At 38.3% G+C, this 230,686-nt stretch carries 209 protein-coding genes and 4 tRNA genes (1 of these 213 cut by a window edge); 94 read left to right on the forward strand and 119 right to left on the reverse strand.

Features of this window, described 5'->3' with window-relative positions; translation table 11 throughout:
* Positions 1-331: 331 nt before the first annotated feature.
* The 12 genes from EHQ16_RS09525 to EHQ16_RS09580 all read left to right on the forward strand — a co-directional run bounded on the left by EHQ16_RS09525 (position 332) and on the right by EHQ16_RS09580 (position 8,704).
* On the forward strand, positions 332-652 hold the full coding sequence (locus EHQ16_RS09525) for a hypothetical protein (protein ID WP_135636114.1): 321 nt from the start codon (positions 332-334) through the stop codon (positions 650-652).
* Positions 622-1,020 carry a hypothetical protein gene (locus EHQ16_RS09530; protein WP_135636111.1) on the forward strand — a complete coding sequence of 133 codons (399 nt, stop codon included), beginning with the start codon at positions 622-624 and terminating at the stop codon, positions 1,018-1,020. The genes EHQ16_RS09525 and EHQ16_RS09530 overlap by 31 nt, the downstream gene beginning before the upstream one ends.
* Positions 1,021-1,768: 748 nt before the next feature.
* On the forward strand, positions 1,769-2,107 hold the full coding sequence (locus EHQ16_RS09535; protein WP_015677956.1) for a type II toxin-antitoxin system RelE/ParE family toxin: 339 nt from the start codon (positions 1,769-1,771) through the stop codon (positions 2,105-2,107).
* Between the two features lies 1 nt (position 2,108).
* Positions 2,109-2,432, forward strand: a complete 324-nt coding sequence (locus EHQ16_RS09540; RefSeq protein ID WP_135636109.1) for a helix-turn-helix domain-containing protein — start codon at positions 2,109-2,111, stop codon at positions 2,430-2,432.
* A 240-nt stretch (positions 2,433-2,672) separates the two neighbouring features.
* A complete protein-coding gene (locus tag EHQ16_RS09545) occupies positions 2,673-3,590 on the forward strand; it encodes an LA_2444/LA_4059 family outer membrane protein (protein ID WP_135636107.1) in 918 nt (305 codons plus the stop codon).
* Between the two features lie 220 nt (positions 3,591-3,810).
* Positions 3,811-4,674: a DUF4037 domain-containing protein gene (locus EHQ16_RS09550; RefSeq protein WP_135636105.1), complete on the forward strand. Its 864-nt coding sequence runs from the start codon at positions 3,811-3,813 to the stop codon at positions 4,672-4,674.
* Positions 4,675-4,967: 293 nt separating this feature from the next.
* Positions 4,968-5,198, forward strand: coding sequence for a type II toxin-antitoxin system antitoxin VapB (vapB, locus tag EHQ16_RS09555; RefSeq protein ID WP_100729144.1), 231 nt, complete (start codon positions 4,968-4,970; stop codon positions 5,196-5,198).
* Positions 5,195-5,599, forward strand: coding sequence for a type II toxin-antitoxin system tRNA(fMet)-specific endonuclease VapC (gene vapC / locus EHQ16_RS09560; protein WP_135636103.1), 405 nt, complete (start codon positions 5,195-5,197; stop codon positions 5,597-5,599). Before vapB ends, vapC begins: the two co-directional genes overlap by 4 nt.
* 256 nt (positions 5,600-5,855) lie before the next feature.
* Positions 5,856-6,137, forward strand: coding sequence for a type II toxin-antitoxin system RelE/ParE family toxin (locus tag EHQ16_RS09565; RefSeq protein ID WP_135636101.1), 282 nt, complete (start codon positions 5,856-5,858; stop codon positions 6,135-6,137).
* A 16-nt stretch (positions 6,138-6,153) separates the two neighbouring features.
* Positions 6,154-6,456 carry a HigA family addiction module antitoxin gene (locus EHQ16_RS09570; protein ID WP_135636099.1) on the forward strand — a complete coding sequence of 101 codons (303 nt, stop codon included), beginning with the start codon at positions 6,154-6,156 and terminating at the stop codon, positions 6,454-6,456.
* A gap of 1,017 nt (positions 6,457-7,473) precedes the next feature.
* Entirely contained in the window at positions 7,474-8,037 is a 564-nt protein-coding gene (locus EHQ16_RS09575; RefSeq protein WP_135636097.1) for a DUF4256 domain-containing protein, read from the forward strand.
* Between the two features lie 7 nt (positions 8,038-8,044).
* Positions 8,045-8,704 carry an SOS response-associated peptidase family protein gene (locus tag EHQ16_RS09580; RefSeq protein WP_135636094.1) on the forward strand — a complete coding sequence of 220 codons (660 nt, stop codon included), beginning with the start codon at positions 8,045-8,047 and terminating at the stop codon, positions 8,702-8,704.
* A gap of 15 nt (positions 8,705-8,719) precedes the next feature.
* On the opposite strand, the gene EHQ16_RS09585 is transcribed toward EHQ16_RS09580, so the two are convergent.
* Positions 8,720-9,157 carry a MarR family winged helix-turn-helix transcriptional regulator gene (locus EHQ16_RS09585; RefSeq protein WP_135636092.1) on the reverse strand — a complete coding sequence of 146 codons (438 nt, stop codon included), beginning with the start codon at positions 9,155-9,157 and terminating at the stop codon, positions 8,720-8,722.
* Between the two features lie 106 nt (positions 9,158-9,263).
* Between EHQ16_RS09585 and EHQ16_RS09590 the strand changes: the two genes are divergently transcribed.
* Positions 9,264-9,653, forward strand: coding sequence for a DoxX family membrane protein (locus EHQ16_RS09590; protein WP_135636090.1), 390 nt, complete (start codon positions 9,264-9,266; stop codon positions 9,651-9,653).
* Between the two features lie 109 nt (positions 9,654-9,762).
* Here EHQ16_RS09590 and EHQ16_RS09595 read toward each other — a convergent pair whose 3' ends face one another.
* From EHQ16_RS09595 to EHQ16_RS09605, 3 genes are read right to left on the reverse strand one after another with little or no spacing between them, the layout of a single operon-like run.
* Complete coding sequence (locus EHQ16_RS09595; protein WP_135636088.1) at positions 9,763-10,233, reverse strand: SRPBCC family protein; 471 nt, start codon at positions 10,231-10,233, stop codon at positions 9,763-9,765.
* A 45-nt stretch (positions 10,234-10,278) separates the two neighbouring features.
* Entirely contained in the window at positions 10,279-10,755 is a 477-nt protein-coding gene (locus EHQ16_RS09600; RefSeq protein WP_135636086.1) for an SRPBCC family protein, read from the reverse strand.
* Positions 10,718-11,098 (reverse strand): ArsR/SmtB family transcription factor, encoded by a 381-nt coding sequence (locus tag EHQ16_RS09605; protein ID WP_135636084.1) that lies wholly within the window; start codon positions 11,096-11,098, stop codon positions 10,718-10,720. The genes EHQ16_RS09600 and EHQ16_RS09605 overlap by 38 nt, the downstream gene beginning before the upstream one ends.
* A 222-nt stretch (positions 11,099-11,320) precedes the next feature.
* Here EHQ16_RS09605 and EHQ16_RS09610 point away from each other — a divergent pair, with 222 nt between their 5' ends.
* The 4 genes from EHQ16_RS09610 (at position 11,321) to EHQ16_RS09625 (ending at position 14,404) form a co-directional block, all read left to right on the forward strand.
* The gene (locus EHQ16_RS09610; RefSeq protein ID WP_135636082.1) at positions 11,321-11,647 is read left to right on the forward strand and encodes a DMT family transporter; all 327 of its coding nucleotides are present in this window, start codon (positions 11,321-11,323) and stop codon (positions 11,645-11,647) included.
* Positions 11,648-11,670: 23 nt separating this feature from the next.
* Positions 11,671-12,198 (forward strand): MepB family protein, encoded by a 528-nt coding sequence (locus tag EHQ16_RS09615; protein WP_135636080.1) that lies wholly within the window; start codon positions 11,671-11,673, stop codon positions 12,196-12,198.
* Positions 12,199-12,255: 57 nt separating this feature from the next.
* Entirely contained in the window at positions 12,256-13,488 is a 1,233-nt protein-coding gene (locus tag EHQ16_RS09620) for an adenylate/guanylate cyclase domain-containing protein (RefSeq protein ID WP_135636078.1), read from the forward strand.
* 85 nt (positions 13,489-13,573) lie between these two features.
* A complete protein-coding gene (locus EHQ16_RS09625; RefSeq protein ID WP_135636075.1) occupies positions 13,574-14,404 on the forward strand; it encodes an acyl-[acyl-carrier-protein] thioesterase in 831 nt (276 codons plus the stop codon).
* Here EHQ16_RS09625 and EHQ16_RS09630 read toward each other — a convergent pair.
* Positions 14,394-15,125 (reverse strand): pseudouridine synthase, encoded by a 732-nt coding sequence (locus EHQ16_RS09630; protein ID WP_135636073.1) that lies wholly within the window; start codon positions 15,123-15,125, stop codon positions 14,394-14,396. The two genes, EHQ16_RS09625 and EHQ16_RS09630, sit on opposite strands and share 11 nt — an antisense overlap.
* 118 nt (positions 15,126-15,243) lie before the next feature.
* On the opposite strand from EHQ16_RS09630, the gene EHQ16_RS09635 reads away from it, so the two are divergent.
* The 3 genes from EHQ16_RS09635 (at position 15,244) to EHQ16_RS09645 (ending at position 19,818) form a co-directional block, all read left to right on the forward strand.
* The gene (locus EHQ16_RS09635) at positions 15,244-17,046 is read left to right on the forward strand and encodes an ABC transporter ATP-binding protein (RefSeq protein WP_135636071.1); all 1,803 of its coding nucleotides are present in this window, start codon (positions 15,244-15,246) and stop codon (positions 17,044-17,046) included.
* A gap of 57 nt (positions 17,047-17,103) precedes the next feature.
* Positions 17,104-18,228, forward strand: a complete 1,125-nt coding sequence (locus EHQ16_RS19655; protein ID WP_135636069.1) for a methyl-accepting chemotaxis protein — start codon at positions 17,104-17,106, stop codon at positions 18,226-18,228.
* A 69-nt stretch (positions 18,229-18,297) separates the two neighbouring features.
* Positions 18,298-19,818, forward strand: coding sequence for an SDR family oxidoreductase (locus EHQ16_RS09645; RefSeq protein WP_135636067.1), 1,521 nt, complete (start codon positions 18,298-18,300; stop codon positions 19,816-19,818).
* Here the strand turns inward: EHQ16_RS09645 and EHQ16_RS09650 are convergent.
* Complete coding sequence (locus EHQ16_RS09650; protein WP_135636065.1) at positions 19,805-21,547, reverse strand: alkyl sulfatase dimerization domain-containing protein; 1,743 nt, start codon at positions 21,545-21,547, stop codon at positions 19,805-19,807. The genes EHQ16_RS09645 and EHQ16_RS09650 overlap by 14 nt on opposite strands.
* 349 nt (positions 21,548-21,896) lie before the next feature.
* Here EHQ16_RS09650 and EHQ16_RS09655 point away from each other — a divergent pair, with 349 nt between their 5' ends.
* Positions 21,897-23,006 carry a hypothetical protein gene (locus EHQ16_RS09655; RefSeq protein ID WP_135636063.1) on the forward strand — a complete coding sequence of 370 codons (1,110 nt, stop codon included), beginning with the start codon at positions 21,897-21,899 and terminating at the stop codon, positions 23,004-23,006.
* A 34-nt stretch (positions 23,007-23,040) separates the two neighbouring features.
* On the opposite strand, the gene EHQ16_RS09660 is transcribed toward EHQ16_RS09655, so the two are convergent.
* From EHQ16_RS09660 to EHQ16_RS09670, 3 genes are all read right to left on the reverse strand, one after another.
* Positions 23,041-24,102, reverse strand: coding sequence for an MBL fold metallo-hydrolase (locus EHQ16_RS09660; protein ID WP_244242025.1), 1,062 nt, complete (start codon positions 24,100-24,102; stop codon positions 23,041-23,043).
* A 10-nt stretch (positions 24,103-24,112) separates the two neighbouring features.
* Complete coding sequence (locus EHQ16_RS09665; RefSeq protein ID WP_244242026.1) at positions 24,113-24,916, reverse strand: SUMF1/EgtB/PvdO family nonheme iron enzyme; 804 nt, start codon at positions 24,914-24,916, stop codon at positions 24,113-24,115.
* 139 nt (positions 24,917-25,055) lie between these two features.
* The gene (locus EHQ16_RS09670; RefSeq protein WP_135636059.1) at positions 25,056-26,717 is read right to left on the reverse strand and encodes a sulfatase-like hydrolase/transferase; all 1,662 of its coding nucleotides are present in this window, start codon (positions 26,715-26,717) and stop codon (positions 25,056-25,058) included.
* A gap of 1,168 nt (positions 26,718-27,885) precedes the next feature.
* Here EHQ16_RS09670 and EHQ16_RS09675 point away from each other — a divergent pair.
* The 4 genes from EHQ16_RS09675 (at position 27,886) to EHQ16_RS09690 (ending at position 31,006) form a co-directional block, all read left to right on the forward strand.
* A complete protein-coding gene (locus EHQ16_RS09675) occupies positions 27,886-29,496 on the forward strand; it encodes an ArnT family glycosyltransferase (protein WP_135636057.1) in 1,611 nt (536 codons plus the stop codon).
* Positions 29,493-29,807 carry a hypothetical protein gene (locus EHQ16_RS09680; RefSeq protein WP_135636055.1) on the forward strand — a complete coding sequence of 105 codons (315 nt, stop codon included), beginning with the start codon at positions 29,493-29,495 and terminating at the stop codon, positions 29,805-29,807. Before EHQ16_RS09675 ends, EHQ16_RS09680 begins: the two co-directional genes overlap by 4 nt.
* Positions 29,808-29,833: 26 nt before the next feature.
* Positions 29,834-30,592, forward strand: a complete 759-nt coding sequence (locus tag EHQ16_RS09685) for a polyprenol monophosphomannose synthase (protein WP_135636053.1) — start codon at positions 29,834-29,836, stop codon at positions 30,590-30,592.
* A 120-nt stretch (positions 30,593-30,712) separates the two neighbouring features.
* Entirely contained in the window at positions 30,713-31,006 is a 294-nt protein-coding gene (locus EHQ16_RS09690) for an STAS domain-containing protein (protein ID WP_135636051.1), read from the forward strand.
* On the opposite strand, the gene EHQ16_RS09695 is transcribed toward EHQ16_RS09690, so the two are convergent.
* A complete protein-coding gene (locus EHQ16_RS09695) occupies positions 30,995-32,626 on the reverse strand; it encodes an alpha-amylase family glycosyl hydrolase (RefSeq protein WP_208742278.1) in 1,632 nt (543 codons plus the stop codon). The genes EHQ16_RS09690 and EHQ16_RS09695 overlap by 12 nt on opposite strands.
* A gap of 81 nt (positions 32,627-32,707) precedes the next feature.
* On the opposite strand from EHQ16_RS09695, the gene speD reads away from it, so the two are divergent.
* Complete coding sequence (speD, locus tag EHQ16_RS09700; RefSeq protein WP_135636049.1) at positions 32,708-33,469, forward strand: adenosylmethionine decarboxylase; 762 nt, start codon at positions 32,708-32,710, stop codon at positions 33,467-33,469.
* Here speD and EHQ16_RS09705 read toward each other — a convergent pair.
* On the reverse strand, positions 33,425-34,039 hold the full coding sequence (locus EHQ16_RS09705) for a hypothetical protein (protein ID WP_135636047.1): 615 nt from the start codon (positions 34,037-34,039) through the stop codon (positions 33,425-33,427). The genes speD and EHQ16_RS09705 overlap by 45 nt on opposite strands.
* The gene (locus tag EHQ16_RS09710) at positions 34,026-35,555 is read right to left on the reverse strand and encodes a methyl-accepting chemotaxis protein (RefSeq protein WP_135636046.1); all 1,530 of its coding nucleotides are present in this window, start codon (positions 35,553-35,555) and stop codon (positions 34,026-34,028) included. Before EHQ16_RS09710 ends, EHQ16_RS09705 begins: the two co-directional genes overlap by 14 nt.
* A gap of 203 nt (positions 35,556-35,758) precedes the next feature.
* Between EHQ16_RS09710 and EHQ16_RS09715 the strand changes: the two genes are divergently transcribed.
* From EHQ16_RS09715 to ileS, 3 genes are read left to right on the forward strand one after another with little or no spacing between them, the layout of a single operon-like run.
* Entirely contained in the window at positions 35,759-37,930 is a 2,172-nt protein-coding gene (locus tag EHQ16_RS09715; RefSeq protein WP_135636044.1) for a hypothetical protein, read from the forward strand.
* Positions 37,931-37,943: 13 nt separating this feature from the next.
* Positions 37,944-38,573, forward strand: a complete 630-nt coding sequence (locus tag EHQ16_RS09720) for a leucine-rich repeat domain-containing protein (RefSeq protein ID WP_135636042.1) — start codon at positions 37,944-37,946, stop codon at positions 38,571-38,573.
* A 60-nt stretch (positions 38,574-38,633) separates the two neighbouring features.
* Entirely contained in the window at positions 38,634-41,381 is a 2,748-nt protein-coding gene (gene ileS / locus EHQ16_RS09725; RefSeq protein ID WP_135636040.1) for an isoleucine--tRNA ligase, read from the forward strand.
* Positions 41,382-41,470: 89 nt separating this feature from the next.
* On the opposite strand, the gene murJ is transcribed toward ileS, so the two are convergent.
* The 4 genes from murJ to lipB are packed head-to-tail and all read right to left on the reverse strand — an operon-like array spanning position 41,471 to position 45,696.
* Positions 41,471-43,102 carry a murein biosynthesis integral membrane protein MurJ gene (gene murJ / locus EHQ16_RS09730; RefSeq protein WP_135636038.1) on the reverse strand — a complete coding sequence of 544 codons (1,632 nt, stop codon included), beginning with the start codon at positions 43,100-43,102 and terminating at the stop codon, positions 41,471-41,473.
* An 11-nt stretch (positions 43,103-43,113) separates the two neighbouring features.
* Positions 43,114-43,971 carry an STAS domain-containing protein gene (locus tag EHQ16_RS09735; RefSeq protein ID WP_135636036.1) on the reverse strand — a complete coding sequence of 286 codons (858 nt, stop codon included), beginning with the start codon at positions 43,969-43,971 and terminating at the stop codon, positions 43,114-43,116.
* Positions 43,972-43,974: 3 nt separating this feature from the next.
* The gene (locus EHQ16_RS09740) at positions 43,975-44,976 is read right to left on the reverse strand and encodes an LIC_12071 family protein (protein ID WP_135636034.1); all 1,002 of its coding nucleotides are present in this window, start codon (positions 44,974-44,976) and stop codon (positions 43,975-43,977) included.
* A 60-nt stretch (positions 44,977-45,036) separates the two neighbouring features.
* The gene (lipB, locus tag EHQ16_RS09745; RefSeq protein ID WP_135636032.1) at positions 45,037-45,696 is read right to left on the reverse strand and encodes a lipoyl(octanoyl) transferase LipB; all 660 of its coding nucleotides are present in this window, start codon (positions 45,694-45,696) and stop codon (positions 45,037-45,039) included.
* Here lipB and EHQ16_RS09750 point away from each other — a divergent pair.
* The 10 genes from EHQ16_RS09750 (at position 45,679) to EHQ16_RS09800 (ending at position 54,032) form a co-directional block, all read left to right on the forward strand.
* Complete coding sequence (locus tag EHQ16_RS09750; RefSeq protein ID WP_135636030.1) at positions 45,679-46,212, forward strand: type II toxin-antitoxin system antitoxin SocA domain-containing protein; 534 nt, start codon at positions 45,679-45,681, stop codon at positions 46,210-46,212. The two genes, lipB and EHQ16_RS09750, sit on opposite strands and share 18 nt — an antisense overlap.
* Positions 46,209-46,565 carry an aspartate 1-decarboxylase gene (gene panD, locus EHQ16_RS09755; protein WP_135636028.1) on the forward strand — a complete coding sequence of 119 codons (357 nt, stop codon included), beginning with the start codon at positions 46,209-46,211 and terminating at the stop codon, positions 46,563-46,565. The genes EHQ16_RS09750 and panD overlap by 4 nt, the downstream gene beginning before the upstream one ends.
* Positions 46,566-46,630: 65 nt before the next feature.
* Positions 46,631-47,482: a hypothetical protein gene (locus tag EHQ16_RS09760; protein WP_135636026.1), complete on the forward strand. Its 852-nt coding sequence runs from the start codon at positions 46,631-46,633 to the stop codon at positions 47,480-47,482.
* Between the two features lie 368 nt (positions 47,483-47,850).
* Positions 47,851-48,660, forward strand: a complete 810-nt coding sequence (locus EHQ16_RS09770) for a hypothetical protein (RefSeq protein WP_135636024.1) — start codon at positions 47,851-47,853, stop codon at positions 48,658-48,660.
* A gap of 73 nt (positions 48,661-48,733) precedes the next feature.
* Positions 48,734-49,045, forward strand: a complete 312-nt coding sequence (trxA, locus tag EHQ16_RS09775; RefSeq protein ID WP_004786415.1) for a thioredoxin — start codon at positions 48,734-48,736, stop codon at positions 49,043-49,045.
* Positions 49,046-49,063: 18 nt separating this feature from the next.
* Complete coding sequence (locus EHQ16_RS09780) at positions 49,064-51,217, forward strand: cAMP/cGMP-dependent 3',5'-cyclic-AMP/GMP phosphodiesterase (RefSeq protein WP_135636022.1); 2,154 nt, start codon at positions 49,064-49,066, stop codon at positions 51,215-51,217.
* 51 nt (positions 51,218-51,268) lie between these two features.
* The gene (locus tag EHQ16_RS09785) at positions 51,269-52,399 is read left to right on the forward strand and encodes an acyl-CoA dehydrogenase family protein (protein WP_135636020.1); all 1,131 of its coding nucleotides are present in this window, start codon (positions 51,269-51,271) and stop codon (positions 52,397-52,399) included.
* Between the two features lie 159 nt (positions 52,400-52,558).
* Complete coding sequence (locus EHQ16_RS09790; RefSeq protein ID WP_135636018.1) at positions 52,559-53,368, forward strand: nucleotidyltransferase domain-containing protein; 810 nt, start codon at positions 52,559-52,561, stop codon at positions 53,366-53,368.
* Between the two features lie 33 nt (positions 53,369-53,401).
* Positions 53,402-53,623 (forward strand): antitoxin, encoded by a 222-nt coding sequence (locus EHQ16_RS09795; RefSeq protein ID WP_135636016.1) that lies wholly within the window; start codon positions 53,402-53,404, stop codon positions 53,621-53,623.
* Positions 53,613-54,032, forward strand: a complete 420-nt coding sequence (locus tag EHQ16_RS09800) for a PIN domain-containing protein (protein WP_135636014.1) — start codon at positions 53,613-53,615, stop codon at positions 54,030-54,032. Before EHQ16_RS09795 ends, EHQ16_RS09800 begins: the two co-directional genes overlap by 11 nt.
* 92 nt (positions 54,033-54,124) lie before the next feature.
* On the opposite strand, the gene thiC is transcribed toward EHQ16_RS09800, so the two are convergent.
* Positions 54,125-55,636, reverse strand: a complete 1,512-nt coding sequence (thiC, locus tag EHQ16_RS09805) for a phosphomethylpyrimidine synthase ThiC (RefSeq protein WP_135636012.1) — start codon at positions 55,634-55,636, stop codon at positions 54,125-54,127.
* 297 nt (positions 55,637-55,933) lie between these two features.
* Complete coding sequence (locus EHQ16_RS09810; RefSeq protein ID WP_135636009.1) at positions 55,934-56,305, reverse strand: PilZ domain-containing protein; 372 nt, start codon at positions 56,303-56,305, stop codon at positions 55,934-55,936.
* Between the two features lie 108 nt (positions 56,306-56,413).
* On the opposite strand from EHQ16_RS09810, the gene EHQ16_RS09815 reads away from it, so the two are divergent.
* Together EHQ16_RS09815 and EHQ16_RS09820 are read left to right on the forward strand one after the other, a co-directional pair.
* Positions 56,414-57,571, forward strand: coding sequence for an Lsa36 family surface (lipo)protein (locus tag EHQ16_RS09815; RefSeq protein ID WP_135636007.1), 1,158 nt, complete (start codon positions 56,414-56,416; stop codon positions 57,569-57,571).
* 122 nt (positions 57,572-57,693) lie between these two features.
* Entirely contained in the window at positions 57,694-58,317 is a 624-nt protein-coding gene (locus EHQ16_RS09820; protein ID WP_135636005.1) for a hypothetical protein, read from the forward strand.
* Here the strand turns inward: EHQ16_RS09820 and EHQ16_RS09825 are convergent.
* The 5 genes from EHQ16_RS09825 to EHQ16_RS09845 form a co-directional block, all read right to left on the reverse strand.
* The gene (locus tag EHQ16_RS09825) at positions 58,314-59,594 is read right to left on the reverse strand and encodes an MFS transporter (protein WP_135636004.1); all 1,281 of its coding nucleotides are present in this window, start codon (positions 59,592-59,594) and stop codon (positions 58,314-58,316) included. The two genes, EHQ16_RS09820 and EHQ16_RS09825, sit on opposite strands and share 4 nt — an antisense overlap.
* 84 nt (positions 59,595-59,678) lie before the next feature.
* Positions 59,679-60,044 carry a phasin-related domain-containing protein gene (locus EHQ16_RS09830; RefSeq protein WP_135636002.1) on the reverse strand — a complete coding sequence of 122 codons (366 nt, stop codon included), beginning with the start codon at positions 60,042-60,044 and terminating at the stop codon, positions 59,679-59,681.
* 130 nt (positions 60,045-60,174) lie between these two features.
* Positions 60,175-60,750 (reverse strand): bifunctional nuclease family protein, encoded by a 576-nt coding sequence (locus tag EHQ16_RS09835; RefSeq protein ID WP_135636000.1) that lies wholly within the window; start codon positions 60,748-60,750, stop codon positions 60,175-60,177.
* Positions 60,751-60,776: 26 nt separating this feature from the next.
* Positions 60,777-60,850 (reverse strand) — tRNA-Ile (locus EHQ16_RS09840).
* 61 nt (positions 60,851-60,911) lie between these two features.
* Positions 60,912-61,394: a hypothetical protein gene (locus tag EHQ16_RS09845; protein ID WP_135635998.1), complete on the reverse strand. Its 483-nt coding sequence runs from the start codon at positions 61,392-61,394 to the stop codon at positions 60,912-60,914.
* A gap of 3 nt (positions 61,395-61,397) precedes the next feature.
* Between EHQ16_RS09845 and hemW the strand changes: the two genes are divergently transcribed.
* The 4 genes from hemW to EHQ16_RS09865 all read left to right on the forward strand — a co-directional run bounded on the left by hemW (position 61,398) and on the right by EHQ16_RS09865 (position 63,313).
* Positions 61,398-62,570 (forward strand): radical SAM family heme chaperone HemW, encoded by a 1,173-nt coding sequence (hemW, locus tag EHQ16_RS09850; RefSeq protein WP_135635996.1) that lies wholly within the window; start codon positions 61,398-61,400, stop codon positions 62,568-62,570.
* Positions 62,571-62,651: 81 nt separating this feature from the next.
* Positions 62,652-62,725: transfer RNA gene (locus EHQ16_RS09855), tRNA-Ile, on the forward strand.
* A gap of 9 nt (positions 62,726-62,734) precedes the next feature.
* Positions 62,735-62,807 (forward strand) — tRNA-Ala (locus tag EHQ16_RS09860).
* A gap of 74 nt (positions 62,808-62,881) precedes the next feature.
* A complete protein-coding gene (locus tag EHQ16_RS09865) occupies positions 62,882-63,313 on the forward strand; it encodes a CBS domain-containing protein (RefSeq protein WP_135635994.1) in 432 nt (143 codons plus the stop codon).
* On the opposite strand, the gene EHQ16_RS09870 is transcribed toward EHQ16_RS09865, so the two are convergent.
* Complete coding sequence (locus tag EHQ16_RS09870) at positions 63,310-64,068, reverse strand: ribonuclease H-like domain-containing protein (protein ID WP_135636161.1); 759 nt, start codon at positions 64,066-64,068, stop codon at positions 63,310-63,312. The genes EHQ16_RS09865 and EHQ16_RS09870 overlap by 4 nt on opposite strands.
* Positions 64,050-65,138: a pyridoxal phosphate-dependent aminotransferase gene (locus EHQ16_RS09875; RefSeq protein WP_135635992.1), complete on the reverse strand. Its 1,089-nt coding sequence runs from the start codon at positions 65,136-65,138 to the stop codon at positions 64,050-64,052. Before EHQ16_RS09875 ends, EHQ16_RS09870 begins: the two co-directional genes overlap by 19 nt.
* Positions 65,139-65,184: 46 nt before the next feature.
* On the opposite strand from EHQ16_RS09875, the gene EHQ16_RS09880 reads away from it, so the two are divergent.
* The 4 genes from EHQ16_RS09880 to EHQ16_RS09895 are packed head-to-tail and all read left to right on the forward strand — an operon-like array spanning position 65,185 to position 69,656.
* Positions 65,185-66,939 (forward strand): phospho-sugar mutase, encoded by a 1,755-nt coding sequence (locus tag EHQ16_RS09880; RefSeq protein WP_135635990.1) that lies wholly within the window; start codon positions 65,185-65,187, stop codon positions 66,937-66,939.
* On the forward strand, positions 66,936-68,153 hold the full coding sequence (locus EHQ16_RS09885; RefSeq protein WP_135635988.1) for an aspartate aminotransferase family protein: 1,218 nt from the start codon (positions 66,936-66,938) through the stop codon (positions 68,151-68,153). Before EHQ16_RS09880 ends, EHQ16_RS09885 begins: the two co-directional genes overlap by 4 nt.
* On the forward strand, positions 68,150-69,229 hold the full coding sequence (gene leuB / locus EHQ16_RS09890) for a 3-isopropylmalate dehydrogenase (protein ID WP_135635986.1): 1,080 nt from the start codon (positions 68,150-68,152) through the stop codon (positions 69,227-69,229). The genes EHQ16_RS09885 and leuB overlap by 4 nt, the downstream gene beginning before the upstream one ends.
* A 16-nt stretch (positions 69,230-69,245) precedes the next feature.
* A complete protein-coding gene (locus EHQ16_RS09895; protein ID WP_135599893.1) occupies positions 69,246-69,656 on the forward strand; it encodes a response regulator in 411 nt (136 codons plus the stop codon).
* Here the strand turns inward: EHQ16_RS09895 and EHQ16_RS09900 are convergent.
* From EHQ16_RS09900 to EHQ16_RS09915, 4 genes are read right to left on the reverse strand one after another with little or no spacing between them, the layout of a single operon-like run.
* The gene (locus EHQ16_RS09900) at positions 69,637-70,377 is read right to left on the reverse strand and encodes a purine nucleoside phosphorylase YfiH/LACC1 family protein (protein WP_135635984.1); all 741 of its coding nucleotides are present in this window, start codon (positions 70,375-70,377) and stop codon (positions 69,637-69,639) included. The two genes, EHQ16_RS09895 and EHQ16_RS09900, sit on opposite strands and share 20 nt — an antisense overlap.
* Entirely contained in the window at positions 70,364-71,935 is a 1,572-nt protein-coding gene (locus EHQ16_RS09905; RefSeq protein WP_135635982.1) for a hypothetical protein, read from the reverse strand. The genes EHQ16_RS09900 and EHQ16_RS09905 overlap by 14 nt, the downstream gene beginning before the upstream one ends.
* A 3-nt stretch (positions 71,936-71,938) precedes the next feature.
* Positions 71,939-73,000 carry a hypothetical protein gene (locus EHQ16_RS09910; RefSeq protein WP_244242046.1) on the reverse strand — a complete coding sequence of 354 codons (1,062 nt, stop codon included), beginning with the start codon at positions 72,998-73,000 and terminating at the stop codon, positions 71,939-71,941.
* Between the two features lie 30 nt (positions 73,001-73,030).
* On the reverse strand, positions 73,031-74,878 hold the full coding sequence (locus EHQ16_RS09915; RefSeq protein ID WP_425269954.1) for an extracellular solute-binding protein: 1,848 nt from the start codon (positions 74,876-74,878) through the stop codon (positions 73,031-73,033).
* A 54-nt stretch (positions 74,879-74,932) separates the two neighbouring features.
* Between EHQ16_RS09915 and EHQ16_RS09920 the strand changes: the two genes are divergently transcribed.
* The gene (locus tag EHQ16_RS09920) at positions 74,933-76,261 is read left to right on the forward strand and encodes an alpha-amylase family protein (RefSeq protein WP_135635979.1); all 1,329 of its coding nucleotides are present in this window, start codon (positions 74,933-74,935) and stop codon (positions 76,259-76,261) included.
* Here EHQ16_RS09920 and EHQ16_RS09925 read toward each other — a convergent pair.
* From EHQ16_RS09925 to EHQ16_RS09955, 7 genes are all read right to left on the reverse strand, one after another.
* Positions 76,251-78,305 carry a RelA/SpoT family protein gene (locus EHQ16_RS09925; protein WP_135635977.1) on the reverse strand — a complete coding sequence of 685 codons (2,055 nt, stop codon included), beginning with the start codon at positions 78,303-78,305 and terminating at the stop codon, positions 76,251-76,253. The two genes, EHQ16_RS09920 and EHQ16_RS09925, sit on opposite strands and share 11 nt — an antisense overlap.
* Positions 78,305-79,168 (reverse strand): carboxylating nicotinate-nucleotide diphosphorylase, encoded by an 864-nt coding sequence (gene nadC, locus EHQ16_RS09930; RefSeq protein WP_135635975.1) that lies wholly within the window; start codon positions 79,166-79,168, stop codon positions 78,305-78,307. The genes EHQ16_RS09925 and nadC overlap by 1 nt, the downstream gene beginning before the upstream one ends.
* A 71-nt stretch (positions 79,169-79,239) precedes the next feature.
* Positions 79,240-80,646 carry a lipoprotein LipL71 gene (locus tag EHQ16_RS09935; RefSeq protein ID WP_135635974.1) on the reverse strand — a complete coding sequence of 469 codons (1,407 nt, stop codon included), beginning with the start codon at positions 80,644-80,646 and terminating at the stop codon, positions 79,240-79,242.
* Positions 80,647-80,710: 64 nt separating this feature from the next.
* Positions 80,711-81,046 carry an STAS domain-containing protein gene (locus tag EHQ16_RS09940; RefSeq protein WP_002975418.1) on the reverse strand — a complete coding sequence of 112 codons (336 nt, stop codon included), beginning with the start codon at positions 81,044-81,046 and terminating at the stop codon, positions 80,711-80,713.
* 93 nt (positions 81,047-81,139) lie between these two features.
* Positions 81,140-82,255, reverse strand: coding sequence for a tRNA guanosine(34) transglycosylase Tgt (gene tgt / locus EHQ16_RS09945; protein ID WP_135635972.1), 1,116 nt, complete (start codon positions 82,253-82,255; stop codon positions 81,140-81,142).
* A complete protein-coding gene (locus tag EHQ16_RS09950; protein WP_244242047.1) occupies positions 82,255-82,692 on the reverse strand; it encodes a Fur family transcriptional regulator in 438 nt (145 codons plus the stop codon). Before EHQ16_RS09950 ends, tgt begins: the two co-directional genes overlap by 1 nt.
* A 65-nt stretch (positions 82,693-82,757) precedes the next feature.
* Positions 82,758-83,309 carry an LPS assembly lipoprotein LptE gene (locus tag EHQ16_RS09955; protein WP_135635968.1) on the reverse strand — a complete coding sequence of 184 codons (552 nt, stop codon included), beginning with the start codon at positions 83,307-83,309 and terminating at the stop codon, positions 82,758-82,760.
* Between the two features lie 123 nt (positions 83,310-83,432).
* On the opposite strand from EHQ16_RS09955, the gene EHQ16_RS09960 reads away from it, so the two are divergent.
* Positions 83,433-85,244, forward strand: coding sequence for a M23 family metallopeptidase (locus EHQ16_RS09960; protein WP_135635966.1), 1,812 nt, complete (start codon positions 83,433-83,435; stop codon positions 85,242-85,244).
* On the opposite strand, the gene greA is transcribed toward EHQ16_RS09960, so the two are convergent.
* The 5 genes from greA to EHQ16_RS09985 form a co-directional block, all read right to left on the reverse strand.
* Positions 85,217-87,982 (reverse strand): transcription elongation factor GreA, encoded by a 2,766-nt coding sequence (gene greA / locus EHQ16_RS09965; RefSeq protein ID WP_135635964.1) that lies wholly within the window; start codon positions 87,980-87,982, stop codon positions 85,217-85,219. The two genes, EHQ16_RS09960 and greA, sit on opposite strands and share 28 nt — an antisense overlap.
* 208 nt (positions 87,983-88,190) lie before the next feature.
* Positions 88,191-89,177 (reverse strand): flagellar filament outer layer protein FlaA1, encoded by a 987-nt coding sequence (gene flaA1, locus EHQ16_RS09970; RefSeq protein ID WP_135635962.1) that lies wholly within the window; start codon positions 89,175-89,177, stop codon positions 88,191-88,193.
* 16 nt (positions 89,178-89,193) lie between these two features.
* The gene (flaA2, locus tag EHQ16_RS09975) at positions 89,194-89,910 is read right to left on the reverse strand and encodes a flagellar filament outer layer protein FlaA2 (protein WP_135578610.1); all 717 of its coding nucleotides are present in this window, start codon (positions 89,908-89,910) and stop codon (positions 89,194-89,196) included.
* 11 nt (positions 89,911-89,921) lie between these two features.
* Positions 89,922-90,158 (reverse strand): DNA-binding protein, encoded by a 237-nt coding sequence (locus EHQ16_RS09980; protein WP_002975368.1) that lies wholly within the window; start codon positions 90,156-90,158, stop codon positions 89,922-89,924.
* Positions 90,159-90,311: 153 nt separating this feature from the next.
* On the reverse strand, positions 90,312-90,782 hold the full coding sequence (locus tag EHQ16_RS09985; protein ID WP_135635960.1) for a cyclic nucleotide-binding domain-containing protein: 471 nt from the start codon (positions 90,780-90,782) through the stop codon (positions 90,312-90,314).
* A gap of 188 nt (positions 90,783-90,970) precedes the next feature.
* Here EHQ16_RS09985 and EHQ16_RS09990 point away from each other — a divergent pair, with 188 nt between their 5' ends.
* Positions 90,971-91,591, forward strand: a complete 621-nt coding sequence (locus tag EHQ16_RS09990; protein ID WP_135635958.1) for a response regulator transcription factor — start codon at positions 90,971-90,973, stop codon at positions 91,589-91,591.
* Here the strand turns inward: EHQ16_RS09990 and EHQ16_RS09995 are convergent.
* Entirely contained in the window at positions 91,588-94,005 is a 2,418-nt protein-coding gene (locus EHQ16_RS09995; RefSeq protein WP_135635956.1) for a hybrid sensor histidine kinase/response regulator, read from the reverse strand. The two genes, EHQ16_RS09990 and EHQ16_RS09995, sit on opposite strands and share 4 nt — an antisense overlap.
* Before the next feature lie 162 nt (positions 94,006-94,167).
* Here EHQ16_RS09995 and EHQ16_RS10000 point away from each other — a divergent pair, with 162 nt between their 5' ends.
* The 3 genes from EHQ16_RS10000 (at position 94,168) to groL (ending at position 97,851) form a co-directional block, all read left to right on the forward strand.
* Positions 94,168-95,751: a helicase HerA-like domain-containing protein gene (locus EHQ16_RS10000; protein ID WP_135635954.1), complete on the forward strand. Its 1,584-nt coding sequence runs from the start codon at positions 94,168-94,170 to the stop codon at positions 95,749-95,751.
* A gap of 137 nt (positions 95,752-95,888) precedes the next feature.
* Entirely contained in the window at positions 95,889-96,179 is a 291-nt protein-coding gene (gene groES / locus EHQ16_RS10005) for a co-chaperone GroES (RefSeq protein WP_004784852.1), read from the forward strand.
* 22 nt (positions 96,180-96,201) lie between these two features.
* Complete coding sequence (gene groL, locus EHQ16_RS10010) at positions 96,202-97,851, forward strand: chaperonin GroEL (RefSeq protein WP_135635952.1); 1,650 nt, start codon at positions 96,202-96,204, stop codon at positions 97,849-97,851.
* 89 nt (positions 97,852-97,940) lie between these two features.
* Here the strand turns inward: groL and EHQ16_RS10015 are convergent, their stop codons facing one another.
* Genes EHQ16_RS10015 through EHQ16_RS10040 form a run of 6 tightly spaced genes read right to left on the reverse strand, consistent with a single transcriptional unit; the run spans position 97,941 to position 103,192 of the window.
* The gene (locus EHQ16_RS10015; protein ID WP_135635950.1) at positions 97,941-99,866 is read right to left on the reverse strand and encodes a PP2C family protein-serine/threonine phosphatase; all 1,926 of its coding nucleotides are present in this window, start codon (positions 99,864-99,866) and stop codon (positions 97,941-97,943) included.
* Positions 99,848-100,234 (reverse strand): peptide chain release factor family protein, encoded by a 387-nt coding sequence (locus EHQ16_RS10020; RefSeq protein WP_135635948.1) that lies wholly within the window; start codon positions 100,232-100,234, stop codon positions 99,848-99,850. Before EHQ16_RS10020 ends, EHQ16_RS10015 begins: the two co-directional genes overlap by 19 nt.
* 49 nt (positions 100,235-100,283) lie before the next feature.
* On the reverse strand, positions 100,284-100,979 hold the full coding sequence (locus tag EHQ16_RS10025) for a hypothetical protein (RefSeq protein ID WP_135599871.1): 696 nt from the start codon (positions 100,977-100,979) through the stop codon (positions 100,284-100,286).
* A 47-nt stretch (positions 100,980-101,026) separates the two neighbouring features.
* Positions 101,027-102,079, reverse strand: a complete 1,053-nt coding sequence (locus EHQ16_RS10030) for an Mrp/NBP35 family ATP-binding protein (RefSeq protein WP_135635946.1) — start codon at positions 102,077-102,079, stop codon at positions 101,027-101,029.
* Between the two features lie 10 nt (positions 102,080-102,089).
* On the reverse strand, positions 102,090-102,953 hold the full coding sequence (locus EHQ16_RS10035) for a metallophosphoesterase family protein (protein ID WP_135635944.1): 864 nt from the start codon (positions 102,951-102,953) through the stop codon (positions 102,090-102,092).
* Positions 102,950-103,192, reverse strand: coding sequence for a biotin/lipoyl-containing protein (locus EHQ16_RS10040; RefSeq protein ID WP_135635942.1), 243 nt, complete (start codon positions 103,190-103,192; stop codon positions 102,950-102,952). Before EHQ16_RS10040 ends, EHQ16_RS10035 begins: the two co-directional genes overlap by 4 nt.
* An 87-nt stretch (positions 103,193-103,279) precedes the next feature.
* On the opposite strand from EHQ16_RS10040, the gene EHQ16_RS10045 reads away from it, so the two are divergent.
* Together EHQ16_RS10045 and EHQ16_RS10050 are read left to right on the forward strand one after the other, a co-directional pair.
* Positions 103,280-104,116, forward strand: coding sequence for a hypothetical protein (locus EHQ16_RS10045; RefSeq protein ID WP_135635940.1), 837 nt, complete (start codon positions 103,280-103,282; stop codon positions 104,114-104,116).
* Complete coding sequence (locus tag EHQ16_RS10050) at positions 104,113-105,978, forward strand: chorismate-binding protein (protein WP_135635939.1); 1,866 nt, start codon at positions 104,113-104,115, stop codon at positions 105,976-105,978. The genes EHQ16_RS10045 and EHQ16_RS10050 overlap by 4 nt, the downstream gene beginning before the upstream one ends.
* 44 nt (positions 105,979-106,022) lie before the next feature.
* Here the strand turns inward: EHQ16_RS10050 and hslU are convergent, their stop codons facing one another.
* From hslU to xerD, 4 genes are read right to left on the reverse strand one after another with little or no spacing between them, the layout of a single operon-like run.
* Positions 106,023-107,441: an ATP-dependent protease ATPase subunit HslU gene (gene hslU / locus EHQ16_RS10055; protein ID WP_135635937.1), complete on the reverse strand. Its 1,419-nt coding sequence runs from the start codon at positions 107,439-107,441 to the stop codon at positions 106,023-106,025.
* A gap of 1 nt (position 107,442) precedes the next feature.
* Positions 107,443-107,976 carry an ATP-dependent protease subunit HslV gene (gene hslV, locus EHQ16_RS10060; RefSeq protein ID WP_135635935.1) on the reverse strand — a complete coding sequence of 178 codons (534 nt, stop codon included), beginning with the start codon at positions 107,974-107,976 and terminating at the stop codon, positions 107,443-107,445.
* Between the two features lie 46 nt (positions 107,977-108,022).
* A complete protein-coding gene (locus tag EHQ16_RS10065; RefSeq protein WP_135635933.1) occupies positions 108,023-108,454 on the reverse strand; it encodes an ATP-binding protein in 432 nt (143 codons plus the stop codon).
* Entirely contained in the window at positions 108,454-109,362 is a 909-nt protein-coding gene (gene xerD, locus EHQ16_RS10070) for a site-specific tyrosine recombinase XerD (RefSeq protein ID WP_135599862.1), read from the reverse strand. The genes EHQ16_RS10065 and xerD overlap by 1 nt, the downstream gene beginning before the upstream one ends.
* 97 nt (positions 109,363-109,459) lie before the next feature.
* Here xerD and EHQ16_RS10075 point away from each other — a divergent pair, with 97 nt between their 5' ends.
* Positions 109,460-109,981 carry a tetratricopeptide repeat protein gene (locus EHQ16_RS10075; protein WP_135635931.1) on the forward strand — a complete coding sequence of 174 codons (522 nt, stop codon included), beginning with the start codon at positions 109,460-109,462 and terminating at the stop codon, positions 109,979-109,981.
* 60 nt (positions 109,982-110,041) lie between these two features.
* Positions 110,042-110,983 carry a thioredoxin-disulfide reductase gene (trxB, locus tag EHQ16_RS10080; protein ID WP_135635929.1) on the forward strand — a complete coding sequence of 314 codons (942 nt, stop codon included), beginning with the start codon at positions 110,042-110,044 and terminating at the stop codon, positions 110,981-110,983.
* Here the strand turns inward: trxB and EHQ16_RS10085 are convergent.
* From EHQ16_RS10085 to ilvB, 3 genes are all read right to left on the reverse strand, one after another.
* The gene (locus EHQ16_RS10085) at positions 110,980-112,731 is read right to left on the reverse strand and encodes a peptidase MA family protein (protein ID WP_135635928.1); all 1,752 of its coding nucleotides are present in this window, start codon (positions 112,729-112,731) and stop codon (positions 110,980-110,982) included. The two genes, trxB and EHQ16_RS10085, sit on opposite strands and share 4 nt — an antisense overlap.
* 64 nt (positions 112,732-112,795) lie before the next feature.
* A complete protein-coding gene (ilvN, locus tag EHQ16_RS10090; protein WP_135635926.1) occupies positions 112,796-113,284 on the reverse strand; it encodes an acetolactate synthase small subunit in 489 nt (162 codons plus the stop codon).
* Positions 113,281-114,987, reverse strand: coding sequence for a biosynthetic-type acetolactate synthase large subunit (gene ilvB, locus EHQ16_RS10095; RefSeq protein WP_135635924.1), 1,707 nt, complete (start codon positions 114,985-114,987; stop codon positions 113,281-113,283). Before ilvB ends, ilvN begins: the two co-directional genes overlap by 4 nt.
* Positions 114,988-115,098: 111 nt before the next feature.
* Between ilvB and EHQ16_RS10100 the strand changes: the two genes are divergently transcribed.
* Positions 115,099-116,205: a tetratricopeptide repeat protein gene (locus tag EHQ16_RS10100; protein WP_135636157.1), complete on the forward strand. Its 1,107-nt coding sequence runs from the start codon at positions 115,099-115,101 to the stop codon at positions 116,203-116,205.
* Between the two features lie 106 nt (positions 116,206-116,311).
* Here the strand turns inward: EHQ16_RS10100 and EHQ16_RS10105 are convergent, their stop codons facing one another.
* Positions 116,312-116,899 (reverse strand): hypothetical protein, encoded by a 588-nt coding sequence (locus EHQ16_RS10105; RefSeq protein WP_135635922.1) that lies wholly within the window; start codon positions 116,897-116,899, stop codon positions 116,312-116,314.
* A gap of 200 nt (positions 116,900-117,099) precedes the next feature.
* Positions 117,100-118,779, reverse strand: a complete 1,680-nt coding sequence (locus EHQ16_RS10110; protein ID WP_135635920.1) for a P83/100 family protein — start codon at positions 118,777-118,779, stop codon at positions 117,100-117,102.
* Between the two features lie 124 nt (positions 118,780-118,903).
* On the opposite strand from EHQ16_RS10110, the gene serC reads away from it, so the two are divergent.
* The 4 genes from serC (at position 118,904) to EHQ16_RS19495 (ending at position 122,745) form a co-directional block, all read left to right on the forward strand.
* Complete coding sequence (gene serC, locus EHQ16_RS10115; RefSeq protein ID WP_135635918.1) at positions 118,904-120,001, forward strand: 3-phosphoserine/phosphohydroxythreonine transaminase; 1,098 nt, start codon at positions 118,904-118,906, stop codon at positions 119,999-120,001.
* Positions 119,994-120,650, forward strand: coding sequence for a hypothetical protein (locus EHQ16_RS10120; protein WP_135635916.1), 657 nt, complete (start codon positions 119,994-119,996; stop codon positions 120,648-120,650). The genes serC and EHQ16_RS10120 overlap by 8 nt, the downstream gene beginning before the upstream one ends.
* Positions 120,647-121,084 (forward strand): ribose 5-phosphate isomerase B, encoded by a 438-nt coding sequence (gene rpiB, locus EHQ16_RS10125; protein WP_002975248.1) that lies wholly within the window; start codon positions 120,647-120,649, stop codon positions 121,082-121,084. Before EHQ16_RS10120 ends, rpiB begins: the two co-directional genes overlap by 4 nt.
* A gap of 89 nt (positions 121,085-121,173) precedes the next feature.
* On the forward strand, positions 121,174-122,745 hold the full coding sequence (locus EHQ16_RS19495) for a LamG-like jellyroll fold domain-containing protein (RefSeq protein ID WP_167482657.1): 1,572 nt from the start codon (positions 121,174-121,176) through the stop codon (positions 122,743-122,745).
* Here EHQ16_RS19495 and EHQ16_RS10135 read toward each other — a convergent pair.
* Genes EHQ16_RS10135 through EHQ16_RS10150 form a run of 4 tightly spaced genes read right to left on the reverse strand, consistent with a single transcriptional unit; the run spans position 122,707 to position 126,638 of the window.
* Positions 122,707-123,096, reverse strand: coding sequence for a hypothetical protein (locus EHQ16_RS10135; protein ID WP_135635914.1), 390 nt, complete (start codon positions 123,094-123,096; stop codon positions 122,707-122,709). The two genes, EHQ16_RS19495 and EHQ16_RS10135, sit on opposite strands and share 39 nt — an antisense overlap.
* Positions 123,093-123,284 (reverse strand): CopG family transcriptional regulator, encoded by a 192-nt coding sequence (locus tag EHQ16_RS10140; RefSeq protein WP_135635912.1) that lies wholly within the window; start codon positions 123,282-123,284, stop codon positions 123,093-123,095. The genes EHQ16_RS10135 and EHQ16_RS10140 overlap by 4 nt, the downstream gene beginning before the upstream one ends.
* Positions 123,284-123,892 (reverse strand): hypothetical protein, encoded by a 609-nt coding sequence (locus tag EHQ16_RS10145; protein ID WP_135635910.1) that lies wholly within the window; start codon positions 123,890-123,892, stop codon positions 123,284-123,286. Before EHQ16_RS10145 ends, EHQ16_RS10140 begins: the two co-directional genes overlap by 1 nt.
* Positions 123,864-126,638 (reverse strand): hypothetical protein, encoded by a 2,775-nt coding sequence (locus EHQ16_RS10150; protein ID WP_135635908.1) that lies wholly within the window; start codon positions 126,636-126,638, stop codon positions 123,864-123,866. The genes EHQ16_RS10145 and EHQ16_RS10150 overlap by 29 nt, the downstream gene beginning before the upstream one ends.
* A 50-nt stretch (positions 126,639-126,688) precedes the next feature.
* On the opposite strand from EHQ16_RS10150, the gene EHQ16_RS10155 reads away from it, so the two are divergent.
* Entirely contained in the window at positions 126,689-127,663 is a 975-nt protein-coding gene (locus EHQ16_RS10155; RefSeq protein ID WP_135635906.1) for an alkaline phosphatase family protein, read from the forward strand.
* On the opposite strand, the gene EHQ16_RS10160 is transcribed toward EHQ16_RS10155, so the two are convergent.
* Both EHQ16_RS10160 and EHQ16_RS10165 read right to left on the reverse strand, forming a co-directional pair.
* On the reverse strand, positions 127,660-128,829 hold the full coding sequence (locus tag EHQ16_RS10160; RefSeq protein ID WP_135635904.1) for a tetratricopeptide repeat protein: 1,170 nt from the start codon (positions 128,827-128,829) through the stop codon (positions 127,660-127,662). The two genes, EHQ16_RS10155 and EHQ16_RS10160, sit on opposite strands and share 4 nt — an antisense overlap.
* Entirely contained in the window at positions 128,826-130,511 is a 1,686-nt protein-coding gene (locus EHQ16_RS10165) for a tetratricopeptide repeat protein (protein ID WP_135635902.1), read from the reverse strand. The genes EHQ16_RS10160 and EHQ16_RS10165 overlap by 4 nt, the downstream gene beginning before the upstream one ends.
* 80 nt (positions 130,512-130,591) lie before the next feature.
* Between EHQ16_RS10165 and EHQ16_RS10170 the strand changes: the two genes are divergently transcribed.
* The 7 genes from EHQ16_RS10170 to EHQ16_RS10200 all read left to right on the forward strand — a co-directional run bounded on the left by EHQ16_RS10170 (position 130,592) and on the right by EHQ16_RS10200 (position 137,094).
* Complete coding sequence (locus tag EHQ16_RS10170; RefSeq protein ID WP_135635900.1) at positions 130,592-131,251, forward strand: class I SAM-dependent methyltransferase; 660 nt, start codon at positions 130,592-130,594, stop codon at positions 131,249-131,251.
* 46 nt (positions 131,252-131,297) lie between these two features.
* Positions 131,298-132,581 (forward strand): UvrD-helicase domain-containing protein, encoded by a 1,284-nt coding sequence (locus EHQ16_RS10175; RefSeq protein WP_135636153.1) that lies wholly within the window; start codon positions 131,298-131,300, stop codon positions 132,579-132,581.
* 14 nt (positions 132,582-132,595) lie between these two features.
* Positions 132,596-132,672: transfer RNA gene (locus EHQ16_RS10180), tRNA-Val, on the forward strand.
* A 94-nt stretch (positions 132,673-132,766) separates the two neighbouring features.
* Positions 132,767-133,447 carry a DUF6989 domain-containing protein gene (locus EHQ16_RS10185; protein ID WP_135635897.1) on the forward strand — a complete coding sequence of 227 codons (681 nt, stop codon included), beginning with the start codon at positions 132,767-132,769 and terminating at the stop codon, positions 133,445-133,447.
* Positions 133,431-134,381, forward strand: a complete 951-nt coding sequence (locus EHQ16_RS10190; protein ID WP_208742284.1) for an LA_2486 family SGNH/GDSL-type esterase — start codon at positions 133,431-133,433, stop codon at positions 134,379-134,381. The genes EHQ16_RS10185 and EHQ16_RS10190 overlap by 17 nt, the downstream gene beginning before the upstream one ends.
* Before the next feature lie 42 nt (positions 134,382-134,423).
* Positions 134,424-135,662 carry an LA_2490 family SGNH/GDSL-type esterase gene (locus EHQ16_RS10195; protein WP_135635895.1) on the forward strand — a complete coding sequence of 413 codons (1,239 nt, stop codon included), beginning with the start codon at positions 134,424-134,426 and terminating at the stop codon, positions 135,660-135,662.
* 1 nt (position 135,663) lies between these two features.
* Positions 135,664-137,094 (forward strand): MBOAT family O-acyltransferase, encoded by a 1,431-nt coding sequence (locus EHQ16_RS10200; protein ID WP_135635893.1) that lies wholly within the window; start codon positions 135,664-135,666, stop codon positions 137,092-137,094.
* Positions 137,095-137,151: 57 nt separating this feature from the next.
* Here EHQ16_RS10200 and EHQ16_RS10205 read toward each other — a convergent pair whose 3' ends face one another.
* The 20 genes from EHQ16_RS10205 to EHQ16_RS10300 form a co-directional block, all read right to left on the reverse strand.
* Positions 137,152-137,742, reverse strand: a complete 591-nt coding sequence (locus EHQ16_RS10205; RefSeq protein WP_135636150.1) for a LemA family protein — start codon at positions 137,740-137,742, stop codon at positions 137,152-137,154.
* A gap of 54 nt (positions 137,743-137,796) precedes the next feature.
* Complete coding sequence (locus EHQ16_RS10210) at positions 137,797-138,954, reverse strand: DUF1343 domain-containing protein (RefSeq protein ID WP_135635891.1); 1,158 nt, start codon at positions 138,952-138,954, stop codon at positions 137,797-137,799.
* Positions 138,951-139,844 (reverse strand): prephenate dehydrogenase, encoded by an 894-nt coding sequence (locus tag EHQ16_RS10215; protein WP_135635889.1) that lies wholly within the window; start codon positions 139,842-139,844, stop codon positions 138,951-138,953. The genes EHQ16_RS10210 and EHQ16_RS10215 overlap by 4 nt, the downstream gene beginning before the upstream one ends.
* Positions 139,841-140,932, reverse strand: a complete 1,092-nt coding sequence (gene pheA, locus EHQ16_RS10220) for a prephenate dehydratase (protein ID WP_135635887.1) — start codon at positions 140,930-140,932, stop codon at positions 139,841-139,843. Before pheA ends, EHQ16_RS10215 begins: the two co-directional genes overlap by 4 nt.
* Position 140,933: 1 nt before the next feature.
* The gene (gene scpB, locus EHQ16_RS10225) at positions 140,934-141,563 is read right to left on the reverse strand and encodes an SMC-Scp complex subunit ScpB (RefSeq protein WP_135635885.1); all 630 of its coding nucleotides are present in this window, start codon (positions 141,561-141,563) and stop codon (positions 140,934-140,936) included.
* Between the two features lie 6 nt (positions 141,564-141,569).
* Positions 141,570-142,313: a segregation and condensation protein A gene (locus EHQ16_RS10230; protein ID WP_135635883.1), complete on the reverse strand. Its 744-nt coding sequence runs from the start codon at positions 142,311-142,313 to the stop codon at positions 141,570-141,572.
* Positions 142,314-142,316: 3 nt separating this feature from the next.
* On the reverse strand, positions 142,317-142,679 hold the full coding sequence (locus EHQ16_RS10235; protein WP_002975323.1) for a response regulator: 363 nt from the start codon (positions 142,677-142,679) through the stop codon (positions 142,317-142,319).
* Position 142,680: 1 nt separating this feature from the next.
* Positions 142,681-143,748, reverse strand: coding sequence for a protein-glutamate methylesterase/protein-glutamine glutaminase (locus tag EHQ16_RS10240; RefSeq protein WP_135635881.1), 1,068 nt, complete (start codon positions 143,746-143,748; stop codon positions 142,681-142,683).
* A complete protein-coding gene (locus EHQ16_RS10245; protein ID WP_135635880.1) occupies positions 143,745-146,954 on the reverse strand; it encodes a chemotaxis protein CheW in 3,210 nt (1,069 codons plus the stop codon). Before EHQ16_RS10245 ends, EHQ16_RS10240 begins: the two co-directional genes overlap by 4 nt.
* A gap of 18 nt (positions 146,955-146,972) precedes the next feature.
* Positions 146,973-147,476 (reverse strand): chemotaxis protein CheW, encoded by a 504-nt coding sequence (locus EHQ16_RS10250; protein ID WP_135635878.1) that lies wholly within the window; start codon positions 147,474-147,476, stop codon positions 146,973-146,975.
* 36 nt (positions 147,477-147,512) lie between these two features.
* Positions 147,513-148,097, reverse strand: coding sequence for a 5-formyltetrahydrofolate cyclo-ligase (locus tag EHQ16_RS10255; protein WP_135635875.1), 585 nt, complete (start codon positions 148,095-148,097; stop codon positions 147,513-147,515).
* A complete protein-coding gene (locus tag EHQ16_RS10260; RefSeq protein ID WP_135599830.1) occupies positions 148,094-148,411 on the reverse strand; it encodes a cell division protein ZapA in 318 nt (105 codons plus the stop codon). Before EHQ16_RS10260 ends, EHQ16_RS10255 begins: the two co-directional genes overlap by 4 nt.
* Positions 148,412-148,416: 5 nt before the next feature.
* On the reverse strand, positions 148,417-149,058 hold the full coding sequence (locus tag EHQ16_RS10265; RefSeq protein ID WP_135635873.1) for a hypothetical protein: 642 nt from the start codon (positions 149,056-149,058) through the stop codon (positions 148,417-148,419).
* Positions 149,059-149,115: 57 nt separating this feature from the next.
* Positions 149,116-149,469, reverse strand: a complete 354-nt coding sequence (gene rplT / locus EHQ16_RS10270; protein ID WP_002975326.1) for a 50S ribosomal protein L20 — start codon at positions 149,467-149,469, stop codon at positions 149,116-149,118.
* A 3-nt stretch (positions 149,470-149,472) separates the two neighbouring features.
* A complete protein-coding gene (rpmI, locus tag EHQ16_RS10275) occupies positions 149,473-149,673 on the reverse strand; it encodes a 50S ribosomal protein L35 (RefSeq protein ID WP_002988170.1) in 201 nt (66 codons plus the stop codon).
* 8 nt (positions 149,674-149,681) lie between these two features.
* Entirely contained in the window at positions 149,682-150,245 is a 564-nt protein-coding gene (infC, locus tag EHQ16_RS10280) for a translation initiation factor IF-3 (RefSeq protein ID WP_135619366.1), read from the reverse strand.
* Positions 150,246-150,335: 90 nt separating this feature from the next.
* Complete coding sequence (locus EHQ16_RS10285) at positions 150,336-151,253, reverse strand: hypothetical protein (RefSeq protein ID WP_244242031.1); 918 nt, start codon at positions 151,251-151,253, stop codon at positions 150,336-150,338.
* A gap of 13 nt (positions 151,254-151,266) precedes the next feature.
* Entirely contained in the window at positions 151,267-153,180 is a 1,914-nt protein-coding gene (thrS, locus tag EHQ16_RS10290; protein WP_135635871.1) for a threonine--tRNA ligase, read from the reverse strand.
* 49 nt (positions 153,181-153,229) lie between these two features.
* Positions 153,230-153,823: a TetR/AcrR family transcriptional regulator gene (locus tag EHQ16_RS10295; protein ID WP_135635869.1), complete on the reverse strand. Its 594-nt coding sequence runs from the start codon at positions 153,821-153,823 to the stop codon at positions 153,230-153,232.
* A complete protein-coding gene (locus tag EHQ16_RS10300; RefSeq protein ID WP_135635867.1) occupies positions 153,808-154,698 on the reverse strand; it encodes an alpha/beta fold hydrolase in 891 nt (296 codons plus the stop codon). Before EHQ16_RS10300 ends, EHQ16_RS10295 begins: the two co-directional genes overlap by 16 nt.
* A gap of 155 nt (positions 154,699-154,853) precedes the next feature.
* Here EHQ16_RS10300 and EHQ16_RS10305 point away from each other — a divergent pair, with 155 nt between their 5' ends.
* Genes EHQ16_RS10305 through EHQ16_RS10315 form a run of 3 tightly spaced genes read left to right on the forward strand, consistent with a single transcriptional unit; the run spans position 154,854 to position 161,258 of the window.
* Entirely contained in the window at positions 154,854-156,203 is a 1,350-nt protein-coding gene (locus tag EHQ16_RS10305) for an adenylate/guanylate cyclase domain-containing protein (protein ID WP_135635865.1), read from the forward strand.
* A 49-nt stretch (positions 156,204-156,252) separates the two neighbouring features.
* Positions 156,253-157,956 (forward strand): ABC transporter ATP-binding protein/permease, encoded by a 1,704-nt coding sequence (locus tag EHQ16_RS10310; RefSeq protein WP_135635863.1) that lies wholly within the window; start codon positions 156,253-156,255, stop codon positions 157,954-157,956.
* On the forward strand, positions 157,953-161,258 hold the full coding sequence (locus EHQ16_RS10315) for a GH36-type glycosyl hydrolase domain-containing protein (RefSeq protein WP_208742279.1): 3,306 nt from the start codon (positions 157,953-157,955) through the stop codon (positions 161,256-161,258). Before EHQ16_RS10310 ends, EHQ16_RS10315 begins: the two co-directional genes overlap by 4 nt.
* A gap of 67 nt (positions 161,259-161,325) precedes the next feature.
* Here EHQ16_RS10315 and EHQ16_RS10320 read toward each other — a convergent pair whose 3' ends face one another.
* Together EHQ16_RS10320 and EHQ16_RS10325 are read right to left on the reverse strand one after the other, a co-directional pair.
* Positions 161,326-161,670, reverse strand: coding sequence for a P-II family nitrogen regulator (locus EHQ16_RS10320; RefSeq protein ID WP_015678663.1), 345 nt, complete (start codon positions 161,668-161,670; stop codon positions 161,326-161,328).
* Positions 161,671-161,690: 20 nt separating this feature from the next.
* The gene (locus EHQ16_RS10325; RefSeq protein WP_135635861.1) at positions 161,691-163,079 is read right to left on the reverse strand and encodes an ammonium transporter; all 1,389 of its coding nucleotides are present in this window, start codon (positions 163,077-163,079) and stop codon (positions 161,691-161,693) included.
* 295 nt (positions 163,080-163,374) lie between these two features.
* Between EHQ16_RS10325 and EHQ16_RS10330 the strand changes: the two genes are divergently transcribed.
* Together EHQ16_RS10330 and EHQ16_RS10335 are read left to right on the forward strand one after the other, a co-directional pair.
* Positions 163,375-164,862, forward strand: coding sequence for a deoxyribodipyrimidine photolyase (locus tag EHQ16_RS10330; RefSeq protein ID WP_208742280.1), 1,488 nt, complete (start codon positions 163,375-163,377; stop codon positions 164,860-164,862).
* Positions 164,855-165,139: an ATP-dependent Clp protease adaptor ClpS gene (locus EHQ16_RS10335; protein ID WP_135635859.1), complete on the forward strand. Its 285-nt coding sequence runs from the start codon at positions 164,855-164,857 to the stop codon at positions 165,137-165,139. Before EHQ16_RS10330 ends, EHQ16_RS10335 begins: the two co-directional genes overlap by 8 nt.
* Positions 165,140-165,171: 32 nt before the next feature.
* On the opposite strand, the gene EHQ16_RS10340 is transcribed toward EHQ16_RS10335, so the two are convergent.
* Positions 165,172-167,232 (reverse strand): adenylate/guanylate cyclase domain-containing protein, encoded by a 2,061-nt coding sequence (locus tag EHQ16_RS10340; RefSeq protein WP_135636143.1) that lies wholly within the window; start codon positions 167,230-167,232, stop codon positions 165,172-165,174.
* A gap of 46 nt (positions 167,233-167,278) precedes the next feature.
* Between EHQ16_RS10340 and EHQ16_RS10345 the strand changes: the two genes are divergently transcribed.
* From EHQ16_RS10345 to EHQ16_RS10355, 3 genes are all read left to right on the forward strand, one after another.
* The gene (locus tag EHQ16_RS10345; protein WP_135635857.1) at positions 167,279-168,598 is read left to right on the forward strand and encodes a class I SAM-dependent RNA methyltransferase; all 1,320 of its coding nucleotides are present in this window, start codon (positions 167,279-167,281) and stop codon (positions 168,596-168,598) included.
* Positions 168,599-168,647: 49 nt separating this feature from the next.
* Positions 168,648-169,775: a SpoIID/LytB domain-containing protein gene (locus EHQ16_RS10350; protein ID WP_135635855.1), complete on the forward strand. Its 1,128-nt coding sequence runs from the start codon at positions 168,648-168,650 to the stop codon at positions 169,773-169,775.
* Between the two features lie 65 nt (positions 169,776-169,840).
* Positions 169,841-170,683 carry an HDOD domain-containing protein gene (locus EHQ16_RS10355; RefSeq protein ID WP_135635853.1) on the forward strand — a complete coding sequence of 281 codons (843 nt, stop codon included), beginning with the start codon at positions 169,841-169,843 and terminating at the stop codon, positions 170,681-170,683.
* A 27-nt stretch (positions 170,684-170,710) separates the two neighbouring features.
* Here the strand turns inward: EHQ16_RS10355 and EHQ16_RS10360 are convergent, their stop codons facing one another.
* The 8 genes from EHQ16_RS10360 to EHQ16_RS10395 are packed head-to-tail and all read right to left on the reverse strand — an operon-like array spanning position 170,711 to position 178,967.
* Positions 170,711-171,946, reverse strand: a complete 1,236-nt coding sequence (locus EHQ16_RS10360; protein WP_135635851.1) for an adenylate/guanylate cyclase domain-containing protein — start codon at positions 171,944-171,946, stop codon at positions 170,711-170,713.
* Positions 171,947-171,954: 8 nt separating this feature from the next.
* Entirely contained in the window at positions 171,955-172,770 is an 816-nt protein-coding gene (locus tag EHQ16_RS10365; RefSeq protein ID WP_135635849.1) for an NADH-quinone oxidoreductase subunit B family protein, read from the reverse strand.
* Positions 172,767-174,197, reverse strand: a complete 1,431-nt coding sequence (locus tag EHQ16_RS10370; RefSeq protein WP_135635847.1) for a hydrogenase large subunit — start codon at positions 174,195-174,197, stop codon at positions 172,767-172,769. Before EHQ16_RS10370 ends, EHQ16_RS10365 begins: the two co-directional genes overlap by 4 nt.
* Positions 174,185-175,402, reverse strand: a complete 1,218-nt coding sequence (locus EHQ16_RS10375; RefSeq protein WP_135635845.1) for a proton-conducting transporter transmembrane domain-containing protein — start codon at positions 175,400-175,402, stop codon at positions 174,185-174,187. Before EHQ16_RS10375 ends, EHQ16_RS10370 begins: the two co-directional genes overlap by 13 nt.
* The gene (locus tag EHQ16_RS10380; RefSeq protein WP_135635843.1) at positions 175,399-176,010 is read right to left on the reverse strand and encodes a formate hydrogenase; all 612 of its coding nucleotides are present in this window, start codon (positions 176,008-176,010) and stop codon (positions 175,399-175,401) included. The genes EHQ16_RS10375 and EHQ16_RS10380 overlap by 4 nt, the downstream gene beginning before the upstream one ends.
* Positions 176,011-176,018: 8 nt before the next feature.
* Positions 176,019-176,897, reverse strand: a complete 879-nt coding sequence (locus tag EHQ16_RS10385; RefSeq protein ID WP_135635841.1) for an NADH-quinone oxidoreductase subunit H — start codon at positions 176,895-176,897, stop codon at positions 176,019-176,021.
* Positions 176,898-178,643 (reverse strand): proton-conducting transporter transmembrane domain-containing protein, encoded by a 1,746-nt coding sequence (locus tag EHQ16_RS10390; protein WP_135635839.1) that lies wholly within the window; start codon positions 178,641-178,643, stop codon positions 176,898-176,900.
* A gap of 39 nt (positions 178,644-178,682) precedes the next feature.
* The gene (locus EHQ16_RS10395; RefSeq protein WP_135635837.1) at positions 178,683-178,967 is read right to left on the reverse strand and encodes a hypothetical protein; all 285 of its coding nucleotides are present in this window, start codon (positions 178,965-178,967) and stop codon (positions 178,683-178,685) included.
* A 58-nt stretch (positions 178,968-179,025) separates the two neighbouring features.
* Here EHQ16_RS10395 and EHQ16_RS10400 point away from each other — a divergent pair, with 58 nt between their 5' ends.
* Genes EHQ16_RS10400 through EHQ16_RS10410 form a run of 3 tightly spaced genes read left to right on the forward strand, consistent with a single transcriptional unit; the run spans position 179,026 to position 183,132 of the window.
* On the forward strand, positions 179,026-179,730 hold the full coding sequence (locus EHQ16_RS10400; protein ID WP_244242032.1) for an ABC transporter ATP-binding protein: 705 nt from the start codon (positions 179,026-179,028) through the stop codon (positions 179,728-179,730).
* A complete protein-coding gene (locus tag EHQ16_RS10405) occupies positions 179,727-182,186 on the forward strand; it encodes an ABC transporter permease (protein ID WP_135635835.1) in 2,460 nt (819 codons plus the stop codon). The genes EHQ16_RS10400 and EHQ16_RS10405 overlap by 4 nt, the downstream gene beginning before the upstream one ends.
* A 37-nt stretch (positions 182,187-182,223) precedes the next feature.
* Positions 182,224-183,132: a hypothetical protein gene (locus tag EHQ16_RS10410; protein WP_135635833.1), complete on the forward strand. Its 909-nt coding sequence runs from the start codon at positions 182,224-182,226 to the stop codon at positions 183,130-183,132.
* A 12-nt stretch (positions 183,133-183,144) separates the two neighbouring features.
* Here EHQ16_RS10410 and EHQ16_RS10415 read toward each other — a convergent pair whose 3' ends face one another.
* Complete coding sequence (locus tag EHQ16_RS10415) at positions 183,145-183,897, reverse strand: hypothetical protein (RefSeq protein ID WP_135635831.1); 753 nt, start codon at positions 183,895-183,897, stop codon at positions 183,145-183,147.
* A complete protein-coding gene (gene pyrE, locus EHQ16_RS10420) occupies positions 183,897-184,454 on the reverse strand; it encodes an orotate phosphoribosyltransferase (RefSeq protein ID WP_135635829.1) in 558 nt (185 codons plus the stop codon). The genes EHQ16_RS10415 and pyrE overlap by 1 nt, the downstream gene beginning before the upstream one ends.
* 259 nt (positions 184,455-184,713) lie before the next feature.
* Between pyrE and EHQ16_RS10425 the strand changes: the two genes are divergently transcribed.
* Positions 184,714-185,364 carry a TetR/AcrR family transcriptional regulator gene (locus tag EHQ16_RS10425; protein ID WP_135635827.1) on the forward strand — a complete coding sequence of 217 codons (651 nt, stop codon included), beginning with the start codon at positions 184,714-184,716 and terminating at the stop codon, positions 185,362-185,364.
* 8 nt (positions 185,365-185,372) lie between these two features.
* Here EHQ16_RS10425 and EHQ16_RS10430 read toward each other — a convergent pair whose 3' ends face one another.
* Positions 185,373-186,359, reverse strand: a complete 987-nt coding sequence (locus tag EHQ16_RS10430; RefSeq protein ID WP_135635825.1) for a cytochrome-c peroxidase — start codon at positions 186,357-186,359, stop codon at positions 185,373-185,375.
* Between the two features lie 280 nt (positions 186,360-186,639).
* Here EHQ16_RS10430 and EHQ16_RS10435 point away from each other — a divergent pair, with 280 nt between their 5' ends.
* Together EHQ16_RS10435 and EHQ16_RS10440 are read left to right on the forward strand one after the other, a co-directional pair.
* Positions 186,640-186,987, forward strand: a complete 348-nt coding sequence (locus EHQ16_RS10435; RefSeq protein ID WP_135635823.1) for an LEPBI_I2431 family sigma-54 regulated protein — start codon at positions 186,640-186,642, stop codon at positions 186,985-186,987.
* A gap of 88 nt (positions 186,988-187,075) precedes the next feature.
* Positions 187,076-188,008, forward strand: coding sequence for an ornithine carbamoyltransferase (locus tag EHQ16_RS10440; protein ID WP_135635821.1), 933 nt, complete (start codon positions 187,076-187,078; stop codon positions 188,006-188,008).
* A gap of 55 nt (positions 188,009-188,063) precedes the next feature.
* Here the strand turns inward: EHQ16_RS10440 and EHQ16_RS10445 are convergent, their stop codons facing one another.
* Together EHQ16_RS10445 and EHQ16_RS10450 are read right to left on the reverse strand one after the other, a co-directional pair.
* Entirely contained in the window at positions 188,064-188,786 is a 723-nt protein-coding gene (locus EHQ16_RS10445; RefSeq protein WP_244242034.1) for a hypothetical protein, read from the reverse strand.
* Positions 188,787-188,919: 133 nt separating this feature from the next.
* Entirely contained in the window at positions 188,920-189,354 is a 435-nt protein-coding gene (locus EHQ16_RS10450) for a globin domain-containing protein (RefSeq protein ID WP_135635819.1), read from the reverse strand.
* 281 nt (positions 189,355-189,635) lie between these two features.
* Between EHQ16_RS10450 and EHQ16_RS10455 the strand changes: the two genes are divergently transcribed.
* Both EHQ16_RS10455 and EHQ16_RS10460 read left to right on the forward strand, forming a co-directional pair.
* Positions 189,636-190,628: an HpcH/HpaI aldolase/citrate lyase family protein gene (locus EHQ16_RS10455; protein ID WP_135635817.1), complete on the forward strand. Its 993-nt coding sequence runs from the start codon at positions 189,636-189,638 to the stop codon at positions 190,626-190,628.
* Between the two features lie 525 nt (positions 190,629-191,153).
* On the forward strand, positions 191,154-192,971 hold the full coding sequence (locus tag EHQ16_RS10460) for an alginate export family protein (RefSeq protein WP_135635815.1): 1,818 nt from the start codon (positions 191,154-191,156) through the stop codon (positions 192,969-192,971).
* Positions 192,972-193,045: 74 nt separating this feature from the next.
* Here EHQ16_RS10460 and EHQ16_RS10465 read toward each other — a convergent pair whose 3' ends face one another.
* From EHQ16_RS10465 to EHQ16_RS10480, 4 genes are all read right to left on the reverse strand, one after another.
* Positions 193,046-195,118, reverse strand: a complete 2,073-nt coding sequence (locus EHQ16_RS10465; protein WP_135635813.1) for a methyl-accepting chemotaxis protein — start codon at positions 195,116-195,118, stop codon at positions 193,046-193,048.
* Positions 195,119-195,386: 268 nt separating this feature from the next.
* Complete coding sequence (locus EHQ16_RS10470) at positions 195,387-196,520, reverse strand: FecR family protein (RefSeq protein WP_135635811.1); 1,134 nt, start codon at positions 196,518-196,520, stop codon at positions 195,387-195,389.
* Positions 196,521-196,604: 84 nt separating this feature from the next.
* The gene (locus EHQ16_RS10475) at positions 196,605-197,243 is read right to left on the reverse strand and encodes a hypothetical protein (protein WP_135635809.1); all 639 of its coding nucleotides are present in this window, start codon (positions 197,241-197,243) and stop codon (positions 196,605-196,607) included.
* 59 nt (positions 197,244-197,302) lie between these two features.
* Positions 197,303-198,598 (reverse strand): chloride channel protein, encoded by a 1,296-nt coding sequence (locus EHQ16_RS10480; RefSeq protein WP_135635807.1) that lies wholly within the window; start codon positions 198,596-198,598, stop codon positions 197,303-197,305.
* 109 nt (positions 198,599-198,707) lie between these two features.
* Here EHQ16_RS10480 and EHQ16_RS10485 point away from each other — a divergent pair, with 109 nt between their 5' ends.
* Both EHQ16_RS10485 and EHQ16_RS10490 read left to right on the forward strand, forming a co-directional pair.
* Positions 198,708-199,043, forward strand: a complete 336-nt coding sequence (locus tag EHQ16_RS10485; protein ID WP_167482653.1) for an ArsR/SmtB family transcription factor — start codon at positions 198,708-198,710, stop codon at positions 199,041-199,043.
* Positions 199,040-199,528, forward strand: a complete 489-nt coding sequence (locus EHQ16_RS10490; protein ID WP_135635805.1) for an SRPBCC family protein — start codon at positions 199,040-199,042, stop codon at positions 199,526-199,528. The genes EHQ16_RS10485 and EHQ16_RS10490 overlap by 4 nt, the downstream gene beginning before the upstream one ends.
* A 25-nt stretch (positions 199,529-199,553) precedes the next feature.
* Here EHQ16_RS10490 and EHQ16_RS10495 read toward each other — a convergent pair whose 3' ends face one another.
* The 5 genes from EHQ16_RS10495 to xerA form a co-directional block, all read right to left on the reverse strand.
* Positions 199,554-200,333: a 1-acyl-sn-glycerol-3-phosphate acyltransferase gene (locus EHQ16_RS10495; protein WP_135635803.1), complete on the reverse strand. Its 780-nt coding sequence runs from the start codon at positions 200,331-200,333 to the stop codon at positions 199,554-199,556.
* Positions 200,334-200,425: 92 nt separating this feature from the next.
* Entirely contained in the window at positions 200,426-202,582 is a 2,157-nt protein-coding gene (locus tag EHQ16_RS10500) for a PAS domain S-box protein (protein WP_135635802.1), read from the reverse strand.
* A gap of 151 nt (positions 202,583-202,733) precedes the next feature.
* Entirely contained in the window at positions 202,734-204,176 is a 1,443-nt protein-coding gene (locus EHQ16_RS10505; protein WP_135635800.1) for a nitrilase-related carbon-nitrogen hydrolase, read from the reverse strand.
* Between the two features lie 45 nt (positions 204,177-204,221).
* Positions 204,222-204,917: a TetR/AcrR family transcriptional regulator gene (locus tag EHQ16_RS10510; RefSeq protein WP_135635799.1), complete on the reverse strand. Its 696-nt coding sequence runs from the start codon at positions 204,915-204,917 to the stop codon at positions 204,222-204,224.
* 213 nt (positions 204,918-205,130) lie between these two features.
* Entirely contained in the window at positions 205,131-206,066 is a 936-nt protein-coding gene (gene xerA, locus EHQ16_RS10515; RefSeq protein ID WP_135635797.1) for a site-specific tyrosine recombinase/integron integrase, read from the reverse strand.
* A 302-nt stretch (positions 206,067-206,368) separates the two neighbouring features.
* Here xerA and recA point away from each other — a divergent pair, with 302 nt between their 5' ends.
* Both recA and EHQ16_RS10525 read left to right on the forward strand, forming a co-directional pair.
* Positions 206,369-207,532: a recombinase RecA gene (gene recA, locus EHQ16_RS10520; protein WP_135635795.1), complete on the forward strand. Its 1,164-nt coding sequence runs from the start codon at positions 206,369-206,371 to the stop codon at positions 207,530-207,532.
* Positions 207,533-207,711: 179 nt separating this feature from the next.
* On the forward strand, positions 207,712-208,755 hold the full coding sequence (locus tag EHQ16_RS10525; RefSeq protein WP_135635793.1) for a hypothetical protein: 1,044 nt from the start codon (positions 207,712-207,714) through the stop codon (positions 208,753-208,755).
* 33 nt (positions 208,756-208,788) lie between these two features.
* Here the strand turns inward: EHQ16_RS10525 and EHQ16_RS10530 are convergent, their stop codons facing one another.
* Both EHQ16_RS10530 and EHQ16_RS10535 read right to left on the reverse strand, forming a co-directional pair.
* Complete coding sequence (locus EHQ16_RS10530; protein ID WP_135635791.1) at positions 208,789-209,616, reverse strand: aldo/keto reductase; 828 nt, start codon at positions 209,614-209,616, stop codon at positions 208,789-208,791.
* A 75-nt stretch (positions 209,617-209,691) separates the two neighbouring features.
* A complete protein-coding gene (locus EHQ16_RS10535; RefSeq protein ID WP_135635789.1) occupies positions 209,692-212,079 on the reverse strand; it encodes an ATP-dependent Clp protease ATP-binding subunit in 2,388 nt (795 codons plus the stop codon).
* Positions 212,080-212,194: 115 nt separating this feature from the next.
* Here EHQ16_RS10535 and EHQ16_RS10540 point away from each other — a divergent pair, with 115 nt between their 5' ends.
* Positions 212,195-214,120 (forward strand): SpoIIE family protein phosphatase, encoded by a 1,926-nt coding sequence (locus tag EHQ16_RS10540; RefSeq protein ID WP_135635787.1) that lies wholly within the window; start codon positions 212,195-212,197, stop codon positions 214,118-214,120.
* On the opposite strand, the gene EHQ16_RS10545 is transcribed toward EHQ16_RS10540, so the two are convergent.
* From EHQ16_RS10545 to EHQ16_RS10560, 4 genes are read right to left on the reverse strand one after another with little or no spacing between them, the layout of a single operon-like run.
* Positions 214,117-216,288: a response regulator gene (locus EHQ16_RS10545; RefSeq protein ID WP_135635785.1), complete on the reverse strand. Its 2,172-nt coding sequence runs from the start codon at positions 216,286-216,288 to the stop codon at positions 214,117-214,119. The two genes, EHQ16_RS10540 and EHQ16_RS10545, sit on opposite strands and share 4 nt — an antisense overlap.
* 44 nt (positions 216,289-216,332) lie before the next feature.
* On the reverse strand, positions 216,333-218,258 hold the full coding sequence (locus EHQ16_RS10550) for a hybrid sensor histidine kinase/response regulator (protein WP_135635783.1): 1,926 nt from the start codon (positions 218,256-218,258) through the stop codon (positions 216,333-216,335).
* Positions 218,259-218,266: 8 nt separating this feature from the next.
* Positions 218,267-219,133, reverse strand: coding sequence for a patatin-like phospholipase family protein (locus EHQ16_RS10555; protein WP_135635781.1), 867 nt, complete (start codon positions 219,131-219,133; stop codon positions 218,267-218,269).
* 37 nt (positions 219,134-219,170) lie between these two features.
* Positions 219,171-221,681 carry a cation-translocating P-type ATPase gene (locus EHQ16_RS10560; RefSeq protein WP_135635779.1) on the reverse strand — a complete coding sequence of 837 codons (2,511 nt, stop codon included), beginning with the start codon at positions 221,679-221,681 and terminating at the stop codon, positions 219,171-219,173.
* A 54-nt stretch (positions 221,682-221,735) separates the two neighbouring features.
* Between EHQ16_RS10560 and EHQ16_RS10565 the strand changes: the two genes are divergently transcribed.
* Positions 221,736-223,082, forward strand: coding sequence for a C69 family dipeptidase (locus EHQ16_RS10565; protein WP_135635777.1), 1,347 nt, complete (start codon positions 221,736-221,738; stop codon positions 223,080-223,082).
* Here the strand turns inward: EHQ16_RS10565 and EHQ16_RS10570 are convergent.
* From EHQ16_RS10570 to EHQ16_RS10590, 5 genes are all read right to left on the reverse strand, one after another.
* On the reverse strand, positions 223,062-224,246 hold the full coding sequence (locus tag EHQ16_RS10570; RefSeq protein ID WP_167482654.1) for a glycerate kinase type-2 family protein: 1,185 nt from the start codon (positions 224,244-224,246) through the stop codon (positions 223,062-223,064). The two genes, EHQ16_RS10565 and EHQ16_RS10570, sit on opposite strands and share 21 nt — an antisense overlap.
* A 6-nt stretch (positions 224,247-224,252) precedes the next feature.
* A complete protein-coding gene (locus EHQ16_RS10575; protein WP_135635774.1) occupies positions 224,253-226,514 on the reverse strand; it encodes an NAD(P)-binding domain-containing protein in 2,262 nt (753 codons plus the stop codon).
* 40 nt (positions 226,515-226,554) lie between these two features.
* Positions 226,555-227,859 (reverse strand): sensor histidine kinase, encoded by a 1,305-nt coding sequence (locus EHQ16_RS10580; protein WP_135635771.1) that lies wholly within the window; start codon positions 227,857-227,859, stop codon positions 226,555-226,557.
* A complete protein-coding gene (locus tag EHQ16_RS10585) occupies positions 227,856-229,742 on the reverse strand; it encodes a PP2C family protein-serine/threonine phosphatase (RefSeq protein ID WP_135635768.1) in 1,887 nt (628 codons plus the stop codon). Before EHQ16_RS10585 ends, EHQ16_RS10580 begins: the two co-directional genes overlap by 4 nt.
* A gap of 116 nt (positions 229,743-229,858) precedes the next feature.
* Positions 229,859-230,686 carry the 3' portion of a catalase gene (locus EHQ16_RS10590; protein WP_135635766.1) on the reverse strand. It continues 600 nt past the right edge of the window, so only the last 828 of its 1,428 coding nucleotides appear in the window; its start codon lies beyond the right edge, outside the window — the gene reads right to left on this strand; it ends in the stop codon at positions 229,859-229,861.

Here is a 230,686-nt window from a genome sequence, read left to right on the forward strand (position 1 = left end):
ACGCAAGCTACATGCCAGTCCCTAACGTCCCGTTGGGACTCAGGGTCGGGGAACGTCGTCTCCGCTAATTCGTTATACGCCAGTGGCTAGAATTTTCATCAAAAAAAAATAGATAAAATTCAACGATTTAAGCCGTTAATTTCCTTTCAATCTTTTCGCTTTCAAAAATATAATATTTAGTCTATTAGGTAAATCGTTATGGTTAAATTTGAATAAATGATGATTCAAACAATTTCCTATAATTTATCTGATAATGGCACGATAAAATAAATTTAAGAAATATCGAATAAGAGAGATTTAGAATAATATATTTAGAATGAGGAACCTTGGATTGAAATTTAAACTTAGCATAATTTTATTATTTTTTATACAATTACACTCGTGTATAAGTATCCCGAATATAAAAAATAAAGAAATCAATAACTCTATTGATTGCCATCGAATATATCGTAGCCTAGAAAATGATTTTTTAACCACTCGCGGAGTTCAAATAGCTACATTACAATTTGCTTTCTGGGGAGCTGTCTTTATGGGAACTAATTTCGGATTAATTTTACTTCTACCTATACCAATGTTGGAAATTTTATCTTATAATGATTTATCAGGAAAAAAAGAAGAAGAATGGAAAAAATTAGAATGCTTAAATCAATAATATTCTTTAGTATATTTTTTTCTATCAGCTGCGCAACAGTCCTAACTCCAAAGTATTCAACAATTTATATAAGATCGAATGAACAAAAAAATGGGCATGTTTCTTGTGGAGAAGGAGAGAAAAAGATTTATTTCTCATCTCCAGATATTGTAAAAATTGAATCCAATAAGAAATGTACGATTGTAATTAAAATAGATAATAAAGAACATATCTTGTTGATACCAAAGATGTATAATCCTTCTTTAGTAGGAAATTATGGTAGTCCAGGAATTATATTTTTTCCAATAGATTTTTTGACTGGGTATTATAAGATTCCAAAAGATAGTATAATAGAGTTGGATAATTATAAGAGTTACATAGACGAATAACTAAAGATTCTTAGATTCTCATCTGCGCCCTGTAGTAAAGGAAACGGGTTCGACGCAACCTCCTGTCAACTGCGATGGTTCTCATTGCTATACGCAAGTGGCAGAAATTTTCAAAAAGATGTTAAAATAGAAAATAATTAGATTGAGATTATAAATTTGGAAGTTTCATTTGATTAGGAATGAAGATGATTAAACTTTTCATTCAAAAAAAAATATCCTGATCAAATCGAATTTAAATGTAAAATTAGAGATTTTAAATGATTTATAAACCAGCCGAGTAAAAATCGATAATCTTCCATGTTTGATTATTTTATTCGGAAAAAGAACTAAATAATGCCCTTACTGAGTTAGTAATGGGAAGTTGTGAAATTTTCCCAAAATTTCAATATTCAAATGAAGAATTGGATTCTTTCTTTAGAATTCATTCGAAAATTCAAGATATATATTAGAATAAAAGCCACCAGCGTATAACAGCGACTACTCACTTCGCTTCGGCACTACGGCCTCGCTCGGGCTACGCCACATTTCCCTTCTGGCACTCCCCTTGCCTACGCAAGTGTCGTGGCCAGTCCCTAACGTCCCGTTCGGGACTCAGGGCCAGCCTACGTCGGTTAGTCTAGTTCGTTATACGACATTTCCGAGAAATCTATAAAAGAACGGGCGTCCATGCCCGCAAGAACGAAAAAAAGGTAGAGGAAGAGATTACTTAATTCTTGACAAACATTACCTGCGCGTTATATTACTCTAAGTGTATGAAATAAAAAGAACCGAAGAGATGGTTCTCTGGCTAAAAGATCTAGATAATGATGCAAAAAAGGATATTTTAGTTTCTATCGAAATTCTTAAGGAGTTTGGGCCTAGACTCGGAAGACCACATGTTGATACCATTACCGGTTCTAAAATCAAAAATTTAAAGGAACTTAGGGTTAATAGCAAAAATAGACCCTTTAGGATATTTTTCGTTTTTGATCCTAAGAGAAATGCTATTTTACTCATTGGCGGAAATAAAGCTACTTCTAAGAAATTTTATCCAAACATGATCAAAAAATCTGAAGAATTATACTCTGAATATTTGGGAGATTTGTAATATGATTAAGAAAAAAAAAGAATTAAAAAGTTTTGATACTGATCTTACTAAATTTGTCTCACAAGATATTATTGAACAAGCAAAAGCTGAGGCTCAAAAACAAATTTTCAAATTGAAGCTTGCTGAACTAAGACAAAAACAAGGAATCAAACAAACTGATGTAGATGGTTTTTCTCAAGTTAGTGTTTCTAGAATCGAATCTAGATCTGATATTAAAATCTCTACACTAGTCGATTATGTTCACGCCTGCGGATTTGATGTTGAGATTAAGGCTGTCCCCAAAAAAAAGAAGAGCAAAGAAGAATTTGTTTTATTAAGAGCCTAAGAAAACGCCATCCGTGGCTTAACCAATTCGCTACACTCGAAAACGTCGTATAACAGCGACTAACCGCTTCGCTTCGGGACTTGCGCCCTCGCTCGGTCTCCGACACATAGGCTTCTGGCACTCCCCTTGCCTGCGCAAGTGTCGTGGCCAGTCCCTAACGTCCCGTTAACGGGACTCAGGGTCAGGGAACGTCGTCTCCACTAGTTCGTTATACGACATGACAAAAACTGAATCATTAAAATGAAAAAAATTATAAAAACAACAATCTTAATACTAATTCTTTTAAACTCTGCATTAATTTCGCAGTCGACAAAACCAACTATAGAAACTGGAATCAAGGCACAAAAAGCTGAATTCATTCCTTTTGATTATAGTAGATCAGTTTCTGATGCTATACCAATTTGGCTGGTAAATGTCCATAATTTAAGAAATAATTCGAAAACTATTACACCGTTCTTCTTCATTTATAAAAATTTAGAAAAAGGATTTGCTGTTGAATTCGAATATACAAAAATTCAGCTAGAAAGAGCAAATTTTGATAGCGAGATTTATACTAATCCCCAAATCAGAAGATTTAAAAATTATCTTACAAACAATGAAAGAAGTGATTTTAAATTAAATTTTCTCTTTTTTCCTTCACAACAGCTAAACGAATATTTCTCATTTGGTCTTGGAATACGGAAAATTGACAGATTAAGAAACGCGTCAGTTCAAAATTATTCACTTGAGGAAAAAATAATAGCTCACGGACCACAAATTGTTATGAAATCTAAAATTCCTCTGACTGATCAACTTTCAATCAATTTAGGATTGGACTTGTATCATACTCAAGGTAGAAGAACTTACAATTATTCTGCACAATATTATTATTCTTTCGATAATTTTTCCTATATTGAAACTGTAAAAGACAATGGAAAAACTATTGGGGTATTTCAAGGTTATGAAGCAAATGTTTCTTTAAAATATAATTTCCTCGAAAATTACAATCTTGCATTCGGGTATAACTACAATTATGCATATTTTAAATACGAAAACTTAGGTGATTCAATTTACTATGCCTCTTCGGAGTCCAAAACAATTCAGCAACAAAATACTAAATTCTCAAATGGAAAAGAGATTATCAGAGGATTCTATATCTCTGCTTCTACCGTATTCTAATTGTCACGTCGTATAACATTGTCTACTCACTTCGCTTCGGCACTACGGCCTTGCTCGGGCTACGCCACATTTCCCTTCTGGCATTCGCTCGCATACGCAAGCTACATGCCAGTCCCTAACGTCCCGACGGGACTCAGGGTCGGGAAACGTCGAGTAGACTAATTCGTTATGCGCAATGCCAACTTTGAAACTAACGAAAATCGTTTAGGAACAAAAAAATTTGAATATACCAGAAAATAAACTGAAAATGCTAAATGCTGTAACAAATGACTTAAAGCTCATTAAAAACATAAAAGCAATTGTGCTTGGTGGTTCGTATTGCATCGATATGGCAAATGAAAATTCCGATCTAGACATTGGAATTTATTACAGTGAATCTTCACCCTTCGAAATTGAACAGGTAAAGATTCTTGCAAAAAAATATCAAATTGACGATTCCCTTACCGTTACTGGATTTTATCAATGGGGGAATTGGGTTAATGGAGGCGCTTGGATTAATACAGCTGAAGGTGAATTAGACATTCTATATAAAAATATTCAACAAATAGCCGCAACCATAGAAAAATGCAAGGAAGGAATTATAGAAAATGATTACGAACAACAACCTCCATATGGATTTTCTTCGGTTATTTATTTAGCAGAGACTTTCTATTGTGTTCCATTATACGATCCGGAAAAAATCATTGAAAATTTAAAAAAGGAAGTTAATCAGTATCCTGTAAAACTTAAAGAAGCAATTATTCAAAAATCTTTATGGTCAGCAGAATTTACACTTTGGCAAGCTGAAAAATTTGCAAAAAAAAATGATTACTACAATACCACTGGATGTATTTCTCGAGCTTTGAAAAATATAATAGATTCTCTCTTTGCTATCAACGAGCAATATACAATCGGAGATAAAAACTCAATACGATTGTTGGAATCAGCAAAAAAAAGGCCTGATAATCTAAACGAATTTATAAAACGTATAGTTAGTATAAACGATACTACTAGTTTATCTTTTAATGTAGCTGAACTAAAATCATTATTTGAAGAAACTCTTAAACTAGGAACTGGATATTACCGCCCTTACTTTAAACTATAAAAACATATTATACAAATACAATGGCAAAGCGCATAACAGCGTCTTCCAGCTACGTTTCGGCACAAGGCCTCACTCGGCCTGCGGCAAATTCCCTTCCGTCACGCTTCTCGCTCCGCAAGAAGACGCGCCGACGCTAACGCCTACTCCGTAGGCTCAGCTACGAGGAACGTCGATTAGCCTAGTTCGTTATACGACAGTCAACAAATCTATCCTTCAGAACGTCAGCAAAACTTAAGAAATATCTAAATATTTAAGACTTGACAATCCCAAAATATATATACTAAAATGTATATATGAATCGTGCTAAATTATTTAAAAACGGTGATAGTCAAGCTGTTAGACTTCCAAAAGAATTTCGATTCAAAGGAAAAGAGGTCTACATCAGAAAAGACGGGAATTGTGTCATCATATCTCCGATCGATGATGCTGTTGATAGATTATGGAAATCACTCAACGATTTTTCTGATGATTTTAACATTGAAAGAAATCAACCGAAAACTTTTGATAAGCGAAATTCAATATGAATAAGTATTTGTTAGATACAAATATTTGCATTTATATTATAAATCAAAAACCTGAAGTTGTTTATCAGAAATTTAAAAAGATAAGCCTAGATAATATTTTTATCTCATCAATTTCTGAGTTTGAACTAAAATATGGAGTTGAAAAAAGTCAAAAATCAGAACAAAATCAAAAAACTCTTAATGAATTTCTAGGATATCTAAACATCATTCCTTTCGACTCAGAATCTGCTTCTATAGCTGGATCAATAAGAACAAAACTAGAAAAAAAGGGAGAAATTATCGGCCCTTATGACTTATTCATTGCTGCACAAGCTATCGCAAATGAGATAATACTAGTCACAAACAATGAAAAAGAATTTAAGAGAATCAAAGACCTTAAAATCGAAAACTGGATTAACTAGAACGCTGACCGTCGTATAACAGCATGTAAACGCTGCGCTTCGGGACTTACGCCCTCGCTTGGTCTGCGACACATAGGCTTCTGGCACTCCCCTTGCATCCGCAAGTGTCGTGGCCAGTCCCTAACGTCCCGTTCCGGGACTCAGGGTCAGCCTACGTCGGTTAGTCTAGTTCGTTATCTGCAATTGGGTTAAATCTTTGTGAAAGCTTAAAAATAAAAAGATTGACTACTATATCTGCAGTAGAGATATAGTAGATGTGATTCTTTCTTTCGGAGATAAAGAAACAGAAAAAATATTTAACCAAATCTTTTCAAAAAGGATTCCACCGGAAATTCAAAAGAAAGCTCTTATTAAACTAATTTTACTAGATAACACGGAGAAAGAAGATGACTTGAAATCTCCTCCTTCAAACAGATTGGAAAGCTTAAAAGGCGATTTGAATGGATTCTATTCAATTAGAATCAATGATCAGTGGCGTATCATTTTTAAATTTGAGCAAGGAAACTGTAATCAAGTATCTATTGTTGATTATCATTAAAGGATTTAAATAAACTATGAAAAATAACAGAATCCCGACTCCAACTGTCGCTGAAATTTTAAAAGAAGAATTTCTTGAACCTATGCAAATCACTCCTTATAAATTATCTAAGGAACTCCATGTGTCTACTTCAACTATTTTAGACATATTACATGGGAAGAGAAAAATAACTGTAGATATGTCATTAAGATTATCTAAGTTTTTTGGAATGTCTGAAAAATTTTGGATAAATTTACAAACCGATCTAGAGATTAGAGAGAAAAAAGAAAAATTAAAGAGTAAATTAGACTCCATAAAAACTCTTAAACTATCGGCCTAATTAACTAACCCAACTGCAGATAACAGCGACTAACCGCTTCACTTCGACACTCACTACCTCGCTCTGTCTCCGAAGCATAGGCTTCTCTTACTCCCATTGCCTGCGCACGTCTAGTGACCAATCCATATCGTCAAGCTCGGGCTCATTGATAGTATAATTATAAGTATAGTAAGTTATACGAAATTTAAGCAAATAAGCCAGAAAAGAAAAAGGGTGATTAGGTATATCACTTATTAATTCATCAAACGAAAGACTAAACGCTAAAAATACAAGGATCATCAGAAGTTTAAAAAAATCCAGGAGATGTTTTGAAAAAATCGACGAATAATACAAAAAAGAAGATTTTGATATTACTCATTTCATAGAATAATTAAATCAACTATAGTAAAAAATGAAAATCTATAAATGGGCACTAATCACATCCATCCTTTCATCAGCAAACTTTGAATCCGGAATAACAAATTTTACACGAAAATTTGGCAAGACAAAAGAAAAATCATACAAGTGTCTCCTTACTATGGTTCATCTATGTGATAGAAGTCCTGAGGCAGAAAGATTGAAACTTAGGCGTCAAGATATGTATTGATAGTTATGGTTACTATTTTATGGTCAATGCCCTTTGTCAAATGCCAAAAGAATCTAAATTAAGTCAAAATGTAAAAATACCAAGGCGAAAGCGAAACTGGTGAAATAATATCTTTACTAAAATTTAAAAAGAGAAGATAGGACTGGTATCTCCATAGAAACAATGTTACTTAACTATCATATGACATAGAACATAACTAGACCCTCGGAGAACCAAAGAAAAACATTTACGACCATAAAAACCTCGAGAAACGACTAAAGACAAATTGTCGACAATAAATCCAAGCTAAATGAGTTCAAATTCATTGAAAGCGACCATATTTTTTGCAGAAAGGAAGTGACGGCGATTTAAATTTAACTATAGTTTCCCAAGTGAAATCAATTTCTATTTCTGATTTCACTTTATAGATATCTACGAAGGGATTGAAACCGATGAATAATAAAAGAAAACTATCTCCTAAACAATCTGAAGAAATCTTAGTAGAGTTAAAAATTCGTTTTGATAAAAACAAAAACCGGCATCCCGATATGGAATGGAAAAAAATTCAAAGTAAATTAGAAACCAATCCAGACAAGTTATGGTCTCTCTATGAAATGGAAAAAACAGGAGGGGAACCTGATGTTGTGGGTTATGATAAAAAAAAGGATGAATATATTTTCTTCGATTGTTCTCCTGAAACCCCAAAAGAGAGAAGAAGTATTTGTTATGATCGGAAAGCCTTGGATTCAAGAAAAGAAAATAAACCCAAAAGTAGTGCCTTAGAAATGGCAACTGCAATGGGGATTCAATTATTAACAGAAGCGGAATACAAAGAGTTACAAAAACTAGGAACCTTCGATTCAAAAACATCTAGTTGGATATTAACCCCTTCTAATATTAGGGATCTGGGTGGGGCATTATTTGCTGACTTCCGTTACGGAGCTGTGTTCATATACCACAATGGTGCAGAATCGTATTATGCAGTTAGAGGGTTTCGAGGTTCTCTTCGCGTGTAAAAAAACTATGTCAAATTTATTCATAAATAGGTTGATTGCTATTGAAGAACATCAAAACCGATGGGAAAATTTTTCAGTTACTGATGCTAACTATAAAGAAACATATGATAAATATTCTCAAACTGGGCTCGCGATAAAACCGAATGATACTTTTTGGTTCCTACGACAAATAAACAACAAAACCTCACTTTGTTCTGGAACATGGGGAACAAAACAATCTTTTGCCAAAGATCGCTTAATCACAACCACTCAATCTGAACATATACTTTCCTCATCCTTTTGGAAAAAATATTCAGACAATCGATGTTTAATTCCAGTAACAGCTTATTTTGAATGGCAAATGCAACCAAATGGTAAAAAACATAAATTTAAAATTGAATTTAAAGATAAAAACTCTTACTTTGCTGGAATCTTTGGATCAAAATCAGACGGCATGCAGAATTGGGTTACAATCATCACACAAGTAGCCAATGAAAAAACAGCGGAAATCCATAACTCTGGAGATAACAAACACAGACAACCAGTTGTGATCCAAAGAGAAAATCAAAACCAATGGTTAAATTCTAAAATAACAAATGACTTTGATTTACAGAAACTAATAACGCAGTTTCAGTCAAATGAAATAATCACTGAAGATCTAGATTATGAACAAACGTTATTTGGATGATACTAGGTAAATAGTTTACTTTTTGATATCATCACCAAAAATTCTTCTGAATTGTTTCAATAGAACTAAAAAGCTTTTTCTATTTTTCTCCGACATCGAACTTAATATTGGTTCAAAGTGATTTAGGATTTTTTTTGGCAAAATTTTTTCCAAAGATTTTCCTTTGGCAGAAAGACGAATCAACGTTGACCTTTTATCCAACTTTGAAATCTCAATTTGAATGAGCCCAGTTCCCTCCATACGACTGATCATTTTAGATGCAGATGGTGCATCTTGTAATGTTAATTCAATGATTTGTTTTTGACTAAGCACTTCCTTTTGCCACAACATCGCCAATACCTGCCACTGTTCTGGTGTCAGATAAAACTCCCTAAGACAACGAATCAGTTCTCTTCTAAAAAGAAGTGAAACTCGATTTAAATTAAATCCAATTTGATCATCCAATAAAAACATATCTTTATATTCATTCTAATAAACCAATTTATTTGTCCAGACAAATAAATTTGACAAAACATAGCCCTTCTTTTACTTGTCTAGACAAATAAATAAGGAGAAATCAATGAATCGAATTGATTTTTGTATTAGAATGTTGTTGGGTATTGTTTTTATTCTATTCGGAAGTAGTAAGTTTTACGCCTTTATGCCAACTCCTCCGATGACCCCTGGTGCTGCTAATTTTATCGCTGCACTCATAACGACTGGATACCTATGGAAATTGGTTGGCTTTTTTGAAATCGGTGGAGGCATCCTCATTCTTTTTCCAAAAACAACAATCCTCGGTATATTAATTCTTACACCAATCATAGTTAATATCATTTTCTATTTGGGTTTTTTACAATATCAGATTGGATCAGCACCTTTTATAATGATACTGTTCTTGGTTTTGAGTTCCGGTCTAATTGCATGGCATAGAAAAAATCAGTGGATTAGCTTATTTCGGATTGAATAGAAGACTAGTTTTGCATTGGATTATTTTCTCGTTTCTTTAATAGAAAAGAAATAAAATATATCTTTTCAATAGATACAGAAGAGTTCATAACAACCCTTCTGTAATTGATTCAATTCATATCATCGATCTTAATATCATCTGGTGACGGCCGACCAACACCATGTTCGATAAAGTCACGGAGACTGAGTAGAAAAGTTGCCCATTTCATACTACAATGAGCAGTAAACTCGTTTTCCTCTCTCCAATCCCGGTGACGAAAATACAGAATTGTCATTTTTTCTCCATTTGGAGTTTTACCAGAACTCAATTGAAAATCGATATGAGAACCTATCCAATCCTCAGGTCCAGCATTACATTCCCATAACAATTGTTTTGGCTCCAATTTTTGAACTTTCATTTCAATCTCATTTCCATGTCCAAATCCAAACTGAATCGATTCACCTACAGAAGAAACACCAGTAACAAAACTTCCATTTACTTCCCTAGTCCACCAATTGCTTAGCCCAATTTTTGTGGTAAGTGCATCCATGACATCCTTTTCTCCAGCCCTAATTCCTACTTTATGGTAAATCCCGTTCATACAATTCTCCTTAATTTTCTTTTTTATCTATTATATTTTTAAAAATTACTCTAAAATTGATTCCATCCAATGACTCAAACTATCGAGGATACTTGTCCAACCATGGTTATGCATTTTAATTTGAAGATCACTGCTAAGGTCTTCATGAATCAACGTGACTAAGGTTGTCGTTTTTTGTTTGCTACTTTTTTTTGTTTCATGTTTGGAATCCTTTTCTTCTTCAAAAGTAACTGTAACAAGTGTATCTCGGTTTTCCGTCGCATGAGAGCGCCAAGTAAATACCAACTTATGCGGTTCGTCGATAGTAATGTATTCGCCAGAATGTGGAAGGATTTTGCCATCCAGTTCCATATTGATTAAAAATCTACCACCTGGCCTCGGATCCATTGTGACGGATTCAATGCCAATACCTTCTCCAGACAAAAACCAAAGAGAAAAATCTTTAGCGTTTAGCCAGGCTCTAAAAAGTTTTGTTGGATCTGCACTAATTCTTTTTTCGACTTTTAGAATTTTTCGATCCATTCTCTTTTTCCTCTAAAAATGATTCGAGCCTTGCCAGTTTGTTTGTCCAAAACTCTTGATGATACTTAATCCAATTGGTTGCCTCTAAAAGAGTTTGGTTTTGTAATTCGAGACGAAAACTACGCCCATCCTCGGGAGCACGAATTTTCCTTATAAGTTCCGCGTCAGTGAGCACTTCGATATGTTTCGCAACACCTGCAAAAGACATTGTAAAGGGTTCTGCTAATTCGGTAATACTCAGCGATCCCTTACGAAGGCGAATCAACATTTGCCTTCTCGAATGGTCTGCCAAAGCGGCAAATACCCGATCTAAAACTTGTTCTTTTTTTCTCAATTCAACCATTTGGTTGAGTAAATCAAATTTATTTTTTTAGTCAAATATTAAACCATTTGATTTAATATTTTTTATAGAAATAACTACTGTCCGAAAGTATTTTTTTTGAAATTAAAAGAAGTTTGGTAAAAGAAAGGGGCCGGGTATATAGGTTAGTTTCTTTAAGGATTTGTTTTATATAAGATTTACATTGGAAGATAGAAACGAGAATGTATCCTTTAGGAAGCGGGTATGAACTGGATTTTGTTATTGGTTGCTGGCCTTTTTGAAGTAATGTTTGCGTTTTGCCTAGGAAAGGCAAAAGAAACTACAGGAAAGGAAGTTTATCTATGGTATTTAGGATTTTTTATCTCTTTAACCATTAGCATGGTATTACTCATTATAGTAACGAAAGAATTGCCTATTGGTACGAGTTATGCGGTCTGGACAGGAATTGGTGCAGCAGGAACTGTGCTTATTGGTATTTTATTTTTCAAAGAACCCATTGAATTCTGGCGACTTTTTTTCCTATCTACCCTCGTTTTATCGGTAGTTGGACTAAAATTTGTATCGCACTAAAATATCTAACATTACCAATCAAAATGACTAAAAAAGTAAATAAAACAGAAAGTATTCCACTTTTTTTAATAAGCACCAAAGAGAAGTTATTTGATAGATTAGGATTACCTCTGACAAATGTTTTGCTGGAACCAGATAGTGATGCGTATGATGCCTGTCATTTCCATGTTCAAAACATTAAAATAAGGTTTCGTAAAGCAAAAATCACTCCAAAAAAAATTGGATTATTCGTAACGCTATGGAAAAGGAACAAATTGGGTGTAACGGAACCGTTCGATAACAAAGACAATACGGACATTTATCTGATTTCAGCAAACCAAAAAAATAGAATTGGTTATTTTGTTTTCACAAAACAAATATTAAATGAAAAAGGAATCCTAAGAGGTAAATATGAAGGCAAACGCGGATTTCGTGTTTATCCATCGTGGGACAAACCAAACAACAAACAGGGGGTAGAGACACAAAACTGGCAAAAACTCTACTTCGCAGAACTGACTGAAAAAGACGGGAATTTAGATTCGATTCGAAACTTATTTAGTTTATCCAAATAGAAACTCAAATTCATTTTCTTATTGACTGAAACTTAAAATTCAGGTTTTATTCCTGCAATGAAATTTATCGGAAAAATTTGGACAACTATTCTAAACATTGGAGTTACGGAAACAACGTATGAAAAGGATGCAAAGTTCATTCGTTTAACGAATGCTCTTGCTATTATCGTAGGTATATGGTTATTCTCCATCATTCCTTCACTTCTGCCTTACTACCCGTCCAGCCAATATATCATTTACAATTCCATATTTTTTCCCGCAATTTGGTTATTTGTTTTATATTTTAATCACAGAGGTTGGTATACCTTCGCAAAACTATTTTTTTCATATACCGCAATGGTTTGTGTTGTTTTTAATTCTTTGCAAGCAGGTAGAGAGTCAGACAATCACCTATTTCTGCTTCTTATCAGCATTATGGCTTTTTATACCTTTCCACCAGAACAACTTAAATATATTTCGCGAGTTTCTCTATCTGCGCTCATTCTTTTTATCGCTGTTGAAGTATATTTAACAAACAAAGGGCCAATCATCCAAGCTCCACCTGAATTTTTCCAACTTGGAAGGTTAATTACTTTAGTTGCTCTCTGTATCCTTGTATACATTGTAACTCTATATAATTACAAAACCTTACATAAAGCACAAGATCTACTTGAAATAGAACATCAAAAGTCAGAAAGTCTACTTCTAAACATTCTACCTCCAACAATTGCAAATAGACTCAAATCCAAAAATGAAATCATTGCTGACAAAACAAATGAAGCAACAATCCTATTTGCCGATATCGTTGATTTCACCGTTGTGTCACAAACAATGGAACCTGAAAAGATTGTTTCTCTTTTGAATGATATATTTTCGGAATTTGATACAATTATCAAAAATCGCAATCTTGAAAAAATAAAAACTATTGGTGATGCTTATATGGTGGCATCAGGAATTCCTGAATCCAGAGCGGATCATTGCGAAGCGGTTGCGTTATGTGCTTTAGATATGTTAACTTCAATTAAAAAAGGAATCACTGACGATTCTAAAAATTTCAAAATCCGAATTGGGATTCATACAGGTCCCGTAGTTGCTGGTGTCATTGGCAAAAGTAAATTTATTTATGATCTATGGGGTGATAGTGTTAATACAGCAAGTCGGATGGAATCACATGGAGCTGAAGGAAAGATTCACGTATCCAAGGATGTTTTTGAAAAACTAAAAAACAAATTCAAGTTTGAAGAAAAAAGAGAAATTCCAGTCAAAGGGAAAGGAATTATGGAAACATATTTTCTTGTTCAAAAAATCTAAACAGATAATATGCAAATGATTTCGAAAAGAATGGTATAGGTTGAATTCTTCTTTACCGCTAATTTAGAATGAAGAAAAAGGTGGAATGAGTCAAATTTTTCGGAAAAACTTAATTACCCGCAATTTCGATTTAGACTGGAACCGTCATGTCACCAGTAGAACCTACGAAAAATTTGGTTACGATGCGAGATGCGATGTTTTAAAGGAATTTGGATATTCCATAGAACAAATGTTAAACTCAAATGTTCGTTATCTTCCAGGATCAACCTATGTTAGGTTTTTAGACCAACAATTTGCCGATTCAGAGGTGACAGTAGAATCGGAAGTTTTCCGAATGGATACAGGCCTTCTATTGTGGAAACAAAACATTTTTGGCCCAAATGGAAAAAAGGCCTGCGAATTAGAAACAACATCTAGTTTGGTTCAAGATGACAAAATCATTCAAATTTTAAAAATTCCAGAAATCAACGTCACTCCTCACAAGTTTACTATCCATCCTAAACCCACCAAACAAAACACAGTGGAACATGATTATTATATTCCTTTTAGCGATATGAACTGTTTTTGGAATTTACCTTCGGATGCGATATGGAAAATTTTCGAAGAAGGTCGATTTTTATTTTTTAAAGAAATCGTAGATTTAAGTTTAATCCAAGAAACAGATGCCACTACATTCTTTATGGGTGGAGAAATTTTAATCCACAAACAACTGGAACCTGGATCACATGTGAAAATTCTAAGTTGGATTGAAAGTTTTGAAAAAATTCGTTTTTACTTTCGACAAGACATCGTTGATTTGAACGGGAACTTACTAGCGAGTATGAAAGATGAACAACTATTCGTATCTCTTTCTAAATCTCGTCCAAGAAAAGCTCCTGAGGCATTCTTCAATAAAATTGAAAGGTTTATTGAATGATCGGAGTTTTTTGTTTTAGAAGAATTTCCTCATCCTCGGTTAACTCCCGATAGGTTCCAAGGGATAGTGCAGGATCTAATTTTATATTTCCCATTTTCACTCGTTTCAAATAAACAACTTCTTTTCCCAAACTTTGAAACATCCTTCTGATTTGTCTGTATTTTCCTTCTTTCAACCAAACCGTAACGACATTGGGAGTTTCTGAATTGGGAATGGCAAGTCTTGCAGGTAATGTTTTATAACCATCGTCCAAAACAATACCTTGTTCAAAATTGATGATGTCTTCGTTTGTCACTGATTCAGAAATTTCCGCATAATACTCTTTTTCTACAAAGTGTTTGGGAGATGTATAATAATGAGCAAGTGTTCCATCAGTTGTAAATAACAACAATCCTTCCGTTTCTTTATCTAAACGACCTACGGGAAATAAGTTCATATTCCTATGCCTTTCACTTAGATAATCCATCACCGTTTTTTCACGAGGATCTTCTGTTGCAGTAATACAATCAGGAGCTTTGTTCATCATAAAATAATAGAACTCCTTTCTTGTGAGTTTTTCTTCGTAATAAATAACTTCATCTGCAAGAGAAACTTTAAAACCAGGATCTTTGATCACCACCCCATTGACTTTGACCAACCCCTGATGGATCTCTTTTTTTACATCGGAGCGAGAGCCTAGACCAGAATTCCCTAGAACTTTATCCAAACGATCTTTTGCCATATATAAAAATCAAACTTTCTGCTAGAAAGGGATATTGCAATCATGAATTCGACTATCTGAGATCAATTCAAAACAAAAAATTGTATCGAAAACAAATGGGAAAAACAATCTAACAGGTATGGCCAATACCTTTTTAAGGATTTTGAAAACTTCGCGAATTGCCTTTGATTTAGCTTACAAAAGTTCTCCACTTTTAACCTTACAAATTTCTATTTTAACCATAATCAATGGTTTATTTCCTTCAATACTTGTATGGATTGGAAAACTGATCATTGATTCCATTTTGATCGCGGAATCACATTCAAACAATTGGATAGATTTATTACAATCGGATGCGGTTCGATTAGTATACGCTGAAGGTTTCTTAACCATCCTCTTTTTTGGTTCACAAAAATTTTATAATATCTCTTATACATTACTTCGCATTCGTTTAGGGCAAGAAGTGAATGAACGGATTCTTTCTAAAGCCATTCGTTTAGAACTCACTCATTTTGAAGATTCAGAAACTTACGACAAAATGACACAGGCAAGGACAGAGGCTTCTTCCAAACCATTATCAATGGTTACGAGATTTTTTACGATTGTCCAATCCTCAGTTACCATAGTTAGTTTTTTTGGACTCCTGGTAAAACTATCCCCACTCGCTTCTTTTATATTAGTAATTGCGGCCATCCCTTCTTTCATTGCAGAAACAAAATTCTCAAACAATAGTTTTCGATTGTTCCGGTGGAAGGCAAAAGAAACAAGAGAACAAGTTTATTTAGAAACATTGATGGCAAGAGAAGATAATGCTAAAGAAATTTTATTATTTAACTTAGGGAAAGAATTCTTAAATCGATATAAAAACAACTTTCAAAGAATTTATAAAGAGGACAAAAAACTAACGGTCTACAAAGGAGTATTCAGTTTCCTTCTTGGACTACTAAGTCAATTTGCATTTTATGGATCCTATGTTTGGATTGTATGCCTTGCTTTGTTAAATAAAATTTCTTTGGGCGAAATGACAATGTATCTTGTGATTTTTAGACAAGGACAAAATACTTTTTCCAACGCACTCTCTGCCTTTGGCGGAATCTACGAAGATCACTTGTACATAGAAAACCTCAGAGAATTTTTGGATTTACCAATCCTCAAGCAGTATGGAACAGCAAAAGGAAATCACCAAAGACTAGGAATTGTTTTTGATTCAGTTTCTTTTTTATATCCTGGTTCCAAACAACCTTCTTTATCTAATGTTAGTTTTGAATTAAAACCAGAAGAAAAACTTGCTATCGTAGGAGAAAACGGATCCGGTAAAACAACTCTTATCAAACTTTTAACACGTTTGTATTCACCTACATCCGGTAAAATTTATTTAGATGGAATCAATTTAGAAGATTGGGATGAGGAAACTTTACGAAAAAGGTTCGGAGTCATTTTCCAAAACTTTGTTCAGTATCAATTCAAAGTGGGAGAAAATATTGGAATGGGTGATGTACAAAAAATTCAATCCGAAGCAGAATGGATTCCTGCCGCAAAATTAGGCATGGCGCACGAATTTGTAACAAATTTGGAAAACGGATACGAAACAAGACTCGGAAAATGGTTTAAAGATGGACGTGAACTCTCAGGAGGACAATGGCAAAAGGTCGCTCTTTCTCGTGCGTTTATGAGATCCTCTGCAGACATCTTAATTTTAGATGAACCTACTTCCGCCATTGATGCAGAAGCAGAAATGAAAGTCTTTGAACATTTCAGAGAACATACACAAGGAAAAACAGTAATCCTTATCTCTCATCGTTTTTCAACTGTACGAATGGCAGATCAAATTTTAGTTCTTGAACAAGGAAAAAAAACGGAATGGGGAAGCCATGAAGAACTTTTAATCAATAAAGGGAAATATGAAAAACTTTTTCGATTACAACAAGCTGGATATCAATAGCTGAATCAAGATATCCGATATTATATGTAGGTTTATTTCGAACAATAAGGATAAGATATGGAAGACAGTTATTCTAACCTAGGGATGCGAAAACTCAAAGATCTTATCGATTCATTTGGAGAAAGATCCAAAGAAATTGGTTCTGTTGCCGGATCCATCCAACAAGTTGCAAAACAAACCAACTTATTAGCACTCAATGCATCCATAGAAGCCGCGCGGGCAGGAGAACACGGACGTGGTTTTGAAATTGTCGCGAACGAAGTGACAAAATTATCTTTTCAAACATCTGAAGCCACAAAAAAAATCTCAGAAATTCTATCTCGTATTAATATCGAAAACACCTCAGCCAATGCTGATGTTTTTGAAATGGAAAAACAATCGATCATAGATTACGCAGAACTTTGGACAAATAATATTGCCAAAGAACTTGAATCTAAGTTTTATATCATGGCTACTTCTCTTTACGGTTTAAAGTTTTTAATACAAAGTTTAGTTCATGCTAATATTGGAATGAAACGTGAACACCTACTTCTTATTTTACAAGAATACTTAATTCAGAATGAACAACAACTGGCATATGCAATCTGCTGCGAACCAAATGTTATCGATTTAATGGACTCTGAATATACAAACAAAGAAGGTCATGATTCTAAAGGAAGATTTGTTCCTTATTGCCATAGACATACAGGAAGGATTTCCATCGAACCCTTACAAGGTTATGATATAGTCGGTGAAGATGAATGGTATACTCACCCCCGCGATTTGGGAGAGGATGTCATGATGGAACCTTACGACTATCCAATCGAAGGGAAAACAGTAAAAATGACAAGCCTAATGACTAATTTATTTTTACATTCTAAATTTGCAGGGATATTGGGAGCTGACTTTTCATTGGAACAATTACAATCAGAGTTATCTCCTAAAAAACTTTTTGGGATTGGTAAAACATCTCTCATCACTTTCAACGGGAATTTTGCTTCTCACCCAGATATCGAATTTTTAGGAACCCCCGCAACATTTCTCAGCGATGAAGCCAAACGAAAAATTCAAAGGGGAGAGAGTTTTACCTTTATCGACAATACAAATACAGCGAGGATTCTAAAACCTGTGCGCATTGGCCAAAGCAAAAGACCTTGGAGTATCCTTGTGGAATTCAATTTACTTTCTGCATTAAAAAAGTAGCCATTACCTAACCTTCCAAGTTGTCAGATAGATACTTGATTCGCTATCGCGAACCAAAACTCTGGCTTTATGGACATCGATTCCTTGTTACAGGATCTAAAAACACTTCTGGACTCGCCGAAGGAACTTGTAACGATCTCTGATGAAAAACGATTGGAACTCATGATCCTCTGTGGGAAAATTTCTCGCCCAGACAGAAATGAAGTCCGGAAGAGAAACCGCACGGTTCGCGTCGAAAAAAAACAAACTCTCAAAGTTCAGGAAAAACAAAAAACTGCCTTAACTGGAATTAGACGAGCAAGGGAAACGGCCGTATTCCAAGCCCCCCTACAAATTTCCAATACAGCTGGATGGTCCTGGGACAAAGCAGAAGAACTTTCGAATCCCAAACCATGTTATATCTGCAAAACTCCATTTACCAAACTCCATTTTTTTTATGATTCGATGTGTTCTAATTGTGCAGAACTCAATTATTCCAAAAGATTTCAAACTGCTGACCTAAGAGGGACAGTTGCGGTCATCACTGGATCCAGATTAAAAATCGGATACCAATCCACCTTACTTTTGTTACGTTCAGGTGCTCGTGTCATTGCCACAACAAGATTTCCCAATGATTCTGCCATTCGGTTTTCCAAAGAAACCGATTTCCATTTATGGAAAGACCGTTTGCAGATTTTTGGACTAGATTTACGACACACGCCCAGTGTCGAAATTTTTTGTAAATTTTTAGAAAATCATTTAGAACGTTTAGACATCCTCATCAATAATGCAGCACAAACGGTAAGACGACCTCCTGGTTTCTACGGTCACCTTCTAGACACAGAAAAACTAACTTTATCTGAGTTACCCCAAGAGGCACAAAAGTTACTTAGTTTTTACCAACATTGCAAACAAGAGTTAGATTCCTATAGATCAGATTCTGAGATGAAAGATACAGCCACAGCTCTTGCTGTGAGTTGGAACCACAAAACTCCGGGTGTAGGAATTCGTTCTTCTGCTGCCCTTTCTCAAATCCCCTATTCGCATGATAATTCTCACGAACTAGAAGCGGTATTCCCGGAAGGAGAACTGGATGCTGATTTACAACAAGTAGATCTTCGCAAAACGAATAGTTGGCGACTAAGGCTTGGCGAAATTAATACTTCAGAAATGTTAGAAGTGCAATTGGTGAATGCAGTGGCGCCGTTTGTGCTCTGCAATCGTCTCGTAGGCATTATGCGAAGGGACAATACTGGAAAAAAACATATCATCAACGTATCAGCTATGGAAGGAAAATTTCATAGGTTCAAAAAAGAAGACCGCCATCCGCATACAAATATGGCCAAAGCAGCCCTCAATATGATGACTCATACATCCGCTGAAGATTTTGCACAAGATGGAATCTTTATGAATGCGGTAGACACAGGTTGGGTAACAGATGAAGACCCGATCGAACTTGCAAAAAGAAAACAGGATCTTCATGATTTCCAACCACCTCTCGATATAGTTGATGGTGCCGCCAGGGTCGTTGATCCCCTGTTTGACGGTGTCAACACAGGGAAACATTGGATCGGGAAATTTCTAAAAGATTATTTTCCTATTGATTGGTAGGAACCTTTAAAGTAAGAATTTGTTCTTTTGGTGAAAACTTCTTTAGAAACTGAGTAAAAGATAACAAATTCCCTTTTTTAAATCGAAACTTAAGAAGTGTAGTTGCAGGTGATTTCAATCGGGTTAACATTTCTTTCCAATCTTGTGAATTTAATTCCACAATCAAATCCGCATCAGCGATCAAACTAGGAATGACCTCCGCTACCCCTTTCCTTAAATGAATGGTATACGTTTCTTTTGTATCGAGAAAAATAAATCCTACTTTTTCGTCTGTATCGAAACTCAGCTTCGGATCCAAATTGGCAACAAAACTACTTAAAATTACTTTTACTGGATAACGTCGTAACAATTCAGGGCTCGGTCTTACCTTAATTTTAGCGACAAACTGGTTACGTAACTCCAATGCTTCGGTAAGATAATAGTGTTTTGCATTGGCATTGGATTCTGACACTCCTAATTTTTCAAGGGCCTCAATTCGCAAAGGAATAACATCTGTCAATTTTGGATCATGACGCAGCAGGTAACCTGATAGTGTTAATACCGTCTGGTATTCTTTTATTTGGAGTTTACTTTTTGTATACTTGAGTAAGTTCTCACTTCCACCGGCTAAATCCACAATTAAGTCGGCATAAACCTTTCGATCTAAGGGATGTAATTCAGCTGCATCACCACTAAACCAACCTAAATTTCCGGCAAATGCGGAACGCACAGACCAAGATACTTTTCCATAAATTTCTTTTAGATAAGGAGATTTTTTTAAATGTTCTGGCAATTGAACCAATTGCACTAAGTCATCAGGATGGTAACCTGCATTGATACCACGCAACGACTGATCATGTACAAATTGTACGGCATCGCGATAATCAGTCACAATATCATAAATATATGATTTTCCCGAGATTGGTTTTCCATGACTGGGAACTAAATGTTCTGGTTTTAAATTTCGTATAATATCAAGTGATTCATACCAATGTTTTAAACTACGAAACCAAGTCCCTCGGATCGTATATAAATTGGGAAATGCTTTATAAATATTATCACCTACGAATAAGATATTCTTTTCTGGATGATAAATATAAATTTGATCATCCGTTTCACCTGGAGCATGGATGAGTCTCAGCCGTATTCCTGATACTTCAATGTTGAGACTGTCGCGAAAGGTTTTTGTAGGAGGAACAAAATCTAATTTTGTATCGGCATTGTAACCTTGGTAAGGCCCAATCCCCACATTGACCAAATCACTTTTTTCTAAATAATTACCAAACATACGAGCACTTCTCGTTCCAATGATGGGAGTGGTTTCACTGGCTAGTTTCTGAACCGTAGGGAGCAAACTTTCGTGTGCATAAACTTCCGGTGAAACATCGGTAACAAACGACCCAGAACCAAAAATATGATCTGGATGACTATGTGTGTAAATGATTGCTTTGATTGGCAAAGAAGAAATCTTTCTAAAATCTTCTAAAACTTGTTTGGATGCCTTCAACTCATCTAATGTATCAATGATGACAAGACCATCCTTCCCTACGAGTAAGATTGAATTCGCGATTCCATAACCGACCGCAGAATAAACTCCAGGAGCCACTTCATAAATTTTTTTTTCAAACTCGGCATTAAATTCTTCCAAATGGATATGTTCTGAATCATTTGCTGGGGTTTTTGATTTTGTAGTGTTACAATCATTGAATAAGATTAAAAAGAGAAATAGAACTAAGGTTTTTATTTTCATACAATTTTTATCAAACCAACCAAAGGTTAAAGAATAAACATAGTTTTGAGATCCAAAGAACAGAACCTTAACATTTAAACCCATTACATTGCGCGAATTGTATAATCAATCACCTATCATTCTCTTAATTATTGAATCATTGGCCCTTTCTATACAATTACTTACGAACTAACAGATAGAAGGTGAGACATTCAAAAGATTAGAAAAAATGATTTAAAAAAAGAAAGATTCCAATCCAGGATCTAACCAATAAATACAATATATTGGAAACATATCTGTAATAGCAGATTTCAATCTACCCAAATCGGGTCTTTAGTGAACAGTGTCCAAAACACTACCGAGAGACCCAATGAAACAAGTTCTATGGAGCCTAATCCTTACCTTATTCGTATATTCCCCTCTTTTGGCACAATCTACGACAAAAGAACCCACAAACCTATCCCAAACCAAGCCAGACGGTCTAAATTTGAAACCTGAGGACGAAGTAACAGAAAAGGAACGGTGGCGATTCCTTTTCTATGCTGGTGCCGGAAAGGCAGAAATCCAGACCAATCCGAATATCCCTTTTGCACACCGTGATCCCAATACGGGACTCATTACAAATCCGGGAATCGGGAAAAAAACTGGCCTTACCAATGCTGGCACGACAAATTTTCCCTCCGAAGGATCAGGAACAAACCAAGGTTCTGTTTTTACATTGGCTAACGATAAATGGTTGTTTGCTTATGGGTATACCTCCATCGACCTAAAGATGTCACCCGCAAACCAAGGGACAGTTCCCATTCGTTCCTTTGATTCTTCTTCTGATCATGTTGTCAGAAACTTGCGAGTTGATTATACACAAAAAATTTCAGATTTAGTTTCTGCAGTATTCTCTGTTCGACAATTTCTAAGGACTGGAAATTACGAATGGAACAATGTATTAGAAACAACGAATGTATCAAACCATTATGTTGCTTTTCCTAAAATTCAAGTAAATGATAGTATGAAAATTAATATCTATTCACTCGGATTTAAATTCAATTATTTCAAAAACTGGGAAATTGAACCTTACTTTCAATACCGTGATGCCAGGTTTTATGCCAATGTATTTTCTACAGTTGGAGTTATACAAAGGTCGGACAATTCACTTTTACCCTCAGATCCTGCTGCTATCGGAAACGCTTGGGCATACCAAGGTTTAGGAAGTGCTTATGCACTACCTTTATACAATGCCATTGATAAAGAATTTGGGAATGTTGGTTTACGCTTACAATACAATCCTTATAAGTTTTTATTCTTAAGGTCTGACGTGAGAAGAAACCCTGTCCTTGCTGCTTGGGAAGTAAGAGGGTCTGTCACAGTTTTTTTAAGTAAGTATTTTGGAATCACAGCTGGTGGGGTTTATGCAGAGGCAGAAATCAATCCACTGAGTCTACGTGGTTGGGAAATTGGTCCTACATTTACTTATTTGTTTTAATGTAGAACCAACTCACACCAAAGTTATCTAAAGATTACGGTAAAGGAATTTCAATTCTTTTACCATCATGTCCAATAATCAAATCTCCATGAAACACTTTCAGAATTGGATCTTTGTAAATAGCTTTCGTTTGGATATAACCTTTCACAAACGGAATCATATGAGTTAAAACTAATGTTTTTACCTTTGCTTCTTCAGTCAAAATTCCTAACTCTGTAGCATCAATATGATATAATTGAATGTCTTTCATAATTTTGGTAAATCGCGGATGATTGATTGATTCATAAGCCTTTTCAACTTTTGCAATCATTGACTTGTTCATCACTTCTGAAATTAGATAATCAACACCAAATGACTGTTTCTTCAAAAATTCAGAATTAGCAGTATCACCAGAAATCACAATGGACTTCCCTTTGTATTCCACTCGATAACCAACAGCCGGCTCCACAGGTTCATGATTGACAAAGAAACCATAAACCACTACCCCATCCTTCTCATAAATAATTTTCGAGGACCCGTCAGATTTAGGAGAAAATTCATTTGATTTTGCCCCTTTCCACTGCGATGGCATTACGGATTCACCATGGTGTTTGGTGCGGTAGTAGTATTCAGATTGATAACTCTTTAAAAAACCATTTACAAGATCTGTAACTCCTTTCGGCCCATATACGGTTAGAGGTTTTTGTCTTCCTAATAACCAACTGCGATCAATCACTTCCCCTAAGTCTGCAAAATGATCCGAATGAAAATGTGTAATAAACACAGCCCCTATTTCCGAGACTGGCAGGTGTAACTTTTCCATCGCCATAGCAACACCATCACCAGCATCAAATAACAAAAACTGACCATTTACAAATATGGCCGTGGAATTTTGAATGCTTTCCGAAGGCAGAGGAGAACCTGTTCCCGTAAGAACAATGGTAATTTTATCTTTTGCCAAAAGTTCTTTTGCCGCGTTTGCCTTTACTGTTGTGCTTTCATTGACTCGACTGAGGACGAAACGATCCCAAGAACAAGACAGTGTGAGTGAACCTAGTGAACAGATAGACAAGAATAGAATCTTGAAATAGTGAGACTTGAGTTGCATTAACTTCATAATTTTTCCTTTAGTTTTTTTTGAATGTATCGAAATGATTGCGTATGATGGTTCGAAACCCAATATGATTACTTGCCAATTGGTCTTCTTGAGGCTGTTTTGCAGCTGCCCTGTATCGTTTGCAATAGTTTGGCGAACAAAGATACGATCCACCTTTGATGGTATGGTATTTTGATTTATCTAAAGACTTGTCCACTGGCCATGAATCTGCAGTGTATTCCCAAACATTTCCTATCATATCATAAAGGCCAAATTTATTTTTCGCAAAACAACCAACAGGTGAAATTCCCATAAACCCATCTTTCCCTTCATCTAAGTAAGGAAACTCACCTTGCCATGTATTGGCCTCTTCCCGACTTCCATTCGCCGCTGCCCATTCCCACTCCACCTCTGTCGGTAAGGTACGTCCCTTCCATTTTGCATAAGAATTAGCATCCTGATAACTGACTGCGACTACAGGATATGATCCCTTCCCTTCAATCGAAGAATTTGGCCCATCGGGATGACGCCAATTGGTTCCAGGAACATAACGCCACCAATCGAGTACAGAGTGAGTCTCTTTATGAGTTTTTGGTTTTTGAAAGACAACGGCCCCCGGTCTATACAGTCCTGAATCAATCGCAGATACATTCGGAATCAATTGTGTCTCTGCTTCCGTTTGATAACCTGTCTCCCAAACAAATTTTGCAAATTCATCATTGGTAACTTCTGTTTCATCCATCCAGAATCCAGAAACAGTTGTGTTATAAATCGGCGATTCCTCAGGATACACATTGGATCCCTTTTCAAAGTTTCCCGAGGGAATCCATACCATTCCGAAAAGGTTTGAATTCTCATTTGATTTTGGATAATGACAAAATTTTTTGATTCCAAAATGATTTTGAATCAACGAACATTGCCAAAGTAAAAATGATAAAACAAAACTCGTCATTTTCATACTAGATGAGAAAATTTTAGTTCACCCAATAGGTGTATTCGTCATCTGCTTCTTGTTTTTGATCTAAGGTTTTATCAATAGAAACAGGAAATTCAATAAAAGATGGCCAAAGTGGTTTAGGCATTTGTTTATTATAATGTTCCAATAAACCTTCTAACTCCGCTAATCTTTCTGGAAAAAGAGAAACAATATTTTTCTTTTCCAAAGGATCACTATCTAAATGAAACAACCATTTCTTTTTCGGACGTTCTGTTCGAATCAATTTCCATCCATCGGCCTGGACAGTTTGGTAATATCCATCACTCCAAAAAAGTGGTCTTTGCTTCTGGATCATCTGACCTTTCAAATACGGCAGGAGGTTCACTCCATCAATCTCTCTATCTAATGCTAGTTTTACGCCAGCAGCACTGGCAACAGTTGGCAAAATATCAATGTTGGTAATGGGAGTTTTGTATTTTGTACCCGGTTTGATCTGGCCTGGCCACTTCGCCACATAGGGAACACGGATTCCACCTTGAAAGAGAGTCAACTTCCAACCGCGGTACGGTGAATTTACATCAGGTAGTCCAATATAATTTGGTGCTCCATTATCACTGGTAAAAATCACAATCGTGTTTTCATCCAACCCTTCTTGTTTTATTGATTCCAATACTTTCCCAACACTCCGATCAAGAGAACGAATCATACTCAAATACACTCGTTTCCGATGATCCTTAATATGGGAAAGAGCATCGTAATCTTCCTTACTTGCTTGTAAAGGGGTGTGTACGGCCCAGTGCGCTAAAAATAAAAAGAAAGGTCTATGTTTGTTTGTTTTGATTACCTTAACTGCTTCATCAGTAAAATAATCTGTCAAATAACGACTAGGTTCAAACCACTTACCTCCATTGTAACTCACACCAAAACGCATATTGGGCCATAAAAATCGATCAATAGGATCAAAATCTTGTTTTGAATTATAGACATTGGGATCATCCACCGGAAGATACAAACCACTCTCCATAAAAAGCGTCTCATCAAATCCTTGTTTGTTGGGGCGCATCTCCTCCGTACTTCCCAAATGCCATTTCCCAATGTGTATGGAATGGTAACCTCGTTCTTTCAAAACTTCTGCGATTGTAATTTCCGAACCTGGCATTCCTAATTCATTAAAACTTTTTGATTTTTCTGCCTTTTCTTTATCAATCACAACGGGATACAAACGTCCAGGATCAGCATACAAATCAGCTCCCACTCTTGCCAATGCCCCCGGTGTCGGCGTAAACTCCACTCCAAAACGAGAGGGATACCTTCCCGTCATTAGGGCGGCACGAGAAACCGTGCAGACGGCACTTCCCGAATATCCAGAATCAAAGCGAACCCCTTCCTTAGCGATTGAATCAATATTAGGAGTGGGAACACCCAAGTCCGCATAACCACCGCCATACGTAGTGACATCATTAAAACCCAAATCATCTGCCATAATCACAATGATATTTGGTGGCCGAGTTTTTATTGTTTCTTTTGAACTCTCAGGCCCAGCAAGCCAAGGCACTGGATGGTTCGGCTCTCGCGGATGGCGAATGTCAGTAATCCAACCAAGTGAATAACGAAGTAAAAGCAATCGATTGTAATAGAGGATGCCCAGAATGATTAAAAGAACAAAAAAGGCAGAGAGTAGAATTTTAAAAAGTTTCATCAGAAAACAAACTTCCCTTGAATGAAACTAATTTATATCGAACAAAAACGCCAAGATCTAAGTGAAAACGAGATTTTTATAAAAACGAAAAATTACAAAATCCATCCAATCCAATGAAAAATCGAACAATGGATTAAACAAAACTAATTGGAACACTCCCTTACTTATAGAAAGGGATTACAAGGGCGAGTCCCGAAATTAAAATCCAAAACCAAACATAATGACAATCTAGCTTCCACTTTTTCGATGTTTGTCGAGACCAGGCTACTCTGGGGTGCGCTCACGCTTCCGTCGTCTGAGGCGATCGCCTCCTCCGACCAAGCCCGCCGTATCCTTCTCGCAGGTTTAATCCCTAGGAGATCTCGGTAAACATACTACCTCACGAAAACACTTTCGATTGCAGTCCTGAAATGCCATCTTGTAATGTTCAGTTGAATTAGGAAACGCCGGTAGTGGAATCGGTATATGATAATTCCCGTCTTTATTATTGTTACATCTTGATAGACATTCTTTTCTTTCGTTGCAATCATATATACTTTGGTTTAAATTTAATTCATAGGATTTCCAATCGATGTATTTATCTTTGTTACTTTGAGAATTCAATCGGAATGAAAACAATAAAAGAAAAGTATACATCAATACAATAAATATTTGATTCGTTTGCCTCAGATTACAACCTGCACCTTTTAGAAAATTCTCAAACTGTTTCACAATATGATTTATAACCGGGCACTAAGTTTTCATAACATTTATCTCTACTAGACAGGCAATTCAAAATCAAAAGAACAAAACAAACAACCAAACTTAAGTTTACTTGTTTCACTAAAAAAAACCTGACAACAACATAACCTAATATCGCAACATGATACCCGTTTGGCGACTAATTAATTCTTGAAAATTTCCAATACAAATTCTGATTCCTGACCCAAAGGAATGAATCAGTCTAAAATTCTAACCAAAATATCAGTCATTCACGCACAAAAGAAAAAGATTCTCCCATCATCCCCACCCAAAGATCCTCCAGATCCAAAAGAACCAGTCTAAGTCCCAAAAATCCTATCTATTTTGAGAACCAATCCTCAATTTCTTTAAATTTCATTCGTTATTTAAAATTTAATTACGTTGACTGACCAGTCAATATCTTCGTTTATGGATAAAAGGGGGCGAAATGTTTTTTGTTATTCTTTTTATTTTTTCTACGATTTTTGCCATAACCCTTGGTGTTCCCGACCTTCCTTTCCCTCAGGGTGATGAAATCATGCACATTCGTTCCATTCGAGAAAGTCTGGAATTAGGAAGTTATACTTTGCCTGTTCTTTCAGGTTTACCCAATCCTTACAAACCTCCGCTACTCTTTTGGTTGGGCATGTTCTTCGATCGAATTTTTGGTGTGAGTTACTTGGCAGAAAGATTGGTTTCTTTTTTCTTTGGAATTGGGACTTTGACCCTCTTTTATAAACTCTATTTATCGATCAGCAAGTCTTTAAAAGAAACAAAACTTGCAACGTTTACTTTTGCCTTCTCCTTTCTCTCGCTTAAATTTTTTGGTTTACTGATGATGGAAGGGGCCATGGTATTTTTTACCCTTCTTTATATATTCTTATTCTACAAATCAAAAAATAAAAAGAGTTTAACGTACGTAATATGGGGAAGTTTTTTTGTTGGTTTCGGATATTTACTCAAAGGCCCAATCCTTCACATCTATATTGTACTATTTTTAATCAGTTATCTCTATATTAAGATGATTCATGTTAGGAATGGAAAATTTCAGATCTCCTTTGATCCAATCTGGAAAGAAAAAAACACACTCTTATCATTTGGCCTATCTTTCCTCATCCCTATCCTTTGGATTTCTTATTTGTATTTGTTTACCGATTCAGGAAAAGAGTTACTCCGATTCTTTTTTATCACGGAAAACATGGGGAAATTTTATGCAACCAACCAATCGGGTCTTAGGATTTGGGGAGGATGGTTACTTTACACCGTTCCTTTTACTATTCCTATCTTACATATCCTTTGGATTAGTTTAAAAAAACCTTCTAACCAAAGAAACCAGTTTCTCGTGATGACAATCCTTGTTTTTCTTTTGTTTGTGACTATTTTTCACTTATTACCAAATCGCAAAGATCCGTATTATGTAACTCCATTCATCAGCTTACTTTTTTTACTTCCTGCAATGAAAAAAATAAGTTGGGAATCATTAGTCCTGTCCCGTTTCAATAGTTTTTCGATTCCCATCATCTACTTTTTATTTGTGGCCATTGCCGTTGTATTACGGTTACCCGTTTTGTTTTCCATATCACTATTTGGAATCATCGTAACACTCAGTGTTATTTTCTTTTTCCGAAATGAAAAATTCAAGTTTTACGGAATTTTTATACCACAACTACTCCTTGTTCCTATAACTATGGTTTTCCTTCTACGGCCGATGTCAGATCCAGACATCACCAAACAAAACATTAATGCTGATGGAAAAGAAGTTTGTGTCATCGCTGAAAATCCTTGGACAGCCATGGACGTACAAAACAAACTCAAAACTTCGAAAGTAAGTTTCGCTTTACCACTGACATATAAAGAAACATGCCCCAATGCGGAGATTCTAATTAACTATAGTGAATCAACATCTTTCCCTGATCACTTTGAAAAGAAAACTTCTTGGTACCAATGGAAACAACATCTAATCCTCGATTCTTATCAAATCGCCGATGCCCTTCGAAAAGTTGATAAACGTTCCTTTCAGTCAGAAGTCAGTGTATGGAGTAAAGGAGAGAAACGATGAAAAAATATGGAATCCTTCTTTTCCTTTTAGTCCTCGTAACTCTGTTGGACTTCTCCAAAGACAACGCACCCAAATTTGGAATCAAAGCAAAATCAACAGAGTCTGGGGAATGTAAGTTACTTTGTGAAAAAGCAAGTCTCTGTTTAACAGAAGAACAAAAAAAATCACAAGATCCTAAGATGTATCAATTTGCTTGTGAGATTCTTTGCACCAAACAATACCAATTGTTTTCCGAATGTTCCAAGGCCATTGCTGATTCCTGTACTAGTGGCGAGTTATGTATTAAAAATCAAACAAAGGGGCTTTTTTAAAAACGAAAAAAGTTAAATGACCAGTCATGCAAAATAAAACAAGTATCATACTTCCAACATTTAATGAAGCCGGTAATATTAAAAACTGTGCTGAAACCATCTCACGGATTCTTGAAAAAGAATCGATCGACTTTGAGATCGTGATTGTAGATGACAACTCACCTGATGGAACCTATGAAGTTGCCAAAGTCCTTGCACAGTATGACAAAAGGATCAAACCCTTTGTCCGCACGACAGAAAGAGGACTTAGCTCGGCTGTTACCTATGGATACGGAAAAGCAGAAGGTGACAATTTAGTTGTTGTGGATGCCGATTTCCAACATGATTATACAAAAATTCCTGATGTCATTCGACTCCTAAACGAAAATGATATCGTCGTTGCTACACGTCGAAGTTCCGATGGTGGTTACGGAAATTTTCCTATCTTCAGAAAGTTAGCCAGTCAATTTGCAACCAAAATCTCTGAGTGGTTATTCCCTGTTCCTATCTCCGATCCGATGAGTGGATTTTTTGGAATCAGAAAATCGATTTACTTAGAAACCAAAGGAAAACTCCACCCAAGAGGTTATAAAATTCTTTTTGAAATTTTGGGTTCAGTTCGTACGGAAAAGATCGCCGAAGTTGGGTATACCTTTGGGCTTCGTACTTGGGGACAATCCAAATTGGATTCAGGTGTGATCTTCTATTTTATCTGGGATTTGATTTCGATCAAATGGAACCAGTGGAAGTTATCTCACTCCCTTCAATTTCGATCCAAAAGAAGAAATTCGCACATCCACCCATAATGAAACTTTAGGGTTTCCAAAGAAAAGATTCGGAATCTAAAAAAATTTCGAATCGTTTTTTATTCGAGAGACCCTAAGGTATTTTTTCCTTTTACCGTTCATTGTTTTGTGAGGGACAACATGGTCACAAAAACGATAGAGGAAAATTGTTATCGCATCGAATCCAATCAATTGGATGTTTACTCTGCGGCAAGCCTAGAAGAGGACATGACAAATATCTTCCAAAAGGGTGTCACCTCCCTCTACTTAGATTTTTCTAATGTAGAAGAAGTATCTTCTTCGGTACTAGGACTCCTACTATACAAAAAAATGATCTACCGAAAACAAGGAGTGAATTTGTATCTGATCAATGTAAACCCACAAGTTTTTAAAATCTTAAAAATTCTAAACTTAAACGGTCATTTACTTCCTTAATCCAAATTCAAAAACAGCTCCTGAGTGACCAACCAATTGGAGGTCTCCGCCCTTAACTTCAGCCCCACCAAACTGATACAACAACTTTGATCCTTTGGGAATGGACTCTTTTCCATTCTCTTCTCCAAAGTTTAAATACACGACCACAACCTTTTCCTTTAGTTTCCTCTCAAAACATAAAACATCAGAATGACTGCTCGATTTGGTTTCTAAGTTTCCTTCTTTGATGACCGAATTTCCTTTTCTCAAATGGAATAAGGAGCGGTAATGATTCCAAAGAGAATTTTCCTTTTTCTTTTGGCCGCTAACTGTATCAGAAATCTTAAATTTTCCAACAGGCAACCATGATTTTCCTGTTGTGAATCCTGCCTCATTACTATCATCCCATAACATTGGCAGACGACAATTATCTCTATTGATATAAATCCCGAGTAAATTAGATAAAAATAAAGGAACAAAACGATTCATTTTGGCAATGGGATCTTTTCCCAAAAAATTGGAAATCCGGCCCTCCTGCCTTCCAATTTCATCTCCATAATAAACAACAGGAATCCCACGAGCTAAAAACTGAAACGCGGAAAGAACTTTTGCTTTTCGAAGGTCGCCACCTAACCGATCAATATACCGTCTTTGGTCATGATTTCCTAAAACATAAGTGGGGGTAAATGGTGCAGGAAATTCTCTCTCATTTTTCTCCAATAGGTCTATAAAAAATTTTGATTTGTATTCAAAATGAATTAATTCAAATTGAAATACCAAATTTAAACCATCGGCCTTTTCACCTAAAAAGGATTTAAGAACGGAATCAGACCCACTCACCTCTCCAACCAAAAATGGTTTTTGTTTGTATTTGGAAATATGTTTACGAACTTCCTTTGCAAATTGGAATGATTCGGGTAAATTTAGATTGTATTGTTTTTTCTGAAAGAACGCCTCATCATGGTTATCTGGTGTAGGAAAAAATCTGAAACTAAAAGGATTGTCTTTAAAACTTTCATCTTTATAAATCGAATTAAAGATATCGAGACGAAACCCATCCACACCTTTTTTTAACCAAAAATCAAGAACACCAAACATCTCTTTTTTGACCTTTGGGTTACGATAATTCAAATCCGGTTGGAAAGATAAAAAATTACTATAATAGAACTCATCAGTGGATTTATCATAATTCCAACCAGGAGTTCCCACCATAGAAATCCAATTGTTTGGTTTTTTATTTTTTCCCTTCCTCCAAATATAAAAATCTCTTTTGGAACTTTCTTTAGAAGATTTAGATTCTAAAAACCATGGGTGTTTGTCTGAGGTATGATTCATCACCATATCCAGAACTACTTTCATCTTTCGTTTGTGGATTTCATTTATGAGGCGATCACAAGTTTCCATCGTACCAAACCGAGGGTCAATGGAGGTGTAATCGGAGATATCATATCCAAAGTCTTGCCCTGGACTCTGATAAAAGGGCGAAAACCAAATGGTTTCCACACCTAAATCCTGGATTTGATCCAATCGCCCGAGAATGCCCTGTAAATCGCCGATCCCGTCCCCATTCGAATCCTGAAAGGACCAAGGGTAAATTTGGTAAATTGAAGTTTGTTTCCACCATTCCATTTTGTTTTCCATGACTTTTCTAAAACTGCCTCGTTATTTCAGTTGCTTCTCACCGAAATGCCGAATTTCTGTTCTTTATACAAGCAGGTGACAATGGATAAAGAAAAAATCAAACTTTCCGGTTTCAATAATCTCACAAAAGTTTTGAGTTTTAACCTCTACGATTTTTGCATCACTCTCGATGATGATCAAAAGGGTAGATACGTAAGTTATATCCATGACAAATACAATGCTAGCAAAATTACAGAAATCTCTAAAGAGATTGTAAAACGCATTGATGCCAATATCCTTTCTGTTTCTGCACAAGATTACGATCCTGTAGGTGCATCTGCTATGGTTCTTATGAGTGATGTCAAAGGTGGTGGAAATCCAATCCCTTCTACACAAGTGAGTATGCACTTAGACAAATCACATATCACGGTTCACACCTATCCGGATGCCGCTGATCCAGACGGAATTTGTTCCTTTCGAGTCGATATCGATATCTCTACTTGCGGAGAGATCATTCCCCTAGACTCCATCAATTTTTTATTTGAAGCCTTTGAATGTGATGTCGTTTATATTGATTATGTTGTTCGTGGGTACACCCGTTTGGCGGATGGAAGAAAAATTTATAACGATCACCATTTTAATTCCATTCTGGATTTTGTAAAACCAGAACTCAAAAGAAATTATACATTCCTTTCAGACATCAATATGCCTCAAGACAATACTTGGCAAACAAAAATGATGATAAAAGAACTAGGGCCAGAAAATTACCTTTTGAATCCCGAAGATATTTCCCACCCAGATGTTCCGAACAAAATGAAACTACTTCGTGAAGAAATGAAAGAAGTTTACCACATGATCCATTAATCCTTGTGATTTAGTATTAGATTCTATTTCTTTCTGAATTTCCAACCATTCCTTCTCCCCCAATTTCGGTATCAAATACAAAACGTCGCGATTGGGTGGAATTAGAAAAAACTGAGTTCCGTGTTCGTCTCTCTTCTTTAGTGAAGGATGAACGGGCAAATAAGCACCTAACCTTTGATACAAACCAATTTCTTCGTCTGTCTCTGGACGAAGGGCTTGGATATTTAAACTTTTTCTATAATAGGATAAATAAGATCCTATATCTTCTTCTGATTCATTCGGATCGGTAACTAAAAAATAAAACGAAGTTTTTACCTCTGGAAATTTTTCTTTAAAACGACGGAGAGCCTCTAAGGCCAAGGGACATTTTTTGCCACATCCCACAAGACCAGGATAAATCCAAATCCAAGTATCCTTTGGTTCTTTCTCAAATTTTTCCGAACAAAATGTACAATCGACAAACCGGCTTTTTCCGCTAAAATGAACGATTACCAAACTTAAAGTAAGGAGTAAAAAACTTCCTAAAAACAAAAGTCCAAGATTCTGATAAAAGGTTTTATTTTTTGTCATGTCCGATCATAGCAGCCAAAGTTTCTACCGATTCCTTTAAGCCATGAAAGATCACATTTCCTTTTTCAATAAGAGAAATCATTTTAGAACTAGTTCCTAAATTTGTTTGTGTTTTGACATTCAAATCAATGATTGAATTCGATATCTCATCCATACTTGTGGATTGTTCCTTACTGGAAACTTGCATTTCTTGTGCAATTTGATCCAGGGTAGCAAGAGCATTTTCTTGTCTTTCAAAGGCAGAAAGAGTTCCCGTAATTTGTGCAGTGAGTTCCCCCATCCCTACTTCTGATGCCAGAATGGATTTCACAAAACTTTGAACCGTTTGATTGATTTGATTGGATTGTCTGAAACTGACTTGGATAGCGGATTTGATTTTTCCAGAGATAGAAGAAATGTTCTTTGTGGCTTCCGCTGTCGAGTCGGCGAGTTTAGAGATCTCAGAAGCAACCACGGCAAAACCTCTTCCCGCATCACCAGCACGAGCCGCTTCAATGGATGCATTTAACGAAAGTAAGTTGACTTTTTCGGCAATGTCAGAAATGAGTTCTAAAATTTCTTCCATCTTCTCAGAATCATCCACCGCCACTTCCATTGACTGATAAAGCCCAGTAAATTCGGTTTCTGTTTTTTTGACACTGTCCGCGGACTCTTGGATTTTAGTTCGCATCACGTCCAGTGAAGTCACAAATCCTTGGCTTAAAACAAATAAGTTATGATTTAATTCTTCAACGGCTTTTACTTCTTTAATTTGGCGATTGGATCCTTCCAAAATCAATTGGCTGGACGCGGCTGTTTCTTCCGTGGCAGCAGAAATGGCTTCAATAGATGAAGATTGGTTTTTAAAAGAAGTTTCAAACTCACGCACTTTCTCAGAAATCAGTTCAGAGTTTTCGACAAATATTTTGGTTCCAGAAGATGCCTTATCGATTGCCTCTGTCACTCCAGAAATTACTGTTTCTAAATTGGATTGTGTTTCGATTTGTTTTCGAAGTTCCATAACAGAACGATAAGAAAAATAAATCAGAATTCCTGTTTCAAAAACAACAAACAATGCATGAGTGAGAACAATATCTAGGCCAGTTCCATAACTATAAACCATCACCTTGGTTCCAAAAATCACTGTTCCAAATTCTTGAATATAATTACCAACTAAGTGGTGTATAGCGATTGTTAGAGCCGCCACAAATAGGACTCTCCAATCTTCATAAACAAACAAAATGGCAAGAGCACTGAATACATGAAAATGCATTTCGATCCGGCCAAATTGGGCCTGGATCAAGATGGCGCTGAACATCATGAGAGTTGCCCCATTCCATGCTCTTAAAAAAAAGGAACCCCTACCTAACCGGTAAAAAACAAAGGACACCAAGGAAAGAACAATGGCGGATAAAGTAACAACGAACGTTGCGCCATAGCCAAGTGAGAGAAAAAAAACAAGGGGAGTGTGAGCAAGGATCGCCCAGAGAAAAAATGTATCTACTTTTTTTTGGCGTTCCAGTAGAACCGCGGCCAATCTATTTTGCATATAACAAATAGACGAAAAAAAAAGAAAGATGTGTCATCGAAAGTCAGACCTAGATGATAAATAAGGAAATATTTTACTCTCAAATTTGACATGATTAACATACCTTTTCAAGAAAGGAAACCCTCGGGACAAAACTTTCTCTCTTGATTTACGGAAAATAGGTTTTGATACTGTTCGCAAGAAGGTATATTTTGGAACCATTCTCAGATCCCACAAATTCAGAAACACCACTCACTGGTGAAACGACAGAACCTTCGTTTTTCATTCCTTTGCCTAAAAACATCGCGAGTTACTCCATGACTTCGCAGGCAATTTTAGAAGAACTCCGAGTGCGTCATAGACGATTGGAAATGCACGGTAGTGCCGAAATCACTCCCTCCCTGTTACTCACAGTTGATTCCATTCCGGAGCTACTCTCTAAACAAGTCCAACTCACAGATTCACATAAATCGCAAGGAGCCATCGCCGAAGCATTCAAGGAACTTGCTGGCCTAACAGAACACAACAAAGAAGCCGTTGTGTATTTTTATCCCTTCCTTTTATCTGTAGATCAAAAACTGACCATGCGTGTGAGTATGATTGCTCCACAAAACAAAGAAAAAACTGATATTGTTCCTTTTCGCAGAGCTTGTTTCAAATACAGTATTGATTTGATTGACCAACTTTTGAAATCAAGGGCTGGCCGGGAATTTGTTCTAGAAGAAGAAAACCCGGGTGCTGGCCTTGTTCGTTCTGACCAAAAAGGTAATACTTATTTTTTTCCCACCAAACTCAGTTATGAAAGTGAACTAGAATCCATGATTCGTAAAACCATGGAAACTTTTGGTTACATTCCTATGAAAGACTTTGTGATGGATGTGATTTCCAGAGGGAAAGAAACAGCAAAACTTGTGGAAATCATCCCAGGATACCATCTCATTTTACCAAATGGATCACATAACCCTGAGTATGCGCGTCATCTCGCAGTCCAACTGGATGGATTAAAAATATTCTCCGTTCCTTATCTGAAAAAATATTGCAATGAAAACAAATACTCCGGTTTTTTAGACAAACTCCTGGACTTAGAATCAAAAATTCCGAGAACAACAGAAGCACTTCTAAAAACAGGCGTTAGTTTTGTTCCCGAGATCACAAACCTCCTTCAAGAATTTCCTTTTGATAAAATCACAACCGATGAAGGCAAACGAGTGGGTCACTCTACAAGAGAAAGCCTTATCATTTTGGATAAACTATCCAAACGTTTGAAAGAACAAAAAAAAGAAGATGCAGAAGAAGCCGTCACAACACTCATCAAATTTCTGGGAACAAAAATTGAAGACAATACGGCAAATACTCTCACCCTTACAAAATTAGATTTAAAATCGGAGATAAAATCTCTTGGACTCAAAAATGAATCAGAGGTAACAAAGGCAATCGCAAAAATTGTAACCTCTCTTTCTGAAACCTATGGTTGTTTGGAAATGAAAGAAGATAACTTTCATATTCTTTTTGCCTTAGACCAAAAAAAACTTTCTAAGGTAGAGGCAAATACCCTAACACTTGCAAAAACAGATTCTAATTATCGAAACGAACTTCCGATACTCGACCAAATCCGTGTGATTCTTAAAAATAGATCAGATGAAAATATAGACAAAGAAGAAATTCCAGAAAAAGAATTAGAAGATGAAACGGATAACAACCCAACCCGTTCCAATGAACCAAGAATTTCTTTTTCGGCGCTCCAAGAAAAATTTCATGTTCCCATTGGAGTTTTTAGTTTTTTGGCATTAGCATCTTTAACCACAGTGGTTTCGCTACTCATCGGTTCTTTGGAATACATAGTCAGTGGATTTATGGTTAGTTTCCTTGTGGGCCTTTCCCTTGGTTATCTCTATCGGAATGACAATAAACCAAAACAAGTTCAAGAAAAACAGATACCAACATCTCCCAAAGAAAATCGAACACTAGGTATCGCCAAGGTAGCAGAAGGATTCATTTATCCCAAAAAATTCAATAGCATCGCGGAGAAGGTTTATGATTTCAAAAGGTTACGAAATCATATCGAAGATTGTGTGGAAGATATCAAAGTCCAACTGCCACCTGCCGATGGGAAAAAGGATGTAAACAAAATTGTAGCAGAGATCGAACACGCCATCATACAAATCTCTGTAGTGATGAAAATTCCTGAAGCCATCCAATTAAAAAACAGACCTAAGGAACTGATCCTTTCCAAAGCAGACTTTCGCACCATTTTATTTAGAACACAACTCGCTGAGTATTATAGAAAGGAAGCAAGTATCTATAAATCAGATCGTGACCAAATGGATTACATCCAGTTTATCATTCGAGAATTAGAATTTGGCTATAATAAATATCTGAAATGATAAAATTGGTTTTATGAAGTCTTTTATTTACAAAACACTGACAGTCCTTTTTTTCACCTCCCTAGTTTTACAATGTAATAAAAAAGTAGTAAATGCGGAAGAATGGATTTTAGAACATAAAGAAGACCGTGTCCTCAATCTTTCCAACAAAGAATTTGGAGTTTTACCCGCATCCATTGGGAATTTAACAAAGGTAGAAGAACTCACTCTCCAATACGATTCATTACAAGTTCTCCCTAAAGAAATTGGAAATCTCAAACAATTAAAGATTTTAAATCTTTTTGGAAACCCCATCCAAACTTTACCAGAAGAAATCGGGAACTTAGAAAACTTGGAAGTTTTGTTACTAGGAAGGACAGAACTGAAGGAAATTCCCGCTGTCATCAGTCGTTTGAAAAATCTAAAAACCTTGGCCCTAGACGAAACCAAAGTGCAACTAACAGAAGCTGATGTGGAAGTGATTGCCGCACTTCCACATTTAGAAATTTTAGACCTCACTCTCATGCGAGAATACAAAACTCTCCCCAAAAACCTGGCAAAGTTAAACCACCTAAAACATCTAGTTTTGCAAAAAACCCTACTGGAAAAATCGGATGTGGTGAGACTTCGGGACGAACTCCCGAAAGTTCGAGTCAAACTCTAAGAACTTAAAGATATTTTTTCCGTTTTCTCTTTGGCCTAGACCCCAAACATTGGTCTTAATATGGCCAAACCAGAAACGGAAAATCCCTATTCTAAAACGGTTCTCCTACCGCAGACCAACTTTCCCATGAAAGCCGACCTGGCAAATCGTGAACCAGGTCAAATTAAGATTTGGAAAGAGAAAAAAGTCTTCCAAACCATGAAGGAGATTCGTAAATCCAAACCTTCGTTTGTATTACACGATGGGCCCCCTTACGCCAATGGAAATTTCCATGTAGGCCACTCTCTCAATAAAATTCTAAAAGATATCATTGTTAAATCCAAAACCCTTTCTGGTTTCCAAACCGATATGATTCCTGGTTGGGACTGTCATGGTCTCCCCATCGAAGTACAGGTGTTAAAGAATCTTGGAAAAGAAGCAAGGAACACAAGTCCGAGTGAACTCCGAAAAAAATGCCGTGAGTATGCAGCAGAATTTGTAGGGAAACAAGGCGAAGACTTAAACCGATTCTTATGTTTCTGGGAAGAAGATCATAAATACCTAACGATGGCTCCAGAATTTGAAGCAAGGATCGTAGAAGTATTTGGATCTCTATTTGCAAAAGGATATATCTACAAAGGAAAAAAACCTGTATATTGGTGTATTGATTTAGCAACGGCTCATGCAGAAGCAGAAATCGAATACCAAAATCATGTTTCCCCTTCCATCTATGTAAAGTTTGCCGTTAAGGGAGAAAAAGATACCTATTGCCTGATTTGGACCACGACTCCTTGGACACTCCCTGCAAACCTTGCGATTTGTTTTAACGAAGATTTGGACTACTCTATTTTTCAATCCGATACACACGGAAGGCTCATCCTTGCTGATGGACTCAAAGAAGCAGTGGAACAAAAAACAGGAATCACACTCACTAAGATCAAATCTTTAACGAGTGCAGAACTTGGAAAAATGACCTTCTTACATCCGTTTATCGATCGTGAATCCATTCCCCTTTTCGGAAACCATGTGACACTCGATGCGGGAACAGGTTGTGTCCACACAGCTCCCGGTCACGGAACAGACGACTACCGTGTGGGAACAGCAGCAGGCCTTCCTCCCCTTTCTCCAGTAGATGATTACGGCCGTTATACGGACGAATTCGAAATGATGAAGGGGATCAAAATTTGGGATGCCAATCCTAAAATTGTAGATCTTCTCCGAGAAAAAAATGCCCTAGTCCACTTCTCTGAATTCACTCACTCCTATCCTCATAGTTGGAGGAGTAAAAAACCTTTGATCTTTCGGGCAACACCACAATGGTTTTTTTCGATCGATCATGCGGGGCTCAGGGAAGATTCTCTTAAAGCCATCGACAAAGTCCAATGGATTCCGGATTGGGGGATCACACGCATCCGTTCCATGGTGGAATCTAGACCTGACTGGTGTTTGTCGAGACAAAGGAACTGGGGAGTTCCCATCCCATCGTTCACTTGTAAGTCTTGTGGGTTCACTCACCTTGATGATAAAACCATTGAACATTTCATCAAAATTGTCAAAAAAGAAGGGATCGAGGTTTGGTATGAAAGGGATGCAAAAGACCTTTTGCCCGAAGGAACCAAATGTTCCAAATGCGGTTCCGATGACCTAAAACAAGACAAAGATATTTTAGATGTTTGGTTTGATTCTGGAGTTTCCAGCTTTGCCGTGTTTGGTGATTCTTTGGACAAAGAACCAGCAGATTTATATTTGGAAGGATCTGACCAACATAGAGGTTGGTTTCAATCTTCTCTTTGGCCTTCTATGGCCATCAGAAAAAAACCTCCTTACAAATCTGTCCTCACCCATGGTTATGTGTTAGATGAAAAAGGGCATGCGATGTCCAAATCCCTTGGAAACGTAATCAATCCCACAACAGACATCATCAACCAATTCGGAGCCGATATCCTTAGGCTTTGGGTTTCCACCCAAGATTTCCGAGACGATGTCAAAATTGGAAAAGATTCCATCAAAACTGTAGCCGAAGCCTATCGTAAGATCAGAAACACGTTCCGTTATCTTTTAGGAAACACAAAGGCAGAAACACTCAAGTGGAATCTCAAAAAAGAAGATTTAGAGCCGATTGACAGGTATTATCTGCATAAATTAGCAAAACTAAATGAGGATGTCAAAAAACTTTACGAGAACTACCACTTCCACCAAGTTTATCATCGAGTTTTGGTTTTCTGCACAGTAGATTTATCACAAGATTACTTTGAAATCATCCGGGACAGAATGTACTGTGATGCCAAAGATTCTAAAACCAGAAAATCTTCTGAGTATGCGTTAGCAGTCATTTTGGAAACTTTAACCAAACTCCTCTCCCCCATCCTTTCTTTCACTACAGAAGAAGTATGGGCAGAATTTGGATTAAAAGATTCTGTATTTTATTCTGATTTTTCAGACTTATCTACCTTACTCGATTCCGACTTAGAATCCCAATTTGCACCTGTCTTTGAAACCAAGGAAGTGGTACAAAAAGCTTTAGAAGAAGCAAGGAAATTAGGAAAACTGGGGAAGTCACTCGAAGCTGAAGTACTAATCTCCGGAGAAACTTTGAAAGATACAAAGTTTACTAAAGACGACCTGAGCCTATTCTTTGTGGTATCAGAAGTATCCTTGGATCGCAATGAAATTAGCGAAGTTTTCTCCGAATGGAAAGGAGAAAAAGATTCCATCCAAATTCGTAAACCCCGCCACCACGAATGTCCGAGATGTTGGCGCCATGTTTCTGAATCAGAAGGCAAACTTTGTGTTCGTTGTGAAGGAGTTGTTTCCAAACTTTCGAAGTAAGGTTAAAGAATAAATCTTAAGTATAACTTAGAATATATGAGTTATACTTAAGGCCTATTGACTTTTATAAAAAACCAAATCTATCTAGATTATGGTTGTATCGATTTTTTTCGAATTTTCTTAAGGAACCTTCCAAGGATGATTTCTGATTCAGGTATCCCTGTAAAACTTGCAGTGGCAAAATAAATCATCACTGCTGGAAGGATAGAAACCAAAAGGCAAATCCGACTCACATTGGCAAAACCGAACCCCCACTCATTCGTCAAGTAAGTCACGAGCACAGGTTTTCCTACCCACTCGGAAATAAGAAGCCAAACAAGAAGTCCTAAAAGGGCTGGCATCATTTTAAAAACACGAAGCCAAACTGTGAGAAACGGAATTTTCACTTGGTGTGATTTCAAATAAAACAATAAAAGTGAAGAAGTTACACTCGCAGCAAGAGCTGATGCCAAAGCAATGGCGGAATGTTTTAAAAAAAACATAAGACCGATACTGACCACAATGCTTAGGAAAAACGAAACCAGTTGGATTCGTAAGGGTGTTTTTGTATCCGAAAAAGCATAATAAGAAGAAACCAATACTTTATTGATGCTATAAAAGGGAATGGCAAAGGAATAAAATACCAAAGGATAAAAAGCAGTCATCGTAGCCAAATGGTCCCAACGGCCCCCGAAATAAATCGAATCCAAAACCGTTTCCCCAAGAACCGCCAAACCAATGCTTGCTGGAAGTGTCAAAAAAAAGGCAAAGGACAAAACATCTGCAATTTCTTTAGGGACATTCTCTTCACGCCCTTCCCTTAGATCTTTCAAAAGTGATGGTAAGATGGTCGTGGCAAGGGCCACTCCAATGATTCCTGTAGGAAGTTGGACAAGCCTTTGTGCGTAATCCAAACTCACTACAGCCCCAAGCCCTGGGTTTTGGTTTTGGATGTAGTTGGCTAGGAAAATATCTACGAGTAATCCAATTTGATAAAAACTTCCTCCAAGAGCCGCCGGTAACATTAGTTTAAAAATTTTCCGAATGGCCGGATGTTTGAAATTCAAACGAAAGATGGGGCCAAATCCATTTTGATAAACATACCACCCTTGGACTAAAAGTTGTAAAACTCCACCCGTAACAATTCCATAAGCGAGAAGAAATACTTTGTCTCGGATCTCATGGTAAAAAGGAAAAACAAAAATAAAAACAATCAAATAACTGAAGTTAAGGATGATAGGAGAAAGAGAAGGCACAAAATAATTATGATGGGAGTTTGAGATCGACATAAAAATCGAAGACAAACTTGCCGTCATGATGAGGAAAAACAAAACTAATGAAAGTTCTACGACGAGAGTTCCGTATTCAGGAGATCCGCCTACTAGTGCTGGTAAAAACCCCGCAGCAAAAAACCAAAAGAGAGCTACAAAAACTGACAAACAAAGAAAAAGAAAACTTAGAACCGTTCCGGCCATCACCCTTGCATCCATTACACCCATCTTTTCATATTCAGAAAAAATAGGCATAAAGGATTGGCTTAAAGTTCCTTCCGCAAGTAGGTTACGAAACATATTTGGCAAACGATATGCCACACTAAAGGCAGAGGCAACCATCCCTGTTCCAAAACTAACAGCCATAAAATGATCACGAATGAGGCCTAAAATGCGAGATAAAAAAGTATAAAAGGAAAGGGCAAGTGACCGTTTTGCACTTGATACACTCCCTCCAGATTGTTTCGTCATAAAACCAGAATTTAGAGGGGATTCAATTTTTCAAGAAAACGGATGGAACCACTTGGGCTCATTTGGAACTGTGTAGCACAACCGGGACATTCGTGTTTTCCAAATTTATGGATTCGTAACCTTGTCCCACATACTTCACATTGGATGATTCTTTCCATAGCCTCCAATTGTTTGGTTTTCGATTGGATATAACTCGGGATTGTGACACGTTTTTCCTCTGCTTCCGGCGATGATTTATAAACGGCAAATCGCCTTTCGAGTTCGTGGTTTAAAGTTTCTTTGATTTCCAACCGAAGGCTATTCAGTTTTTCTTCCAAAACCGATTCCATTGGCGAGGAAGTAAGTTGTTTCGAACGGAAACCCTCTTCTTCTGGTAAAGATTCCAACCTGGAAACTGGTTCTTTGGAACTGGTGGCAGAGTCTCTATCTTTAGACTTTCCTGTGAAATAAAAACGGATTCGGTTTGGGTCGGACGACGGCAAACTTGAAGACTCAGCTTTTTCCAAAGATTTGGACTCCTTTGGGCCAGAGTCTTTAGGATCCATTTGTAAAAGAAAGGATTCCGCTTGGGAATGACCTCGAAAGATAGGAAGTTTTTCAAATAACCCCACAAGACTTAACACATCTTCGATTTCTTGTTTCACACCATAAATGGCGTAGACCGCACCCACCTTTCTGACCTGTTTATGGATTTTCACAAGGATACTGATTCCATTCGACGTGATAAAATCTAAGGCACCGAACTGAAATAAAAACTTACGGTATCCTTTGTTTAATTGTGATTCGAAGTAACGATAAAAATCTTCGGCGCTGGATCCGTCCAAACCACCTTTCAACTGGATTGAAAATACTTTATCTTGGGCTTCCATAATCTATCCTAAAAAAATCGCATCGCGAATCGGTGTTTGGTGAGAATCCGAAGGAACCACTGAAACCAATGGGCCTTCCGAAAGGATTTCTACTTCGTTTCCATCTTCCTTAAGTCCCACTTCAAGATTACGAATAGGAACTTGATTTGAATTTTCTGTTAAATCCAAAACTGGTTCCAAATTACTTTCTTTTGGTTCGACTGTTTTTTTCTCAAAAAGCGGTAAGTTCTTAGATTCTTTCGGAGTTACAGAAGAATCTCTTGCAACTAACATGGTATAAGTGACAAAAGCTCCTGTCAAAATCAAACTCACAACAAAAGCAAATAGAATATAATTGAAAACCATCCATTCCACAAGTTTCCATTGGTTTTCAAAAAGTAATCCTAAGTTCCCTCTTTCATAAACCAAAACCACAAGTCCCGATACATCGAGAGTTCCCGGTTTGTAAAGGGGAGATGTAAGCCGAACAGTATTTGATTTTGCAAGAGGTAAATAAGAAAGAACCCATTCAAACCCGGAACGAACCTTAGGATCGCGTTTGGAATTTACGATGGGATTCTCGCCGTTCTCCGCTTCCGACCATTCCCATTTTTTCATCCGAATTCCTTTTTTAAAAAAGGTGGAATGAAGGAGGTTCTCGTCCGGTTTTCTTTTTTTCAATTCATCTGGTGTGTAAATGGTATCTGTGGATACAAGAAGAGTGGCATCCACAGAATACAAACTAATCTTTTGGATGTAGAACTCTTCGGGATCATTTTTGGATTGTTCTACATAACGATGGAACATTTTTTCTAGTTCCATATAACCTTCGTTATTTAGCCTTTGTTCCGAACTTTTAGCCAAAGCCAAGGTCAAATCCCTGGCTCTATGGTCAGAAACAAACTGCTCTTGGGTCAGAGCATTTTGTAAAGACTCATAAAATGTCCAAACCACAGCACTAAGGGCCAAGGTTTCACAGAGGAAAAAGAAAAGTATAAAGGATAGAAAAAAACGTGAATATTTCATAGATCCCCCTTATACCTTTCGACCAAACTGCCAGATTTACAGAGGAAAATACAAAGGAAATTAAGGGAGTGAGTCTATAAATCTTTCAGTAAAATTCTCTACAAATTCCCTTCGTTTCTTCGGGAAATCCTTATCTTTTCCCAATCGGAGAAGCGAAGTCATATCTTCCGACTTGGCCCCGCAGGGGTTGATGAGAGAAAAGGTAGAGAGGTTATTCACTCCATTCAAAGCAAATCCAAAGCTTGTGAAATAGGATTTTGCATAAATCCCTTCGGAGACTAGTTTTAGTTTTGGTTCTTCGGCCGTATAAAGACCAGGGGCTTTTGGATTTTCTTCCACAGGAAGATCCCAGGTTTCCTGAATGGAGGTCACCAAACTCTCGTTTAGTGCATGTAAAAAATCACCCAAACTTAGGTTCCTTTTTTTCAAATCAATATGAAGATACCCAACGATTTGGCCCGGTTCATGGGCCGTAAAATCTCCCCCTCTTGGCAAAGTGACAAGTTCCACTCCAAGTGCGGAAAGATGAGCCGGGGAAACCAAAAGATTTTCCGCTTTCGCACCTATGCCCCCTGTTAAACATGGACTGTGTTCTAAAAAGAGCATGGATTCCCTTCGATTTTTCCTGGAATTTTCCTGGAATTTCACGTATCTTAGATACGAGACAATCGAAGGAAACAGGTAGGAAGGAAGTCCTTTTCGATGGAGAAACTTTATCATGCGATCCTTTGGATCCTCGAAAAATCACCCAATGGTAGAGCCCGCCTTGATTTGGCGAAACTCCTCTACTATTCGGATGGTGTTCATTTCCAAAAACATGCGGAGATGATCACAAGAGGAGACTATATCCACTTAGAAGACTCCCCTTACCCCGTCAAACTGAACGAAGCACTTTTATTTTTGAAAGAAAAAGGCCATATCGATGCCATTCCCAAAATCGAAGGAAATGGAATCCAAGGGTTTAGCTTGCGGTTCTTAAATCCTATGGAGGGACTTGTCCTTTCTCGGGAAGAAAAGAGGGTGATGATGAAGGTTTTAGAAGCCTTCCGAGGTCGTGTGGTGGATGAAAACCGCCATTATCCCAATCTCTACGAAAACTACGTAGTCACCCCACTATTTGATGCCATCCCATTTTCTGTGGATCGGATCAATACGAAAATCCATGTTCTCGTACAAAAAAGCCTTTTGAATCTATCGGGCAAAATGTTTAGGGTTTTATTTGAGAGGTCAGAATGATCATCACTGTTTGCAAAGGCAAAATCCACAGAGCCGTCGTCACTGAGGCGGAACTCCACTACGAAGGTAGCCTCACCGTCGACCAAGACCTTATGGATTTGGCCGGAATGAGACCTTATGAACAAGTCAGCGTAGTGAACGTAAATAATGGAGCTCGGTTTGAAACCTACCTCATCGTGGGAGAACGCGGTTCGGGGACCATTTGTTTGAATGGGGCCGCTGCAAGGCTTGGGATGAAAGGGGACAAAGTCATCATCATCACTTATGGCCAGGTGGTGGAAAAAGAGCTTTCCGCAGATTACAAACCCAAGGTAGTCTTCGTAGACGAGAACAATCGCCCGAAAAAAGCCTAATTTCCCTAATTTTTCCAGGGTATTTCTTCGATACTATCTGTATAAACCAAATTGGTAGTCGGAACATGAACAAAACAATATTCGCCATTTCATTCACCCTACTCACTTGTGCTCTTTTTGCCCAAGAAACAGGGAATACACAAGGGACACAAGGAACCGTTGCCTCCAAAGACAACCGCGACCTGTATCCTCTTTCTATGTATGATACAAGAATTCGCCTTAAAAGTGTAAACTTTGTTAGACGACATGCTGATACAGGAAAAGGTGAATTTTTGGATGTACAAGTGGAACTAGAATCTAGAGTTCCCGAGAACAATGAATACGCGATTTACGTTCTTGCAGGACACGAATCCGATAGATCCAATCCAGATGAAAGACGACTCATCCCTTATCCTGCTTGGAGAAAGTCAGATCCTGAAAAAGAAGATAGAACTTTATACTTTTCCAACGTAATGCCAACTCCAGTCACTGCGAAAGAAATTTGGGGTGAAGAAACTTATGCTAAGAAAAAAGCAGAAGTAGAAAAACGCCACTATGCTGGATTTGAAGCAGAGATGCCAGAACCTACTTTCACAGAAGTTGTGGATTACCTTTGCAAAAACAATGCAAAAGCTCTTCCCTTCACTTTGTTTGGTGAAACAGGACCTACAAAAGAAAAACAAGTAATGTATAACTATGTGGCTCAAACGGAAGATGAGAAAAAACGCCAAGTGCATGAAACTCTTCCAAAACACACATATACAATTTACAATAACAAGTATCGCACAAACATTACGAGTCACCACTACACACAGTACAGACCAAACTTCCTTACTTTCAACAAAGTAGCAGTTCTTGTGTTTGATACAAAGAAACCAACCAATAGCCTTCTTTTTAGAAAGTTTATTGATATCTCTGACTTAAAAATTACTTACTAATTGGTAAATCCAAGACCAGGTTTGGTCTTGGAATCTAGGCTCGCCTGACCTAAAGAAAATCCAAAAGGATTAGTGGTCAGTGCCTTCCGGGCGGATGGGGGGAAATTGTTCCGAAGCCCTCACCCTCCACTCGTCCTCCGGATGGTTCAAATGCAACCAACCGTTCGCAAAATCCCAACGACCGTCCAAATCCAAAAAGTCCCAGAAAATTGCCTGGTTCATGTATTTGTAAGTGTCAAGCAGATCGAGTAGATCCCTTTGTTTCCTTGGAGAATTGTCCATTCTATTCCAGTTTCGGTAGGATCTTCCGCTGGTCGATGTTTTTTATGGACAAAACGAGTCCAACCTGCCGAAAATGAAACCAGACCATGGCGATCACAAAGGAAAAAAAGGCAGACTTCAATGACAAACTGGTAGATTTCAAAAACTACCTAGAGGAACTGAAAAAAGAGGCCAATATCTACAAAGTCCAAGCTAAAAAAAGTAAGGACATGGAACCTTATTTTAATATCTCCCTTGCCATTAACTCTATCAAAACCATTAACACCTGTATTGTGATCAATGAACTTTCCACCGCCATTTTGGAAATCAACAATAACAACTATTTAGAAACTGCTAGAAAAGAAATTTATAATGCGATCTCTTTTATCGAAAAAACGGTCGGAAACAACGTAGATGGTTCGTTATCCGAAAACAAAGAGTTACTCGCAAAAATCGAAAGGTTCACACCCACCCAAAGATTGAACCTTGTCAAAGGCCTACTCCAGGCCATGAAAAAAACCACTGCCGCTTTTGGAACCAACTCCAAATGGAAATGGTCTTGGCCAGACATCAATTTCAGAGTTGCGGCATGTACGAAAAATCTTTTTGATTTCATTGCTTATGAAAAAGAACAGGATTTGGAAAACCCTTATTACTACATCCGCAAAGAACACTTCAACCTTGTCATAGAACTTGCTAACCAAGCCGCCCAGGATTATAGGACAAAATTTGAAATGTCTACACAAGATTCCACAGATTTGAAACATTCTGTGGAAATGTTAGAGATGAACCGCAAGATTTTCCAAATTACAGGCGAAAATGAAGATTTGGAAAAAACCAAAACACTGATTGAGTCCTTCCAACAAAAAATTACCGATCTCGAATCCGACGATAAAAAGAAAAAAAAGAAACAATAATCGACGTTTTTCCCTAGAATCCCCAGTCTAGTTTATAGAAAGGGCAATACTTTTCAAAAGGAGATTTCGAAATATGGCACTTACGGAAGTCACTGACGCCAATTTCAAAGCAGAAACTGCTAAAGGCGTTGTACTCGTGGATTGTTGGGCGGAATGGTGCGGACCTTGTCGAATGGTAGCTCCTGTTCTTGATGAATTATCGCAAGAAATGGCTGATATCAAAATTACAAAGCTAAACGTTGATTTCAATCAGAAGACTGCGCAGGAATTGGGAATCCAATCGATCCCTACTCTTCTTCTTTACAAAGACGGAGTTTTAGTGGATAAAGCAATTGGCGCTTTACCAAAACCGCAAATTAAAAAATTTATAGAAAATCACAAGTAGGAAATAAATTATCCCCTAATGGTCAGTTCTGAACCGAATGGTTTTACCGCTCTCCCTAGAGGGGGATATTTAGTCGATACATCCGAAGGGTACATCCAAATTGGATCCCCTCCGGAAACAATTAAAGACACCATGGGGCTCGAAAAGAAGACCCCGCTGGTGTTTGTCCTCCCCAATAAATTCTTCCATGTCGAAAAAGGGATCTCCATAGCGGAGTTAGAATTCCCCATTTACTTTAACTTCTTCTTTCGCGGTGGCAAAAAAACATTTATTGTTTGTTCTCCCGAACAAAAAGAACAGCTAACGATTGTTCTCGGGGAATCTCTTATGGGACCACAAGAACTGAACCTTGCTTCTGAGTTTATTGATGGAACGGAAAGTTTTGGTTTCCCTGATATCAAAGCAGAAATGGCACATTTCCGAAGTTACAAAACGATGGAAGAAGTGGTTGAGTTCGTTTTATTCGATGAACACCACAAAGCCCAGTTTGGAAAGATCACTATCGAACAACTTCCCTCCAATGAATTTCTCATTGTGGATGGAGATAAAAAAATCAAAACTCCTGGAGAGGTCGACTTCCATGTGAAGTATGATATTGGAAAAAGGTTAGAAGAACCTTTCCAACCCCCTCTCATCGGGATCACCTGCCTTGGGCCTTCCCATGGTTTTGATCCGACAGACAACACTTCTGGTTTTATCATCTGGCTCAATGGCCAAGGGATTATGGTGGATCCACCGGTAAACTCGACCGAGTGGTTACGAGAATCCAATGTAAATCCCAAGTTTATCAACTCCATCATCCTCACCCACTGCCATGCCGACCATGATGCGGGAACCTTCCAAAAGATCTTAGAAGAATCCAAAATCACGATCTATGCAACCGCCACTGTTATGGAATCTTTCCTTAAAAAATACTGTAGTCTAACAAAGATTCCGCGCCGTGAAATCACTGACCTATTTGATTTTATTCCTGTTGTGATTGGAAGGCCTACCATCATCAATGGTGGTGAGTTTTATTTTCATTATGCTCTCCATTCCATTCCTTCCGTGGGATTCGAATTTTTTTTCCAAGACCAGTCTTTCTATTATACTTCGGACCATTTGAATGATCCAGATGCCTTTGAAGAAATGTATAAAAAAGGTGTATTCCCTGAAACTAGATACCAGTTCTTAAAAGACTTTCCTTGGGATCGTAAAATCATTTACCACGAAGCAGGTGTTCCTCCTCTGCATACAAAGATAAGTTACCTCGCCTCTTTGCCGGAAGAAGTACAAAAACGAATCACTGTATACCATATTGCTGCCAAAGATATGCCAGAAGGAAACCACCTTACACTTGCTAAGTTTGGAATTGAAAATACACTTTATCCGGAAATCACTCCTCCCAAACACCAAGAGGCATTCCAACTTTTAGAAATCCTCTCGCAAATCGATATTTTCTCTGGATTCCCGATCGAGAAGGCCAAAGAATTTTTACAGATTGTAAAAGAAGAGAAGTTTCGGCGCGGAGAACAGATCATCAAAAAAGGAACCCACGGCGACCGATTTTTTATCATCGCTTCAGGGAACGTTCGTTTTGAAGGACTTTCTGGCGATCCAACAGCCGTCAAACGGTATGGAACTTACGAATATTTTGGTGAAGCCTCTTTAATTTTGGATACGGCACGCCAAGCAGACGTGTTTGCAGAAACGGATGTCCTGGCTCTTACCATTGAAAAAACAAGATTCTTTCAGTTCATTCGCGGATCCAAACTCCACGAAAACCTAACCAAACTGAATAGCATCCGAGAAACCAATACCTGGAAAACTCTGACGGAATCCCAAACCTTCCGAGGCCTTACCAGCTACCAAGTCACCCAACTCGAACTCATCTTAAAACTGGAAACCGTGAAAAAGGAAGCAGCCTTGATTGAAGAAGGCCATACCTTCCACAACGCGTTTATCGTCAGATCGGGGACGGTTGTGGTCATGCAAAACCACAAAACCATCCGGGAACTGGGTGCAGGCGACTTTGTCGGGGAAATTTATTCCCTCACCAAAAATCTCCCGTCCAATTTTAGTTTCATTGCCTGGCCGGGAACAGAACTCTATGTCCTTTCCGAAGAAGATGCCATCCAATACATCAAGAAAAATCCTGGTGTCTACATGAAGCTGAACACTGTTTATAATTGACCTCAATTCGCCATTTTTGTAGCATTTCCATATCAAGGAGTCACAAATCATATGGAGCGTATCCTCCCCTTTACTGAAGAACACCATCAATTCCGCGAGATGGCTCGGAAATTTTTTGAAACAGAAGTAAAACCACACCACGAAGAATGGGAAAAAAACCATATCGTGCCCAAAGAAGTCTGGAGAAAGGCAGGTGACAACGGCCTACTCTGCCCCGATGTTCCCACAGAATACGGCGGTTCTGGTGCCGACTTTCTCTACAACATCATCATCATCGAAGAATCTTCTCGCGTTGGAAATAGCGGATTTTTTATCTCCCTCCATAACGACGTGATCGCTCCTTATATCTCTACATACGCAAACGATGAACAAAAGAAACGTTGGCTTCCCAAATGTGCTTCGGGTGAATCCATCCTTGCGGTTGCGATGACTGAGCCTGGTGCCGGATCTGACCTTAAATCTTTGCGTACAAGTGCCGTTGATATGGGTGATCATTTTGTGGTGAATGGACAAAAAACATTTATCTCCAATGGACAACTTGCTGACCTTATCATCACTGCGGTGAAACACGACAACGGAACCATTTCCCTTGTGATGATTGAAGAAGGAATGAAAGGTTTTGAAAGAGGACGTAACCTAGATAAAATCGGACTCAAAGCCCAAGACACTTCTGAATTGTATTTCAACGATGTGATTGTTCCCAAATCAAACCTCATCGGCAAACAAGGACAAGGTTTTCGTTACCTAATGCAAAAACTAGCACAAGAACGTTTGGTGCTTTCAGTGGCTGCCGTGGAAGCAACAAGGCTTGTCCAATCCTTAACCCTCCAATACATCAAAGAAAGAAAAGCCTTTGGTCAAAAGATTGGGTCTTTCCAAAATACAAAATTCAAAATGGCGGAAATGGCAACGGAACTAGAAATGGCACAAGTGTTCTGCGATAAAGTGGTCATGGAACATATGAAAGGCGAAAACACAACTGCAGAAGCCTCTATGTGTAAATGGTACACTACAGAGATGCAAAAACGCCATACCGATGAGTGTTTACAATTCTTTGGTGGATACGGTTATATGATGGAATATCCAATTGCAAGAGCTTACCTCGATGCAAGGATCCAAACCATCTATGCAGGAACTACTGAGATTATGAAAGAAATCATTGGTCGCAGTTTAGGACTTTAGTCTTTAAGAACGAATAGTTCGTTGCATTTCAAAAACATAGATCAATAGGTCTCGTAAAAAACCCGGCCGGTTCAGCCGGGTTTTTTATTTACTTCCTTCGAATCGTTTTTAAAACTACAAACTCGAATTAACAAAAGATATACTACATAGACAAAGAATATGATATCACCAGAAATAAGAAAGAAAATTGAAACGAAACTAGCATTGATAGAAATTGAATTTAATGTTGAAATCCTCTTTGCAATTGAATCCGGTTCAAGAGCTTGGGGATTTGAATCATTGGACAGTGATTATGATGTAAGATTTATATATAAACATCAGACGGACTGGTATTTAAGTGTTCTTCCTGAAAGAGATGTAATTGAAATACCGATTCAGGAATTGATGGATTATAGCGGCTGGGACTTGAAAAAAGCATTCTTTCTTATGAATAAATCAAATCCCGTGTTGTTCGAATGGTTACGCTCGCCAATCATCTACAAAAAGAATGAGGAATTTTATAAGATATTCTTTGAAATATCAAAAGAATATTTTTCTCCAATTGGAACGGTTTATCATTATTTAAAAATGGCGAGTAGGAATTACAGAGAATACTTAAAGAAAGATACTGTTAAAGTAAAGAAATACTTTTATGTATTAAGGCCTCTACTTGCATGTCATTGGGTTGAACAAAAACAAAGTTCACCACCCATGGAGTTTGAAGTTCTATTAAATGAAGTTTTGACGGACAATATAGTTAAAAAGGAAATAACGGAACTACTTTTCAAAAAAAGAAATGGAATAGAATTAGGTGAAGAAAAAAGAATCGATTCACTCAATTTATATATCGAAAACAACATTGAACATTTCGAAAATCTAGTCTCGAACTTTGATCCAGCTCATAAACCAGAAGCAGAAAGTATCAATTTAGCATTCCAGAAAATCCTCGGACTAGGCAAAAACCTAACCCAAAATCAGATAAAATATTGACATTTGCACAAATACTGTGCAAAATAGATTTCCATGAAAAATGTTACGTTTAGAGTAGAAGATGATAGGCTTATAGAAAAAGCAAAACTGAAAGCTACATCAATCAATCGTTCATTAAATGATTTATTTATTGAGTGGTTAAAAAACTTTTCCAACGAAAATGGAGAGAATTTTAACTACAAAAAATACTTAGCCAAATTCAAACACATCAAAATAGAAAAGAAATTCTCACGTGATGAAATGAATGAAAGATAAATTTTTTTTAGATACAAATATTATTCTTTATCAGTTTAGTAACGATATTCAAAAGAAAAACAGGGCCATTGATATCTTAGATGAGGCAACAAATTCCAATAAATATACGATTAGTTATCAAGTAATTCAGGAATTTTCAAACGTAGCCCTTAACAAAAACAAGGGATATTTTTCAATCAAAGAATTAAAGAAATATATCGAAGACATTCTAATACCTTTGTGCAAATTTTTTCCAGATCCAAGCTTTTATATCGATTCTCTTAAAGTTAAAGAAAAATATAAATTTAGTTATTATGATTCGCTAATCATAAACGCTGCGCTCAAACTAAAATGTTCAAAATTATACTCTGAAGATCTTCAAGCAAATCAGAAAATCGAAAACTTGGAAATTATCAATCCTTTCAGATAAGTAAAACTGACTGTCCCCGAAAGTCCCATTTAAGAACTTCGGGTCAAATTACATCGGTGAGCTTAGTTCCGCCAAATCAAAAAAGCTCCAACCTATTCTTTCGATTCTGCTGCACCCACTTCTTCTTCCGCTTCTTTTCGTAAGTCGGTAGTTAACCGCATCGAACAAAAATGAGGCCCGCACATCGAACAAAAATGGGCTTTTTTCATTCCATCCTGTGGGAGGGATTCGTCATGATACGAACGCGCGAGTTCCGGATCGAGTGAGAGGGCAAACTGGTCTTCCCATCGAAATTCAAACCGAGCTTTGCTGAGAAGATCATCTCTTTCTTTGGCACCAGGATGGCCTTTGGCAAGATCGGCCGCATGGGCTGCAATTTTATAAGCAATCACCCCATCTTTAACATCTTGTTTGTTTGGAAGTCCCAAATGTTCTTTGGGTGTCACATAACAAAGCATAGCCGTTCCATACCAGGCAATCATCGCTGCCCCAATGGCGGAAGTGATATGGTCATACCCCGGAGCAATGTCTGTCACCAGGGGCCCGAGTGTATAAAAGGGAGCTTCCATACAAATCTCTTCTTGGAGCCGGACATTCTCTTGGATGAGATGCATAGGAACATGTCCGGGGCCTTCCACCATCACTTGGACATCATCGGCCCAAGCACGTTTTGTTAACTCCCCTAAAGTTTTTAGTTCTGCAAACTGGGCTTCGTCATTGGCATCATTGATGCAACCAGGTCGGAGGCCATCCCCCAAAGAATAGGAAACTCCGTATTTTTGCATGACCTTGGAGATCGCGTCAAAATGTTCATAAAGAAAATTTTCTTTTTTATGGTGGTGACACCATTTCGCAAGGATGGATCCTCCCCGAGAGACAATCCCCGTGATTCGTTTGTCTGTTAGGTGGATGTAATCCCGAAGAACTCCCGCATGGATGGTAAAATAATCCACACCTTGTTCGGCTTGTTCTTCCAGAGTTTCTAAAAAGACACCAATGTTTAGATCTTCTACCTTTCCCTTTACCTTCTCCAAAGTTTGGTAGAGAGGAACCGTTCCAATCGGAACAGGAGAATTGCGAATGATCCATTCCCTGGTTTCATGAATATTTTTTCCTGTAGAAAGATCCATCACTGTGTCCGCTCCCCAGTGGAGTGACCAACGAAGTTTTTCTACTTCATCATCAATGGAAGAAAGGATCGCAGAATTTCCAATATTGGCATTGATTTTTACTAAAAACTTTTTCCCAATGATCATAGGTTCGAGTTCCGTATGACGTTTGTTTGATGGAATGATCGCACGACCAATTTTTACTTCATTGAGAACAAACTCTGGACTCATTCCTTCTCTTTTGGCCACATACATCATTTCTTCTGTGATGATATCTCTTTTGGCATAATAGAGTTGGGAAAAATTCTTATCCCCTCTCGATTCCCGTGTTTGGATCCAGGGTTCTCTCAGTTTCGGGATTCCTTTTTTATAATCGTATTCATTTTCATGGATACAAAACATACCTTCCGTTCGGTAGGATTGAAATTTAGTATGGTTCGATAGTGTAATGGTTGTTTCTGGGATTTGAATGGGATGGGTGGAATTTGTTTCCATAGTCAGTTTTCCTTAGCCGGAACTGATCCAAAGGAAAACGAAAAGAGAAAACAAAAACAAAAGAAGAGTTCCATTCTAAAACATTAAGGATAAAACACCTTAATCGAATTTCTTCATTTTTCACGTTTCCCTTCGCAAGCATTACCAGGATCAGGTTCAAAAAGGGTATTTCTCAGCCACCCCCGCCCTTATCTTTTCAGAGCAAAGGAAATAGCACCCCTAACGGTTATTTCTCAAATGAAGGAGAAAGTTTTTTTTGGCAAGTCAATTTGTTTTGTGGCTTTTAGCTCGGCTGAATTACTTTAATTCACGACCCTGTCTCACCATTCGGTTCACATAAACTTGTAAGTCCTGTTTCCCTTTTGGCCCAATTTGCGTGAACTGAACTCCGTAAATCCCAGATTCTTTAGATTTATGGCCAATCTGTTTGATCACACCTTTTGCCAAAAAATCTTCCAAATCACCGGGAAGGGCCACAAGGATTTCAACAGTTTCATTCATATCCCATTCATCAAAATGATTCGGGGCAATGATCCCTACACCCCCAACACTTATGTCGCTCGCTTTTAAGACGTCAAGAAGGGCCGTTCCCATCAAATGGATTTCGACTGGATCGTTTTCCAGTGGTTGTACGCGGACATATTTCCTTTTTTCTTGGATGGGTGCCATACTCTCATTTTCTTAGGAAATTCCAGATTGTAAACTAGGAAATAGAAGCCTGCCCAATTGTTAAGAAAACATAGACCAATCTCCGATATTTGGTATAATGGGGACGAAATGAAATCACGTATTGGTGTTCTTTTACTGACTATCAGTTTAGGCCTCTTTGTAAATGTTTCCTTACAGGCAAAAGTGACTTGTACGGGGGATGCCTGTACCATTCTTCCTGCTTCCATCCAATCCCAAATCAATAGCGTAGACACAGCACTCCAACTCCAATACACGGACAAAGTCCTTGCGACCATGTCGGAAGCTGCGGTCATCTCCAACATCAACTCTTCTCTTATGGGCCCAGGAATTGTGAACCGATTCCAAGTGGGTGTGGGTATGACTGTTGCTGGCCAACAAAAAGAAGATATCAATGTCGCTTACCAAAGTTTGAGTTTTCAAAAACTTCCCAATGTGGGAGCCTCACTAGCACCTAACTTTATTGTGGCGGTAAACCTAGGTTGGCTTATGGGAGGAGGTCCATCCGATACTGAACCAGAACTCAAAACTTTTCTACACCGCTTTAATTTATACCTTCATGGATTCAAGTTCAACTTTGCCCAAGGAGATGTTCAAAAAGCAGTCGAAGCCCAAAACAAAAACGTAGAACTTGGTGGAGACATTACTAACGGCGGTTTTACTTTACGGTTTCATATCATAGAAAATTATTCTGATGGGATTGGTCTTTTTGAATTTTCCGGAATCTCAATGGGTCTTGGTCTCCACTACCAAAGACAGGTCATTGATGTTACTTATAATGATAATAAATCCCAAACCCTAACCTTAGGCCCTGCCATTGGAACCTGGGGTGGATCCACCACGTTTAACTATTCTAGTACGGTCACAAGTGTTCCTTTGGACATTCGTACGGGATTTCGGATGTTTTATTTTTTTACCATATTTGCAGGAGCAGGAACTGCGATGAACTTCGGTAGTTCCACAATCAATTTATCTCGTTCGGGCCCCTTAACTTTGGCCTTGGATTCTTCTGCCATTTCAGCGTCCCTCTCTCCGGAAATCGCGGCTCTGATCCCTTCTTCGGCTCTCGGCCAAACCAAAACGGGAACTCTCACCATGGATCTCAGTGGAAAGGCACAAGCACCTAACACGACAAACTTTCTCATCGCAGGTATCGAGATCAATGCCCTCATCACCAAACTCACGGTCGAAGCAGTCGTGGCACAAAATGTCCAATCTGTGATGCTTGGAGCAAAATTTTCCTTCTAACGAACACTTGGCACCTTTTTTGCAAATTCGTTAGAGAACGGCTTTATTAGAACCGGTCTGGGGGTTTCCTAGGATCGTTTGTTTAAGTTCTAAGCAGAATGCCGATTTTAAGGGAGAATTCTATGGCGCAAACTATGCAAGAAATCAAAAAACCAATCCTACATGTTTCTTGTGTCCCAAGAAAAGATACAACCCTACTCAAAATTTCCCTTTCCCAGGACGATCTGGGAATCCTTTACCGGGTGACTTCTGTATTGTACAACCATGGTTGGGACATTTTAGAAGCGGTGGCTGAAACCGCTAGTGATGGACATGTGCAAGATCTATTTGTGATTCGTAGTTGGGATGGAGGAGAAATGACAGAAGAACTTTTGTCTCAAATCCGAACCGACCTCTATTCCCTTTTTTATGAAGGAAAAACCGTGGCGATGTACTTACGTGAAAATGCAAAAGAAGAAGTACTTGTTCGTAAGGTGGGAGATACGGAGGCAACACTCAAACTGTATAACCCCATCTCATCGGATTTTACGGTGATGGATCTGAGGATGAAAGACACAGCGGGAATTCTATTTCAAATTACCGAGTCACTCTTTCATTTAGGAATCGATATCATTAGTTTTACCGCCAACAGTTTTGATGGTAAAATTAGAGATAGTTTTCTCCTTCGCACTTCCCTCACAGGAGAGAAGTTGGATGAAAAACTGATGTTTCCTATGCTTCGAGCAAAGTTAGAATCTTTTCTTTAAGTTGTTTTTTCTTTTTGTGTAAAAAGTAAAAATCCAAATCCAATGAGAAGGATGAAGGATACAAAAAACGCCAAACTTGGCCCTTTTTGAAAGTATAACAAAGAGAATACGACTGGTGAAACGGCTCTTCCAAGGGAACCAAAACTTCGGAAGAGTCCAAGAGATCTTCCCAAGTCCCCTTTCCCACTCTCGAGTGATGCAAAGGAAGATAACCCTGGATTGACTAGCGCACTTCCAAAAGCCAAAAAGAATAAAGAAATAAACAGTCCCGTAAAACTCGATCCAAAACTAACAAGTAATCCCATACCAATCACAACAAGGACTGCTCCATAAAGAGAAATTCGTTTTTCCGAAATTTTCCCAGAAAGCCTGCGAACCACTCCACCTTGTACGAGTATGATGATGATTCCAATGTATAAAAAAGTAAATCCAATCTCTTTCGGAGAAAACTGAAAGGTATCAGAGAGGAAAAAATTCACAACAAATTCAAATCCAGAAAAACTAAGAACAAATAACAAATTAAGTAAAGAGATACGAACTAAATTCCTGGATTCTATTTTTTTCAAAGAGAGGAATGGATGGATTTCTTTTTCAGGAACCACTGTTGGTTTGTTATGTGGTAAAAATACAAAAACTAGGATCATAGTCAGAAGGGAGACTAAGATGGCAAAAAAGGCCGAAGCCGGGAACACAACCATTGCCCCTTCTTTGTAAAAGGAATCTAAAAATGTCCACTGGGAACTCATTCCCCCAAGGAGTGGACCCATCACAAATCCAAGACCAATGCCGGCACCGAGAAATCCCATCCCAGCCGCCCTAGATTTTTCGTCGGTTTGGTCTGCCATAGCCGCTGAAGCCACAGACAAATTCCCGCCCATCATCCCTGTGATCACTCGACTGAGGACAAACATCCAAAACTGGGAAGAAAATAACCAGAGTAAATACCCAATGGTGTTTCCGAACGTTGTGAGTACGAGAATGGCCCGTCTACCAGAATGGTCAGAAAATCTTCCCCAAACAGGAGCGGCAACGAACTGTAAAAAACTGTATATACTCCCCAATATCCCACCAAACAATACAAAGGTATATTTTGTATCTCCACCGAAGGACAAAAGGTTCGCTGCGGAATAAAACATTCGAAATAATGCGTCATCCCCTTTTAATAAGAAGAATTCTAAGGTTTTGGGAAATAGAGGAAACAAAAGAGAAAAACCCATCATGTCCGTAAAAACAATTAGGAAAAGTATGAATTTGATTCGTTTTGGGGACTGAGTCATCTAGACAAATCTCTAAACACAAATAAAAAAAGCCACAGAAATCTCTATGGCTTTTTCCTAAAATTCTCTATAAATTGATAAGATTTACTTGGATTTTGCTTTATCAATAAGAGCCTTTAACTCATCTAACGTTTGTTTTAGTTTTTCCTTTACTTGTGGAGGGATTGCCGTATCAATTTGTTGGTAAATGGATTGGTAGTTTGTTTGAAGTTTTGCAAGAACTTCGTCATAACTTGCGTTAGTTTTTCCAATCGCACCTTGTGCATCAGCAATTGTTTTGCTTAAAAGGTCACGAATCTTTTGAGATTCAGCCGATTTGTCCAATTCCCCTTTTGATTTTAGATCATTATAAACTTTTTCTAAATCAACAACTGCGGTTTTTAACTTTTCTTCACCGGAACGAAAGAGAGCGATTCCAGCATTGACAACATCCATAACCAATTTTTCCATACAACTTTCCTATAAAGGGCAAACGCACCTATTTTTGGATTCTAAGTGTAGGAAAGAAAAGTGTGGATTACAATTAAAAAATTCTAATGTACCAATTTTCTATGAGACATAGTTAAGACCGGGATTGGTCTTAACTGTTTTCGATTAACTTTTTGATTTGGTCTCTGATTTTGGCAGCGGTTTCGTAGTCTTCGGTTTTCAGAGCATTTTCTAAGGTTTCTTCTAAAATTTGAAGATTGGATTTAGGAAGGGCTTGGATTTTTTTCTCCGAAGAAACACTCTCACCCGACATATCTTCTTCTTTCATAATGATCCCAGTTTCATCTAACACAGATTTAGCGATAAAAATAGGAGCATTGGCTCTCAAAGCAAGTGCAATGGAATCCGATGGCCTTGCATCTAAAGTAATGATTTCTTCCTCTTTTTGGAGTTGGATCTTTGCATAGAAAGTGCTATCGATGATTTCTTCAATAGTGATTTTGATGACAGTAGCACCAAGCGAAGTCAACATATACAACATGAGATCATGTGTCATTGGTCTTGGAGGTTTGGTTCCGTCTATGACTGTGGTGATGGAATGAGTTTCTAAGGGTCCGATAAAGATAGGAACCACACGTTTGTCATCAGAATCCTTCGGACGAAGGAAAACAGCAAAGCCGACATTGGTCAGGCTGATATCAGAGATTTTTACTTCATAAAACTCCATAGAATATCGCTACCTTTCCTGTTTTGTGGGCCCAGAAGGGCTCGAACCTTCGACCCGCAGATTATGAGTCTGCTGCTCTAACCAACTGAGCTATAGGCCCCACTGACTTCCAATCTTTCGAGGAAATAAGTGGAGACAAGCACAAAACAAAAGATTGGAGCCTAAAGCGGAAGAAAGCGGTTGGATTCAAAGAATTCGGTAAGGTCTTTACGGTCACTCTTCCATTGGATCCAGATCCATAAACTAGGACTTGAATCTATACTGACCCATACTTGGTTCCGAAGTGCATTTTGATTTCGGACTTGGTCTGCCTGAAAAATCTGAAAGTTTAGATTCCCAACCGCCTTTTGGAACTGTTTGGGTTCGATTCCTTTTGTGAATACCGAATCTTTCCAAGTGGTTTTATCTTCCAAACCTTCCTTCCAGGGAAGGGTACGAACCACCATAAAAAATCCATCTCGTTTGGCTGGATATACGGTGAGTTTTTTGCTCATGGTAGAGTTTTGTTTGACCACCACTGCTTCAGGAAAAACAAAAGAAAAATTTTCCCAAACAAAGTTTTGGTTTGGTTCTACAAGTGTCTGTGAAAGGATAGATGAGGTAGAGATTCCGAGTAAAACGAGAATCCAAAAATTTCCCTTCATTCCATGAAATTATCAAACAAAGAGTCTATCTGGCAAGTCCGAAATTCTTATTTAGGAGTCTATGTCCACTTCCCTTATTGTTTTAAAAAATGCGATTATTGTGATTTTTATTCAGAAGGGATTGGCGCTGCACCAGCTAACGACGAAAAGTCGCTTTTCCAATCTTACAAAAAAGAAATTTTAGATAGGGCTAATCATTTTCCGGAAATTAGAAAACGTACAATAGATACAGTATTTTTTGGTGGGGGCACTCCTTCCAAAGCCTCCGCAAAACATTGGAAGGAACTTTTAGATTTTTTACGTTCCGAGTTTTCTTTTTCAGACAATCCCGAAATTTCTATCGAAGTCAATCCCGAAGATTTAAGTTCCGAACTCCTCGCCGAATACAATTCCATTGGGATCAACCGTGTGAATGTGGGTGTCCAAACCTTGGAAAAAAAAGGACTCGAATTCCTCGGCCGCCATTATGACGAAGTTCGTTACCATTCTCTTGTGGAAGTTCTCACCAATTCTCCCATCCAAAGAGTGGGAATTGATTTGATGTATGGAATTCCCGGTGTCGCAAAAGAATCTTTTTTATCCGACCTATCTCTTTTTTTGAATGCCAATCTCCCCCACCTAAGTTTGTATTCTTTGACTTTAGAAAAAGGAACTCAGTACTCTCGAGATGTCTCAGATAAAAAAAAGGGAGAACCGGAAGAAAATCTCCAATCCGAAATCCTCACCCAGTTACCAAACATTTTGAAAGAACATGGATATCTTTGGTACGAAGTATCCAATTATGCAAAACCTGGATTTGAATCCTTACACAATTTGAAGTATTGGACTTATGAACCATACCTAGGCATTGGACCTGGTGCCCATGGAATGATCGCTGGCCACAGGTACGGCAATCCACGGAATGCAAACCTCTACCAAAAAAAAGAAACATCAAATAAGTATGGAATGATTGATCCTTCAACGGAACTGAGTCTCACACTATTTCGACTTTTTTCCCCTTTTCGGTATTTGGATTTTATCGAAACCTATTTGGATTCAAAAACAAAATCTAAGTATTTAAAAACCATTGAAGGTTGGGAAAAAAAAGGTCTATGTTCTATCGAAAATGAAGTCTTTCAATGGAAACCTGAGGCATTACTCTTGTTAGATGATCTAATTTTAGAAATCTCACTCTGAATTTTTCCAGATTTCTTTCTTAAAATTATCTTAAAAAAAGATTGCCCACAGACCCCTCTCGAAAAATACTGTTCGTATCCCGGGCCTGTAGCTCAGTTGGTTAGAGCACTCGCTTGATAAGCGAGGGGTCACAAGTTCAAGTCTTGTCAGGCCCATAAAGAAACGGGGCGTTAGCTCAGCTGGGAGAGCATCTGATTTGCATTCAGAAGGTCATCGGTTCGATCCCGATACGCTCCAAAAACCCGTTTCACTTTCCTCTCTCTTTTAAAAATTTCTTGCTATCTCCCTAGAATCACTATAAACCTTGAGACATGTCCGTAAAAGATATCCTCAAAGACAAAGCGTCCTCCGTTCTTTCCATCGAAGAAGATAGAAATGTATTGGAAGCCACCCAAATGATGGTGGGTGCCAAAGTAGGATCGTTGATTGTGACCTTCCAAGGGAAACTTGTGGGAATCTTTACGGAACGAGATTTGATGCGAGTGGTTGCGAAAGACCATGCCAATCTAGACAAAGTCAAATTAAAAGATGTGATGACCACACAACTCACTGTCGCTGGGCCCGATGAAGATGTGGATGATATCTTAAACAATATGATCACCAAACGTTTCCGCCATATGCCTGTTCTTGATGGTGATAAAATCATTGGCCTTATCTCCATTGGAGATGCCGTCAAAACGAAACTAACAAGAACCCAAGCAGAGATGAGTATACTCAGAGAGTATATGTATGGGCCGCACTAAAACAAACGGTTTTCCGTAAGTCGATCGATTGTTTTCTCTAAGACAATTTCCAAGTTTTTAGTATCTTCTCTGTTATAAGCGATTAGTTTTTCCAAGGCTTCTTTGTTATTTGTTCTTTGGTATTCAAACCAAAGAAGTGGGGCCTGCCTTCCATCCATTCCTGCAATCTCTTCAGGTCGAACAAGTCCCAGTAACACTTCTGATTTTTTTAATCCCCCTTTGATTCCAATGGAATGCAAAAGATTCATCAAATCGAGTTGGGGATTTTTTACACGGTAACGAAATTCCTTTTCTAAAAATGGGACATCAAACCTTCTCCCATTATAAGTCACAAGAATGTCTTCTGGTGAGATCGAATCAAAAAGAAATTCTAAATCTTTTCCCCTTTCAAAAGTTAACATTCGTTTGTCTTGATAAATACTAACCACCGTCGTCACTGAAGATTCAGAAATTCCCGTTGTCTCAATGTCTAAAAAACAAAACCGTTCTGGGAAATTTTGCCATAACCTCCAATATTCGAGGCTCGGAAGTTCCGTGGTAAAAAAAGAAAAATTGGCTTCGGATAGTTCGTGTTCTAATTCTTCTCTGCGTTCCTCTAAAATGGAAACGGTAGGAAGGAGAGGATCATTTTTTTGTTTTTGGTATTGGATGAGAGATTCCCAATCATACACACCAAGACCAAATAGTTGTTTCTCTTTTTTTTCTCCGATTCCTGGAAACAACTGCAAACTAGACTTTAAATGAGATCCGTACATTTTTTCCATCGTAGAAGACCCTCAATCATCCTCTCCTCTCTTTCTCCAAACCCAATGCGAAGGAAACCCTCTTCTTCAAAATTAGATCCAGGAAGAACAAATACACCTGTTTTTTCAAACAGCCGATCGGCATAGTCCTCCGATGAAATTCCTGGTTTTAATTTTAGCCAACCCACAAGCCCACCTGCGGGTGTTGTAAACGACTCGGTGTGAGGAAGTTCCTTCCAGATAGAATCAAAACTTTGGATATTTTTTCTGACTCGCAATTGGATTTTTGGCAGGAAGGATTCTTTTGCATTCAATAGGCCCAGTGCAATTCGTTCGGAGATGGGTGAAACTGTATGAGTTAAATAGTCTTTAAAAGAGCGGGTTCGTTTCAGAAAAGATTCCTCTGCAATCAGCCAACCTACCCTAAGACCCGTTACACCAAAACATTTAGTAAAGGAACCAGTTCCATAAAAAGAATGATTCGGATCCACTCCGGTTCGTCCCATAAAACCTTCACTCGGTAAAAATCGGTAATGTTCATCGAAGAGAACCTGTTTTTTCTTTTGTCGAAATTCGGCGATGAGTGTTTCCCATTCCCAATCAGAAAAAGTTTTCCCCGTGGGGTTGTGTGGGTGGTTCAAAATATAAAGATCAGCATCGATATCTTTCCAAGTGGATGCGAGAAATGCCTTTTCATGAGGGACTTTGACAATTTCTGCTCCAAGCATTTTTGGAATTTCATAGAGCGCTTGGAAGGCAGGCCAAATCAGAGCCACCTTGTTCTGGGGCTTAAGAGCGATATGAAATGCCAAATACAATGCCTCACCGGTTCCCGTTGTCACAAGGACTTGGTCTGGTGAAACACCTGGATACAAGCTGGCGATTGCCTTTCGAAGTTCTAAAGAACCTTGGTTTGGCGAATCGTTCATAGGAAGATCCAGAAGGTCTGAAAAGGAAATTTCTGCCATCCCTAACACTTCTTCCAAACGGAAAAACCCAAGCCCACTCTCTCCTAAATTGCAAAATGCTTTTAGGCGAAAACGTTCCAATCGGTCTTCTATGAAAAATTCTCTAGGTTCCAAAATTGATTTCCAGACTACTTAGCTTCAAAAGATTAGTATGTAAGCTATGTTGAAACCAGAAGACAATATCCTATCTTGGACGAAATCACCTTTTTCATCGGAAATCCAGAATGAAGCCAAAAAGGCTTATGAAGATTGGAAGGCTGGGATCAGTTCGGAACTCGTTGATGCCTATGTTTCTCCTCTCAGCTTTGGGACTGGTGGGATTCGGGGTAAAATAGGAAACGGGATCGGCAAGATGAACCTCTACACAGTGGGTCGCGCCGCACTTGGTTTCATCAGTTATTTAAGAGATACCAGAAAAAATGCCTCAATTGTCATTGCTTATGATTCCAGAAGGCTCTCTAAAGAATTTGCAGAACTCTCTGCTGGCATTGCCGCCAAACTTGGTGTGAAAGTTTATATTTTTCCCAAAGTAACACCGACTCCACTTTTATCTTATGCCATCCGCTATTACAAAGCCAGTGGTGGGATCGTCATCACAGCATCGCATAATCCACCTGAATACAATGGATTCAAAGCCTATCTTGAAGATGGGGGCCAACTCGTTCCGCCAGATGATTCACTCATCATAAAAAGAATTAGTGAAATCAATGACTGGTCTTCCATCCCACTTGTACAAAAGTCAGACAAAGATTATAAAAAATTGGTCAAACCGGTAGGATCTGTCGTTTTCAAAACCTACTTAAAGGATTTGAAACAAGCAGGAATTCTTTCTTCGGTAAAACCAAAAACAAGAACCGATCTTGGGATCGTATACTCACCGTTACATGGAACTGGCGGAGAGTATATGAAAGAAATGTTAAATTTCTTTGGATATAAATCTGTATTTCTTGTTCCCGAACAAAAAAAACCAGATGGTGAATTCCCAACAGTTAAATATCCAAATCCAGAAGAAAAAGAAGCCCTCGCCTTATGTGAGTTTCACGCCAAAAAGAAAAAAGCAGCTACCTTTATTGCCACTGACCCCGATGCCGACAGACTGGGCGTAGGAGTTCGCCGCCCCGACGGAGAATATGAATACTTAAATGGAAACCAAATTGGTTCTATTATGGCAGCTTACCTTTCCGAAAGGAAAAAATCTAAAACCAAAATTTATCATTTGGTAAAAACCATTGTGACAACTGACTTACAAGAAGCGATTGCCAAAAAAAACGGAATCAAAATCAAAAATGTTCTTACTGGTTTTAAATACATCGCAGAAGAGATGAAACAAATTGAGAACAAGAAGAACAATATCTTCTTGTTTGGTGGTGAGGAATCTTATGGATACTTACCCGTACCCTTTGTTCGGGACAAAGATTCTTTATCCAGTGCCTTACTCTTTGTGGAGATCCTCGCAGAAAAAGGGGATCTTCTTACCTACCTCGATTCCATTTATTTAAAATACGGATTGTATCGGGAAAGTTTGTATTCTTTGACCTTAGAAGGAAGTTCAGGCCAAGACAAAATTAAAAAATCCATCGAGACACTTCGATCGGAAAACTTAATTGGGAAAACCATTGGCGGACGAAAGGTTGTAGGAGTAACCGATTTCGAAACACAAAAAGCAGATGGAAAAGCGAAAGCCTCTGTGTTCAAAGGAATGCCAAAATCCAATGTCATCCAAGTAGAACTAGAAGGAAATGCCAAACTCACCATCCGCCCATCGGGAACAGAACCAAAGGTAAAAGTGTATTCGTCCTTTGCTTCTTTGAAAAAACCAAAAAAACAATCAGAGATATCCGGACTCTGGGATTCTCTCGGAAAAGAAATCGCCCAAGCAGAGACAGAATTTTTACAACTGGCAGGTCTAAAATGAGTAACGATACAAAAACCAAATTCGAAGAAATCAAAAAACTTTCTGACAAGTATCTTCTAAATACATACAATCGTTATCCGGTGGCTTTTGAATATGGTGTCGGAGAGATGATCTTCGATCAAGATAACAAAGGTTATATTGACTTTCTTGCAGGGATTGCCGTTTCCAATTTAGGACATGGAGAAGCAGACCTCATCGAAGCCATGCGAAACCAAATGGATAAAATCCTCCACTCTTCCAACCTCTACTTTTCGGAAGAACAAGCAAAACTTGCCGAAGTCATTATCGAAAATAGCATTCCAGGAAAAGTATTTTTATGTAATTCGGGAACCGAAGCCAACGAAGCTGCTTTCAAACTCATGCGTAGACATGGAGTGAAAAAAAATATCGACAAACCAGTCATCCTTGCCCTCCACTCAAGCTTTCATGGTAGAACTCTATCTGCAATGACGATGACAGGAAACGAAGCCGTTCGTTCTGGATTTGGTGAGTTGGCATCTGATGTTTACTTTGTCGAAGCCAATAACGAAGACTCACTCATCCAAGCCTTCGAACAGTATGGTGACTCTGTTGCCGGAATCATTATGGAACTCATCATTGGGGAAGGTGGAGTGGTTCCCCTCACCCAATCGTTTGTCAATTTAGCGCGTAAACTCACAGAAGAAACTGACTCACTCCTTGTTTTCGATGAAATCCAAACTGGAATGGGAAGAACAGGAAAGATGTTTTGTTTTGAACATTACGGAATGTATCCGGATGCCTTCACTCTTGCCAAAGCATTGGGTTCAGGATTTCCGATTGGTGCTCTTGTGGTTGCCAAAGAATACGAAGGGATTTTGGAACGAGGGATGCATGGATCTACCTTTGGTGGAAATCATTTGGCTTGTGTGGCAGCATACGAAACATTCAAAATCATCTTATCACGTAACCTACTCGATCATGTTTCGACCATCTCAGAACAAATGTTTGCTCGTTTGAAAACCATGATAGAATCAACGGGAAAAATCAAAGAAGTCAGAGGGCGTGGTTTACACATTGGTGTAGAATTGTATTCCGAATCAAGACCCGTTGTGGAAGAATGTTTGAAACGTGGACTTGTTGTGAATAGCACAGCAGGAAATGTCATTCGCATTATACCTCCTCTCATCTTAAGCATCGAAAAAGCGACAGAAGGATTGGATATTTTAGAATCAGTATTAAAGGATATGAAATGAAAAAAGTAGCAGTACTCGCAGGAGACGGAATCGGCCCAGAAGTTATGGATGTGGCCCTATTAGTGGTCAAAAAAGCATTAGGAAACAAATCATCCGAATTTACCTTTGAACACGCATTAGTTGGTGGTGCCGCCATTGATGCCACAGGATTTCCTCTTCCCGATGAAACCTTAAAACTTTGTGAATCATCTAACGCTATCTTTTTTGGATCTGTGGGTGGGCCAAAATGGGAAACCCTTCCCCCAGAAAGACAACCAGAACGTGGGGCACTTCTCCCACTCCGCAAACATTTTGATTTATTTGCTAACCTTCGTCCTGCGATCATCTACCCAGAACTCAAAAAAGCAAGTCCCATCCGTGGTGACATCATCGGTGATGGACTGGATATTTTAATCCTTAGGGAATTAACATCAGGAATCTATTTTGGAAAACCAAAAGGGAGAGAAGGAAGTGGGCCTGAAGAATTTGCTTTCGACACTATGAGATATTCTCGTCGTGAGATCGAACGAATTGCACGGACAGCTTTTGACGCGGCAAGAAAACGAAATAAAAAAGTAACAAGCATTGATAAAGCGAACGTATTAACAACATCCGTATTATGGAGAGAAGTGGTAGTAGCACTTCATAAATCTGAATACTCTGATTGTGTTTTGGAACACCTCTATGTAGACAATGCTGCCATGCAGCTCATCGTAAAACCAAAACAATTTGATGTCATGCTCTGTGAAAACATGTTCGGGGACATCCTTTCGGATGAAGCATCCATCATCACAGGATCCATTGGTATGTTACCTTCCGCTTCCCTTTCCGAATCTGGGTTTGGACTCTATGAACCATCAGGTGGCTCGGCTCCAGACATTGCTGGGAAAGGAATCGCAAACCCCATTGCACAAATCCTTTCGGGAGCCCTTATGTTACGATACTCCTTTGGATTGGAAACCGAAGCGGTGGCGATCGAAAATGCCATTCGAACGGTTCTAAAGAAGGGCTTTCGCACAAGAGATATCGCCGAAGAAGGCTCATCTGTCCTCGGTACGAAAGAAATTGGTGTTGAAATCGAAAAGGCACTTGGATAAACTACGGAAGAACTATATGCAAGCAGGCATCGGACCGACAGGCAGACCTTACCAAATTCTCATCGCCGAGAATTCCAAATTCCAGTCCAAACAGCTCCAACAGATTTTGGAATCAGAAGGTTTCAAAATCATTGGAGTTGCCGAAACAGGGAAAGAACTTCTACAAATGTACAAAGACAATCGCCAACAGATTGATCTTGTAACCATTGAGATTTTTCTTCCTGAGGTTGATGGATACGCTGCTTTCTGGGATATGAAAGAAATGGGGGTTCTTCCTCGAATTCTTTTTATTTCAGAAGAGAATACTCCTTCGGTCATCAAAGCACTTCTCGAAAATGGGGCCATGGACTATATCGTCAAACCCATCAAACGAGAGAAAATCTTGGAAAAAATCAAAGAAACCCTGCTTAAGATTCCCAAAGTATAAAATTCAAATTCCGGCCTTCTTCTTTGGCTCTATGGCTGAAGTAAAGAGGGCTTCGGTAAACATTTATATGAGAGTTTTTGACTCCCCCCATTTTCGAAAATTTTTCCTTCACTCTTTTTTCAATCGCGATCCCAACATCCAATAAAAACTTTCCTTGTCCTTTCTTACATAGAACAGTTTCACCGAATTGACTGAATAAATTTGCAACATCCGATTCTACTTCATAATCAGAACCTTGGATATAGGGCCCAATTTCTAAATGCAGTTCTTCTTGCGTATAACCTAACCTAATTGCGGTATCTATCATTTTTTCGGTGATACCTAAACTAGTTCCCTTCCAACCGGAATGGATCATAGCAACAAACTGTTGTTTGTTTGAATATAAAAATACGGGAACACAGTCTGCCGTGCGAACCACTAACATAGTTTTTGGAATTTCCGTATACAATCCATCCCCTTCCAGAATTCGATCTGCGCTCAAACGAGACTGCTGACTAGTAACAGAGTGGAGCGAATCACCATGGACTTGGTTCAGGGTGGTGATTATTGGTTTTGAAGTTTTGAATTCCCTCTCCACCCAAACCTCAGTATATTGTTTCCACAATTCCGCAGTTTTGGGATAAATAGAATCAACTTCCCTTATACCATCTAAACTTTGTTTGCCGGCAGTCCCAAATTTGATTTTCCCATAAGGGACTATAATTTCTCTAGTGTATTCCATTGGATTCCAGAAAGGATTTTGGTTGGTTCTTATCCCAAGTTTTAAGTTTAAAAGTTTCGAATAAATCAGAACAGTTCCAATCGTTACGTTGACAAAGAGAACTTATTTTCACTGGATCATAAGATAAAAGGTAAAATCGTAACGGAATGTTTCTCCACGTATATTGGATGTATGGAAAATTATTTTTTGGAAGACGGTTATCGAGTAAAATCTCAATTTTACGATCAAATAAATCTTTTAAATCCAATTCACTCTCGTGACCAACTCTTCCCCGGGTTCTAATATTCTTTTTTGCAAATTCTCTATCTGTTAAACCTGATTCCGCTTCAAAAGCAAAATTTGGCCTTAAATAATAAACAAAATGAGCCTGTGCACCAAAGAAGGCAACGCGGAAATCGGAAAGAGCACCATTGTCATAACCAGAAGTCCGAATCAAATGATCTTCATAAAACATTCGTTCTTCGACGATTCCATGCCAATCTGGAATTCTTGTTCCTTGTGTTTTCAGGGGGTCAATATATACTGCAGTAGATAAAATAAATAAAAAAGCCACAAGGATTTGGTTCTTTGTAAACAAAGACAAAAAGAAAGATGTTTTTTTCGATTCTATTTGAGAATTTATATCCCATTCATGGATCTGTCGAAATGCCAAATAAGAGAGATAGGGTAAAATGGGAATCCAGAACCTGTTCCCCATAAAATCTCCACCCACATACAAAACATAGAAAATGTATAACAGAATCGAAGAAAGTAAAAACCGAAATTTTTTCTGGTTCAAAAACAATTGATAAATTTGAATTCCAGAAAGAACTAAAATGAAAAGATAAAGAGGATAGGACTTAAAAAAATAAAGAAGATAATAAAACCCTTGGGAAAAATATGCTCCCTTATTTCCTTTTGCATAAAAAGTATTCGGAAAGATATCATCATAATAAAAAACACGAAAACACAAAAATCCCAAAAACAAAAAGCCAAATAAAACTGGTTTCAAACTCCTCTTTCGAAAGAGCCAATCCAGGGAGGCAATGGATAAAAAAAGTGCTCCTTCGGGGCGTACAAGTGCAGATAGAAAAAAAAGTAAAAAAAGAAATTCGTTTTCCTTTTCCCATAAGAGAAACCCGAAACAAACTAAAAAAGTAAACAAGGATGTTTCTAAACCTGATGTGGCAAAGATTTGGAGATGAAAAAATAAAGCCAAATGAACAAGAAGGAACGGATAGATTTTACCAACAGAGAGACGATTTTCTTCATAGAAAAAAACAAACAAGGTCATCAAATAAAAAAGAATACCAAAAAAAAGCGAAAGGAACTGAGGGGTTAGTTTTAAGAAATAACCTAGGGAAAGTAGGAGTGTCCAAAGAAAATTGGTATAACCTTCTACCCTTTCTTCAAAATTAAAAACTAACCCTGAACCTTCATATAAATTACGCGCATAAACAAAACTGATATAAGCGTCATCACAGATCCACTTCCACTTAAAACTTTGGTAGAATGCGAATATAAAAAGAAGAAGAGAAAGTATATAAAAAGAAATAACATTCCGTTTGAAAAATAACATGAATTAGTCCAGTTCAAATGATTTGATGAATTCTTCAATGATTAGAATATGATCCATCTCCGGTGTTGGATTTTCTTCAGATGGTTCATACAAATAGTCATCAAAAACGTGAAAATCAAAAATCTTTAATTCAAAATCGGGTAAAGTGATGATGATATTTTCTGCATGGATATCAAAGATTAACTTTTCTTCTTCTGCCAAAAATTTTGTCACTTCGATCACACGATTGAAATCAACAGCAATTTTTTTTAACTTCGATTTTGAAATCACACCGAACCGATGGGAGTCAAAATTCAATTTCCATTTGGGAAAAAATTTGTCCATAATTGGATTTTGATCCAACTTTTCATTTCGTATGGTAAATTCTTTTAAATGTTTACCAGCAAGTAATGGTTGTTGGTCGCAAGGTGTAAGAGTGACATTGGGAATTCCAAAGGGATTGTTTCTCACCCGCATCCCCATAAAAAAACGAGTAGGCACCACTAAGTCAGGAATGAGGGATTTTAATTTCCAATAATGGAGTCGTTCTAATCCCAAACGTTTGAATTTAAAATCGATTTCATCTTTTTTTGAATCACGAGAAGTTTGACTTTTTAAAAAATCTCGGAGTTCAATCTCCTCAGGTTTTAAAAACCGGGAAAGGTCTTTACCCACTTCTTTAAATAAGGATCCAAAAATTGCATCAGATGGTAACTTTGATTTCCCAATTTTGACCACTTGGTTCCAAGGGAGTTTATAAACAAATTTATAGGAACCTCTGCCAATGTATCCGTCTTTAGACAATGGCATAAAATTATCTAAAAATTCACGATCATAGCGGTATGTAATTCGAAAGACATGAGAAACAGGAAAAAGTTTTTCATACAAATTACGAAAGAATCCGGACTTTCGTAATACTTCGTCAACGGGAAGATCCTCAATGGGGATTGGAATTTCTTTTTTATCAGGATCAACAAACAGCTCTTTGTCGAGACCTTTCTCCAAGAGCTCCAAAAACTGAGGAATTTTTCCCCAGTTTGGATATTGGTTCCAGAGTTGGCTAATCCGATCGCGAATTCCCTTGATCGGGCCTTTTTTTTCAGTCACGGTTAGATTTTACTTCCAACGGACTACAGCTTCGTAATCAGTAAATTTTTCCTTCTTGGAAACGGCATTTGATAGATTTTTATCCTTCTCTTCATCATACCACCAGTAGTCAGATGAAAAACTTTCATCTCCATACTTACCCAAAGGTAGATTAGGAACTCCATATTTTTGCCAATACAGAAGCCTTGTACTTGGCAAATGCCATAACAAAACATAAGGATATTCTTTATAAACAATGCGATCGATTTGTTTCAAAATTTCATTACGATTAAATACAGAGAATTCTGTTTTTTGTTTTTCGATGAGTTTGTCTACTTCTGAAATTTTTAGTCCGGGTAAGTTGGGTTGTCCTTCTTCATCCGCATACTTTGAAAGCCATTGTGATTCAGGATCTTTAAACACTCCCGATCCCCAAGCGGCCCAAGTCATATCAAAATCGTATTTGTCCACTCGTTCGCTCCAAGCAGCCAAATCCAAAGTGTCAATGGATGCACGAATACCCACTTCTTTTGCTTTTTCTAAAAACAAAGTGAAATACTTTTCTGTTTTTTTATCCCGATCTAATATAGAAAACTGGAATGGTTTTCCATCCTTTTCTAAGATCCCTTCTTTATTGGGTTTCCATCCTGCTTCTGCTAAAAGTTTTCTTGCTTTATCGATACTAAATTCAGTTGGTTGGTTGGGATTTTTTTCACCACCTAAATAAAAATCAGGATAATAACTGTTTGTTGGATCATATTCACCATACGCTAGTTTATCGATCATTAATTTACGATTTACAAGTAGGTTCATAGCCTCTCTCACACGTTTGTCAGAGAAAATAGGTCGCCTCGAGTTCATTGCCCAACCTTGGAAACCAATTGGTTTTAGGTTGAAGATCCTTTGTTTAGCAATCCAATTTTTATCAAAGGCATCTCCCTTTGCTTCTTCTACCCAAACAAAGGCAGAATAAACTGGATAAATATCAATATCTCCTTTTTTAAAGGCTTGGAGTGCAACAGCTTCTTCGTTATACACTTTATAAACAATTTGATCAAAGTTATTTCGTCCTTCGTTAAAAGGATAAGCTCTTTGCCACCAGTCCCCTCTTCTTTCTAATTTGATATATCGATTCTTTTTGACTTCAGTGATTTTATAAGGACCCGAAACCACAGGGAACTCCATGTTCTCCTTATTAAAATCTTTACCTTCGAAATGATGTTTCGGCAAAATAAAGATCGAAGAAGCAATATCATTAAAATTATTCCAATGAACTTCCTTTGCTTCAAATACAACAGTTAGGTCATCCAACTTCACTGGTTTTAAAAATCTAGACAATGATACACGGAACACGGCAGTTCCATTTTTGGGATTCATAATGGTATCATAAGTAAAGATCACATCATCTGCTGTTACAGGTTTGCCATCAGACCAACGTGCATTCGAATCTAAATAGAATGTAAATTTCTTTTTGTCAGGAGAAATTTTCCAGTCCCTTGCAAGGTGAGGGATGGTCTCCAAAGTCAGTGGGTGGTATCCAGTGAGCGGTTCATATAAACTGGTAAAGATCCGTGCTGTGGTTGTAAATTGATCCAAATAATAATTCAAAGACTTAGGAAACTGGTGGGAATAAATTCGAATCTTTCCACCTTTTTTGGCTTTAGGATCAGCTACCGGATTTTTCAATCGGAGGGCATTCGGAATCGAAGTCACATCACCTTCCCAAGGAAGATCAATGACCTTGGACAAGGAATCTTTTGTATCTTCTTCCGAACAATGGAGGAAGAAGGCCATTGACAAAAGTCCTGTCAAACCAACCAAAACTATCTTGCGTAAGGAGGAACTATACTTGAATATTTGAACTTTGTTATGAAACATCCCTTCCATCAAATCCATTTGTACGAGATAGGCTCAAGGCTTTTTTGTACAAAAATGAAGGAACCTCTCGAAAGGGCTCTCCCTTCCCAAAAGAATTCCCTTCCTTTTCTTTGGGCCGATGAAATTTGGCTCATGGGTGTCTGGAAAAATAGCCCAAAATCGCAGTCCATTGCTCGTTCTATGCCAGAACTCCAACCAGGATTCCAAACAGCCAAACACCCTCTCCTTCCGGAAGATATTTACGGATCCCCTTATTCTATTTATTCCTACGATCCGGATCCTTTGATTTCAGAAAATGACAACCTAACGTGGGTATACGAAATGATCCGCCAGTGGGATAAAAAACTAATTCTCGATTTTGTACCAAACCATATGGCAATCGATTCTCCTCTCATTGAATCAGATCCAAATTTATTTCTCGTAGCAAATGAATCTATTTCCCAAAAGAATTCTTTTTTACATCCCAATGGAAACCGTTACGCTCATGGAAGAGATCCTTATTTTGATGGATGGACAGATACCATCCAATGGGATTTTTCCAATCCTAATGTAGAAGAGAAACACATTCAAATTTTGAAGGAAATCGCAAAACAATGTGATGGTGTTCGTTGTGATATGGCAATGTTACTCCTTCCTGATGTTTTTGAAAAAACTCACGGAAAAAAATCGACTTACGATTGGAAACGAGTGATTGAAACTATAAGCCAAGAATATCCAAATTTCAAATTTTATGCAGAAGCCTATTGGGGAATGGAAAATCGATTGCTGAACTTAGGGTTTGATGCCGTTTATGATAAATCCTTTTATGATGCATTGAGAGAAAATCATTTTTCCTATATCTCCCAAAATTTAAGAGAAAATTCAAATCTAACCCAAATCCGATTTTTAGAAAACCACGATGAAGATAGAGCCAAACATCAATTTGGTGAAAACTCTCATTCCTACTTTAGCCTCCTCTCTGCCACTGAATGTATCCTTCTATTTCACGAAGGGCAGGAACAAGGATTGATTCAAAAAATCCCAGTCCAAATGATTCAAACTGATTTTGAAAAACCAAATCCCGATTCAGAAGATTTTTATTTCCGGGCTCTAAAAGTGATCACCAAAAGAAAATCTGGTAGTTTTGTATTCTGGCCGGATTATAAAGAGTTTAACGACTCTCCCGTTTTTATTAAATCCATCCAAACAAAAAACCAAACAGAACTGTTTCTTTGGAATGAAAACCATGGGGAGGTCTCTGGATGGATTCCCTTCCAAGAAGGAATCCAATTCCAAACTAACTTAACCGACCTGATAACAGGAATTACCTACCCACAAACAAAGTCAGAAGAAGGAATTTATTTCAAATTAGGACCAAACGAAGTGCAGTGGTTTATTTTTTAACCCTTTCCGCAAAAACAACACCTTGGATCATTCGTAAGTTTTCTAAAATTTCTTTGAGTTGGTCTAAGTGATCTACTTCTAACATAAATTTGGCGGTGAGTGTTCCGTTCGGGTGCGATGATGCTCCAGCTTCCAAAATATTTGTTTCTGTACTGGAAATGGACTCCACCATCGATAAGTAGATTCCTTGAACATCTTTGGCACGCACTTCAATTTGAATCGGAATTGGTTCTCCAGGGCCTTCCCAACGAACTGGAATGGTTTTCATCCACTCGAGTTGTTTGTTTGCCGTCGTACAATCTTTCTTATGAACACTCACTCCCCTTCCCCTTGTGATAAATCCAATGATTTCATCTCCAGGGATAGGCGTGCAACAGGATGCCACACGAACAGGCACATCGTTCCAACCCGCAACAGAAATCCCAAATTCTTTGGACTCTTCTTGGTGTGGATTCGTTTTATGTGGTTTTTTAATCTTAACTTTTTTGATTTCTTTGATTGTGTTTTCATCAATCGCAGGTGTTTGCGTTTCTAAAACAGAACCAATGGTTTCTCGTTGTGAGTCTTCTTGTAATTTTCGAAAATAAGCACGTAACTTCTGGCGAGCACCTGATGTTTTTACAATCCGTAACCAGATAGGAGATGGTTTGGAACTTTTTTCTGTAATGATCTCAACCTGGTCTCCTGACTTTAACTCCGTACGAAGTGTAACCATCCTACCGTTGACCTTACCACCGCGAGCATGTAATCCTACATCAGTATGGATTCGGAAAGCATAATCAAGAACCGTTGCTCCTTTGGGCATCTCAATGATTTCACCTTTAGGAGTAAAAACAAAGACCTCATCTTCATGGAGATCATACTGTAGTTCCTCCATAAATTCTTTGGAATCAAGGCTAGGGTCTTGCCAAGATTTTAAAATTTCCAACCACTTCATACGGAAGGCATTTTCTACACCGTTCTGCAAAATGACCGAAGTTTTAGAAAGATTGGTGGATTCTTTATAAGCCCAGTGGGCGGCCACTCCATTCTCTGCGATGGCATTCATATCTTTGGTTCGGATTTGGACTTCCATTGGACGACCGTCAGGCCCAAAGACTGTAGTGTGTAAGGATTGGTAAAGGTTTGTTTTGGGAGTCGCAATATAATCTTTGAACCTTCCTGGAATGGGTGTCCAAAGGGTGTGTACAATTCCAAGTACCCCATAACAATCTTTGATTTCATTTGTGATGATTCTTACAGCACGAAGGTCAAAAATTTCAGAAAAAGATTTTTCCTTTGTGACCATCTTTCTGTAAATTGAATAAAAATGTTTGGCCCTACCATCAATACGGGCATCAATACTTATCTCAGCTAATCTTTGCTTGAGGATGATTTTTATTTTTTCAATGTATTCGTCGCGTTCTGATTTTTTGGCTGAAACTCGTTTTTTAATTTCTTGGTATTCTTCTGGGTGTAGAGATTGGAAAGCTAAATCTTCTAATTCAAACTTAACCTTATAAACTCCCAGACGACCAGCAATGGGTGCATAGAGGGATAAAACTTCTTTGGCAATCCGTTTCTGTTTTTCTTCTGGTTGGAACTTTAGGGTGCGAACATTATGTGTTTTGTCTGCAAGTTTGATGAGCATCACCCTAACATCTTTGATGGTTGCCAGTAACATCTTACGGATATTTTCCGCCGCTTCCGTTTCTTTGGATTGGGATTTAATCTCAGAAATTTTGGTCACACCCTCTACTAGGGCAGCAATATCTTCTCCAAACTCACGGGCCATATCTTCTTTACTATAACTTGTATCCTCTACAACATCGTGCAAAAGTCCCGCAGCAATGGCCCTTTCATCCAATCCAAGTTCATCCAAAACGGATGCAACATTCATGGGATGGATGATATAAGGTTCTCCGGAAAGGCGTTTTTGCCCCGTATGCATTTTGTCGGCAATATGGTATGCCTTTTCAATTAATGTGGCTTTTTCTGGCCCAAGTCGTTTCTGGACTGCTTCGAATAACTCCTGTTTATCTTTAATATCTTGGTATAATCCCATTACTTAATATCCAAACTTATATCTAAAAATTTTACAGTATGAGTTAAGTAACCCATACTCACACCAATATCTTGAAATTTAGATAGAAATTTTAATTTTTCAGGAGTGATTCCACCAGAACATTCAATACGAATTTTTGGTGATTTCTCTTTGATGAGCGTTATTGCTTTTTCAGTATCTGAATCAGAAAAATTATCTAACAAAATAATATCAGGATTTGACGTGATAGCTTCATTCAGTTGAGAGAGGCCGTCGATTTCTAGTTCTATTTTTTTCCCAGGATTAGCATTTCGAACAATTTGCACAGCGGACTGGATGGATCCAGCTTTTGCTACATGATTGTCTTTTAACATGGCCATCTCAGACAAATTTAAGCGATGGTTGGCTCCCCCACCAGTATACACCGCATACTTTGCAAGTTTTCGATAACCGGGTAAGGTTTTTCTCGTATCCAAAATAAGGAGGTTCGGGAATTCTTTTGTCACCTTACTCGCGTTTGTTGCAATTCCCGATAAGTATTGGATAAAATTTAAAAGGATCCGTTCCATTTTTAGAACATTCACAAGTGAACCTTCTAAAGTTCCAATAATGGTTCCTTTGGAAAGGGCCGCTCCATCAGAAAGTGCAGGAATCCATTTCACATTTGCCTTTGTTTTTCGAATGAGGCAAGGAATTACCGCAAGTCCGCATAAAACTCCCTCTTCCTTGGCAAGTAAGGAGGCTGTACATATTTCATCAGAACCAAATAAAGAATCGGTGGTGATATCTCCCGCAGGCAAATCTTCTTCTAAGGCAAGTGTGACTAGCGCTTCAAAGTCTTTTTCTGAAATTTCCGTGACCGGTGTTGTGTATCCTCGAGTCATATAATCCTACTATTTAGACAAAAAAAAAGCTGCCTTTACGACAGCTTTTTTCCCTTTCACATAAGTCTTGTTTATTCCTTAGGGGCAGTTCCAATATTCCCTGTTTTTGGCGGGATGTTCAATTTTTGTTTTGGATAAATCAAGTTTTTGTTACGAATTGATTTACGGTTGGCTTCGAAAATTCTTGGCCAGAGTTTTGCATCGCTATAGATGTCTTCTCTGTCCGCAATTCTCCAAAGGCAATCAGCTGGATTCGATTTTTCAACAGTATATCTTTTCCAACCACCAGAAAGTTCTTCCACTTGTGAGGAAGAAGCTTTCTCATCTTTTGTTTCCTCAGTTTTGGTAGTAGTTGTTGTGTCTGTTTCCACAGTTTTACGATCTTTTTTCGCTACCGTGTTTTTACCTTTCAAAGTTTCGATTTGATCGATCGAAATCTCAGCTAGGCGGATGGCTTCTTCTGACTGAGCAATAGAATCATCAAATTTTTCTTGTTCTAAAAGGTTTCCCGATGCTTGGAGAGATTCATTGGAAGCACCTAAGTTTTCTTGAGTGCTTGCATAAGATTCTTTTGCATTGGATTTAAGGTAGGTCTCAGCACTGAGTTCGCCAAAACGTGCGTTTGCATCTTCTACTACTTCACGAGCTTGGCCATTGCGGTTTTTTGCATGGTCTTTCACTGCGGTGGCAAGTAAAGAAGCAGATGCTAAACGAGCCGCTTTAATTTTTTCATCAGCAGTTTTCAAACGACCGGCTGTAATGTCTTCACGAGCAGAAGCAACCCTAGCTTTTTCTTCGTCAATAGCAGGATTTCCACCTTTGGAATATGTATAAGCCTTTTCTAATGCAGCATCCACTTCATCAGCGGACTGACGGATAGAACCAGATCTGTCTAAAGCCACTTTTTTTGCATCTTGGCTGATTTTTGCAGCTTCAAGGAAACTATTGTGTGCATCTTCGTATTCTTGTAAGGCAACAGTACGTTTTAGTTCTTTTGCAGTTTCGTCTTTGTCTTCACGTAAGTAAGAGGCAAGGCTTGCATCTGCTTGTGCCAATTTGGTTTCACCAGCATCACGCGCTGCTACAGCTTTTTTAAATTCTTCTGGTGTGTATTCTGCGGCATACGCTTCGTCAGCAGCATCAATCGCAGTCACTGCTTCTTCACGAGATTTTGCAGCAAGTTTTGGTAACGTTTTTTCTAATGCATCATAAGCTTTAGAAATCGCATAGTCTGCACTCTTTTTAGAATCAGATGCCTTTTCTTCTGAAGCAAATTCATTTGCCGAAGCTAAACTTTTTTTTGCTTCCGAATATTCTTCCGGTGCAAATTCTTCAGCGGAAAGTCTTTCCGCTCTTTCGACCTGTGACTTTGCAAGCTCCAGTTCTTTTAGCGGAAGTTCTTGGGCACAGTTAACAAATCCAATGGAAAACAATACCAAACCAGAGAGAAAGACGGTTGTCTTTTTCTTTCTTAACATAACAAACTCCTTAACTTTTCTTCGGGGGGTTTTGTAAGAGAGAAGCGCAAAACACGCTTCCCGTTTACTTGAAAGCAGTAACTGCTTCGTCTTCGCTATCGAAAATCTCAAAAAATGAAGTCAACTTAGTCAGTTCAAATACCTTACGAACGGAACCAGCTACGTTGATGATTTTAAGCCCACCTTGGTATTTCTTCAAGTTGGACAAACTTGAAATTAAAGCTCCAATTCCGGAAGAGTCGATATAGGATACCTTCTCGAGATTGATGACAATGCAGTATTTTTGTTCTTCGATCAATTTGGCAATTACATCCTTGATCTCAGGCGCGTTATAAAGGTCGATTTCCCCGTTAATATCGAGGACTACGATTTTATCTTTTTCCCTTCTGGTGATTTCCATGTGTGTCTAGAGACTCCTCAATGAAGCTACAATCAATGTAGAAATGACGGTACAATTGCATTCAAAAAAAAGAGATACGTCAACCTAATAATTTTAGCTACCAAACAAATTTTTCCAATGGTCATAAAAGCTCTGAAAATTGCCTATTTCTATGGACTTTCGCATCTTTTCCATGAAGCTTTGCATAAAATATAAGTTGTGATACGTTGAGAGCGAGAAAGCGGAGAGTTCCTTCACCTTATGTAAATGGCGTATATAGCCAAGGCTATATGTTGAGCAAACCTTACACCCGCATTCAGGGTCGATAGGGCCTTCGGCCAGGCGATGGCTTTCATTCCTTAAATTGATTTTCCCGAGTGAGGTGAACACCTGCCCGTTCCTTGCGTTCCTTGTCGGTAAAACACAATCAAACATATCGATTCCATTCTTAACACCTTCCAATATGTCCACAACGGTACCCACACCCATCAGATATCTCGGACGTGCCTGGTCAAAAAACGGTGCCATACATTCTAAAATACGAATGTAATCTGGGCGCGGTTCTCCAACACTAAGGCCCCCAATGGCAATCCCAGGAAAATTAATGTTTTGTAATGTATCTAAACTTCTTTTTCTGAGGGATTCATTCACTCCTCCCTGAACAATGGGAAATACATTCTGTCCGCCTGGGTTCTCCATCCAATAATCGTATGATTCCTTGGCCCAGCGGTGTGTTCTGTCCAGAGCCAACTCCAATCGTCCGAGATCACTACCAAAGGGTGCACAATCATCCAAAACCATCATGATATCAGAACCAATGGAACGTTGCATTTCGATGACAGAAGCAGGCGTGAATTTATGGTGGCTCCCATCGATATGGGATTGGAACCGAACTCCGTCCTCTTCAAACTTAAAAAGGCTCGCAAGGCTAAAAACCTGAAACCCACCGGAATCAGTAAGTAAGGCTCTTTTGTAGGACATGAAATTTTTTAGGCCATGAAAATGATCTAAAACTTCTTTGCCTGGTCTCAGATACAAATGGTAGGTATTGGCGAGAATTAGATTATAACCCAATTCATCAATGTCCGAGGAAGAAAGGGATTTGATACTTCCCCTTGTTCCCACCGGCATAAAGATGGGAGTTTCAATTTGGATTCCGTTTAAATGAAGGGTTCCGGTTCTTGCGTAAGAACCGGAGTCTTTTGATTTTTCTTTAAAAATAGAAGACACTATTTTTTGGTTTTATGTTCACAATTCGCAAAATTCAAACAATTACCAAAAATATTCAAACTATGTCCTGTGATGGTAAACCCATTTTCAGATGCAGCTTTGTTTTGTAGTTCTTCAATCCTTTCATCGATGAATTCAACAATCCGACCGCACTGCATACAAATGATATGGTCATGGTGTTCATGGCCAATAATATGTTCATAATATTTATAATCTTTACCAAAGTCATGTTCTTCGAGAAGTCCTGCTTCTACCATAATCGCAAGGATTCGATAGATGGTTGCTTTGGAGATACGATCCTTATTGTCTTTTAGTTCATCCAAAAGACCTTCTGCAGTAAAGTGATTGTGAGAAGAAAAGATCTTTTGCGCAACTAACAAACGTTGGTTGGTTATTTTAAGTCCTTTTTCTTTAAGATACTCTTCAAAGGCGAGCATCTCTTTTTTTGTGTCTTCAGCGGAAATAGGATCGTTTTGCAAGGTTTATCTCCTTATGATTCAACTTAGTTAAGTACACCAGAAAGAGAATAATACCAACCTCTTTCTGCTTCTTCTGCAATTCGAAGCGCCATCACCCGAAGGAGACGGTTCTGAGCTTCTAATTCGGATTCCCGAAACCCAATTTGTGTAGAAAAATGAACTCGTCCAGGAATTTCGCTGCGTTCCATAGGAATTTTATTTCCTGTCTCCGCCTCTATGATTTCTACTCGAGTCACAACAAATAGTTCCGAAGTAATTTGTCTGTCCGCAAGATCCATAAGATCTCCGACTTGTTGGTAGTGGACAATCTCTGCATACAACCGGTATTTCGCGAGAGTTTTTTCTCGGGTTGTGATAAACCTACCCCGTCTATCAATTTCTTCCATAATCATTTGGGTGAGACGGGTATGCATTCCAGGGGAATACGTATTGTTTCTGACATTTTGGATATAAATCAAACGTTTGGAATCAGGGATAGGAACCCCATCAATTTTAGGAGGCCTTCCCGGCTCCTTAGATAAAAAGGCACAACCAGAAAAGGCAAAAATTAAGAAGGATACAATGCCTTGTTTCATACAGAAATGTTCCCTGTCATCTTAGGCCCTAAGTCTAGTTTGTCAAGGGAATCGAAACGAAGGGAAATTCTTTCGATTTCGGGAAAGGCATGACAAAGGAAGTGGGCGGATTCTCATTCTCCCATGGAGATCTCTCTTCTTCGTAACCTCAGTTTCCTCATTTGTTTTTCTTCCGGCGTTTTATGGGGCCAGAGCAAAATCCCGGAAATCCCAACAAGTGAAGTTGGGTTTCCCCTTCCCTATCATTCACCTGTTTCAGGAACTTTTGCGGAAATCCGTAACCATAACCTACATTTAGGTTCCGATTTCAAATCCTATGGTCTGAATGGCCATAGCATCTTAGCTACGTTTGATGGGTATATTGAAGAAATCAGTTATTCTAAAACTGGGTATGGACTTTCGCTCAACCTTTATAGCCCTAAATACAAACTCAAATCCAAATACGCCCACTTACATTCCTTTGGCGGTAGTTTGTATGATTTAGAACTGCTTCGTCGGGCGATTCTTCTGATGGGAGATCCGGCAGGGTTCCAACTAAAACTCCCACAAGGAATGTTCTCAGCAAAAAAAGGAACACCTCTTGGGAAAACCGGCGAGTCTGGATCGGGAATTTCCCACCTCCATCTCGAATTTCGATCAGAAAAGGGAATCATAAACCCACTCTACTTTCCAGAAATCCACCAAAAGGATACCACTCCCCCGACAATCCTTTCTATGTATTTAGAAGGAGACAATTTAGAAACTCCCATCCTTCTCACAGCCAAAGAAAAATCAAAAGGCCGGTATGAACTTTTTACGGATACGGGTGAACTTTTTGAATCCATTTCATTAACCGGAAAGGTTCGCATTCGGATGAGCGGATATGACTTCATTCGTTCACGTAACAAAAACAATGTGTATGGAATGGATTTATTTGTGAACGGAAAACCCATTTTTAGTCGTAACTTCGACTTTTTAGCTTATGAAGATGGTTCCAAAAAACACCAGTTTTACGATATCAATCGGTCTTCACTTGCACCACCCGTTTACTTTTATCATATATATGAACAATCGAAAAACTTTAAAGAAGAAGGTTATTCTTTAGATTTAGATGGATACAAACCAAAAGAAAAATTACCACTAGAAGTTTCCCTCCGTGATGCCACGGGAAACAAATCTTCTGTATTTTTTACCGTCACTCATGATAAAAATGAAACAGAGAACACTCGATTTTCGAAGAAACAAAAAACTGGAAATAAGTTTAGTTCTAATGATGGCAAGGTGAGTGTCGATTTATCTAAAGCAGAAGTTTCTGGTGAAGGAAGTTTACTCATCACCGAGGTGAATGAAAAAGAAATTCCTTTTAAAATCCCAGCAGGCCTTCCCCTCAAAGGTAAAATCTACCAATTGGATACAAAAAAAATGAGTTGGAAAGGGGAAGGAAACGGGGAATGGACTTTCAGTTATGCACCCAGTATAAAAGAATCACTTTATTTTTATGATACGTCCATTGGAAAATTCCAGTCCATCTCACAGAAAAGAAAATCAAATGGGTTTAGTTTCAAACTCACCAAACTAGGATACGTAATGGTTTTGTCTGATGAAACACCACCTACCATTTTTCCAATGACTTCTCTTGCACGTTACATTGAACTTCCTGAAGTGAGAAACCATTGTTTCGAAGAAAGATTTTATGTTTTAGGAGATACGGGAAGTGGATTTCGTACGAGCGTAGAACTCACGATAGACGGACAATCCTTTCCCTACGAATATGATCCCGACAGACGAGCCATCCGAGTTCTGATTCCGAAGAGTTTACAAAAAGAAAGGCCTTATCTTCTTTTGGAAGTTAAGGCCTTCGATTTCGCAGGAAATGTTTCCGAACCGTTTGTGGATTTAATTTCTACTCACGGTTGGATTGAGGAACTTCAGGCTTCTTGCCCTGTCATGGAATAACGAGTTATATCCAATACTTCGTAAACAGTTTCTGTAGATCCAAAGACAAGTGTTGCTTCGTTTCCAGTGTGTTTTCCAAGAAGTGATTTTGCGAGCGGAGATTGGTAAGAAATGATATTCTTTTCCGTGTCCGCATCCCATGCACCGAGAATTGAGTAAGTCACAGTTTCACTAGTTTGTTTGTTTTTCAAACGCACTGTGGTTCCGATTCCCACTTTATCTGATTTAACATCACTTAGGTCAAGGATCCTTGCACTTTTTAGCTCAGCTTCCAAACGTTTGATGGCCGCTTGTAACTGAGCTTGTTTTTCCATAGCAGCTTTGTATTCTGCGTTTTCTCTTAAGTCCCCTTTTTCTTGGGCCTCTCCGATATCACGAGAGTTCTCTGCCATTTCTACGTTCACAAGGTGTTCAAACTCTTGTTTTTTAGCATTGAAGGCACGGCGAGTGACAAGAACCACATCGCTTGGAAGGTTTGCTAAAGGATCATCATCTGCATCTTCTTCTGAATCGTATTCATCCCAAACTATGTTTGGTTTGAGTTCGTTGATGAGAGCATAAAGTTGGTCTTTTTCTAAATCAGTTACATAAGGAACTTCTTTGAATAGAGCAAAAAGTTTACGAACATATTCATCATCTGCATTGGTTAAAATGTCCCGAAGAAGGCTATTGTCTTTTCCGAACAAAATGTCCATTGCTTGGTTTTTGAGTTTGGTTCCTTTGTCTTCAATCTTCGCAAGGGGTTTGAGGATACGGAACACTCGAAGGACTAAATCTTCTTCGCTTACTTTTAACCAATCAAACTTCCATGTATGAGATAGAATCGATTTGGCAACCCAAAGGAAAACTTCAGGGTTCTCTTTAGATTTGTTACAAACTGTTTCCACAAACAAATTGAGTTCTGCAAATTTATCATCAGAAACTAAGTTTTGGAAAACCGAACGGTTTACTTTTACAGGAACTTCAAACAATAACCCAATTAGGATATTGATTGCTTCGGGATGGTGGGCACGGATTAGATCTTTAAATCCTTTTTTAATATCCGTGTTTTCCAAACCTTTGGAAATTTTTAAAGCATCGTCTTTGGAAAGAGATTGGATGATATTCTTTAGTTCAGGCTCACGAATTTTGTGAGAGAACTCTTCCGTTGGCCAAGCCTTTCCAGCTTCTTCCAAATACAAGTAAGCAGAAAGTCTACGAATCGGATCTTTTGCCGATTCTTCTTCGTTATAATGAGCAATAAAAAACTCACCAGCTTCCGCTGCTTCATCAGCATCACGAACCGCTTCCATGGCAATTTCTAGTTTTTTATTAGTATCAGTAATTGCTTGGAATTTTTGCGTGAGAGTTTCTGAGTGAGTGATTGGTTTTTCATGGTAAACCACTTCATCCTTTTTCTTAGGATTCATTCCGATGTTCGCTTCTTTTTTAAGAACCGACTTCACCTTCGCCCACCACTTAGACCACTCGTCTGCTTTTAAGAAGGTTCCGATAAGTTCGTTCTTCATATCAGCAATGATCATACGGTTGTCGTAAGATTTAAGAAGTTGTTTTAAGAACTCAGCTAAGTTCTCAGCAAACATTGTATTGATGGCTTGTTTGTCTTCGTAATGTTGCACCCAAATATGATCTTTCTTCAAAGGTTTGAGTGAAGTGATCGCCATTTGGATGGAAAGTTTATGATCTTTCTTTTCTTCAAAATCAACAAAGATAGAATCTCCGGTTTGGGAGATGGATGTGATTTTACCAACACCCCAGTTTCTATGCATAACATAGTTACCGGTATCAAATACGATATTTCTTTCGAAGTTAGTGATACAAAGTTTTACAGGTTTACGGTTGTTACCAAGTTCACTCATCTTGAGGAAATCTTCGAGTAACGAGTGCGCTGTGTATTTTTGTTTGTAAGCACGAATGAGTTCGTTTCTTGCTTTTTGGGAAGCAGCTTCATGTTCCAAAATCTTCTTTAAGAAGTAGATCACATGATCCCAATCTTCCATTGCCTTAAAAGGTTCAACGATTGGGTATAGAAGTCCGACTAAACGAGTTTTTTCTCTTTGTCCAAGAAGGATACGTTCAATTTTATCAAAGAAAGAAACGTCTTCATAATTGTTTTGAACGATGGTAGGCCAAATTTCTTCCATCTGAACGTATTCTTTATTTTTTGCATACATCTCAACAGCGAGTTTGAGATAGGAAATTGCTTTTGGTTTGTCCTCTTCCATAATGGAAAAGCCGTACTTTTTTGCAATCTCTGGGTTTTTACGATCTTGTTTGGCGAGTTTTTCTAGAACTGTTTTTAGTTCTTTGTTTTTCTTGAGTTTATCAAGAGCCTCCGCCTTCACGCGGAGAGCAAGTCTGTGGTCACCAAATCGTAAAATAGAATCTGTAATGTATTCGATGATTGTCCATTTTGCATGAGCTTTGAAAGCATCCAAAATGTTCTTCACCAAATTGGCATCTCCCATGGAATCTTCCATGAAAGAAATAATCATTAACATGTATTTGGCGGAGATAGACTCAGGATGTTCTTTGAAATGGTCTTCTATCTTTTGTTTAGCTTCTGCTAAACGATTTTCTGCCTTATATGCATCAATGACATCGTCAAAGATTTTGAATTTAGAAACGGGAACCGTTCCTGCATCAGCACGTACATAAATTTCCTCATTAAAGAGAGGAGTCAGTTTGTCGTTGTCGGCGATTTTGTTTGATTTGTCTTCGGTAATAGTATCAGGCATGAAAAGAATCTCCCTCTTCGTATTTCCAATAAAGGGTGTTCATTGTTCCTATAAAGTTGTTACGGTAAATTTAGCGATGAATCCGCGAAAAGAACAGTCCTAGAGTTCATTTTCCAGGTCCGTTCGATTCTGTAAAGCCAAAAAACCCAGCCGATTGGCTGGGTTTTCCTTGGTTCCCCGAGGAACCTTCCTTTAGTGAGTGAGGATTCTATTTGTTTTGGGAAGAACCGTTACTTCCACCACAATCGCGGATTTTCGCACCTGTGGAGATAGCTCCGGACTTCTGAAGCATTTGCTCCATCTTAACTTTGCTTTTGCAATCTTCTTCATCAAAGTCTAGGTTTGCTCCATCGAAGTGAACTTCGAAAGTATCAGCAAGCACTCGGAGCTCATCAAAGAAAAGGTAAACAGTCTCAGGTCCAGTGTTTAGTCTGGAACGGATTTTGAACTGTTTGAAGATTAGGTTTCTTGTCGCAGGGAAAGCATTTGCTTCCTGTGGGATTCCTGGAGGGATGAGGATGTGGAGAGGTCTCCAACCCACAAAGTCCAAGGATCCGAAAGGGAAAATATGGCTATTGCCATTATAATCTTCCAACCAACCTTCTAAATCGTATTCGTTACCACGACCAAGAACCCAAACAGAAATGGCTTTTACGTTTCCTGGAGCTTCAATTCCATAAACCTTTTCCAACTTCTTTTTGTTGTCTGCATCGATATAAGGTCGTGCACGAGTGACTTCATATTCTGGAGCACGCGGAGGACGAACCGTCACTACGTTGTTTCCAGGAAAAGTAAACTGAAACTTCACCGCTAAAACTTTTGCATTTCCTGCATCTACGTTTTTCACGTCGCCTGGTTTACCAGGAACTAGTTTTACTTCTCTCATCACAAGAGGTGATTTTGCTGGGTCATTGAGAACAGGTGAATATTTATTGTTCTCATCGTATTTCATGTCGCCAGTACCATCTTTGTTCACACCGTCTTTATCAGTGAACACTTCCCAACCATAGGATGCGGAAGAAACTGGGTTGTCCCAAGATTCGATCGTAATGGCTTTGAGTTCTAGAGCCCCAATATCGTTTCCAACTGGTGTTGCCACTCCATTGGATACTTTGTATTGTGCCTGCGCAAAACCAATCAATGCGATGGACGATAGCGCGACTAAAGTTAGGATTTTTGTTTTATTGTTTTCCATTGTTCCTTTCTCCCGCTTACCAATTGTCCTTAATTTCAGATCCAGGGTATTTTGCTTCGGATCTGTCGGTTCTCACTTGTAGGTCATCTACATAAAAGTAAAAGTCCCCTGCCACTTCGTGAACATCAGATGTCACAAAAAGAGAAACGAAATGAAGGTTTTTATCCAAAAGTGCAAATCTTGTACTTTGTGGAATAAATCCTGGAATGGTAGCCGTAAGTTTTCTCCATCCGAAGAAATCCAAACGACCCAAACGGATATTATGTGTTACGTCTTTATAATCTCTAAATTTTGCGAATAATGTATGTCTGAACTTTCTTCCGAGAACCCAAACAGAGATTTGTCGCACTTTACCTTTGATGATGTATTCATGTGGTGGATAAAGTTCCACACGATCCAGTCCCTTAGCAGCAAAATGTGTTTTGACTCCTAAAATATGGTTCTTTTCGAGTTTGTCACCGCCATCTTCTGGAACAGTTTTTTCATCGAATACATCTTTGATTAACCCGCGTTGAACGAGTTTCAAAGTTCTTGTTTCTCCGAGTGGAGTGGTAGCTTTGACTCTCCAATCCTCAGCCTCTTCAAAATCATCTAAAACGATTTTTCTAAGAGGGCTATCCTCATCATTTGCAGTGTTAGCTGTATTTTGTCCGCCAGTATCTGCCTGTGCGTACAACATTCCTATTGAAAGGAAGAGGCCTAACAACAGTTTGGTCAATCCTAATTTCCCCATGAAACTCACTCCTAAAAGGCTCCTAACTCCGGGTCTTTCGTATTCTCATTATCGGATATCCGGCTTTTAAATTGATTCAAGATTTCGATCATTCGATCGATTCCTTCTGCCGGAAGAAAGATCGAGGATTTTTTGCTATTCGACCACTCCGATACTTTCAGGTAGAATCCAGCCTGGTTCTTCTTCAAATCCACCAAGAAGGTCTTATTTTGTGTTACGATCTTCTCGGTTAGGATTTCGGGGTCCACCATGCATTCCTTCTCCCTGCCTACGTAAATAGTATCGGATTCCGAAACCCATTCCTTAGCTGTAATAGGAAGAAACTGAGGAATGGAAAAGGTTTTTTCGAAAGCAGTCGATAAAAAATCCCGATTTGTTTGAATTTTGTCTCTTTTTGGCTTTTATGCGAATCGTTTCCGAAGTTCCCGAGCATAAGCCAAGTCATGGGTCAACTTTCGGAGTCTACGGATGTAATAATGGGTCACTTCCTTGTAAAATTTGAGCTCCATTTCTTTGTTTTTGGAAAACATATCATGCAAATCAGAATAGCGAAGTTCGTATAATTCAGAATTTTCTTTGGCTTCCACTTTCGCAGAGCGTTTTTCATCATCAAAAAAAGGCAATTCCCCAAAGTGATCCCCTTCTCCGAGAGTGATGAGGTTCACATCATCCCCGTGGCTAGTGGCAGTGGAAATTTGTAAAGTTCCATACTTCACAATGTACATGGACTCCGCTTCCTCGCCCATATCATACAAAACATTCCGAGGAGGAAGGTGGACTTCCCGGATCTTTTCAGCAATGTGTAACAGTTCGTCTTGGTTTAACTTTTGGAAGAGATATATTTTTTTGAGACTCTCTACTTTAGTATTCATTCATACTCCTAGGATTTCTCTGAAAATGGGGCAATTTAGCGAATTTGCAAGAGAAAATTAAGTAGATCGACCCACGATTTTTTCTGGACAAATGGAACGGAATAGTACTAATATTTTCAATTCTCCTCGTCTACTAGGGGGAAACGCTAGGGACAAAAGTTCCTGGTTCCAAAAAAAAAGGGAAATTTATGACACCTAAAAAGAAGGTATTACTGGTTGAAGACCACGCAGTGACTCGAGTTGGAGTGAAACACGTGGTGAACTCGTCAGCCGATTTTGAAGTTGTGGGAGAAGCAGAACATTCCTCTCAAATTGTAACCCTCTTGAATGAAACAAGACCTGACTTCGTCCTCCTCGATTTGCGAATTCCAGGGGAAAACGTGCTCAATATGGTGAAGGATTGGAAAAAAGAACATCCTAACCTAAAAGTTGTCACTCTTACCATGCTCGATGAACAACCGATTGTTCATTCTGCCATTGAGGCAGGAGTGGATGGGTATCTTTTGAAAAGTGATGACTTAAGTAGCCTCACCAAAAACCTTAATGAGATTGCTTCCGGAAAAACGGTTTATTCCAAAAACTTAAAACTTAGTTTCAACCGCAAACCGCAAGATGGGAAAGTCGCCAACAAAAAAGAAAAACAAATTTTGACCCTTCTTGGCCATGGAAAAACCTACCAAGAAATTGGAACTGAAATTGGCCTCTCCAAAAGAACTGTTGAATACCATGTCGGTAGACTCAAAGACCGATTCAACGCTAAAACTGTAGCGGAACTGATCGGCCGAGCCAAAGAACAAATGTTAATCTAGGTTTCTAGATCTAACAGTCGTTTCACTAGTTCCACCAACTTTATATCAGGGGATGTTTTTGTTAAAAAAGCATCTCCACCAATTTCAATGACGGTGGCTTCCAATTTGTAACCCGTATTAGGATCGGTATGAGAACTGGAAACTAAGATGGAACGGATTTCTTCCATTTCTGAATTGGAATACAAATCACGAAGGAAATCGATTCCCGTTCTTTCTGGCATGGAAAAATCCACAATGATGAGGTCTGGTTTCAAACGACCCACAGAAAGTAGAGCGTGATCCGGGTATTCCTCTTCCCAAAGGATACAAGGTTGGTCTTTAAGGACTTTGCGAATTTGTTTTCTATATCCTGGATTGTCATCCAAAACGAGAACAATCTTTTCATAGTTCGGTAGAAGGAATTCAAATGAACTTCCCAAGTCCTCTTCCGAATGGACTTTGAGTTCTGCCCCATGTCTTTCTGCTACTTCTTTACAAAAAGCAAGGCCAACCCCTGCCCCCATTTCATCCACAGTTCCTTTGCGAACAAAAAGAAAGCCCTCTTCCAGAATATGTTCAGCCCAATACGGAGGCATCCCAATCCCTGTATCGGTGACCTTGAGACTCCAGTGTTTGTCCTTCTCCGTTAAAGAGATTTCCACGGTTCCCGATTCTTTTGTGAATTTAACTGCATTGGTCAGTAGATTCCAGATCAAATGTTCAATTAAATTAGGATCCCCAATTCCAATGGAAGATTCTTCGATATGGGTGATGATGGATATATTTTTAGGTTTTGCCATTTCCTGAACTCGTTCGATGAGTTGGTCAGTGATTTGGCGGAAGTCAAAAAGTTGGTAATCAGGAAAAACAGATGCGTTCTGAAACCTTGAGTATTTGATAAGTTCCTCAACCATACTGAGGATGTTTTTGAGTCCTGTCGATGCCTCACCGAGTACCTGTTTGGCTCTTTCCGGAGAAAGGGAAGGAGGAGATTCTGTCAGTAAATTGAATACGGAGGAAATTCCAAACAAGGGAGAACGAATGTCATGAGAAACAATGGAGATGAACTTGTCTTTGAGTTCCCCTGTTTTTTCGGCTTTTTCCTTTTCTTTCCTGAGTTCAATGGTTTTCCACTCCACTTCTTTTCGTAAATTCAGTGTTAGGTATTCGGCAGTTTCCCAAGTGTGAGAGTTTTGTTTAGAAATCACAATCGCAAGGCACATACAAAAGATAGCAAAAGCAAGTTCCGTTAACATGGGCAAATCCCATCGTTTGAAAAAAACCACGGAATCGTAGATGGTTGCGGAAAGAATCACAACGGTTCCAAACAAAATGATACTTCCGATATACCTAGTTTCCTTTTGTAAACAGGAACGGACTGCTGCCACCATAGCAATGACAAGAATGATAGCCATATAGGCTTGGCTAAAAATAAGAAGTTTTGTGTACACAGCGTACGGTGTTGTGGCTATGACTAAAAATTCCAAAAGGATAGGAACCAGAAGATACCTTTTATATTTTTCAGGAAAAAAGTTTGTTTGGTTCTGGAAAAAAAACAAAAGACTAAAAACTTGAATCCCACAAAAGGCAATGTATTCCAAACGGATTTGAAACATCTCGAGCCAGTCGGAGGCAACAAACCAATCCCTAGACACTCGATCAAAAAGTAAAATACGAATGAGCCAAGAAATACAAAGTAAAGAAAACCAAAGTGGGGACTTATCTTTTTTTCGATGAACGAAAAGGAACAAATGAGAAAGTGCAAGGACAAGAAAGGTGGCAAAGAAAAATGCTTTTTTTCGTTCCTTAAATCGAAGGTATAAAAGTGTTTTTCCCACTTCCCCTAAAACAGGAGAATAATAAGGGCCACCACGAGAATAGAGATAATTAGAAATTTGAAGGTAGATGACAGTGGAAGGTGTGGCACGAAACGAACGAGCCGTTTCTAAATAATAACCGATCGAACCTTCTTTTGTTTTGGAAACCTTTCCCGCGGATCCAAGGAGGACAAGTCCCCGTTCCGCATTATGGTAGTAGGCGCGGTAAGCTGAGGAAGTTTCCCGCAAATAGAACATCAAGTTGATTGGGTCTTTTACCGTTAGTTTCAAACGATATGTGACAAACCCATGTGCGGGGAGATTTTGGTTCACCCAATAGGCAGGAACCGCAAGCCGGATCGGTTCTTTTTTATCTAGTGCTTTGAATTCCTCTTCGGTTTCGGGAAGTTCACCCGGGAAGGCCTCCCATTCCCCTGCCAAAGGGAATGGATCCAAGGTTTTCGGATCTTCTGTGGAAAGGTCAAGGACTCCCGCCTGGATGGATTTGGCAGGTGCCAAAGTGGGAATGGATCTGTTGCATTGGGCAAAAAAAGAAACGAGGAGAAAAAGGAAAACAAACCGAAAAACGGAAAAAATAGGGAAACGTGCCACATCCAAACCTTAGAAAGAATTTCGAAAAACTCAAATCATATTAGTAAGAGTACGAGAAATTTATTCTTTTCTTTTTCGGATTCTATTCATAACGATTGTTTTCCATCCGCAGAAAACATTGACGGAGGATTCAAAACCAAATGGAGTAGACGATTTAAGAGGATAGGCATGGCAAAAAAATCAGACGCATTTGTTTCAAAAATTAAGGAAGGTTACCCATCCAAAGGATCATTGTATCTTGGTTCTGGGGTCTTTGATGGAGAAACATTTAAGGAAGCAAGTGTTTCCATCCCCCTCTCCACTCTCAACAGGCACGGACTGATCGCTGGTGCTACTGGAACTGGGAAAACAAAAACCTTACAGCTGCTTACCGAATCTTTATCTGAAGCGGGAGTTCCCGTGGTTCTCATGGACATCAAAGGAGACCTTTCGGGCCTGGCCGAGTCCGGCGAAGAAAATGACAAAATCAAAGAAAGAACGAAGGCCCTAGGAATCGATTGGAAACCTTCTTCTTATCCTGTTGAGTTTTTATCTTTATCGAAAGAACCGGGGGTTCGCCTTCGCGCCACCATTGCGGAATTTGGTCCTGTTCTTATTTCTCGAATTTTAGAACTGAATGATACACAAGGAAGTGTGGTCTCCCTTGTTTTTAAATACTGTGATGATTTGGGCCTTCCCATCCTCGATACAAAAGATTTTAAAAAAGCCCTTCAATACATCAATGATGCAGGGAAAGAAGAACTAGAAAAAGAATATGGAACTGTTTCTTCACAAAGTATCTCCATCATTTTACGTAAACTTATCGAACTCGAAGGCCAAGGTGGGGAAGATTTTTTTGGAGAACCATCTTTTGATGTGAATGATCTGATGCATTCAGAATCAAAAAAAGGAAATGTATCCATCATTCGTTTGACAGACATCCAAACCAAACCTCGTCTCTTCTCGACTTTTATGTTGTCCCTTCTCACAGAAATCTATGCGACCTTTCCAGAAGAAGGAGATTTGGAAAAACCGAAACTTGTTTTATTCATTGATGAGGCTCATTTGGTTTTTGATGAAGCTTCGAATGATTTACTGAAACAATTAGAAACCATGGTTCGACTCATCCGTTCGAAAGGTGTGGGGATTATTTTTTGCACTCAGTCTCCCACAGATCTACCCAAAGAGATTTTGGGACAATTGGGATTAAAAATCCAACATGCACTTCGCGCATTTACAGCAAACGACCGCAAGGCGATAAAAACTGCTTCTGAAAATTATCCAGAAACAGAATTTTATGACACTAAGGAAGTCATCACCACACTCGGAATTGGTGAAGCTTTCATCACCGCTCTCAGTCCCAAAGGAAGTCCCACCCCCCTAGTCCATACCCTCCTTGCCCCGCCGGCATCCCGAATGGGAATTTTGAAACCAGAAGAATTGGATTCTAAAATTAAAAAATCAGACCTAGTCAAAAAATACGAGACCACACTCGATCGGGAAAGTGCTCACGAAATGCTTTCTAAAAAAATGGAAACGATTGCCGACGAAACCGAGGCCGCCGAAGAAGAGTCAGGTGAGAAAAAAACCAAAAACAAACGCACCAAAGAAAAAGAAGATCCTAGTTTTGTAGAAACCCTGTCCAAAAACCCACTCGCCCGGGAAGTGGGTCGCACCGTTGCCAAAGAGGTCACAAGGGGACTTCTGGGAATGCTCGGAGTCACCCCCAAACGAGGCTCCAAACGCAAGAAAACCGGCCTTTTCGGCTTCTAGCTCTCGATTAGCACTCTTTGACTTAAAGTGCTTGACGATTCTTTGACCCAATCATTTTATGGTACCTGAGTTTAGCACTCTTTTTGGATTGTTGCTAAACTCGGAATCATTAGTAGATTGCATACAAGGAGTTACTCATGGCATCAATCAAACCTTTAGGCGACCGAGTGGTCGTAGAGCCAAAGAATGAGTCAGAAGAAAAAATCGGATCCATCATCGTTCCGGATACTGCGAAAGAAAAACCACAAGAAGGGAAAGTAATCGCTGTCGGACAAGGTCGTTATGAAGACGGAAAACTCGTTCCTTTAGAAGTAAAGGTAGGAGATACAGTTCTTTACGGAAAGTATTCCGGAACTGAAATCAAACAAGGCGGACGTGACCTACTCATCATCCGTGAAAGCGACATCCTCGGTGTTGTGACAAACTAATCATAGAAGGAAATAATCAATCATGGCTAAAACAATTGAATTTGATGAAACAGCTCGTAGAAAACTTCTTAGCGGAGTGAACAAACTTGCTAACGCAGTAAAAGTAACACTTGGACCAAAAGGTCGTAACGTAGTGATCGATAAAAAATTCGGTGCACCTACGATCACTAAAGACGGTGTAACGGTTGCTAAAGAAATCGAATTAGAAGACGCAATCGAAAACATGGGCGCGCAAATGGTGAAGGAAGTTTCTACAAAAACTAACGACATCGCTGGGGACGGAACAACAACTGCAACCATCCTTGCACAAGCAATCATCAACGAAGGTTTGAAAAACGTTACTGCGGGTGCAAACCCAATGGCACTCAAACACGGAATTGACAAAGCAGTTCTTTCTGCTGTAGAAGAAATCAAAAAACACGCTATTAAAATCAATAGCAAAGCAGAATACGCAAACGTTGCGACTATCTCTGCAAACAATGATCCAGAAATCGGTAACCTCATTGCTCAAGCTTTTGACAAAGTAGGTAAAGAAGGTGTGATCACTGTTGATGAAGCTAAATCAATTGAAACCACTCTTGATATCGTAGAAGGTATGCAATTTGATCGTGGATACGTATCACCTTATATGGTAACTGATCCAGAAGCAATGATCGCAACTTTTAACGATCCATTCATCTTAATTTACGACAAAAAAATTGCGTCTATGAAAGACCTTCTTCCTGTGCTCGAAAAAATTGCACAAGCAGGAAGACCTCTTGTCATCATCGCGGAAGAAGTAGAAGGCGAAGCTCTTGCGACGATCGTAGTAAACACTCTTCGTAAAACCATCCAATGTGTGGCTGTAAAAGCTCCTGGTTTTGGTGATAGAAGAAAAGCAATGCTCGAAGACATCGCAATCTTAACTGGTGGACAAGTGATTTCAGAAGACCTCGGAATGAAACTTGAAAACGCTGATGTGAAGATGCTTGGTCGCGCTAAAAAAGTGGTAGTGGACAAAGAAAACACAACCATCATCGAAGGTGCTGGTGCTTCTAAAGACATCCAAGGCCGCGTCAACCAAATCAAAAAACAAATCGAAGATACTACATCTGATTACGATCGTGAAAAACTCCAAGAACGCCTTGCAAAACTTGCTGGTGGTGTGGCTGTGATTCACGTTGGTGCTGCGACTGAAGTAGAAATGAAAGAGAAAAAAGCTCGTGTAGAAGATGCTCTTTCTGCAACTCGTGCGGCTGTGGAAGAAGGAATTGTTCCTGGTGGTGGACTCACACTACTACGTGCGCAAGATGCTGTAAAAGCTCTTAAACTCAGTGGTGACGAACAAACAGGTGCAAACATCATCTTACGTGCATTAGAAGAACCTATCCGTATGATCACTTCCAATGCTGGTCTTGAAGGATCTGTAATTGTAGAACAAGCTCGTGCCCGCAAAGGAAACGAAGGATTCAACGCACTCACTATGGTTTGGGAAGACCTAATCAAAGCTGGTGTGGTTGACCCTGCGAAAGTGGTTCGTTCTGCTCTTCAAAACGCAGCTTCTATCGGAGCTATGATCCTAACAACCGAAGTCACCATTACTGACAAACCAGAGCCTAAAGATGCTGCTGGCGCTGGTATGGGCGGCATGGGAGGAATGGGTGGTATGGGAGGAATGGGCGGCATGATGTAAATCATCCGCATGTTCTCTCTTTTGGCTGTTTGGACAAAATCCAAAAGGCCAAAACACCAAAGCCTTGGACTTATCATCCAAGGCTTTTTTTATGCCTTCACATGTAAGTGAATGATGGTGATATCATCGTGAGGTGCCCCCGATAGTCCTGTAAAATAATGAAAATTTTCAAGTATGTTGGCCATAGGATCTATCGATTGTTTGGCGATTGTATCAAGAAAGGATTTTGCTAGTCGTTTTTCACCGTATTCCAATCGATCTACGTTTTCCTCTTCTGTCAGTCCATCTGTATAAAATAAAAACTGGTCTCCTTTTTTGAAAGGATACTCCTCTTCTCCGTAAGTGAGCCCAGGTAAAATGCCCAGTGGTTTTCCTTTGGGTTTGATTTCGACAAGTTCTTTGGACTCTGCTTTCCAATGAAAAAAAGAAGGATGGCCCGCGCTAGAGACCATAAATTTCTGAGATTCCAAATCGATATGAAAATAGGTAGCAGTTGTGAAACGCCCAAAAGATTTTTTCACCAAATCCTCGTTCATCGCAGAGAGTAAAAACGAAGGGTTTGACCAATGTTTGAAGTGTTGGAAAAAAGCAAACTTTGAAAGAGAAGCGATGATGGAAGCACCAAGGCCATGACCCACAACGTCAGCAATTAAGATTCCAAATTTTCTTCCACCTAACGCCTGAAAATCGTAAAAATCACCCCCTACTTCATGGGATGGTTGGTAATAAACATGAATGTCCATCGGTTCCCAACGAGGTGGTGAGGGAGGAAGGATGGCACTTTGGATTCTAGCAGCTGTTACAATTTCCTTTTGTAAGGTGCCAAATTTAATCTCAGAATTTCGAAACAGGTTTTCACCATAAAGTGTCAGACAAATCACAAAGATAAAAAATCCCCAATGAGAAGAACGAGGAACCGAATCTAAAATTCCAAGAGAAGAAAGAATGTCATGTGCATTGAGGATAAAAAGAGCTGAAGCACCAACCACAAGTAAGATGGCCTTTGGTTTTTTAGCAACCACTTGACCCCAAGCGACAAAAATTTGAATGAGAAGGGTTGGTAAACACAACCAAACAAAAGTGACAATACCAACAGACATGGAAATGGTTTCAGTAAAGGCCAAACTCAAAATAACAATCGAAAACAATACATGAAACTGCCATAACATCCGAATGACATTCCACCTACCCACTCCCACCAATTGATCAAAAAAGTATAAACAACTAATAGGGATTAAAAATAATGTAGAAATAAAAATGATAAAACTTGGAAGAATGGAATCATAATAAAATAATCCAAAAAAACCAGATTGTGATAAAAAATGAATCCCCGATATAGAAGAAAACCAAGTGAAGGCAAGAAGTTGTTTTTTCTTTCTCCTTTCAAAAAGATAAAACGAAAAAAGTCCTAAAATTAAAAACAAAAATCCGAGTGAAGCAAAAGATTGTGTTCGGTTAGCAATTGCTTTGTGGTGATCCGTGGGATCTCCATATAAAGGAGGTTCCGAAAAACCCAAAGGCAAAATCCCATCGGAAAAAAATACAATGTAGATATGATTTCCTAAACATTCCTTAGGTAGATGTAAAATAGGAACAAAACTTCGATTATAAACAATCAGATCTTGAGAAGGAGAAATACCAGTGGAGGAATTACGAAAGAACTCTGTTTGTAATTTAGTTTCCCCACAGTAAGCATCAAAAAAAGTAACGAGTCCTCGGAGGAGAAGTGAAGGTTCGGCATAACCAATGGGATCCCGAAAACGAATCCGAGCCGAAAGATACTTGTGTGTGGGTTTTTCTAAACTCACATAAGGGATATGGTATGGTTGGTAATCTAAGGAGAGGTCTTCAATGGCCGGTTGAAAATAAGACAACTCCTCTTCAGAGAGAAACCGGTATTCCCAGCCAGAAGACCACTTAACAGATTTATATGGTAATAAAGAATCAAAACATGAGATAAAACAAAATAAAGGAAGGAGAATCAAAAAAAGTTTTTTTACATAGGTTCGTTCCATTCTGTTTTTTCTTTCTCCAATTTCTTCTTCAAAGACTTACGATGTTTGTCCTGTTTTTTCTTTCGAATTTTTTGGACAAGTGCATCCGATTCAGTTTGGTTCAAGTTTCGTTCCAGTTCTAAACACAACAGGTCTCTGGCTTTATAACGATTGAGACCTTGAGTTCTATAGACGGAACATTTGATTTGTTTCCCTGTGGGGATATGTACCAAGTGCACCGCAGTGGAAACTTTATTTACGTTTTGTCCGCCTTTGCCGCCGGATTTTATGAATCGTTCGCTTAGGTCTTTTTCAGAAATTCCTAGTACTTCCATCCGTCTCTGTAGTGATGAATTTTTTTCAACAGAAACGGGAAAGGTTAAGGGCATTTACAATAGGCCTTAGATAAAATTGGTCAAGAAATTTTTTTACTAAAGCTTAAGAAGGAGAGGAGGATTCAATTTCTAAAATGCGTTTGCGTAAATCAGAAGCTGTTTCATAATTTTCGATTTGAATGGCGTTAAACTTTTGGATGTACAATCCCACGAGTTCATCTCCCATCTTTCCAGGCACAGACAATGCTTTTTTAAAATTATCAATGTCAAGGGTTGGATGGTTGTTATGGAAATAGTCAACGATACGTTCCATCTTAAGCCTAGTAGCTTCACGAGCAATTCCTGAAGTGTTACGAAATTCGAGTGATAGGCTCGCTAATGTTTCTAAAGGTTCGCTAACTTGTTCCAAATGTTCTGTGAGGCTTGTGGTTTGTGTTTTCTTTTCTTTAGCCTTACAAAACTCCACATAACGCATTACCATGGAATTAAACTGTTCCATTCGTTCTTGGATGTATTGATTTGCCAACTCTTTGTTGTCTGGCATTTGAAAGTCTGGTAGTTGTACTACATCATATAGGTGGATGTTGTCCGCAAGGATCTTCATCAATTCCTCCTTGGAAGGCAAACCTACAGGAGGAAAGGTAACCACCGGGTAATTGTCCCCTATTTTTAAGAAACTAACAACCACATTGGAAGCTATGATTTTGCCACCGGGCGCAATCGGATTTTCTCCGAATACATGGCAGTATGCGATTAAGTTACCGGTAGGGTTTGGTTTGGAACCGCGTTCAAAATTCATAGTGTATCCTTTAGACTAAAAAAAGTGGAAGAAGAAACAAGTGATTTTTAATCTTCCCACTGCGCAATTTGGTCTTCTAAATTTTTTGCAATGCGGAAATAGGCTTCTTTTAAAGGAGATTCTTTTGCGTCAAGTAGGGCAGGTTTCCCAGATTCACCCGAACTCATGACATCCAGGGTCAGAGGGACCGATCCAAGTTCCGGAACACCCACTTGTTTGGAGAGTTTTTCCCCTCCTCCCTTAGAGAAAACGTCTGTTACATGGCCACATTTAGGACAAGCAAACCCAGACATATTTTCCACGATTCCAAGGATTGGTACTTTTACCTGTTTGAACATGGCAGCAGCACGTCCTGCATCGAGGACTGCTACTTCTTGCGGAGTTGTCACAATCACTGCCCCATCCAAATCAATCAGTTGGGCAAGTGAAAGTTGGACATCTCCTGTGCCTGGAGGTAAGTCGATGAAAAGATAATCTAACTCTCCCCAAACCACATCATATAAAAATTGTTCAATAGCCTTTCCAAGCATAGGTCCACGCCAAACAACAGGTTGGTCTTCTGTCACAAGAAAGGAAAAGGATATAAGTTTGATTCCATGTTTTTCGATGGGATAAATTTTATCTTCTTCGGACTTGAGCGCAACACGTCCATTGATCCCAAACATCTTTCCAAGAGATGGACCATAGATATCAGCATCAAGGATTCCCACCTTCTTTCCGTTCAGCGCCAATGTGGAAGCAAGGTTTGCAGTAACCGTTGATTTTCCAACCCCACCTTTTCCAGAACCCACAGCGATGACTTTTTTTACGCCAATGATTCTGTTCCCGTCTTCCATCTTTAGGTTTTGGTCTACTTCAAATTTAATTTTGACCTTACCGGCACCTTCGATTTTGGAGATGAGCTGTCTTGTTTGTGCTTCCAGTCCAATTTGTAATCGTCTATCAGCATTGGGAGTTTTGATAAGAATTTCAATCCCATCATCGGTGGGTGTAACGGCGGCAACCATTCCCAAACTAACGATGTCTTTTTTTAACTCAGGATGTTTCACCTGCATGAGTTGTCTTTGGATGGTTGTTAAATCTACTTTTGCATTAGCCATAATTTGTCCTTTAAATGACACCTTCCGATTCTTCATAAAAAATCGGACTTGTCTCAATGAATTTGTCTTCTGAATAAATGAAACGACGGTATTGGGTCGACTTTCCGACCTCTATGATATGAAAACCACATTCGTGATTTCTATCGGATAACCTTGTACTCGATGCTGAATTGACAATGGGAAACGGAGCACGGACTCCAGGAAGTTTGACCCAATTGGTGTGAGTATGTCCATGTAAATAAAGTTGTGGAGGGTTGGCTTTTAGTTTATCGATGACTTCCGCACGGTTTAACATACGGTGTCCTCTAGATTCAATTTCCGATTTTGGATTCCAAAGCGGATGGTGACAAACAAGAATATAAGGTTCTTTGACTGATTGGATGGTTTTTGTAATCACCTCAGGTGTCACATAACCATTGGCAGTGATTCGTGGGATGGCAAAATTGGAATCCCACCCAATAAAAACTTTTCCAGCAATTTTTTTAGAACGAATGTATAGGTTTGGATCTAAAGAGGTTCCCATCCATTCGCTGAATGTTTTTTCAAACAAAGGATTTGGGCCAATGGCTCGTTTTTGATAACGGTCATGGTTTCCAGGAATTAAGAACGTTTTGTCCGTAAGTAAAGGTTTTAAAATTTCTTTTGCGTTTTCAAACTCACCTGGGTGAGAAACATTTGTCAAATCACCGGAAATCACAAGAGCATCATATTCTAATTTACTAATAGCTTCAACCATAGCAGAAATTAGTACAAGTGGGTGTTTTGATTTACGTCTCAACCGATAGCTGAGATAACCGACTATGGCTTTACCACGAAGCGAAAACAAAGATAGTTTCTTCGGGAAATGTAAGTCGGAAATGTGAAGGATTTTCATTCGTTAATATCCATAATTCCGAGGATATCTCCTTTTTTCACTACCGATCCTTCTTGTATGATGATTTTTTTTAGGGTTCCCGAATGAGGAGATTCCACGGGAAAAGCTGCTTTGTCCGTCACAAGTTCGATCATTTCGTCCCCTTTTGACACGAAATCTCCTACCTTTAGGAGCCAACGAACCAATTCGATCTTTTCTGTATCACCCAAATCTGGAGTTTTTAAAAGGAATTCTTTCATGGACACAATCCTTTGTCACGGGAATGAAAACTGGTTTACAAAACCCTGTTTTCCCGTTTTTTTAACATAAAAGTTTAGCGAACCTCAATGGGAAACGAGAAAATCAAATATAAAGGCACCGAAATCATCGAAAACTTGGAAGGATTGATTCAAAAGGATTATTTCCATTTTGAGCTCCGAGGACTCACCAAGTCAACACGAGATATCGTCAATGAAGTAGTTCAAGGAATCTTAAACCGAGTTGGGGCAAACCCTCTCACTTCATTTCATTTGTTTAGCGGTCTGATGGAAGCCCTCCTCAATGCAGTAAAAGCAAACACGCGTTTTGTGATTTTTCAAGATGAACTTTTGAATAAACTCACAGCGCAGGGACAAACTCCAGAAGAAGAAGCAGAAGAGTTACTCGACATTATTTTAGAAACAGAACCACTTCGTGATGCCATGCAACGATATATCGTTCCTGACAAAATCAAAAAAGTGGTTCAAAAGATTCTAACTTTGTCTGATAAAAGAAAATCGAAAAAACACAATCTCACAATCGATGAAAAAGATTTTCTAACAATTGTTAAAGAAAAAGTTAAGAAGTATAACCTCAAAATCTCTATGAAAATAGAAATTAGACCTACTTCTGTATACATCCGAATTAGAAATGATTCTCCCATCATGGGGATGGATTTAAGCCGAATTCGAAAAAGTAGAGAGCGACATGCCGAACTTGCCAAACAAGGAAATTCTGCAGAGTTCTTTCGTCCGGACTTTTTGGATGAAAAAGAAAGTGCTGGGTTTGGGATTGCGATGATTGACGAAGGTTTTTATAACCTTGGTCTTGATCCTCTCGAATGTTTTGATATCCAAACCAGTAAAAAAACAACAACTGTTTACCTCAATTATCCTCTAGAAGCTCTTCAAAAGATGGAGTTTTGATACAGACAAATCTGGTAACATGGGAATCTTTCGAAGAAGAATACCGAAACACCGGTGGTTTTCTCTTCGAAGATTCTCTTTCAATTCCAGGTTATACCATTTGCGATTGGTATTTTGACTTACATGAGGAAATTCAACTCCTCTATTCAAAAAAAGAAAATCTATTCGAATCCATTACAAACAACTTATCGAAGTTAGATGAATTTAGAAAAACAGGATATTTTCCTTGTGGAGCACTGTTTTTTGAATTGGGATATTTTTTTATTGAAGGTTTAGATTTTGAATCTTCTGGGCTCGAAGAAGGAACTCCCCTACTCCACTACACAATCTATAAACAAAAAAAAAGAATCCAGTATCCAAACCCAAATCATACACAAAGAGATCAATCCACTAAACAAAACATTGATATCCTTTGGACAAAAGATACTTACAAAGAGAAATGGGAAAAAACAAAAGATGCTTTGCTCTTGGGTGAAAGTTATGAATTGAATTTATGTTTTCCTATTTCCTTATCAGTCGAAGGAGATTTGTTTTCCTATTACCAATCTTTAAAATCAAAACAAAAAACGAAATACTCTGCCTTTTATCCTTTTAAAGACAAAAGGATTTTATCTTTTTCCCCTGAATTATTTTTTGAAGTAAAGGGAGAAAATATCCAAACAGAACCAATGAAGGGAACGATCCTTCGCGGGAACACATCCAAACAAGACGAAGAAAATAAAAACACACTACTATCTTCAGCCAAAGAAAGAGCAGAGAATGTAATGATTACAGATCTTTACAGAAATGATCTAGGCAGGATCGCCAAACAAGGAACAGTTGTAGTTACGGATCTTTTTTTAGTCAAAGGGTTAGAAACAGTTTGGCAAATGGTTTCCAAAGTAGAGGCGAAATTAAAAAATCCCTTCCAGTGGTTTCCCATCCTCCAAGCCTTATTTCCTTCTGGATCTGTCATTGGAGCTCCCAAACGCCGATCTTTTGAACTTTTACGGGAATTTGAAGGAAAAAATCGAGGACTTTATACAGGAGCTCTATTCGTATCAGAGATGTTAGATGGTGCTCCTTGGATTCGATCCAGTGTTACCATTAGAACAATCGATTTTAGAAACGAAGGAAATGTTTGGATGGGAAATTACGGAGTGGGAAGTGGAATTACCGTCCTCTCCGATGCGGAAGCTGAATATGAAGAATGCCTAGCCAAATTAAAATTCATCTCCAACCCCAACCTTCCTCAATTCGAAATTTTAGAAACTCTACGGTTTGGTCATGGAAAGTATTTTTTAAAAGATCTCCATTTGGAACGAATGGAACTAACGGCAGTTCGGTTAGGATTTCCTTTTTCCAAAGAGAAGGCGGAAGCCAGTTTAAAAGAACATCCCCACCCTTCAAAAGGGGGAGAAGTTTTTCGTATCCGTTTTTTACTGAATGAAAGGGGTGAATTTCGTTTGGAAAGTTTCCCTTTCACAAAACCCAAAATTCGTCCGAGAGTCCGACTAGGAATGGCAAGTCGGCCAGTAGATACTGGCGATTTGTTTTTATACCACAAAACAACGAACCGTTCATTTTATCATGAGATGTTAGAAGAATGTAAAACCAAATCCATTGATGATTGTGTTTTATTTGATACAAATGACCAAATCTTAGAAACCAATCTCCGTAATCTTTTTATCCGCAAAGGAAAGTTTTGGTTCACACCACGATTAGAAACCGGAGGCCTTCCCGGTGTCTTTCGGAAGACTCTACTCCAAAAGGGATGGGTGAAAGAAACAGATCTTTATAAAACCGATCTGGAAAAAGCCGATGAGATTCTTGTAGGAAATTCCCTTCGCGGTTTCGAAAGAGTGGAACTGATTCTTGAATAAAGAATAAACAGGTAAAATATGATTCTACCTGTTTACCAATTTCATTATAGAATGAATCGACTCAAATCCTTGTCTTCAACAATTCCTTTTAGTTTGGAAGACACATAACCCTCGTTAATGACAATTTGTTTTTTGTCCGGAGGAAGATCCGGGGCATCAAAACTTGTATCTTCCAAAAGTTTTTCCATGATGGTATTGAGTCTTCTGGCACCAATGTTTTCATTTTTTTCATTCATCTGAAACGCTAGTTTCGCAATCTCTGTGATTCCATCGGTTGTATATTCAATCTTTACTCCCTCTGTCGCAAGGAGAGCCTCATATTGTTTGGTGAGGGACGATTTAGGAGTCGTGAGGATTTTCACAAAATCAGATTCAGTGAGTGTTTCTAGTTCCACACGGATGGGAAACCGACCTTGGAGTTCCGGGATCAGATCCGAAGGTTTTGTCATATGAAAAGCACCCGCAGCGATAAAAAGAATATGATCCGTTTTAATGGGACCAATCTTTGTATTCACAGTGGATCCTTCCACAATCGGAAGTAAGTCTCTCTGGACTCCTTCCCGGGACACATCGGCCCCTTGCCTTCCTTCTCGACCTGCAATTTTATCAATTTCATCTAAAAAGATAATTCCCATCTCTTCCACACGCCTGACGGCTTCCGATTGGATTTTGTCGGCATCGATGAGTTTTTCTGCTTCCGATTCAGTGAGGAGTTTCCGAGCATCAATTACCTTTACCTTTCGTCTGCCAGATTTTTTAGGCATCAAATCACCAAGTAAACTCTGAAGTTGGTTGTCCATATCTTCCATATTCCCAGCACCAAACACTTGCAACATGGGCATTCCTGATGGTGCCGAAGGTTTGGGAATATCGATTTCAATTTCTTGTTCGTTAAGAATCCCTTTGCGAAGTTTTTCTCTAAACTTTTCTCTGGATTCTTGATAACTGGTTTGCCTTTCTTTTTCTTCTGGATTCAGATCTTCTTCTTTTTTGTGGAAGATGGGTGGTAAAATCGCATCGAGGACAATCTCTTCTGCTTTTTCGACTGCTTTGTCTTTCACATGGTCACGATATTCGGCTTTCACCAAATTTAAGGCACCCATGGCCAAATCGCGAATCATAGATTCTACATCGCGGCCTACATATCCGACTTCTGTATATTTAGTTGCCTCTACTTTTAAAAAAGGAGCGCCACATAACTTTGACAGACGGCGAGCAATTTCTGTTTTCCCCACACCTGTTGGCCCAATCATAATGATATTTTTCGGATAAATTTCTTCGCGGAGGGATTCGTCAAGTTTACGCCTTCTGGAACGATTCCGAAGGGCCACAGCCACGGCTCGTTTTGCTTTGGTTTGCCCAATGATGTGTTCATCTAATTTTTCCACAATTTGCCGTGGAGTTAATTCCTCAGCCGGATTCTCTGAACCAAGAACTTCTGCTAGAATGGTAGGGTATGTCATTTTATAATTCCTCAATCACCAAATTATGGTTTGTATAAATACATATATCAGCTGTAATCTTCATCGCTTTTGTGATGATATCTTTTGGATCCATATCCGTGTTTTCCACAAGAGCACGGGCAGCAGAAAGAGCAAAGTTCCCACCGGAACCAATGGCAAGCACTCCATCATCCGGCGAGATGACGTCCCCCGTTCCTGAAATTAAAAAAGATTCATTGGCATCACAAACAATGAGAAGGGCTTCCAGTCTACGTAACATCCGGTCCATCCTCCATTCACGAGCGAGTTCCACCGCTGCTCTCGAAACAGATCCACCATGTTCGATTAATTTTTTTTCAAAAAGTTCAAAGAGTGTGAAGGCATCGGCAGCACTCCCAGCAAATCCAGCAATCACCTTACCATTGTAAAGTCTTCGGACTTTTTTGGCGGTATGTTTCATCACGGTATTACCCATGGACACTTGACCGTCACCGCCTACAGCAATTTTACCATTTTTACGAACCGAAAGGATGGTCGTTGCGTGAATTGTTTCCATACGGATAAAATTCCAAATTGGTGAGGGTTGTCGAGAAAAATGGGGGTTACTTTCTTTTGATGAGAACCATTTGGTTCCCCACTTCAAAAGATTGGTCGAGAAAATAATAATCGGTGAGTTCTCGAATCATAAAAAGTCCAATCCCATGTTCGCGGTAATCACTCAGGTCAAAACTACGAAGGTCTTTTGGTTCTACTTTTTTTCCATAGTCCCTAAGTTTGATTTCAACCCTGTCCTTATCAAATTGCATTTCAATAAAAATAGGTTTGTTTGGTTGGTTTGAATAGGCATGGCGAATGATATTCACAATGGCTTCCCCGATCACCAGTTTTAAATCCATGGAATCAAAAAGGGAAAATCCATGTTCTAAACATAGATTAAAAAAGTAGTTACGAGTGTGGGAAACAAAACGGGGGTTGGAAGGGATTTGGATACGGACTACTTTACTGTAGTCCGTGGGTTTATTTTGGTTCGACATTATCCTCTCGGATGGAATTTCTTATGAACTTCCTTCAGAGTTTTATTTGCCATGTGGGTATAAATCTGAGTCGTTGAAATATCGATATGACCCAAAAGTTCCTGAACCGATTTGAGATCCGCGTGGTTCTCCAGTAGGTGCGTAGCAAACGAGTGACGAAGAGTGTGTGGGGTTACTTTTTTCTTAATTTTTGTGCGTTTGATGTAGTGATTCAAAAGGCGCCATACCGACTTACGGTTGATATACGATCCTTTTTTAGAAACAAAAACAAATTCACAAGTTCTTTTTTTCAAAATTTCTGTGCGGCTTTCAACAAGATATTTTTTCAAAATCTCCAAAGACTTTTCACCAAAAGGAACTAGTCGTTGGCGTCCACCCTTACCTTCTACAGTAATCGTCATGTTTTCCATATCGATATCTGTCATCTTTAGGTTACATGCTTCTGAAATACGAAGTCCAGATGAATAAAGAAGTTCAAAGATACATTTGTCACGAAGTTCGTACAAATTGTCCTCTTTGATATTACGAAAGAGTTCATCAATCTCGCTTTGCGTTAAATAATCAGGAATGGTTCTTGCGACTTCCGGAGTTTCGATTTTTTCGGTTGGATTGGAATCTAACCTTTTTTCATCGCGAAGGTATTTGTAAAATTGGCGGATAGCGACAACTTCACGAGCCAGTGTTTTTGCAGAGATCTTACGTTCTCTTTCTTCTTCTAGAAAACGCATGATATCGTTTGCTTTTACTTCTAAGAAGTTGATATGTTCCTTTTCTAAGAAGATCGCGAACTTGTTAAGATCGTATCCGTAGGAATATATCGAATTATCGCTCAGTCCTTTTTCTACGGACAGGTATTCTTGGAATGTTTGTAAAAGCTGATTTTGAGAAACTGGCAATTTGGAACCCATCTTTACTCTCTTATGTTACTTAAAGAGTCGGACAAAAAGCTTAAAGAGACTTATTATTTTTTTTGCCACAAATGGCTATGTCAGGAAAAAAGGAGATGTGGTTCATAGAAACTCCCTTATTTTTTTACTCACGTTTGCCGCAGTGTTAGTCGTTAATTGCGGCCGAAAGGAAAGATCCCTTTTTGAAGAGGGAAAAAAATGGGAAATGGTAGGAGAAAAAACCAAAGCCCTCTATTACTACGAACTTTCCCTCCGAGAGAACCCTGACTACGATCCCGTTCTGAAACGAAACGGACTCCTGCTTGCGGAGAGCAACCAATCCATCGCCACTGCCATTTTTTATTTGGAAAAGTATCACAAACAGAAGAAGGACGACACAGAAGTACAACGTGAACTCTTCCGGCTCTATCTTACCACAGGATACGAAAAAGAGGCGTTGGAAATTTTAGAAGAAATTCGTTTCCAAGGAAAAAAAGAAACTTTGGAGTTTTTCGAAACCACCTACCTTTGCCTTACCAGAGGGTTCAAACAGAAGGACTACCTACTGACCTTAGAAAAAAGCCCTCTTTCCGGGGATCCCTACTATGCACCGTGGGTCCGGGCTTGCGAAACAAAATAGACAGGAATCCTGGAAATCCCGTCTAAACAATAAAGAACAAGATACAGAATAGGAGAAATTATGAACCATAAAGTTGTCATCATCGGATCGGGTCCTGCAGGACATACAGCGGCCATTTACGCGGCCAGAGCCAATCTAAACCCGGTGATGTATGAAGGATTTATGGCAGGGGGAGTTGCTGCCGGTGGACAGCTCACCACTACTACGGAAGTGGAAAACTTTCCTGGTTTCCCAGAAGGAATCGATGGAACCAAACTCACCCAACTCTTCCGGGAACAATCCGTAAAATACGGAACTACCATCCACACCCAAACCATCACTAAGGTGGATTTTTCCAAACGCCCTTTTACCATTTGGTCTGACGACGAAGAAATCAAAGCCGATTCCATCATCATTGCGACAGGCGCCACTGCCAAACGGATGCATGTCCCAGGGGAAGAAACCTACTGGCAACGCGGGATCTCTGCCTGCGCGGTTTGTGATGGTGCCCTCCCCATCTACCGGAACAAAGCTCTTGCTGTTGTGGGTGGAGGTGACTCCGCAGTGGAAGAAGCAAACCATCTCACTAAGTTTGCGTCCAAAGTGTACTTAGTGGTCAGACGTGACCAACTCCGTGCCTCTCAAATCATGCAAAAACGGGCCATGGAACATCCCAAAATTGAAATCCTTTGGAACCAAACCGTTGTAGAAGCCAAAGGTGGAACAAGCGGGCTTAGCTCCATCGTGCTGGAAAGCACTCTCGACAAATCCAAAAAGGATTTAGAGGTAGGTGGACTTTTTTATGCGATTGGACATGTTCCCAATACACAAGTCTTCCAAGGACAATTGGATTTAGATGAAACCGGTTATATCATCACAAAACCGGGAACCACTCAAACCAATGTGGAAGGTGTGTTTGCAGCAGGGGATGTGCAGGACAAAGTGTACCGCCAAGCCATTACCGCATCAGGTAGCGGTTGTATGGCAGCACTCGAAGCCGAACGTTGGTTAGAAGGTCACTAAGGAGTGACCGGTTTACCATCCGCATCCTTATAGGACTTTGAGTCCAAACTAAAAAATATCACCGAATCTCCCTTCGGTGATATGTATTGTTTTTTCCCATCTTCCCACTCAATGAGAGTAAAACCAGATCCCCGAAATAAAATTTGGTTTCCAGGAAATACATTGGCTTCCCATGAATCTCCATACCACCGATAATTCCCATTTTTCCAAAGATAAAAATAACTAGAACTTGGCCCAAGGAAATCCCCTTCTAACTTTCCTGAAAATGGTTCGATATTTGCCGAAAAGATTTTTTGCAAACTAGGTATTTGCGTATAAGACTTGATCTCCAAAGCTGATTCAGGGAGAGAAAAACCTTTGTCTAAAAAAGTTTTTAATTCAAGAGGGAATTTAGAATTCATCACAGTATATCCAGCTAACTGGAGTTTTTTGCCATCTTTTAAAAAAAGATCTTTTTCTTTTTCAAAACGAGACAAACTGTCCTTTAAAATTTGATCAGGTGAAACACCAGTGGCGTTTTGCAGAGCGAGGGCCGGAGCTGTACCCACACAAGTTTCTTTTTGGTAAGATATGATGGCCTCTTTTCCATAAGTTTCATGGATATGTTTCACCAGTAGTGGCCCAATGGAATAAGGAAGCAAATCTCTATATTTAGCATCTAACAATGCTTTGAAGGTTTTAGGAACCTTGTTTTCTCGAATTAACTTTTCTGCATCATTATAGATGTGGAATTGTTTTCTTTCATAAAACTTTGCTTCTACATAATTGGCGAGACCCTCTTCAAACCAAGGATCTAAAATATCAGTTTGTGGGAATTTGCCAGTTTCTGTTTGGATTTTTAAACAAGAGATTTGTTCTAAATTATGAACTGCTTCATGGTAAAACACTCCAAAGTGAAAACGACGGAGGGCATCCGCATCAAACTCAGGATTTCCAGTGGCTTTAGGCATTTTTTCCCCGCAACACATAGTGATAGAATCTCTTCCGCCAAACCCACCTTCTTCCGATCCACCAGGGATATCAGCCCCAATGTACTTCTTAATATCCTCATACTCATCAAATAACAAAACAGGAATTTTCCCTCGGTTTTCTAATGAAAACTCAGATTTAACATATTGTAGGAAAGGTTTGATTTTAAAATTGCCACCAAACGCACGTATATACTCTGACCATTTTTCTGATCCATAAAGTATATAATTCCCAAATTCTAGTTTTGGTTTTCCAAATTCTGATTCTTTGACAAGAAGGTAGTTTTCAAAATTTAAAGGTTTTTGGTAAATGAAGTCATATTCTTTTCTATGAACAATCCAATACTTTGTGATTTTTGTTAGATCTGGATAATTCCAAACTAAGGTCGGCGAACATCCATTACATGACTGGGGAGCGGAAGTGAATCCAACTCCAGAAGGAAAATCTAATTTAAATGTTCCATTGGCCCATTCTGTATAAACACTACCATCTGCTCGTTTCCACTGGTAATGGTTTTTGGCCCATTGGTAAACCTCTCCCCCATCTGGTCCATTGTAATAACCAGGCGCTGGTTCTAAAAATCCCAATTTTAAATCTTCTAGTTTTGGTTCTTGGAGTCTTTCGACAGTTAGAGAGGAAGTGGGAGCAGTCTCCCCAAAATCAAAATATAATACATCGCTACCCTGCCCTCGTTTGAGAGGAACAGCGGTACGTTCTGCATCCGAAAAGATAACAGTTGTTAAAAGAATTAAAACAATGGGTAAAAATTTCCGAACCATGGGCATACGTCAGTCTCACTAAACGCACTCATGTTCTCCTTAAATTTAGACCCTGTCAAGTGGATTAAACGGCGTTTTGGTTCCTATACGCGATCGCAATTTGACCTGTGCGAGAGATTTCACGAATTCCAAATGGTTTGATTACAGAAATCACATTCGTCACCTGTCTTGAATTTCCAGAGAATTCAATCAGAAGGGAATCTTCCGTGATTTCTAAAATTTTAACATCGAATCCATTACAAATGGTAAGGGCTTCACTTCGGTTTGTTTCGGTGATGGAAAAAGAAATGAGAACAAGTTCTCTTTGTACAGAACTCGCATAAGCCATATCCTGGACTTTTAATACATCCGGCAATTTGAGGAGTTGGTTTTTCACCTGCCCAACAATAAAATCATCCCCATTCAGAACGATTGTCATCGAAGATACATCCGCATTGTCAGTCACACCAACAGCAATCGAATCAATATTGTAACCTCGGCGAGTGAAGAGACCAGAAACATGGCTCATCACACCTGGGTGGTTATTTACTAAAATGCTTAGAGTGTGTTTCATTTTTTTAATTTCCCCAAGTCTTTGAATTCGATTAGGTCTTGTTGTGATTTTCCAGCAGGGATCATCGGGAACACTTTTTCTTCCGCAGGGATCATGACTTCAATCAGAGCCGATCCATTGTCTTTTAAGAAAAAATCCACACCCTTATCGATTTCGGATTTATGTTCGATTCGCATGGCTGGAATCCCATAAGCTTCCGCTAGTTTCACAAAGTTTGGATTGTAAGTCCATTGGGACTCACTGAAACGTTCTTCATAAAATAGTTCCTGCCATTGGCGAACCATTCCGAGAAAGTTATTATTAAAAAGTAAAATTTTCACACCTAAGTTTGATTGAGCAATGGTTGCTAGTTCCTGGATACACATTTGGAAGGAACCGTCCCCAGTTACACAGATGACCATTTTATCAGGATTTCCAAACTTCGCACCAATGGCTGCGGGGAGTCCATACCCCATAGTACCAAGGCCTCCCGAGGTTAACCAAGTATTTGGTTTATCAAAAAGATAATACTGGGCCGCCCACATTTGGTGTTGGCCGACATCTGTGGAAACAATGGCCTCACCCTTTGTTTTGGTATACACTCTATGTAAGAAATCTTGTGGTTTGATGCTGTCTCCACTGTTATCAAAATCAAGTGGATGGTTTTTCTTTAAACTTTGGATATTATCAATCCAAGAAGTGCGGTCTCCCCCTTTCACAAAAGGAAGGATTTCACGAATGGCATCCTTTAGATCCCCATGAAGGATATAATCCACATTGATTCGTTTGTTGAACTCTGCGGCATCAATGTCCACATGGGCGCGAACTGCATTCGGCGCAAAGTCTTGGTATTTGGCAACTCGGTCATCAAACCTGGCACCTAAATTTAAAATATAATCACATTCTAACACTGCTTTGTTGGCATAAGCAGTTCCATGCATTCCAAGCATTCCCACAGAGAGTGGATGGGTTCCAGGAAATGCACCAAGTCCCATAAGAGTTGTGGTCACTGGTGCATTTGCTTTTTCAGCCAATGCTTTGATTTCTGCAGAAGCAAAAGAATTGATAGCACCACCACCCACATAGAGTAACGGGCGTTTGGCTTGGTTGAGTGCTTCCGCAAATTCTTGCGGGTCACCCTTTACCTTTGGTCTTTCGTAATGATGAGGAGCGATTTTGAGCGAAGTTGCTTTTCTGACAGTTGTTTTTTCTAATTGCACATCTTTTGGAAAATCCAAAAGCACAGGACCTGGTCTTCCTCCCATCGCAATTTTAATGGCCTCTTCAAAATGACGAGAAAGATCATCTGCCTTTTTGATCAGTGCATTGTATTTGGTAATGGGGATTGTGATTCCAAAAATATCAGCCTCTTGGAAAGCATCGGTTCCAATGGCATCTGTGGAAACCTGGCCCGTAATGGCAAGGATGGGAATGGAATCTAATTTGGCGTCCGTAAGACCTGTGATTAAATTGGTAGCACCAGGACCCGAGGTTGCGATACAAACACCTAACTTGCCTGTAGAACGAGCATACCCTTCCGCCATATGAATGGCACCTTGTTCGTGACGAACAAGGATATGTTTAATTTTTTTACTATGATAGAGTTCGTCGTAGAATGGGAGGATGGCACCACCAGGGTATCCAAAGACGATTTCAACACCCGCTTCTTCCAATAATTCGACCATAAGCCGACCGCCAGTAATTGCTTCGGTTGTAGATGACATACGTTTCCCCCCTAATGTCATTTCTGCAAAAAAGAGCCTGATGTCAATGTTCTCACGTTTTTGAGTCGATTTTTACTGTCTAAAAAGGAATGCTGAAAATTGGACAAGAATATGGAAAATGCTGAGATTGAAAAACCACAAGAAGATGAAAAATTCACAAAAATAAAAGCCCTTGCCAAAGAGGCGTATCGTTTTCTTGATCAAGGCAGATTTAAAGAAGCCAAAGAACGATTAGACATATTACTTGATGAAGACCCTTCCAATACATACGGGCTTGTAGGACTTGGTGACTATTACGCAAAAACCAAACAACCCGAACAAGCCATCCAATACTATCGCAAATGTTTGGCCGGAGATACAACGAATAAGTTTTCTCTTATGGGCCTAATGAATGCTTATAGGGATTTAAATAGCCTCAAACGAATCATTGAAGTGGCAGAAGAATTTCACCACATAACAATCACAGATGCAAGTATACTTTCGCGTGTGGCGGACGCCCATAGAAAACTAAAGAATTTTAAAGAATCAGAAGTTTATTATATGGAAGCACTCCAAATCAATCCCAGTGACCAGTATGTCATTGTGGGCCTTGGGCATTTGTATTTTGCCTGCCAGAGATATGTAGATGCCATCCAGTGGTGGGAAAAATTACTTTCAAGCCAACCAAACAATATCAAAATCCTAACAGAAATTGGAAACAGTTACCGTAAAATCAAAGACTTTGACAAAGCAGTCCTTTATTACGAAAGAGCCAAAGAACTGGATCCCAAAAACTTTTTTGCACTCTACGGCCTTGCGGAATCCTATCGTGGGAAAAAAGATTTTAAAACTGCCATCACCTATTGGGAAAAAATCCTTGAATCGGATCCTGACAACAAACTCATCATCAACCGGTATGCGGATTCCCTTCGAGGACTTGGGAACTACGACAAAGCACTTGAATGTTTTAATAAAATTCTTGCCAGTGGTGATGATTACTTTGCCTTGCTGGGAAAAGCGGCCGCATTACGTCTGATTGGTGACTTAGAAAAAGCGGAAGAAATTTATTTAGGACTACTTTCCAAATCGCCGAGTGATCCGAGACCTGCCCTAGAACTTTCTGACCTTTGGGACATTATGGGAAAAAAACCACAGGCCATCAAACTTCTGGAAGACCTAGCGAAGAAAAATCCTTCGAATGAATCCATCCGAGAAAGGATAGAATACTTAAAAGATTAAGATCCAACCCTACATAGCTTCATTTGAGAAAGCAGACCAACCATATACTTATTAATACTAGATTAGATATGGGAGGTCTATACTACTTTCGACTTTGAATGAACGACTATTTCAAAACACCTTTAGCGTTTGCTTCAACTAATACTGAATTGATCAAATCCTTTTGGCATTTGTAAACTTCATTCGACAAAGATTTAAACGGGTAAACAAAAATCAGAGTTAAGTGACTCCAGGTAGAAACGGAGTCTCTTTTTTGAATTTTTGCAATTTCCTTTCCACTTTTATTTTTAAAAGTAGCTTCTACTACAAATTCGTCTGTTGCAGAGGAAGGGAACAGATACAGAGTCAATCCGGTAATTATAGAAAGCCCTTGGCTAAATTGACCATTGTTCTGAATGTTGATGTCAACAGACAGATCAGTAGACTTTTCATTATTTTTTACATCAGAAAACAACGATGATGCGGTGAATTCCGCTTTCACTACATTGGCCCAGCTTCCAAGCGCATTTGCATTCTGCGGAACAGGTTGGTTCTCATTCAATTTAACTTGTCCTGTTACGACAAAAGAAATGCTTTTTTTTGCACCAGCAGACGGTTCGATTTTCTGGTAACTAACATTCCCTTCACGAAATGTAGCACAAGAAAACACCAACAAAAAAACGATTAAAGACAAAAGCTTGTTCAGATGTTTCATAGCCAAATATATGATTACGCGATAGGAAAACGCAAGATGTTTTTTGAGGAAAAGGCATACTTTTAAAAATATGTTACAGTTTGTAACAAACCTAATCCGAGGAAGGATTGAATACCTAAAAGACTAAAAAAAATCCAACCTGAGACAAAAGTCAAAGGTTGGATTCTGTTCCTAAAAGAATAAAAACCTACCACACCCCCTTATGGAGCAATGGTTTTGAGTAGGCTTAAATCTTCTTTTTTAAATACTTTAATAGTAGTTTTGTCACCTTCTTTCGGTTTGCCGGTCACATAGACTTTATCCCCAAAAAATGTGAGTTCCGAGTTTTCTTCTACAGCTTCTTCTGTTCTTTTCTCAAAAGTTAAGTCTGACTTAAAACGAGAAACATGGTATTTGTCTTTTACCTTTTCAATCACGTAGATTTTGTCTTCACGATTGATCATAGGAGTTCTCCAGAAAATGTCCGCAGACTCGCTTGTTTTTTTCACACCGAGTTTATCCGGATCAAGTAACACGAGTTTGTGTTTTCTATTTTCTACTTTTTCTCCGTCATAACCAAGAACAAGAACCCCTTGGTTTGCAATTTCTTTAAATTCCTTAGAACAAATATTGTTATAAGAACTTTTATAAAGAGCATCATCTTTTGCCGGATCAATCGCCCAAAGTTCATTCGAATAATGACCATCTGTATCGTATTTGATAAACTTCATAAAAAGAATTTTGTTGTTCACAACATTGTCACTTTGTTCTTCTTTTTTCTTCAGTTCTTCTTTGGTTTGTGCGAGTTCTGTTTTTAACTCTTCTACTTTCGCTTCCACCTTTTGAACAGTATCGTCTTTTTTGGCTGTATCACCAGAAGTGGTGGTTCCGGTTCTTGCTTCTTCTTTTTTAGCGATTTGTTCTTCTTTTTTACTGAGTTCTTCTTTCTTTGCCTCTACAGCTTCTGATTTTTTATCAGTGTCTTTTTTCTCTTGTTCGATTTTTTTGACTTCTTCTGTTTTCTTTTCAATCTCTGCTTTGTTTTTCACAGGATCTTTTTTTAACTCGTTGAGACTTGCGACAGTTTCTTGTTCCTTTTTCTTCAGAGCGTCTTTTTTATCTTGGAGATCTTTTTGTTCGTTCGCTACTTCTTGTTTTTTATCTTGCAGAACCTTTTTTTCTTCTTTGAGTTTATCGGTTTGCAACTTGTCCATTTTTTTGGCTTCTTCTTCCATCTTCTGTTTGGTAGCAGGATCTTTTTCTTTATCCTTCACCGTTTTGTTGACGTCTTTTTCTAACTCATCAGTGGTCAGATCCTTTCCACTATCTTTTAAGATATTTCCTTCGATCGGAATGATGATTTGAGTTTTTCCTGGCCAATTTTTATAAACAGTATCGATTCCTAATTTGTCAGGGGAAGTAGCTGCAATCACTCCCTCTGTATATTTTTTCGTAAAAAACTTGGAGTCTTTTCTATGTGTTGCATTGTAATAGAGGACGTACTGCGCCAAAGTCTCGGAGTTCCCTGCTTTGTATTGGAAAGATTTTTCTACATAGGCTGCAATGATCCGAGCGATGGAATTGACATGGTCAAAACTTTGCGACTCCGAAAGTGTTAGGATGTCTGCTCCTAGTTTTCCGTCGGCACCAGGCACAACTCTTTGGATTTTGACTCCGTCGACTGTGGCCGTATTTTCTTTTGCCAAGGTTTCAGCGAGTTTACGACCAATTTCGGTATTTTCTTGGATAATGTCATCAGATGCCTTACGTAAGGAGCGGTTGATGAATTCGATTTTTTTGGAACCCTTAATTTCGGACTCGCCGAGTGGGGCTTTGGATTGGGCTGTCAGCGAAAGACTGACGAAAGTTAGACAAATGATGATGGAACGAGAAATTCTCATTGTTTCCTCACGAAAATTGGGGTAAAGATGCCCACAAGATTAACAACCTTTGTGATTCTGCAAAGCAAGTTTTAGAATAAAAATCTATTTACCGGGGGGTGGATCTTCAAAATTCTGTGGGAGAATGCCTACATTTACGCACAGAGTCTTCAATTTTAATGCTGGCCCTGCCATGTTGCCCACAGAAGTCATGGAGGAAGCGCAAAACCAGTTTCTAAATTACAAAGGAACCGGAATGTCTGTAATGGAAATGAGCCACAGAGGAAATGTTTTCCAAAACATTTTGGACGAATCTCTCAGTGACTTAAGGGAATTACTCGATCTACCATCCCGTTATGCGGTGGTTTATTTTCCAGGTGGGGCAACTTTACAGTTTTCAGCCATTCCTTTTAACTATTTAAAAGCGGGAGAATCGGCTGATTTTGCTCTAACTGGTGTTTGGGCCAAAAAAGCTTATGAAGAAGCAAAGAAATTTTACCCCAATGTGAAATCCATTTTTAATGGGGCCGATTCCAAATATATGGAACTTCCCACCATCACTGATGAAGTCGTGAATGAGGGAGCCAAATATGTATATATCACATCCAACAATACCATTTATGGAACTAGGTTCAAAACATTTCCAAAATTAAAAAAGGCTCCTCTTTTTGCGGATATGACAAGTGAACTTCTGAGCCGCAAACTCCCCATAGAAGATTTTTCTGTCATCTTTGCGGGAGCTCAAAAAAACATTGGGCCTTCTGGACTCACCCTTGTCATTTACGACAAAGAAAAATTACCAACTCTCGATCACCCGATCCCGAATCTAATGAACTTTGCTCTGATGGAAAAAAATGGATCATTGTACAACACACCACCCACCTATTCCATTTACATTGCGGGCCTTGTTTTTAAATACCTAAAACGAGAAGGTGGCCTTGCAGTGATGGAAGCCAAAAACGAAAGGAAAGCTAAAAAATTGTATGATGCCATTGATGCATCCAATCTTTTTTATGCACCGGTTCCTAATGAATTTCGTTCGGCTATGAATGTTGTTTTTAGAAGTCATAACGATAGTTTGGATCCCAAGTTTTTGGCACTTGCCGAAGAACAAGGGTTTGCTGGACTCAAAGGATACCGCGACGTAGGTGGTTTCCGAGCCAGTATCTACAATGCGATGCCGGAAGAAGGTGTAGATTCTCTCATATCTTTTATCAAAGAATTTGAAAGAACCCATGGGTAAATTTTCCAAATCCTCTTTAGTTTTCCTTCTTGTTTTTTCCTATTCTCTTTCTGGACATTCTCTTTGGATTCCAGAAGGAAGTTTAGGTTGGAAGGAAGCTAAAGATTGTTATTTGCCATTAACAAAGGAAATCCCTCCCGGTGCGATCAGTCCCAATATCCTCAATTTGGATCGAATTAAAATGGGAGAATTTGCAAAAGAGTCAGCAGAACTTAGGCTTTCTTCCCTAGAATGTTTTTTTGAGAAAATTAAAGACTTACCTTTAGAAAATACGAAACCAGGCAAATTTGGTGAATATTTTGCACCTTCTCTTCTTTCAGGAAAAGAAAAAGAAGAAAGTTTTTTTACTTACGAATGGAGAATCCTTCTTTCGGATTCCAGGCCATACCCACTCACACCAGGGGAAGTAAATTCCGCCAAACAATGGCTAGAGTCTCATACAGAAATTAAAAACGAAATTACAAATCTGTCGATCGAATACCTAAACGAAAAAAATCCAAAGGAAAAACATTCACGTTATTTGGATTTATTCACAGGATATTATGGAAGTTTACTGAGAGAAAGAGACAAGTTTTTACTCTCCCTATCTTTGGAATCATTGAAATCATACACCGACGCCCTAAAACAAAGAAAGGAGAAATCAGAATGAAAGAAAAAATTGGAATCGCATCTGACCATGGAGGATTTGCCCTCAAAGAATTCCTCAGGAAAAGTCTCGAGGAAACTTACGAAATTGTCGATTACGGTACTAAGAGCGAAGAGTCCGTCGACTACCCCACCATCATTGGAGATGCCTGCCGAAAGGTTCTTTCCGGTGAAGTTCCCAGACTCATCGCCCTTTGCGGGACAGGCATTGGAGCCTCCATTGCTGCCAACCGTTTCAAAGGCATTCGTGCGGCCCTTTGCCATGATGAGTTTACGGCGGAGATGTCCAAACGCCATAACAATGCCAATGTACTCGTTTTAGGGGGAAGGGTTCTCGGAACAGATTTAGCACAGAGAATCGTAAAAAAATGGATAGAAACAGAATTCGAAGGTGGACGGCACCAAAAACGATTGGGACTCATCGAAGAACAGTCGTAATTTTATTCTTTGTTTGGGGCCTACCTTTATTTGGATGGGAAGTCCCAAAACAAGAAACACTAAACCTAAGCCTATGGAAAAAAATAGGTGTGGTTCAAAATTCGGAACCAGGCAAAAAGAACTTTCTCAAACCCAAAGAAAATACTCCGAAACACGGCGAACTCTTTTTCGACTTTGAAGGAGAGGTGAGAGAACCACAGATCACCGAAGCCGGTTTCCCATTCAAATCCAAATCCATCTCCGTTGTTTCCTCTTCTTATTTAACCGATGACCAAACTTATTTTTTTGGAAAGAAGTCGGCTTATTTTTCTGGGCGTAGAAACCAAATCCATCTTTCCGTTTCAGGAAATTCTCTATTCGGCACCCATCCCGATCCCTTTACCATTTCCATTCCCGTTCGGTTGGGAGAACAAGGAGCAGGTTCTGTCATTTTGGACAGAACTGTTTATGTAAAAGGGAAAAAATATGGCATCTCACTCGAGTTAAACGAAAGTAAACCAACCTTATACGTAAATAACCTTCTACAAAAATCGGATGGTAGAACGGCTAGTTTCATTTTAGAATCACCCGTTAAACTAAGAAGAAAAACTTGGGAAGTGATTTCTATTTATTTTGATACATTAAATCATAAATACATCATGTACCAGAATGGAATAGAAACCGCAGAGTATGAAAACAAACAAGCTGATACCTTAGGTTTTGCTTTTCCAGAAAATGATTCCACTCCCCTTGTGCTTGGAAAATCGTTTTATGGAAACCTAGATGGATTTCATATCCATAAGGGGGAACCGGAAGTAGAATACACTAAATTTGAATCCGTTCGTTATGATGATGAAACCAAAATTGGTTATATGGAAGGGAACACTGCTTTATCTCCTGTTTTAGAAACAAAATATAGCAATTCCAGCTTAACTCGCATCCAATGGAAAATAGAACAACCTCAGGATACAATGCTCGAACTTTATTTTCGGGGAACCAACGAGAAGTTTGTTGAATCCAATTTAAACCTGCCTTGGATTAGAATTAAGTCTTTAGAGAAAGACCTCCCCAAAAACAAATTCAAATACTACCAATGGAAGTTATGGTTTAGACCAGATCCACTGGGGAAGTCAGTGCCAAACGTACAATCCTTATCTTTCGACTATACAGAACAAACTCCTCCAGATGTTCCTACAAGGTTTCGTTTGGATACAAATCCATCACAAGGCCATCCCATTTGTTTGTTGTGGAACTCAAACCATGAAAAAGAAGTACAAAACGGCGGTGGTTATATCATCCACTATGGACTCACTCCCACACGTATGTTAGGTTCTGTTTTTGTTAAAAAAGATAAAAATGGTGCCTTAACGAAGTTAGATGGAAACGAAGAAAATAGTAGTTTTAGGAACAAACGATTTTGTGTGAACGAAGAAACACTAGTGAACAATATTTATATTCCAGAAGGGGAATTGGAAGCACCTGAATACCATCCTATTGCAGACCAAGTGGATACTTCCCGAATGGAAAAAAGAGGCCTCCTCTTTCAACCTGGTTTGACATACTATTTCAGAATTTCAGCTTACAACCGTTACCTGAACGAATGGGATTCGAAAGACCAAAAAAGTCCTCTTTCGCCTGCGGTTTCATTTAGTTTCCCCAAAGAAGTTTCTAACCACAAGTAAAGGAAGGGAGGAAATCTCCCTTTCTGTATCAACAAAAATTGAATCCATTCCTTGTTTCAAAGCAATCGCCATTTCAATATCACAGGTTTCTGCCATAATCATTTGGGTGCGAAGGCTTTCTGTATCCAAATCAAAAATGGAGTCAGTTAGATCTTCCAAAAATCTTAATATTTGTTTTTTCTTTTCTACACTTAGGTCATCTAACTGTTGGAATAATAAATAAACAGATATAGAGGAAGTGAAAAATCTTTCCCTAGAATCTAAAACTTCTAATAATAGTTTTTGGATTTTGATTTTTCGTGTAGAACGAACCAAAGCAAACAAAAGAGAAGAAGTGAGATAAACTTTCAATCCATGATCTCCGCGAGGGAAACAAGGGCATTCCTTCGCACAAGTTCTGACTTTTGAATGATTTCATTTTTTAAAGCCATTCGGATGAGTTCCCCCCCAGATACCCCTCGCCTGGACGCTTCATTTTTTAATAAAATTTGTTCTTCTTCGGAAAGTAAAATTTGAAACCGTTTATCAATTTTTGCCATTAATCTTCTTCTTCTAATTCTTTTTCTGCCTTTTCGAATTTACGCCAGTACAAATTAGCATCTTGCCATTGCCCGAGAGATTCGTAAAGGGATGCGATATTATAATATGATTCGGTCAAACGGTAGTCCAACTTCACTGCCTTTTGAAATAGTTTGATCGACTTTTCTTTGTTATCCGAATACCATTCACTAAAAGCCCAAAGATAATACCACCGACCAAGGTTTGGATCCCTTGGCCTCACTTTTTCTAAATGCAAAACATTCTCTTGGAAAAGTTTGGAAGATAGATTGTAGTTTTTTTGAATGAGTTTTGTTTTATTGATTCGGTCTTCTGCTGGTTCACTAGGCCTTGGAACTGACAAATCAGTTCGATAAAGAAGGGCTTTTGCGTAGAGTAATTTAAAATACAACTCGTTTTGGCTTAATTCTAAATACCGTTCTAGATACGGAATGGAACTTGTTTCTTCGTCTACCTTATGCAAGTTGTAAATTTGTTTCCGAAGGGCCGTAGTTTCTTCTTTTTTTTTGCTACCACCCGCCCAGATGGTTTGAAAGGCAAAGAATAAGATAAAAACAAATTTAAAAGTATAAGTAGAAGTTTTGTCCATCTTCTGGAAATTTCATCGATTTGATTTCATGGCGGAAAGGTAACTCCTGCAATTTTTGAATCACAGAAAGATACAAATCTTTTGCCGTTACAATCAACATAGAATTGGGTGAAGTTTCGATCAATCGATCTTTACTTTCCAAATAACCTTGGATGGAATCCACAAAATGTTTTTTGGAACCTTCCCACTCGGGAGATGGATGAAAATCTGGCCATTGGATGCGGAGAACGGAAGTGGATCTTTTTCCACCAAAGGTTGCTTGCATAAAAGAACGAATCATCCAAGACAAACTATCTTTTAAAAATTCAGGTTTTCGTTCTTCTTTTTCCACAAGGACATGGAGAGCAGGAATGACTTGGCGGAGTTTTTCCTGAATCATTCGTTTATGGGAATCTAAAAACTTTGTCCGTTCTTCCTTGTTTAGAAGTACAAGAAAAATCCCTGGAAAACCAAGAGATTCCATATGGAAAGCAATGATGGCTTCTGTCTGTAAAAGGATTTCCCAAGAAAACTTTTTGGCAATAAAACGATCGAGTCTAACAGCGTCATCCACATCGAGTAAAGCAAAACCATTTTCATCAAAAGGCAAATAAGGATCGTGGTGTAAAAAAATCAAATTAGAACGAGTGTTATAGTCAAGGCCGGAAGAAATTTGGTTATGAAATGAACCAAGGGAATCATTTAAAAAAAGATATGAAAAACGAGGAGACCCAAGTCTTGAAATAAAGTTTTTTGTATAACCAACAATCCCGTCGTAAGAGATTTCGTTCTCTCTATAAATTTTATCGAGTAACCCATACTCAACACGTTTTTCTTCTGGAATTTGAGTTAGGAAGTTTTCAACAACTCGTGTTTCTTCTAGTGGTTCTGATTTTTTAGTAACGGAGTGAACGAGTTTTTCTAACTCAGGATTAAAAATAGTCTCACGTTTCTTTTGAACGGCATCTAAAATTGCAACACGTCTCCAAGTTGCCGGTGGTAAAATTTTAAAACTCGTTTTTTTCACAGGATTAGGATTGTTTATAACGGGTTCCATTTTTGTTTCAATTCCTTCTTTAGTAGGGACCGTTTTTTTTATCTCTAGTGTTTCTACCGGTGATTCTTCACTCACCAAAAGGGATTCCCCTAATATCATCGGATGTTTTTCAATCAGTCGGCGTTTGATGGATGCCCACAAAACAAAAAGGATCCAAGGCCCTATGAATAAATATCCAAAACTCAGTAAATACGGAGGGAATGAAGAATAACGATAGATGGATAACCCAGATAACAATCCAGGATTCCCTTTTTCTTTTGAAATATAATAAGAATGGAATTTATGATGCAAAAATCCAACAGATTGTTTGTTAGATTCTAAATGGGCAGTTTTTAGTTTATCATTTCCTTTCCAAACGCGGGGATTGAAAGTAACTTGTTCCTTACTTTTGTTATCTGATAATTTTGCAGATACCATAGGAAAATAAAACTCATCTCGATCTTTTTCTTTTTTAGCTAACAAAAGATTGGAATCAAGAACCGCAATGAGGGTAGATATGGATCGGCTTTCCTCATTTCTTTTGGGTATTAAATACACTAAATCAAATTCCGATTCGAGTAAAATCGAAACAGGATGATTTTGAATTCTCTCCAACAAACCAAAAATCTCTGTTCCAAATCGATTTTGAATGGCTCTGGAATCCGTTTTTCCTTTTTCCCATAAATAAAGTTCAGAAACAATTCTTTCTGTTTCTCCAAGACTCCCACTTTCTCCCAAACCTTCTCTTTGTAGATTTTTTTCTAGGATAGAAAGTGTTTCTTCAAATTGAACTAACCGATGTTTGGCCCAAGGTTTATAATAACGATAATCTGGAAACAACTCCCAACTTTTTTGATAATACAAAAGTAAAATCAAATAAGCTATCACTGGTAGAAAAATTCTACGTTTGAATTGAAACCCAGGATTCTGAATCACAATCCAAACGAAACGAATGTAAAATAAACCGGTAAAGGTAACGAGAAAAAGGATAAAACAACCAAAACGAATTTCCTCAGTTTCCGTATCAGATTGTCTGAGTAAATAAACAGAAAACCGATCCTTGGTTTCTAAAATTAGTTTAGAATCCTCACCGTCTAACTTCCATGTAATGGTTTGCCCTTCTTTTCCAGAAAAAAGCCCAAGTAGTTGGTTACTTTCCAAATCTCCGGTAAGAATGGATTCGTCATTGGTATACAAAACTTTTTGTGATTTAGGATCAAATGCCCAATAAAGATAGCCGTATTCCAAATTTGCATTTTGGATTTGTCTGGGCAAACTTGGACCTTTGGGAAACACCAAAAAGAATTTTCCAGAAAGATTTCTGTAAACATAATCTCCATTCGAAAGTATTTTCAGTTTTCCTTCTAATAATCCAGATGGATCTTGTCTGAGTTCTTCTTGAAAAATTTCATTGGTTTCATTTGTACTATGGATGAGTCGCAACGAATCATCATACAATCTTACATAACTGAATCCAAGAGTATCTTTGATCCGAGTTGTGACCTGAGCCGCACGATACGGTAGGGCCGATTCTCGAAAAAAGAACTCCAGAGTGTTTAAGTGTTCTTTTGTTTTGTCTTCATCAAAACGTTCTAAGGCAGAAATCAAATTCGATTTGGATCGTAATGGGCGAATCCATTCAAAATAACCGAATAAAACGGAGGTAACCAGAAGAGAAACCACTAGGTATCCAAAAAGAATAGACAGGTTTCCGAAATTCCGTTTCATCATTCTAATTATCGGGTTGTCATTGGCAAAAACCAATCAGTCCAAGGAAAGGAATGATTTTTTATGTATTTTTGGACGGAGTCGGGATGGCAGACTATGATCCCAAATCCAATCCATTCAGTCGTTTTGCCAAAGGTTTTTTAGCACCAGTCGGAGGGATTCCCAAAGCTGATGTAGATTTACCTGTTCCCTCTTCTCATTTACATTATATCAAAACAGATGCCCATATGGGTGTCCCTGGGCTCCCACAATCTGCCACAGGCCAAACAGCCCTATGGACGGGAATTCCTGGACCGAAAGTCCTGGATCGACATGTGAGTGGGTTTCCGACCATCACACTTCGTAAAATCATTGCCAAGTATTCTCTCATTAAAGTTTTAAATGAAAATGGTCATCTCAGCGATTTTCTAAACTGTTTTTCGCCGCCCTACCTCAAACATGTAGAAGAAAAACCAAAACTAGTTTCTGCATCCACCTTAGTCCAGTTAGCCAGTGGTCGCCCCTTAAAAACCTTCGATGATTTGGCAAATGGTCGAGGCCTTTATATGGATTTAACTCATGAAATTATGGGAACACTCGGAATTGATATGTTAAAACCAGGAGATCCGCTTTTAGAACGCAGAGATCCTTATGAACTGGGGAAACAATCATTCTCTCGGTTTGCCAATTACAAACTAGGTTTGTACGAATACTTTCTGACTGATAAAGTCGGCCATGCCATGGATTGGGAAAAGGCAGAACATATCATCAAAAACTTAGAAGAATTTTTTCGTGGAGTGCTGGAAAGTATAGATCCAAAAAAAGATTTACTCATTGTTTCGAGTGATCATGGAAATATGGAAGACTTAAGCCAAAAGAACCATACGGAAAACCCGGCGGCCACCATCCTATACGGTAAGGATGCTGACCGCTTCGCAGAAAATATACATTCGCTTGCTGACATTGTTCCCGAAATTTATAAAACCTTCGGAATGGAAGAAGCCCTCCACAACACGCAAACGAATGAATTTCTAATTAAGTCCGACTAAAATTCTAAGTCACTTCCTGATTCTGGTTTGTTTGAAACCGAACTTGGTTTAGGTGAACTTGAATCAGACGTTACATCAGAATCTTCAAGATCATTATGGTCGGTAAACTGATCGAGAGATTCTTTTTTCCATGCAATCGCCTTGTCGGTAATCTGGTTTTTAGGGTATTTATCTACAATTGTCTGAAAGATTCCTGCTGCCTTTTCAAACTTTCCTTGTCTGAAATAAATAGTTCCTTTTTTGTATAAAGCTGCTTGGTCGAGCGAATAATCGCTGTTATTCAAAGCTTTATTGATATAAGTAAGCGATTCCACTTGTTTTCCCATCGCATCGTAGGAAAGAGCAATGTAATACAATGCCTCTTCTTCTTTTTTGGATGATGGCGCTACGCTAATCACTTTCTGAAATAATTCAATCGCCTTGGAATAATTTTTCTTAGTATAATTCTCTTTGGCATCTTTTAAAACAGTATCTTTGTATTCTCCAACTACTTTTTCGTCAGCCCCAGCCAATTGGTCAGCAGTTTCAATGTATTCATCAAATACATCAAAGGATGCCCAATCTTTTCCCAATTTACGAAGAGCCCTACCCCAACCAATGCGAGATTCCGTATTATTAGGATCTTCTTGTAAGGCTAAGGTGTAATTTTTACGTGCCGTTTCAAAATGACCGGTTTTATAATAATAATCACCCAAAGCTAAAAATGATTTGGATCTTAATTTATTATCAGAACTAAGTTGCAAAACAGATTCTAAATGTGCTTTCCCTTCTGATTCATTTCCGATTTTTAAAAGTAAATTTCCAAGAGAATAACTTAGACGTTCTTTTTCTTCTGGTTTTAAGTTTGAACTTTTTTTTAAGTCTTTGTAAATATCTAACGCAGGATAATAGTCTGAGTTTTTTTCAAGAGCCCTTGCTTGGTTGTATTTAATTTGGAATTCGTATTTTTCGAGTCCGCGTTTTCCCGCTAACTCAGAGAATATGGCGATTGCCTTTTCTTTACTTTGGGGGTTAGATTGTTTTAAGTATTCTTCCCCTTCTGCAATTTTTTCCAAAATGATTTGCGATTGGTCTTCTTTTGCAGAAATATTTGTTTGATAATATGCAGTAGAAAGACCCGCAACAATAAACAAAAAACCAGCTAAACTAACAATGATTCGATTCATAAATTCCCTCTACCCACCTGACCCAAGGTCTGATTCGTCCAAAACTCTACTCTTGATGGAGAATAGGATTTAGTTTCCCTCTTTAAAAAACATTTTAAGGCTTTTTTTGTATCACCAGTTTTTAATGCACTCACACCAAGGAAAAACATTGCCTTCCCTCTCAAATATCCATTGGATTCGTATTTCAAATATTCTTCCAAACGATACACTGCGGTTTCATATTTTTTTCTAATGACTGTTTCTTTGATAATTTGATTTAGATCTGTTTGGCCTAAATCATAGTTTACCGTTGCCGATGTTTCTTCTTTAAAATCATTCACCGGTTCCGAATTTTCTCTCGGAGGTAAGGTTTCTGTAGGTATTACAGAATGTTCGTTTTTATAAACTTCTGATTTTTCTGGTTCTTTTTTAGGATGAGACTCCGCTACCACATTTGGTTCTTCCGGTGTTAAGTTATCTTTTGAAAAATCATATTTAAAATAAGATACGTTTTCTCTTAAATTATAATCTTCTGGAATTCCATTGGATTTGGCAGTAACCCCAAAATAGAGTTCATCGATTTCTTTTAATTCTTTGATAAAAAAGTTGGTTTTTGGATGTACAACGGTTGCAACTTTCACAACAGAACCTTGCCCAAAGGAAGAAGATCCTTGGTTTAAAGGTTTTACCGATGCATACAAACTATATACCGTTGTTTCATCAGCGGCTTCGGGACTAATCCAACTAATCACAGCTCCTTTGCCCACACGTTCATAACCTAGACCACGAACATGCATCACACCACCTAAATCAGTACGGGTATCATTGGATGCCACTTCTTGTTTTGGTTTTTTAGGAGAATCTTCTACAATGACTTCCGCATTATTTTTATCCGTTTGTTTGATATAAAATACACGCAAAGTAGACTTTTTATCTTCTAATGGTAGAGTTTCCTCACCTCCGACTTGTTTGACGGAGACTCCATAATACAAGGTTTGAGATTTATCTAAATCCTGATCCAAAAATGTATTCACTGGATGGGTAAGTTCTGCTAATTTCTCTGCTTTTTGCATGAGAGTCAAACTGGTTAAAGGAGAATTGGAGCGATACACCGTATACAAAGTTCTTCCCGCTGTTGCACCGTTTGGTGGTGTCCAGTTCAAACGAACAAATTTTCTTTCAATATTGGCAGTAATATTAGAAACCCCACCCACCATCGACTGAATTCCGGCATCTGCAGGAAAGGCAGGGAAATCTTGGTTCTGGCCCACAACCGGGGTTCCATTTTCTTCTGCGATATGAACAGGAACCACAGTATAATTTTGGTTAGAAAAAAGTTTTACTTCTCTACGACGAACATCCGCTACCATAACGATTGCGTAGTAATAAGTTCCTGGTTTTAAATTATAATCAAAATAAACACGAGTGGCATTAGAACCAGATGCTTTATAACGACCAAGAGAATCGGCGATGTATAATTTTTCTGGACTATCAATCATCACGGAGGAACGAGCCACAATGATTTCACCATCTTGTTTGGGCGGATCCCAATCCAAACGAATCGATTTTTTATCAGGTAGAAGGCTGGCATGGATTGCCTTTGCTATCGTTGGATAACGGCTTTCCTCAAACCCAGAATCTGCCGAAACCGGAAGATAAGAGAATAGCAGTACAACCATCCAGAATTGAATCGAGAACTTCATACTTAGATTTTCGGTGGTAGAGTCCCCCTAATTGAATTTTTCGTTTGTACTTTCCCAGGTTTTCTGTGAGAATTGTCATTATGTCCGAAACGGAATACTACCGTTCCCAAAGTTATCAGGAATACCTACTTTCCAGTCACAGAAGGGAGGTATGCCCTCCCGAAGATGTGTATGCATTTTTCAATTGGAAAGGCCTAAACAATATAGTCGACTTTGGGAGTGGGCTTGGATTCTACTTTAATGAATTTAGAAAATGGTTTCCCCATGTCTGGATCTGGGCTGCGGAATGCCAACAAGAGATCATCGACATGATCCTTCGTCGGAAACTGATGGAAGGGATCGAACAACTCACCCCTTTCCATATGGACCAGTCCGACCACCCCCTGCTCCCGGAATGGGTTCCGGTTCCAGAAATCATTTTTGCTTCCCTCTCCCTTTCCACATTCCCAAACCCTGGTTTGGCGATGGATGGCCTCATTCGTTCGATGAAATCGGGTGGACGACTTTTCATCATTGATTGGTCAAAAACAGAATCTGGATTTGGTCCCAAAATCAATGAAAAGATATCCATGGATAAAATGAAATTCCTCGCAGAAGAATACAAATTGGAAGTCACCAAATCAGGTAGAATTTCCGAACATTTTTATGGGATGGAAGTAAAAGCAAGTTCTAGTTTTATTTATGGATATTATGACCTCAAAGAAGAAGAGGATGAAGATTCAGCAGTGTTTAAACAATAAATAAAAATTTAGAACCAAAGTCAATGGGATGAGCGCTCTAGAATTTATGTGGAGTGAAGAACAAAAAAACATCATCCATTCGAATCATCTCATCAAACAAGTGATTGCTGGTGCAGGTTCCGGAAAAACTGCCACAATGATTGGCCTACTGGAAGAAAGAGAAAAAACAAAATCCATTCCTCCTGAAAACACGGTCATTGTTACATTTACCAAAAAAGCCACTCGTGAATTTAAGGAAAGGTGTGTAAAAAAAGGACTCTCAAATAAATATCATATCTCCACCTTTCATGCGTTTTGTTACCATGTTCTAAAGAATTACGATAACTCTAAAGACTGGTCAAAATACAAACTTCTGAGTGAATCTAAAAAATGGGAAATCACAAAGGAAATCCTATTTCCCTTGCGTTATGTGGTCGGTGGAATTCCCTTTCCTATTCTTTTCAAAAACGATGGGAAATATTTTTCTGAACTTTCAGAAATAGGTTACAAATCCTTCCTATCCAATTTTAAGTTATGGAAAGAGAAAAACTATTATTTCGAGTTTGATGATTTGATTTCCCAATTCCTCCAGTTTTTAGATACAGATTCAGCAGGATTCGTGAAGGAAAGATGGAAGTCTCTCATCATCGACGAGTTTCAAGACACGGACGAAGTACAACTTGAGATCATAAAAAAAATGAATTTCAGATCCATCACTGTAGTGGGTGATGATTGGCAGGCCATCTATGGGTTTCGAGGGGCCACACCAAAACCTTTTTTAGATTTTCCTAATCATTTTCCAGGAGTGGAACAATACTTTTTATCCACTAACTATCGTTCCAAGGATTCCATCATCCAAGCCTCCCTAGTCCCCCTCAAACCAAACAAAGATAAAATCCCAAAACAAGTGCAAACCTTTCGGAAAGAAAAGGGAGTATTTCGAATAGAACGAATCAATGACCTAGAAACAAAACCACTCGAGATTTGGAAAGAATGGTTTAAAAAGGATCCAAGTTGCATCCTCCTAACCCGAAGTAATTACCGAAAACAAACCTGGTTAGACCTAGGCCTTCCTGCGGCGCAAGTGATGACAATCCACAGTGCCAAGGGATTAGAATTTTCCAGTGTCATCTTGGATTTAGTTCTTGGATGGAGTGAAGACGGCGAAGGGATCAATGAAGCCGAAGAACGAAGGATACTATATGTAGGTCTATCCCGAGCAAAAGACAATTTGGTTCTTTTAATAGCAGACAAAACAAAACCAGATCGACTTGCCGATCGGATGAGCGCTGATTTTTCAATCAGGAACCGGTTCAGAAATCGTACTTTACGGTGGGCTCGGCTCTGGTGAAGTGGTTTTACCTTGGGGGATTAGCTCAGTTGGTTAGAGCGCTACCTTGACATGGTAGAGGTCACTGGTTCGAACCCAGTATCTCCCACCAAGTAACACTGACAAAATCTCCGTTATCATTTTTTAACCGTAACAAATCAAGTTTCGACTTGCATCTCACTACAGACTCATTACAGTGCAAAGCGATGAAACCTAAGTTCCTTGCAGAAGAATTCCTTTTGGCATTGTATTTTTTAGTATTTAGCATTGTTTCCGGATTTGTTTTATACTTTGGTGAAGGTTCTGCGGGAATCAAACTCGCTACGCTTACCCTCCTTTTCCACATTAGTTTTGTTGGCCTTTCCCTTGGACTTAGGTGGCATACTCCCTTTCGGATTTGGAAATTTTTAGTTCCCTTATCCATTTTTATGGTTTTTCCGGATTGGTTTCTTTCTAGCGCCTTACAGATATTAGTATTTCCAGAAGACGGATTTTTTAAAATAGGGACTGTTGCCGGTTATATGGCCGGTCTTTGGGTCATTCCTTTATTTGTTTGTGTTTATACAGGAATCAAACTCGAAGAAATGTCTGTATCCATCATTGGAACAGGGCTTTGGGTTGGAATCATTGCTTTAATTATCTTCGGAACTTCTGAAGCAACGATGTGGGTTCTCGGTTCTTGGTATGCAAAAGATGTGAAAATGTGGGGGCATGTTGCCTACTACGTGTTAGTTCCTGAAATGATTTTAGGAATTACAACTTATCTTGCTTACCAAGGATTTTCATATTCTGCCTATATCATTCAAATGGCGATTGGTTTTCTCGTGATGCTTCTATATATTGGAAATCTTTCTTTCTTTTATCTCCTCATTGAAAAAATTCTATAAATTTTCATTTTATCTTACGATTGTCCTTCTCTTAAGTTTATCTCTAGGAGAAGGTTATCTCCGTTTCCAAAACCCAAAAGAAACCGAAGAGATTCGTTATAAAAAGTTTCATTGTTTGTATGGATTCGATCAAATTCGACTTTGCCCCAATCGGAATGAAACATTCACAAGAGTGGATGGAAAAACTTGGGACATCCAAACAAACAACTTTGGAGAACGGATCCTTTCTAAGGATACAAATCCAACTCAACTTTGGCTCATTGGTGACTCGATGGCCATGGGTTATGGGCTGCCAACAAAAGAAACACCAGCATTTTATTTAAAAACAAAATATAAAATAGAAACGCGTGTGATTGCGGTGGATGCCATTGGCACAAATGGAATCTTTAAGCTTTTAAAAGAAAGTTTGGATTCTACAAAACAAGAAGACCTTCCCAGTCAAATTTACTGGATTTGGAATCCATCCGACTTTATCGATGATGAAAGAGAAAAAAAAGGTTTAAAACGTTATCTTTATCCCATCCACTACAAACTCAGTCGCAATTCTTATCTCTACCGAAGTCTTCTTCCCTCACCTCCATCCAATGTGTACACTTTGTCCGGAATTCCCATCCTTTATCCGGAAAACCATACAACCTATTCTAACCTACTCCAATTTTTGAATGACCCGGCAATAACCCAAAAAAAACTAAACATCCTTTTCACTTGGGGGATGTCAAGAGTTGAAAAACCCGATACAAAGGATCCCAATTACAATGAGGCAAAAATATTTTTTATCAAACAAGGGATGAAAACCATCGACCTCCGAAAGAAAACAGAAGATTTGTTTAAAGAACAAAAACAAGTTTATATCTCTGGAGATGGCCACCCAGGCCCTGCCCTTGCTGAACTTTTTGCCGATGCCATCGCCAAGGACTTCTTAAATTTGCCTTAGAAATGCTTGATTCCCAGCTCGAATTCTAAAGTTTAGAGGGATATGATTCAAAACTGGAAACGATGGGGAGCCATTGTCCTATTTTTCCCGTTGGCGTTACTTTCTTTGGAATTGATTTTACGCATTTCCAATCCGCCTGCTTTACGTTACTACCGCGATGTCAAACTTTTGCATGCCTACCATCCCGAATATGGGGTGGCCCTAGAACCAAACGAAAGTCGTTTTGTCCGCCACTATGCTGATCTTTGGCAAGGACAGTTCACAACCAATTCACTTGGTCTTCGAGGGATAGAAGAACCCATACCAGGAAAACCAAAACTCGTTTGTCTTGGGGATAGTTTGGTTATGGGATTTGGTGTTTCTGATGAAGATACTTTTTGTTCAAAACTGGGCGAATCTGAACAAAACGGACTTACTTACCAAAGTTTGAATTTGGGTGTGGATGCTTACGGATCTCTTGGGTCTTACAAACGCCTAAAAGATATGTCAGGCAAAATTGATAATATTCAAACCGTATTATTTTTTATCTCTCCCAATGATTTTACAATGCCTGATGAATTACGAGCGCAAGGTATACTTCCCGATGATGAAAATGATGCATTACATGAAAACGATCCTGTTTGGAAAAACAACTTTCGTATCCAATTTGAACTCACAAGAATTTCTTATCTTTTACAAGCACTCAAACTGGCTTACGAACAAACGAAGGTCAAATTTGCTCAAACCAAATATTTAGTCGCAGCAGATACAGAACTTCTTACTTCTTCGCCACTCGTTTATTTGCGAGAAACATTTATACTTCCCATCAAACAACAGAGATGCGAAGAAAAAGATGAGTTCATTTGCCCCACTCCTCTCCAGAACCTAAATGTAGTCTGCTCTGACTCTCCAGTGGATCCAAACTCCCTCGAACCCTTACCCGAAACAACTACCAGAGCCTATGATTTAATGATCGCTCTTTCAAAGGAAAAAGGATATAAATTTGTGCCAGTTTTACTTCCTATGCAAATCGAAGAAGTGTATTGCAGGCAGTTAGGAAAGTATAATGCACTTGGTGGTTATGCCATCCGCGCTAAAAAGTATTTGGACTCAAAAGGGATAAAAACTTTAGACATTCTCCCTTATACGGATAAAATGTGCGGCCGCGAATTTACCTTAAATGGAAAAACAAAAAAAGCAGGAATCCAAGACTACTACATTCCAGGTGATGGCCACCTAACAAAACTAGGGAATTTATGGGCTGCTGAATCCATTGGCGAAGCCTTAAAGGAAATCAAATAATATGCTTTTTAATTCTGTTCACTATTTGATCTTTGCACCCGTTGTCATCCTAGTATATTTTTTAATTCCTAAAAGATTTCAAGGCCTCTGGTTATTCATTGTTAGTTTGTATTTTTATGCAATTTTTAGAATACCATTTCTGATTTTACTCGTGTTTTCTTTTGTTGTCACAAAACTAGCTGTGGATTATATGGAAGCCACTTCCTCTAAACCAAAAAAACTCTGTTGGTTGAATGTGGCTGTTTGGAGTAACTTAAGTTTACTATTTGTATTTAAGTATTTAGATTTTTCCATTACTGTTTGGAACCAAACATTTTCATTCACTCCTTGCGATCCAGAATTTGTCCAAAAGTCAGGAATTCTTCTTCCCATGGGGATTAGTTTTTTCACCTTACAAGCAGTATCCTATGCAGTCGATGTCTATAGGGGTGTGGTGGAAAGAGCCAAATCCATTTTTCATTTTGGACTTTTTTTGGCTTTTTTCCCGCAACTTGTGGCAGGGCCTATCTTACGTGCGAGTGATGTCCTCCACCAATTTTTAGATTCCAAGGATTTCACAAAAGAAAATTTAAAACATGGCCTCAAACAACTGTTTTGGGGAATTTTTAAAAAAACCTTCATAGCCGATCCAGTTTCTTATGTCATTGATCCTATGTATGCCAACCCTACGGAATACAATTGGATTGCGATGTGGATTGCTGCGTTTTTATTTGCGGTGCAAATTTATTGTGATTTTTCCGGATACTCCGACATAGCAATTGGAACCGCAAGGATACTTGGATTTCATATTCCAAAAAACTTTGACCGTCCTTTTTTATCGGGAACACTAACCGAACTTTGGAGACGTTGGCATATTTCGTTTAGTTCTTGGTTACGTGACTATGTATACATCACTCTCGGTGGCAATAGACGTGGTGAAATTATGGCTTATGTGAATCTTTTTATCACTACATTTGTTTCGGGAATTTGGCACGGTGCCGATTGGACCTTTGTTTTATGGGGAACACTCCACTCCTCTATGATGGTCATCGAAAAATTTGTTTTCAAATTTGAAACTATGCGTAAGGCATGGAACCGAGTACCACGTGCCATCCAACCATTGTATCCAGTAGGTATATTCGTATTGTCTTGTTTTTTCTTCAGAGCCAAAGCCACTCCTGAAGTTCCTACAGGAATGGGTATCACCAAAATCATGTTAGAACGTGCATTCACTGGCGCGGGCGGAATTTTTCCTCAGATGAGTTTGAGTTTAGTGATCCTCGTTGGATTTTTGTTTTTGGTGGATATCCTCCAAGATAAAAAGGAGGACAGGTTTGCCTTTATCACAGACAATTTATATTTCCTGATCCCAACTTGTATCCTACTCTACATCACTTCGTTTATCATTTATAGTGTGACGGTATCAAGTCCATTCCTCTACTTTCAATTCTAAATAAAAAAAGCCGGTAATCACTTACCGGCTTCCATTTAAAATTCAAAATCAATTGATTTAGAATTCTACTTTTGGTGCATTCTCAATCGCCTTTGGATCTTCTACAGTAAAGGTTGCTTTTGCATCATAACCAAAAGCTTTTGCAGTGAGAACCGCTGGAAACTGACGAATGTACACATTGAATTCTTTTGTTGATTTGATGAATCGGTTTCTTGCCACAGTGATTCTATTTTCTGTCCCTTCCAACTGTGCCATCAAATCAGAAAAATGTTGGTCAGATTTCAATTGTGGGTAGTTTTCTTGGATCATAAGGAGTCTTGACAACGCGGAACCCAATTGACCTTGTGCTTGGTCAAATTTTTTCAAACTCTCTGGGTTGTTTACAAGTTCTGGAGTTGCTTGGATGGATCCAATTTTAGCACGTGCTTCTGCAATTCCTGTCATAATTTCTTTTTCTTGGTTTGCAAATCCTTTCACAGCGGAAACCAAATTCGGAACTAAATCAGATCTTCTTTTGTATTGGTTGAGAACTTCTGCCCAAGAAGCAGTCACTTCTTCATCCAACTCTTGGATACGGTTATAACCGCAGTTGGTTAATAAGGTTGCCATTAAGGAAACCAGAAAAACGGTTCGAAACATTCTTGTCATGGTCATTGTATACCTAGTCTTTAGTCGGTCTGCAACACCAATTTGTTAAAAAAATTAATATCGATACGGTTTTGTGAGCTTCATCCAATGACGTTCTGACTGGTCTAAATACTCACTGAGCGCAGATTCCGATAATTTGCCGTACAAATAATCAAGTAGAACACTGTCACCCGCAAGAAGTTCAATTGCTGGCCTGTCCGAACGAAACTCGTACACACCTTTTAAATATTCGAATTCTTTCGGAAATAATTCACCGAGTTGTTTCAGGAAGTACAAAATAAAATAAAGGGAATGAAACTGTTTTGGTTTTAGTACCATGAGTTGGTATCCTTCACAAATCGTACCAGTATATTTATGAAAGGTAGGTAAAAAACGTAAAGCTCGCAAACGAAAATCATCCGATTGGTGTGAGTCCATACGTTTATCCAATTCTTCTTTTGCTTTACCGACTAAATAGGGAGCTCCAAAAGTTTCAAAGGGTTTTGTCGTCCCTCTTCCTTCGGAAAGATTGGTTCCTTCCAAAAGACACATTCCTGGATACACCAAACAGGTACTTTGTGTAGGAATGTTCGGAGATGGGGGAACCCATTCAAATTGGGAAATAGACTTTGGATGGAACACTCCCACAGGAACCACCACCACATCCACTTTTAAGTGAAAGGTTTCATTATAATATGATAATAATCCCCCAGGAGTGAGTCCATGTCTATGTAATACAGAAGTAACACCAACAAAGGATTCAAATTCCTTTTGGAGAGGAGTTCCTTCTACTTTTTTGCCAATGGGATTCGGTGAATCAATCACTAGAAAAATCGGAGCTTTGCCGGTTTCTTTTTTTAGGCGAGAGATTTCCAAAAGAATATAATAAGCTGTCGTTAAAAACGTATAATAGCGAGAGCCCACATCTTTGATATCAACTATGATGACATCCACCCCAGTCAAACTTTCTCTGGGAGGAACAAGACTTTTCTCTTCTTTTCCATAGAGATTTACAATTTGCATATCTCCAAAAAGATATTTGAGTTCATCCCCGCTGACTTGGTCTTGTAACTCAGCAAAAAGTCCATGTTCTGGTAAAAAAATAGTTTTAAGATCAAAAATCTCAGCATAGGTCTGGAAGTGGTATTTTCCATTAAATCCAAATGCACTTTGGTTGGTGAGAATGGCTGCCTTACAACCGTTTAACTTATTTATGTTTTTTAAAAACTTCATTTGGTTTTTCGAATTTCTTCTTTGTTTAATAGAGCCAATTCCCAAATTTTACGAATTTTATCTTCATCAAAAAAACCGTTGGATCCAAACAAATCACGAAACTCTAACAATTGTTTGATCAAATCATCAATTGACTTCTTTAAAAATACTTGGTTTTCTTTAAAAATCGAAATCCACATATCAGGATTGGATCCAGCAATCCGAGACATATCTCTAAACCCACCACCTGTAATAGGTTTAGAAGTTCCCATAATTTCTTTTTTGGTTGTGGGATTGGATCCTGCTACATTGACAAGCAAGGTAGAAATGACATGAGGGAGGTGAGATAAGTAAGCCAAAGTTTCATCATGTGACTTTGAATCCATCTCCATTGTCCAAGAACCAATTTTTTCCCAAAACAAACGAACAAAATCCAAACTCGTGTTTGATGCCAACTTGGGAGACGTGAGTATACATAGTTTATCCACATACAAATCAGGAACGGCTGCATCCGCACCCACTTGTTCGGATCCACACATAGGATGGGTAGAAATATAATGATGAGTGGTATTAGCATAATGAGATTCCACTGCAGAAACAATTGTTTCTTTGGTAGATCCCAAATCGATAAAGATTGTATTCCCTGATTTAGGAAGAGTAGGAATGATTTTCAAAATGGATGCAACTGGAGTACTAAAAACTACCAAATCATAATGGTTCCAATCCGGAGAGATAAACTCTGATTGTAAAAACACTTGGTTACTTAAGTTTTTCTTAAGGATTGTATTTTTACTTTTTTCAGAACGAACCACTGCCGTAATTTCAGTGTCTGGAAATTTCTTTTGAATGGCAAGGGCCAAGGATCCACCCATTAGTCCCATTCCATAAATCAAAACTTTGGATAAGTTCATGTCGGAAAAGATCCGGCCGTTGGATAGGAACCTAACAGTTTAAACAAGGTACATTGTGATTTTACTTTTTCGAGTAATTCTGCAATTTTTGGATCTTCTTTGTGTCCAATAAAATCCACAAAAAAATGATACTCCCACAAGTTTCGTTTGAGAGGTCTAGATTCAATTTTAGTGAGGTTTACAGGTATTTCATTAAAAGTTTTTAAGACAGCAAACAAAGAACCAGTTTGGTTCGGAATCGAAAATACAATGGATGTTTTATCTTCTTTTGTTTTAGGAGATTCTGTTTTGCCAATCACAAGAAACCGAGTGGTATTTCCCGAATAATCTTCGATTCCTTCGGCAACTACGTTTAAACCATAAATTTCACCGGCAATTTTGGATGCGATGGCAAGTCCATCTTTTCGTTCCGAAACTAATTTTGCTGCCATAGCGGTGGAGGATGTATCCACAACCTCCACACTCGGAAGGTTAGCCGATATCCAATTACGACATTGTTCGTTTCCAATCCGAATCCCGTAGATTTTTTTTACAGCCGAAAGATCAGTTTCAAATCCAAGCAGTGAAAAAGAAATTCTTTGGTATAACTCAGAATAAACGAAAAGGTCTGTTTCTAAAAACATATCCAGTGTGGAACTAACTTGTCCTTCCGTGGAATTTTCCACAGGAACCACTCCGTAATCCAACTTCCCCTCTTCCACCATTCGAAATACATCAGGGATAGAGGTTTGCGGAACCGCGTCTATCGAGGATCCAAATTTTGCACGTAATGCGGAATGAGAAAAACTTCCTTCGGGTCCTAAAAATCCAATCTTTAACGGATGTTCTAAGGCAATGGTTCCAGACATCATCTCTCTGTAGATGGCACGAATGACAGATGCAGGAAGTGGCCCACCTGATAATTTTGTTACCTTTTCATATACGTCTTTTTCACGATCAGGACGGTAGATGGGACCACCGGATTCTTTTTTCACACGACCAATTTCTTGAGCAAAACCTGCCCGTTTTTGAATGAGAGCGATGATTTCAGTGTCTAACGAATCAATACCCGCACGGAGTTTTTTTAGTTCTTCTTCTGCACTACTCATCTCAGGCCTCTTCTTGTAATTCTTCCGGTAGAGTGCTTGTATCAAAATCAGGATTCATTTCTGTTTCATCAGTTACAGTGATGGATTCTGGCGAAAATTCTTCGAATTTAAGTTCTTTGACTTCTACAGGAGTCGGCAGGTCTGTGAGTTTACTAAGTCCAAAGTGTAACAAGAACTCGTTGGTAGTTCCATACAATGTAGGTCTTCCAGGCACTTCCTTTTGGCCCACAGCTTTTACCAATTTTTTAGACATGAGGCTCGCAATCATTGCGCGAGAAGACACCCCTCGAATTTCATCGAGTTCTGTTAATGTGATGGGTTGTTTGTAAGCAATGATGGCAAGAGTGTCCAAGGTTCCGCGAGAAAGAGTTTCTCTTTTTTTATCTTTAAAGATATGAGCTAAAATTTCGCTGTATTTTTGATTGGTGATGAATTGGTAACCACCGGCGATTTCTCTGAGTAAAAAACCGCCTTCTTTTTCTTGGTAATCTAGGATGAGTTCATCAAGGAGTTCCCGGGCTTCCGTTTTTTCGATCCCAGCAGACTTGGCAAGTGCAGACAATTTGATTGGATCTGAAGATAAAAAAAGAAGCGCCTCTAGAAGGCCCTTGGTATAAGTTCTTTCTTCCAAATGGATCTAAACCTTGACTATTTTGATTTCACCGAAAACTGCATGTTGGAGGACTTTGCAAACTCGGATTTTAACAACTTCTAATACGGCAAGGAAGGCAGCGACGATTTCTTTTTTTTCCGGTTTTTCTGTTTCGAACAAATCCATAAAGTGGATTTCCCCGGATTTTTCTAAAAGACTTTGTATATAGGCCATTTTATCTTCTACGGAGTATTGGGCCACACCCTCGTAGATGGGGAGAAGGTCTTCGATTTCATTGGAAGACTCTTGTTCCAAAATCGAATTGAAGGCAGAAATTAAATCCACAAGACTAACATCCAACCAAACTTCCGTTTCATCCAAAACTTGGTTGGTTTCCCGAGTGAACATACCTGCGGTCAATCTGTCCAGTTCCGCCAGACGTTGTCCGGCCATTTGGAACTTTTTGTGTTCGAGTAATTTATCTACGAGTTCTTTGGGTAGAGGCGGGTCATAATCCTCTTCCTCAAAACCGGGATCCGGCAATAAGGCTTTGGATTTTAAATACACCAAATGAGATGCCATCACAGCAAACTCAGAAGTTAACTCAATCGATAAGGACTGACTGGTTCTCAAAAATTGAATGAAATCGGATGTGATACGCGAAAGGGAGACTTCAAAAATATCAACCTTATAACTATCAATCAGAGACCATAAAACCGTTAAAGGTCCTTCTGTCAGCCCTCCGTCCTGGTTTTGCCACCGGACGATAAACTCCGGGGTTGGGGACACGATTTATAAACCTAATGCTTTAGCTGCTGCTTGTTGCAATCTTTCTGGAGGAAAAGGTTTTACAACAAAATCCTTAACACCCATCTTAATTGCTTTTGCCAGTAAATCTTCCTGACCAAGAGCCGTTACCATAATGATTTTAGCAGAAGCATCAAATTTAATGATTTCTTTTGTAGCTTCGATTCCATCTTTTTCACGCATGGTAATGTCCATAGTGACTAAATCCGGCTTGAGGTTCTTATACTGTTCTACCGCAATATTACCGTTCTCAGCTTCACCTACGATCTCGTGACCCGCACCAACTAACGCATCTTTTACGAGCGTTCTCATGAATTTTGCATCATCTACAACCAAAATTCTTGCCATGTTAATTCCCTCTCGACTTTAATAATTCAATCATCTTTGGTACTAAATCATCCACAGGAAGGACAAAATCAATGCCCCCTAGTTCTACTGCAACTCGGTTCATTCCGTACACTACCGATGTTGCTTCATTCTGCGCCAGAGTAATACCACCTTTGGCGTGAATGTTGGTGATGGCTTGTGATCCATCTTTTCCCATACCTGTCATGATCATGGACAAAAGATGATCCCCACCGTAAGCTTCCACCAAACTATCAAACAATACTTCAATGGATGGCCTGTGTCCGTTGACCTGGCCCGTATGAGTCAGTTCAATGACACGATCTTTTCCTTTTGTGACTACTTTCATTTGGTAATCTCCGGGAGCGATATAAGCAGTCCCCGATTGTACCAAGTCACCTTGTTCCGCTTCTTTCACTTGTATTTTAGACAAGGAATTCAATCTATCTGCAAATGCCTTGGTAAACCCCGCTGGCATATGTTGTACCACAAAGATAGGTTTCGCAAAGTCTTCGGGAATACTCGCAAAGACCGTTTGTAAGGCTTTGGGGCCTCCAGTGGAGGTCCCTATTCCGATAGCGTCTACTTTGATCGGTTTTTGAAAACTTTTATTTAATTGGCGTTCGGTTCTCTCTGGTTTTGGTAAAGATTCTGGACTCGGAAGTCTGGAATCAGAAAAACCTTTGATTTTTGCGGACAATACCGCAGCCACATCCTCTGGCGAAAACTGATTTCCGCTGGAAGGTTTCGGAATGAAGTCAACTGCCCCAAGTTCCAAGGCTTTAAAAGTCGCATCGGCCCCGTGTTGGGTGAGAACCGACAGCATAATCACATGAGTGGTGAGTTTTAATTTTTTGATTTCTGCAAGTGCAGTGAGACCATCCATAATCGGCATCTCAATGTCCAAAACAATAAAGTCTGGTTTTAACTTACTGGCTAAATCAATACAGTCCATTCCGGTTTTCCCGGTAGCAATGACCTGCACCTCATCTTTTTTGGTGAGGGCATCACTTAAGATATTCCTCACAAGGAGTGAATCGTCAATGATAACAACAGTTGGTTTTTTATTCATGATTTATGGATGAGTTCTACCAGTTCATCAAAATCAGGTAGGAAAACCAAAACACCAATTAGGTTACTACCTTGGTGGTTAAATTCTGTATGCATGGACAAAAACTTGGTTCGTTCTGGTTTTACAATGTCAATGACATCCATAAAACTTCCCGTAATCATTTCTGGAACCGAAGGTAAAACTTCCTTTTTTAATTTATTCGAAAGGGAATTCATCACACTCGAACAAACAATATTGGAAATTTCAGATAAAACAGAAACCATATCCTCAGAAAGTTTATGACTACTTCCTTCCGCATATTTTGCATCTTCAGAACCAAGTAACTCTTTTGCAATTTCCGATCCATTTTCTTCTGAAAACATCATAAGAAGGTTTCCGTTGAGATCCCCTGTCATACGAATTTTCATTCCAAAAAACTGATCCATCGAATAACGAAATTCTTTGGCTAGTCCCTCTCGATCGGTGAGTGTAATTTCAGGAATAAACAATTCTACTTCTTTACCAACTAACTGAGAAAGTACGACACCGGCATTCATCATACCAGTGTTCACAATGTTCTCTAGTTTTTTGATATCTTTAGAAGACATGATTTCGTTGATTGCATCTGAATTTAGTGCTGCCACTTGGTTCAAACGTTCTTCTTTTTGTTCCACAAAACCTTTGATGATTTCTGCGGCTTGTTCTCTTTCAGTCAATTTGACGTTTTCTATTTTTGCTACGTCTGCCAAACGATGGATTTCATCAGTTTTGTGATCGATTACAAGTGTTGCCGTGGCTGATTTTGAAGATTCACCAGAATTTCCATTCACAACCGTTTCCGTTTTGATTACTTCTGTTGTGATTTTGAGGTTTGTTGCAGGTTCTTCTGCATATACCTCTTCTTTTGGAACAATGACATGTTTTTCGATTTTATGTTTATCTTTTTTAACACGTGATTTGTCTTTAGCACGTAACTCAATCAACTTCGCATTATAACGATTTGTAGGATGATTTGACTTGAACATCAGTTCTGAATCAGACATTTCTAGAGAACGAATCGTGGAAGCACGTTTCATCATTTCACCAGCGACTAACTGATCAGACCAGTCCACTTTATCTGCGGCAATTTCCACAAGACCAGGGATATCTAAAACGAGGATGATGGTTCCATCCCCCATAATTGTGGCCCCTGTTAAACCTTGGATGTCTTTGAAGTTTTTACCAAGTGACTTAATTACGGTTTCATGTTTACCAATGAGATCATCTACCATAAACCCAAGTTTTCTTGTTTTATAATTTACGATGACAACTGGAACTTCCACCATTTCTTGTTTGTCTGCAAGTCCAAGAATACGATTCAAACGATAGATCGGTAATACCTCACCTCGTAGGTTGATGATCTCGTGCCCTTCTAGAGTGGTAATTTGGTCTAAGTTTACTTTGATGGTTTCGGAAACTTCAGAAAGTGGGAACGCATAAACTTCCTCTTCCATAATCACAAGGATAGAAGGAATGATAGCAAGTGCTTGTGGGAAAGATAAGGTGAATGACGATCCCTTCCCTTCTTCCGAATGGATGAGAATTTTGCCTTTAAACTCTTCGATGAGTTTATTCACAACATTCATACCGACACCACGGCCGGAAATATCAGAAATTTTATCAGCGGTAGAAAATCCTGGAGCAAAGATAAACTGGAAGATATCGGACTCAGAAAGATTCTGCGCATCCGATTCGTTTACAAGCCCACGTTCAATGGCTTTTTTAAGGATTTTATCTTTGTTCAAACCCTTACCATCATCACGGATTTCCACAAGGATATTGGAACCACCTTGGTAGGCATTGAGTTCGACAGTTCCTTCTTCTGGTTTGCCGGCTGCTTTCCTTTCCGCTGGTGATTCAATTCCATGGTCTACGGAATTACGAATGAGATGGATGAGTGGTTCTCCAATCGCATCGATTACTTTTTTATCGAGTTCTGTGTTTTCACCGCGAAGGACAAGGTTAACTTGTTTGCCTGTTTCCAACGAAAGGTCACGGATAAGTCTCGTAAACCTGTTGAATACAGACCCAATCGGAACCATTCGGATGTTCATAATTCCAGTTTGTAGGTCTTTGGAAATTCGATTGATTTGGTCGATTTTCCCTTTGAGTTCATTGAACAAAGAATCTTCACCGAACTGCGCCACTAAATCATCATAGATTTTTTGGAATCCAGAGTTAGTAATAACAAGTTCTCCCACGTTATTCATGAGTTGGTCTAGTTTGTCAGAAGAAACCTTGATGGTTCTCATCACTACTTTAGAATCAGTAACCGCCTTATCAAAGTTACCAGCCCCGCGAACACCATGTTTATCTTCTAAATCATGATTGCCATTGGATGAACCTGCTGCAGCGGAAACTGGTGTTGTATCTGATCTTTTTTCTAAGGCTTCCATTTCCGTTTCAGGAAGTTTGAGTTCCTCTATCACGAGAGTGTCCACCATATCAATATTACACTGCACATGTAACTCATGTTTGTTTAATTTTGTAACAGTTACAAAGGAAAGCGCAAAACTACCTTGGCCATTGTCCAAAGCATCTTCGGAAGGATTACATTTGATGATTACACCTGATTGTTTTACCGACTGTAAAATGAGCAGAAGTCTTAAGTTCTGCATAGGAGTTTCATCTTTTAACTTCAAGTTGACGAAAAAAGCAAATAGATCGTTATCTTCTTTTAAGGACTGGCGAACTTCAGAAATCTCTTCATCATTTAAACTGATAGAGGAAGAATTAGAACTAACTGGTTTGGAAGGACTACTTGCCTTCGAACTGCTACTCGATGCACCTGAGGATTGATTTGGTTGTGCTTCGTAGTCCTGGAGTTTTTTGATCATGTCAGTAAAAGGTGTTTCTACCTTTACACCATTGGCCACACCTTCTATCACTTGTTTGATGAGATCAAAACATTCAAACAATAAATTGACCAAATTAACATTGATCTCGAGGCTTCCTTCTCTAATTTTTTGGAGAAGGTTTTCCATTGTATGAGATAAATCAGAAAGATTGTAAAGACCAACGAAAGCAGAGGAACTTTTTAAAGAGTGTGCTGCTCGAAAGATATCGTTAATGATTTCAGGGTTTTCATGATCCTTTTCGAGTTTTACCAAATTAGAATTTAATTCTTCAATTTGATCCTCGGATTCTTCCAGGAAAACTTCTGTGTATTCGCCTAAAATTCCAGCCAATGTCGTATCCCTTTCTCTTTACTTTACGGTTGAAACAAAATCAACAATTTGTTCCAAATCCAAATTTAAAATCAAATGGTCTTCGTATCTCGAGACCGACTCAACCATCTTACTGTAGTTTAGCGACAAATCATCGGTTGTATAACTAATAAAATCTTTTTGGATTTTTACAACTTGTTTGACTTCATCAACAAGGACACCAATCCGTTTCTCCTCTAACATAATGACGATGATTCGGGAGATTGGGAAAATTTCAGAATCCGTTTCATGGAATCTTTTTTTCAAATCTAAGATAGGTATGATTTCTCCACGAAGGTTGATCACACCTAAAATGTAATCATCTACGTTTGGAATTCTTGTGATGAGAACTGGTTTTAAAATTTCATGAACCAACAACAATCGAATTCCAAAGAATTCTTTATCAATGGTAAAAGTAAGGAACTGTTCCAAGTCTCCCAGATCGGACTCTTGTTCCATTTTGGTTTTTTCCGCCAGGGATGTGAGTAATGTTTCTTGGTCCATATGCTACCGTGAATCGTGTCAGAATCCTACATGGATTCAATCTAAAAACGAATGAATCTGGGTTTCCGTAATCATTTTTCCTATTTTTAGATCGTGACTTTCTTCTAGGAATGGGACGGGAAAAAGTTTGGAAAAACTGAGTCCGATGGCTTTCTTTTGAAGAGATTCTACATTTAAAATGCGATCATAATACCCGCCACCTCGGCCAAGTCGGTATCCCCTTTCATTGAATCCGAGAGCGGGAACAAGAATCAAATCCGCATCTTCTACGGAGATCTCCTCATCACCTACGGGTTGAAAAAGGCCGATCGCATTCTTTTCAAAGGAAAAAGGACGAATGAATTTTAGAACTTTTCCATCCTCCATCCGAGGGAAGTACCATTTGGCAGAATGCCTAGCTTCAATAAATCCCGTTGGCCTAGGAAGTGGTGAAGATTCAATGATGGGAAGCACATCCACCTCTAAGGATAGGTCTGGAGAATAAGTAATGATTTTGGATTTACCTTGTAAAAGGGGAAACAACCTCTTTAAAATAGCGGCTTCATGGTCTTCCCTTTCTGGCAAACTCAGAAGATTCTTTTTTAGAATCTCTCTAGCATCTTTTTTGGAAATTGGATTCAAAAATGATCCCCGATGATCCCTTCTTCCAATAGAGAGATGATCTTTTTGGTTCTTTCTTCTAGTTCTGGAATTTCGCTCGTTTTAGCTGAAACTTCTTTCATTTGAAAGAGTTCATCCGCCAAATTGAGTGCACAAAGTACGGCAAGTTTTGTTTTGGAAGCAGAGGGAAGTGCCTTTGACAATTCTAAGAGACGTGATTCCACGTAATCCGCCACCTCAGAGATATACCCTGAGGAAGCTTCACCAACAATGGTATAGGTTTCACCAAAGATTTGTTTGGTTATTTTTTGAGGTTGTGGGGCAGATTCTGCCATAAAAATTATTTAGGATCGTCTTCGATAATTAAAAAATCATCGTCGTCATCCGCATCAAAGACACTGATCGCTTCGTCGTCATCGTCAATGATGATATCATCATCTTCGTCGATTTCTACAGTAGGAACTTCTTCTTCTGATTCTACAGCGACTTCTTCTTTTTCAAACGATGCAGCTGCCGGTGGTTTTTCCAAAACTTCTTCTGTTTGGAACTCAGATTCATCTTCATCAAGTAAAATGATTTCGTCGTCTTCTTCTGCCGCTAAACTTGGGCTCAAAGCAGCTGCTGCACCCGCGGCCGCCACTGGTTCTACAGGAGCCGAATCGGGGCTTTGCGTTTTGGGAGTAGAACTTCCTGTGGTAGGAAGGCCATCCAATCGACCGAGGAGTTGGTGGACTTTGGATTCCAAAAGTCCTTCCCTTTCTCGGAGTTTGTTTAACTCTTCATTTGCATCTTGGAGTTGGGTGCGAAGTGTTGTCAGTTCGCGCTCTTTCTCCTCCATTGCGAGCTTCATCTGGTCATTTTCCGCGCGGAGGGTTTCGTTTTCAGTCTCCAGGCGTGCGTTTTCTGTTCTTAGGTCTTGGATGAGTTCCAAAGCCTTAACAACTTTACTTTCTAGCTCTTCAATGGTTTCGATTTTTAACATGATAACAATCCGATGGAATAGAATAGCCGAGCCATTCTATTCCAATCAAGCACTAATTTACTTAGCGACTTTCGTTTTTTCTACGATGGCGTTGAATACTTCTTTGTGGTTGTAAGCAAGGTCAGCCAAAGTTTTACGATCTAAGTTGATTCCGTGTGTTTTGAGTGCATGGATGAATTTTGAATAAGACATTCCATTTTCTCTTACTGCGGCATTGATTCTCGTAATCCAAAGTTTACGGAATTCGGACTTTTTCTTTCTACGGTCACGGTATGCCCATTGACCAGCTTTCATCACTGCAGATTTTGCAGTTCTGAAAAGTTTAGAACGTCCGCCTCTAAAACCTTTTGCTTTAGCGAGAACTTTTTTTCTACGATTCTTATGGATGGTTCCGTTGACTGCGCGTGGCATCGTTTAACCTCCGTAAGGTAGAAGTTTTTCTACACGGTTATAGTCGGTTTCGTGGATGAGGTGCATTCCACGGCTTTGGTGTTTCATCTTAGGAGATTTTTTCTCTAAGATATGTCGTCGGAACGCACAACCGCGTTTAATTTTACCAGACTTGGTAAACTTAAAACGTTTGGCTGCTGCCCTGTTTGTTTTTAGTTTATACATAGTTGTTTTTATCCTTTAGCTTTCTCACTAATTGGGTTCATCACGACCACTATCGTCTTTCCGTCGTGTACCGGCATTTTTTCGGGAGAGGCATGCTCTTTTAGGTCCTCGACAAACCGGTTAACAATATTCATTCCAATTTCAGAGTGAACCATCTCTCTGCCTCGGAATCGAAGAGTCACTTTTACTTTATCACCCTTTTGCAAGAATTCTAAAGCATGACGCTTCTTAATCTCGAAGTCATGGTTATCAATCCGCGGGCGGATTTTAATTTCTTTCACCGTGACAACGTGTTGTTTCTTTTTCGCTTCTTTCGTTTTTTTAAGAAGTTCGAATTTGTATTTTCCAAAATCGATCAGCTTACAGACGTGAACATCCTGGTCTCCCGAGACTTCCACCAAATCAAGGTTAGCTTCCTTAGCTCTTCTCAGAGCTTCGTCCAGAGTAACGATGTCAGACCCTTCGTCAGAGACGAGACGGATCGATGCTACATTGGTAATTTGTTCGTTAATTCTGATGTGGGCGAATTTATCTTGGTTTGGGTTCCCTCTAGGGTTGGGCCGTTTCTGCATTCAGTCTCCGAAATTTCTTTCAATTTCCAATTTCGGACGAAAATCCAGGCGAGCAAGTACATTTCTTTCTTAATTTTGGAAGGAAGTGAGTTATAGGGATCCGGAGGGCCCTTCCCAAGCAACTAGTTCTAAATACAAGGATTCTGATTCTAAAATCTCAGGCAAAATAGGAACAAGGGAGACCAAATCCCCGTGATTTCCCATTCCCATACAAGACCCACCGTGACAAAGCCTACCCTCTTTTGTATAAAGGGCATATTGGATCAAATGGTCGAAGGTTTTGGTCTGGTTTCTGGGAGATTGGGACTGGACGAGGGCAAGATAGGTCAAACCTTCACTTTCCCTACGTTCCAACCGGATTCGGACTCGGTTTTCTTTTGTTAAGGTATCGCTCGCAAAAAGTAGATCCCCTTTTCCTGGATTCCATTTCTGGAAACTATAGGATCCGACCACTCCCCCTTCCCGTTTCCATTCATACCTGGTTTCATTTTTTAGTTTGGTATGAGAGAGAACCACGGCTTCTTTGGGCCTACGGTCTTCCCAACCGTAAGAGGTGATACTGACAGAAGCCCTAGCAATTTCGGTAATGGGAAAAGGAAAACGGCTCCAAAGCCCCGGGACATCGTAACTCTCCCAAGGTTGGACAATGTGTTCGCAAGTTTGGCTTGCGAGAAGTCTATCTTTGGTATCATAAAAACTAGCAGCCACATACAAAGCGACAGGACAATCACCCAGGTTTTCTCCCCCAGTGATGACAATGCTTGGGCAATCAAATTTAAGATCACGACCAAGCCCATCTACAAACTGCATAGGACTTACCTTCCAACCCACAGTCAGCCCATCTGCAAAGGGCAAAAGCTGCATGGGAATGGCATCAAACGCATCACGGGCATCATACGGTGGATGGATGGGAAGATCCAAATAGTATGCAACCGGACTGGTTTGTTTGGTGGTGAGAAGGTTTAGAGGCACTGGAGGGATTGTAAGATCCCCCCAAATGTCAGTCAAGAAATTTCTTTATTTAAAGATCACCTTTCAGAAGTGAGAGGAATCCATCGCGAGAAACCGTTTCTGTTTTCTCTTCTCCCATACGGCGGAAGGAAATAGATCCTGCTTCTTTTTCTTTATCTCCTAAAATCAAAGTGTAACTGCTTCGTTTTAGGATGGAATCCCTAATTTTACTTCCGATCTTTTCATTACGAATGTCGATCTCAACTCGGAAACCTTGCATCACCAAATCTTGGTATACTTCCTTCGCATAATCACTGTGAACTTCTGACACAGTTAAGACACGAATTTGTGTTGGATTGAGCCAGAGTGGGAATTTCCCTTCGAAGTGTTCGATGAGAATTCCAATGAACCTTTCGAGGGATCCGTAGATCGCTCTGTGGATCATCACCGGTGCGTGTTTTTTTCCATCAGACGCAGTGAAGTCAAGTTCGAATCGATTCGGCATAGAGAAGTCAATTTGAACGGTTCCGCATTGCCATAACCTTCCGAGTGAGTCCTTGATATTGAACTCAATTTTTGGTCCGTAAAATGCTCCGTCCCCTTCTTTGATTCCGTATTCGATTCCCTTTTTCTTTAGGGCATCGTGTAATGCTTGTGTGGCGAGATTCCAATCTTCATCACTTCCTTGAGATTTCTCAGGCCTTGTCGCAATGAAGGTTTTGAATTCGGTAAATCCAAATTTTTTGTACACATCAAATGTAAAATCGATGATGTCTTCGACTTCGGATTCTACTTTTTCGAGTGGTGCATAGATATGGGCATCATCTTGTGTAAACGCACGCACACGAAATAGTCCGTGGAGAACGCCCGACATTTCATGCCTATGCACATTTCCCAATTCCATAAATCGGAGAGGGAGTTCCCGGTAAGAGTGCATATGGTATTTGTAAATCAAACAACAGCCCGGACAGTTCATGGGTTTCACTGCAAATTCACTTTCATCAATGTCAGTGAAGTACATGTTTTCTTTAAAGTTGTCCCAGTGACCTGACTTTTTCCAAAGAGAGGAATTTAAGATCGCAGGAGTTTTGATTTCCTGGTACCCACGACGAAAACATTCTTCCCGAATGTAGGAAGCAAGAGTGTTCCAAAGAACTGTTCCTTTCGGATGCCAAAAAGGAAACCCAGGAGCTTCGTCTTGGAAACTAAAAAGATCAAGCTCCTTCCCAAGTTTTCTATGATCTCTTTTTTTAGCTTCTTCGATGAGAAAGATATATTCATCTAACTGTTTTTTGGTGGGAAATGACACACCATAAATACGAGTGAGTTGTTTGTTTTTAGAATCACCCTTCCAATACGCACCAGATATGGCTGTGAGTTTGAAGGCTTTGAGTTGGCCGGTTCTTGCCACGTGAGGCCCACGACAAAGGTCATACCACTCCCCTTGTCCATATAACGAAACCGATGCGGAATCAAATCCTTGGATGAGTTCTACTTTATAAGGTTCGTTTTCTTTTTTAAACTTTTCAATGGCTTCTTCTTTGGAAAGTTCCCAACGTTTGACAACAAGGTCTTCCTTAACTATCTTTGCCATCTCCGCTTCAATTTTAGGGAGGTCTTCTGGCGTTAGAATGATAGTGCCAAAATCAATATCATAAAAGAAAAAACCAGGACCATTTTCGATGACTGGGCCTACTGTTAGGCGAGCCTCTGGCCAAAGCCTTTGGACAGCCATGCCGAGTAAGTGGGCAGAAGAATGGTGGAAAACTTCTTTTCCTTCTGTGTCATCGAAGGTGAGAAACTTTACCGTGGTGTTCGTCGTAGGAATATAAGAAAGGTCAACGGTGCGACCATCGGACAAAACAACGGCAAGAGCTTTCTCTTTCAAGAAAGGCAGTTGGGCTTGGATGAAATCAGAAAAGGATTTACCGGATTCTAGTTCCTTGGAACTTCCATCTGGTAGTGTGATTGTAATTGCTGCCATAATTCTATACCCAGGTTTTCGGAGACACATTCTCCCGAAAAGTAAAGTTTTACCAGAGTCTGCCAGATTCCAATGATTCTGATATTTTCTTAAAACTTTCCTCCACCGACTCTTTGCGACCAAACCCACCCGTCTCTTCCAAAACAATAAATCCATGCAGGAGCGAACGTAAAATCCGAATCCGATGAACTGCGACTTCATCCAAAGTCTGGAATCGAAACACTTCCATACAGATAGTCAAAATTCGGTCGCCGAAAGGTTTTAATTCTGGATCGAACTCGGTGGATTCAATGGTCAAGGGATAAACATGACGGTGGGACTTCGCAAAACTTCTGTAAGTATTTAAAAATTCAATGATTCGTTCAGAGCCCTGATTCGTATGTTTTAACTTCAGTGAAATTTTATCACCTAAGATCGCCAAGGATCTCCTTTTCATTTCCCTACGCACATCCTCTAGATCTTGGATGTGGTTGTAGAGCGAAGGTGTACGAATTCCTAAATTTTCGGCAAGGCCCGCCAGCCGAAATTCAGAGAATCCCACTTCCATAATCAAATCCCAGGCTGCATCCAAAACCAGTTCTCTTGTGATTTGTGTTTGGCCTTTTTTTGGTCGGCCCGGTTTGTGTTTTAGTTTTTTTGCCATAAAAGTTTTACGTCAGAAGAAAACCGAGCAGGATCTTCGACAAAAGGATAGTGACCTGCATCTTCATAAATTTTGGCTGATCCGTCTAAGGTTTTTGCGATCCATCCGGCTTCTTCTTCTGGGGAATCAAAGTCGGGATCTTTAGAACCCATAACCACAATGACATTCCCTGACACAAGTGGTAATGCCGCTTCACATTCTGTTTTTGGTGCCAATAACATGGCCCTAACAGCTGCCATTCGACCATCCTCTTTTAAATTGATTTTTAATTTTTCAGATTTTTCTTTTAAATCTTTAGGAGGATGGACGGGAAATAAAGATTCATAGAAGGAAACCCAAGCACCAGCACCCCAAGGACCTCGGAAAACAAGGTGGATTAAAGTTTTCATTCCAAATGACATTGGTTCTTTATCACGAACAAAAGGACCAGAAAGAACTAAACCTAAAACTCTAGATTTTTCTTTCGAACGAATGTAAACCGCTGAAGCAGCAGTCATCGAATTGGCTATGATGTACACATTTTGTAAATTTTTCTTTTGGATGAAAGCCAAAATATCTTCTGCCGTTTCTTTCGGGCCATAAGAAGAAAAACTGGCATCGGATTCTCCCATCCCACGTAAATCAAAACTGAAAACCGTATTATCTTTTTCGAGAAGGAAAACAAGTTCTGAATAACTTTCTTTGCGATCTCCAATTCCTGGAAGTAAAATCAAATTCCGTTTCCCCTTCCCGGTTTCTAAATACGCAATACGACCTTCTTCTCTCTGAAAATAGGAAGTTTGAATTGTGTTTTCTACGTTTAAGTCCTCTCCCCAAAGAAGATAAGGAAATAAAAGGAGGAAAATCATAAAAATTTTGTGGTAGGTTATTTTCATAAAACTAATACTATTAGTTTATTTAACTAATGCAATTAGTTTTTATGGGGAAATATGCGAAATACCAATATTTTTTCTAAAATGGATCCGTTTTCGGGCTTGCCCTTCCCTTTTGGCATGAGATCCTTCAATTACCTACAAAGTATTGGTGATCTATGTCCATTGTTACCTTCGAAGACAAAGAGAATTTTCCTTTAGAAACAAACAAACCAGGAGCCACCATCCTGGAAACCGCCCTAAAACATGACTATCCACTCTACCATCTTTGTGGTGGAAATGCCAAATGTACCACTTGCCGTGTTTTTGTGACCGATGGACTTCAATATCTCAGCACACGTAACGATAGAGAACAAACTCTTGCCGACAGAAAAGGTTGGCCAACTGAGATCCGTCTCGCTTGCCAAACGGAGGTGTTTGGAGATATTTCTCTGCGACGGATCATAAAAGATAATAAAGATTTAAAAACAGTAACCAGTGAATCCAAATCTTCTAAAACAGGTGAGGAATGTTATGCGGTGATTCTTTTTCTGGATATCAAAGGGTTTACGGCATTTACGGAAGCAAGCCTTCCTTACGATGTGGTTTTTGTTCTCAACCGATTCTTTCAAGAGATGAGTGAACCCGTCTTAAATAATGGTGGGGAAATTGATAAGTTTATTGGGGATGGAATTTTGGCTTTTTTCCAATTAAGAAATAAAGACGAAGTTACAAAAAATGAAGAAAGTTTAAAAAAAGCAAAACAAGAAACGGTTCATGCAGCAATCCGAGCTTGCCTTCGTATGTTTGATCAATTGAAGAAATTTAATTTGGAAATGAAAGATAGGTTTAACTTTACTTTTGACATTCGCATTGGTTTACATGCAGGAAATGTGATCTACGGAGACATTGGACATTCCGAATACAAAAGCCAAACAGTGCTTGGTGATACTGTGAATGTAGCAAGTCGCTTGGAAGCATTGAATAAAAAAACAAATACAAGTTTTTTGGTCTCGGATGAGATTTATAAAATCATTGGTAAGTCCCTTTCTGTGAACAAAAAAGTCATCACAAGGCTTCGAGGGAAATCTGAAAAAATGACAGCGTATTCGGTTCTTGGTTTTAAAGTTTCAGATCCCGTCTTACGCATTCAAAAATCTTTTGATCATGTATTAGAAAACAATCCCCGTTGGATAGAGGATTATGTAGATAAATTAAAAAGTTTTGTAGAAGAGAACTTAGATAAAAATTTAGAGGAAAATCAAAGTTTAACGAACTCAAATGAATTTTTAAATGTCATCGAATCCATCATAGAAAAGTTAGGAAACCCTGTTTCCTTAAAAAAAGAAGTGTCTAAACTGGCAAAAATCTATGAATCCTTTGGTATTTCTAAGAAAGAATTCCCAAAACTAGTTCCTATCCTAATATCTTCTATACGAGAAAATCTTCCTTCCGAGTGGAATGCTGAATTAGAATCGATCTGGAATCAAATGACAATGGATCTAACTATAGAAACAATCGAATCTTAAAAACCTCCTTGCATTTGATTTGAAACTCTGTTTTGATAAAAATCAAAACATGCCTTTAGACAAAAAAAGAAAATCATCTCAAAACTGGGTACGTTTAACAAATACCATACGACAGTTAGTTCAGTCAAAACAAGGCCCCGCAGCTATACGTTATGCAATCACTCTGGTGTTCCTTGTGATTGCATTCAATGTATTTAACGTGATTAATAGTTATGTTGGCCGTGATTTTATTTCTTCGATTGAACAAAAAAATGTCACAGCCTTCTACACAAATGTTATCCTCTATGCAATTGTATTTATCATCTCCTCCGGAATTGGATCCATCAATCGGTATGCTGAAGAAAGACTTGGGATCTTGTGGCGTGAACAACTCACATGGAAATTAACTGAAAATTATTTAACGGAAAGAACCTTCCACCAAATCATCGGAAAACCTGGGATCGAAAATCCTGACCAAAGAATCACGGATGATGCCAAAGCTTTTACGACCACAACGATTTCTTTCACCTTACTCTTTATTGGTGGTATATTTTCTGCGATTTCCTTTTCAGGAGTTCTTTGGAGCATAAACCCCATTCTATTTTTAGTCGCAGTGGCTTATGCGCTTTCAGGAACCGTTTCTACCATCTTCCTTGGAAAATCTCTGATCCGTCTCAACTACGATCAATTGGATATGGAAGCTAGTTACAGAGCAGATCTTTTGCATATCCGCCAACACGCAGAGTCCATAGCTGTGACTCATAGAGAAGCTAGAATGTCCGTGAGATTAAAGTCCAGACTTAGAAAATTGGTAAATAATTTTCGCAAACTCATTTCGGTAAACTTACGACTTAGTTTTTTTACGAATAACTACAATTATTTTATACAAATCATTCCCATGCTCATCATTGCTCCGAGTTACATGAGAGGAGAAATTGAATTTGGTGTGATTACACAAGCGGCCCTGGCTTTTACAACGCTCCTCAATGCCTTTTCTTTGATTGTCACACAATTCCAATCCATCTCGGCCTTCTCTGCTGTGGTCAAACGTTTACACTCCCTGGAAACGGCGATGTTACAAACGGAAACCCTTGCAAAAGAAAAAAGAGAATCAGGCAATCAATCTGATGAAATTATTTTTGAAAATTTTACCTTATATTCAAATGACAGATCCAAACTTTTGGTAGATAATTTAAATATAAAAATCCAAAGAAAGGAACGTTGGCTTTTTACATCTCCGGATGAAACTACAAAACTAAGTTTATTTAGATCCATTGCAGGAATTAGTAATCATTCCGAAGGCAATATCAAAAAACCTAACTTAGAAGAGATTCTTTTTCTCCCTGAACAAGCTTACTTACCTCCGGGAAGACTCCGAAATGTGATTGTGCCAGCATATTTAAATTTAGAAGTATCAGACTCAGAAATCCTAACTGAATTGCAGAAAATGGGGCTCGAAACTTTAGTTCGTAGGTATGGGGGTTTACGAACCTTAAAAGAGTGGAACGAAGAACTATCGTTAGCTGAAAAATACAAAATAGCAGTCATCCGCGTTTTATTTTTAAAACCCAAATTTTTGGTTTTGGATCGACCAGGATCCAGTCTTGGTAAATTTGAAATCTCTAAAATTCTAAAACTCTTTCACAAATTGAATGTGGCAACCATTGTCATTGCTAAAGACGAAGAAACGGTTTTGGAGTATGATCACCATTTAAATATTTCACATTTTGGAAAATGGGACTTAAGTTCCGCTGATAAGGCAAACAAAGAATGATTCAACAAATCAAAAACGAATCTGGACTCAAATTTCAATTTTTATCGAATGGGAATGTACATTCCATTCGTTTGAATGAATTACTTGTCAATTTATATCTTGGAAACGAGATGGAACCAAGTATTAACAATCTCTATCTAAGAATCCATTCAAAAAGTTCACTAACCTTATATCCGCTATTTGGACCCAACTCAAACTCCCATTTTCAAATTAACGACTCCACTTATCTTTCTAGAGGAAGTCACGATGGAATGGATTACACTTTATATCTAGAACTTCATCCCCTTTTGTTAGCCTGGCGATATAAAGTACAAATTACAAATAAAACCAAAGAACCATTAGATTATGATTTGGTATATGTACAAGATATTGGGATTTGTGATTACGGCGCATCAAGGCTGAATGAATTTTTTGTTTGCCATTACATCCACCATGAACCAATTCTCACAAAAGAATTTGGTTATGGAATTCTTTCCAGGCAAAACGAATCGGTATCAGGAAAACATCCCGCTACTTTTTTATTTAGCTCAGATTTCATCCAATCTTATGCGACTGATGGATTAGATTTGTATCCGAAAGGAATTCACCAAAACCTTCTCACAAAACGAAGACAAGGTGAACATTCTATTTTGGGCCTTGAAACAAAAAAGAAAACCTTAGGGCCGAACGAAATATTAGAATCATGTTTTTATGGGTATCTATTTCCTAATTTGGAAACCCTAAGTTCTTTTCCTGAGGTTCAGAACCTCATGCAAAAAATTTCTACTGGCTGGAAGGAAACTCCCAATTTTGGCACAAACATATCTATTGGCCAACCGAGCCTCTTTTCAAATGGTAGTAGGAAGGACGGCGATACTCTAACAATAGACAAATTAAAATTTTTTTTCCCAAAGGAATGGAGAGAAGTCGAGTTGTCAGACTCCGGGGACATCCTTTCCTTCTTTACAGATGAGTCCACCCATGTGGTGTTAAAAGAAAAAGAGTCTCTCTGTCTCCGTCCTCATGGACAGATTTTAAGGACTGGTTTTCCCGAGATTCCTGACGAATCTTCCCTCACGGCTACTTGTTACTTCAATGGTATTTTTGTATCACAACTCACTGAAGGCCATACGAGTATCAACCAATATATTTCACGTAACCATAGTTACCTGAACCAATTCCACTCTTATGGACTGCGTATTTTTATAGAAGAAGATTCTGTTTTTAAACTTTTAGATAGTCCTTCCTTAATGCGAATGGAGCCGAACCTTGTAGAATGGATTTACCAATGGGAGAATGAAACATTAAAAATCCAAGTGGAAACAAATCAAAACCATGAAATCCAGTTTCAACTCTCCACAAACAGCAAACAGGTGAAAAACTTTCTTTTATCCTTTCATATTGCTCTAGATGGTGATAACGGTGCCTTGGAAATTCCACCAGTTGTCCTCCAAACTGAAACAAAAATAGAAATCCAACCAAACCCAAAATCACCTTTGTTCCAAAGATTAGAAGGAAAAGGGTTCCATATTGATACCAAAGATCTTACAGTATGGAAAATCTCCGATGATCGGATTTTATTTGCTGATGGAATTTCGAGAGGACAGTCTTATCTCACCGCTGTGGTGCCAGTAAAGTCAAATCTCCAATTTTCCATCCAAGGGAATTTGTTACCTTCTCCTTCAAAAAAAGAAACCAAGCAAAAACAAACATCAATTAAATCTCACATCAAAAATCAATATAAGATAAAAAATGAAAATTCTGCATCACAATCCATTAGCCAAATTATAGAAATCCTACCTTGGTTCGTACAAAATGCACGCATTCATTATTTGAATCCAAGAGGACTAGAACAATATTCAGGAGGTGGATGGGGAACAAGAGATGTCTGCCAAGGTGCTTTTGAGTATCTACTTGCTATGGGTGAAATCGGATCTTGCCGTTCCCTACTTTTTAAGGTCTTCGAGGAACAAAATGAAGATGGGGACTGGCCGCAATGGTTTATGTTGTATCCCCGAGATAAAGAGATTCGGGCCGGTGATTCCCATGGAGACATTCTTTATTGGCCGATCCTTGCTTTATCTACCTACTTAGAACGAACCAAGGATCTAAAATTTCTAGAGGAAACAACAACAGGAATTCACCGAAAGGAACCAAGAACTATAAAAGAAGCCATTACAAAAACCATTTCACTCATAAACAAACGTTTGATTGAAGGAACAAAACTTCCAATTTACGGACATGGTGATTGGAATGATTCCTTACAACCAGTCAAAGATGAATTTCGAACGCAAGCCGTGAGCACTTGGACTGCTGAATTACAATCACTCACCTATGATGCATTGATTCAAATTTATCATTTAACTGGTGATATAGAAAAAGAAAAACTCTATCAAAAAGAATCGGAAATCATCAAACAAAACATCAAAGATGATTGTATGGCTGATGGTATACTAACAGGACTACGTTATTTCGGAGAAAAGAATTCTTTAAAATTTTACTTACACCCCAAGGATACCAAAACAGGAATTCACTTCAGTGTCCTTCCTATGGTTTATGGAATTTTATCAGAGGTTTTAGATTCTAAAGAAGCGGAGGCCCATCTATCCATCATAAAAAATTCATTAACAGGGCCAGATGGAATCCGTCTCTTCGATGTCCCAATTCCTTATAGGGATGGAAGTAGTATAGAGTTCAAACGAGCAGAAACTGCCAGTTATTTTGGGAGAGAAATTGGGCTTATGTACACCCATGCCCACTTACGTTACTGTGAAGCATTAGCTTATATGGGTAAGTCGGAAGAATTCTTATACAACTTAAACTTAGTCAATCCCATCGGAATTCAAAAGAAAGTTCCCTCAAGTCATCCAAGACAAACAAACTGTTATTATTCAAGTTCCGATGGTTTATTTTTTGATCGTTACGATGCAGGAAAAAATTATAAAGAATTACTACTAGGAAACATTCCTTTAGAAGGAGGATGGCGAGTGTATTCCAGTGGCCCAGGAATTTATCTCAAACTAGTTTACGAATGTTTGTTTGGAATTCGTTTTTTTCTGGATGAGATGGAACTAGATCCGATCCTTCCCAAAGGATTGGATGGTTTAGAATGGAATGTCCATTTTAAGGAAAAAGATTTTCGAATCCTATATCATGTAGAATCAACAAATGCAAGTCTAGAATCCGTGTTACTGAATGGCATCCACATTCCTTTTCAAAGAAAAGAGAACCGTTACCGTAGAGGTGGCGTAAAACTTAAATTTACAGATTTGGAATTATACCTAAAAGAGGGAGAAAACCATTTAACATTAATATTGCGATAAACGTAAAAAACGTGTAGGGAAAAAATCCCCCACACGTTTTCCGATTTTTCCTTTGATAAAGGAAGTTTTAAATGGCGCTTTTTCCTTTCTCGCCAGTTCTGATTCGAATCACTTCTTCAAGAGGAGTGATGAAAATTTTTCCGTCACCGATCTTTCCGTCTCCACTTTTTGCTGCTTTCAAAATAGCATCAACAGTTGGTTTTACGAATTCATCGTTTACAGCAATTTCCAATCGAACTTTTCTAAGTAAATTTACAGTGTATTCGTGACCACGAAATACCTCTGTTTTACCTTTTTGTTGTCCGTAACCTTGAACGTCAGATACTGTTAGACGGTAGATTTCGTTTTTAGTTAATTCAGCTTTAACTTCTTCCAACTTATGTGGTTGGATGATTGCAATGATCATTTTCATAATGTTATACTCCTATTCCCTTAACCACGAGCTCGGATATTGAAATCAGGGTAAGCTTCTGCTCCGTGTTCCCCAAGATCCAAACCACTAAGTTCTTCTTCTTCACCAACTCGGATTCCACCAGCCAATTTCAAGACATACCATAGGATGAAAGAAACTACGAATGTGAAACCACCGATAGCAAGGATTCCAATAAGTTGAGTTAGAATGGAAGGAACTTCTACTCCAGCAGGGGCACCTTCATATCCGAAGATTGCTACTGCTAATGTTCCCCAAATACCACAAACTAAGTGAACAGAAGTTGCACCCACCGGGTCATCAATTTTGATTTTGTCAAAGAAAAGAACTGATAATACAACGAGAGTTCCTGACACAGCACCAATGATGGCAGCAGACGTTGGGCTCACAATCGCACAAGGTGCAGTGATACCAACAAGACCAGCAAGTGTTCCGTTAAGGATCATACCAAGATCAGGTTTTTTCAAAATGACCCAAGCAGTGACTGTAGATGCAAGTGCACCAAGAGCAGCTGAAATGTTAGTAGTCACAATCACATGTGCCATTACACTTCCGTCACCAACACCCATAGTAGAACCTGGGTTAAATCCAAACCAACCGAGCCAAAGGATAAGAGTTCCAAGAGCTGCAGATGTCATGTTATGACCAAGAATTGGTTTGATTCTACCATCAGGTAAATACTTTCCTTTTCTAGCTCCAAGAACGATGGCACCAGCAAGAGCGGCCCAACCACCTACAGAGTGTACTACGGTAGATCCGGCAAAGTCATGGAAACCAAGTGCGGAAATCCATCCACCACCCCATACCCAGTGACCAGTAAATGGATATAAAAATGCGACAAGAATAAAGGAGAAGATAAGGAAGGAATGAAATTTAATTCGTTCTGCCACAGCTCCAGATACGATGGTTGCTGCTGTTGCTGCAAAAACCAATTGAAAGAAAAATTTCGCAAATAGAGGAATACCTGTCCAATTCATAGATGAATAAACACCTTGGTATGCATCACCAATTGCGGGTGAGTTATCAGCTCCACCTAAGAAAAAAAGGCCTTCACTTGCTAAATAAGGAGATCCATCACCAAACATCAAACCCCAACCGATCGCCCAGTAGGAGAAAGTTGCGGCAGCAAAAACGATAAAGTTTTTAGCGAGAATGTTCACGGTGTTCTTTGATTGAGCAAAACCCGATTCAACGAGAGCAAAACCGGCATTCATAAAGAATACCAACATACCAGCGACTAACACCCACAAGGTGTCTAAACCTACTGTTAAAGTTTGGATTGCTTTTGCGGTTTCCTCTGCTGGGTTCGCGACGGTTGCAGCTTCATCTGCAAAAAGGAACATCGGAACAACCAGGAGCAGGAAGGCGATTGATTTGAAATACTGTTTCATATTACCATGTTTCCTTTCCATGTTATTTGTTTAGAAACAGTGCAAGATTGGTACCCGGACTGAATTCCTATGCCAAAGAAAGGAAAAAAAACTAGATAATGCCTAGAAACCCTCCATTTTGTATAAATTTATTATGAAATGGAATTGAATGCTCAGAACCTATGCCCATAAACCGAGAACATTCTGCTTATGATGAGACCATATAGTTCGTTTTTTAAGCAAGACCCAGCCCCGGAACTTGGGAACCTCTTTAAAAAAACCCAATCGGAATGCCAAGAAATCCCCTCTAATAGAAGTGACTGAAGAAAGAATTCGGCCCTGCAATGAAAAACCCTTAAATACTAGCGGACACTATGTCCTCTATTGGATGCAAGCCTATCGCCGGTTTGATTCGAATCATGCTTTTGCTTATGCAGTAAATTTAGCAAAAAAACATAAAAAAGAACTGATCGTTTACGAGGGACTTCGTTCTGACTACCCTTGGAATTCAGAAAGGATTCACAGGTTCATCATCGAAGGGATGTATGACAACCAAACAAGAGCAGACGAACTAGGTATCAATTATTGGTCGTTTGTCGAATCAAAATCAAATCCGGCACGAGGGATTCTAAAAGAAATCTCCAAAAATGCCGTCGCCATAGTCACAGATGATTTTCCTTGTTTTATCATCCCAGAACAAACTGCGAAACTTGCAAGTAAGGTGGGTTGCCCCCTTTATGCAGTGGATAGTAATTCTCTACTCCCACTCTCTCGGTTTGCCAAAGAAGCCAGTGCCGCAAGGATTCTACGAATTTGGATTCATAAAGAGTTCCTAAAAGGGATACCTGAAATGGCCAAACCAAAATGGACAAAGGAAGATTTACGGGACTTAAATCAAAATTCGAGGCCACCAAAAGGATTCGGGTTACCTAACAATCTAGATTCTTTTTTAAAAACTTTTGAATTTAAAGATTTAGTTCCTCCCGCCAAAGGAGTGAAAGGTGGCCGTAACGAAGCTTTAAAAATTTTAAAATCCTTTATCACAAAAAAAATACAAGAATATGAAACTGGCCGCTCAAATCCAAATCCTCCAGATATAACAGCTACAAGCGGACTTTCTCCTTACCTTCATTTTGGACATATTGGAATCGAAGACATTTTCCAAGCTGCTTTAGAATCTAAAACAAAATGGAATCCAGAAAGGATGAGCCACCAGAAACCAGGCGATCGTGAAAATTTTTATTCAGAGTCCACTTCCACCAATCACTTCTTAGATGAACTAATCACATGGAGAGACATCGGATATTTATTTTTTTGGAAATCCAAACCAAAGAATATCAATTTAGAAAATCTTCCCGATTGGGTGAAAACCAATTTTAAAAAACATAAATCGGATACAAGAGAGTATATTTATAATTTAGAACAGTTTGAATCTGCGAAAACTCATGATGAACTTTGGAACGCTGCCCAAATTGAACTAATGAAAACCGGTAGAATGCATAACTATATGCGAATGTTATGGGGAAAAAAAGTAATCGAGTGGACAAAATCCTACGAAGAAGCCTTCCAAATTTTGGAACATCTAAACAATAAATATGCCTACGATGGAAGAAATCCCAATTCTTATACGGGGATTTTATGGTGTTTTGGATTGTTTGACAGACCTTGGTTTCCTGAACGAAATGTGTTTGGGAATGTAAGGTTTATGTCTTCCGATTCAACAAAAAAGAAGTTTAAAATGAAATCGTATTTGGAGTATATTGGTGAACTGAGCGGAACCTCCGACTCACTTTTCCATGACTGAAGAAAACTTACCTACTACATTTGAAGAAACAAAATCTAAGTTTGATTCAATTTACTTTTATTTTGTGATTTTGTTCAATGATTCCATCCATGAGTTTTCTTACGTAGAAGATTGTTTGATGAAACTTTGTTTTAAAACAAAAAAAGAAGCCAAAAAAATTGCTATGGAAGCACATAGCAACGGTAAAGCAGTGTGTTTTCAAGGTAGTATGGAAGAATGTGAAACAGTTGCTGAGAATATGACAACTGCCAACTTAACAGTTATACTTGGCGTATAAAAGATTCATTGGCATTTGAATTAATTAAGTAATCAAATCCCTGGTCTTGGTTTTACCTTTGTGACAAAGTACACTTTGACCGGTTCTGCTTTCCCTTTTAAGGAAAGTTCTTTGATGTCTTCATATTCAATGTATTCGCTACCTCCTGCAGCAAGAAAGGCAGCTTCCGAAACAGCTACTTTGCCAGGGATTCCATGACTTTCGAGCCTAGCCGCTGTATTGACAGCATCACCGATAACAGTATAGTCCATTCGTTTGACAGAACCAATGTTACCGACAATTGCTTCCCCAAAATTAACACCGATCCGCAAACGAAAGGTTCCCGGCGGAAGACCAAGGTCACGATTGATTTCTTCCATTCGTTTTTGCATATCTACGGCACAGGCTACAGCTTTATAAGCATCTAGTTCGGTTTGTTTGGGTGCTCCCCAGAATGCCATAATGGCATCCCCGATGAATTTATCCAAGGTAGCCGAATAATGAAAAATCAAATCGGACAAGGATTCAAAAATTGTATTTAGGTTTTGAAGAACAACTCCAGGTGGATTTTTTTCTGCAAAAGTAGTAAACCCAACAATATCGGAAAATAAAGTAGCAATTTCCCTTTCTTCACCACCTAACTTTATATTGTCGGCAACGATGGTCTCCATAACAGCAGGCGAAAAATAACGAGAAAGTCTGTCTTTTTCTTCTCTTTGTTTTTCCACAAGCCTCCTTGAATCTATCATGTTTTTGACAATCGAAAGGGCGACCGAAACGGAAAATGCGGCAAAGGCATAATCTTTTACGTAGGTATGACTTGGATACCATTCCCATTGCATTTCCACAAAGATATCATTTAGCATAAGAACAATAAATGCCAAAAATCCAAGAGAGACCGTTCCCATAGACGGAACCTTTCTTCCTAGGAAAATGATATAGAACAACGCTCCTCCCAGTAAAATTGTTACAAAACTCCAATAGAAGAAAAACTTAGAAAGAAAGAGAAAGTTAGGTGATACAAGGACTATAACAATGGAAAGTAAACCAGCAAAATCAATGTATCTGTTTGTGGTTTTGATCCAACCCTGCCTAACATGGGCGAAACGAACGATAAAATTGAAAAGTAAATGGACGAGGCCAATCCAAGCCAGATACTCTATTTTTTTGATCCAAAATCCATCACCAACAACAGAATAAATAATTTGGCTTTGAAACAAAGTATTTAGAGCCATAAAAATGGAACCTAACGCAAAATAAACGGTAGCATCATCCTCGTTTCGAAACAAAAACTGCCAATATAAATAAAAACTTCCAAGTAACAAAGTAAGTACGATGACAAAAATCTTTTTGAAATCATTCCAATATTCTGCTCGTTCTGAATACTTCACCGAAGATACATAAAATTTATCATGAGACAGTCCAGGACTCAAAGGATACTTTGCATAAACTCTGACAGCAAGGATGTTGGGTTCATCTGTTTTTAAACTGTCGATAGGAATTTGGTAAAATCGAATTTTATCACTATAGAGAGATTTATCTTCTAACTGGGCATTTTCTTCTGTGTCCAAATGAAGGCCCGTCCCACCGATGAATTTCCCATTCCAATATACGGCATCTGCTTGGGAGATTTGCCCTAGTCGCACCGATAGGTTCCGTGATTTGAATCGGGTTCGGATGTCTTCTTCGGTAATTCGAATTTCGGTTCTATACCAAGCATATCCTTTGTAAGATTCCAAATATTTAGGAAAGTCTGGAAAATAGAATTCTCCGTCACCATCCTTCACCTTATTCCAAGCGGTTTGTACTTGGAAACCGGAGATCCATCCATTTCGGACTGATTCTCCTAGTTGGGTTTGGGCATGGGCGAATCGTAAGGCTCTTGTTTGTCCGTTTTCTTCATCTAAATACAAATCGTCTTCTTCTGATTCTGTCACAAGGGGGGAATCACCGGGTTTGAAACTCCATTTATGGACTGACTGGCCAAAGGAAGTTTCTGACCTAAGGTCTAAAATCTGGTTGGTGAGGAGAACTTGTGCCGATAGGCTTGAGAGAAATCCCGCAAGAAGAAGGATTGTATACACAAAACAAAAGAGTCTTTTCGAAAAAACCATGTCGGAAATCTTATAAAAATCAAAAGGAACTGGCAAGTATAAAACATTGGATAAAGTCATTGTGGAAAGTTTAGATTCCGATTTTTCAGGAATCGTCACTGCACCTAACGGAAAAAAGGTGAATGTATTTTTTGCTTATCCAGGAGATGAACTTCATGTGGAGTATGTCAAACGCAGGCCAAGACAAAGGTCGTTGCGTATCCAAGAAACCATCCGTAACCATGATTGGAAACTTGTCCGATGCAATGTGTTTGGAGAATGTGGGGGATGCACCGGCCAACATATAGATTACGCAAAACAATTAGAACTAAAATTTTCACCCATCCTCCAATCCTTCCAAAAAGATTTAGGAATTTCCATCACACCCCTTCCAACGGCTAAAATTTATGAATATAGGTCACGAATGGATTTTTCCGTTTTCCCTGGGCCAATCATCGGCCAAAGACAAAGAGGGAATTTTCGAAAGGTGGTTCCTATTTCCTCTTGTTCCATCCAATCCAATTGGGCAAATGATGCTCTAAAAGATGTACAATCTGTACTAGAACAAATACCAGAAGTAATCTGGGACAGAAAAAATGAAGATGGTGGGCTCAAATATCTCACCATTCGAAAAGCTCAAAATACCGATGATGGAATTTTAATTTTTACTTTTACTGATGGATACGAATCACATCCTTCTATGGAAAAATTTCGTAACCTCTGTTTGCTGTCTTTAAAACAAGAGTCCTTATTATTTTGTTACAATAGACCCAAGTCGGAAGTTTCTGCTTTTGGGCGTCCGGAAATTTTAAGAGGCAAATCCACATTTACTGAAAATGTTTTGGGAGAAACCTTTCAGATTCCATTTGATTCTTTTTTCCAACCAAACCCAGCAGGATTTTTACCGATCCTTTCCTTTATCAAGGAACGAATTCCCAAATCGGGAAAAAATCTTATCGATTTATTTTGTGGAAATGGTTTCTTTTCTTTGTTATACGGTGATTCATTCGAAAATGTGGATGGTTATGAACTGACCGAATCCTCCATCTCCATTGCATCTTCCACTTTCCAAAATCGATACCCAAACAAATCCCATTCATTCCAAATCGCAAACCTCTTTATGTCGACGGAACTTCTGAAACAAAAAGAGGAAGCCACACTCATTTTGGATCCTCCCCGGGCCGGTGCTGGGAAATTAGTCACTCAATGGATTCGTGATTTTGGTCCAGAATATGTATTCTATGTCTCCTGTAACCCTTACTCCCAAAAAGAAGATGTATCTACTTTCCTGCCAAATTATGATTTTGTAGATGGAATCCTAATCGATCCCTACCCTCACACGCCCCATACGGAATCCGTACTTTTCTTTCAAAGAAAGCGCACATAAATCCCTTCACCAATTTTGAATTTTCTCCGAAATTAGAAAGGAGGGTACTATGAAGATTCAAAAATCGATTTTATTTTTATGTTTGGCCATCTTAGGGCAAATCGGTTGTGCGAGTGTGATGGTAACTAATTGGACACCAGATGATTCTGGTTTCAAAACAAAACCAGTTCGTGTGTTACTCGGTTATGCGACTGATGAAGAGGTGTTTAAGTCTACAGGAGAAATCATTGTTCGAGATGCAAACGACCTCACCATTAAAAAAGCTTATGATTTTTTATCTTTAAATCCCACAGTTCTAAAAGCCCCAATTTCCATTCAAAGCAATTCAGAATGGATTGAATACAAGGGAGTGAGTTACAGAGGAACAATTTTACTCAAACCAATTGATGGAAAAATTTATATTATCAATTTAGTTCCGGTTGAGGCCTATCTTTTATCGGTTGTTCCTTCTGAGGTAAGTGCTTCTTGGCCAAAAGAAGCTCTCAAAGCCCAAGCGATTTGTGCTAGAACCTACGTGGTCAGAGAAATGTTAAATCGCAAAAAACAAGAGTTTGACGTTGATACTTCTACCAATACACAAGTTTATAAGGGAAAGAATAAAGAACACCGAAATACTTCGGAAGCAGTTTTTGAAACAGAAGGTCTGATCCTCATTCACAAAGGACAACCCATTCAAAGTTTTTTCCATTCCAATGCCGGTGGATATACGGAAGACCCAGCCAACGTTTGGGGAAGTCCTGTTGAATATTTAAAACCAGTACCATCAGAATATGATAAAGATGGAGACCAATATTCCTGGGAAGAAAAATGGAAAACAGATTTTATAAATACCAACTTACGTGACTTAGGTGTAGGTGAGATCCAAGATATTATTGTCAGTAGTCGATTCCCCTCTTCTCGAGTGAATGAAATTGAAATCATTGGAGCTTCTGGATCCAAAAAAATCAAAGCGACTGAGTTTCGAAAAAAATTGGGAGCAACCAAATTAAAATCCACAAGATTTGGAATTCGTAAAGAAGAGTCTGGAGATTTTTATGTGAAGGGACTTGGCTCAGGACATGGAGTGGGAATGTCTCAGTGGGGAAGTTTTGCCATGGCAAAAAGTCAGTTCAACCACAGGGAAATCCTACAACACTACTTCAAAGGAATCGAATTCGCAAGGATTGTCGCGAGGTAATTTTCTCCGTTTTTCGGTTTCCCTTGGTTCCTAGTTTTAGAATCTGACTTTAGGTTCTAAATCTTATGGCTACAGTTGAAGAATACCTCTCCCAAATCAAAGACCTGACGATTGTACCGCCGGTCTTACTTTCCGTACTTTCCCTAGATGATGACAACGAACTCTCCTTTGGGGAATTAGAAAAAAAAGTCCAATCAGACCAAGTCTTAGTAGCAAGACTTTTAAAACTTGCGAACTCACCATTTTTCTCTAGAGGAAATCCTGTAGCTAACATGAAACAGGTGATCACTCGACTGGGATTCAAAACCGTTCGAAGTATGGTAGCGATGTCTATGACAGACTCGTTATTTAGCCAAGGTAATTATAAAAAATTTAGAGATGAAGTTTGGGATCATTCTGTTGCCAAAGGGATTTTTGCACAAATTCTTTGTGAAGAGAAAAAATTCAAAAAAGAAGCGGAACTTGCCATCACCTGCGGACTGATGCAAGATCTCGGTAGAATTGTACTCAATACCATTGATCGAACAAAATATGTAGAAGTGCTTACCGAATTCCAAACTTCTGATGTCAGTTTGATTTCCTTAGAGAAAAAATTCTTTGGAGTGGATTCTTACGAAATGGGAAGTGCGGCAGCAAAACTTTGGAAGATGCCAAACATCATCATTTCCTCTATTGAAGATTTGGCAAAACCTGTTACCGAACAATCGGCTCTCGGTCAAATCATTGGATTTGCTGGTGTGATTGCAAAACTAACGGGCCATGGCAAACAAGAACCAGGAACCACAGAAAAGTTTGAGGAATACAAACAAATCCTAAACCTTGAAATTGAAGACCAAAAAGTATTTTTAACAGCTAAAGATGAAAAACTGAAAACAAACGAATTGTATCAGTTTTGTAGTACACTTTAAAAGTAATTCCGGGATACTAAACTTATCTTACGCGAGGGGTTTGACGCTGAGAATTCTGTGTAACCCTTCTTTCCCTTTAATTTTTACAGGTTCCAATTCTTCATAACGGTATTTATTCGCATAATCTTCTGGAAGGAAATTGTATAAACCTTCTGAAACATAAACATGCATCGGTTTGGCAATGGATTCCAACCGACTGGCCATATTTACAGTATCCCCCACTGCCGTATAAGAAAGTTTTTGAAAGGAACCAACGTTTCCAACAATTGCTTTTCCTGAGGCCAAACCAATTCCTATCTCCGGAGTGAATCCATAAATCTGTTGCCATTTGGGTTGCCAAAGTTCAAACACTTGCACCATTTCCACGGCACAATCCAAAGCATTCTGCCTATGATCTTCCTGAAAAACAGGCGCACCAAACAAACACATGATGGAGTCACCAATATATTTATCGATCATACCACCGTATCCCAAAATGACTTCTGTCATCGCAGTAAAATATTCATTTAAAAAAGAGATGACTTGTTCTGGTTTCATTTTTTCAGAAAGAGTCGTATAACCACGAATATCCGAAAATAATACAGATACTTCTTGTTCTTTTCCTTTTTGATCCAACGAAAGAGTGTTATTCATTAAACTTTCAACAATGATGGGATCAACATACATACCGAAAACATTTTGCATTTTCTTTTTTTCGGTTTCTAAATTCAATTTTTCTTCGTATTCTTTTTCCAATTCCTTTTTGAATTTTTTAACCATCGTGTTCAAATCTTGAATTTCCGATTGGTTCATCCCATACAAATCTTGGAATCGTTTCAAACTATCATCCATTTGGATGGAAACTACTTTTTTGCGGTAAACTTCTCGGAACAAATTTCTAAATCGATGTTCCAAAACATTCTTCTTTAACCGTCGTTTGCTGAAGTATTCGTTAATTCCAAGTTGGAAGGCATGTATTGGTAATTGTTTTCCTTCAGCTTTCGTAAACACAACCACCGGAAGTTCTGATGGTCCCGCTAAATCCATAATGGTTTCCAAAACAGATTCAGAGGAATCCTCTAGTTCGGGGAATTGGATTTCTGTTATGAGTAAATCGTACTCTGCTTTTTTGATTTCCTCAGCACCGTTTTCAAAAACCGAACGCCAAACGAGTTCGATATAATCACCGAACCACTCCACAAGTAGTTGGGAAATGGTATCATAAGATTTTTTTTGCGGTTCTAAGACCAGGACACGAACGATTTCTTCTTTTTCTAAATCCACGCGCCTTATTATTCATTCTCTAAAATTTTGTGAAGCGCCTCTTGAAACCGGAAGGAAAATCTTCCCATTAAAAGTCGAAATCCTTGTAAAATCACGTCTGGCCTTGGGGGATCTCCTGAAATATAAAGATCTGGTTCCGCGGGTCTTTTCCCCATGGGGAATAGTCCCCCGCTCACCGCTTCCGTCCCACAGGCAATCAGTGCTTTTGGTTCTGCAATTACCTCCCAAGCGGTTTCCAGTGGAGCCACCATATTCTTTCCTACCGGCCCCGAAAAAACGATAGCATCGGCGTGTTTGGGGCTTGCGACACAACGAACCCCTTCTCTTTCCGAATCAAAAACCGAATTAAAAGAAGCATTCAGTTCCGATTCCACAGTATTGTTTCCTGCAGCAGCTACCTCTCGGTAAAGGAATCCTCTTTTTTTGGTTAATTCCCGGAACTTCAATTGGTTTGCAGTCAGTGGAAAAGGTAAGTCACTTACTTTTTCCATTCGCCCAGAAATGTAAGTGACTTTCAATTCATCACGACTTAAGGCAAAGGTATAAATAAAACCCGAGTTCCTAAGTTTTCCATCCGAACACTCTGTACAAAGTCCACATTGCAAACATTTGCCATAATCAAACCGAACTTCTGTTTCCGAAACTATTTGAATTGCTTTTGTAGGACAGACTTCTGCAGAAACCGACAAGGATTTACTTCCCTCCTTCAACTTTACCGTAGGAACCGGAATCCCGCGACTTGTTGGATGCACGGGGGAAGCTGTATTAAAATTTAATACATTTTTCGGAAAAATAAAACTTTTTAGTTCATATAAAAAATTCATAAGTCAAACCCAACATAACTAAGATTAAACGATTTGTTATTCAAAGGAAAATCTCCGATTTGTTCTCCGCGAACAGCAAGTTCCAAAGCATGCCAATTTAAAACGGACGGATCACGGATATAGGAATTTTTTACAAATCCATTTGTATCAATATCTAAGGAAACAAGCACAGGACCTCGCCATGCTTCGACACTTGCTGTATAAATTCCCGCTTTCGGTTTCCATTCTTTCCACTGACTAGGTTTGGTAGCAGAATCATTTTCTGACCATAAAGATTTAAAATCCAAGTAATCCAAATGTGATTCTATCCATTTTAAGGATTGTTCAATTTCCGCATAACGAATGTACATACGTGCCCAGACATCTCCATTATAATGGTGATGTTCTTCCTTTATAGGTAAGGGAACCCAACCTGGATAATCAGGATTATTAATTCTTAAATCATCACCTACACCCGCCATCCGAGCAATCATACCGGAAAATCCATGTTTTTCTACATCCAACTCAGAAATAAAACCACAACCTTGCATTCTTTCTTTTAAGGTAGAAACGGAAAGAGCTCGTAAAATTTGGGGACGAATTCGTTTGAAATAAACTTTTTTTAAATTGAAAAAAGCTTCTTTTGCTTGTTTGGCGGAGATACGCCCATTAACACGAACTCTTCCTGGACGAATGGCAGCTTTGCCAAATCGATTTCCAGTCCATGTTTCCATAAGACCAAGGGCGGCCCCTCTATCAGTGACACAGACACCATACAACGGATAGTAACCTATGTCCTCCGAAATACCACCTAAGTCACCGATATGAACTGCAATTCGTTCCAATTCAATCAAAAAGAATCGAAATAAGGTAACATCTTTTGAGATGGGTATTCCATACATTTCTTCGTAGATTTTGCTAAAGGCAACCGCATAACCAACACTAGTATCACCAGAAATAGTTTCAGAAAGTGGCATTACATCCAACACTGACTTACCAAACATTTTTTCTCGGATGGCCCTGTGTTGGAAACCCAATCGAATGGTTAGATGACGAATGACCTCTCCTTCCACCACAAACCGAAAATGTCCAGGTTCAATGATTCCCGCATGGATCGGGCCAACTGCATGAGAATAATTTCCTTCATGAAAAGGAACATGTAGCCCATGATAACTCAGATCCCTCACAACACCTGTTTTTTGATGGAGTGAGAGAGTTTTTCCTCTGTTGTCAGATAAATAATCTTCTTCTTTTAACTCAGAGTAATCTTCAAGACCCATATCCTGTCCAAACGCATGACGAACAAGCCAAACAGGATACTGTGGATCTAACAAAAAATCAATATTACTTTTTTTAGATTTTACTTCTTCCCGAATCATTTTTTGATCGCGGATGACAAACTGGTGATAAACACCATCAAAATTAGTAACGCCTGTTATCTTTTCCATATATATTCTGCCAATAAATAGGTTAAACCGTAAGTACCAACACATACGGTGAATAAAAAACTAAACCAAAAGAATACCAACCGAGTTTGTAATATCTCATAAACACTAGATTCAAAATTGCGATTCGGCAACCGAACAAGAGGCAAAACTTTGTTTAAGGCTATAAAGAAAAAAACAGCACCCACAATAGGAAATAGAAACAAAAAGAACATCTTTTGTTTGATGGCGATCTCAATGACTTTTAAATCCAAAACAAAAACTGGAGATAAAGGAAAAACAAACGCAACCAGTAAGGCAAGTAAATACATATACAATGCTTTGTGACTGAGAGAAGATGTTTCTAAAATTTGAGAAATATTTCTTTTACCAGCATCCATCCGCAAAATTCCCATAGATAGAAAAACCAAAAGTTTTACGAGAACTGTTGTTGATAATAAAAAATAAAACATATCATCCGATACATCTAACCATAAGAACAAAGTTAACATCCCTGTATGGAAAAGAGCTACTTTTGCTGAAATCCTACGAATATCTTCACGGGAAAACAAAATCAACGTAGAATATAGGATAGTTAAAATTCCAATAAAAAGAATTCCATTTGCTGCATTGATCACGTGGGGATTAATTTCTCTTTCTAACTGAACCAGTGGCCGAATGGCAAGAACCACACTCACTGGCACAAAAGAGGCGATGAGGGATGATATTTGGCTTGGACTTTCTGCATACGTATCCCCTACCCAAAAATGGTTTGGCACAAGCCCCAATTTTCCACTGTATCCATAAACAGTCAGTAAAATCCCAGTTTCAATCAAAAGTCCACTTTGACCCACTAACCCTTGTTTCAAGGATTCAAAATCTAAATTTTCTAAAGGAGTTGATGCAAAAAGTAGGATCACAATTCCTAAAAATGCCAAACCAAGTGCATAAGAATTGATGAGTAAAAATTTCCAACCTACATGAAACGATCGTTCTGTTCCACTTGAAGAAATTAGCAAAGCACCGAATAACGTTGAGGCTTCAATCAAAATCCATTTGAGAACAATGTTGTCGGTAAACCAAGAATAGAACAAAGAAACAAAGAATCCAATTTTCAAAAGACTCCAAAGCCAGATTCTTGTTTGTCCCTTAGTTGGTGCAAAAATCGAAACAAAAAAGATCACTAAAAAAGCGAGTATGCCAGAAAGATAAAATAATTCCTTCATCATAGTTTTCTCTCCTTAGTATGCATATGAGGAGAGAGCTGCAAAATTCCTCCCGAAACAATGACAAGAATTGCATCCAAAAAGGAACCAAACTCTAGCCCAACAGGAAGACCTTTATCTAAAACCATGGTAAGAACAAAAATTCCGTTTTCAAAAACACAAAATCCTGCGATAAGAGCAAGCCAGTTTCGCCGAACAACAAAACAAAGAATTCCGACATAGACAAGCAAGATTACGTAAATTAGTCCAATCTTATGAACTGGGATCGAAAGAATCGAAACTCCTTCCGTAATTTTTACAGCGAGGACAAGGCCGAGAACCATAAAAAGTAATGTTGCCAAGTATCCAAATCTTGGTGCCGTACTTTCGTTCATTTTGGATTTATTTGCTGTCCAGTTAAGAACCCAAGGAGTGAGAATCCCTTTAAACAATACCACCATTACAATTAATGAAATCGCGTGTTTCCAATCTTCTTCATGAGTTTGTAACACAGGAAATATTAATAAAAAACCTTGTGCACTTAAGAAGAATATAATCCGACTCAAACGGTTCTCAACTAACACAACCACGCCGGTAAGTAGTAACAATAAATAGATAAAATCGTATGCCATATTAATCCTTAAGACAGCTTAACCAAAGTTCCCAATATCAAAATTGCAATAAAGGTAAGTCCCATAAACTCAGGAATCCATGTCCATTTCCTTCTCACACTATTTGATTCCCAAAACCCAAGAATGATCGCAAGTAAGATCACCATCGGTGCAATTAAAAACTCTCTAGCATAAATATCCAAAACCTCAGTTTTAAATAATTTTGAATGTTCCAAAGCTAACTTAACCAAAAAAACCAACAAAGTCGAAAGTTTGATGGAACTTGCCAAATCAAAAATACCCAACTGTTTTCCAGAGGCTTCCAAAATCATTGCTTCGTGAACCATAGTTAATTCTAAATGAGTTCTGGGATCATCAAACGGAGGTTTTGCGAGCTCAGCTAATATAGCGATAAAAGACAATGAAAGGAAAAGTAATCCGATGAAGGCTCCTTGAAGGCTGACTGAAATCTCGATATGAGACTGCGCAGCCAGTATCATCAAAATAAATGTCGGTTCCGCCATTACAGAAAGTAAAATCTCTCGGCCTGAGGCCATACCTCCGAAAGAGGAAGCTCCTTCCATCGCAAAACTCACATAAGCAAACCGATACAGTGCAAGAAAAAAAGGAATCAAAATGAAAGGAGCCCATTCGAAAAGAACGATAGTCCAAATCATCAGTGCAGAAAAAAGGGCCACTCGCGGAGCTAAATGAGTAAAATCAGATAAATTTGTATGAGAAATAGGAGTTTTTCTTAACGATTTATCCACTTCCCAAAAAAACTGCATCAACTTTGGACCACGCCTTCCTTGAGCATAAGCCCTAACTTTTCGTATAATCCCAGTTAGTAGAAAAGGAAGTGTTAGGAGCAAAATAATCAAATAAATATAATAAAAAATTTTTTCCATCTATAATCCTCCAAAATCGCCTAAAATCAAAAGAGAAAAGATAAAAATTAGAAACATAGAAGAAATGGCTAAGTATTTACTAACATCTTCATCTTTAGGATGATTTGTTGCTGATACAAATTTTGTCCCCAATCTAAAGAAATAAGTGATTCCCTTAATCAAAAAAGTATCTACCTTTGATTCTCCCAATTTGTTTAAAAAATATCTGCCAAGAGAATTTCGTAAAGGTTCCGAAAAAACTGAAGTGGGGATTGAAAGTTCGTGTCCACTGTACCCACCACCACAATCCCAATTTTTGGTTTTCTCTTCCCCGTTTCGTTTGGACTTATAAAGATCATACATACGAAAAACGAATACAGTACCAACTGTAATATAAGATACCAAAGAAACTGTCCAAAACCATTCACCTAACATTTCATCAACGAATGGACTAAGCATAGGCAATCGAACAAAATATGGTAATACCAAAGGAAAAATAAAAATCACCAAAGCTAAACTAAACAAAGAAATAATCACCCAGGTTCTTTGTTTGGAACCAAAGGTCTGAATACTAATATTTTTACTAGGTGTGGACAAAAACAAACTCATAAAGAGTTTGATATGAGCAAATCCTCCAAGAACAATTCCAAAAAAAATGAAGATCATTGAGGGCAAAAGAAACACCGAACGACCAATGGGTAGATCTAAAATTCGAGCATTCAAATAGAAGTATGTTGCTTCCGAAACAAATCCCAAGGTGCCAGGTAGGACTGCGTAACTAAAAGTTCCTGCTCCAACTAACAAAGGAGAAATACCAAGCAAACGACCAATTCCTTTTAATTCATCACTAGAACTCGAATTTTTTAATCTCGCAACCATACCAATTGAAAAGAGTTGAAAGGTTTTTGAAAAACAATGGTGAAACAAACTTAAGAAAAATAAAATTCTAAAAGAATTACTTAAATTCATTAGCTCTGAATCAACCGAAAACTGAAACATTCCAGCAATGATGAGACACAACCACAGAAAGTTAATGGATTCGACGGAACTATATGCTAAAGATATTTTTGGATCCTTATGAAAGAAACTGGTGATCCCACCAAAAAATATCCCAAGTGCAGCGAGTGGAAATAAAACTTGGTAAATGATGGGATCTAGTTGGTTCGGCAATACATAACGATAAAAAAGCAACAATGGAAAAACTTCCAAAACTCCGGCAAAAGATCCTAATGCATGAGATGGGCCACCTTCATTCACTTTAGGTATCCATAAATGGAATCCAGAAAACCCCGATTTAATCAAAAGCCCAATCAACAAAAGTAAAATTCCAACAGGATCACCATCAGGTAACATAACCCAGGCGGATAAAAATAAGGCGGCAATTCCAGAAGCTAGTAACAATGATCCTAAACTTTCGATTTGTTTTTTTCCAAATTCAGTACCGGAATAAATTAGAATTGTTGAAAATGAAGTTACTTCCAAAGCGATCGGAAGGATGAGAGATTTACCTGATAAATAACAAACACCTAAAGCTGACCAAAAAATTATATAACCAATGGTGACTTTATTTTTTTCCTTGGGTTCATAAGACTGAACCAACATAAAAGAAGAAAATCCGATATAAGCCTGAATGACAAGACCAACTAAAATTGGGAAATCAACAGACAAAACATCATAATTAGAAGATAAGAATATACATAAGGGTAAAAGTGCAGAAATACCCACTAAAATTGATCGGAAGATTGAATTTCTTTCATCTTCTAACATAACTACCTCAAAAAATTAAATTTTTAAAGAAAAACGAAGTTATGTAAAAATCGGAGGACCACGACGGTCAGGAAATTTAATGGAAATAAAAGTAAGAGCACGATTTGTCGGGACTAACGAAAGGGAAGAGTGAATGATGGAAATGTAAACAGGTGCTGAAGAAATATGCAAAAAACTTTCTTCTTCTCCTGGAGGTTCTTCGATATTTTTTTCAGAGGAAAAAATCTCACCGGTTTCGGTAAATTCAGCTACGGATACAGAGGTTTGCGATTTCCCAATGAATAAAACTGATAGGAGCAGGATGAAAAATATACGTGCTAACAATCAGTGAAACCTCAATCTTGATATTCTCTACGGTCTGATATCTGGGAAGTTATTTTTAGTGAACACTCAAAAAAAAGAATTATACTCAAATCCTGTCATCAAAATGGAACATGTAAATAAAACCTTCAGGCAAGGTGAACTTACCTTTCCCATTTTGAACGACATTTCTCTTGAAATCGCCGAAAAAAAACTAGTTACCTTAATGGGTCCATCCGGAAGTGGGAAGTCAACTTTACTCAACATTCTCTCCGCAATCGAAACTGCCGATTCAGGCAAAATCGAGGTTTTCGGAAACGAATTGTCCGAGGCTACAGAAAGGGAACTTACAAATTACAGACGAAAAACAATTGGAATTGTCTTCCAGTTTTTTCATTTATTTCCTTATTTATCTGCATTGGATAATGTTGCCCTCCCTCTCCATCTTTCTGGAGTATCAAAATCCATTGCAAAAAAGAAAGCCAACGAAGCCCTTTCGTTAGTTGGACTTGCTCATAGAAAAGAGTTCACTCCCAAGGAAATGTCAGGCGGTGAAAAACAAAGAGTTTCCATTGCCAGGGCTGTCGCGCACCAACCCAAACTTATATTGGCAGATGAACCAACAGGGAACTTGGATTCTCTAACTTCTGAAATGATTATGAAACTTTTCAGAACTTGTGTGAAAGATTTAAATATATCTGTCTTTCTCGTAACACATAACGAAGAAATTGGAAAGTCAGGCGACATTAACCTTCATCTGTTAGATGGCCAAATACAAACAAAATGAAAGAAGTTTACTATTCGTTTATCTTTGGCTATTTTAAAGACCATTTACCTAAAATCAGTTTAGCCATCATTGGAATTAGTTTAGGAATAGCTCTCTTTGTCAGTACACAAATCAATGCTTGGCGAGCCGAACAAACGGTAGTTGACCAAATGATTGGTTATTCTTCGGAAAATTTCATCGGCAGATATCTTGCAATCAATCAAAACCAAGGTGCAAAAGATAGTTTTATCAAAACACTCGAGTCAGTAACTCCAGACAATATAAAACTAGAGCCGGAATTTCAAACAAAAGGGATTCTCAACTTAACAAAGGAACAAATGATTAGTATCCCGGTGATTGGAAAAGACTTCCTACTTTCTCAAATCCCAATCGAAACAAAAAATAAAAGTGATAAATTCCCTAAGTATCTAATGAGTCAAACTCTCGCAGAAAAAATCCAATCTTTAGGACAAGAAGGATCGATTTCCATTTGTAACAACGATTTCACCATTCCAAAAGATGAATTTTTAATCCTTCCTACAGAAGGCCTTTTTTTAGTAATGGATATTGTTAGACTCCAATCCATCTGCAAACTAAACGAACATTTAACTTCCATAAAGTTAACAAAAGAATCTGAAGTCAATGTTCCTATTACTATAAAAGAAATCGTATCAGAACAATGGGTTTATGAATCAAAAGAAATTTTAATAGAACGAGCCGGACTAGCATTAGGTTCCTTAAAAATAAATCTGACCATTGTATCTTTAGTGTCTGTTTTAATTTCATTTTTTATGGTTTCCAATATGTATACGGGACTTTTCCTCGCAAGGAAACAAGAATTTGGAATTTTATTATCCATTGGATCTAGCAAAATAAATAACTTTTTATTATTTTTATTTCAAGCAATGGTTATCGGTTTTCTGGGAGGACTTGTAGGGATATTGTTTGGAATTTTTATCGCAAACACAAATTTAATCGCTACAGTCAATACAGTTACCGATACAAACCAAATACAATCTTATCGAAATATTCCCGTATCCATCATTTTTTCTGGTTTTTGCATTTCTATTTTTGGATCCATACTCGCTTCTCTTTATAATTCATATAAAACATTTCGAATCCTTCCCATTGACCTCATTCGAGAACGAGAAACAGAAAAGAACTTCTCCCTATTAGGTTTATCGAAAACCAAAATTTTTTATCTCTCTCTTCTATCGATTCCATTAGGAGTTAGTTTAGGACTGTTTAGTTTTGCAAAACAAATAATGCCGGGAATGATAGGTGTTGGGTTAGTCATTTTTGGTTTTGTTCTATTTATTTTTCTCTCGATCCCAATTTGTATAAAAATATTAGATAGAATTCTTTATAAATTGAATGTTTCACCAAGTATTGAAATTGGATTAAAAGAATTATCTGCCGAACCCTGGAAATATGGACTTACAGCATCAACGATTATGTTGTCAACCTCTCTTGTCTTTACCTTAACTAGCCTAACGGATAGTTATGAAAAATCTCTTGTTCGCTGGGTCGATGAAGAAAATAAATCTGATTATTCTTTAATTAATGAAAAAAAATTAAACACTGGAGAACCAGGTGTTCCTACCTCACTCTTCGACGATATGGAAAAAAATCCAAAGTTTTTCAGAGTAGAACCCTTTTACGTTGATTCCAAGTTTGTGGTTAATGGAAAATACTACACATTACATGTACTAACTTTTGACAACTCATTTGATAAAAACCAATTAATCGTATCCAAAAACTTATGTTTTTTGGATCAAATTTGCAAAGGAGATTTTATAACAATCAATACCGATTTAAACTCACAAGTTTCAATAAAAATCCAAGATCAAAAAGAACATTTTTTTTCCGAAAGAGGAACGATCATGATGGACTATTCTTATTTTCGGAAAAACTTCAACATAAAGTTTCTAAGTTCAATTCGAATTTTTAAAAACAAAAACCTAAGTGAAAAAGAAACAAAAGATACTCTCCAAAAAATATCCGAACAGAATGGTTTAAAATATATAAACTTAAATGAACTAAAAAAAATATACCTAGATGGAATGAATCAAGTATTCTCTATTTTAGATACATTAAAAATTTCAGCCCTTATCATTTCAATTCTTGCCCTTTCTACTTCACTCATCTATTTTATCAAAGAAAAATCGAAAGTTCTGGCTGGTCTAAAAGCAATTGGAATGGATTCTTTTCAAATGTTTCAGCTGATTTACTCTCAAGCTTTGTTCCTGGTATCCTTGGGATTTTTTGCAGGCATTCTGAGTAGCCTCATTCTTTCCCCTATAGTCATTTTTGGAATCAATCGAAACGCTTTTGGATGGGTAATTGATTTCCAGTATCCAATGCACTTTGTAGTAAAACTCCCGATACTAATCCCCTTCATAACAGTTTTTATTTGCCTCATACCGTTTTATTTTCTAGAACGAATGAAAATTTCAAAAGAATTGAAGTATGAATAATTCTTTACCGGAAAAGCACTACTAGTAACTTCTATTCATGGCCGGAAGTATCAAAGTCTGTTTGGAACTTGCAGATATGATTCGTAAAGAAAACCTCGAATCTAGAGAAAAAATCCCAACATCAGATACACATTTACGAGTATGGTCTTCCCAACTATCACGAACAGAAGAAGATCTTAGAAAATTACTTACGGCTTTGAGAGACAGCCATTATATTTTCATTGTGTCTGTCGTTGCCCCAGATCCAAATTTATTTGTTTACGGTGAAGATGCATATGTATTTGCGGAACCGTTCATTTTGAACGAATTAAAGAAACATTCTGAAGATTCATTAGAAAAACTCTACGAGGCCAGCAACTACAAAAGGAAATCTGCATTTCAAATCACAAGAGAGTTATTTCCAAAAATCAAAGAGTTTAACAACACTCCACTTGGCCGATCTATAAACGTTTCTGTCATGTTAGAAGAATTCCAAAGAATGCTAACAGCCCAAAGTTATGAATATACCGATCAATGGCGCAGGAACAAACTTCAAGAAATTTTTAAAGATGAAATTAACGCTGCGGATGAGTTGGCAAATGCGACAGCAACTAGAGACTTTGACCCAACAAAACGTGCAGTAGATCAACTCAAAGAACAAGGGCCAAAAGAAAAAGTCGACCAAAACTGGGTAAAAGCAAAAGAAAACTTTTCTACAGAATTTTTACTAAGAGTTCATTTTCGAAAATATGAGTTTGATATTGTAAAAAAACTAATCCAGTCTGGAAAACTAAAAGAAGAAAAAGATATTAAATATGTTCGTGACACCCTTCAATTGATGGAGAACAGATTAGAACAGGATAACCTGCTAAAAAGATACTCCACCGAAATGATTGAATTAAGAAGGTATGCCCAAGCAAAACTCAATATGCTTAGGCAAAGTGTTGGATCAAAACAAGAAAATTAATCAATACAAAATTTAACTTTTAAACCAACCAGATTTATCTAACTGGATATAAACTTGAAAGAAAAACACAACTAAACTAATAAAAATCATTCTTCTTTTCAATGAAAACTGACTAATTGTGTGATTTTGTTTTTCCGGCAAGTAAAGGAGATAAATGATTAAGTTTATATTAAAAAATAATCCCAAAAGCTCAGGGGATAAAATTGGGAATTTTTCCTTTATCGCTGGAATATAAAGGGCAATTAAAACCAAAATACTCGGAAAAAAATATATAGGCGTTTTTAAAGTCCAAAGTCTATCTTCCGTTAGGTCAACAGTTCGTTTAACACCCGATTCTTTTTCTAAAATTGAAACCAATTCGTCTTGTGATGATACATTCACAATAGGATGAATTTTTTCTTTTGTTTCTAAAACGATACGTTCGTATCCCCGGAATTTATCTACAGTTATCTGTTCCAAATCTTTAATGCGAATGGTTGCACAATTTCCGTTGGCATCAAATTGTTTGAGTGATCCGCCATCGAGTTCAATCCGTCCCGCAGAAAGGATTTCTACTTGTTTTAAGAAGTTTTTTCTTAAAAACCAAAAGAACAAAGCCAACAATGGAAGGAAAATTGTAAAAAATTGAACCCTTCCTTCTTTTGGCACCTGCAAACTGTTATAGGAAACAAAAACAAGAAACAGAGCGATGACAACCCATGTCCTTTTTAATAATTTACTCCGAAATAAATTTACATCGTAATGAAATGTCTTTTGTATACTCATTAGAAAAACTCACTTTTGCGAAAGATCGATTCCATTTGAATTCCCGATTTCTCTAAATTCTCTGCTCCACCCTCTTCGCGGTTTAAAATGCAAATTCCCTTAGTCACAGAAATTCCGGCCTCTCTCAATACTTGGACTGCTTTCAAAGTAGATCCACCAGTAGTAATTACATCATCCAAAACTAAACAAGACTTTACTTCTTTCCAAAATCCTTCGATTTGTTGGCCAGTCCCATGACCCTTTGCCTCTTTCCGAACCACCAAAGGGTAAATGAGTTTCCCTTTCTTCTGGTAGGATAAAGCAATTGAATATGCCAATGGATCTGCTCCGAGAGTGAGTCCGCCGACAGCTTGGAATTCAACGCCCAACTTAGGAATGATTTCCTCAACAAAACACTCAGCCAAAATGGCAAGGCGTTCTGGATGGAGAGTAACTTCCTTACAATTGAAATAATGATGAGATTCCAACCCACTCGCCAACGTAAATGGGGTCTCAGAATAGCGGTATGCGTATGATTTCATCCAAACGAAGAGTTGTTCGCGGTACTTTTGGGACATATTCCAATTATTTTTCCAATTCCGCCTCGGAAAGTATATTTTTATCTTGCTGCGATTAAATAAGTGACTAAAAAAAGTAAGTGACTTACTTTTTACAGTCACTTACTAAAGTAAGTGAGTTTATTTATAAAGTTAGTTACTAAATAAAGTGATTTTATAAATAAACTCACTTACTTAAACTTATAGCCTAATTCAAAAATATTTCATTTTCTCGCAAACACTGGGCCGGAAGGAACCAAAAAAGGAAATTTAAACCTCTATGGAAACGATGATCATGAGAATGCCGTTACGAGAACGTAAGAAACAAGCGATTCAGACCTCAGTTTTACAAGCCGCGAAACAGCTATTTCGGGAAAAAGGATACGCAGCGGTTACTGTTTCCGAAATAGCTGATTATGCCGATATCTCTGTGAAAACACTATTTACCTACTTTCGATCCAAGGAAGACCTAGCATTCCAAGACGAAATACTATTTTGTAATGAGTTGATCAAGTACCTACTGGGAAGGAGGGAAGAAGATTCAATTTTCGAGGCCTTCAAACAATTCCTTTGGAATTTGATACAATCAATCGATCCAGAGGAACTAGTAGATTCACTTCCCGGTTTCCACCCTTGGATGGACAGCCCGGAATTAGAACAAAGGTATTTATTACTCTGGGAACATTACGAACTGAGATTAGCAGACGCCCTGCAATTAGAAAGGGGAACCACTGAATTCAATCCTGTCCTTAGAGTGGTAGCAGGCCAAATGGTATCTGTTCTACGGATATTAGGTTCGAAGGCATTTAAGGAGTATCTAAAACCAATACCGATTGCTCTCAGGCACCGGGCTTTAGAAAAATGGTTACTTGGATCCCTCGAAATGGTATCGGGGATCCAAGGTTATTCTCAATTAATGAAAGTTCATTAATTGAATGATCATTCAACTCGAGTTTTATCTGATAACGTTCCAAGGAAGAGGACTATTTTTTGGGTCTCTTCATTAGAAAGATCCATACCCAGTTGGTGGAAAGCCATCTTTTTTACGGCTTCATCCAAAGTCTTCACTCCACCATCGTGAAAGTATGGGCCAGTGAGAGCGATGTTTCGGAGGCTTGGCACCTTAAAGAAAAACTTATCTTCTGCTTTTTTGGTTACATTATAGAGTCCAAGGTCACCAGTTTTGTATTCATTCACTTGGCCAATCTTTCGGTAAGAATTCCCACCAAGTAAATTACCCGAGTGACAAGATGTACAACCAGCTGCTAGAAAACTTTTGAATCCTTCTTGTTCTTCTTTAGAAATACTTTTATGGTCACCGTTGATAAAGTCATCAAATCGAGAAGATGTCACAAAAGTTCTTTCAAAGGCCGCAATAGCCCCAGCCAAGTTTTCGTAAGTTACTGGAGTTTTTTCGTTAGGAAAAGCTTTTGCAAATAATCCTGGATAATCTGAATCTTCGTTAATTCGTTTTAAAACTTCTTTTTCGGAAGGCATTGCCATTTCCACAGGGTTCAAGATAGGCCCTTTAGCCTGTGCTTTCAAGTCAGCAGCTCGACCATCCCAAAATTGAACAAAATGAAATCCTGCATTTAAAACCGTAGGAGAATTTCTATCTCCATTTTTTCCAAAAGCACCTGGCGAAGTGGCAAGGTTATCCACACCCGCAGCCTTACCCTCAACGTTGTGACAAGAGTTACAAGATTGAGTTTCATTTAGAGATAATTTCTTCTCAAAATATAGTTTTTTCCCAAGGGAAATTAGTTCTTCAGTATCGTTTTCAGAACCAGGCATTTTTGCCGGTAACGCACCAATGATTTGTTTTGCTTTCACTTGCAAATCTTTGGTTTCCTGAGAAGGCCCACAATTTGCGAATGATATGAAGAGAAGAGAGAGTAGAAAAGGTGTAAATATTTGTTTGAGCATATCGATCCTCTAGACGGATATTCCTAGAATTTACGCAGAATCGGCAAGTTAGAAATATTATACAATGAGTCTAAACTTAGAATCATATTAATTGTATCCAAACTATACAATTTGAATGGTTCTAACCCAAAGAAAAGTCGAGATAGGTCTTTGGACCAACAATTTAGGGCAAATGAATGTCTTCTCTGTTGGAAGGGGGTGACAAACTAGGAAAAGTAACCCACTTTCGATTTTGGCACGATTTATGCTTATAGTTCCTTTAGAATTTTAGGAGCTACTTATGTTGAACACAAGAAGAACAGATCGCATTGAATCATTGGATTGGGACGATTTGGTTTTGAAACTTTTTTCAATCAATGAAAACCCCGAGTTCCTGATCGCAAAAATTGGTAATATTTCGGAGCTGGGTGTGAGTGGGAATCTAGACCAAGAAGTCCGTCTTGGTGATCGTGACTTTGTTACGGGAATCATTGAAAGTGATTTAACTCGGTCAAGAATATCCTTCAAAGGTAAAATTGCTTGGATCAAAGAAACTGACCAAGGTAGACATTTTGGGATTAAATTTTTGGAAGAATTGATTTTACCTAATTTTATCATCGCCAGATCCATTGCTGAATCGGCTGCCTAAGGACTAAAAAAAATCGGGATTCAAAGTCGGTTTCTCACGAGAATCCCTCTATTTGACTCTAGATTAGGCCGATATTTGTAGGGAAGCTATGTCCCAGGTCAAACATTTGATATCTTGGCAGGATTGGAGTGATGGAGAGATCCGAGAACTTCTTGAGTTTGCCGTTTATGTAAAGAAAAATCGAGTTTATTTTTCCGGACATATGGCCGGTCGTTCCCTTGCCATGTTATTCCAAAAAACTTCTACAAGAACTCGGGTTTCGTTTGAAGCGGGCATGACCGAACTTGGAGGACATGCAATATTTTTAGATTGGATGGCATCCAATTTTCTTTTATCTGATATTGATTTTGAAGGCAAATATTTATCCAGTAACGTGGCCGTCATCATGGCACGCCTCAAAAAACACGAGGACCTACTCGTCTTAAAATCAGGATCAACTGTTCCTGTAATCAACGGATGTTGTAATTTATTTCACCCTTGCCAATCACTTGCTGATATACTTACCATTGTAATGGACTCACCTAATGACTGGCAAAAGAAAAACTTATGTTACATAGGTGTTCACAATAACGTAGCAAACTCTCTAATTGAAATTACGGCTGCTCTTGGAATCCACCTAACCCTAGTGACACCTATAGCTTCTGATGAATCAATCGTCAAAGCATCCATAGATAGAGCAAAGGAAAAAGGGACTATCTCTTGGGAGACCGATGTTAAAAAAGCAGTATCCAATGCAGACTATGTTTATACAGACACCTGGGTAGATATGGAATTCTTTAACGATCCGAAATTCCAAAAAGAAAAAGAAGAACGAATTCAGTTGATGATGCCCTACCAAGTGAATGCAGAGCTTTTAAAAAACTCCAAAGCAAAAGTAATGCACGATATGCCTATCCATGCTGGTTATGAAATTACTAGAGAAATGGTACAAAGTGAACGTTCGATTATTTTCACCCAGGCAGAAAACCGCTTAGATGCTCAAAAAGCAATCATCCTCAAATTATTAGAAAATCATAGTTAAAACCTACCAAAAAAATCAAACCACTTGATGGAATGGATCAGTGGTTTGTTTTCCCTTAGTTTTTGATCAGATAAACTTGAACCGTTGCATTTGCTTTTGTTTCAGCTGCTTGGTCTCGTTCTCCAATAATAGGCAAAACGGAATGATCGTCGATTGATTCTTTTGCTAAAAGAGATTTGATTTCGTCGTATCTGCGTTTGAGAAGTCGAACTTGAAAACCTACATCTCCTGTGGTATTTACTTTACCAAACAATACAATTTGCACTTTTTCTTCAGATTTTAGAATTTTTTGGCTTAATGCGGATAATTTATTTTGTGAATCTTCTGTTAACCGATGATCATCTGATTCGAAGGAAATAGATTCAATTGGTTCTGGATTACCGACTGCTTTCCAGAAAGTTAGTTTTGACTTCGCAGAGTTTCCGTTACCTTCCCCAGATTGAACCGATTTTTCTATCTGATCCCATGGACAGGATTTGAGGTAATCGGTGGAAGATACGACAGAAAAAAGAAATCCAAGTGTTGTCACCGCGATATCCCAAGGTTTGGCGTAAGACTTAGTTTCCATTACATATTCATTCTTGGTAAGCTCCAAACCTTCGCTTTGATAAAACGGAAGAAGGAACAATACTCGGTAGGTTCGAACTTCAGTCTCCGTAGGTTGGCATTCGGGATTCGAGTTTGCCTTGAGGTGGGCACGAGTTTCGAGTGGGATGCCACGCCATGCACAAGAAAACAAGGAAAGACATAGAATAGAAATAAAAAAATTTTGAATCATAAAAACCCGTATGTAGAATCTCTATGTCGTATACTGAGCGTTATGTTGATTTAGACAAGTAATATTTAAACAATCAACAGGGTATCTTTAATCACAACATCTGATTCTGATTCAAATCAAATTTGCGGAACAATCATTCCATAACAGAATCTTTACGGTTGATCATCCATCCACTAAATCCGTCTAAAAAATATAAAAAATCAATTTTATCATTATGATCAAAATCAAACTTTTGTAAGGCTTCATCATAACAGCGAAACCAAACACTCCTCTCCTTTTCAGAAATAGGAAATACGAAATGTCGCATCCGCATCCGAGCGGGACCCCATTTTTCAATATACAAACTAGGGCCACCTAACACCTGAATTAAAAAATCTGCTTGTTTCTCTTTCGCGAGATCCCAATCCCCTTTAAACATCCATTTAATTTCAGAACTCGCAACCAGATCATAAAAATCAGAAACTAACTTACGAATTGCATCTTCACCCCATTTTTCAAAAAGGAATTTTACATTCGGACTAGGGGGTGGAGGACCACCCGGTGGGGTATAAATTTCTTCGGGATCCAAATCGATAGTCAGTTTCGCGAAAGGGACAGGAAGGGGAAGTCGAATTTTCGACCGAAGCCGAAGGCGAAGCCCGGACTTGCCCGGCCCCGAGGGTGCGAGGGGTTCGCCCCAAAATCCAAAATAAATCATCTAAGTTTCGATGGGAACCAGCTGTAAAAAGTAACTGACTTTCCTTTTGTGATTTCGAAGAGGAGAACCTCCATTCGGATTTTGGGATTAATTCCTGGACGATAGGTAAAATTCACAAAACTTGGTAAAAAAATCCGAAAAAGGTATACTAAATGGCACTGACTCACCCGCAATCCGCACTCTTTGCAGGAGAAAAACCTTTCCCTATCATCCCTGCTTGTGAACACTTCGCTGGATCTGAAAAACTCATCACTAAAGCGCTCGAGTTACAAAATAAACTCGGTGGACTTTTCGACATCACGATGGACTGCGAAGACGGTGCCCAAACTGGGAAAGAAAAAGAACACGCAGAAATGATTGTTCGCATTCAAAATTCTGAACTCAACAAACACAAAATGAGTGGTGTTCGTATTCATGATTATACTAACGAACATTGGCGCGGTGATGTTGATATCATTGTTCCAGGTGCAGGAAATGTAATTGCTTATATCACCATTCCAAAACCGACAAAAGTAAGTCAGGTGAAAGAACAAATCACTTACATCCAAGATGCTTGTAAAAAAGCAGGGATCAAACGCGAAATTCCAATCCACGTTCTCATTGAAACTCACGGAGCATTGAACGATGTGTTTGAAATTGCGGCGCTTCCTTGGTTGCAAGTTTTGGATTTTGGTCTAATGGACTTTATTTCCGGTCACCATGGTGCAATTCCAGCTTCTTGTATGAAGTCTCCTGGCCAATTTGACCACGAACTACTTCGCCGTGGTAAATCCAATTTAGTAGCAGCAGCTCTTATGAACGGTGTGATTCCGGCTCATAACGTGACTCTTGACCTTAAAAATATCTACCAAACATATGCAGATGCAAAACGTGCCCATGATGAATTTGGTTTCTTACGTATGTGGTCAATTTACCCTGCACAAATCCAATCGATTTTGGACGCAATGGCTCCTAACTTTGCGGAAACACTCACTGCTTGTGAGATTCTCATCAAAGCACAAGATGCAGAATGGGGACCAATCCAACATGATGGGGACTTACATGACCGTGCCACTTACCGTTATTTCTGGGAACTAGTCCAAAAAGCAAAACTAACAGGACAAAAACTTCCAGAAGAAGTAGAGAAGAGATTCTTTTCTAAGTAGTCGATCTATCTAAGCACTCGATTTGGTGAGTTGGTTACTTTGGTGACTGGCTTACCATTGGAAGTATGTGTAAAAGGTAAGTGACTTTACTTAGTAAGAGGCTTACCTTTCACACCCAGTTACCTTTTCACATCACCATTGCCACTACCTGGCCTCCTCCGTGGACTGATCACTCTTCCCACTTGCTGGAAACTGGATCCAAACGAATCACGAAATTACAAATTCCTTACTTCCTATTTTAACTTTCCCACTGGTCACAACGTAACCAATGGTGTTTGACCCAAAACATTAAAACAAAATCTCGATTCGTTGTCTCATGAGAATGGCAAATCCTATCTTCCCGGTAGAATCTCAGGCAAAGCAGCTATTTTCATGAACTTTCTCGCCAATGGGGCGCGGATATAGTGAAAAAAGTGGTAATAACGGTGAGTATTACGTCGATTTATCTAATTTTACAGAAAATAAATCCAATATAACGATTTTTCGTTTGCAATACTGGAATTAAATTAATTACAGTCCTAAATTATGAGCAAGCGAATATCTAAATCCAAACCCTTTCTTTCTCTCATTCTTTTCCTTTCCGTCCTAGGTTCAGGAACTGCAATTTATGGCCAAACGGAACAGGTGACAAATCCCAAAGTGGAGGCCACTGTAGAACCACCTCCCCTTCCTCCACAACCCAAAGAGGAAAAAAAAGAAGGGTATGTAAGTCCGCAAATTGGAAATCTTTCAGGAGAATATTTACGAACTTTGCAGGTAACCAGCAAACAAAGAAAGGCGATCCAAGAGAATAAAGGACTTTGGTTTGCTGATAAGTTTCGTGTTGGATTTGGAATTCGACCTAAGGTAGATTCACTCAATAATACTGATTTTGATAAATCTACTGCAGACAATAGAAACAACGCATTAACTCAAACTCAGTTTTATCTATTAGGAGATATCAATGAGAATGTTCTATTCAAAATTACACTACAAGATGTTCGGTTATGGGGAGGAGAAGTTGTATCAAATGGAACAGCTGACCAGAAGTATGGTGCTATAGCAAATGCCGGAACTACCATTGATACCACCAAACAAAAAGATGTTGCTTTAAACAATTTTACTGGCCTAAGAGAAGCATTTTTAGACTTAAAAACAACGAACCAAAATTTTCGATTAAGGACAGGGAGACAAATTTTAGAATTTGGAGACGGACGTATTCTTGGAGCCAGAAACGATAGTTTAAATGGAAACTCATTTGATGCACTTAGGTTCACTGGAAAAATCAGCAACCATACATTGGATTTATTTGGATCTGTGATAGGTGCCGAAAACAATTCCAATAGTATTGTTTCAAACAACTCAACAAAGTTAGGAGGGATTGGTGATTCCTATTATGGCGGAGCTCATTATAATTGGAAAGTAGCTGATTGGTTGGGTCTTGACTTATACAATTACAGTTTATTCAAACAACAAAAAAAAGCTACTGCCCCATCTTCTCTTTCTGAAACAAGAAGTTATCGTGGTGATGATCAATTAAACACATCAGGATTCCGACTCACAAATCGAACGAAAAATAATGCATTACCAGACACAACAGGAATCGACTGGATGGTCGAAGCTGCTTGGCAAACAGGTTTTACCGGAGAACGAGTTACTCCTGATTGGTTGAATCAAAATGGGACTTATTCAACAAACCAAAAAACAGGCGAACCACCTCCGCTATCTGAAGCAGTAAAATACAAAGCCAATATAGTTGCCGTACAACTTGGATACACCCCAGTAAAAGAATTTCGAATTGGAGTACAATATGTCCAAGCATCTGGAGATCCAAATCGTAATGATTCTAGTGTAGGAACATATAATCCTCTATTTGCAACAAGAAGGATGGCCGGAGGATCTCTACCTTTTGCTGGAAACGGGAACTCTGGACTTGTTTTTTGGCAAAATATTAAAGACTACTCACTCCATTTAAAATACGAAACTTCTAATTATGGAACTTTTATTCTAAATCCACACTGGTATTATAAAGTTAAGTTGCAGGATGGATATTATGATAATAATAACTACGTTGCTGGTAGCAAAGCAACAGGAGAAACGGCTTCTACAGAAGATTATTACAATACCGATGCTTATAACGTAAACAAACCAAAGTTAGGAAAACTTGTAGCGACTGAACTAAACTTTATTTATATTATCACTCCATTTGAAAATGTTTCGTTTTGGTTTGGTGCTACTGTGATTCGGGCAGGAGATGCGATTCGAAACCAAAAGAACAATCCGAATGAACCGGATCCTCTCCATAGGTATGATTTAAGTCCAACGGCAACGATGGCTACATTCCAAACAGTTTTTGCGATTTAGAAATTTAGAAAATCGAAAAACATATCCCATAAAACCAAGGCCCAAAAGTAGGTCTTGGTTTTATTCTAGAAACTTTATTTTAGCTTAAACCTTTCCACCTGAGTGGAAAGATAAGAAGCCTGAGAAGCAATATCCGTAGACACAATGGTCAACTGGTCAGAGCCAGTAGCAACATCTTGTGTTCCATTTGAAATACTGATAATGGTTTTTGAAATTTCCTCAGTGGCTCTTTTTTGTTCGAAAACGGCTTCTTCAATTTGTAAATTTAAATTAGTTAACAAATTAGAGTTTTGAGCAATGTCCTTTGCATTATTTTCTTGCAAAAGAACAGAACCTAATACTCTAGTTGCGGACGTCTCAAATTCTTTGACTCGGCTATTCAGCAAATTCAAAACTTGTGCTGCTTCCGTTACTTTTTTGTTTCCATTTTCCACAGCAGAGTTGGTGGAAATCACAAGATCTCCAATTTCTTTTACAGAAGCCCCTGTTTGTAAGGCAAGTTTCCCAATCTCTTCTGCAACTACCGCAAAACCTCTACCAGCATCCCCTGCTCTCGCCGCCTCGATGGCAGCATTTAACGCAAGTAAGTTTGTCTTTTCTGAGATTTCAGTAATGATATCTAAAACCTCACTGATTCGTTCTGCCTTTTCACCAATGTCTTCCATCGCCCGAGTGGACTCGTTCATAGCAGTTTCACCAACAACAGCATGTTCTCTGGATTCCGAAGCAAATTTAGCAAGATACTCCATCTCTTTGTTGATATTCTGAACTTCTTCCCTTAAGGTCAAAACGGATCTATCAATTTCTTTCATCTTAACTACGGCTTCTTCCATTGACTTACCAACGTTTTCAGCGGATGCAGACAACTCTTCTACTGCTGCGGAAGATTCTTCTGCTGCGGATGCTTGTGTTTGTGAAGTGTCGGATAGATTTTGTGAAGTGGAAGCCATCGTGTTGGACTGATGGCCCAACTTCTCTACCGTATGTTTGATGTCTCCAATGATAGAGACCAAACTATTTTTCATTTGATTCATAGAATCTAACAATGTACCAATTTCATCCTGGTTGATTTCTTCCGCGCTGATTGCCAAGTTGCCGTTTGCAATTTGAGAAGAAAAGGCCATTGCTTTTTCCAAACGCAGACTAATTTGTTTTTTAAAAACAAAATTCAAGAAAAACAAAACTACAAATAAAATCACAACCGAAATCAAAACTGAGCTAAGAACCACTTTAGTGATTTGTTCACTAAAAATAGAATCAGGAATACTAATTTGAAGTGCCCAAAATTGTGGATCTTTTCCTATATGGAAGGGAGAAAAATAATGAGTGTAACCTCCATCTTGGATGGAAAACATTTTTCCCAATTTTAAATTATCTAAGTAATATTTTAAATGTTCTGGATTTTCTATTTTTTTACCAAGTTTCGTTTGGTTCTGCCCGTACATCACATACGTTCCGTCAGCTGATATGAAGGCAATATGTCCTTGCCCTCGAAAAGGACGAGTGTCACCAATTTTTTCTTGTAAGGTTGCTACATCCAAATCAATTCCGGCGGCTCCCATAAACTTCCCTTTTGGGTAAATCGGAACCACAAGGGAAATCATTTGAATTTTTTTTCCACCAGCTAAATATTCATAAGGTCCAAATACCTTTGCTTTATTTGATTTTTTAACTTGGAGATAATAATCACCGGCTCCTTCTGGATTATCATAATCCACTAACGGTTCTAAGCTGATTTTTCCTTCTGCATTTCGATGTAAATAAGGAATGAATCTTCCTGTTTTATCATGGCCAGGTTTTCCAACGAAAGCACCATCTCTCCCTTCATAACCGTTCGGTTCGTAACAGAGCCAAATAGCAAAAATATCATCGTTACGTTCCAGAATTTCTCTCATACTGCTGATCATTGATTCTCGAGGAGGAGAGGCATAAAATAAGGCAAAACGAAAGCCACGAATCACACCCATCATCGCGTTGAGATGTTCTTGAATTTCAAATGACCATTTTTCAGAAGTAATTTTTGAATTTTCTTTAATTTCAGCGTTAAGGTCTGTGATTGTACGAGAGATTTGAAATGTAGTTAGTATCAGAAATCCAATAAATAAAATACCTGCAATAGATAAAGAGACCCTTTGGCGTATACTCATAAGGATCGATCTTATGTTTAATAAATTTTTTGTAAATATATTACCGCTTCTACCACTGAAATCTCGGTTTGGCGGATTGAGAAATGGACTTGTGTGCAGGCGGAAATGGTTGCTGTTTGGGTGGTTTCACTAAGGAAACTAGGGTGGTCTTTCCGAATCTAAAGAAAACTAACCTGAATTTGTCTCATTTGCACTAGGATAGAGAACAAAAAAAGAACGAAAAGGAATTCAGAATTCTTAAAATCTGAATTCCTTTTTATGACCAGTGTTATCTTTTCGCTCTTGTTTTGATTTTAAAATTTCTGTATTCTACGTATTCGATATCATCCACGGATAGTTGGAATACACCTTTCGTAGAGTGAACAATGAATACATCACCTAACTGGGCGACAACAGCACCAGAAAGTACTTCTCCATTTGCTTTATGAATTGTTTCCAAAACACTGTAATGGCTATGGATTTCTTCTTCATTGTCTAACCCTATTTTTTCCGCTTCGGATGCGATTCGATTCAGGGCTTCAGTTCTCTGTTCACTATGTTCTTTTTCGATTGCCTGAGTTATTACTTCTGTTGTTCCTTTGTTTTGTGAATCAATTTGTTTTTGGATAGTCTCTCCGGGAATGGAAACCAAAGTTTCTACTTCAGCTTTCTCCTGCGGAGACACCGTAGAATTCACCTTCGATAAACCATTTTCAAAGTCGATAAATCCAGACAATTCGTCACCATTCAATCCACCTGTAGCTACCTTTGCATTAATCAAATAAACTAATTCATTTAGATTGGGATTTACTTCTAACCTTTCCCCTGGTTCCAACACAACTTCGTTTTCTTCTAACGTTTTCACCAAACGAGTGTAATTTTCCTTGGAAAGACCTTCATTTAGTTCGATTAATTTCGGCGAAGTTTTAAAAGCTACAGAGACTGCACCTTCGTATACTTTCACCTTTGGCACAGATCCTTTTTCTAATTCAAAGGAAAACACCGTACCACGAACCCCTGCCACCATCGTAGGAGAAGTGACTGAAAGATTTTGCCCCGATTTTAATTTTACCGATTTAACAAGAAGATTTCCTGCCCACAAATGAATGTCCGTATTCGGGCGACTAGCACCTGCGATGTCACGAAACAATACATCAGAGTTGTCTTTAATACGAATGACCTCTCCTCTATAAGTTTGTAAATCCACTCTACCTAGTTTGGTGATGATACGGTCACCTGGACGAATGACATCTCCGAGTTTTGCTTTGGATTCTTTACCTTGGGTAGTGATAAAAATGTTTCCTTGGAGAAAGGTGACCACAGCCCCAGCTTGGTCATCCTTTACTTGGCTTGTACCAAATTGGAAACGATCACATTGTAATGATAGGAGAAAGATGGTAAGTACTGGAATGAACGTTTTCATATATTTTTCCGAATTTATCCTTATAAAAAAAAAAACAACTCAAAGTGACAGGATTTTCAAATTTGTAAAAACAAAACTTAGTTTTTAAGAAATTAAATAGGATTTTGCCCAGTTCCAAAGCATTAAATAGGTGAATGTCACAATGGAGAGAGTTGTGACAAAAAGAATTAAATTTAAAATACGATTCTTACCTAAGAGTTTTGGATCTAAATCGGGACTCACTGGTCGCACAAAAGAAATTAAAATTAAAACATAACCTATAGCAGCGAGTGTTGGGCCAATAAACAGGAGTTTACCGCCAAAACTATAACTCGCAAGTGATGCAGAAGAAAGTTTACCTGTTTCTCTTAAGGAATCTAAACTACGGAAATCTAAATTTCCAAACTGATAACCAACTGGTGTTCCAAAAATGAGAATGTTTTTCCCATTTTTTAAATGGATTTCTAAATCGGACCCGGAAAAACCACTGGAACTGACTCCCGTCTTTTGTCTACCTGCGCCTTGGTAATTGTATCCGATTCTTTCGATCTCGGTAGGAATCAATCGATCTTCTGAACTTTCTGTGAATTGTTTACGAATGATCGTACATTCCCTTGGGTCACAACTCAAACGGGCTCCAACCCCACTAAAATAAAATAAAACAATCGGCAAAATTAGCAGTAAAAATCCAACGAGGGTTTGTTTCCATAAAAAAGATTTAGAATTTTTATTCTCAGCTAACATTTATTTCTCCGTCACAAAAAATTCACTTAAGGAAAAAATAGAGCAATGAGAAATTTGAATTATTTTTTCAATTCGGAAATTTTTTTACCAAAATCAGAAACCCGACTAAAAGGTTTTGTTTTGCCAATGATTTGCGATCGGTATATGCTTGTATGACCAGAAGAAATGTAAGCAAGACCAGTAGTTAAGATAAAAAAGATCCCACATTCCCATCCAAAAAGTTCCATTCCCATAATGGCACAGGCTAATGGAGTGTTAGTCGCACCAGCAAAAACAGAAATAAACCCAATCCCAACAAATAAAATTAAATGAGAAGGATCAAAATATCCAAATAAGTTTCCGAGGCTCGCACCAATAAAAAATAAAGGTGTTACCTCACCTCCTTTAAATCCAGATCCTATGGTAATGATTGTGACCAAAAATTTAAGGAGAACCGTTTCCGGTGGCAATAAGTTGACAAAAGATAATTGTAATGTAGGAAGCCCAAGCCCTAAAAAACTTGCATCGAGTCCCAATAGAAAAAACAAAACAAGAATGACTCCACCGATCACAGGTCTCATGGGTGCAAACAGAATCCATCTTTGAAAAAGTTCAGAAAGTTTATGTAAACTCACACTAAACAATTTTGCAACCCATCCCGAAACAATCCCCAGAACCACCAAACAGAGAAATATGGTTCCGGAAAAATCAAAAGGTATTTTTGGATAATGTGAATGACTCACACCCCAAAACAAACAAACCCAATGTGCCATGTAGGTAGTTAGAAAAACCGGAAAAATCAAACGCAAACGATAACTTCCAATGCGAATGACTTCGATCGCAAAAATGGTCGCTGCCAGTGGGGTTCCGAATACGGAGGCAAAACCTGCGCTGATTCCTAGTATAACCAATGTTTGTTGTTCTTTTATAGTCATTGGAAGGAAACGAACCAATTGGTGGGCAATCGATCCTCCCATTTGGACGGCGGTTCCCTCCCTGCCTGCGGATCCACCGAATAAATGGGTCACAAGAGTTCCCAAAAAAACAAAGGGGGCCATTCGGATTGGGATGATGGAGGTGGGGGAATGGATTTCTTCTAATAATAAATTATTCCCCTTACTTACGTTTTTTCCGTAATAAAAATAAAACCAACCAATGATAAAACCAGCAAAAGGTAGGAAATAAACAATCCAGAGATTGGATTCTCGTAACTGACTTACCTTTTCCAGGGATACGAGAAAGAAAGCGGATGCAGAACCAACCAATAGGGAAACCAATCCGAGAATGACCAACCATTTGCAAAGGAATGGAAGTGATTTCGAAAGGGGTAGGATTTCGAAACTGGCTTTCTTTGGTTCGAGATTGGAATTTTCCATCAACTTACCTTGCAACAGACAGGAATCGCTACTTACCGAAAACTAACTTTTCAGTAATTTTCAATACTTAGGCGTTGACCTAAGTATTGAAATTCAGTACAATGCCAATATGGTCAAAAGAACCTACAATCTGGACATTGTTTTGCAAGCCCTCTCCGATCCAACAAGGAGACAGGTTGTGGAACGTCTAGGGATCGGACCTTCTAGTGTCAGCGATTTGGCTTCTCCTTTCTCGATGGCAATGCCATCGTTCATGCAACATTTGGATATTTTAGAGTCAGCCCAGCTAATCTATACGGAAAAGGTAGGAAGGGTTCGAATTTGTTATCTCAATCCAAATCCGTTTTCAGTGATAGAATCTTGGCTACAGGTTCAAAAGTCTTTATGGGAAACAAGGTTGAATCAATTGGACTCATTTTTATTAAAAACAAAGGGAAAAACATGAATCAAGAATCAAAAGAATCGTTCAATCCTGAATTGGATTTGGTGTTAGAAAGAATTGTAGAAGTGCCAGTGGAGTTAGTTTGGAACGCTTGGACAATTCCAGAACAGGTCAAACAGTGGTTCACACCCGTGCCGTGGAAAACAATCGATTGTAGGATTGATCTAAAACCAGGTGGAGAGTTTTATACAGTAATGGAATCTCCAGATGGGAATAAATTTCCAAATAACGGCTGTTTTCTGGAAATAGAACATTTAAAAAAATTAGTTTTTACAGACAGTTTGCTTCCTGGGTATAGACCATCTGGGAATAGTTTTATGACGGCTTTTGTTACTATGGAATCAATTGGTACAGCGACAAAATACAAAGCAGTAGCAAAACATAAAGATCCTGAAACTAAAAAACAACATGAAGATATGGGATTTTTAGAAGGATGGGGAACGGCACTTGACCAACTTGTGGCCTTTACCAAAACCTTATCCAAATAACAATGAACCAACGGTTTGCCGTTACTTAAGTTATTACGGCAGACCTTTCCAAAGTCTCAATCTCCGTTTTTTTATTTTTCATTATTGTTTCTGCGGCAGAAAGGTATGTTTCAAAAGTATCGTAGTCTTTCGCTTTAATGGATCCACAAAAATGGAAATACACAGTTTTTGATTTATTTAAGTGTGAGTATTCGGATAAACTAGAATATCCCATCATTCCACTCACAACAAATACATCCAAATCAATATTAAATTTATAAGCAATTTTCATTACACCCGTTTGGAATGGTTTGATTTCTTCGGTAAAAGTTCTTTCACCTTCTGGGTATAAAAAAATGGATCTTGTTTTTAAAACTCTAAGAACATCAGTTTTGAAATTTCTAAAATTTGGTTTTTTTTCTGAATAAATAACAGCTTCCACAATTGTTTTGTGCATCATGAGTGGAATAATTTTGTATCTTTGGATGATATCGCCTCCTAAGTAAGAAAGTTTTACGTCCTTTGATTTTGATAAATAAGGGAGAGCAACAATCAGAGGAACTTCCATCGCATTGGTATGGTTACAAATCAAAAACCGATTGTTTCCATTTGGATTCCAATCTCCCTGTTCAAACTGTAACTTTCTTCCGGTTAATAGGAAAAAAGAACGATACCAAAAATATCCTAAATAGTTATTGATTCGATTGGAAGGACGGTCGAGGCCTATGATTTTAAAGATATACGAAAATGACAGCCCAATGGGAAAAAGAATCACAAGGAATGGAATTGCATAACATAAAACAACAAAGAATTGGAGTTGGCCCATGTGAGAATAGGAGCGGAAGCCCAAGTATGGTAAACAATAATTCTAAAGTATCTTCCTTAAATTTAGAGAATCTTCAGAAAACTTAGAATGGGTCAAACAGCAAATTCCAAAAGGAATATGGAAGATGGTTGTCTAACGATGCTAATTTTACCTTCAATTTGATCGACAAGCATTCCAATGAGTTGTAAACCAAAACCAGGGGAATTTTCAAAGGATACTGATTCAGGTATTCCCAATCCATTATCAGAATATTCTAAATAGAGTTTTTTATCCTCACGAAAGATCTTAAGTCCGATCACTGCATGATTGATTTCATTAAATGCATGTTTCATTGAATTGGTGATGAGTTCATTTAGAATGATTCCCAATGAGGAAAGTAGTTTGGCATTTAATTCAATCGGTTCCTCCAAAATATTCATTTTTACTTCTACACTTTTAGGAAAAATCGAAACGATTTCGTTAAAAATGGCAGGAAAATAATCCTGCAAAGAAACAGTATTGTCCGTTTCTGAATGATAAAGTTTGTCATACAAAACAATCATACTTTTAACTCGTCCTGCAGCTTCATAAAGAATTGTTTGCACAGAACTTTCTGATTGTGCCCTTGCCTGTAGAGTTAACAAGGTAAAAATAGAACTCATATTATTTTTAACGCGGTGGTGAATTTCTTTGAGTATGTTTTCTTTTTCGAGTAAAAGTTTTTGGATTTTTGATTCCGAAAGATTCCGAACACTCACATCTCGTAAAATTACAGTATATAGTTTTTCTTCTTTGACAGAAATCTGAGAAATCGAAGCCTCTATAGGAAATTCTTCTCCATTGGATCGAAGCCCTCGAATCTCTCCCAATGCACCCATAGCCCGACGACTAACACCTGTTTTTGAAAAAGAATCAATATTATTATCATGTTGGCTACGAAAATTTATTGGTATCAATTGGTCTAAAGGTTGGCCAATGATCTCCAATGATTGGTAACCAAACATTTTTTCCGCAGCTCCGTTAAAGAGTATGATTTTTTTAGATTGATCAATGCTGATGATAGCATCCATCGCTGATTCAATAATTTCAGTCAGTTTGGCTTCCGATTCTTTGACACGTCGCAGTGCATTCAATCGATCAGAGATATCTCTACCAACAGCAATGTATCCAATAGGCAAATCACTTTCATCGTCGAGGAGAACTTGGTTTACCTCAATGTTTCGGATGCTTCCATCCTTAGCATATTGGATTACCTCACCAATGAAACTCCCATCCAAGTTCACTCTTTGCATCACTTGTTCACTAGAAAGATTGATGTAGTCTGTTTTTAAAACTTCCATCACAGACTTTCCAATGACTTCTTCCGATTTCCAAAGATAAATTTTTTCTGCAGCTTTGTTCCAATAATTGATTTTATGATTAAAATCGGTACCAATCACAGCATCCAAAACGTTATTCAACATATTTGCTTGTTTGGCAATGTGACTTTGGACATTGTATTCGGCTGTGATGTCTCGAAAAACAAGTACAACACCCCTTGTTTCTCCATTTAAATCTTTAATGGGAGAACCCGAATCAGAAATTTGGTATTCCGATCCATCCCGAGAAAGAAGAACCGTGTGATTTGCAAGACCAACAATCGAATTAGTACGAAGAACAATATCTACAGGATTTTCAACTAAGGCACGAGTTTTCACATTCACAATTTTGAATACATCTTTGATATCAAGTCCGACACCTTCATCATGAGTCCAACCTGTTAACTTTTCTGCAATCGGATTCATTCGAATGACTTTTCCATCGCTATCAGTTGCAATGACACCATCACCTATCGAATGCAATACGGTCTCTAAATGTTCTTTTTTACTTTTAGTGAGTTCGTTTGCTTCAAATAATTTAAAAGCCATTTTGATAGAAGCATCTAAGACAGTGAATCCTGAGTTTTTTACTACATAACCATAGGAGGTTATACTTTCTGTTTTTTTGACAATTTCACGTTCAGTATGAGAAGATAAAAAAACTACGGGAATTTCTTTATGATTTAAAATTTCTGTGGCAGTTTGTGTTCCATCCAATCCTTTTCCTAGATCAATATCCATAAGGATCAAATCGAAAGGTTTATCTGCTTGGATGATTAATTGAATCGCATTTTCCCCATTATTAACATGGGTTACGCTGTATCCACCATCCTCCAATTGTTTTTTTTCAAACATGGCAAGGATGGCTTCATCCTCAACGAGCAAAATGGATTTATCAGCGACTGAAGTCATCAAACCATCCTTTGCGAAAACCTAAAGAAAGAAGGTTCAGGAATTCACAAACATCAAATTCTGACAGAAGCAAAATTTAATTCAATCAAATATTTAGAAATTTTCTAAATAGGAGAATGTTTTGGTTAATTTATCTACACACGAATCTCTGTTAGTTCCTGGATTTTAGTACAAAAACCAGAATCAAGATCCCAGAAAATAAAAAATAAAGAATCCCTAAGCCAACAACCCAATTTCCAATTTGCCTGTATAAGGTAAAAACAGGGACAATCGGCACGGAAGCGACGAGCACTCCATCATTTTCTTCGTAGTAATCGAGAGCTCCTTTTGTTCGACCATATGCATCATAAATACCTGACAAAGCACCACGAGTGGAACGAACTATCGCGGTTCCGTTTTCAATCCCGCGAAGGGCTGCCATTTCCGTATGGAATGGATTGATTCCTTTCCAGTCGGAGGCGGCAATGAAACTAATGGCTGTTCCTAATTCCGCATGTTTCTGAGTTAGTTTGAGACTATCAAAATCATAACAGATTGCTGCTGACATTTTAATGCCGTCAACATCGATCACTTTAATTTCAGAAGAAATGATGGAAACAGGTTCCCCTGGAGGAATGAATTGTTTGAAATAAATTTGACGAGTGGATCCATCCTTACCGATCCAACGAAACTGATTGTCCAAAAAAAATTCTTTTTCCTTTATTGGAATAACATAGGCTGCGATGATTTCGATTTGTTTGTTTTTTGCTAAATGAGATATCTTTTCTAAAAAAGATTCTTCTTCATTGCGACTCACAATCACCGCTCCTTCGTTCCAAATAACTACCTTAGCACCCTCATCTGCGGCTTGTTTGGTTCTTGATAAAACAAGTTCCGTATTCAATTGGTTTTGTATGGGGTCATTCCAAATGTTTTGGATTTCCATTTTGGAAGTTACTGTCCCCACTTTAATACTTTTTCCCTCAATCGGAACAGTGAGTCGAATGGCACCGTAAAAATAGATTCCGACGATGAACAAAAAACAGGCGAAAAGAAAATAGGCCGAATTTTTTGATAACTTGGAATTAGAGATAAAATCGGACAAGGACTCTTCAATACTTCCACTTACTAAATAAATGATAAAACTAATACCAGTAGCTCCGAATAATGATGCCGATTGTAACAAAATCAAATTGTTTAATTGGCTATTGGCAAACATCCCCCAAACTCCGAGGCCAGAACTATAACCACCGATCCATTCAACGATGGTAAATAAAAAAGCAAAACAAAGAATCGAAGATATTTGAGAAGGAAACTGGATTCGGAGCCAGTTCCATATCCAAAGTAATATTGTAAAAATAATTCCTCCTTGAATTCCGGAAATGATGGCAATCCAAAGATGAAATGGATCCGATACAATACGCATTGTAGAAAAAAATTGGATGACTATTAATGAAAACAGAAGTGTCCATACGGAATGACCAAGTCGGATGTATCTTAAAAATGGAACCATGGCTATCCAAACAAAGATGGGAATATTCCAATTCATACCGGTGAATCCGATGAAAACACCTCCGATAGATAACAAAAACCATTTTTGATTTAAATAATTCATTAATATAGTCCTATATACTTATATATAAATTTATCATATAATAACCTAATCTTTTATAATTCCACCAGCGCCTCTCCACAAATAAGAGAGAGAATCTAACCAAAGTTTTTCCAAGTTTTGATTTAGTTGGAACGCTAAGATTGGAACACCAAAAAAACAAGATCCTAAAACCATTCCGAAGGATTTCCAATCCGTAGATTCGGGGAGTTCTCCATTTTTAGCAGCAATGGATAATGCTTTTTGAATGATCCCCTCCACACCATCGGCATTCAATTCTTCGATACCGGCAGTGTTTGGAAAGATTAACACACGTTCTGCGCCAGTTAATCTAGATTGGTGTAAAGTTCTTTTATTTTTTGCTTGGAAAGAAATGATCTCGAGTAAGATTCTGGGATTTTTTTTGGATTCTTTTGCTGTATAACGAAATAATGCAGAGAGTAACCCCCATCCTGATTCAGACAATTTCATCTCCTTGGCAAATACGGAGACTTGCAAACCCCAAATCTGAATGTAATGGAGGAGTAAATCACCCTTCTCTGGAAAATAATTGTAAAACGTTGGTTCTGAAACTTCAGCGATTTCACAGAGATCTTTGATTTTTATGGAATCGAAATCCTTGGAATCAAACTCCGACAGGAAGGCAAAAATCAAATTTGTACGAGTTTTTGCAAATTTCCTCTCCTTTAACGGGAAACGAAGGAGGGAATCGGATGGGTATTTATGTTTTAGAGACAAGGCCATAATATGGCCGACTTATTTTTTATAGTCAACTATATTATTAGGAATCAAGACGGAAGTATGAACTTAATTTAAGAATTTTTCGGGTTTGAAGATTGGGGCTTGATGGGACGGGTTCGTTGTGGTAGAGGGAAACCATTGGGCGGCGGGTCTAGTTCCCCTCCCTATTTCAGGGCGGGGTGATCCTATCCGCGCGCAAAACCTAAACCCAACCCCCTATTTCTTCGCATGAGGATGGGCATTTCGATACACTTCTTTCAACCTGTCTCTCGAAACACTCAAATAAACTTGTGTTGAAGACAAAGAAGCATGACCGAGTAACTCTTGTACGGCGCGAATATCAGCACCGGCATTCAAAAGATCAGTAGCAAAGGTGTGTCGGAACTTATGGGGAGTGATGGCTTTTTCCATTCCCATCACAGTCCTTCGTTCTGATAAAATATAACGAATTCCGCGAGTGGTTAATTTCCCACCACGTTGGTTTAAAAAGATTTCTTCAGGGCCTGATGTCCCTCTTTCTTCTAAATAATCTCGGAGTGCAGTTTGTGCCTCCTCACCAATAAATACGAAACGTTCCTTACGACGTTTTCCCATTACTTTAAGTGATGTTAATTCATGATTCAGATCGCTTAACTTGGCATTAACTAACTCAAATACACGAAGCCCCGTGCTGTACAATACTTCCACGATGGCTTTGTCTCTCTTTCCAAGCACTTCGGCTTTTTCACCATCTTCATAATCAAGGATGTCTTCTGTTTCGATGGGTGTGAAGTTTTTAGGTAACTTCTTTTTTGTTTTGGGAAAGCTGACTTGTAAAATAGGATTGGCACCTATCTTTTCTTCGCGGAATAAAAATTTATAAAAAGTACGAAGAGAAGAAAGTTTACGGCTTTGGGTTCGTTTGTCTTGTTTTTTCGCCGATTTTAAGTCAGCAAAATAAGCCCGCACATCGAGAACATCAACACTCAAGATGTCAATTTCCTCTTTCAAACAAAACTCAAAGAAAAATTTTAAATCACGTAAGTAGGCAAATAGAGTATGTTCCGAATAATTTTTTTCAATTTTGAGATAGGTTCGGTAACTTCGGAAAAGGTCAGCCATGGCTTGGGGGAAATGGTCGGGAATTTGGACTTCAAGAGCTGGCAGCGTCATACAGAGAAACTATCGGCAAAGTTTTCTTTCTCCTACGGCAAAAAAATACTATACAAGTACTTACATTTTGTTTAGTGTTGAAAACGACAAAAAAAGACATAATCCAGAAAAATTTCCCTCACTTTTCTAATTTGTCCCAGGTCTCATGCATACTGGAGCTAGTCCGGAAGAGAAAAAGAGTGGAATTCGGAAGGGATGGGTTCATCCTTGAGAGAGTCGGTTCGCAAGAGTTTTTTGGAACCACTGACCTAAGTCCCCTACCTAGTCTTTCGGAACACCGATTTTAGGAGAACGTTTGATTCATGAAAAAAGAGAAAGCTGACAAGGCTCAAGAAAAAGAAACCGACCAAAGAAAGCAGGCCATTGACGCTGCCCTAGGCCAAATCGAAAAACAATTCGGTAAGGGTTCCATCATGCGCCTTGGTGCAGATACACGTATGGCAGAAATGAGCGTCGTATCCACTGGATCTTTGGATTTAGACATCGCCTTGGGGATTGGCGGGTTTCCTTCCGGTAGAATCGTAGAAATCTATGGACCAGAATCTTCTGGTAAAACAACACTCACTCTTTCTGCGATTGCAGAGACACAAAAAAAAGGGGGCATTGCTGCCTTTATCGATGCGGAACACGCTCTCGATCCATCTTACGCTAAAAAACTCGGGGTCAATGTAGACGACCTGCTCGTGGCCCAACCAGACAACGGGGAAGAAGCACTTGAAATTTGTGAGTCACTCGTTCGATCCAATGCGATCGACCTTATCGTTATCGACTCCGTAGCCGCTCTTGTTCCTAAGGCCGAGATCGAAGGAGATATGGGAGATTCCCATATGGGTCTTCAGGCACGACTCATGTCCCAAGCCCTACGTAAACTCACAGGAACCATTGCAAAATCCAATACGACTGTTATCTTTATCAACCAAATCCGTATGAAGATTGGAGTGATGTTCGGAAGTCCAGAAACCACTACCGGTGGAAACGCGTTGAAGTTCTATGCTTCCATTCGCTTGGACATTCGCCGTATCGAAACTCTAAAAGAGAAAGAAGAACCTGTAGGTAACCGCGTTCGAGTGAAAGTGGTTAAAAACAAATGTGCTCCTCCTTTCCGACAAGCAGAGTTCGACATCATGTATGCAAATGGAATCAACAGAGAAAGTTCTCTCATTGATCTCGCAGTTCGTCATGACCTTGTTGCGAAAGCAGGTTCTTGGTATTCTTACGGCGGAGAGAAGATTGGACAAGGAAAGGAACAAGTGAAAAACTTCTTTCTCGAAAATCCAGACATTGCATTTAAAATCGAAAACCAAGTTCGGGATCTCAATAGCCTCCCTCTCATGGACCAATCCAAAATCCAAACGAGAGAAGTGAAATCCATTGAAAGGGATCCAAAGGAAACTAAAGAAACAAAATCAAAACAACCAGTTAGTTTCTCTACCGAAGCAGAAGGAGAAGTTGCTGTCGGAGAATAAAACCATTCGGCTTTCTTTTTAGGAACCATTGACCGGTTCGGGGTTTCCCGGGCCGGTTTTTTTTTGCTAAATCCCCAAAAGAGCCATCGGGCATTCTGAAAAATTATCAATCCAAGACCTGAAAAAGGATGTCTGAAAACAGTCGTCGTAAAGATTGTTCTTAAACATTTCCGAAACCTATGTCAAAAAAACTCATCCTCGTCCTTTTCATTTTATCTTACCAATGCCAAATCCAAGAAAAAAAAACAGAAACAGCTGTTATAGAAACGCCCATTTATGATGAGTGGGCGGGCTTAAGTGAATCAGATCCATTACATAAAAATGAAATGGATCTCAGTTGGAATAAACTAACAAACACTAGAGACACCATCACCCAGTATCTAAAAGGAAAGGATTACCATCCGAATGTGAAAACGGTGATTTACCCTTTTAGTGGAATTGATGTTTTAAATCTTTTTTCATTTTATCCACAATGTGAGCGTTATATCCTTTTTGGATTAGAGGATCCTGGTTACCCGAATTCGTACAATACACTTTCAGAAAAAGAAAAACTAATCGTCAAACAAGGAATTCGCAATCTCTCAGATCATTTGGCTGGTAGGAATTATTTTACATATCGTAAAATGAAAGAAGAAACCAAGAAAAAAGAACTAAATGGAGCCTATCCAGTGTTTGTGGCTTTCCTTCGTCGCATGGGAAAAGAAATCCTTGATTCCAAAGAGGAAATGATTGTTGGAAAAGGGATTACTTACAGAGGTTTTACTCTTTCCCTTTATGATACAAAACTAAAAAAAGCGGAAACACTTACATATTTTAAAATATTCTTAATTGGGAATGAAGGAAATCCTGGAGATGGGTTGTATGAATACTTCTCGGATTTAACGAATGTTGGAATATTTACAAAGTCCGCAGAATATTTATTTCATGGTGAAAAAAGAAAATCGATTCGAGATCTTTTACTAAAAAATGCAGAATTTGTGGTTCAGGATGAATCTGGTTTTCCCATTCGTTTTTTTCCTGAAGACAACTGGAAACGATCTATTTTTGGAAGGTATGAAAAATCGTGGAATTTATCCGGTGCTGTCATTCCAGAAACCCAACCGGAACTTAAAAGTTTAAGTGAATCTACAAACGATTCCATTTTACCTTTTCCCTTCGGTTACGGTTACTTAGGAACCAAGGACAACCGCCAATCGGCCGTCCTTGTTTTTTCTAAAAAATAAAATCGAAGCTTAATTCTTAATTATGAGGATCCATCACTCTACTGTGGTCGGATCCCAACAAGTTCGAAAGTTCTCATTCCAACCTGAAATTTCGTTCATATCCTTTTCGGATAAAACAAAATCAAATACATCCGCATTCTCTTTGATGCGATCAGGGTTTTTAGATTTAGGGATCACTACATGACCTGATTGCAAAGACCAACGAATTAAAACCTGTGCATTTGACTTTTGATATCGGTTGGCAATCTGAGTGATTCGAGGATCTTCTAATTTTTGCCCATGCGCCAAAGGACTATAAGCTTCGAGTAATATTCCTTTTTTTGCACAATATTCTTTTAGTTCGATGTCCTGCAAAAATGGATGGTATTCCACTTGGTTCATCGCAGGAACAGTTCCTGTTTCCTTTAAAAGTTCCTCTAAATGAGAAACCATAAAGTTACTAACACCGATTGACTTTGTTTTCCCTTCTGCTTTTATTTTTTCCAAAGCCTTCCAAGAATCATTTCGTTTTCCAGAAACTGGAAAGTGAATCAAATACATATCAACGTAGTTTGTTCCCAATTTACTCAATGAAACATCTATCGCACGTAAGGCGGAATCATACCCTTGGTCAGCATTCCAAAGTTTGGTGACAAGAAATATATCACTGCGAGTCACACCGCTTTCTTTGATCGCAGCTCCTACATCTGCTTCATTGCCATAAATTGCTGCTGTATCAATATGCCTGTATCCGAGTGATAGGGCAGATTTTACGGCTTCAAAACATTCTTTCGGGCGCGACTTCCATACACCCAGTCCCAACTGCGGAACGGAGACTGATTGATTGGACTTCAAGGTGGATATAATATTTAAGTTTGACATAGAGTGTTCTTTAGACTAAAAACATCCAGCCATGGCGAAACCATAGCTGGATTCAGGTTCATATTTTTTTTGAAACTACGGTTTTGATCCGGCAAATTCCGGGATCGAAACAAATTGTAATTGTTCCCCGTTCCAATCGGCCCTGTATTTACCTTCCAACATTCTACCCGCAAGGATTTCTTTGGCCAAAGGTCGGTTCACAACCCGATTGAAAACACTAGCCAAAGGCCTCGCTCCAAATTTAGGATCAAACCCCTGCTCTCGTAAAATATGTTCCGTACTTTCAGAAAGTTCGATCAAAATTCCTTTTACCTTCAATCTTTCGTTCAACTGGCGAAGTTGTTTTTCGATTAGTTTTTCCATGATAGAAGAATCTAACGAATGATAAGTCAACACAGCATCCAGTCTACCCAATACTTCTGGTTTAAAATCACCTTCGATATTTTTAGAATTGGTAGTCAAAATCACAATCGTATTCTTAAAGTTAATCGTTCTCCCTTTGTTATCCGTAAGCCTACCATCATCCAAAATCTGAAGAAGAATGTCTGAGAAATCGGGATGGGCTTTTTCCACTTCATCAAAAAGAACCACAGAATATGGTTTTCTACGGATGGCTTCTGTTAGGATTCCCCCCTCATCATAACCAACATAACCAGCTGGCGCACCGATGAGTTTGGCAACCGAATGTTTTTCGGAGTATTCACTTAAGTCCAACCGAACCAAATTTGTTTCCTGATCGAACAGGAATTTGGCAATGGCTTTGGCCGTTTCTGTTTTTCCTACCCCTGTTGGTCCCTTTAATAAAAAGGAACCAAGTGGTCTGGATTCCGAAGAAATTCCTGCATAGGAAGTTAGAAGTGTATCCGCAATTTCTCTTATTGATTCTTTTTGGCCATACACAACGGAATTCAAATCATCCTCTAAATGGAGTAAATTATCCTGTTTGGTTTTCAGAATTTTTTCTGAAGGAATTCCTGTTTGTCTAGCAATCACTGCTGCTATATGGTTTCTTTCAAGAATCCAACTGTTTTGAAAATTGTTTAATTCTTTTTCTAATTCAGGTAAAACTGCATACTTCAACCGAGAAGCTTCCGTATAATCTGCTCTTTGTTGTGCTGCATCTAAATCAAATTTAACTCTATCAATTTTATTTTTGATAGAAGCAATTTGTTTTAAAGAATTCACTTCTTTTTCCCAAACAACTTTCCCTGATTCGAATTTTTTTTCTAAAACATCTATTTCCCTTAAGATTTCCTCGTTTTTCTTTTCTACTTGGGCAAAGATTTTTTTAGAACGAATTTCACTTTCAAGTTCCACAAGTTCAGTAGGCATTGCTTCGGCAGAAAGTTTTAATGCAGACGCCGCTTCATCTACCAAATCAATTGCCTTATCTGGTAAAAATTTATCGGTAATGTATTGGTCAGACAAAAGCACCGAGGCATAAATTGCTTCGTCAGAAATTTTGATTCCGTGATGGATTTCATGTTTATCTCGAATTCCCATAAGGATTTCAATCGCATCTTCTTTACTAGGTTCGTTGACTGGAACTGCTCGGAACCTTCTTTCCAATGCTTGGTCACCTAAAATGTATTTTTGAAATTCATCCTGGGTTGTCGCTCCAATACAATGTAACTCCCCACGGGCCAGAGCTGGTTTCAAAAGATTGGCCGCATCCATCGCACCATCTGTTTTTCCTGCTCCCACCAATTGATGGATCTCATCGATAAAAAGTACGGCTTCCCCTGATTGCCCTTTGATATAACGAAGCATAGCTGTTAGTTTTTCTTCAAACTCACCGCGATACTTTGTTCCCGCCATCAGTTGGCCCATATCCAAAGAATAAATAGTTTTTCCTTTTAATACATCGGGAACTCGGCCCTTAACAATTTGTTCTGCAAGTCCTTCTACGATGGCTGTTTTACCAACACCCGCACTACCAACTAACACTGGATTGTTTTTAGATCGTCGACCCAAAATTTCCATAACAGAGCGAATCTCTTTACTCCTTCCAATGACAGGGTCAAGTTTTCCTTCTCTTGCCAAATCGTTTAGGTTTACAAGAAAGTTCGGAACCTCTTCATCGGTTTCTTTCACTTGCAAATCTTCATAATTAATTTTCAGCTCAGGAAGGACTTGTGGTAAAAATTTAAGAAAGTCAGCTTCCTTTAGTTCCTCTCTTCCATTTTCTGCTGCCCGAGACGAAGCCATCGTAAACCACTGGGCCAGTTTTGGTGAAGTCCGAAGCGACTCAAAAGGGATTTCTCCAGAAGCTCGCGCCTGCTTCTTTAAAAATTCATCCACTGTCGATTTATACTTAATTAATGTTTTCCCAGAAACAGACGTGGGGAGGGTCATAAACCCCCAAACCAAATGGTAAGGAGTGATTTCTGTGTTTTGTCTCCTCATGGCCTCTGTTTGCGCGATGTCCAGGGCACCCTGGACGTTCGAATCATACTGCTTCATATTCTTTCCCCTCTTTTAGCACTCTGAACGTTAGACTGCTAATTTTGCGTTCTTCTTACAAGTTTTTTCGGGAATTTCACTTTCTTTCCCCTATCCTCGTCTTATTATAGTGCGGATGTTTCGAAACTGGCTTACTTTTTTTCTTAGCACCCTCTTTCTTTGTTTTCCTCTTTTCTCTTTTCCTCTATCCATAGAAGAATCCAAAAACTATCGAGATATCGGGAAGTATTTTGAATATGTAATTGTACCAGAAAAAGAATCCAGTTTGGATCGAATCCTAAGAGAAGATACTCTTTGGAGGCCAAACCCAAAAGCTACAATTTCTTTTCCGCGCACCAAAGATCCGTTATGGATCAAAATCACTCTCATCCATTACGGAAACTTACCTCATACATTTTTTTTACATTTTTCAAGTCCAGTGATTGATGTTTTTGAGTTACACGCGCAGGTCAAAGGGAAATGGATCACTCAAGTTTCGGGAGAACAAGTTTTACAAAGTAACAAACCCATTTACTCTCATATCCCTGCTTTTCCCATCACACTTTCACCAGACGAAACAAGAACCATCTATGTAAAAATTCATTCTGCAAATCCAATTTTTAATTTTGTTTCGATTTATAACTCAAGAAGATTCATTGCGTATTCAAAGAAACAAGATATATTCTTTGCCGCTTACTTCGGTGCTGGATTTATGATGTTTCTTTTTAGTATCTTTCTTGCTCATACCTTACGATATAAAAAGTTTTTTTATTATTTTTTCTATCTGGCTACCGTTCTTTTAATTAATTCATTTTCCACTGGGTTTATGCAATACATTGAAATCGGAAACAATCATACCTGGAAAAACTATCTTTTCCCAATCACAATTTATCTTACATCTGTATTTGGCTTGTTGTTCACCATAGAATTTCTAGAAACGGAAAAAAACTTTCCGAAAGTCACTCGATTAACCAAAGGATTTATTTTATTATTTATCTTTCTCATCTTCTCTATATTTTTCTTAGAACTTAAAAATTTCATTCAGTTGGGAGTGACCCTTGTTATCATTCCAATTTTATTGGCACTTAGCATTTCAATTATGGCATTTTTCAAAAGTAAAAGAAAACTGGAGGTTATCTTATTTTTATTTGCTTTTGGATCAATTCTTATCGGTGGAGCTCTAAACACATTAACTGTCCAGGGATGGATACGACCGGTTCACTTATCTTCCTATTCACTACCACTAGGTTCGGCGATCGAAGTTTTCTTTTTATCAATGGCTTTGGTTCTAAAAGTTTCAGATTATAGAAAAGCAACGGAGGAAAAACAAGAGTTAGATTTACAATTAAAAATCGCACAGAAACTACAAAACGGACTCCTTCCACAGAAACGTAGTCATGCCAATGGGCATGCATTAGGATTTAGATATTCTCCCGCTTCTGATATTGGTGGTGACTTTGTTCAAATCATTGTTAAAGAAAATGAAATTGGTTTGTTTTTATGTGATGTTTCTGGGCACGGAATTCCTGCGGCCATGATCGCATCCATGACAAAGGTTTCGTTACAAATTTGGGATGATTCATTAGATAAACCAGGTTATGCTGCAGAAAGAATTCGGTTGTCCCTACTCAGTTCTCTTGCAGGACATTTTTTAAGTGCCTTCTTTGTTTATATCAACCAAAAAGAAAAAATAATAAAAATTGCCAATGCCGGCCACCATCCTATGATTTATTTAGATAGAAATGGAAATATAGAACACATCACGAGTCCTGGTAGAGCTATGAATGAATATGTCGAATCCAGACTTATAGAAAAAACGTTACCTTTGCCAAACTCCGGAACTTTGATTCTATATACAGATGGTGTTATTGAAGCACGGAATGCAACACATGGAGAACTTTTCGGTGAAGATCGATTTCATTCCTTATTACAAACTCTAGCAAAACAAAATCCGCAAAGTATTTGTGATGAAGTTATTACAGAAGTTGAAAAATTTCAAAAGTCGAAACGATCAGATGATGATATTACAATTCTTGCCATTTCTTTGGAAAAAGAAATTTAATCTGGCATCCAATTTAATAACTTTTGGTATAAATCATTTGGATAAAAAGGTTTGGAGATAAAATCATCCATTCCCACTGAATGAATTTTTTCCTGTGTTTCCAATTGAGCAGATGCAGTGAGGGCAATGATTGGTATTTGCCTCCATTTTTCAGTTTCACGAATTTGTTTTGTCGCCATATAACCATCAACATTCGGCATATGCAAATCCATAAGAATCAAATCAATATTTGTTTTGGATAACTTGTATAAAACCTCCGCTCCATCAGAAGCCTCTTCAAATTCGACACCCCAACGTTTGAGAAACCGAATGACAATCGAACGATTGATTTCAATATCATCCGCAATTAAGATTCTTTTTCCCACTAGATCTTTGGTTTCTCCCAAAGCAAGTTTGTGAGAGGATGATTTAGAATGACCAATTTTACAAGGGAATGTGAATGAAAACTTAGATCCTTTCCCTAACTCAGATTCTAACACCAACTTTCCTTTCATTAACTCCACAAGCCCTTTCGAAATTGTCAAACCAAGTCCCGAACCACCGTATTTTCTGGTAGTGTCTTGGCTTGCTTGTGTGAATTTTTCGAATACATATTTGAGTTTATCCTGAGAAATACCGATCCCAGTATCTACCACTTCAAAACAAATAACTACATCGTTTTCCGATTTTGAAACTAAAAACACACGAAGAGTAATTGATCCTTCTTCTGTAAACTTTACTGCATTAGATAATAAATTATTCATTACCTGCAACATTCTAGTCGGATCAAAACGAATGAATTCAGGTAAATTCGAATCTATCTCTTCGTTGAAGGATAAAAGTTTTTCCTTGGCTTTGACCGCAAAAGAAGTAGAAATGGAGTTAATAAACTCTTTTAAACTAAAATCGATTTCTTCAATGATAATCATATGTTCTTCGATTTTGTTGAAGTCCAAGATATCATTAATCAAAGTGAGAAGTGTTTCACTGGAAAACCGTAGGTTTTTTAGATATTCAACCTGTTCCGGTTTTGGATTTTCTTCCATAAGTAAGATAGAAAGCCCAATGACTGCGTTGAGCGGAGTTCGTAATTCATGGCTCATACTAGAAAGAAATTCAGACTTTGCACGGTTTGCGTCCTCAGCTCGAACCCTAGAATCAATCAATTCTCTTTCGTATCGAATCATTTGAGAGATATCAAGAGAAACAGATCTGGATCTGATCATCTCATTCGTTTCGGAATAAATAGCAGTTGCGGAAAGATTTAAAAAAAGAGAACTCCCATCTTTACGTAAAACTTCAAATCGTAAGTTTTCAATACTCCCCGTTTTCTTAAACACTGGGAAGTTTTTCTGGAAAGTCTCTCGGCTTTCATCTGTTAGAATGTCAGGCCATTTGATTTTTCCTATCAACTCCTCTGCTGAATAACCAAGCCATTCACATTCAGTGTGATTGACTTTAACAAAGTATCCATTGGCATCTAAACTATGAAATCCAACAGGAGAATTATGATAAAGGTCATCTATTTCGTAGAGACGATCTTCCACCAACTCTTTCTCTACTAAAATTTGTGCATTTCGTTTTAATACAAAAATCATCCATAAGATGAAAATGGATAAAACAAATAAAAAACCGCCTGAAACTGCAACCAAACGAATGGTAAATTTTCGAGCCTTTTCATTTTCAATATTTTCTTTCTCTAACTTTTTACTAAGTAATTTTTTGACTTCTGCACGGAAGACATCCATACGTCTTTTACTTTCTAATAAATCAGCTTTATGAAATATTTTTTTTGAGTAGTTACTTACATACCCATGTATAAATTCCATTTTGGATTGGTTGGCTCGGATGATTAGTTCGAGGTCATCTTTATAAATGTCTTCACATCCAACACGAAGTTCTGTTTCCAGTTTTGCGAGTAAAGTAATAGAATTTTTATAAGGTTCTAAAAAGTCGGGATCACCCGTAAGAAGGTATCCTCGCCCACTAGTCTCCGCATCTTTTAAATAGGATGCATAATCATTTAACTGAGAATTCCAACGACTTTTATCTTCATATGAAATTCGATCCATTCGACTTTCATAGACTTGATAAAAGAAAAAAAAGGAAGAGAAGAAAAGTAATATTAGAAAACCCCATAGGAAACCTATGTAAAGTGACTCAAAGTGTTTTCTAAGGAAATAATTCATAGAAACAAAAATAGGAAATCGAATAACAGGAATTTGTCAATAGATTAAAGCATCGTTCGCCATGCGGGAAAGTACAAATCAAAAGCAGTCCCCTCCCCCAAACTAGAGTTAACTAAAATGGTTCCACCCATTTTTACCATAATTCCATATATGATAGGTAGTCCCAACCCAGTTCCCTTACCTCCCTTTGTAGTAAAAAATGGGTCAAAAATCTTTTCGATAATTTCGGGAGCAATCCCTGAGCCGTTGTCAGCAAAACCCAATTTCCAATATTCTGTATTTTTCATAAATCCAACATGTAATAGTTCCGATTTTTCGTAGGACACCTTGGAAAGAGAAATTGTAATTTTAGGATTCGGAATCTCTTGTAATGCAAACACTGCATTTTCATAAAGATTGGAAAGGATCTGGAAAATTTGAATGGGATCGGCATTTACATAAGCCGGTTCATTTCCTAAATCAGTAAACAAAACAATTTGATTGGAAGATACAACTCTTACCTCTTGTAATACCTGTAAAAGTTGTTCTCTTAGATCCAATTGTTTGGAAACGGAATTATCAATTTTGGAATAAGTAAGAATTTGTTGGATCAAATTTTTAGCTCGATCCAAAGATTTAGAAATTCCTTCAATTGCAGGTAATGATTTTTTGATCGATTCGTTCGCATCATTTTTAGACCATTCCGAATTCAAATACGAAACATAAGCCATCATTGGTGTTAATAGGTTATTAAAATCATGTGCAATCCCACCAGCAAAGGTTCCAAGTGCTTCCAATTTTTGGGACTGGGCATAAGCACGTTCCAATACTATTTTTTCTGTAATATCTTTTGCTTCTAAAACAATATAGATTATTTTTCCAGACGGGTCAGTAAGAGGATAAAAGTCACAATCAAAATATTTTTCTCGTCCATCCGACAAACTATAACTGACAAATACTTCAAAACTTTGGTTCTTTAAGGCCAACTTCATCCCATAAGTCAGTTTTTTAATTGATTCCTCGTCCGAATTGGAAAAAACGGAACGAATTAGTTCTAAACCTTGGATGTCTGTTTCATCTCGTTCGAAAGACAAAACTGCGTTACGATTCATTCTGATTACATGACCTTGTAGGTCTAAAAGAAAAATTGCTTGTGATGAATTATTAAAAATACCTTTGAACAGTTGTTCGTTGACTTGAATTGAATGTTCCAATTCGGTAAGATCAGATATATCATGGATGGTTCCAAAAATACGGTATCTAAAATCGTCAAATCGTTCCGCCTCCAACCATAAATTGACTTTTTTTCTACCAAGTTTTGTATTTAAGGTAACAATCATTTCTTTAGAATGATTGTCTTTTAAAAGTTCTTCCCAAACCACTTTGATATGATCGTGTTCCGGTTCATCTAACAGTGACCAAACCTTTTCCATCAGAGGGATCTCACCAAAATCAAACCCTAAAATTCGATATAACTCCAAAGACCAAAGGGTATTTTTTTCAGGAAAAATAACTTCAAAATGTCCTAAATGAGAAATTTTCTGAGAACGAGTGAGAAGTTCTTCTCCATGAACGAGCATATCCCAGGCTTTTTTTTGAGATAATTTTAATCGATAAGCTTCTAACTCTCGATTCACAACAAACGGAAGTTTAATGATGGATGATTTAGGTAAAAATTCAGAGGCTCCTAAGTTAAGAAACTCGGATGCCGCTTCTTCAGGTAGAAACTCTGTTACAAGAATCACAGGTAAATCAGGATTAACTTCTTTGACTCTGGTGATCACATAACGGCCATCAAAATCCGGAAGATAAAAATCAGAAATTACGATATCCCAAGTTTCATCGGTGATACGTTGTTCAAATTCCGCTTTCCATTCCGCCCTTTCCGAAAAAATAGAAAACCCAAAGTTTTGAAGTACGGAAACAATTGCTTTATATGAAGCAAGTGAATCTTCGACAACAAGTACATTGAGTTTCTTTTGGATGTCCATAAGTTCCTTTACTGATTTAAAAATCCAAATACAGGAAGTTCTAAATCTCCTAAAATTTCTGCTTTGTGACGATAGGCTGTTCCCCGACCTTCTGCAAGAGCAAACTTTCCTTTCGAAAAATCATTAGGAGATAAATAAGGGGTGTTTGTTTCGAGACGGATCAGTTTTTTCCCTTTTTCTCTTGCTAGAAGAGACTTTAAATCCTCAGTTTCAGATTCAATAATCTGAACAGAAGCATCTAACGCTCGCTTCATGGTATTTCGACTGAGTGGCCTATGGTTATTAATTTGATGAATGACAATTCTATCAATACTAGGATCTAAGATTAATTCTTTGATGGGTTCCCCATCACCGATCCCTCCATCTAAAAATTCCTGACCTTGGAATTCTTGCACCTCATACAAAAAAGGAAATGCTATGGATGCCATAACAGCATCCAGGACGTTACCTTCAGTAATGAGTTCTCGTTTATTTTTTGAAAGATTGGAAACTGCGATTCCAAGTTTAATGGGTAAATCGGAAAATTTTTGATTACCCAAGTAAGGATAAAGTATTTTACGTGTGGCTTTCCCTGTAAGAACACCACTGTAACCATTCAAACCTTTGCGTAACAAACGACCAAGCATTGTAAGCGAATTTCCTTCCCAAAAATCCTTTTTCTTTAATCCCAAAACCAAGGATTCAAAATCCACCATTTCGCGACCCGTTGCATACAATGCACCGATCATTGCACCCGAGCTGGAACCTGTGACAATAGCTGGTTTAAAGCCAATTTCTTGTAATCCACGCACAAATCCTGTATGTGCAAAAAAACCAAAAAAGGCAGATTTCAAACAAAGAGCAGAATACTTTTTAGGGAAGAAGAGTTCTATCATAAGCTTTTACTAAGTTTGGAAATAGACTCCATCTATGTCAGCTACGAAGTAATTTCGAAACTAAAAGTTTTGTCATATCGTAGAACAATACTCCCACAAAAGCAACTAGTATCGCTGATGAAAATTGCAGAAAATTGAGTGGGACAAACCGAAACATGGTATTCATTCCCGGCAAATATATGGACAAAACTAGAACAGCGATGGTTCCCGCAAAAACATATCGAATGATTGGGTTAGGAATCCGCATCCGGCTCCACATAGACTCGTGTAAGGAACGGTTGGCCAAAATTAAAAATAAATTCGAAAATACTAATGTAACAAATGTTGCAGTACTGACTACTTGAGGTGGAGAATTTTCCTTCAAAAACCACTCAGTGATCCAATAGGAAGAGACAACGGAAAACAAAGAAAATGCACCTTGGATCAGTGAGTTGATAAACAATTCCCGATCTAAAAGTGGTTCAGCTGTTTCTCTTGGTTTTCGTTTCATCAAATCAGACTCTGCGGATTCCTTTTCGAACACAATTGTACAAGTGGGATCGATGACCATTTCCATAAATACGATATGGATGGCTGATAATACAATGATAGGCCAATCAAAGATAATAGGAAAAAAAGTAATCCCAACAATAGGGATATGAACACCGATTAAATATCCTAATGCCTTTTTTAAATTATCAAAAATTTGTCTCCCAATCCGAACCGATTCCAAAATCGAAGAAAATGAATCATCTAACAAAACTATATCGGCAGCTTCACGTGCCACATCAGTTCCCCTTTCCCCCATAGCCACACCAATATTTGCTGTACGCAAAGCAGGGGCATCATTCACGCCGTCTCCAGTCATTGCGACAATCTCACCATCAGCTTTTAACATTCGAACAATCTGCCATTTGTCATCTGGGCTGACTCTTGAAAAAATATTACACTTTCGAATCACTGATTTCATTTCTGCTTCAGTTAAATTCGAAAATTCTTTTCCAGTATAAACTAAGTCAGAGTCCTTTAATCCGATTTGGCCTGCGATGTTTTTTGCAGTCTCGGGATAATCACCGGTAATCATAATCACTCGAATCCCTGATTCATAGGCAGTTTTCACAGCCAAGGGAACAATCTCTCGGATCGGATCCAAAAATGCCAACAGACCATAAAACAAATACTCACCATCTTTCCGATCCTCTGGGATGTGAATTTGTGAAGATTTGGATCTTGCAACTCCTAAAACACGATATCCATCTTTTGCAAGTTCATTGGTTTTATCTGTCCAAAACCTAGACTCCGATGGATCAAACTGGCAAAGATCAAAAATTGCTTCGGGAGAACCTTTGGCATAACTAATATAAAAATCATCTTCTTTCAAAACACGAACCATTGTTAATTGGTCTGGAGTTAAAGGAAAATCTCGAACCGAAATAAGGGCTGAGTCATTTGTTTGATCATATAAGTGCAAACAATCCGAAATTGCAATATCCATTGGATCAAAACTAGGATGTTTGGATGCAGAATAAGCAATTTGAAGTAAAAACTTTGTTTCCTCTGAGAGTTGTAAATTGGGAGTCAGTTTTACTGTTTCCGATTTAGTAATGACAATCCCTACCGTCATTTTGTTTTGAGTGATGGTGCCTGTTTTATCAGAACAAAGCACTGTGGCAGCACCTAAAGTTTCTATGATAGAAGAACGTCTAACTAAAACATTTTTTGTACTCAAACGAAAAGCCCCGAGTGCAAAAAATATAGTTAATACCAAAGGAAGTTCTTCAGGCATAAGACCGATTGCAAGTGTCAAACCAGAAAGTAAACCTTGTAACCATTGGCTTTTTGCAATCCCAAAGTATAGTGCAAGAACTACACATAAAGAGGCAGCTACAATAAATAAGTTACGAACAAGCCTTGCCACTTCTAATTCAAGTAAGGTTCTACCTACTGTCTCATCAGCAATCTTTCGCCCTATTTTTCCAATTTCCGTCTGATTTCCAACGGCGGTTACACGACAAACCCCTTCTCCACTAACAACTAACGAACCACAAAAAACAATTTCAGATTGTAATTTCGAAACAGAAACAGACTCTCCGGTTAACAGAGATTCATCACAAGAAAAAATCCGATCCGAAATCAGTTCAGAGTCAGCGGGAATCCTGTCCCCTTCGTTTAAAATTAATAAATCACCATAAACAACATCTTTTCCTTCAATGCGAATGATTTGTTTGTCTCGAATGACGTTGGTTCTGGGACTGGCAAGGGAACGAAGAGCAGAGATTGCCGTTTCTGTTTTTTTTTCTTGGATGAAGGTTATTGAAATGATTCCAACAACAGAAAACAAAAGTAAGATTGATTCTCCTAAATCTCCCAAAAGTAAATAAACAATACTTATGGAAATGAGAAGCAAAATCATTGGTTCCGTCACTACCCCAAACAACATCAGAAAGATCCCTTTCTTTTGGGAGGAACTGATTTCATTGGCACCATATTTGATGCGATTTTCTTTAACTTGTTCTTGGGTAAGACCCATAAGGATGAATTCTGAAATTTGTTTTGGGATTGAAGGCATATTCTTAATCGATTTGGTCTTGTTTTTTGAAAGAAATCTGTTTAACATTCTAGAATGTGCGATACCTCTCTTGCCACTGAAAAATTTACCAGTACTCAAAAAAGAATCTTTGCCAAAAACTCAGATCGGGAACCAAACGAAGCACAGTCAATCGTTCATCTCCCTCGAATGGAACATGGGAAAGGATCTTCAGTTCGCACCACATATATTGAAATTCCACAAAACCCAATCACTTACGAAGTATTTTTAAGTAAACCCTTTCATATGTGGGGGGCAGAAATGGGGGTAAATGAATTCGGCCTTTGTATTGGAAACGAAGCTGTATTTACCAACCTCAAAATAAAAAAACAAAACAATGGTTTGACGGGAATGGATTTAATTCGCCTAGCTTTAGAAAGATGTAAATCTGCTAAAGATGGATTATTCCTAATCACAGAATTGTTAGAAACTTATGGACAGGATGCCTGTGGTGGATACGAAAACCGTTCGTTTTTTTACCATAATAGTTTTATCATTGCTGATAGAACCGATGGTTATGTTTTAGAAACAGCTGACAGGTATTGGGTGGCCAAAAAAATAGATTCTTTTTATGCCATATCCAATGGTTTGACCATTGGATCAGATTTCGAATATTCCTCTTCAAACTTAATTGATAAACTAAAAGGAAAACAGGGAAAAGAATTCTCTTTTAAAAATTATTTCAGTGATCATTTTTATACTTACATGAGTCACTGCAAAGACAGAAGGACATTACATCAAAAAACTGCGGAAAATTCCGAGAAAGAAAACGCCAATTATACAATCAAACAATCAATGGATACATTAAAAACACATGCAATTGAAACGGATGAATTTGAACCATCATCTTCCTCAATGAAATCACTTTGTTTACATGCGACAGGACCTACAACTCCAAACCAAACCAATGGAAGTTTAATTGTAGAGTGGGATACTTCAGAAACAAATCAAGATCCTTTGCGAGTTTTTTATACAGGAACATCGACCCCTTGCCTTAGTTTGTTCAAACCATTTTTTTTCGGAACAAAAAACTTCATCAATTCATCGAGCCTGATCTCAGATGCAACTTATTCAGAAACCTTATGGTGGTTACATGAATCAATTGCGAGAAAATCAAATTTTGATTATCAATCCGTAAGATCAATCCTTGTCCCTGCGTTAACTGGGTTACAAGAATCAATTTTAAATATGTCAAAAGAAAATCTTACTCTTCCAAAAAAGGAAGAAACACAATGGAGATTTTTAAAAGATCATGTCAATATTCTAAAAAAAATAGATGAAGAGCTCTTGCAGGTAAAAATAGGAAGGAGCAGATGGCAGAATCCTTTATTCCAAATTTATTGGTCAGGACAAAATAGAAAACTAGGAATTCCTTTCAGCTAACAAAAGAATAATGATATCATTTACATTGGTTCCAGTGGCACCAGTCAAAAGAAGTGCATTTGAATCTTTGAGGATTGGATAGGAGTTTGATCGAATTAGTTCTGTTTCTGGATCCCATCCTTTTTTTTTCATCACACCTAAACTTTCCGGCCCAATGATTCCGCCTGCTGCGTCAGTTGGTCCATCGGTTCCGTCTGTACCGCCGGACAAAACCAACCAATCTCGTTCAGTTTCAAAAGAATCCGTAAGAAGCGCCACTCGTAACGCAGTCTCTTGGTTACGTCCTCCAAGCCCATCTCCATTCACAGTACAAACCAATTCTCCACCAAATAATATGGCCTGTTTGTTTGGATTCGTTTGGGCCAAACTCAATTCTGAAAAAACTTGTTCAGCTGTTTCTTCACTCGACTTATCCCAAGAGCTCGAAACTGTTTTTACTTCATAACCTAAATCCATCGCCTTTTTTTGAATCGCAGTGAGTGAATGAGATAAATTTCCCATAAGATAGTATTCACTTCCTGGATAAGTTGGTGCCGATGCAATCACATTAGGATCATCATCTAACACATCAGATATTACAAAAGTATAGACTTTTAAAAGGGGATTCAGTTTTCCAAGTAACTTACCACCCTTCACGGCTGAGAATTCTTTTCTCCTTCGATTGATTTCTTGGATGGGAAGCCCATCTTTTAATAAAGTTTGATTCAATTGGATGATGTTTTCCAATGTATATCCGGATTCCGGGATCTCAAATAAACTAGAACCTCCTCCTGATAACAAAACAATCAATTGATGGTCTTCACCTAGATCCATTAGTTCTGATAAAACTTCGCGGGAATATTTTTCTGAATTTTCATCTGGAATAGGATGAGAGGATTCTCTACACTTCAAAACACCTAACCTTTCTTTGGATTTGATTTTTTCGGGAAGATGATTGTATTTCGTAAGAATGAACCCTGCATCCACAGGAAAAAAATCCAAAAAAGACAAAGCCATCGAATAAGCCGCTTTGCCTATGGCAAAAACATAATTCTTTTTTTGCGGATTCGAAAATAGATTCGTTAAATCAGGATGTGCTTTCCAAAACGGACCGGAAAGATATTTGGGAGTGGCCGCATAAACACCTTCCCAATATAAGGATTCTATATCTTCCCTTAGATTCACAAAAAACTATTTCCGTAACTTAGCTTGAATGGAATCATAACGAATGCCTGAAGATACAATTTCCCCAAATTCCAAAACATCTGTTGGACATAAAGAAACACAAGCAGAACAACGTACACATTGTACGCTATCCATAGGAATTCCTCGGCTCGCATAACCCATAACATCAATCCCTTGATGGCAATTTTTAGTACAAATATTACAAGAAATACACTTTTTTTTCTCAGAAAAAATTCTGAATCTACTAAACTTTGCGTAGATATGCATGAGCGATGCCAATGGACAAAACATCCGACACCAAATTCTTCCAGAAAATAAAAAATAAAAACCAACACCCACAACACCAGCAAGCCCAATGTCAACGACTAGATCATAAATCCATTTGATGGAATCAGCTATTGATTCACCCATCTCAAGTTCCGGAATGAATGTTTTTCCATAAACACCCAAGAGTTTTAATGCAGTCAGTAAAAAAGCTATAAAAAGAATGTATTGGCCCGAATGTTCCAAACGGTAAGCCCATTTCCCATGTGGCATTTTTTGTCTGTGTTCATCTCCCAAAGTTTCGGCAAGACCACCGCAAGAACAAATCCAACCGCAATAAGCACCTTTTCCATAACGGTATACCAAAAAAGGGATGATACCAAAAGTAAAGAACAATCCGTAACCTAACCAGAAGTTGGTGATTCCACCGTCATACAACACACCCATACTAAGAGGCCATGCCAAAATAAACCCATAAGCCTTCCAGTAGGCATCGTTTGGAAAAATTTCTCGACGAAGAAAACCATCGGGACTCCCTAGGTATCCTAAATCACCCAATGTTGGTAAAATAAGTTCAGGCAAAAGGAACAAAAAGAATATTTGGACAAAAATTAAACTGAGTGTTTGATAAAGTATATAATCAGTTTTTCGAACTTTAATCCTTCGAATTCCAAAAACCAAAATGGTGAGAGAATACAACATGGTGTAATGGAAGGAAGGATATTTACCAAATAAGAGATAACCGAAATATGTAGAAGATAAATAAACGAAAAGAAAATAAAAGAAAACTCCCAAAAGATAGGTATTACGAATCAATATCCATGGTTGAAAATTTTTTACGCCCCTTTTCCACTTTAAAAATATAAAAGAAACCAATCCGAGAATTGTCAAACCAGCAAATCCTGTAGCAACAGGAGAAAACCAACCCGGCCCATAAAATGATGCCTTTCCTAAATAAGCAAGACCGGCAAAGGAAAGGAGAGTGAAAAAACCAATCCAATCTAAAATCGATTTTTCATTCTGAATTTTAATTCCAATTTTTTTAAGAAAGGATATTGGGGCTAAATTTCCAATCAGAATATAAACCAAATCAGCTTTACGTTTGTTAGATGAACCAGGAGAACGCACAAATACATTTTGTTCTGTAATCTCAGTAACTTCAGACTCCAATAAGAGTTTTATTTTTCCCTCTCCAATTTTTTTCTCTAAAAGAATTCTGTTTTTTTCTTTGGGTCTTTGAAGATCTTTTCCGCGATGGATTAGAGTGACTTCATTTGCATAATCGGAACAAAGAATGGCCGCCTCCAAAGCACTATCCCCCCCTCCCACGATAACTACGGATTTGTCTTTTGAATCATAAGGATCAAAAAAACGATAAAAAACATTGGGACTCGACTCACCCTTAACACCCAATCGTTTCGGATCTCCCGATTTTCCAATCGCAATCACCACTGAATGTGTAGAATAAATATCACCAGATTCCGTTTTGACAATGTAGTGTGAACCATTTGATTCAATAGAAGAAACTCGTTTCCCTACTTGTAATTCAATAGGTTCTTTTTTTAATAGTTGATTTAGATATTCTAACAAATCCTCTTTATTAGAATCTTGAATTATAATTTTTGATTTGGAAATTGTTTCTTTGGGTTCTGCAAAGATAGGTTTTTGTTTTGGATAACTTTGGATAGTTTGGAAAGGAAGGTTTGCTTCCAGAACCACATATTTTTTTTTCAATCGATTTGCTTCGTATGCACAAGACAAACCTGCAGGACCTGAACCAATGATCACAACATCCAAAGCCTCTGTTTTATTTTCTCGAATGTGTTTCCAAACATTCACCCCACTTTCGGCAGCGAGTTTAAGTAAAGGAACACCAGTTAGATCTCCAATGATAAATACATTCGAAAGGTTTGTTTCATAAGAATCTGAAACTTCGGGATATATTTCCACAACACCCGTTGGAGCAGATTTGGTTAACCATTGAAAATAAGCTGCAGGCCACATATTTATGATTCGAATACAGGTATAAAAAAAAGAAATGAAATTAACGGGTTAGAGGTAGTTGGATGATAATTTTTGTTCCTTCTTCAGGGCGACTGACTACACGAAGATTGCCACCTTGTTCTTTTAATAATTCCATACAAACTAAAAGCCCAAGACCTGTTCCTTTTTCACCAACAGTTCCAAACCCAGAAGTAAACCGTTTTCCTTCGATTATTTTTTCCAAAAGATCGTTGGTCATTCCTATTCCTTGGTCTAATATTTGAATTTCCATAAATGACGATACCGATTTTGCTTCAACGGCTACCTTTCCTTTAGGATGCGAATATTTTATCGCATTCGATAGTATATTACGCAGCACCGTTGATGTCATCCTTTCATCACAATAAATCGAATCATCGGTAGGAACTTTTGTTTCCCAACGAATTTCTTTATTTGTGGCTTGGATGTTCAATATATCCATTGTATTTTTTAAAAGGACGGATAAACTTACGTTCTTAGGATTACACTGTGTTTTCTTTGTTTCGTTTTGAACCCAATCAAGTAAACTTTCTAATACTAAATAAGATTGGTTTATACTTTTTTTAAGTTCCTTTAATCCTAAAACCAACTCCTCCCTTTCGGGTAAGGAACCAGTCAAATAACCCAAATAATTACTCATCGTTCCCATTGGGCCTTTTAAATCATGAGCAAGGATAGAAAATATACGATCTTTATGATCATTGATTCGGATCATTTCCTTTTGAATCCGATTGATATTTCTTAAAAAATAAAACATAAACAAGGCAACAAAAGACAGACAGGAAACAACAGAATTCACCCGAAACAAATCTTGAATATCTTTTCGATATAAAAGAGTCCCTTCTTTAAACACACCAGGATCGCCAAAAAACTCGAACCAAACATAAAATGAAGTATTCACCAGAAATAAAAAGAGAATCCACCACTTGTCGTCATAAGAAAAAAGAACAAAGGGAATGATAGCAAACACAAGAAAGTAATAATAAAATCCGCCTGAAGTTCCAAAACTAAACGTTGAAACACATAATAACGGTACAGAAATGATGAAGACTAAAATGAATCTTGAAAGAGCATACCTGCCCTTTAGATTGAAATACAAAACCATAAAAAAAACAAAAACAACAATGGTATGAACAAAATTCATAACCTGATAATAAGGAGCTTCGGCGATAGTGAAAAATAAGGAATATTGAACGTTCGAAAAAATTCCCAAAAAAGCGATTAAATTAGAAAGTTGAACACGAACAGAGGACTCTAATCCCAATTGTTCCGTAACTCCTAAATTTAATAACTTTCGGATGCTTAACCTTTCCAGCAAAACATTCATTTGATATCGATCGTAAAGTAAGTTACGTCATCTGACAAACGAAATGCGAAATTTCGAATGTCCTTTTTGATTTTTTCGTTGAGGTCTTTGGGAGGAAGGTTTAGACCCGCAGCCAACTGTTCCTTTAGTCTTAATTCTCCGTACAATTCCCTATTTTTATTTTGGCTCTCGGTAATCCCATCCGTATAAAAGAAAAAACGATCCCCGGGTTTCAAATCCTTTGTGAATGTTTCCACAAGAACATCCTTCTTCCAACCCATGATTGGCCCACGCCCCTCGAGAGGTGTTAAAGAGTTCGAAATGGCATTCATCGAATATGGGCTGGGATGGCCCATCACCGAATATTTTAATATGGATTTTTCTAAATCAAAATGACTAACAACGGCTGTGATATAATTTTTTTCAACGACTGGTAACATCTTTAGATTTAACTCTGACAAAAAAAGCGCAGGGTCTTTTTCTTTAGGTGCAATTTCTAAAAAGTTTACCTTTAACATACTCGCAATTAAAGCAGCGGCAATCCCATGCCCTAAAACATCACATAACAAAAAACTAATGGAACCATCTTTATGGATAAAATAATCAAAATAATCTCCACCAATTTTTTCCATAGGCATAAAAACGGAGGCAACACTAAGGGTATTATGTTTGAATTCCATCGGAGGAATGAGTTTGGATTGTAAACCTGCTGCCATCACCAAATCATCATGTAAAAGTTTATACTGTTTATGTAACTCTTGTGTGCGAAGGGTGACCAACATTTCTAGAGATTCATTTAGGTTTTTAAGTTCCCTTCTTGTTCTTGCACTTTGTAAGGCAATGGCAAACACTCCTGCAAACAAAAAAGTCAAAATTCCATATTGAGTTAAATAGGCATTTTTTCCTGTTAATACATCGGTAATGACATCCGCAATTCCAAAAAATGTTGCCACAAGTGCACCTAAAGAAACAACAATTGCCTCTGCACTTTTTTTATAATTTTTAATTAGTAACTGGAGGAGAATGGGAACCTTTATTCCAAGCAAAAGATACCAAATGTAAACCAGATAAAAACGACTATCTGGATCCATAGAGAATAATTGAAACAACGCAAGCACGGTATCCAAAAAGAAAGTGATCGCCGCAAGTTTAGTAATACGACGATCAAAGAGGCTATGGACAAACAACATAATAAAAACAGGAAAGATAAATTGACTAAAAAACAATAAACGAACAAGGATTTCCGGTTCAATCAAAAGAAAGTGAATTTTATTGAGAACAGGCAATCGCCAACCCACAAAAAATACAGCCGTTCCCGCAAGATACAATCCCGATTTGGAAGAACGATTCAATGCATATCCAATTGCTTGTTGTAAAAAAATCCCAAAAAACAAAGCAAGTATTAGGATTTGATTTACATCTTCATAAACCATTTTGTCTTTGATTTGGTCTTGTGATCCAAAAATAGGAATGGAACGAAATATACCGCACCTAAACTGTGTTTCACGACATTCAATAGCAACAGTCAGTTCATTTTTTCCTTCTGTCACAAAAGAGATTGGAATCTCATAATATCGAACTTTGTGCCAATAAGGATAATAGTCTGGTGAAAAACTCCCAGTGGAACCAATGGATTTTCCATTCCAGAATGTTTGATCAGCGGAATGAATACGATCCATATAGACGGCAAGCGAGGACTCCGGTAAAGTAGGGACTAAAATTTCCAATCGATACTTACCACGTAAAGGGACTTTGTATCCTTGGTTGACCAAAGGAACACCGACTGACACCGGTTTAGGATTCATTTCTCCCTCGGCCTGAAATGTCCAACCCGATTCTAATGATAGAACCTCTGCACTGAGTGATACAGTAGAAAGAAACACGAATGAAAAAACGAGTTTCATGGAATCTCCGGAGAACACCGAAAGGATTGAATAGAATCCACAAAGAAGTGCAAGGATTTTTTCAGAATGATTGGAAAGAGAAAACCCTGCCTACCTTGGCAGACAGGGTTACCGACCTAAAGTCCGGCTTTTTCTGCGATTTTTTTTCCGTATTCAGGATCACATTTGGTAAAGTGTTCCACGTTCTTTTTCACCAAATCCTTGGGAATCCCTTTCATGGTTCCAGCAATTACGGAGGTAAGCCTTTCCTTTTCCTCTGGTTTCAACATTCGATACAAATCACCCGCTTGGGAAAAATCATCATTTTCTTTATGGCTATTGTAACGATCGGCATCACCAGAAATTCGAAGTGGGGGTTCCGCTAACTGCTCGTCTTCTATTGGCCCAGAAAAACCATTTGGTTCATAGTTATCATACGAAGGATTTTCCTCTGAACGATATCCATCCATTTGATAATTTTTTGTTGGACTCAAAGATCGATTTACAGGAATTAGTTGGTAATTTCCACCCAATCTATATCTTTGTGCATCAGGATAAGCAAATAACCTACCTTGCAACATTTTATCAGGAGAAACTCCAATCCCAGGAACCAAATTACTTGGACTAAAAGCTGCTTGTTCCACTTCAAAAAAGTAATTTTTTGGATTTCGATTCAATTCGAGTTCACCTACTTCAATCAAAGGATAATCTTTATGTGACCAAATCTTTGTTAAATCAAAAGGATTTACTTTGTAATTGTCCGCATCCTTTTCTGGCATAATTTGAACACATACTCTCCATTTCGGAAAATCTTTTTTATGAATGGATTCAAACAAATCTCTTGTTGCATAATCTGGATCTGATCCTGCTAGTTCTCCTGCCTTTTCAGGAGTTAAATTTTTAATTCCCTGTTTGGATTTGAAATGAAACTTAACCCAAAATCTTTCGGACTTTTGATTCCAAAA

The sequence above is a fragment of the Leptospira kanakyensis genome (genome assembly GCF_004769235.1).
Classification (GTDB): domain Bacteria; phylum Spirochaetota; class Leptospiria; order Leptospirales; family Leptospiraceae; genus Leptospira_A; species Leptospira_A kanakyensis.

Coding starts and splice junctions, on each gene's coding strand:
- EHQ16_RS09530 (WP_135636111.1), top strand. CDS start 622: ATGGAAAAAATTAGAATGCTTAAATCAATAATATTCTTTAGTATATTT.
- EHQ16_RS09540 (WP_135636109.1), top strand. CDS start 2,109: ATGATTAAGAAAAAAAAAGAATTAAAAAGTTTTGATACTGATCTTACT.
- EHQ16_RS09545 (WP_135636107.1), top strand. CDS start 2,673: ATGAAAAAAATTATAAAAACAACAATCTTAATACTAATTCTTTTAAAC.
- vapB (WP_100729144.1), top strand. CDS start 4,968: ATGAATCGTGCTAAATTATTTAAAAACGGTGATAGTCAAGCTGTTAGA.
- vapC (WP_135636103.1), top strand. CDS start 5,195: ATGAATAAGTATTTGTTAGATACAAATATTTGCATTTATATTATAAAT.
- EHQ16_RS09570 (WP_135636099.1), top strand. CDS start 6,154: ATGAAAAATAACAGAATCCCGACTCCAACTGTCGCTGAAATTTTAAAA.
- EHQ16_RS09575 (WP_135636097.1), top strand. CDS start 7,474: ATGAATAATAAAAGAAAACTATCTCCTAAACAATCTGAAGAAATCTTA.
- EHQ16_RS09580 (WP_135636094.1), top strand. CDS start 8,045: ATGTCAAATTTATTCATAAATAGGTTGATTGCTATTGAAGAACATCAA.
- EHQ16_RS09585 (WP_135636092.1), bottom strand. CDS start 9,157: ATGTTTTTATTGGATGATCAAATTGGATTTAATTTAAATCGAGTTTCA.
- EHQ16_RS09590 (WP_135636090.1), top strand. CDS start 9,264: ATGAATCGAATTGATTTTTGTATTAGAATGTTGTTGGGTATTGTTTTT.
- EHQ16_RS09595 (WP_135636088.1), bottom strand. CDS start 10,233: ATGAACGGGATTTACCATAAAGTAGGAATTAGGGCTGGAGAAAAGGAT.
- EHQ16_RS09600 (WP_135636086.1), bottom strand. CDS start 10,755: ATGGATCGAAAAATTCTAAAAGTCGAAAAAAGAATTAGTGCAGATCCA.
- EHQ16_RS09605 (WP_135636084.1), bottom strand. CDS start 11,098: ATGGTTGAATTGAGAAAAAAAGAACAAGTTTTAGATCGGGTATTTGCC.
- EHQ16_RS09610 (WP_135636082.1), top strand. CDS start 11,321: ATGAACTGGATTTTGTTATTGGTTGCTGGCCTTTTTGAAGTAATGTTT.
- EHQ16_RS09615 (WP_135636080.1), top strand. CDS start 11,671: ATGACTAAAAAAGTAAATAAAACAGAAAGTATTCCACTTTTTTTAATA.
- EHQ16_RS09620 (WP_135636078.1), top strand. CDS start 12,256: ATGAAATTTATCGGAAAAATTTGGACAACTATTCTAAACATTGGAGTT.
- EHQ16_RS09625 (WP_135636075.1), top strand. CDS start 13,574: ATGAGTCAAATTTTTCGGAAAAACTTAATTACCCGCAATTTCGATTTA.
- EHQ16_RS09630 (WP_135636073.1), bottom strand. CDS start 15,125: ATGGCAAAAGATCGTTTGGATAAAGTTCTAGGGAATTCTGGTCTAGGC.
- EHQ16_RS09635 (WP_135636071.1), top strand. CDS start 15,244: ATGGCCAATACCTTTTTAAGGATTTTGAAAACTTCGCGAATTGCCTTT.
- EHQ16_RS19655 (WP_135636069.1), top strand. CDS start 17,104: ATGGAAGACAGTTATTCTAACCTAGGGATGCGAAAACTCAAAGATCTT.
- EHQ16_RS09645 (WP_135636067.1), top strand. CDS start 18,298: ATGGACATCGATTCCTTGTTACAGGATCTAAAAACACTTCTGGACTCG.
- EHQ16_RS09650 (WP_135636065.1), bottom strand. CDS start 21,547: ATGAAAATAAAAACCTTAGTTCTATTTCTCTTTTTAATCTTATTCAAT.
- EHQ16_RS09655 (WP_135636063.1), top strand. CDS start 21,897: ATGAAACAAGTTCTATGGAGCCTAATCCTTACCTTATTCGTATATTCC.
- EHQ16_RS09660 (WP_244242025.1), bottom strand. CDS start 24,102: ATGAAGTTAATGCAACTCAAGTCTCACTATTTCAAGATTCTATTCTTG.
- EHQ16_RS09665 (WP_244242026.1), bottom strand. CDS start 24,916: ATGGTATGGATTCCCTCGGGAAACTTTGAAAAGGGATCCAATGTGTAT.
- EHQ16_RS09670 (WP_135636059.1), bottom strand. CDS start 26,717: ATGAAACTTTTTAAAATTCTACTCTCTGCCTTTTTTGTTCTTTTAATC.
- EHQ16_RS09675 (WP_135636057.1), top strand. CDS start 27,886: ATGTTTTTTGTTATTCTTTTTATTTTTTCTACGATTTTTGCCATAACC.
- EHQ16_RS09680 (WP_135636055.1), top strand. CDS start 29,493: ATGAAAAAATATGGAATCCTTCTTTTCCTTTTAGTCCTCGTAACTCTG.
- EHQ16_RS09685 (WP_135636053.1), top strand. CDS start 29,834: ATGCAAAATAAAACAAGTATCATACTTCCAACATTTAATGAAGCCGGT.
- EHQ16_RS09690 (WP_135636051.1), top strand. CDS start 30,713: ATGGTCACAAAAACGATAGAGGAAAATTGTTATCGCATCGAATCCAAT.
- EHQ16_RS09695 (WP_208742278.1), bottom strand. CDS start 32,626: ATGGAAAACAAAATGGAATGGTGGAAACAAACTTCAATTTACCAAATT.
- speD (WP_135636049.1), top strand. CDS start 32,708: ATGGATAAAGAAAAAATCAAACTTTCCGGTTTCAATAATCTCACAAAA.
- EHQ16_RS09705 (WP_135636047.1), bottom strand. CDS start 34,039: ATGACAAAAAATAAAACCTTTTATCAGAATCTTGGACTTTTGTTTTTA.
- EHQ16_RS09720 (WP_135636042.1), top strand. CDS start 37,944: ATGAAGTCTTTTATTTACAAAACACTGACAGTCCTTTTTTTCACCTCC.
- ileS (WP_135636040.1), top strand. CDS start 38,634: ATGGCCAAACCAGAAACGGAAAATCCCTATTCTAAAACGGTTCTCCTA.
- murJ (WP_135636038.1), bottom strand. CDS start 43,102: ATGACGAAACAATCTGGAGGGAGTGTATCAAGTGCAAAACGGTCACTT.
- EHQ16_RS09735 (WP_135636036.1), bottom strand. CDS start 43,971: ATGGAAGCCCAAGATAAAGTATTTTCAATCCAGTTGAAAGGTGGTTTG.
- EHQ16_RS09740 (WP_135636034.1), bottom strand. CDS start 44,976: ATGAAATATTCACGTTTTTTTCTATCCTTTATACTTTTCTTTTTCCTC.
- EHQ16_RS09750 (WP_135636030.1), top strand. CDS start 45,679: ATGGAGAAACTTTATCATGCGATCCTTTGGATCCTCGAAAAATCACCC.
- lipB (WP_135636032.1), bottom strand. CDS start 45,696: ATGATAAAGTTTCTCCATCGAAAAGGACTTCCTTCCTACCTGTTTCCT.
- panD (WP_135636028.1), top strand. CDS start 46,209: ATGATCATCACTGTTTGCAAAGGCAAAATCCACAGAGCCGTCGTCACT.
- EHQ16_RS09760 (WP_135636026.1), top strand. CDS start 46,631: ATGAACAAAACAATATTCGCCATTTCATTCACCCTACTCACTTGTGCT.
- EHQ16_RS09770 (WP_135636024.1), top strand. CDS start 47,851: ATGGCGATCACAAAGGAAAAAAAGGCAGACTTCAATGACAAACTGGTA.
- trxA (WP_004786415.1), top strand. CDS start 48,734: ATGGCACTTACGGAAGTCACTGACGCCAATTTCAAAGCAGAAACTGCT.
- EHQ16_RS09780 (WP_135636022.1), top strand. CDS start 49,064: ATGGTCAGTTCTGAACCGAATGGTTTTACCGCTCTCCCTAGAGGGGGA.
- EHQ16_RS09785 (WP_135636020.1), top strand. CDS start 51,269: ATGGAGCGTATCCTCCCCTTTACTGAAGAACACCATCAATTCCGCGAG.
- EHQ16_RS09790 (WP_135636018.1), top strand. CDS start 52,559: ATGATATCACCAGAAATAAGAAAGAAAATTGAAACGAAACTAGCATTG.
- EHQ16_RS09795 (WP_135636016.1), top strand. CDS start 53,402: ATGAAAAATGTTACGTTTAGAGTAGAAGATGATAGGCTTATAGAAAAA.
- EHQ16_RS09800 (WP_135636014.1), top strand. CDS start 53,613: ATGAAAGATAAATTTTTTTTAGATACAAATATTATTCTTTATCAGTTT.
- thiC (WP_135636012.1), bottom strand. CDS start 55,636: ATGGAAACAAATTCCACCCATCCCATTCAAATCCCAGAAACAACCATT.
- EHQ16_RS09810 (WP_135636009.1), bottom strand. CDS start 56,305: ATGGCACCCATCCAAGAAAAAAGGAAATATGTCCGCGTACAACCACTG.
- EHQ16_RS09815 (WP_135636007.1), top strand. CDS start 56,414: ATGAAATCACGTATTGGTGTTCTTTTACTGACTATCAGTTTAGGCCTC.
- EHQ16_RS09820 (WP_135636005.1), top strand. CDS start 57,694: ATGGCGCAAACTATGCAAGAAATCAAAAAACCAATCCTACATGTTTCT.
- EHQ16_RS09825 (WP_135636004.1), bottom strand. CDS start 59,594: ATGACTCAGTCCCCAAAACGAATCAAATTCATACTTTTCCTAATTGTT.
- EHQ16_RS09830 (WP_135636002.1), bottom strand. CDS start 60,044: ATGGAAAAATTGGTTATGGATGTTGTCAATGCTGGAATCGCTCTCTTT.
- EHQ16_RS09835 (WP_135636000.1), bottom strand. CDS start 60,750: ATGGAGTTTTATGAAGTAAAAATCTCTGATATCAGCCTGACCAATGTC.
- EHQ16_RS09845 (WP_135635998.1), bottom strand. CDS start 61,394: ATGAAGGGAAATTTTTGGATTCTCGTTTTACTCGGAATCTCTACCTCA.
- hemW (WP_135635996.1), top strand. CDS start 61,398: ATGAAATTATCAAACAAAGAGTCTATCTGGCAAGTCCGAAATTCTTAT.
- EHQ16_RS09865 (WP_135635994.1), top strand. CDS start 62,882: ATGTCCGTAAAAGATATCCTCAAAGACAAAGCGTCCTCCGTTCTTTCC.
- EHQ16_RS09870 (WP_135636161.1), bottom strand. CDS start 64,068: ATGTACGGATCTCATTTAAAGTCTAGTTTGCAGTTGTTTCCAGGAATC.
- EHQ16_RS09880 (WP_135635990.1), top strand. CDS start 65,185: ATGTTGAAACCAGAAGACAATATCCTATCTTGGACGAAATCACCTTTT.
- EHQ16_RS09885 (WP_135635988.1), top strand. CDS start 66,936: ATGAGTAACGATACAAAAACCAAATTCGAAGAAATCAAAAAACTTTCT.
- leuB (WP_135635986.1), top strand. CDS start 68,150: ATGAAAAAAGTAGCAGTACTCGCAGGAGACGGAATCGGCCCAGAAGTT.
- EHQ16_RS09895 (WP_135599893.1), top strand. CDS start 69,246: ATGCAAGCAGGCATCGGACCGACAGGCAGACCTTACCAAATTCTCATC.
- EHQ16_RS09900 (WP_135635984.1), bottom strand. CDS start 70,377: ATGGAATACACTAGAGAAATTATAGTCCCTTATGGGAAAATCAAATTT.
- EHQ16_RS09905 (WP_135635982.1), bottom strand. CDS start 71,935: ATGTTATTTTTCAAACGGAATGTTATTTCTTTTTATATACTTTCTCTT.
- EHQ16_RS09915 (WP_425269954.1), bottom strand. CDS start 74,878: ATGTTTCATAACAAAGTTCAAATATTCAAGTATAGTTCCTCCTTACGC.
- EHQ16_RS09920 (WP_135635979.1), top strand. CDS start 74,933: ATGAAGGAACCTCTCGAAAGGGCTCTCCCTTCCCAAAAGAATTCCCTT.
- EHQ16_RS09925 (WP_135635977.1), bottom strand. CDS start 78,305: ATGGGATTATACCAAGATATTAAAGATAAACAGGAGTTATTCGAAGCA.
- nadC (WP_135635975.1), bottom strand. CDS start 79,168: ATGACTCGAGGATACACAACACCGGTCACGGAAATTTCAGAAAAAGAC.
- EHQ16_RS09935 (WP_135635974.1), bottom strand. CDS start 80,646: ATGTTAAGAAAGAAAAAGACAACCGTCTTTCTCTCTGGTTTGGTATTG.
- EHQ16_RS09940 (WP_002975418.1), bottom strand. CDS start 81,046: ATGGAAATCACCAGAAGGGAAAAAGATAAAATCGTAGTCCTCGATATT.
- EHQ16_RS09950 (WP_244242047.1), bottom strand. CDS start 82,692: ATGCTCGCCTTTGAAGAGTATCTTAAAGAAAAAGGACTTAAAATAACC.
- EHQ16_RS09955 (WP_135635968.1), bottom strand. CDS start 83,309: ATGAAACAAGGCATTGTATCCTTCTTAATTTTTGCCTTTTCTGGTTGT.
- EHQ16_RS09960 (WP_135635966.1), top strand. CDS start 83,433: ATGGAGATCTCTCTTCTTCGTAACCTCAGTTTCCTCATTTGTTTTTCT.
- greA (WP_135635964.1), bottom strand. CDS start 87,982: ATGCCTGATACTATTACCGAAGACAAATCAAACAAAATCGCCGACAAC.
- flaA1 (WP_135635962.1), bottom strand. CDS start 89,177: ATGGAAAACAATAAAACAAAAATCCTAACTTTAGTCGCGCTATCGTCC.
- flaA2 (WP_135578610.1), bottom strand. CDS start 89,910: ATGGGGAAATTAGGATTGACCAAACTGTTGTTAGGCCTCTTCCTTTCA.
- EHQ16_RS09985 (WP_135635960.1), bottom strand. CDS start 90,782: ATGAATACTAAAGTAGAGAGTCTCAAAAAAATATATCTCTTCCAAAAG.
- EHQ16_RS09990 (WP_135635958.1), top strand. CDS start 90,971: ATGACACCTAAAAAGAAGGTATTACTGGTTGAAGACCACGCAGTGACT.
- EHQ16_RS10000 (WP_135635954.1), top strand. CDS start 94,168: ATGGCAAAAAAATCAGACGCATTTGTTTCAAAAATTAAGGAAGGTTAC.
- groES (WP_004784852.1), top strand. CDS start 95,889: ATGGCATCAATCAAACCTTTAGGCGACCGAGTGGTCGTAGAGCCAAAG.
- groL (WP_135635952.1), top strand. CDS start 96,202: ATGGCTAAAACAATTGAATTTGATGAAACAGCTCGTAGAAAACTTCTT.
- EHQ16_RS10015 (WP_135635950.1), bottom strand. CDS start 99,866: ATGGAACGAACCTATGTAAAAAAACTTTTTTTGATTCTCCTTCCTTTA.
- EHQ16_RS10020 (WP_135635948.1), bottom strand. CDS start 100,234: ATGCCCTTAACCTTTCCCGTTTCTGTTGAAAAAAATTCATCACTACAG.
- EHQ16_RS10025 (WP_135599871.1), bottom strand. CDS start 100,979: ATGAATTTTGAACGCGGTTCCAAACCAAACCCTACCGGTAACTTAATC.
- EHQ16_RS10030 (WP_135635946.1), bottom strand. CDS start 102,079: ATGGCTAATGCAAAAGTAGATTTAACAACCATCCAAAGACAACTCATG.
- EHQ16_RS10035 (WP_135635944.1), bottom strand. CDS start 102,953: ATGAAAATCCTTCACATTTCCGACTTACATTTCCCGAAGAAACTATCT.
- EHQ16_RS10040 (WP_135635942.1), bottom strand. CDS start 103,192: ATGAAAGAATTCCTTTTAAAAACTCCAGATTTGGGTGATACAGAAAAG.
- EHQ16_RS10045 (WP_135635940.1), top strand. CDS start 103,280: ATGGGAAACGAGAAAATCAAATATAAAGGCACCGAAATCATCGAAAAC.
- hslU (WP_135635937.1), bottom strand. CDS start 107,441: ATGACATACCCTACCATTCTAGCAGAAGTTCTTGGTTCAGAGAATCCG.
- hslV (WP_135635935.1), bottom strand. CDS start 107,976: ATGGAAACAATTCACGCAACGACCATCCTTTCGGTTCGTAAAAATGGT.
- EHQ16_RS10065 (WP_135635933.1), bottom strand. CDS start 108,454: ATGTCGAACCAAAATAAACCCACGGACTACAGTAAAGTAGTCCGTATC.
- xerD (WP_135599862.1), bottom strand. CDS start 109,362: ATGGGTTCCAAATTGCCAGTTTCTCAAAATCAGCTTTTACAAACATTC.
- trxB (WP_135635929.1), top strand. CDS start 110,042: ATGAACCATAAAGTTGTCATCATCGGATCGGGTCCTGCAGGACATACA.
- EHQ16_RS10085 (WP_135635928.1), bottom strand. CDS start 112,731: ATGGTTCGGAAATTTTTACCCATTGTTTTAATTCTTTTAACAACTGTT.
- ilvN (WP_135635926.1), bottom strand. CDS start 113,284: ATGAAACACACTCTAAGCATTTTAGTAAATAACCACCCAGGTGTGATG.
- ilvB (WP_135635924.1), bottom strand. CDS start 114,987: ATGTCATCTACAACCGAAGCAATTACTGGCGGTCGGCTTATGGTCGAA.
- EHQ16_RS10100 (WP_135636157.1), top strand. CDS start 115,099: ATGGAAAATGCTGAGATTGAAAAACCACAAGAAGATGAAAAATTCACA.
- EHQ16_RS10105 (WP_135635922.1), bottom strand. CDS start 116,899: ATGAAACATCTGAACAAGCTTTTGTCTTTAATCGTTTTTTTGTTGGTG.
- EHQ16_RS10110 (WP_135635920.1), bottom strand. CDS start 118,779: ATGAGAATTTCTCGTTCCATCATCATTTGTCTAACTTTCGTCAGTCTT.
- serC (WP_135635918.1), top strand. CDS start 118,904: ATGCCTACATTTACGCACAGAGTCTTCAATTTTAATGCTGGCCCTGCC.
- EHQ16_RS10120 (WP_135635916.1), top strand. CDS start 119,994: ATGGGTAAATTTTCCAAATCCTCTTTAGTTTTCCTTCTTGTTTTTTCC.
- rpiB (WP_002975248.1), top strand. CDS start 120,647: ATGAAAGAAAAAATTGGAATCGCATCTGACCATGGAGGATTTGCCCTC.
- EHQ16_RS10140 (WP_135635912.1), bottom strand. CDS start 123,284: ATGGCAAAAATTGATAAACGGTTTCAAATTTTACTTTCCGAAGAAGAA.
- EHQ16_RS10145 (WP_135635910.1), bottom strand. CDS start 123,892: ATGGACAAAACTTCTACTTATACTTTTAAATTTGTTTTTATCTTATTC.
- EHQ16_RS10150 (WP_135635908.1), bottom strand. CDS start 126,638: ATGATGAAACGGAATTTCGGAAACCTGTCTATTCTTTTTGGATACCTA.
- EHQ16_RS10155 (WP_135635906.1), top strand. CDS start 126,689: ATGATTTTTTATGTATTTTTGGACGGAGTCGGGATGGCAGACTATGAT.
- EHQ16_RS10160 (WP_135635904.1), bottom strand. CDS start 128,829: ATGAATCGAATCATTGTTAGTTTAGCTGGTTTTTTGTTTATTGTTGCG.
- EHQ16_RS10165 (WP_135635902.1), bottom strand. CDS start 130,511: ATGAAGTTCTCGATTCAATTCTGGATGGTTGTACTGCTATTCTCTTAT.
- EHQ16_RS10170 (WP_135635900.1), top strand. CDS start 130,592: ATGTCCGAAACGGAATACTACCGTTCCCAAAGTTATCAGGAATACCTA.
- EHQ16_RS10175 (WP_135636153.1), top strand. CDS start 131,298: ATGTGGAGTGAAGAACAAAAAAACATCATCCATTCGAATCATCTCATC.
- EHQ16_RS10185 (WP_135635897.1), top strand. CDS start 132,767: ATGAAACCTAAGTTCCTTGCAGAAGAATTCCTTTTGGCATTGTATTTT.
- EHQ16_RS10195 (WP_135635895.1), top strand. CDS start 134,424: ATGATTCAAAACTGGAAACGATGGGGAGCCATTGTCCTATTTTTCCCG.
- EHQ16_RS10200 (WP_135635893.1), top strand. CDS start 135,664: ATGCTTTTTAATTCTGTTCACTATTTGATCTTTGCACCCGTTGTCATC.
- EHQ16_RS10205 (WP_135636150.1), bottom strand. CDS start 137,742: ATGACAAGAATGTTTCGAACCGTTTTTCTGGTTTCCTTAATGGCAACC.
- EHQ16_RS10210 (WP_135635891.1), bottom strand. CDS start 138,954: ATGAAGTTTTTAAAAAACATAAATAAGTTAAACGGTTGTAAGGCAGCC.
- EHQ16_RS10215 (WP_135635889.1), bottom strand. CDS start 139,844: ATGAACTTATCCAAAGTTTTGATTTATGGAATGGGACTAATGGGTGGA.
- pheA (WP_135635887.1), bottom strand. CDS start 140,932: ATGAGTAGTGCAGAAGAAGAACTAAAAAAACTCCGTGCGGGTATTGAT.
- EHQ16_RS10235 (WP_002975323.1), bottom strand. CDS start 142,679: ATGGCAAGAATTTTGGTTGTAGATGATGCAAAATTCATGAGAACGCTC.
- EHQ16_RS10240 (WP_135635881.1), bottom strand. CDS start 143,748: ATGAATAAAAAACCAACTGTTGTTATCATTGACGATTCACTCCTTGTG.
- EHQ16_RS10250 (WP_135635878.1), bottom strand. CDS start 147,476: ATGGACCAAGAAACATTACTCACATCCCTGGCGGAAAAAACCAAAATG.
- EHQ16_RS10260 (WP_135599830.1), bottom strand. CDS start 148,411: ATGGCAGAATCTGCCCCACAACCTCAAAAAATAACCAAACAAATCTTT.
- EHQ16_RS10265 (WP_135635873.1), bottom strand. CDS start 149,058: ATGTTAAAAATCGAAACCATTGAAGAGCTAGAAAGTAAAGTTGTTAAG.
- rplT (WP_002975326.1), bottom strand. CDS start 149,469: ATGCCACGCGCAGTCAACGGAACCATCCATAAGAATCGTAGAAAAAAA.
- rpmI (WP_002988170.1), bottom strand. CDS start 149,673: ATGTATAAACTAAAAACAAACAGGGCAGCAGCCAAACGTTTTAAGTTT.
- infC (WP_135619366.1), bottom strand. CDS start 150,245: ATGCAGAAACGGCCCAACCCTAGAGGGAACCCAAACCAAGATAAATTC.
- thrS (WP_135635871.1), bottom strand. CDS start 153,180: ATGGCAGCAATTACAATCACACTACCAGATGGAAGTTCCAAGGAACTA.
- EHQ16_RS10295 (WP_135635869.1), bottom strand. CDS start 153,823: ATGGCAAAAAAACTAAAACACAAACCGGGCCGACCAAAAAAAGGCCAA.
- EHQ16_RS10300 (WP_135635867.1), bottom strand. CDS start 154,698: ATGAAAATAACCTACCACAAAATTTTTATGATTTTCCTCCTTTTATTT.
- EHQ16_RS10305 (WP_135635865.1), top strand. CDS start 154,854: ATGTCCATTGTTACCTTCGAAGACAAAGAGAATTTTCCTTTAGAAACA.
- EHQ16_RS10310 (WP_135635863.1), top strand. CDS start 156,253: ATGCCTTTAGACAAAAAAAGAAAATCATCTCAAAACTGGGTACGTTTA.
- EHQ16_RS10315 (WP_208742279.1), top strand. CDS start 157,953: ATGATTCAACAAATCAAAAACGAATCTGGACTCAAATTTCAATTTTTA.
- EHQ16_RS10320 (WP_015678663.1), bottom strand. CDS start 161,670: ATGAAAATGATCATTGCAATCATCCAACCACATAAGTTGGAAGAAGTT.
- EHQ16_RS10325 (WP_135635861.1), bottom strand. CDS start 163,079: ATGAAACAGTATTTCAAATCAATCGCCTTCCTGCTCCTGGTTGTTCCG.
- EHQ16_RS10335 (WP_135635859.1), top strand. CDS start 164,855: ATGACTGAAGAAAACTTACCTACTACATTTGAAGAAACAAAATCTAAG.
- EHQ16_RS10340 (WP_135636143.1), bottom strand. CDS start 167,232: ATGGTTTTTTCGAAAAGACTCTTTTGTTTTGTGTATACAATCCTTCTT.
- EHQ16_RS10350 (WP_135635855.1), top strand. CDS start 168,648: ATGAAGATTCAAAAATCGATTTTATTTTTATGTTTGGCCATCTTAGGG.
- EHQ16_RS10355 (WP_135635853.1), top strand. CDS start 169,841: ATGGCTACAGTTGAAGAATACCTCTCCCAAATCAAAGACCTGACGATT.
- EHQ16_RS10365 (WP_135635849.1), bottom strand. CDS start 172,770: ATGAATTTTTTATATGAACTAAAAAGTTTTATTTTTCCGAAAAATGTA.
- EHQ16_RS10370 (WP_135635847.1), bottom strand. CDS start 174,197: ATGGAAAAGATAACAGGCGTTACTAATTTTGATGGTGTTTATCACCAG.
- EHQ16_RS10375 (WP_135635845.1), bottom strand. CDS start 175,402: ATGATGAAGGAATTATTTTATCTTTCTGGCATACTCGCTTTTTTAGTG.
- EHQ16_RS10380 (WP_135635843.1), bottom strand. CDS start 176,010: ATGGCATACGATTTTATCTATTTATTGTTACTACTTACCGGCGTGGTT.
- EHQ16_RS10385 (WP_135635841.1), bottom strand. CDS start 176,897: ATGGAAAAAATTTTTTATTATATTTATTTGATTATTTTGCTCCTAACA.
- EHQ16_RS10390 (WP_135635839.1), bottom strand. CDS start 178,643: ATGTTAGAAGATGAAAGAAATTCAATCTTCCGATCAATTTTAGTGGGT.
- EHQ16_RS10405 (WP_135635835.1), top strand. CDS start 179,727: ATGAAAGAAGTTTACTATTCGTTTATCTTTGGCTATTTTAAAGACCAT.
- EHQ16_RS10410 (WP_135635833.1), top strand. CDS start 182,224: ATGGCCGGAAGTATCAAAGTCTGTTTGGAACTTGCAGATATGATTCGT.
- EHQ16_RS10415 (WP_135635831.1), bottom strand. CDS start 183,897: ATGAGTATACAAAAGACATTTCATTACGATGTAAATTTATTTCGGAGT.
- pyrE (WP_135635829.1), bottom strand. CDS start 184,454: ATGTCCCAAAAGTACCGCGAACAACTCTTCGTTTGGATGAAATCATAC.
- EHQ16_RS10425 (WP_135635827.1), top strand. CDS start 184,714: ATGGAAACGATGATCATGAGAATGCCGTTACGAGAACGTAAGAAACAA.
- EHQ16_RS10430 (WP_135635825.1), bottom strand. CDS start 186,359: ATGCTCAAACAAATATTTACACCTTTTCTACTCTCTCTTCTCTTCATA.
- EHQ16_RS10435 (WP_135635823.1), top strand. CDS start 186,640: ATGTTGAACACAAGAAGAACAGATCGCATTGAATCATTGGATTGGGAC.
- EHQ16_RS10440 (WP_135635821.1), top strand. CDS start 187,076: ATGTCCCAGGTCAAACATTTGATATCTTGGCAGGATTGGAGTGATGGA.
- EHQ16_RS10445 (WP_244242034.1), bottom strand. CDS start 188,786: ATGATTCAAAATTTTTTTATTTCTATTCTATGTCTTTCCTTGTTTTCT.
- EHQ16_RS10455 (WP_135635817.1), top strand. CDS start 189,636: ATGGCACTGACTCACCCGCAATCCGCACTCTTTGCAGGAGAAAAACCT.
- EHQ16_RS10460 (WP_135635815.1), top strand. CDS start 191,154: ATGAGCAAGCGAATATCTAAATCCAAACCCTTTCTTTCTCTCATTCTT.
- EHQ16_RS10465 (WP_135635813.1), bottom strand. CDS start 195,118: ATGAGTATACGCCAAAGGGTCTCTTTATCTATTGCAGGTATTTTATTT.
- EHQ16_RS10470 (WP_135635811.1), bottom strand. CDS start 196,520: ATGAAAACGTTCATTCCAGTACTTACCATCTTTCTCCTATCATTACAA.
- EHQ16_RS10475 (WP_135635809.1), bottom strand. CDS start 197,243: ATGTTAGCTGAGAATAAAAATTCTAAATCTTTTTTATGGAAACAAACC.
- EHQ16_RS10480 (WP_135635807.1), bottom strand. CDS start 198,598: ATGGAAAATTCCAATCTCGAACCAAAGAAAGCCAGTTTCGAAATCCTA.
- EHQ16_RS10485 (WP_167482653.1), top strand. CDS start 198,708: ATGGTCAAAAGAACCTACAATCTGGACATTGTTTTGCAAGCCCTCTCC.
- EHQ16_RS10490 (WP_135635805.1), top strand. CDS start 199,040: ATGAATCAAGAATCAAAAGAATCGTTCAATCCTGAATTGGATTTGGTG.
- EHQ16_RS10495 (WP_135635803.1), bottom strand. CDS start 200,333: ATGGGCCAACTCCAATTCTTTGTTGTTTTATGTTATGCAATTCCATTC.
- EHQ16_RS10500 (WP_135635802.1), bottom strand. CDS start 202,582: ATGACTTCAGTCGCTGATAAATCCATTTTGCTCGTTGAGGATGAAGCC.
- EHQ16_RS10505 (WP_135635800.1), bottom strand. CDS start 204,176: ATGAATTATTTAAATCAAAAATGGTTTTTGTTATCTATCGGAGGTGTT.
- EHQ16_RS10510 (WP_135635799.1), bottom strand. CDS start 204,917: ATGGCCTTGTCTCTAAAACATAAATACCCATCCGATTCCCTCCTTCGT.
- xerA (WP_135635797.1), bottom strand. CDS start 206,066: ATGACGCTGCCAGCTCTTGAAGTCCAAATTCCCGACCATTTCCCCCAA.
- recA (WP_135635795.1), top strand. CDS start 206,369: ATGAAAAAAGAGAAAGCTGACAAGGCTCAAGAAAAAGAAACCGACCAA.
- EHQ16_RS10525 (WP_135635793.1), top strand. CDS start 207,712: ATGTCAAAAAAACTCATCCTCGTCCTTTTCATTTTATCTTACCAATGC.
- EHQ16_RS10530 (WP_135635791.1), bottom strand. CDS start 209,616: ATGTCAAACTTAAATATTATATCCACCTTGAAGTCCAATCAATCAGTC.
- EHQ16_RS10535 (WP_135635789.1), bottom strand. CDS start 212,079: ATGAAGCAGTATGATTCGAACGTCCAGGGTGCCCTGGACATCGCGCAA.
- EHQ16_RS10540 (WP_135635787.1), top strand. CDS start 212,195: ATGTTTCGAAACTGGCTTACTTTTTTTCTTAGCACCCTCTTTCTTTGT.
- EHQ16_RS10545 (WP_135635785.1), bottom strand. CDS start 216,288: ATGAATTATTTCCTTAGAAAACACTTTGAGTCACTTTACATAGGTTTC.
- EHQ16_RS10550 (WP_135635783.1), bottom strand. CDS start 218,258: ATGGACATCCAAAAGAAACTCAATGTACTTGTTGTCGAAGATTCACTT.
- EHQ16_RS10555 (WP_135635781.1), bottom strand. CDS start 219,133: ATGATAGAACTCTTCTTCCCTAAAAAGTATTCTGCTCTTTGTTTGAAA.
- EHQ16_RS10560 (WP_135635779.1), bottom strand. CDS start 221,681: ATGCCTTCAATCCCAAAACAAATTTCAGAATTCATCCTTATGGGTCTT.
- EHQ16_RS10565 (WP_135635777.1), top strand. CDS start 221,736: ATGTGCGATACCTCTCTTGCCACTGAAAAATTTACCAGTACTCAAAAA.
- EHQ16_RS10575 (WP_135635774.1), bottom strand. CDS start 226,514: ATGTGGCCTGCAGCTTATTTTCAATGGTTAACCAAATCTGCTCCAACG.
- EHQ16_RS10580 (WP_135635771.1), bottom strand. CDS start 227,859: ATGAATGTTTTGCTGGAAAGGTTAAGCATCCGAAAGTTATTAAATTTA.
- EHQ16_RS10585 (WP_135635768.1), bottom strand. CDS start 229,742: ATGAAACTCGTTTTTTCATTCGTGTTTCTTTCTACTGTATCACTCAGT.